Raw genomic sequence first — 230,686 nt, forward strand, 5'->3', positions numbered from 1 at the left:
CTCCATAATCTCCTTCTCCCGCAAAAGCCACGGCTGCCCCTCCTCCCTCTGCGCCAGATTTTCCGTTTCCTAAAATCTGAATACTTTTTAAAAGTAACATACCATAATCATACGCACTCTGCCCGCTTTTCTGAATGGTGATACGATCACAGATCTCCTCAAAATCCTGCTGAAAATATTTCCTGCATATACCAAAAAATACATTCGGCCACAACAGGATCTGCAGCAGATCCCATAACAGATAGTACCACAAATGCCCCAGCCGGATGTGGTTATTTTCATGCATCAAGATGACTTCCAGTTCTTCTTTTTCCAGCTCCTTTTGCATTACCTCCGGCACCACAATATCCGGGCAAAACAAACCTGCCGTAAACGGAGTTGCCGCCAGCTTATTGATCCTCACTTCCTGCCCGCAAATTTGAACACGCTCCATTTGTTTCACAAATTTGACAAGCCTTTTCCTGCCTGAAAACAAAAAAACCGCGCAAACTATCATCCCAAACAGATATCCATATCTAACCCACCAGCAATTCATACATGGTATATTCCAACAATCCAGCAGACGTCGAAAAAGGTCTTCCTCATAAATGATTTTAAGCTTACCCAGAAATGGGGTAAGCAATAATAATCCCCATGACATCCCTTTTAAAAATATATTTTTTTTGAATAAAATCTCTCTTAGAAGAAAAATCAGCGGAAACAGAAAAAAAGAAATCAGGGCACATTGACCGAGCAACACGCCAAAATATGCAGTCGTGAAATCCAATGTCTTTAACATCAGGCTGTCTGTCATTTGCCTTGGCCTTCCTTCTCCCTGCCTGTTTCTGAAAACCTGCAGGCTTCTAAAATACTCTTCAGTTCCTCTGCCTGTTCTTCTGTCAATGTGACATTTTTCAACAATGCTGCGGCAGCATTCGCATGACTTCCTGAAAAATAACTGTCTGCAAATCTGTTACTCTTCTCTTTCAGGCATTCATCTCTGGATTTTAACGGGGTGTAAATATAAACCCTTGCATCATTTTCATCTACCACATAATCCAAAAGCCGTTTCTGGCATAATCGGTTCATCAAGACCCGTACCATTCTAGGCGTCATATCTGTATTACCTGCAAGTCTGCGTATAATCTCTGAAGACGTCAGGGGAACGCCGCTATCCCAAAATGCTTCCATGATCTGCCATTCGCTCTCGCTGGGCGTTGTTTCTCTCTTTGACATATAATTTCACCTCCCTAGGAACGAATTTGACACAATTGCCGATAAACCGTCAACTGCCTCTTTTATTGTACCGCTGTATATCCCGATATTATATATATCGGTTAACACATGTTGTTAGTTAACACTTGTTATTAATTTTCCAAAAGAATTTCTCCTTAAACCGGCTTCTATTATAAATACATTTTTTCCAAAGGAAATAGCTTCCTTATTCCCAGTTTCTTTGGTACGTTCCTTTTCCTGTTGAAATGTTCAGCAGCACATTCAAAAAAAACCGCTGTCCCACTTTTTCTGTCAGCATCGCACCATCATATTTTTCCGCCACCGATTTGATATTGGAAAGCCCGATTCCCGCTGGAGGCAGCGGTTCATCTAAACAGGTGTTTTCAAATGCCAGCATATAGAAATCGCCCTGCCGCTCTCCGCTAATACGAATTGACTTTACTCCCTCGGTCAACCGGCACGCATTGATTGCATTATCCAAAGCGTTTGCAAAAATCACGCACAGATCAAAATCTTCTATCCCACAGGGCCTTGGCAGTAACAGAGAAATCTCTGCTGTAATTTCCTTTGCCAGTCCCAATTTTTCACTCAACAAAATATCCACTACCGGATTGCCGGTTTGGTATGGAAAAGACAGGGAAGTTGAAACCGTTTTCATCTTGTTCAGGTATGCTTTGCTTTCATCCAGTTCTCCATGATTTAACAGCCCATTAAGTACAGACAAGTGATTTGCAATATCATGGCGAAATGCCTTCGTTTGTTCGTAACGCATTTGTGCCTCGGCAATATAGTTTTTTTGCGCTTGGGTTGCCTGCTCCAAAGATCGTAACGCCGCCTGCGTTTGAAAGCTGTGACAGATGTGTTGGTAGGCATACAGTGTGCAAAGCAACGCGGCCAGCCCCAGGATTTGCATGACGAATAACGCACTGTGTTTTCCGATCTCCCCTAACGAAATGTAGGAGGGTAAGACGGTATATGAAGTTTGCAGAATATACAGTTCAGCAGCAAAGAAAAACAATCCGGGAAATAGCAGCAAACCGACATACGGCATTTGAGGATCTTCTGTCAGAGATAGAAATTTCAATACCGCACCGCAGCAACAGGCGCAGACTGCAAAGACGGACAGCGTTGCTAAAAGAAGTAACGGATACAGCAGTTTTTTCCCGACCATACGGGAGAATAGTATTGCCTCTACCGAGTTGACGATACCGAAAGAAAGCTGAGAAATATAAACTGCCAAAATTGCAGCGGCCCAGGATACAAATCGCCGGTTTTGCAAAGCCAGACGGCTCACGCTGTATAGTAGAAGCAGCTCCGCACCGACGGGCAGCACATCGTGAAAGTCGAATGTAGTGAAAAACCATTGTATGGTACAGAGCAGAAAAAAGTAGATCACGAAGTGCCATATTTTCTGTTTCTTCCCGGTCAGACGGCTGACAAACGCAATGTGCACTGCACTTAGCCCAAGCAGGCAAAGACCGTCAAGGCATAGGCTGAAATAGTCCATATCAAAAATCCCTCTCTTTCATATAACGCAAAAGAGCCTGCGTTAAATCTCGCTCACGCAATCTGGAAACAGGGATTTTATCGCCCTGTGACAGCATGACCTGTCCGGCATTGCATCCGCGGACATACTCAAGATTGACGAGATAACTTCTGTGACACCTGAAAAACCGCCTGTCAAGGCGCTGTTCCATATCTTCCAGCTTGTCATAGTAGTCAACGATTTTTCCGTCATTTTTGTGGATATAAATTTTTCGGCCTTGTACCTCGCAGTATAAAATCTGTTCCAACAAAATGACCTCGCAGGAAGTTCCTCGCTGTATAACAATGCTTTTGGCCTCTTTCGACTGTAAAGATATGATTACCCTGTCCATGGTCCTCTTGAAATGACCGCTATCCAATGGTTTGATTAAATAATCGAACGCCTCCACTTCAAAGGCATCAAAAACGTACTCTTTCAAAACGGTCACAAAAATCAATATACTATGATTTTTCCTTTGGCGGAGCATTTTAGCGGTTTCCATCCCGTTTAGATATTCCATTTGAATATCGAGGAAAATCACATCAAAATCACAGCCGTTTTCCAAAAGAGACCGACCGTTTGAAAAGCTGTTGACACAGTACGAAGTGAGCCCCTTTTCTTGCATATATTGTGAAAGTTGATTTGTAATCTCCTGTGCCATAACCGGCTCATCATCACAAATTGCGAATTTTATCATTTTCATCACCACGTTTCTTAACAGAATAACAGATATGGGATAAAAGAACAATCCCATTGTATCGAAATGGTCCTGATTTGTAATAAAATGTATCGGTAGAATCTTCGTCTCTCAAAGTCACACAATACAGGCGGCGGCTTTGACCGTATTTCAAAACCGCCGCTGTCATATACTCTTCTTAACTTTACTTAAACAAAGGTTCCACGCAGCCAAACCGGCAAAGCGCATGGAAAAGTGAAAAAAGATGCCTGGGGCAGACATTCCGTATCTACACGATGGCCTCCACCAGCACCTTATCTCCCACAGCAACTTCTTTGACGCCGATTTCTTTTCTTTTATTAAACTGAAATGTCACCATATACCCTGTTTTCAAATGGTAATGCTCCAGATAATCTGACAATTGCCGTTCCCCCTCCGCATGTCTTGCAGGTCCATACCAGACCTTGGTTTCGATGATAAAACGCTCTCCATGATAGTCCACAATCAAATCCGTTCGTTCTCTGTTTCTTGTCTCGGCTTCCACATAGCAGTTCCCCTGCCCGTTAATTACAGGCTTTAAAAACAGCATAAAATACCGCCGTCCGTCATCTTCATAAAATTTCTCTCCCAGATCCCCGTAGAGGTCATCAAAGTGTATCACAAACCGCTCTATGACCCTCTTCATATTCAACCGTCCGTTTTCTATAAAGAGGTTTTTGTCTTTCCATGCGGCATCGCAGATCCCCTCCCGCTGCATTTCCGGGGATACAAGGAAAAAATTATACAGCAATGTTTCGAATATCCGGTTCGCGATTTGTACCAGATTGTCCCTTATTTTTACAAAGCCAAACATCAGAGCAGCTTCAATCGACCGTACTCCGATTACATAGGAGATTTCTTTTCCCTGGAAGAGAAGGCTTCGGAGCATCGAATCCAACTCTGGATAGTCCTCTAACTTATGGAGCAGCGAATCAAACAACGTGTTTGGTTCAGATAATAAAATACGGACCGCCTTCAAAAATCCATCTTCCGTCCACGCGCTCTGCCTGTCTGGAAATAATTCATCACCGGCAACCCTTTCATCCATAAGTTTACAAAGCCTGGATACCAGATACGGATACCCTGATGTATAATCATGAAGCAGCCCCGCGATCTGACAGATGTCCATATTGGTATGATGGTCCTTCTCGTATTCGTTCAGCATTCCGATAATATCTTTTACCGAAAAACTCATATCTATCAGGAAATCTGCCGCAATATCGTATGGTACAAGTACCATACGATCCCGCGTACAGTCGCCAAGTAAAAGCTTGCTTTTACTTGGCTCGTTGCCTTCGCGAGTATTCCACGGACTATTGACCTTCTGTTCCTCATCAGAACGGATTTTTCTCTTTATGCTTTTCACATCATAAATCCCGGCAAGGATCACAGAGTGGAAAGCCGCAACACTCTTCCTGTTGATATAATATCCACGAAGCTGTGCAAGAAAATCCAGGAAAACCTGGTTGTTCGAAGCACTGTCCACCTCATCGACAAGCAGGATGACCGGTTTGGGGGCCTCTCTGCAGATATCGCTTAAAAATTCAAATAGCTCCAGAAGTTCCAGTTCTGTTTTATGTTTTTTAAGCTCTTCCTTTAAGGGCATAGTCTGTCTGGGATTAATCCTTGCATCTCTTTCCAACGCCCGAATAAAATGTCTGGCAAAAGCAACGGAAAAAACATTTTCGTCTTTAAATTTTGCCGCACCCAGCATTTGAAAATCCAGACTCACCACGATATAATCCTTTTTTAAAAATGCCCCCAATGCCTGGAGTGTCGTTGTCTTTCCATATTGTCTGGCCCGGTTGATGGTAAAATACTGACCAGCGTCTACCATTTCTTTTATCTTTTGAAGGCGTTCTGTAATATCGACCATGTAATGCAGATCAGGCTGGCAGTCTGCGTTAACGTTGAACATTTTGTCAATTTCCATCTTAATCACCTGTTCCTCTCAAAAATACGATCGTATATCCCCGGTCTGTTTTCAGGCGGCCTGCATGGCGCCTCCAAAGAACCAGTAAAACCGGCTCTCTTTTTTCCTAGTATACAGGCTTTCACAGAAAAATACAACAAACTCATTGCAGTTCCTTTCCTTCTGCGCCCTGCTCAGACGTGCGCCGCAGCGGCATACAGGCCGCAAGTACAAACCGATCCCCCTGCGCCTTTGCCTCCAGCGACCCGCCGTATCTGGCCGCGATTTCCCGCATACCGGGGATTCCGAATCCGTGCCTGCCGCTGTCCGGCTTTGTGGTTTTCAGCCGGCCGTCAATCTCCCCGCCAAACCCGTTTACCACCTTGAGCATGAACATCCCCTTATCGCACCGGCACCGCAGGGAGATCTTTTGATCCTCTGCCGAAACGGCGGCGCGTATGGCATTGTCCAGGGCATTTCCGATCAGGGAGCACAAATCGATGTCCGCAATGGAAATCCTCTCTTCCAGCAAAATCCGAAAATCGTAGTCCAGCCCTTTTTGCAGGATCAGATCCACTTTGGAACAGAGGAGCGCATTGACCGCCTCATTTTCACAGAAGCGCGCCTTCTGCCCCGGCTGCACTTCCCCCAGCAGGCCGTCCAGATACGCGGCAGCCTCCCCCGGCTTGCCCCCTGCAAGCAATCCCCGGAGGGTAAACAGATGATTCTTCATATCATGACGGACATGCCGGATTCGGGTTTCCTCCTGCCTAAGGCTCTCGTAATAGTCTTCCCGCAGTTCCAAAAGATGCACAGCCCTCTCCATCTGCTCATAATCCGCAAGTGCGGAAACCGCAGCCAGGATGGTGAAGGACGTCAGAAACACAGAAGGCAGAATGACCAGCCCCATCGCCCAGATCTGGACATACGCGGGATCACCGAAGCGTTCGCTCATACCCAGGGTGACCAGCGCGGCCAAAGTCCCCAGCGGCATCAGCGAAAACCAGAAAAGAATCTTCCAGAGCCGCTTCGGCAGATACACCCATTTCTCCGGCAGTTTCCTTTTCAGATAAAAAAAGATCAGGATATAAGAGACGCACCTGCATCCGTCAAAAACCATTCTGGAGCTGCTCGTGTATGGCCCGACACCTTCCAGGTAGGTGCCGAAAAAGGCGCTGAGGGACATTTCCAGACAGAAGAACGTAAACACCGTACAGAGACGCCCATATCTGTTTCCCTGCGTACAGAGCATAACCGTCCCGATAAAGGGAGGGGCGGTCAGGAGCAGATTTTCATCTCCCAGCCAGATGGGCATGAAGCTGCTGATGCCAAACGCGGCGAACAGGACCAGTTTGCAGATCCAGTTCTGCCGCGGCTGTATATAACAGACAAATAACCGGTAAATGCAGAATCCGCCGAGCAGGATACAGACCATACTGTAAAGCCACTCCAACATCCCCCGGGGTTCTATGATATAAACAGATTCCATGTTCAGTCCTCCAACGCCGCATACGTGAGTGCCATCATGGCCGATTCCCTGCAGGAGCGGCTCACAGGCAGCACGGCATCTCCGATATGGACCTCCGCTGCTGAAACCTCCTCCACTGCCGGGGCATACACAAGATATCTCTGATGAATCCGAACAAACTGTCTTCCAAGCCGGGACGCCACATGATCCAGTTTGTCGTAAAATACATATTCCCTCTCCGCTGTCACGCAGGTAACCATTCTCCGTTCCGAATAAAAATAGAGAATCTTTTTATAAGGAATCCGGTAGGTCACCTCCCCGTATTTGCAAAAAAACGTACTGTTTTCATTCTGGTACAGCTTCGCCAGAATACGGTCCGCAATGGGTTCCAACTGAGGTTTTTTCACCGGCTTCATGAGATAGGCCAGCGCCCCCACGGAGTACCCGTCAAAAACCCGGTCCGAGTAGCTGGTGACAAAGACCAGCTCCAGCCGGTCGTCCGCTTTCCGTATCCTCTGGGCCGTTTCCATCCCGTCCATACCTGTCATTTTGATGTCCAGAAACAGGACGTCCAATTCCCCTCTGTGGGCCGAAAGCCAGCGCAGCGCCCGTTCCCCGGAAGAAAATTCCACAGTCGTACTCATAAGCCCCCTGCCCTCAAAAATCTGCTCCAGCGCGGCACGAAGCATCAGCCTGGCATCATAGATATCGTCACATATTCCGATCCGGATCACGATCATCCCCTCCTTTGTCTGCCTGTCGCACAAAACATCCATTTCCCGTTTCAGGCAATTCTATCTTACCATAAATCCGAATTTGTATAAAACCAAACTTTACATGAAACCTGCCGTTTTTGATGAAATTGCCACTCCCCCTGCAGACATTGACCTGTCCTGTGCCATAAATGACATGCCCTTTTGAAATGAAACCGCCTTTGTGCTACGCTTCCCTGCAGAAAGGAAGTGATATTTATGCTGCAGGTTTTAAAACTGCAAAAAAGTTATGGTGCAGGCAATACCATCTATCCCGTCCTCAAAGGGGTCTCTTTCACGGTTATGGACGGGGAATTTGCGGCGGTCATGGGAAGCTCCGGCTCCGGAAAGACCACCCTTTTGAACTGCATCTCCCGGTATATACCGATTGATTCCGGAAAGGTGAAGCTGGGGGATACAGACTTAAGCCTTTTGGACGAAACACAGATCGCAAGAGTCCGCAGCCGGGAACTGGGCTTTGTATTCCAGGATTTTCTCCTTCTGGACGGGCTGACGGTGAGGCAGAACATCCTCCTCCCGGCCATCATCGGCAATACCATATCCGATGCCGCCGAGGAACAGGCGGACCATCTGTGCACCATTTTCGGAATCGAAAAAATCTGTGAAAAATACCCTGCGGAAATCTCAGGCGGCGAGAAACAGCGCACCGCGGTTGCCAGGGCCCTGATCAACCACCCTCAGCTCATTCTTGCGGATGAGCCCACCGGGAATCTGGATTCCAAGTCCGCCAGAGCCGTAATCGACACGTTTCTCCAGGCCAGGGATTCCCTGTCCGCCACCATTTTCATGGTCACACACGATTCGTTTGCGGCCAGCTTCTGCGACAAGGTCATCATATTACAGGATGGACTGGTCTGGAAGGAATTATTACGGGACGGAAGAGAACGGCGCGCGTTCCAGGACGAACTGCTGAATGCGATAAGGGAGATGGGAAGGTGATACGAAATGAACACATTTTCTGAAGTCTATAAAACGCTGAGGAGACAGAACCGGAAACAATACCTGCTGCTGTTCGGCTGCCTGTTTTTTTCCGCCCTGCTGATCTCCTCCTATATCTCCATGATGTACTCGCCCACGATCCTCACCGTTTTGCCGGAAGGCGGAGACAGCCGGAAGCAGGTGATGATGATCTTCGTTCTGACCGCCATCGGATGCATGGTCTTTTCCCTGTACGCGGCCGGCCTGTTCTTCCGGCAGCGATCCAAAGACACCGGGATCTTTCTGGCCCTCGGGGCAGACAGAAGGCTTCTGGCCATGCAGGTCTTAAAGGAAATGTGCCTGCTCCTGGCCCTATCCTGCATCTGCGGCATTGTACTGAGCATCCCCTTTACCAGGGGCCTGTGGACGTTATTCCGGCTGCTGGTTGTAGACACGGAAGAAATGACGCTGTTTTTAGATCCCCGGGCTTTTGTCTTTACACTGGCATTTTCCCTGATGATCCTCTTCCTGCTGCTGTTCACAGGATACCGTTCCATCCAGAGGATCAGCGTCATTGACATCATCCACGAAAGCCACAGGTCAGAACCCATCCGCAGCGTGCCGAAAAGCTATGGGAAGCTTGGGATTGCCCTCCTGTGCGCAGGTGTTTTTCTCGGATACCAGGGCCCTTCGTTTTTCATGTCCGTCTTCCACTGGAATCCGCCGGGCGCTCTGTCGGCTCTCTTATATCTTCCGGCCCTGACCGGCCTGTACATGATCCTTCTGCATACGGTCGTAAACGGATGGAGGCAGAGTACGCACCGCTATAAAAACCTGGTGTCCGACAGCCAGATGAAATTCCAGGGCCGGCAGACCGTGCAGACCCTTCTGGTCATGAGCATACTGATCGCAGGCGCTTATTTCGCGTCCTTCTATACCCCCGTCACAGGGACGGGCTCCGCTGCGGAGTACAGCTTAAGGCAGACAGACTTTCTCTACCGCTTCCGGATGGACCAGAAGATTCCTCGAAAACCGGAAGTACAAACACTGGCAGGCAGGTATGATGTAGAGATCACGGATTGGACCGATATCCCGGCAATCCGGCTGGGAGTGGACGGAATGGACAGAATCTGGACCCAGCAGGCCGTGGGCATGACGGAGGAACTCCGGTACCGAAGGCTGCTGTGTTCGGCGCTGTTTCTGCCGGAGTCGGCATACGCCAGCTATACCGGGGACGCGCCGGGGCTAAAGCCTGGAACACTGGGCGCGGTTTTCCGCGGGGACGCAAATCCGGACTCCTACAGTTCCCGCGATGTGTCACTGGTCACCAATACACTGTCGGGGCAGACCATGAAGGTCGATTCCATCGTCCCCTTAAAGCATGACACCCTTTTCGGATACTATGTGATGAACGACGAAGATTTTCTGTCCATGGAAACGGGCCTGAGTGAGGAATGGAAGGAAATGTTGTGCCTGTTTAACGTAACGGACTGGGAAAACAGCTATGATTTTGCCAAGGCTCTGTTTTATGACATTACAGACCATTCCGATCAAAACGTAGAGCTCTACCGAAGCTGGGACCCGGTCGTAAAGCAGATTGACGATCACGAAAAAGGCTTTTATTTTCTCGACCCGGAGCATATAGAGGATCACGGATTCGAAAAAATTGATTATAACGAGCGGGACAGTTCTGCGTTCCGGCTGAACTGGGAATATATGCCCAAGTTCCGGATTCTGGACAAACAGGATTTTTTGAAGACATTGGCTGTCTATTTCATGCTTTTCATTTTTATAGCCATTGTATGTTTCGCAGCCGTGTTTGTCATCGCCTTTACCAGGACTATGACCATCGTGCTGTCCGGAAGGCTGGTCTATGAAGACCTGCGGCGTCTGGGCGCCTCCGATCCCTATCTGTATCATACGGTAAGGGATCAGGCAAAACGCGTCTTTCTCACACCGGCAGTCGTGGGCACCAGCGCCATCTATTGCTTTTTTGCCATGATCCTGTATCTCAATGATCAGAGCTTTAGCCCCAGCGAGCTGACCGCTCTGTGGATCTGCGCCCTGGTGGCCGTCCCGGTCTCCCTGCTGTATTATGGAATCTACAGGGTCACGCTGCGCAAGGCGTGCCGGGTATTGGATATCCGCTGTAAAAAAGACTGAAACAGGGGGATTCGGTAAGTAGGTAAGTCCCTTACGGGGCTTACCCCTCTCAGAACCGGACGTGCAGCTTTCCCGCATCCGGCTCCCTGCAAAGCTAATACATCTACAACTATCCGTATATACTTACATAGATACGTGGTCGGACGAGTGGGAATTGTCGCATCAATTCCTTATATCCTTCCTTTGTATAGCTTCTTCTCTGGCTTCTTCTATTCAGCCAGTAGAATAACCGGAACCATACTACATTATAGAATGAGTTCAGGCTTCTTGAATTGTCAGTAATTCCGTAGTAATGATAGTAACCAGTTAAGATTTCATTCAGCTTCTTTACTATCTGGTTTATGCGTAGAAATCTCATATCTCTTATCGTAGCATTTATTTCCTTGCTTTTCTTTGCTAGCTTTTTCTTACTGGTCTTCCTCTTCACTCTGAACTTTCCCGTTCTTCCATGCGAACAGTAATGCGTGAATCCGAGGAATGTAAAGGTCTCCGGTTTCCCGTCTCCACGTTCTTTCCGGTTCCTTTCTGCAAATCGGCCGAATTCTATCAGCCTCGTCTTTTTCTCCTCCATTTCCAGTCCAAAGTGCATCATTCTGCGCTTTAAATATTCATAGAACATCTCTGCGTCTGTTTTGTATTGAAAGCAGACTACAAAATCATCCGCATATACCACCAGCCCTGCGTACCCTTTCATGATCGGCTGCATTTTCTCCTTGAACCACCACACCAGTACATAGTGCATATATATGTTTGCGATTACTGGTGAGCAGACCGAACCCTGTCCGGCTCCTTCCTCTGTCTCTTCATATCTGTAATCTTCCATGATTCCGGCTTTTAACATCCGGCGTACCAGCCTGATGATATTTGGGTCTTTTATTCTTGATTCTATGAACTTTATTATCCATTCATGGTCCAAGTGGTCGAAAAATCCTTTTACATCCGCATCCAATACCCAGTTTGTCTTTTCTTTTTCCAGCATTCCGTTCAGCTTTCTTAATGCCTTATGACAGCTTCTCCCTGGTCGGAATCCCATCATTTCATCATAGAAATGCGGCTCGAACACTGCTTCCAGTACTCGTCTCAATGCTTCCTGCACCAGTTTGTCTTCATAGCAATAGATACTGAGCGGCCGTGTCTTTCCGTTTTCTTTCGGTATCTCCACTCTTTTTGCTGGCTTGGGCTTGTACGCTTTCTTCTTAAGCTTTTCCTCTAATTCTTCCAGATTTTCCTCCAGCCTTGCCCCGTATTCCTCTTTGGTTATCCCATCGGTTCCTACTGCTTTCTTTCCGTCCATTTCCTTGTGGCACTCTTTTAATAATTCCTTATTTATCAAATGCCCTATGGACGTAAATACCATGTCTGGATGTTCGCCTGATAGTTGTGATATTCTCGCCAATTTCGTTTCCATAGCTCCTCCTGTCTCTGCGTACAGTCTATGTTTCCTCTTTGATATGACTTTGCATGGCTAGCCTGCGAGGACAGGCATTTCTCGACTTCCACTGTATGTTTTACCGTGTACTATTCGGCCATCCGACTTCTGCTGACCATTTGCGGTTCTCCCTTCGACAGTTGTTCCGCATACCAGATGTACGCAACTCATCTGGAACCAGACAGACCTCCTCCAGTTGACTTGAAATCCTTGATTGCATGACCAACCTCAAAACTCCGGGGAAGCAACTGTATTCTCGCTCTTAGTGACTACAGTTATGTTGCTTTCAGTGTATAGGAGCACCTCTGCCTTCCCACTTTCATTTTCATATCGAAGCTATGTGCAGTTATGCCCTGCAATCTCGCTGTCTACGCTTAGCAGACAACATCTCTGCTGTCTACCCAAGACTCGCTTGGTGCGGTATAGCTTGTACCTTACACCGTAGGACTTTCACCCACCGAATTCCAAGCCCTTAGCTGGGCGCACGGTAAGTAGGTAAGTCCCTTGCGGGGCTTACCCCTCTCAGAACCGGACGTGCAGCTTTCCCGCATCCGGCTCCCTGCAAAGCTAATACATCTACAACTATCCGTATATACTGACATAGATACGTGGTCGGACGAGTGGGAATTGTCTCATCAATTCCTTATATCCTTCCTTTGTATAGCTTCTTCTCTGGCTTCTTCTATTCAGCCAGTAGAATAACCTGAACCATACTACATTATAAAATGAGTTCAGGCTTCTTGAATTGTCAGTAATTCCGTAGTAATGATAGTAACCAGTTAAGATTTCATTCAGCTTCTTTACTATCTGGTTTATGCGTAGGAATCTCATATCTCTTATCGTAGCATTTATTTCCTTGCTTTTCTTTGCTAGCTTTTTCTTACTGGTCTTCCTCTTCACTCTGAACTTTCCCGTTCTTCCATGCGAACAGTAATGCGTGAATCCGAGGAATGTAAAGGTCTCCGGTTTCCCGTCTCCACGTTCTTTCCGGTTCCTTTCTGCAAATCGGCCGAATTCTATCAGCCTCGTCTTTTTCTCCTCCATTTCCAGTCCAAAGTGCATCATTCTGCGCTTTAAATATTCATAGAACATCTCTGCGTCTGTTTTGTATTGAAAGCAGACTACAAAATCATCCGCATATACCACCAACCCTGCGTACCCTTTCATGATCGGCTGCATTTTCTCCTTGAACCACCACACCAGTACATAGTGCATATATATGTTTGCGATTACTGGTGAGCAGACCGAACCCTGTCCGGCTCCTTCCTCTGTCTCTTCATATCTGTAATCTTCCATGATTCCGGCTTTTAACATCCGGCGTACCAGCCTGATGATATTTGGGTCTTTAATTCTTGATTCTATGAACTTTATTATCCATTCATGGTCCAAGTGGTCGAAAAATCCTTTTACATCCGCATCCAATACCCAGTTTGTCTTTTCTTTTTCCAGCATTCCGTTCAGCTTTCTTAATGCCTTATGACAGCTTCTCCCTGGTCGGAATCCCATCATTTCATCATAGAAATGCGGTTCGAACACTGCTTCCAGTACTCGTCTCAATGCTTCCTGCACCAGTTTGTCTTCATAGCAATAGATACTGAGCGGCCGTGTCTTTCCGTTTTCTTTCGGTATCTCCACTCTTTTTGCTGGCTTGGGCTTGTATGCTTTCTTCTTAAGCTTTTCCTCTAATTCTTCCAGATTTTCCTCCAGCCTTGCCCCGTATTCCTCTTTGGTTATCCCATCGGTTCCTACTGCTTTCTTTCCGTCCATTTCCTTGTGGCACTCTTTTAATAATTCCTTATTTATCAAATGCCCTATGGACGTAAATACCATGTCTGGATGTTCGCCTGATAGTTGTGATATTCTCGCCAATTTCGTTTCCATAGCTCCTCCTGTCTCTGCGTACAGTCTATGTTTCCTCCTTGATATGACTTTGCATGGCTAGCCTGCGAGGACAGGCATTTCTCGACTTCCACTGTATGTTTTACCGTGTACTATTCGGCCATCCGACTTCTGCTGGCCATTTGCGGTTCTCCCTTCGACAGTTGTTCCGCATACCTGATGTACGCAACTCATCTGGAACCAGACAGACCTCCTCCAGTTGACTTGAAATCCTTGATTGCATGACCAACCTCAAAACTCCGGGGAAGCAACTGTATTCTCGCTCTTAGTGACTACAGTTATGTTGCTTTCAGTGTATAGGAGCACCTCTGCCTTCCCACTTTCATTTTCATATCGAAGCTATGTGCAGTTATGCCCTGCAATCTCGCTGTCTACGCTTAGCAGACAGCATCTCTGCTGTCCACCCAAGACTCGCTTGGTGCGGTATAGCTTGTACCTTACACCGTAGGACTTTCACCCACCGAATTCCAAGCCCTTAGCTGGGCGCACCCTATATAGAAAAAAAAAAAAAAAACGGCAGGAACCGGGAAATTTGTTTTGGTTCCTGCCGTATCTTTTTATCTTCTATCCGCATATGGAAAAACTTCCAGGGCTTTAGCTCTCCTAGGACAGGCCGAACTTCATCCTGGCCGCCACGGCCAGATACTGGGCGGTGGCCTCCACCCCCATGGTGTTGCTGTCGATCAGGATGTCCTTATATTCCTTGTCTTCCGCCAGGTATCCGGAATACTCCAGGGAGTAGGAATCCCGCATCTCATCGATCTCACGCAGGGCCTTGCGGCTGTCCTCCTCCGTGCGCCCAAGCACTTCCATACAGTATTGAAGCCTTGCCTTATACTCTGCAAAGATGTAGATATGCAGGGCGTTCTCTTCCTCGGAAAGTATATAGTCCGAACAGCGCCCGACTACCACGCAGCTTCCCTTCTTCACCACACGTTTCATAAATTCCGACTGCACCTCGAAGATCTCGTCCTGGGTACTGCTGCTGTTTCTTGCCATCGCAAACGGAATCCGGGTGGCCGGCTGGGGCTGGCGCACGGCCGTCTCCTCTTCCCTCTCCACCACATCCTCCGGGATCGACAGCTCCTCCGCGGCCTCCTGAATCATCTCGCCGTCATAGCAGGGAACCCCCAGGATCTCGCTCAGGCGCTTTGCAATCTCGCGTCCATGGCTGGCAAACTGTCTGTTCACGGTAATCACAAATCGGTCCATCTATGTTCCTCCATTCTTCACTCCTAAATACGCTTGCTGAAACCCCGCTGTATATTTTACAACATTCCCGGAAAAATCACAAGAACAAAGTGAATACAAGCTACATGACAGCCCCCGTAATCATAAATCCCGCAATCGCCAGCACGCACGCGATGACATTATAAGGAAGCTGGGACAGGGCATGCTCCATGCTGTCGATTCCCGCGCTCTGGGCCGCCAGAAGGGTGGCGTCCGAATAGAAGCAGGCATGGCTGCCGAAGGTTCCCCCGGAGATCACCGCCGCCATGATCAGCACAGGATTTGCCCCGATCACAGAACCCAGCGGGAATACGATGGGGGTAATGATGGAACTCATGCCCCAGTCCGAGCCGGTGGTAAACGCAAGAACCGCCCCCAGCGCAAACACCATGGCTGGAAATATGGCCGGAAACAGGAGGGGCTCGGTTTTTTCCACAATATACTCCGTCATGCCCATTTTCCCGCAGATGTCCTTCAATACAAAGGTCACCAGGAGCATGGTCAGTACCGGCAGCATATCGCTGAACCCCTGGATGGTGTTGTTCATAAATTCATCCACCGTAAGGACTTTACGGGGAACATAGAGTACAAAGCAGACCACCAGCGCCACCACCACAGACACCAGGATATCCCCGGTTGCCACCGCCAGCCCTACCAGCACTCCCATGGGGATCAGGAAGTACCAGATATTGCCGTCCGTATCCTGGTCATACACCGTCGCGTGGTTGAACTTCCGGCTGAAGTCCGAATACACCTTTCCCGTCTCCTCCACTCTCCGAAACGCCTTCTTCATGGGCCCCAGCTTCGGCATGGCCCCGACTGCGAACAAAAAGACAAAGGCCAGCGTGATAATCGGGTAAAAGCAGAAGGGGACTGCTTTCAGATAGGCCGCCATGGGAGAAGTCACCCCCATCGCCTTCACACTCTCCTGCTCGAAAAACAGGTTGGCATAGAATACCGCCCAGGTGGAAATCGGCAGGAGCACGCATACAGGCGCCCCGGTGGAATTGAGCACATAGGCCAGCGATTCTCTGGGGAGCTTCCTGTCATCGTAGATCTTCTTCATGCAGGCTCCGATGGACAGCACGTTCAGGTAATCATCCACAAAGATCAGGATTCCCATGATATATGTGGTGAGAAACGTTTTTTTGTCGCTGCTGCATATTTTCGCCAGGTATTTGGAAAAGCCGAAGCTCCCTCTGGAGGCCGTAAGCTGCGCGATCAGCGCGCCGAACAGCAGGCACACCAGAAAAACCCAGACCTCCTCCGCAAGCATTTCCTGTAATACCACGCACCACTGCGCAAGGAAATTCCCCTGAAAGGCAAAAAATGCAGCCACAAGGGAGCCCAGCAGCATACACTCCACCGTTCTCCTTGTCTTGATTGCCCCTATAATAATACAGACAGTTATTATGATTGCGATTAATCCTTGATCCATAGGCTTCTCCAATCGTCTTTTATGAATCCCGGCATCTTCCCTTGCAGACCCCGGTCGTTTCGAAAATGCAGAAAAGGGCGTATCGGGAAAAAATGTTTTGTTTTTCCGGGACGCCCTTTCGTAAATACATATTTTTAAGGAATTATGGTTAAGTCATGTCAGCAGTTCCAAACCAATTCATAAGCCGTACAGCTTCCGCGCTTTTGTTTATGCGAATGTGATCACTGTTCCGGTCTTTCCTTCCAGCGCATCGATGGCCTTGTCCAGACTGGTGATGATGGCTTTCTTATTGGGATAGGTGCGGGCAAATTTCATGGCAGCTTCTACCTTCGGAAGCATGCTTCCCGGTGCGAACTGGCCTTCCTCTACATACTGCGCCGCCTCTGCAAGGCTCATGTGATCCAGGTTCTTCTGATCCGGCTTGCCCCAGTTGATGGCAACCTTCTCCACCTCGGTCAGGATCATCAGCGTATCTGCATCTACCTGCTCTGCCAGCAGTTCCGCCGCAAAGTCTTTGTCAATGACAGCCGCAACGCCTTCCAGGGTTCCGTTCATCTTTTCCACAACCGGAATCCCGCCGCCTCCGCAGGAGATTACGATGGAGGAATCCCACAGGTTCTTGATGGCTTCAATCTCTACGATCCTCTTCGGAATCGGAGAAGCAACCACTCTTCTCCAGCCTCTGCCTGCATCCTCTTTCATCGAATATCCCTTCTCTTCCTGCAGGGATTTCGCCTCTTCCTCTGTGTAGAAGGGGCCGATGGGTTTTGTCGGATTGGTAAATCCGGGATCTTTTTCATCTACGATCATCTGGGTCGCAACCGTCAGTACAGGATAATTGATGTTGCGTGTATTCAGCGCATAGCGCAGCGCCTGCTGGATGTGGTATCCGATATAGCCCTGGCTCATAGCGCCGCATACGTCAAAGGGCATAGCCGGGGTCACATCCTTTGCGGTCTCCGATGCAAGCAGGATTCTTCCTACCTGAGGCCCGTTGCCGTGTACGATGGCTACCTCATATCCCTGGGAGCAGATATCCGCGATCCTCTCACAGGTATTCTTTACGACTTCAAGCTGTCCCTCTGCTGTCGGTGCACTGTTCTTTGATTGAAGGGCATTTCCGCCCAATGCGATTACAATCTTGGACATTTGATTCACCTCTAACTGTTTTTTCTATTTCAATGGATTAGTTGATTCCTCTGTCAGCCATGAACTTCTCAAGACGCTCTTTTGCCGCTGCGATCTGAAGCTCTGACGCTGCTTCTTCTCTCTGATACTGTGTCAGGTATACCAGAAGTCCTCTCATTGCCGTCAGACGGTTTCCAGCCTCATCCCAGCAAAGTGAAGAATCAGAATCCGCAACTTCGTCTGTCACATCCTCGCCTCTGGTTGCCGGCAGGCAGTGCATGAACTTGCATCCGATGTTTCCAAGGCTCATCAGTTCTCTGTTTACCTGGTAGTCGCCGAATACGCGTACACGCTCTTCCTTTGGCATCTCGTTTTCATACAGGCCGTACCATACGTCTGTGTAGATGAAGTCAGCGCCCTTTACATCCTCTCTGTTGTCAGAGGTCAGGAAGGTTGCTCCGCTTTCCTTGCAGTTCTCTTCGATCTTAGCCAGGCATGCTGCGCTGGGGCTGTCCTGAAGCTGATGTCCCTTCGGTCCGTAGTGTACGAACTTCATGCCCAGCTTTGTGGTGATCATTGCCAGGGATGCGCAAACCTGTGTCGCGTCGCCTACGAATACCACCTTGCAGTCTTCCAGTTTCTTTCCTCTCGGCAGGTTCTCTACGATGGTGCAGAGGTCGCCGATTTCCTGGGTCGGATGGTTGTAATCGGACATTCCGTTGAGTACCGGGATGGAACATGCGCTTGCCAAGTCTACAACTGTCTTATGCTCAATTACACGTGCCATCACTACATCGATCAACTGGGACAGTACCTTACCTGTATCGCCGATGGTCTCGTGTCCGCCTAACTGGATCATGCCAGGTCCAAGGTACTGTGCGTGTCCGCCCAGCTGTTCCATAGCAGTCTCAAAGGATACACGAGTTCTTGTGGAGGACTGCTGGAAGATCATTCCCAGTGTCTTGCCCTTCATGAGCGGCGGATTGTAACCTGCCTTGATGCTCTTCTTGATCTCCAGGGAAAGGTGGATAATGTCAAGCAGTTCTTCCTTTGTGAAATCCATTGTGTCGATGAAGTGTCTTACGCCATTTGCATACATAATTGTAATCTCCTTTTTCTTTTAAATTTATTATTTTTTTAATTGGTATCTGTATGATGTTTCCATTGCCGCGGGCAGGCCTGCCCGCGGGCCTTGTCATATATTCAGGTTGATTAAGCCTTCGGCTGCTGCTGTGTGATACAGTGGATGTTTCCGCCGCCATAAGCAACTTCTGTTGTCTGCACGCCTACGATCTTGCGGTCCGGATAGATTTCCTGCATCTGTTTTACTGCAAGCTCATCATTCTCATCGCCGTACTGGGGCAGGATGATGGCTCCGTTTACGATCAGGTAATTCAGATAAGAAGCGATGGAAATCTCGCCTTCTTCACGCGGAATTGCGCCCTCTGAATAATCGATCGTGTCTGCGTCCTTCAAGTAGCAGGGCTCTTTGGTCATGCACAGTTTATGTACTTTGAGCTTGCGTCCCTTTGCGTCTGTCTGCTCGCACAGGAACTTATAAGCATCCTGCGCCTGCTGATAGAACGGATGGTTCTCATCGTCTGTATAAATACATACAACCTCACCAGGAGCGACAAAGCAAGCCACGTCGTCGATATGTCCGTTGGTCTCATACGGATCGATTCCGTCTTTTACCCAGATTACTTTCTCTGCATTCAGATAATCTTTGAGGATCTGCTCTAATTCCGCCTTGCTCTTGTCCGGATTTCTGCTTTCATGGAGCAGGCACATCTCTGTTGTGAGAACTGTTCCCTCTCCGTCTGTATGGATGGAGCCGCCTTCCAGGACGATTCCCGGCCTGTAGCTGTCAGCGCCTGCAATCTCACACATCTTGCGTGCGATCATAGCATCCTGATCCCATGGGAAGTAAAGTCCGTCGATCAATCCGCCGTAAGCGTTGAAATCCCAGTCAACCGCTCTTAAGCCGCCCTTGTCATTGATCAGGAACGTAGCGCCTGTATCACGAATCCAGGAATCGTCGTTGGTCATTTCGATGATGCTGATATTATCGGTTCCTCCCAGACGCGCAATTGCATTCTCATACTGTGCAGGAGGTACACACATCTTCACCGGTTCAAATTCCGCGATTGCTTTTGCTACGTTGCAGTAAGCTACCTGCGCAGGCTTTGCGCCCTGACGCCAGTTGTCGTTTCTCCATGGCCACAGCATCCATATGCATTCCTGCTCTTCAAATTCTCCCGGCATACGATAGCCGTCCTGCTTCGGAGTGGTTCCTTCAATTCTCTTTGCCATTTTTTTTCATCCTTTCTTTTATTTATATATTTTTAAGTCCTTGTGCGGGACTTATTTGCACTTAGCAATTCTTCTTTGACTCCCCGCGCCGCGCGGCACATGACACGGCACGGGACCAAATATCAGCTATACTTCATTTTTTTTGCACCAGGCAGCCTCTTAAGGGCCGCTTACGTGCGGTTTGTTTTACTCTTTGCCCTTCATCCGGATGATGATTTCACCGAGTACGATGAAAATGATCGCTCCGATGGTGATCGGAAGTGTTGCTGAAAGCGTATCCGGATCAAAGGACAGTGGAACTGCCGTAAAGATGATGGATACGATGATCAGGATCATCGGGATGTATGCCAGCAGTGTCAATCCGATTCCGCTTCCGGGAACACGGAACGGTCTCTCCGTATCCGGATCCTCCTTGCGGAGTTTCAAAAATCCCGGGAATACCGGAATGTATGACATCAAGAACATTACCAGGTTCAGTGCGAAGAAGCTCCAGAACAAATCCTGGTTCGGGATAAACGGCGCTGCAACGACTACGATAGAAGCAACCACTGCTGTCGTCATGATCCCGCCTACCGGCATGTTGTTCTTCGGATCTCTTTTTGCGAAGATCGCAGGCATGTCTCCATTCTCTGCCGCTGCCGCTGCACCTTCGTGAACGCCTGTTGACCAGGAGATCATATTTCCAAACAGGGTCAGGCCGAATAAAACTGCCACCGCGGAGATGAAGATTCCGCCTTCCTTGCCTGTCAGAAGCATAAACGCATCGATCATTCCGCTGTCGGTGCTGACCTCAGATGTAGGAATCGCCGCTCCGATCCCAAACGCGGAGAACATATAGATGGCCGCAATCGCGATACCGCCTATTACAATCGCCTGGGGGATCTGCTTCTTCGGGTCTTCCATATCATCGGACATGGTACAGATTACTTCAAATCCAAGCATATTGAAGATGATAACGGAGATGAAGGATAAGCTGTCCAGGTCGAAAGAAGGCAGCAGATTGGAAAATGTAATCGGATTTGCCATGCCGTTTTTCGCAATTCCCATCACTCCGAAGATACCAACGCCGATTGCCAGGATCACCTTGATCGCCGCGGAACCGTTCAGAATCCACACCGCATCTGCGGTAGGAGTCCGAGCGATCAGTGCTACGATCCATACAAATGCAAGTTCTATAATGATGGCTGCAATGGTATTTAACTCTTTCCCGGTAATCACCGCGTATAAGTCCGGAAACATAACTGCAAGTGATGCTGTCCACAGCGGGAAGTTGATCCAGTAGTACCAGGATACTCTTGCCCCCATCCTGTGGCCGTATGCCGCGGATACCCAGTCATAAAGTCCGCCTCCATTATCATAGGTCGTTCCCATCTCCGAGGAGATCAATCCATATGGAAGCAGGAATAATATGATCATGAAGATCCACCAGAAGTACTGTGAGTTGCCGATCGCCGCTACAGGAGCAGCCGCTTCTGCTACGAATACAACACAGATGACTGTGAGTATGCAGCTCAGCATACTAAATTTTTTCTTTTCGCCCATTTGCCAAGCTCCTTTCTCTTTCGGAACTCTTCTATAATAATAAGGAAGATTCTGCGGTATGCCCATTTTATTAAATCCGCTCATTTCCTCTATATACTTATGAAGCGTTCCTCATTCCTTATTTAGTTGTAAATGTGCCGCGGGCATTTGCAATGCCCTTTAGTGCGCAGCCCCTTCTTAATCATTTCCGTCTTTCCTGAAATAGAAAAGCGGCTGCTTTGTTTCACCGCTTGGTGCGGTTGTTATGATGGTATTCTAGCACGTAAAAAACAGGTTTAAAATAGCCCTTTTGGGTTAGTTTTTTTATTTATTTTGTGAATATCACATATAAACTCTTCTAAACTTTTGTGCAATTTGCACATTTCAAAATCAGTCCCGTGCCATTCTCTTGAAAAAAGGATTTACTCTCTTTTTCTTTTCTGCTATACTAAGGTCATGCCCATTGCCAGAATATTTTAAAAAGGTGGCATTTCACTATGGAAGTCTTATTATTGATCTACAACTTATTGCTGCAGATCTTATATTGCATCCCCGTGGTTTATGCATGGATACTTTTCCAGCATACAAGGAACTATTTGTATCTGTATATTACAGGCTTATTTTTCTTCTATTCCGTTGAGAACGTGATCATATTCATCACAGAATTTGATAGCACGTTCGCAAAATTTTATGACACGACGTTCATGTCCGTCCCCACGGCGCGGACAATTATTTTTGTTGCCGTTCTTCTGTTTCTGCTCCTGATTACAGCCTCCATCTTAAAGGAAACCGTCAATTATCTCTTGCTGTCCCTCCTGGGCCTTATCACCCTCTACATGCTGTTTATCCCCATGATGAAGGACAGCGCCATGAAGGTGTTTATTTATTATACGCCCTGTCAGATTTTTTCGTTTTTAATCGGTATCTATGGAATGAGACGGCTGAAATCGCACCCGGAACACTATGACGAAACACTCAGGAAGCGATTTCACCGGGCTTTTTTCTGGACTGCCGTATTCTCGATCCTGATCATTGTGGAAGACTGGATCGTCATATTCAATTTTGATAATTATGGGGTCACCGGCATCCGTATCACAAACCGAAGCTTTACCGAAAACCTGATGAGCATCTACTTCGTATATACTGCGCTGCGCATCTTAGGGCCCTATCTGCGTTCTTTCATGGTGTCCTCTGCCGGAAATGCCCAAACCCAGGCGGTTTTGGCCCAGGACATGCCGTCCGGACAGGATGCCGATACAGGACCGGGGGCAGATTCTTCAGAATACGTACCAGACGGAGCATCCAATGGGCCCGCCCCAGCGGAACCCTCTGCACAAATTCAGGAGCCGCCGCTGGATGCCGGCTTTCGCTCTCCGGGTGCATCCCCGGAAGACGCCTTCTCTGAGAGGGCAGACTATTCCAAGTTCTATCTGTTCAGCAGGGACTACCAGCTCACGCCAAGGGAGCAGCACATCCTGCAGCTTCTGCTGGATAATAAGACGAATGTGGAGATTGCGGACGACCTGTGCATTTCCATCGGCACCGCCAAGGCGCATGTGCACAATATCTTTGCCAAGGTAGAGGTGAAGAAACGGCAGCAGCTTTTAGACGTGTATGAGAAATTCGGATAACCGCTTTTTTTCCGTCCGGTACGGCGCAGCAGCCTGCGCCGTACCATTTACTGTATTTTCATATCAAATCAGATCTTTTCTTTCCGCATTGCTGACGGACAGTACCGCAAACACAAAGGAAACGGCTGTCAGAATCATTGGAAACACCGCATTGGCCGACATCGTAAAATCTCCCACATTGGCCTGGGTCAGAAAAATCAGTAAAAACGAGGTGACCACCGCCGCCTTCGAAGATTTCGCAGCCAGCCCCACAAACAGCGCAATAAAGCTCATACTTACGATTGTCACGGATTTTAGGATCAGTTGGATATAAAACGCCAGGCTGCCCATGTCAAAATCAATGGCAAACGAGGACTGCATGGATCTTGCCCCGAAAAACACCCACAGATAGATCGCCAGCTTTGTCAGCGTCAGCGCCAGAAAGTTGAAGATCCAGACCGCGATCATCTGGGACGCCAGTATCTTCTGCCGTTTGATGGGATAGGAAAACATCACAGCCCCCTGTCTCCTTCCAATCCCAAAAGAAAACAGCAATATTCTCTATTAATACCTTTTTATCTTTTTATACATGATCAGCCAATTCTTTTTGCAGTTTCCTGATATTTCTTCTGATTTTTCTGCATATCCCGTAATTTTCCGGTATATAGCTGATAATACATCCCCTTTTTTGCCAGCAGACTATCATGGTTTCCCCGTTCCACGATACGCCCATGATCCAATACCATGATCACATTCGAATTTTTGATCGTGGAAAGCCTGTGGGCAATCACAAATACTGTTCTTCCCTGCATTAACTGATCCATACCTTCCTGTACGATTTTCTCCGTCCGTGTGTCGATACTAGAAGTCGCTTCGTCCAGTATCAATACCGGAGGATCCGCCACTGCTACTCTGGCAATCGCCAGGAGCTGGCGCTGTCCTTGAGAAAGGCTTCCGCCGCTGCCCTTCAGAACGGTTTGATACCCTTCCGGCAGTTTCATGATAAAATCATGGGCATTTGCCAGTTTCGCGGCCCTTATCACTTCTTCTTCCGTGGCGTTTAACTTTCCGTACCGGATATTATCCATTACTGTTCCTGTAAATAAATGTGTATCCTGCAGGACAATTCCAAGGGAATGCCGCAGGTCTTCCTTCCGGATCTTGTTAATGTTGATCCCGTCATACCGGATCTTGCCGTCCTGGATATCATAAAATCGGTTCAGCAGGTTGGTGATCGTTGTTTTTCCGGCCCCCGTCGCTCCTACAAAGGCTACCTTCTGCCCCGGCCTTGCAAAAATCTCAATATCATGCAGAACCTCTTTGTCTTCCGTATAACCAAAGTCCACATGGTCAAAGACCACATCTCCCTGCATGGGCTGATAGGTGGTGGTGCCATCCGCTTTGTGATAATGCTTCCAGGCCCAGATCCCTGTTCTGCCTGAAACCTCCAGCAGGCTTCCCTGCTCGTCATAGCGGGCATTTACCAGCTTTACATATCCATCGTCTTTTTCCGGTTCTTCATCCAAAAGGCCAAAGATCCTCTCTGCTCCCGCAATCGCCATGATGATAGAATTCAGCTGCTGGGAAAGCTGGGAGATCGGCTGGTTGAAGGAACGTGAAAACTGCAGGAAGGAGGCCAGCGTTCCAAGGGTCATGCGGCCGCCAAAGATGGACAGGCACGCACCCGCCATTGCGATCACCGCATAGCTGACATAGCCAAGATTCCCGAGTACCGGCATCAGGATACTGGCATACCGGTTGGCATTGTTGGCACTGTCGCGCAGCTTATCATTCAATTCCCTGAATTCCTGTATACTGGCTTCTTCATGGCAAAACACCTTCACTACTTTCTGTCCTTCCATCATTTCCTCTATATAGCCATTCAGGTTGCCTACGTCTGTCTGCTGTTTTACAAAATAATATCCGCTTTTTGAGGATATAGTCTTCGTCGCAAATACCATGCAGATGACCATCACCACCGTGATCAGTGTCAGCGGCCGGCTTAAGGCCAGCATGGAAAGGAATACACCCACAATCGTGATCACTGCGGACAGCATCTGCGGTATACTCTGGCTGATCACCTGCCGCAGTGTATCCGTGTCATTGGTGTAGATGCTCATGATATCCCCATGGGATTTTGTATCAAAATAGCGAATCGGCAGATGCTCCATATGGCGGAACAAGTCATCCCTTACAGCCTTTAACATTCCCTGTGACACATAGATCATGACGAAGTTATACGCCCATGTGCAGAACACGCCGATGTAGTAGACTGCCGCCATTACAAGCAATGCCCGAAAAAGAGGCGCCAGGTCGGGCTGTCTCTGATTTACAAACGGCAGGATATAATCATCAATCAGATTCCTCATGAACAGGGTGCCGCCGATATTTGCAGCGGTGCTGACCACAATACAGAATGCCACCAACAGGCACTGCCATTTATACTGTTTCAGGATATATACGATCAGACGATTTAAGGTTGCGCCCATATTTTTTTATTCCCTGCCTTCATGATTGCCGCCCTCCTTTGTCTGTGACTCATAAATTTCCCTGTAAATCTGGCTGATTGCCAGCAGTTCTTCATGTGTGCCTTCAGCGTCTATCCGGCCGTTATCAAATACCAGGATTCTGTCTGCGTCCTGGATGGATGAAATCCTCTGGGCTATGATGATCTTTGTAGTATCCGGTATCTGCTCCCGGAATGCTTTACGGATCAGCGCATCTGTCCTGGTATCCACAGCGCTCGTGGAGTCATCAAGGATGAGGATTTTCGGCTTCTTCAAAAGCGCCCGGGCAATGCAGAGCCTCTGTTTCTGCCCACCGGATAGATTCGCCCCGCCCCGTTCAATATATGTGTCATATCCCGCTGGGAAATCCCGGATGAATTCGTCTGCCTGGGCAAGCCGACAGGCATTTATGAGCTCTTCATCCGTTGCGTCTTCTTTTCCCCACCGCAGATTTTCCTTGATAGTTCCAGAGAACAGTACATTTTTCTGAAGAACCATGGCCACATTGTCCCGCAGGCTGGACAGGTCATAATCCTTCACAGGGACTCCGCCAACCCGTACCTCGCCCCTTGTAACATCATACAGCCTTGGGATCAATGCGGCAAAGGAGGACTTTGCACTCCCGGTGCCGCCGAGTACGCCAATAATTTCTCCCGGCCTGATATGGATGCTCACATCACTGATCACTTCTTTTCCGGAATTAGACGGATATGCAAAACCTGCCTGGTCAAAATCGACAGAACCATCCGCAACCTCTTTGACTGCATGGGGAACATTACATAAATCTGGTTCCTCCTCCAGAACCTCTGAAATCCGCTCCCCTGATGCCCTTGACATAATAAGCATTACAAAAGTCATGGATACCATCATCAGACTGATCAGGATATTGATGACATATGTAAACATACTCATAAGCTGTCCTTCTGTCAAACTTCCCGCAATGATCATTTTTGCGCCCATCCATGAGATCAGCAGGATGCAGGAATACATGGAAAACTGCATGACCGGGGAATTCAGGGCAAGCAGCTTTTCCGCGCTTACAAACAGGCTGCGGATTTTTTCGCTTTCCGTTTCAAACCGCCTGATCTCATAGTCCTCCCGTACAAAGGACTTCACGACCCGCATTCCATTCACATTTTCCTGCACTTTCGCATTCAATTCATCGTATTCATGAAAAACCTTTCTTAAAATTGGGTTTGCCTTCGATGAGATCAAGGCAAGCACGGCTGCCAGAACAATGATCACCACCAGAAAGATCAGCGCAAAGCGCGGATGGATCAGAAATGTCATAACCATCGCGCTGGCCAGCATAATCGGCGCCCTTACACAGATGCGGATCGACATCTGAAACGCCTGCTGTACATTCATCACATCTGTCGTCATCCTGGTCACAAGCCCTGCCGTAGAAAATTTGTCTATGTTGGAGAAAGAAAACATCTGTATCTTTTCATACATAGCCTGCCTCAGATTCATGGCAAAACCGGAGCTGGCGCTGGCCGCCGTCTTTCCGGATTCTACCCCGAAAAATAATGCCAGGCCAGCCATTACGATCATTGCCGCCCCGATCATGCATACCGTTTTGATGCTTTGCCTGGTCAGACCATAATCTATAATCGCTGCCATCATCAAAGGAATAATGACCTCCATGACAACCTCCAAAATGACAAGGATCGGTGTGAGGATGGCATCTTTTTTATAATTCCCGATCTGTTTCAAAAGTGCTTTAAACATAAGCGCCTCCTGTTTTCTTCCAAATAATCATTGAAACACAATTCCTGTTTTATGAAGTCGGATACATCGTTTTGCAGGCATCTTCAATCATGGAAACACACTTTGAGACGCCAAACATGCCACTGTCCAGACACAGATGATAATGGAACGCCTCTCCCCATTTTTTATCCGTATAATACTGGTAATAGCCTCCCCGTCCTGCGTACGACAGACGCCTTGTCAGGTTGGAGAGCATACCGCTCTCCATATGCTCTCCCTTTTCCTCTACGAACTGCTGATGAAAACCGCTTTCCTTTGCCGTCATTTCTATGATTTCTTTATCGTAAAACGGTACATCCAGTTTTTGGGCCAGCTTACTCCCGATCGTATGCCCGCCGCTTCCACACTGTCTGCTTATCGTTATGATCCTTCCCTGCATAAATAGATACCTCCTAAATCTTTTTCCAATATAATTTCAACATGATCAAAGCCGTTATAAAAGCCAGCAGGTCTGCCAGCGGCCCCGCCCACAATGCGCCTTCTACTCCCAATACCATCGGCAGTATGATTGTCGCTGGAAGCAGGTACACGATCTGCCTGGACAGGGAAAGGATCGACGCCTGTACTGGCCTGCCGATAGACTGGAAGAAAACGCCTGTCGCCATCTGCAGGGCATTGATCGGACACGCAAGAAGGAAGATCCGGAAGCATTTCACCGCAAATTCATTGTACAGTTCCGATTCTGATCCAAACAGCCGGACGATGCTCATAGGCGCGAATTGGAACACAAAAAATGCCAGCACTAATACAATGGTTGACACGGTCAGGATCATACGGTACGCCTGCTTTACCCTGTCCTTCTGCCCGCTCCCATAATTGTATCCAAAAATAGGCTGCGCACCGGTCGCCAGTCCAAGCAGGATGGCAGAAACGATCTGATTTACCTTCATGGTAATTCCTATGGTCGTCAAAGGAATTTCCGCGCCGTATTTTGATTCCGCTCCATAGGACACCAGTATGTTATTTGTAATTGCCATGACCAGGACGATGGCAATCTGTGTAATAAAGCTAGACACTCCCAGGCTGCTGACCTTCACCATAGTCTTCCGTGAGATACGGAAACTTTCCTTTTCCAGCCGAATACTCTTAAATTTCCAAATATATGCAAGATACAGAAATGCATTCAGTATCTGTCCGATAATCGTTGCCCAGGCCGCTCCTTTTACGCCCCAATGGAACACAAAAATAAAAATCGGATCAAGGATCATATTCGTAATGCATCCCACAAGCAGTCCCGCCATGCTGTATTTGGGGCTGCCATCCGCGCGGATCATGCCTGCCATTCCAGAGTCAATGGAAGAGAACAGGATCCCATATGAAATGATTCGTCCATAATCCATTGCAAAAGGCAGAATATCTTCTGTCGCGCCGAATAGCACACACAGCGGCTCCAGAAACAATTGGAACAGAACACAGAGAATCATCCCCACAATCGCCATAACTGATATGGAACAACCCACACCTTTGGCCGCTGATCTGTCATCCCCCTCTCCGAGCTTCAGGCTTAAGTATGCCGCAGCGCCGTCACCGATCAGCAGGCTTAATGCAATTGCAATCACTGTCATCGGCATAACAACATTGGTAGCGCCGTTGCCTAAATATCCTACACCCTGCCCGATAAAAATCTGGTCCACAATGTTGTACAAGGCATTGACCACCATAGAAATGATACTCGGTACAGCAAAGGTCAATACCAGCTTTCCAATCCGTTCTGTACCAAGTGGATTCGTTTTTGTTACTGTCGTATCCATTTTAACCTCCTGTTATCTATAATTACTAGCACTCACGTTTATTGAGTGCTGATCTTGCAATACATATTAAACCACACTCGTTCTTGAAAGTGAAGTGAAAATATGGTATTATCAATGATGAAAACGCAATAATAGAGGTGACCCCCATGAATACAGACCAGTTAAAGAGCTTTATCCAGGTTGCCGAAAACCTGAACTTTGCAAGAGCCGCTGAAATTTTAAAGATTACCCAGTCTGCCGTTTCCCGGCAGATTCATTCGCTGGAAGATGAACTGGGGACAAAACTTCTTCACCGTACCACCAGGACAGTTACCCTTACCCCTGCCGGGATCAGCTTTCTGGAAGACGCGAAACATGTTATGGGCAGGTTAAAAATTGCTGAACAGAAACTGCAGCGTCATCAAAGCACAAATCTGCAGGTCTTAACGATCGGCTGTCAGAGTGAGGCTAATCTGGACCTGCTCTGTAAGATACTGAAATCCTGCAGGGAGCAGATACCGGAACTATATCCTTTTTTGAAAGTGATTCCTCACAGATCCATTTTAACTCTCTTCTACCAGGAAGAACTGGATCTGCTGTTTGGCTTCCAGGATGATATCCCAATAAAGAACGATACGGTCTACAAAGAATTATTCCGGATACCACTGTGCTGTATTATTCCCGCCGCGCATCCTTATGCGGCCAGGTCTGGGCTTGCAAAAGAGGAATTGTATCTGGAGAATATGGTTGTCTGCAATTCCTATGCAATTCCTGCCAAAGCCGCGGAAATGCAAAACCAGATTTCACAGCATATCCTGCCTGAATCCACTTATGTATGTGAAAATCTGCAGGTGCTTCTTACTCTTGTCAGGGCAGGGTATGGCTGTTCTGTACTTCCACAGATGAATTTTGTAAATTCTGATATTTGTTCAGTTCCTCTAAAAAGCAGCGAGCCATTATCCTACGGTCTCTTTTATAAAAAAAGTTCACAAAGTCCTTTGATGAAAAAATTCATTTCTATCGTGACGAACACGTCTTACCATTAGCTTTCACAACAAAAAGCGATATTAAAACGCAGTAATTGGTTTTTGTTTAACCTGTTACTATTCAATACCGTAAAAATGTGGGTTGACTTTTTCACGAAAAGATGTTAAATATATCTATGTACTTGTCAGAGGACTTGCAATCAATCTGATTGTTAAAGTGGGATAAGATCCAATGGATTTTATCCCACTTTTTTAAATTTAGGAGGTTTTATGTTATGAATCCCAGAGTAAAACAATTATACCGCTATATCTTTCCGGCTGTAGGAAGCCTGTTTGTCACTTATCTGTATAATGTCGTGGATGGTATTTTCGTAGGTCAGGGAGTTAGTTCAGCTGCTTTAGGCGCTGTCAATATTGGTGTTCCATTCATTACATTCGCTGTAGCCATTGTCGCAATGTTCCCCATGGGTGGTGCCACTATTATTGCCATCAGAATGGGACGAGATGACAAGGATGGGGCAAATCAAGCTTTCATGTCTGCCCTGACACTGACGATCCTGACAGCAGTTGCCCTGACAATCATGGGAACTGTTTTTTCACAGCAGATTGTGGATTTAAGTGGGGCCCGTGATTTGGGGGATGAAATGCGCAGGATGTCAGCGGACTATCTTTTTTACTATTCCGCTTTCTCACTACCCATGCTGATGAGTAGCTGCCTTTCTGTTTTTGTCCGGAATGATGGTTCACCTACTTTGTCTTTTGTTGGTATGTGTGTAGGAGCAGTATCAAATATCTTTCTTGACTGGCTTTTTATTTTTCCGCTTCAGATGGGTGTGGTTGGGGCTGCTGTTGCTTCCGGGCTTGGACAGGTTTTTTCACTTTTGGTATTGCTTTCCCATTTCATCCGAAAACATGGTGATCTTAGGATTGGGCGTTTTACAATACAACCTGCGCTGATTAGAAAAATCTGCAAGCGCGGCGCTCCTGAAGCAGTCACACAGCTTACCACCCCGGTTACTGCATTATGCTACAATTTAGTCCTTGCCGCTCTAATCGGTGGAATTGGCGTGTCCACCTACAGTGTGCTAAGTTTTATCTATTCTCTGGCAAATGCAATCCTCTCCGGCGTAGCACAGGGATTACAGCCGCTTTGGGGAAACAGCTATGGAAAACAGGATACCGCCGAAATGCATTTTTATTTTCGATGCGGAATGATTATAAATTTTTCATTATCTGTTTTTATTTTTGCAATTTTAGCATTTTTTGATAAGGAGGCAATACGGATTTTTAATCAGGACAGGGAACTTATAACAATTGCCGCAAAAGCCCTTCCCATTTTTGCTATGTCGTTTATTCCTATGTCCTTAAATCTTATTTTTACTTCTTTTTTATATTCAACCAAAAGAACAAAGCAATCTGACATCATTGCGATATGCAGAGGAATTGTAATAAAAGCGATTGCAATATTTAGTATTCCGATAATATCGGGAAGTACGGTAATCTGGACAGCACCACTCGTTGCGGAAACATTAACGCTTATTTTAGCAGTCTTTCTTGTTAAGAATACAAAATTGATTTATAAATAAATATAAAGGACAGTCACTCTCGCTGCCAAGCAGCAATGGTGACTGTCCATACAATATTTCCACCTGTACGGTTGGATGCTCTTTGAGCATCCAACCCGTCATCTGCATACCTCATTTCCTCCTTAAATATGAGTATCAAAAATCCCGCAAAATGCACCGATCGGATCTTTTCCTTTGAAGGCTTCTTCCCCCGTCATCAGCTTCTCTACCAGCGCGTCCAGAGTGACGGGCTTACTGTCATAGGTATTAATATAAGTTCTTGCCTGCGGAATATCCGCCAGCACATAGGGATACTGTGTGCCCACAACAATAACCGGCAGTTCAAATACATACCACGGAATCTCTCCGCCGCCTTTGGTCATGCCAAATGCAGGACGTGCCACAGGCTGGAATCCGCCTGCGATATCTACCAGCGTTATGATCAGATCCTGATTCTCACGGAATTCTTTGATCGGTGTCTTTCCGGCAAAATACAGGTTGACATCCGGTTTTTCTCCTGCCTCAATCTTCTTGATCATCTGATCAATCGGACTTTCATAGATAAACGCGTCAAATCCTTTTGCGATCAGACGGTCCCGAAGCTCCTCTGCGGGAGTTGATTTCTTCACCCCTGTAATTGCCGCAAGCCCCGGCGCTGACAATCCCTTTACGTATACGATCATAATCCGTTTATAACGGTCCGGCGTCACCGGAAGCACATCCTTATCTTTATACTTTACAAGCGTGATCGCCTGGTCTGCAATCTCTTTCTGCATAGCCACATGTTCATCGCACCCAATGATCTTATGTACCTGCTCCCTTGGGGGGATCAATTTCGTCTTGTCTTTCTTATGGAGTCCCATATGCGCCTTTAAAGCAAGAATCCGGTGAAGCGCCTCATCAAGACGTTCTTTCGTAATCCGTCCATCCAGATACCCCTGTTTCATACTGGCAAAATCTTCTTCCATCTCATTAAAGAACAGGAACATATCCACGCCGGCCGCAATCGCAGCCGGAAGCATATCGCCGCGCTTCATTCGGCAGGTCAGGCCGACCATATGGGAAGCATCTGTCAGCACCAGTCCATTGAACCCAAGCTTCCCTCTAAGCAGTCCTTTGATCAGCTCCGGCGATAAGGTTGCCGGCATCATCTCATCATCGGTAAGCTCAGGATTAAAATAGCGTGCATATGCAGGCTGCATGATATGTCCCGCCATAATCGCATCCAATCCGTTTTCAATCAGATTCTGATAGACCCTGCCATAAGTCTTGTCCCATTCCTCACAGCTCATGGAATTCACACTGTTTGCCACATGCTGGTCGCGGAAATCAAGTCCGTCTCCCGGAAAGTGCTTTGCCGCGCAGCAAAAACCCGGGTTCGCATGCGCACCGTCCATATAGGCTTTCGTCATCTCCACCACCTTCTTCGGTTCATTTCCATAAGTGCGAAGACCGATTACCGGATTTTCCCAATTATACATAATATCGCTCACCGGCGCGAAAGACAGGTTGCACCCAATAGCTGCCGCTTCCTTATTCGCCATATACCCCATCTGATACGCATAATCTGCTTTTCTCGTAGCTCCGATCTTTGTCTGCCCTCCGATCGGCGTCCCATCCACACATGCGCCGTCTCCGCCGCTCTCCGTATTACATGCGATAATAAGCGGGATCTTACTGTTTTCCTGTAAAATGCGGTTCTGCTCATAGATTTCGTCTGCCGTGGCCGGATTGTAGCGGATTCCTCCGATATGGTAATCCCTGACAGTCATCTTAAGATATTCTTCTTCGCGGCTTGAACCCATATTAAAGAATAACTGTCCAATTTTTTCATCTACCGTCATACCGGCAATAGTATCCTCTACCCATTTACAATCTTCATCCGTCAGATAAAATGGCTTCGCTTTTATATCAACCATATCTTTGATACCTCCTATTTCAGATTTTCCATGAATTCCTGTATCTTCATCTTATGATATCCTTTCCCATAGCTTCCGTTTAACAGATAGCCGAGTCCTTTTTCCCTAAATTCCTTCCAGCTTTCCGCCTCATGCCGCACAAGGATCGGATAATAATAGACTCCGTTTTGTTCTGCCGCTTTCAGATCTCCCGGCGCATCGCCGCACATCAGAACCTTCTCCTGATCATATCCGTATTTGAGAAGTTCTCCGATACAGAATGCTTTTGTTCCTGCATCCTGCGCCAGCACAATGTCTGTATGTTCCAGAAGCCCATACCTTTCCCACTCTTCCAGGACGGCGTCTTTGTTCGCGCTGGATACGATCGCCACATCTGCGTACCGGTGTGCATATTCCAATGCCTCTTTTACATTGCCAAACAGCTTCTTTTCTTCATCCGGCAGTTCCGTAATTGCTGCATTGACCGCATTGCTCCATGCAAGAGCTTCTCCAAGGCTGATACTTCCCGCATTCCTTTCTATCGCTGTCTTAAGCGCATCGTTTGACAATTCCTGCGTTGTATCCACCCACTTCACCAGTGTATCCAGATCTTCAATCTGGCAATATTTCTGATCAATCTCCTGCAATGCCATTGCCAGTCCTTTAAAACGGTTGATCCCGCGGGTCATCGTATAGAGATTGATCTCATTCCAGCGTTTCAGGATTTCATCCTGCCACCGTTCCAGTTTCCACTGTTTCACCATGCAAGGCCCAAAACACCTTATATGCTTGATATCCATGGTATCCATTGCACATCCATCACTGTCCACACAGACAAGATATTTTTTCTTCTTTTGATACCCTGAAAATTTTCCGCTCATTTTTTCCTTTATCCTCCAATTATGCTTTCCTGCGGCCTTCCAATACTGCCACATTTTCTTCTACACGCTTCTTATTCAGCGGATAGATCACCTGAAGCGCCGCGGCAACTGCCGCAAGTCCAAATCTCCAAACATATACCCAATCTTGTCCTTCATACCAAAAGGACGGACAGACGTATTATCAGCCATTTTTCTCTCTCCTTTTCGTTCGAATACAGAGTCTTCTCTTCCAGAATAAAATGGTCAAAGGATACTGCCGGCTTGTAGCAAAATATAACTTAAAAAATTATTCGCTGCCGATCCCAAAAGCTCTCGCAAGTTCTAACCTGGCATATTAATTCCTACAGTGTATCCTGCTTATATGCAAGTTCTAATTTGGAGAAAAAATCCTCCAATGTAAACCGTACGTCAATGCTGTCATAGACCCGTATCATCTTTCCATTCGGATTCTCCGCGTATGTCAGGTCCTCCTTTATGAGGGGAGCATGCTCCATGTGCCAGTTGCCGCGAAATGCATTCATAAGAAGTACCGCCGCCGTTGTATTATCACCCAGTGTCCAGTTTTCTCCGGAACGCAGTAAAAATTCCGGACGGAATGCCGCCAGATTTTCCGCGGTAAGCTGCTCATAGAGATAGGCCCCGATCTTGCCGCAGGGACGCACTCTCCTGGATAGTTCTGCCAGGGATACCTCCAAAGATGCATAGACATCCTGCGGAGTCTGCCAGATCTCTGCGCCGCCTGCCAGTACCGCGCGTACGGCATCCGGATCCTGCATTACATTAAACTCCGCCCGTCCTTTCGGATAAGGACCCCCGCCATTCCATAAAATGATGATCTTCTCCGCAATGTCAGGCGCCGTATTGATGGCAGAGGCAACATTTGTCATCGCCCCCTGCGCGGCAATAAAAATCTTCCCGTCAGCTTTGCGCGCTTCTTCAATCATAAACTGGACGCCCGGGGCGTCTTGTTTTTCATGGATGCTTTGAAGCGGCAGCTTACATCCCCTGTATACCGGCACGTCCTCTATTTCCGCCATGTCAAGAACCCGCAAAACCTCTTCGTAGCTTTTTTCCATTGTGGTTCCGGGAGAGTCGGCTTTGCTCTCATAGTGCGCCGCCACGATCCCCAGAACCTTTAACTTGGGACTTAATAAATGATGCATAATGGCATACTGGTCATCGGCTTCATTTTTCGCGTCCGTATCAATGATGACCGGTACAATGGAATTCTTGGGAACTCTTATATGTAATCTCTCCAATATTTCTGTTCTTTTCATTTTCTTCTCCTACCAGAGAGCCTCTGTTTCAGAGGCTCTGATCATTTGGTATTTTTTCCAGTCTTTTCTGCAGTTCCATTAACATGCTGCTGTCTCTTCCAAGCATATTCCACAAGGTGCTTAATACATAAGACTCTATTGGCTGGCCGATATCCAGATTCGTATGGTACTTTTCATTCATTTTGCGTTTCCAGCCTTCATATCCATCCCGCAGTCCCGGCATGATATCTTCCATCGCAGATTTTCCTTCCTGACTGGAAAGAAGCTTTCCTATTGTACAATGGGCAGATAAATAGTCCTCATCATCTCCTGTATCGTGCGCTCTGACTCTCGGAGCAGACATCCCTCCCTTCTCAAAATGCCCGAATATATCTCTAAGGAAGTTTACCGAATCCTGTACCCAGTGATGATAGCTCTCCGGCCGTGGGATTGCGCTGTCCTCGATACTTTGGTCGCCTGTTACCAATCCATGCGGGCCGTGGGAATATATATGGGATTCAAAGCACACCCCATGTTCCGCAAGCGCACGGCTGAAATCAATGGTGTTCCGGCAGGAAACAAGCTGGTCTGTCCGGGTGGCAAACAGAAAACAGGGCGCTGTTTTTCCGTCAACATACTCTAACGCATTGGGAGCATTCTTTAGAATCTCATCTCTGCAGTCAATAGCGGCATAGCCCAATATGCCGGCTGCCGGCTTATTTCTTGCCATCGTCACCGCACAGGCCGCCAGATGTCCTCCGGCGGAAAAACCAATGACCGCGATCTTGTCCACATAGAGATTCCATTCATCTGCCCGGTCCCGGATGATTTCCATTGCTTTTTCGTAATCCTCCAATGGTTCCGGCCATTCCGTACGAACCGTATATCGAAGAATAAACGCCTGAAATCCCGCTTTTAAATATTCAAACGCAACAGGTTCTCCCTCCCTGTCAGAGCAATACTGGTATGCCCCTCCCGGGATGATCAATATCCCAGGGCGTTTTGTCACATGGCGGTACTCCCCGCCCACTTCCTGAATATAGGCTGTCAGAGAAGTGTTTTTCTCCTGGTCAAATACCTTTTTTTCTATACGCATCAGGACTCGGCTCCTCTCTTTTCCATCAATTGATCATGGATCGACAGCATCTCTTCATGTGAAAGGCTGTAAAAACGGAGCGCAATCACATTGATCACCCATCCGACGATCGGAATGATCACAAAGCAGGCTAACGTGATCATGCGGATCTCTCCGGAAATAGCGTCTCCCGGCTGCGGCAGCGTGCTTGTGTACCCGATCCCGGCAAGCAGAAATCCAACAATCGTTGTGGAAAGGGAACTGACCACCTTATCAACAAAGGAAAAAATCGTTCCGATAATGCCGGGCGCGTAAGCGCCGGTCCTGGTAACTTCATAATCGGTACAGTCGGCGATCATAGGCATGTTCATAGAGGTAGAAACGGTTTTTGACCCATTTCCCAAAATATAAAGCACAACAAAAAGGATCGTTATAAAATTGACAGAGGAAAAGGTAACCGTCCCAGGCGTTATTGTCATGATCAGCACGCCAAGAAACGCATACAGGACAATATTGGCAATCGAAAAATTCTTCATTGTATCCTTAAAGCCTTTTTTCTTGGCGTATTCGGTTCCAAGGAGGGTGATGATAATGCTGGGGATCATCATGATGATGCCCATGGTTCCGTTTAACGCGTAATTTCCCAGGATGATCCCAAACAGCATGACCGTTACCGACGTATTGCTTGCGCACATAGACGCCACCTTATCCGAAGCGCAGGAAACGATCAGAAGCTGCAGTGGGCGGTTGTTTTTGATAATATCAAGGTATTCCCTGATGGATACTTTCTTGCCGTCGCCGGCTCCCCAGTTTTCAGGAACGTCACGCGTCCAGAGCGCCGCGATCGCGAATGCGGTGAAAAGTCCCGCTACGGCCATGGCAATGAGAAAGAATTCCTGCAGCGCCTCTGTTGTAAAGCCCTGGTACTTTGCCGCAATATAATTTGACGCAAATGCGGGAACCAGCATAAATACAAAACTATTGATGATCGCATTCGCCCTTGTGATAATCGGCCGCTGTTCCGGGTCGATGGTGATACAGGTCTGTCCTGCTTTTGAACAGGCGGTCTGGAATGTATATCCAAAGATATAGAAAATATAACATACCACAAACAATGCAACCCTTGCGCTTTCGCTTCCAATCGACGGGGCCGCCAAAAACATGAGGCCCAGGCTGATCAGCATCAAGCCATATCCCAGCAGGATCATCGGCCTGAACTTGCCGAATCTTCCGCCGGTATGATCAATAATCCAACCGATCACCGGATCCGTGACTGCGTCCCAGATCCTCATCGCTGTCAAAAAAGTCGAGATAAACACAACCGAGGTGCCGATTGCGCCAGTGTACAGATAACTCACAAATGACATTAACATCATAATGATATTTGTTGCCGCATCATTAAATGGAAATAAAATTAATTGCCAGGTTTTTGCTTTTTCGTTTTTCATCGTTCTTTCCCTCATTCTTTCAGGTGGATTTTCATTTGATCTTTCAAAGTAACTGCGGAACCCAGGATCTCGTACTTAGCTTTATTATATCGGACTGCCCGATTCATGGTTCGTATAAAAATAATTGATATTCGTATAATTTTGACTTATAATAAGAATACTCCCGGAAAATCAGCCATAAAGACGGGTGCAGAGGACTTTCCGAGAGTACTCAGTAAAAAACAGGAGGTATTGATATGCCACAAAATAAAACTTATCTGGGAACGATTTCAGAACCTGTCTGGCATATGCTGCGGCAGCTGTTCAAAAGTTTATGCGATATTAATATTTTGATATATCAGAAGAAAAGCTGTTCGGATCTTGAATCGATTGATCTCAAGTTCCGAACCTATTTTGAAGATGCCGAAAAACAATATCAGAATCTGTCCAATTTTGCTGATGCCGTCATTCCGGATCAATATTACATCTGCCATGATCCCTATCTGCATCATTATATTTTAACCCGAAGCAGTATGTATCCTGATGAAGTGATATCGATAGGGCCGTTTCTTATGTCCGAGCCAACGGAATACTATTTTAACAAAATTTTATGTTCCTCAAAGCATATCAATGTCACAGATCTTAAATATTTAAAGCATTTTTATATGCATCTTCCTGTGATAAAGGATGAATTGTCCCTGATTGAAGCCATAAACGAGATTTTTAGTTATGCTGAGATTGATGCTTCCGATTTTCGTATCGTGCGTCCAGAATTCCGTCCCGACCCTGATGTGAAAAGACATGAGCCTCAAAAAGCCACTTCAAAATCAGACGTGGAAAGATGGGCGGCGCGCGCAAAAATCGAGAACCAGATCCTGTCCGCATTGGCCAAAGGGGACTATGCCAACGCTTCCAGGCATTCCAAATATCTGATAGAACAACCCTCGCCTCAGAGAGTGGTGAACAACCTGCTGGATACCAAGCTCATGGTTTACGCAATGAATGCGCTGTTCCGGAAGACCGCCGAATCCTCCGGTGTACATCCCTATTATTGTTATGAGGTAAATTTCAGATATATACAGGAGATCAACGCAGCGGCTACGGTCACCCAGTTAAAAGTCCTGAGTGGAAAGATGGTGCACAAATATTGCCTGCTGGTCCAGAATAAGCGCCATGAAAACTGCTCTCCTGTTGTTTCTTCCGCAATAAACGAAATCGACTTAAACCTTGGTTCCGCAATTTCACTTGATTCTATCGCAAGGAAATTAAATGTAAACAAAAACTATCTGTCCAGGACTTTTCATAAAGAAATAGGACAGACCCTCACGAATTATATCAATTCCGAACGGATACGGACTTCCCTGAATATGCTCCTGACCACCAACGCGTCCATAACAGAAATTGCCGCTAACGTGGGAATTTATGATGTAAATTATTATACGAAGCTTTTTAAAAAGATTTATGGGAAGACACCGACAATGTATAGAAAGGAACTCTGGTAAGGTTCCATCCTGCCCTGGTTTTACTGTTGGATCGCACTGCTTTGCCAGTAACATAAAAAAACTCCTTTTTGAGAAGATTTTTATCTTCTTATCAAAAAGGAATTTTTTCTCTATTGCCCTCATACACAGACTTCTCATTTTACATGATGAGATTTATAAAGTCCAATTTTATATCTCGATATCACGCGCGCAGCCCTTCTTTATCTTCTCTGATCCATACCTTACTTCAGACTGTTATATGTTCTATCGTCTACCGCTTCCAGCCACTCATTAGAACCGTTCTCACCAGGAACTTCAACCGCCAGATGCGAAAACCAGCTGTCTTTTGCCGCGCCGTGCCAGTGCTTTACGCCGACCGGGATATTGACAACGTCTCCGGGGCGGAGTTCCTGCGCCTCTTTTCCTTCTTCCTGGTAATACCCACGCCCTGCGACACAGACCAGAATCTGCCCGCCGCCTTTATCCGCATGATGGATATGCCAGTTGTTGCGGCATCCCGGCTCAAATGTCACATTGAAAATCCCAACCTGTGATGTGGAAAGCGGGGCAAGGAAACTTCGTCCGGTAAAATACTGTGCAAAGCCATCATTAGGCTTGCCGATAGGAAACACCATCTCCGCGGCATGAACAGCTTTTGCATCTCCACCCGCAGTCTCATCTTTCCACACATCCTTTGCCAGACCAAACACTGCCCAACCCTTTGGCCATCCTGCATAAAAAGCGGCATGGGTGATGATTGCCGCGGCTTCCGCTTTCGTCACGCCATGTGCCTTTGCGTTTTCCAGATGGTAAAGCAGCGAAGAATCCGTAATACCAGAAGACATCAGCGCCACCATCGTTACAATGCAGCGTGTTTTCAGGTCAATATCCTGATTGTTCCAGTTTTCCCCAAACAGCACATCGTCATTATAGTGCGCAAATTCCGGCGCAAAGTCGCCTAACTGCATCTTTCCTGCTGTCTGTATAATTTTCTCCATTGTCTTATCCTCCTGTCATTTATACCACATTTCCTGCTTTTTGTTTGCCGTTCTGTGCCATAACGCCCGCAAGGGCATGGGGAACATACAGCTCCTCCAGATAATGGGTCTCGGCTTCCGTCAGTTCCAACTCCACCGCTTTTGCCGCGCCATCCACATGGGAAGTCTTTGTCGCTCCCACTACAGGCGCTGTCACCTTCGTCAGAAGCCACGCAAGGGAAACCTCCGTCATGGAAACATCCCTTTTTTCTGCGATTTCTTCTACACGCCGTATAACCTTTCTGTCAGCCTCCGCCGTATCGTCATATTTGAACCGCGCATAAGCATCCTGTTCCAGCCGCTTTGAAGTTTCTCCGGGGTGGCGGGATAACCTTCCGCTTGCCAGCGCACTGTATGGTGTCATGGCAATATTTTCCGAATAACAGAAAGGCACCATTTCCCGTTCTTCCTCACGGGCGATCAGGTTATAATGCCCCTGGATGGATACAAACTCTGCAAACCCCTGTGACCTCGCATAGTAATTCGCCTTGGCAAGCTGCCACGCAAAACAATTGGAAATACCAATATAACGAGCTTTTCCTGCCTTGACGGCATTATTAAGTCCCTCCATAATCTCCTCCATAGGGGTATGGTAATCCCACATATGGCAGATGTAGAGATCGACATGATCCATGCCAAGATTTTCAAGGCTCTTATTCAGGTAATTTTCAATGTGCCGCTGCCCGCTGACCCCGGAATCAATTTCTTCCTGTGTACGCGGGGTAAACTTTGTGGCAATCACATATTCATCACGCTTTGCAAAATCCCGGAGCGCCTTCCCGACAAACTGCTCACTGGTTCCATTCTGATAGGCAATCGCCGTATCATAAAAATTGATGCCAAGCTCCAGACCATGCTTTATAATCTCCCTTGTCCGGCTTTCATCCACTGTCCAGCTATGCTGTCCGGCAGCCGCATCGCCAAATCCCATACACCCCATACAAATGCGGGACACTTTTAAATCCGATTTTCCTAAATTTGTATACTTCATTATTTTCCTTTCCGCCGTTGTCAGCTACTGTATTTATAGTATTTTGCCTGATTTTGATGTCAATGCAATGTATAAATCCAAAATCAATATAATCGGTCTGCAGTGCTTTCATCTGCCAGTCAACTGAACGCTTGACGGTATCCAGATTTGTTGTCCATCCATAACAGCCTTAATCTCATACAAGTCTGCGCCTGCCGCCTCTGACAGTTTCCATGCTGCTTTGGCCGTCACGCCGCTTGCTGAAAAATATGCTACTAACATTTTTTTGCTCATTACAATTACCTCCATAATTTTATGATTCATGACAATAGAATTCTTGCGAATCATGAATTCTATTGTTTGATCACCTGAAAAGTTTTCCACTTTCCGGTTCTTTCCCTCCGAATAAACAGAACAGCCCTGACTACCCAGTCACACACCATGGCAAGGGCAATCCCGATCACACCCATCTGCAGGGTGATCCCCAGCAGATACGACAAAAGCAGACGCACCGCAACCGTAGAAACAACTGACACATACATGGTAAATTTTACGTCCCCAGCTGCACGAAGTCCGTTGCTGAGCGCCCCGGAAAAAGGATAGAAGGTAGCATTGAACACATTATGGATCAGCACCAGCCAGACTACCAGCCGTTTTGTTTCCGGCGACAGCGAATAAAAATGCAGAAACACCGGGGTTAGAAGAAAGACCAAAAGGTTCCATACCGCCGAAACGAAAAGCGTCAGCTTTGTAAGTTTCTTAAAGTGATATTCTGCCGCCCCTGCATTGTAAACGGCAAGAGCCGGATAGGAATAGGCTGAAATTCTCATGTATATCATACATGCCTCCATGACCGGCTGCTCCACTTTTCCAAACAGCAGACACAACATCGCCCATCACTGCATCCGGAGCCAGCTTTGAGATTGCTGTCAGGCTCTGACCAAACCGTCCTCCACCGTGGGAACAGAAAGGAATGATTGTTTTCCCACATGCGCACAGCATAAAGAGCATAGCAACTGTCAAAACAGCGAATGCACGGATTTTTTTCATCGTGATCCTCCTTCCTTCTCTTCATTTTTCTGCACAGAGTTTTTTGATGTGGGAATACTTGCGATCCCCTTCGATATATAACAGGCAGCAAAAACCCAAACTGCTGCTTAAGGAACATATAAGAAAAAATATCCTTTCTGCCAAAGAGATACAGCCCGTACATGGCAAGCAAGGCTGCCATCACTCGTAAAATCCATGTAACAGCCTGTGGTTTTTCCTTGCTGCCTGTCAATTCTTTTCTATTTTTGTTCTTTCATTTTGCAGATGATGTAATCAATCTCGTCAAGGGACTGCTGCTTTCCATGTATTTCATCCAGTAATTGATACCGGCATTTCCGCAGCATCCGTATCTGTATCTCCTTATCATCGCACCTGGTTATTTCCTCAATCCTCTCTTTACTGAAGCCGGCTTTGGAAAGAGCATAGATATCTGGTTCCATGAAAAAGCATCCCCTTCTAAATCAAAAATGTAAGTGCGGTTCCGAAGCTGCCTGCCTCATCCCTGCACTTACATTATAATCATATGCCTGACACATATCAAATACTTAGTTTTTATATCTCACTCATGCTTAAAAAGCATTTTGCGTATTCTATAAATTTTGTAGCCGCCAGACTAAATGGCTGTTCCCGTTTCCATGCCAAAACACACGTTGCCATAAGCTCCGGATACAGCGGCCGGCAGACAATCTTTGATGAGTCCCAAAAAGGAACCGCGCCTTCAATAACCAAAGAATATGCCAGCCCCCTGCTTACCATAACCGCACTATTGGTACTCAGATTACTGGTAAACAAGATATTCAGATTTTTATAATAGTCCCCAAACCAGCTTGCCAATTCACTCTGCACCTGCATTCTTCGCGGAAGAATCAACGGCAGTTCTGCCAGTTCGTCTGCCTTGACATACTTTTTCCCTGCAAGCGGATCATCCGGCGGCATCAAAGCTACCCATCTCTCTTTCATATTCAGGCGGATAAACTCATATTTTCCCATCTCAATCGGCTCCAGGAGCAATCCTAAATCAAGCAGTCCCTTATCCATCTGTTCTTTTACCAAATCCGCAGTCGCTGTAAACAGGTCAAAAGTAACAAGGGGATATTTTTGATGGAAATTCCGAATCAGATCCGAAAGCATCTGCACAGACGCAACTTCCCCGCATCCAATAGAAATCTTTCCCTCTACCTGTTCTTCCTGCTCTACCAATTCTTTTTCTGTTTTATCAACCAACTGTAGAATTTCCTCTGCCCGGCGCCGGAGCAGCAGACCTTCATTCGTCAGCCGAATCTTCCGTGTCCCTCTGTCAAACAATCGCACACCAATTTCTTCCTCCATCTGTGCAAGTTGGCGGGAAAGCGTCGGCTGTGTAATATGTAAAACTTCTGCGGCTTTTGTAATGCTTTCTTCCCTGACTACGCTAAGGAAATAGCGAAGAACCCTGATTTCCATACGCAAACTCCTCTCAGCTTTATCCATGCTTTGCAGATTATATTATAACATTTTTATGCCTTTTAAGCAATATAACCATACCTTTTGATTTTGCCTTTAGTGGGTTCAAATTTTTAGAAACAAAGGGTTCAAATTTCTTACTCTTATTCCCCTCCTTAAATCTTGTCAGCTAAAGCCGCCGCCTTTTTGCAGCCATCCGTCTTGTCAATGTCATCTACATTCAGAACACCAGGAATCAGAACTTCACCAACCATCTTCCATTTGTTCAGAGCACACATACGCTCCATGGGGATACGAACCCCATCCATGACTGACATATCATCTTCCTCACAGCAGGCAATCAGCGCGCACTCTTTGCCGGAAATATCTTTACCGCCTACTACGAAAGAGAAAATCCGGTCAATAACCCCCTTAATCTGTGCCGGGATGGAATACCAATAGACCGGCATAGTGAACACAAGGGCATCTGCCTCCAGAATAGCTGGCGCTATCGTATTGAAGTCATCATCAAAGGCGCAGGCTTTCCCCGTGGAAAAGCAGGTTTCGCAGGCACGGCATCCACCCACTTTTTTCAAAGCGGCATCAAAACGGGTTACTGTATGCCCTTTCTCCTCAACGGCCTTGATAAACGCTTCCGTCATGGCAAAACTGTTACCATTTTTACGCGGGCTTCCTGTAATAACAACAATTTTCTTACTCATACAACGCTTCCTCCTTTATGGTATTGGAATTCTGATTATATGCCTTTGCAACACATTTCCATTCGCCGTCCATCTTTAACAGGAGCAGTACATCCGTGAAGTCAATGCGGTTGCCCCATCCTTCTTCCAGCACACGGACAACAGCCAGGGATTCCTCAACCATTAGGACATCCATGCGGGCTTTGAAATTATCACCGCCAGGTACGGTATCCACATTGTGATAAAACTGCTCAATAGAACCATGCTCCAGCTTGCCGTCCAGATAACCAAACAAAACAGCTTCATCTGTAAAAAGATCTTTTGCATAAGCGCTGTTGCCCTCAGCAACACTCTTAACAAACTTCATTGCAGCAGCCTCTACTGCCTGATATTCCTTTAATTCTGCTCTCATTGTAACAGCCTCCTTAAATTTTTTTGACTCTATATAAAGCGTTCTGCCTTATACCATGGTAATAAGATTAAATATTGTTTCCTACCTCATAGCCATCCCATACAGCATGAAGGATTGTGCTGACCTTCTGTCCGTCGCCAATCTCATAAACGACAGCACCACATCCTTGAAGCTCCTGTGCCATAGAAGGAGCCGGACGGAAACCGACCGCAATAACAACTGTATCTGCATCCAATACCTTTTTCTGCCCATCACTTTCCAGAATAACCTTACCATCTTCCACAGCAGAAAGGCGATGCTTCTCCAGCACGGTCACATGATGATGTTCAAACAGGTCAGGGATCATCTGGCCATTTGGGATCGGGGATAGTATACCTGCCGACAAAATCTTAGGCAGAGCTTCTGCCACCATAACCTCTTTACCATCCTGCGCATAGTCCAGCGCCATTTCACAGCCAACCAGACCACCGCCAATCACCATGACCTTCTGCCCAACCTTTTCCGGATGCGCAAATGCCTCCATACAGCCAAGAACCTTTTTATCATCCATTCCCGGTACATTCGGCATGACGGGAACAGAGCCGGTTGCCAGAATAATCACATCTGCATCCATATTACGGAGCTGTTCAGAAGTAACCGTTTCCCCTGTGTGGATCTCCACAGGCAGTGCCTTTAATTCATTCTGATACCACGCATTTAACTCCCGCACCTCTTTTTTGAAGCTATGGGAACCGCCGGGAATCAGATTTCCGCCCAGAGATCCATTCTTTTCATACAAAAAGACCTTATGTCCACGCATGGCTGCGGTTCTGGCAGCCTCCATACCGGCAGCACCGCCACCCACGACCACAACCTTTTTCGGCTGTACGCAGGGACGGAGCACATACCTCACTTCCCGCATTGCCACAGGGTTTACTGCACAAGTGGGCTGTTTTCCCTGTTGGAGTCTTGTGATGCAGCCCTGATTGCAGGCGATACATGGCCGGATCTTCTCCGTATGTCCAGTCAGCACTTTATTGGGATATTCCGGATCAGCTAAAGCAGTACGTCCAAGTACAACCGCATCAATCTTACCATCCCGGATCGCATTCTCTGCGATATCCGCTTCGTTCATCCGGCCGCCTGCCAAGATTGGTATATTCACAGCTTCTTTTGCTTTCGCTGCCAATTCCACCAGATACCCTTTTGGCATATACATAGGCGGACAGGCATAATAGAAGGAATCATAAATGCCCGTATCTACATTCAAGCAGTCATAGCCATAGGATTCCAGCAGTTTCGCAATCTCCACCCCCTCTTCCAAAGTACGGCCCATCTCTTCCTCACCAGTTAAACTCGCCTGTTCAAATCCTTTTACAAAGGTTTTCAAACCCAGACGCATACTGACAGGAAAATCACTGCCGCACTCCTGCTTGATGCCTTCCAAAATTTCTTTTGCTGCCCGTAAACGGTTTTCCAGACTGCCGCCATATTCATCTGTGCGATGATTCATCATGGACAGCGCAAATTGGTCAAGCAGATACCCCCAATGAATAGAATGTACTTCTACACCAGAAAAACCGGAATCCTTTGCAATTTTAGATGCTTTTACAACGGACTCAATTTTAGATTTGATCTGGTCGATGGTCAGCTCCGGTGAAACTACCCCCGGATGCCGGAATACATGGACAGAAGACGGTGCCGGAAGGTTCGGATAATTGCGCCCCAACCCCATGGTAATCTGTGCAAAGATTTTTGTACCGTAAGCGCCTGCCCTCTCATTTAGTTCAGTTGCTGTCATCTTAAATGCATCCGGATTTTGTAAAATCGTTGGACCAACTCCGGTATATGGGTCAACCGTGCCATCCGCCGCGATTGCCCCGGTAAAGATTAAGCCAAAACCCCCCTTAGCGCGTTCTATAAGATACTGTATTGTTTCATCTTTCAAACCGCCTCCCGGAAGATGATGTTGCCCTCCACCGATCGGTGCCATACAAAACCTGTTTTTAATAGTCAGTCTGCCAATCTGGAGCGGCTTTCCTAAATGTTCATAGTTCTGCATGTCTATGCCTCCTTTACTGCAGGATTGACTTTTCCCGCTGTTGATATTATAATTATATCGAGAATGGAACAGAAAACAAGTACGCACCTTCAAGTGCGATACTGACTCAGAAGTTATATACTTACCTAAAGGAGAGTGTAAGAATGGGCGAACGCTGTATATCACAAGAATGCTTAGAAACAACCGGTTTCAGCTACACATTATCCCTCATCAACGGGAAATATAAAATGACAATTCTTTATACGCTTATGGAATTTGGTATTGTCCGATTCAATGAAATGAAAAAATATATTGGTGAAATTTCTTTTAAAACATTAAGCTCTACACTAAAAGAATTAGAAGCAGACCAATTAGTACACAGAAAAGAATATCCTCAAATACCTCCAAAAGTGGAATATAGCTTGACAGAACGCGGGAAATCGCTCATTCCTATATTAGATGGGATGTGTGAATGGGGAGATAAAAATAGACTGCCATAAATTCCTATCGTTAATCCAATGCACCCAAAAACTCATACTTGAGCGCATTGGATCTGTGGTACGCAAGCCAGTGTAAAGATATAACAAACAGGCAGAGAAACGGCATGCTCATTTCTGTAATTTCAGAAGAAGCTGATTCCGGTTCTTCACCTGCATTTTTTCAAAAATATGGCTCATATGCTTCTTCACTGTCACCTCGGAAATGCAGAGCCTCCCGCCGATCTCCTGATTCGTAAGCCCCTCTCCCAACTGCCGCAGGATCTCCGTCTCCCGTTCCGTCAGATGGTATTTTCCCAGCAGGCTTTCATCCACGGCCCGGAAGTTGCTCTCCCTGATCCCGTTGGGATAAAGCATCTGCAGATGGGAGGACAGATGGGCATTCAATAATCCCAGAAAATAAACCTCTTCCTCCGTAAAGTCCCCCGCCTCCTTTGTGCGGAACATGGTGACCGATCCGTAGAAATGCCCCCTCACGATGGTGCACCCCAGGCCGTAATATGCCCCCAGAGGACGCATCCACTGCTGGTATATGCGGCTCTTCTCCCGCAGATGGTCGGGCATCAGGTCGGAATCCCGGTATACCACCGGCTCCGTCTGCGAAAAATTCCAGACCGTATAATCCTTGTGCTGGTAATTCTGATAATAGTCCTGCAATGTCTGTTCGTCCAGGTTCCCGGAATAGGGATGAAAAAACCGGATCGTCTCATCCCCGGCTCTTCCGTAGTCAAACATGGAACATTGATGCAGGATCTCCGCCTGCAGATACTCCATGACCATCTTCTGTATCTCATTCAGCCGGCTTTGCCGGTACAGTTCCAGCAGAAATCCCTGAAAACCGCGCCACCGGGTATTTGATAATTCCATCCCTTCCCTCTCCTTTCGTTTCCCCTTCCAGACCAAGGTTCTGCCTGTAAATCCTGTTCTGCCTCAGATATAACGCAACGACATATGCTACTTTAGTAGTATATCACAAAATTCCACCTTCGTACAATTTCTTTTCTTTTTTTCTGCAGGTATACTCAGATTAACGGTGTACTGTGCGGATGCGCAGACGCAATCACTGGTATATGGGCAAGCAGCAAATGAACAAATGTATACTAAGGAACTGTGCAAAAATAACTTGCCTTTTTGCGCAGAACAAATTTTCAGACACAAGGCGGAGGAATGAGGCGTACCGGGGTACGTCGATTGACGACAACGCAGTGTATGAAGATTTGGACAAGTAAAACGGTAAGATTATTTTTGCACAGTTCCTAAGATCTCAAAGGAGGAATCATCACATGAAAACCATCAAATCCACACCAAAGGCAGACGGCTACTACATGCCTGCGGAATTTGAAACCCATGAACGGGCCTGGATGCTCTGGCCGGAGCGCACGGACAACTGGCGCAACGGGGCCAAGCCGGCCCAGAAAGTATTTACGGAAGTAGCAAAGGCGATCCGCAGATTCGAGCCCATCACCGTAGGAGTCAGCGATGAGCAGTACAGCCATGCCAGATCCGTACTGCCGGATGATATCCGTGTGGTAGAATTGTCCTGCAACGACTCCTGGATCCGCGACTGCGGCCCTACCTTCGTAGTCAACGACCAGGGCGGAGTGCGTACTGTAAACTGGGATTTCAACGCATGGGGCGGTTTGTATGACGGCCTGTATTTCCCATGGGACAAGGACGACCGTGTGGCAAGCAAGATTTCTTCCATGGAAGAGGTTGACATGTACAAAGCGGAAAACTTCGTGCTGGAAGGCGGCTCCATCACAGTAGACGGGGAAGGAACCCTGGTGGTGACCGAGCAGTGCCTGCTCTCCCCGGGACGGAATCCCCATCTGAATAAGGAACAGATCGAAGAGAACTTAAAGCAGTATCTGGGCGTAGAAAAAATCATCTGGCTCAAGGACGGTATGGACCCGGACGAGACCAACGGGCACGTAGACGACGTATGCTGCTTTGCAAGGCCCGGCGAGGTGGTGGTTCCCTATACAGAGGATCAAAGCGACCCCTGGTATGAGATCCTCAAAGCCAATAAAGAGCAGTTGGAGCAGGAAACCGACGCAAAGGGGCGCAAGCTGAAAGTGCATACCATCTCCATGCCGAAGGTTCCGGTGTATTTTACGGAAGAAGAAGCCTCCGGCATCGACATCGTAGACGGCACCATCCCGCGGATCGCCGGGGAAATGACCGCTGCTTCCTATCTGAATTATCTGTATGTGAACGGCGGAATCATCGTCCCTCAGTTCGGGGACGAGAATGACGCGAAAGTGCTTGAAGAGCTCAGAGCGATCCATCCGGACCGTGAGGTGGTCGGCGTCCTTACCCGCGAGATCATCTTAGGCGGCGGAAATGTACACTGCATTACCCAGCAGCAGCCGAAAGGGCGCGTGAAATAAAGTCGGCGGGGAAATGATGCACGCAAAGTAATGCACTCCATATTAAAACTTATACTGCAATAGGCGGTCATTACGGCCGCCTATAAAAAAACTTACATCTTTACCCTGAGAAGTCCCCATTCCTGCAGGTCCTTAATAATGAATCACTGCAGGCACTCCCAATTCAATCATGGAATACAGGGTCTGTGCATCGTATTTGGACATATTGATGCATCCGTGAGATCCTATGGAAAGATACAGATCCCCGCCGAATGCCGGCTGCCAGTCCGCATCGTGGAAACCGATTCCGCTCTGGGTCACCCGCATCCAATAGTCCACCTCCTGTTCGTATTCCGGCTTTCCGTCCGCCTGAATCTCCCCGATCAGGACGGTTGGGGACAATTTTTCCGAAACGTAATATACTCCGGCAGGCGTAACCTTACTTGCATCGGGAGCCCCGGTCACCACGTCGCACTGCATCGCAACCCCGCCGTTTACAACATACCACATGTGCTGCGCCGACAAATCCACATCTATATAGGTGCTGCCCCAGTCCTGCGCCCCATGCGCCGCCGCGGTCTGGCACCAGGCCGGCTCTTTGGAAAGAACCTCTCCCTTCTTGATATGATCAATCAAAAGAGCGGTTTCCCCGTCCTCATCCACCGACCACCCATAGGTCCCTCCGGAGACCTCCGCGGTTTTTCCAGCAGGCGTGGTAAAGGTACGTGAGCTTCCCAGCGTATCATAACGTTTTCCAAATTCCCGCATCCACTCCCGGACAGCAGCCTCATTCAGGGTCACATTCATATCCCCGTCCACGGACAGCCAGCCGGAGATCAGCGCCTTATCCACCACCACAGGCACGTCCATATTGTAGGTAATGCTTGCCCTGCAATAAGTATTCAGCGTCTCACATGCCGACGTTACCTGCTCAGACTGGGAGGTATATTTCGGCGTTTCATAACAGTCTGCCTGTTTCAAATCCACTTCCGCGGCAAACGTCTGTACCGAATTGGTGATGCATTCCTTCACCGCGCGGATATTGACGGCAGTCCCGTAGGACTCCGGCTCAATGACATATGTATTTCCATCATATTTCGGAAAAGCGGAGGATGCCGGAATCTGCTCTGATGTCACCGCATCCAGAGACTGAATCCGTTTCTCCAGGGCCGCCCTGTCATAGGAAAGCTCGATCTGTACATCCGATGCTTTTTTGTTCCACAATTTGACCGGCCATTGGAACGCGTTCTGCTGTTTCAGCACCGCTTTGATCTCGCCGCCCTCCCTGCAGGTCAGGGAAATCTCACTGCCATGGATGGTCTCTGTCCCGCTCCCGTTCGCTATGACCGTCAGCGAATACCCTTCCGTCCGCTCTTTGAAAAACGCCTCCGCAGCTTCTGCCGTCTGCCCGGAAAAATCCTGCCCGTTGATGATCGTATTTGGAAAGAAATGCTTCATAAAGTAAAAAGACACACACAGATATGCGATGCACAAAGAGCCGATTACCGCTGCAGAGGCCACAAACAGCTTCTGTCTGGAAGTCTGCTTCTGCCCGGAATTATTTTTTTGTTTGGAAGTACGCTTTTTTCCGGAAATCTTTTTCCGTTCCGAAGTACGCTTTTTCCCAGAAACGTTTTTCCGTTCCGAAGTCTGCTTTTTCCCGAAAACGTTTTTCTGTTCCGAAGTCTGTTTTTTCCCGGAAACGTTTTTCCGTTCCGAAGTCTGCTTTTTCCCAGAAACGTTTTTCCGTTCCGAAACTTGCTTCTGCCCGGAAATACGTTTCTGTTTGGAAGCGTTATTTTGGATGGAAACGTTTTTTTGTTTCTCTTGATTTTTACCGGATTTTCTGCCGTCTTTTTTCGTGCTCATGATTATTTATCCTTTCGTACTGCCCCGGCTTTGCCTGCCGTTTCGGACCGTTACTTTTCTTTATTTTATAATAGCCATGAGCAATTTTCAATTGACCCGGTGTAACCATATTGTAAAAACTAAAAACGCTGATTGGCAAATGTTACTTTATTGGCCGGACGCCGTGCAGCAAGTGCACGACACCATGTGAACAGTAACCGCTGATTACCATGCATGATCTGAAACAGGGGAATTATATCTGGGGCTCGCAATCCTTCCATTCATTTCATTCGTATTTAATATAGAAGGAATAGCTTGCAGTCCCTCCCCCGCAGCCGCCTTTTGTCTCCCATTCGGCCAAAACTTCATAGATGTATCCGCCCTTTTTCAGTTGAATCTCATCTCCACGCACAGTCACAGCTTCACTTTCTGCGGAAGGTTTGAACCAATGCGCATCGCTCCAGCAGCGGACATTTACAACCCCATCGGGGGGTTCTTGAAATTGCAGCAGAGCGGTCTCCTCGGTTGTATCCAGGCATACCATCTGCTCCCTGCAGTCCAATGGATGCGCAGAATCGGCCTCCATACCCAAAACCTCTCCGTCATGGCTGCTGCTCTGCCACGAATATGTACCCAGCAGCGCCCCGGCAGAGGTTTCAGCGCTGACCACAGCCAAAGCCGGCGGTTCATCCAGGATCACCGGGGCATTTTCTTCGTTCAGTAATCGGTTGGCGTAATTGCTGAGCGCTTCACATGGCTCATACTTTGTTTTGTAGCCCACGCCGTCAATCACAAGGAATGGATTGTAGGCCATAATCTCTGTCTGCGTGCCATCCTCCAGAGTCAGCATAAATGTAACCGCCTGCCCGGAATACTCTTTGTAAGAATTGTCTCTCTGGTAGATCACCACTTCCTTCAGATAATCCGCAAGCTCCCTGCATTCCACGATCCGGACCGTTTTGTCCGGCGGTGTCAGACGTACCGCGGCAAATGTGATCTCCGATGCCCTCAGATCCCTGTACGGCCTCTGGACACTGGGAACTCTCCCATTCCTGACAGCCGCAAAGACAGCAATGCATGAAAGCAGCAGGCAGAATACCGCAGGAATCCATATTCTTTTTTTCAAAACAGATGCCCCCTCTCTTCAGATATTTTTAGAACAAATTACTGCATAGGCGTCCCTACTTCGATCAGATTCCCGTCCGGATCATAAAAACGAATGACTTTCTGTCCCCAGCTATGCGTCATCAGCCGGTTAACATACTGAATCGAGGGATATAATTTTTCCAGCTTACAGACAAATGCTCCTATATCCTTTTCCTCAAAGTACAGTTCGCAGGAGTTATTTTCAGGAATAATATCCCTTCCCAGGAACTGTTTCCAGATTTTTTCATCCTGGAGCACAAGACCTTCCGTTAAAATCATATTGCCGTCGTTGTCAAGCAGCAGATCAAGACCGAACAGGTCGTGATAGAACTGTCTTGACTTTTCGATCTCTTTCACAACGATCAAAACATTCTTTAATTTCATTGTCCATACCTCTCTCTTATAACCAATTCCCGTATTGTTTTGTTGCTTTTCACAGGAACTGTTTTTCAGTTGAAAACTTTACGCTGCCTTTACAATATTTTTTCGTAAAGGTGAAACCAGGGAAGCCCGTACGCTTCGTATCCCAGACTGACCGTTCCGGCCAACTGATATCCGCATTTTTGGTAAAGCCGCTCTGCAGGAATGTTATCTTTTACAACATCGAGCCGGATGCTTATACACTGCTCCCTGCGTGCCGCACGTTCCGCGAACATCAGTAATTCTGTTGCGACCCCGCACTTTAGGAAATCCGGGTGGACGGCAAGGGTGTAAATCACATATATATGCTGATAATCATCCTCCGTCAGCCATCTGCCGTTTTTATATCCCTCCTCCGGTTCGTGTTTTAAGATCATCGCTCCTGCTGTTTTGCTGCCGATACAGGCAATGTACAGCCCGTCGGCCATTAGCCCTTTTTCTGCGTCGCGGCGGCTTGGATAACTCCCTTTTTGCCATCCCGGATAATTTTTATGCGTTTCTAAATAGCCGCAGATATCTTCGTACAGCTTCTCGATACTGTCAAGGTCTGATTCTGCGGCTTTTCTAATCTGAATGTCCTGTTCCATGATTCGGTTCTCCTTTTTAATTTCGCTGTCATTATCAGCTTGTGTATTGGCTGCAAAAGCCTTGAGCATAAAAGCTTGACTGTGATGTATGTGTGAATCTATTATAACGGATGATTTTTCAATGGACAAGTACATTTGCGGATACTCTCTTGCTATTTTTTCTCCTACATGATATCGTATATTCATGAACCAGTATCGAAATCAGGATGTGAGCATACGATGGGCATATATCTCAATCCAGGTAATACCGCCTTTTCAAAAGCAATTCATTCCAAAATATATGTTGATAAAACAGAACTGATCAAATATACGAATGATGTCCTTGGAACAAAACAGGAAAATTATTCCCAACCAGGAGCTTGCCGGCGAATTTGAAAATGCGGTAGAATGCGGAGAGTGCTGAAATTCTGCCGCCGGCGTCTTTTCCTGCAGATACAGTCACCCACCGCTTTTTTGCATACAGCGGCATAAGAACAGGCAGCCCCCTCCTCACCGGGCACTGCCTGTTTTTTTCATCCTATTGGCTGCGGAATTTCCCGCAGCCGTATTTCCGTATCTTATGCTTCATACACAACCTGGCCGTCCATGATGGTCGTCACCACCTTCGTATCCAGTATCTCCTGCGGCTTTGCTTCAAACAGGTTTTTGTCGAGTACAATGATATCCGCCAGCATCCCTTCCGCCAGGGTGCCCAGATCCTGCTCACAGCCTTCGGCATAGGCTGATCCCCAGGTATAGGCTTTCAGCGCCTCTTCCATGGTGATCCGCTGTCCGGGATACCAGCCCCCTTCGGGCTTGCCGTCGAACGTCTGACGGGTCACTGCCCCGTAGATCTCGCACATGGGCTCAAGCCCTACCACCGGAAAATCGCTTCCCAGGGAAAGCACCATCCCCGCGTCCAGCAGTTCGCGCATGGGCCAGGAATGCTTTGCCCGCTGGCTTCCCACCGCAGCTTCCTTGTCGCCGTACAGGCCGTTTCCTTTGTCGCCGCCCTCCAGGTCAAAGAGCATGTGCCAGGGCTGCATGCATCCGCAGATGCCCAGCTTTGCAAAGCGCGGGATATCCTCCGGATGTATGGTTTCCAGATGCTCCTGCACATGACGGAGATTCTGTTTTCCATAGAGCCTTTCGCCTTCCTCAAAAATATCCAGCATTTCACGGACCGCCCGGTCCCCGATGGTGTGGATTCGAAGCGGCACCCCGTCCTTGATTGCTTCGAGCGCCTGCTTCTTAAATTCCTTCATATCCACCGACGTGGCGCCGCAGGTGCCCGGATCGTTGGTATAAGGCTCCAGAAGGTATGCGGTAAACACGCTGGTCACACCGTCGATCAACTGCTTCAGCCCGCGGATGCGAAGCTTCCCGTCCGCATACTTTTTCTGCAGCGCCGCAAAGCTTTCCTTCTCATATTCCGCAATGTTCGGATACATCATCACCCGGGAGGTCAATGTCCCCTTCTCTTCCATTTTTTCAAAATACGGCAGCGGGTCGTCATGGGCTCCATAGGGCGCCACCAGGCTGCAGCTTGTGATCCCCAGCTTCTTCATCTTGTCAAAAAGGTTCTCATAGATCTGCATGTAAACCTCATCCGACGGGCTGCAGATGGCATCGGTAAACGCGAAAGACGCGCCATCATAAAACCGTCCTGTCAGCTCCCCTTTTTCATCCTTCTCGATCACCCCGTCCGCCGGGCTTTTTGTATCCTTCGTAATCCCGATCTTCTCGATGGCGCAGGTATTCACGGCAACGGTATGCATGTCCGCCAACTGCAGGACCACCGGCCTGTCTGAAATCACCCGGTCAATGTCATGGCAGGTGGGAAGCGTCTGATCCTTCCAGAGCAGATTATTCATCATATATCCGAACACCCACTCATTATCCGGATGGCTGTCCCCATACTCCTTTGCCATCTGGATGGCTTCCTCCCTGCTTCCGGATTCAAGCAGGCAGAAGGAAAAGTCCGGGTCCTCCAAAAAAGCTCCCTGTGTGATATGGGTGTGGCCGTCGTTGAACCCCGGCATAACCAGCCTGTCACCGCAGTCGATCACTCTGGTATCAGGCCCGATGTATCGGTCGATCCCCTCCCCTTTTACCACAGCCGCAATCCGCTTTCCTTCCACTGCAATCCCGCCTGCGAACGGCTTTGCACCTGTTCCGTCAAATATCGCGTTACCTCGAATTACCATTGCTGCATTACTCATATATATTTTCCTCCATTTCTATCATCCATTCTTACAGCAGACAGATTTTTTTCCGTTTATCTTTCGCTGCAAAATTTCAGGCTGTTTTCCGTTTTTTTCCGTTTATCTTCCGCTGCAGAATTTCAGGCTGTTTTCATGTTTTTCAGGCGTTTGATCTCCATCGCTGCAAGTACCAGTGACAGTGCAAACGACAGGATATCAGATACCGGCTGTGAGAACCACACACCGGTGATTCCCAGCATATTCGCCATGATAAAGATTGCCGGAATCCCGAAAATGATGTAGCGGCAGATGCCGAGTACCGTAGATTCGATCACCCGCTCCACTGCCTGGAAATAACCGGACATCAGGTTTGCGGTGAGCCCGAGGGCGGTACAGGAAACCACGACTCTGGTGTATTTTGCCGCAATCGGGATCAGCTCGGAGCCGGCTCCGATGAACAGCGTGCATACCGGTGTGGCTGCAAGCCAGAACAGGATTGCCAGGACGTAGACTGCGATCAGGTTGCCGCCGATTCCTACCTTAATCAGATCCTTCACACGGTCATACAGCTTGGCGCCGAAGTTGTAGCTTGCGATGGGCTGCAGCCCTCCGGTGGTAGACTGGGTAATCATCATCAGGATGTAGACCACGTATCCGTTGATCACTGCAAATGCCGCAATATCCAGCTCCCCTCCGAATTTTCCCAGGAAGTTGTTGAGCACGATGGTAAATACGGTGGAGGACGCCTGTACCAGAAGATAGGGGAAACCGATCTTCACAATATTTCCGATGATCTCTTTATCAAAATGCAGGTCGGACATCCCCACCTTGAAAATGGTATTTTTGCTGAAAAAGAAATACAGGATAAAAAAGCCCCAGATTCCGATGGAGGACGCATAATAGCCCGCGCATCCTGCGATCCCCAGTTTCAGGATAAATACACTCGCATAGAGCCACACCAGCGCCAGGATTGCGGAAAGCGTCATAGCCCAGGTCGCGATACTCGGCTTTTCATCCACCCTTGCCATATAAACCGCAATGTGGCCGATGATGCAGAAGGGATATCCGAACATAAATATCCGAATAAACAATACGATGGAATCAAACAGATCCGGCGTGGCTCCCAAAAGCCCCGCAATAGGACCTGCAAAAATAAAGATCACAACCGCAATGGCGACAATGGCAATGAAGCTGAACCACAGCCCCTGCCCGTAGACCTTTCTTGCCCCCTGCTCATCGCCGTCTCCCAGCTTCATGGCCGCCAGTGTGGAAACACCGATCGCGAAGAAACCTCCCAGCGCCAGCATAAAATATTCCAGCGGCATGATCAGCCCTACGCAGGCAAGTCCCGTCTCTCCCAGACCTCTTCCTATAATAATGCCTTCCAGGATGACCATAATCGCCTGTGCCAGCATTCCGATCAATGTAAGAAAACTGTACTTCACAAACAGCCCCGCTACCGGTTTCGTACCCAGCTCCCTGGATTCGGAACTCTGTTCCTGTCTCATTTCTTCACTCATTTTGTTGTTCTCCTTCCTTTATCTCCTTTGGATTTCTGCCTGCCGTTCGGCACGCCCTTTTTTGTATGTTTGTATTATATGACAGTTTATGCCGCGTTTACACTCCTGTTTTTTGTATATTTCACCTAAACTTTTGATCTAATCCTATCTAAACCTCATACAAAACCAATGTATATCTCTTCCAAAATAGGACTTTTTCTTATAAAACAGCACAAAAAACAGAGGTCTGTCTGCAACGAATCACATGACAGCCTCTGCATCTTGTACATCCTATCCCCGGCTCTTCGTCCCGATTGAATCCCGCTTCGCCACCTTTAAGCGGTTCAGCATGATCTCCTTTTCTCCGAATTTCCCTTTCGCTTCCGTCCCTTCCTCAAACAGATACACCAATTCCAGTTCATCCTTTTTCTGCAGCTTCATCCCCCGGACGCCCACGGCGCCTTTTTTCTTCTCCGGGATCTCCGAAGCCGGAAAACGCAGGAAATATCCGCCTTTTGTCTGGAGCACGGCGTGCTGGTTCTCCGTCACCACCTGAACAGAGATCACCGCGTCCTCCTCCTGGAGCTTGGTGGCCCCGATGGTCCGTTTGGCCACCTGGAACTCCGTTCCCTCCACACGCTTGATCATCCCCTGCTTTGTGGCGAAGAGAAGCTTTGCATAGCGCATCTGCTCCATATCGCAGACCATCACCATCTGCTCCTGTGCGCTGGCGTAATTGCTCACATTGTCGATGGGCGTCCCCTTATCCCGGAACTTTCCATAGGGAAGGTCCAGCACCTTGATCTGGTGCATCTTGCCTGTATCTGTGAAAATGCAGATCCGCCCGGTGTTCATACAGTGGATGATGTATTTATTCTCACTGTCCGCTGCTTCCCGGTTCCTCTCATATACGGATACGTCCACGGTTTTCGCATAGCCGAAGCGGTCCATCATAAACACCACTTCCTGCTCCTCGATCTTCTTCTCTTCAAACACCGCTTCCTCCGCATTTTCGATGGCGGTACGCCGCTTCCTTCCGTACTCCTTCCGGAAATCGTCCAGCTCCTCCATGATCACCTGGGCCATGGAATCGTAGTTGTTGAGGATGTCCTCATATCTGGCGATATGCTTTAGCGTCTCCTCGTGCTCCCTCTGCAGCGCCTCGATCTCCAGGCCGATCAGCTTGTAGAGACGCATCTCCAGAATGGCCGTGGCCTGCCGCTCGGTAAACCGGAGCATGGCCGCCATCTTCCGGGAAATGCCGGTTTTAAACTTGATATTATCGGTGACGCCGTTTACGAGACAGTTTCTTGCGTCCTTCACAGACTTGCTGCCCCGGAGGATCTCGATGATCAGATCGATCACATCACAGGCTTTGATCAGACCTTCCTGTACCTCCTTGCGCTCCAGCTCCTTTGCCAGCAAGGTCTTATATTTTCTCGTAGCCAGCTCAAACTGGAAATCCACATGATGCTCGATGACCGCTTTGAGCCCCAGCGTCTCCGGCCTGCCGTTCGCCACTGCCAGCATATTGACGCCGAAGGTATCCTCCAGCCGGGTCTTTTTGTAGAGCATGTTTTTCAGGTTTTCCACATCCGCGCCCTTTTTCAGCTCCAGCACGATCCGGATGCCTTCCTTGGAGGACTGGTTGGAAATGTCCACAATGTCGGTGGTCTTTTTGGACTCCACCAGCCCTGCTACGTCGTTCAAAAATTTTCCGATCCCGCTTCCGATCATGGTATAAGGGATCTCCGTGATGACAAGCTGCTTCTTCCCGCCTTTGAGCTCCTCAGTCTCCACCTTGCCCCGGATCTTGATCTTCCCCTGCCCGGTCTCGTAGATGTTCAGCAGGTCGTCCTTGTTGACTACAATCCCGCCGGTGGGAAAGTCCGGCCCTTTCACGAAACGCATCAACTGCTTGGTGCTGATCTCGTCATTTTTCATATACGCCTTGACCGCGTCTATGACCTCGCACAGGTTATGGGTTGGGATGCTGGTAGCCATCCCAACCGCGATACCCTCCGCGCCGTTGATCAGCAGGTTGGGCACACGCACCGGGAGCACCACAGGCTCCTTCTCGGTCTCGTCAAAGTTGGGACCGAAGTCCACCACATTTTTATCCAGGTCGGACAGGTACGCCTCCTGGGTAAACTTTGAGAGCCTGGCTTCCGTATAACGCATGGCCGCGGCCCCGTCCCCCTCGATGGAGCCGAAGTTGCCGTGGCCGTCCACAAGGATCATGCCTTTCTTAAATTCCTGAGCCATCACCACCAACGCTTCATAGATGGAGCTGTCGCCGTGGGGATGGTATTTGCCCATCGTATCCCCCACGATACGGGCGCATTTCCTGTAGGGCCGGTCATAACGGATTCCCAGCTCATGCATGTCATAGAGCGTCCGGCGCTGGACAGGCTTTAACCCGTCCCGGACGTCCGGCAGCGCCCTGGCGATGATTACGCTCATGGCATAATCGATATAAGATTTTTTCATCAGATCCGAATACTCGGTCCGGATGATCTGTTGCTCACTGCTCATATTCCTCTCCTATCCGTATCTGTTTCGTTTCCTGGCAGATACGCACCTAATCCTCCTCTGAAAAGCTACTCCAATCCTAAATGTCCAGCTCCGCTTCCGTCGCATTTTCATAGATAAATGCCCGTCTCGGCGGTACCTCGGTTCCCATCAGCATCTCCGTAACGCCGGATGCCATCCTGGCGTCCTCGATCTCCACCAGCTTCAAAAGCCGGTTTTCCGGATCCAGGGTGGTCTCCCACAGCTGCTGGGCGTCCATCTCCCCCAGTCCCTTGTACCTCTGGAGGGTAAACGCGCCGTCATGGGTTTTCCGGTACTTCTCCAGCGCCGCGTCATCGTAGAGATACTCTTCCTCCCCTTTTTTCGGCATGGCCTTATACAGCGGGGGCATGGCAATGTATACATGTCCTTCATAAATCAGCTCCGGCATGAACCGGTAAAACAGCGTCAGAAGCAGGGTGGAAATGTGCGCCCCGTCCACATCCGCATCCGCCATAATGATGATCTTGTCATAGCGCAGCTTCGAGATATCGAAATCATTGCCGTAGCCTTCCGAAAATCCGCATCCGAAGGCATTGATCATGGTCTTGATCTCCGCATTCGCAAGCACCTTGTCGATGCTGGCTTTTTCCACGTTCAGAATCTTGCCGCGGATCGGCAGGATGGCCTGGTAATTCCGGTCTCTTGCGGTTTTGGCGGAACCTCCGGCGGAATCTCCCTCCACGATGAAGATCTCACATTTTTTCGGGTCCCGGCTTTCGCAGTTGGCCAGCTTTCCGTTGCTGTCAAAGGAATATTTCTGCTTGGTCAGCAGATTGGTCTTGGCTTTCTCCTCGGTCTTGCGGATCTTGGCCGCCTTCTCCGCGCTGGAGAGCACAGTCTTTAACGTCTCTAAGTTCCGGTCAAAATACAGGACGATCTCGTCCCCGGTCACCTTTCCAGCCGCCTTCGCCGCGTCCGGGTTGTCCAGCTTGGTCTTGGTCTGGCCCTCGAACCGGGGGTCCGGGTGCTTGATGGATACGATGGCCGTCATGCCGTTGCGGATATCCGCCCCGGTAAAGTTTGCGTCCTTGTCTTTGAGGATTCCCAGTTCCCTCGCGTACTGGTTCATCACCGTCGTGAAGGTGGTCTTGAATCCGGTCAGATGAGTTCCGCCCTCCGAGTTGAAAATATTGTTGCAGAAGCCCAGCACATTTTCATGAAATTCATTGACGTACTGCAGCGCCGCTTCCACTTCAATGCCCTCCGATTCTCCCTTAAAATAGATGGGCTCGTGCAGCGCCTCTTTTTTCTCGTTCAGTTCCCTGATAAATCCCATGATCCCGTCGGGCTCATGAAATACCACGTGCTCCGGAGCTTCCAGCCGTTTGTCGTCAAATACGATGGTAAGCTTTGGATTCAGATAGGCGGTCTCGTGCATCCTGCTCTTGACCTCCTCCGCCCGGAAGCGGGTCTTCTCAAAGATGGTATCGTCCGGCAGAAAATTGATCTTCGTGCCGGTCTTTCTCGTCTTTCCCACAACCGGCAGCAGGCCGTCCTCCAGTTCGATCACCGGAATCCCTTTTTCGTACCGGTCGTGATGGATGGCCCCTTCCCGGCTGATCCACACGTCCATATGGTTGGAAAGCGCGTTCACCACGGAGGAACCGACCCCGTGGAGACCGCCGCTTGTCTTATAGACGGAATCGTCAAATTTTCCTCCCGCGTGCAGCGTGGTGTAGACCAGACGCGCAGCGGAAACCCCTTTCTGATGCATCCCTACCGGCACGCCCCGGCCGTTGTCCTCCACCGTGGCGGAACCGTCTTTTTCCAGCGTCACATGGATCTCCGAGCAGAAACCGGCCAGATGCTCGTCCACCGCGTTGTCCACGATCTCATAGATCAGATGGTTTAGTCCTTTGGTGGACACACTGCCGATATACATGCCCGGCCGCTTCCTGACCGCCTCCAGCCCTTCCAATACCGCGATGCTGTCCGCATCGTATGTATTCTGTTTACTCATAAAGACTCTCCTTTTCCATCTATAAAAATATGCTCCTTCTTTTTTACGAAATTACTGATTATAATTTGTCACCAATTTTCGCCAGAAAATTGATGACCTGCTTGCGCATCAGCGCAATTCTTATTATATTTTGTCACCAATTTTTTGCAAAAAAATTGATGACCTGCTTGCGCATCAGTGCAATTCCTATTATATTTTGTCACCAATTTTCGCTAGAAAATTGATGACCTGCTTGCGCATCAGCGCAATTCCTATTATATTTTGTCACCAATTTTTTGCAAAAAAATTGATGACCTGCTTGCGCATCAGCGCAATTCCTATTATATCAATATTTAAAAGATTTTCAAGCTGTTTTCAGCAACAAAGGCTTTTGATGGGGTTTTCGCCGCCGTCAAAAGCCTTTCCTGACATGTTTTATTTTTTTCGGTACGCCTCGGCAACCAGCATCCCTTCCGCAATCCGGCATGCCTGGTCATAATAATAGTTCAACGCGCTCTCCAGCACATTTGCCCGCTTTCCTTCCAGCAAATCCTTGCTCAGCGCCACTTCCCTGTAGTAGGGGCGAAGCCTTCCCTCAACCTGAATATAGTTTTCCTGGCTGTCAAGATTCACAATTAATTTCGGGGACTCTCCAATGATCAGCCGATCCCCTTCCCGGCACATTTCAATCTTTTTTCTTTCCATACAGAAGTCCTACCAATATGTTTCCTTTTTCCATATTTTCTTTCCATGCTGAAAAAGTTCCAGATACTCCATCTTCCCGCGGATCGTACGCGCAATTTGGGATGCCCGTATATCCGGCATATCCGTATACTCCCTCAGCATCTGTTCCGCTTCCTCCGGAAATCCTTCAAGACATTCTAATCTGACCAGTTCTGCCTGCTTTACGTACCGGAGCATGTCAGCTTCCCGCCGGCAAAAAGAATTTACCTGGATGTCCAGAAGGCGGCGCCCGGATGGAATCACCTCCAGATTGTAAAACAACGCATTTCCCGTATCAAAAATGGGGGCCGCAGCAACCAGGCGATGCTCCATCGGATCATACAAAAATCCCAGATTGTTAAAATGCCTGTCCGTATTGCTCAGAAGAAAATCTGTCATAATCGTATATTCCAATTGCCTCCGAACAACCGCCTCTTCCATTCCGAATTGAACCGCCCGGCTGATCACCGCCTCAAATTTGGAATCCGTATTCGGCACTTTGTAATCCTTCACCAGTTGATAGGCAGATACAAATTCACGCTTATGGGAAGTAAACAGCGGATTCAAAGAGCAGGGATATTCCCGCCCTTCGGCAAGAATCTTTTCCAGCCGATAGGAGACATAATTATCCCACCCCAGCCTTTCATGCATTCTGCATGCGATCATTTCATTCACTGACTGCTGCCCGTAGTCATTGAAATTGACTTTCATCAGATAACGGGTATCTTCCATGATTACCCATTTCTTTTTCATCTCCCCATTGACAGAAGAAGCCGGAGAAAATTTGGATATATGGGACTCCATGTCGATCTTCCCGGATTCCGTCATAATTTTCCCCAATTCATCTGAAAAATCATTGTCAAAAAAATTCAGTTCATTCCAATACAATTCTTCCCCGATGGGCTGCATCCAGTAGTGATCCGTAAGGCTCAATCCGTACGCCGACAGCATCAAAGAAAGACTCGTTTCCTCTCCGAGAAAATGCAGAACCTGATGAATCCCCTTGCGCGAATCCGGTACCGCACGCAGCGCCCACCATTCGGCAATCTGGTTTCCGGCATCCCCCACTCCCAACGGGAGTTCTTCCGGCAAATATACATCCAGCACATATTCTATCTTCCCGGATCGTCTGTCTATCTGAACCATTGCCACGTCCAGGTCCTTGTGTTTCAGAACATAAATACCTGAACGGATCACCTGTTTTTCATTATCACCATTTTTATTCCGCCTCATGAATCCCCTCCTGTACGAATACGCCGGCTTTTATGTACCTCCCTCTACTTTACCCTCCACAGCCGGATCATGAAAAATACCATCGGCCCAAACGCCGCGGCCATGGATACCGGGAAAAACCAGAACGGCAGATACGCTCCATGCCAGACGGTCAGAAAGGAAAAAATCAATACCACAGAAAGCTTAAGGCAGACGATCATATGATACAGAGTCCGGTAAACCCTCTCCCGGTTTTGCCGGGTAATCTTCACTCCGGTATTCCATGCCTGCGGAAATTGCTCCAGCACGGAGATCCCCAGGAACATCAGCCAGTTCATGATCAGCGGGAAAAACAAAAATCCTTTTCCTGACATAGCGTCTGCTTCTCCGGCCATGTTATAATGGGACGGAATCTCCTTTGGTATTTTATTCCAGCAGATCAATATAAACAGCGTGGTCCCAACCAGACACAGGATACATAAGACTTGTATTGCCATGCCGAATTTTGTTTTTATTTTCATTTCCTGCACCTCCCTGTAACCAATTTGCGCAGCAAATTGATTGCCTGCTCGGGCGCTATCGCGAAGCGATTTTCATGCGCACGATTCCTTGTTTATTTTGTAACCAATTTGCGCAGCAAATTGATTGCCTGCCCTTTTCTTCTATTATAAACTTCATTTTGCAAAACGCAATACTTCGTTCCTGTAAGACAGATCTCCCTGCACCAAAGAAGGAGGGCTTTTCGCCCCCCTGCGCCTAACCGTTGATTTCCAACACCTTATAATCCTGATCCTCAACCGCCTTTTTCAGCACATCATTGGCGATCTCCGCATTCAGTGTCACCACGGCTGTCCCCGCTTCATGGCTGACCTGTGCCGCATCCACCTCCGGCAGTGCTTCCAGACACTTCTTCACTGCTGCCTCACAGTGGCCGCACATCATCCCTTCAATCTTCATTGTCCTTTCCATTGCTGTTACCTCCTGTTTTCTTTTTGATCTGACTTTTTTATCTTTTCTTGTATCATGTATTTTAAACCAGTTCAGCCGCAGTGCGTTTGTCACCACGCAGAAGCTGGACAGGCTCATCGCCGCCGCCCCGAACATGGGGTTCAGTTTCAGCCCGAATACAGGGAACCATATCCCTGCTGCCAGCGGAATCCCGATGACATTGTAGAAAAATGCCCAGAACAGGTTTTCGTGGATGTTTTTCAGCGCCGCCCGGCTCAGCCGGATGGCTGCAGGCACATCGCTTAAGCGGCTCTTCATCAATACCACATCCGCCGCGTCGATTGCGATATCCGTACCCGCCCCGATTGCGATTCCCATGTCGGCCCTGGTCAGCGCCGGCGCGTCGTTGATGCCGTCCCCTACCATTGCCGTTTTTCCCTTTCCTTTCAGGGAGCGGATCACGCTTTCCTTTCCGTCCGGAAGCACGCCTGCGATCACTTCATCCACCCCTGCCTGTCTGCCGATGGCCCTTGCGGTGCGTTCGTTATCTCCTGTCAGCATCACCACCCGGATACCCATATTCTGCAGCTCTTTGATGGCCCGCGGGCTGTCCTCCTTGATCACGTCCGCCACCGCGATGATCCCTGCAAGCTGCCCGTTCCTGCTGAAAAACAACGGGGTTTTTCCTTCCTCAGCCAGATGCTCCGCCTGGCGCCGCATGGAATCTGTGACCTCCGCGTACTGCCCGATAAAATTCAGGTTTCCGCCCTTCAAAACACATCCCTTTGTTTCATCCTTCTGCAGATCGGCCTCCCCGGACGTTCTGTCCTGTCCGCTTTTTGCGCCGTCTCCATTTTTCTCCCCGTCAACATGCTGAAGCACTGCCGAGAGTCCGTTGCCGGGAAGCGCTTCAAAATCGCTGACTTGTAATGCCTTAAGCCCTCTTTCTTCCGCCTCGGCCAGTATCGCCCTTGCAAGGGGATGCTCGCTCTTTTGCTCCAGAGAGTACGCCAGTTCCAAAAGCCCGGTCTTGGAAATCCCTTCTGCTGGTATGAGGTCTGTCACCTTCGGCTCCCCTTTTGTGATGGTTCCCGTCTTATCCAGCGCCACGATCTCCATCTTCCCGGTCTCTTCCAGGGAAACGGCGGTCTTGAACATGATTCCGTTTCTGGCCCCCACGCCATTTCCCACCATGATGGCAACCGGGGTCGCCAGCCCCAACGCACAGGGACAACTGATCACCAGCACCGAGATGCCCCTTGCCAGCGCAAATCCGATTCCCTCTCCCGCGATCAGCCACACCAGGGTCGTTAACAGTGCGATCACAATCACCGCAGGGACAAATACCCCGGAAACCTTGTCCGCCACCTTGGCAATGGGCGCTTTCGTAGCCGCCGCGTCGCTGACCATCTGGATGATCTGGGAAAGGGTGGTGTCCTCCCCTACCCGTGTGGCCTGGCATTTCAAAAAGCCGGACTGGTTCAGTGTGGCCGCCGATACCCCGTCTCCTTCCGCCTTATCCACAGGAATGCTCTCTCCTGTCAACGCCGATTCATTGACTGCGCTGCTGCCTTCCAAAACCACGCCGTCCACCGGGATATTCTCCCCCGGGCGGACCACAAAGAGATCCCCTTTTTGCACCTGGTCGATGGAAACTTCTGTCTCCGCCCCGTCCCGCAGAACCACCGCCGTTTTCGGCGCCAGCTTCATGAGGTTTTTCAGCGCGTCTGTGGTCTTCCCTTTGGAACGCGCCTCCAGCATCTTTCCGACCGTGATCAGCGTCAGGATCATGGCAGCCGATTCGAAATAAAATTCATGCATGTAGGACATGACCCCTGCCTGATCCATCCGCATCTGGGCATCCGTCATGGCAAACAGCGCGTAGGTGCTGTACACAAACGCCGCCCCCGCCCCAAGCGCAACCAGCGTGTCCATGTTGGGCGCCCGGTGGAGCAGCCCCCGGAAACCGCCGATAAAAAACTTCTGGTTGATGACCATGATGATCCCTGTAAACAAAAGCTGTATCAGCCCCATGGCCACGTGGTTGCCTGCCAGAAATCCGGGAACCGGCCAGTTCCACATCATATGTCCCATGGACAGATACATCAGGGGAACAAGAAATACCAGGGAGGACACCAGCCTCTGCTTCAAAACCGGGGTCTCATGGTCCTTCAAAAATTCTTCCTCCGCCGCGGCTTTGGCTGCCCCCGGCGCCTTCGTCTCTGCCCCCTTCAGCGCCGCGCCGTATCCCGCTGCTTCCACCGCCGCGATCACATCCGACGGCGAAGCCGTTCCTTCCACACCCATGGAATTGGTCAGCAGGCTCACTGAACAGGACTGTACCCCGGGCAGGCCGTCCACGGCTTTTTCCACTCTTGCGCTGCAGGCTGCGCAGCTCATTCCGGTTACTGTATATTGTTCCATTGTTTCCCTCCTCTTCTGCAAATATAAATTTCTATCTCATCAGCTTCTGAAGCGTCGCCACCAGCTCGTCGATGGTCTCGTCCTTCCCTGCGCGGATATCCTCCGCCACGCAGGTTCGGATGTGGTTCGCTAAAAGCACCTTGTTAAAACTGTTCAGCGCCGCGTTTACCGCCGATACCTGCACCAGAATATCCGTGCAGTAGGCGTCGCTTTCCAGCATCCGCTTCAATCCCCTTACCTGGCCCTCAATCCGGTTCAGGCGGTTGACCAGATCCCGGTATTCTTTATCGGACCTCTCCTTTGTCTTCTGGCAGCACTCCTTCCCCTCATGGCTGCATACGCCCTTCTCCTCTGTAAACCCGTCTTCTGCATATTCTTTTTCCATATAAACCTCTTCTCTGTACGTTCGTTCCCATCTGTGAAAACCGATGGATTTCTTCCCGCAAAGCAGCGAACCAGGCGGCCGTGCCTGCACGGATATTTGCCATTTGTTTCTTCTCAACATTTTTGCACGGCATTTTCTATGCCCGCTGTCTTCTTATCTGTGTTAAGTCACATTATATACCCCCACAGGGTATATTGCAAGTCTTTTTTCAAAAAAAATTCCACCTGTACGGTTGGATGCTCTTTGAGCATCCAACCCACCTCATTCATTCGTAAAATCCGTGCTTCACAGCAGAACCTGGTGCAGCGTCTCCGCCAGCACCTCCATGGCATTGCGCATTTCCTCCACCGTATTGGTCTGGGCCCCGGCCTCGATCAGAAGGGACTTGGGCATCAGATGCAGGTTGTACCGGTATCCACGCAGGTAGATATGCCGCGCGAAGCCCGGATACATGCTCTCCGACGCAAGCTGCATCTGGAGGGAGAACGCCAGGTTATCCTGGATAAACGGATTGTACAGGTATTCAATGTCCCCGTTGGTCCGCGTCCGGCTCAGCCCGTTAAAATACATGATCTTTGCCGTGGGCTTCCCGTCCACCTCCGTCACCAGATGGGTTCCCTCCGCCACGCCGTCCCGGTGCAGGTCGATGACCACCTCCACCGTGGGATTGGCCTCCAGGATCGGGCGGATGGACGCCTCCGCGTTTTCATAGGCATTGCTTCTGTCCAACTGTCCGTTGATGATATCATAGACCCCGGTATCGTGGATCGTGCTGATCCCCTTGGCGTTGAGAAGCTGTACCAGATATTCCCCGATCCCGATGATGCTTGTGGACGGGTCTCCGGGTGTGGAATCGGCAAATTCTTCCTGGGAATGGGTATGAAAAACCAGCACCTTGGGTCCCTGTGTCTCTGTGTTGATCTTCATGCTCCTACCCAGCAGGTCATCCGCGTTGAGCTGTTCCGGCCCGATCATGGTGGAGCTGTCTACGGTATAAAAATTGCCCAGAAGGTAGTCAAAATCCCGCAGCTTTTCGATGGACATGTCGAGAACCGGCTGGCCCTGGGCCGGCACCACGTCCTCCACCACCTCCGTGTCCCCCACCGGGTTTCCGTTCTGATCTACAAAATGCCCGTCGTCGGCCTGGTTTTCCAATATTTTGGCAATGGTCTCCTCATCCTCCATGGCCGTCCTGTACTGGATCTTCGTATCCAGATATTCCATCAGCGGAATCCAGTCAAATGCCTTTTCTAAAAGCCACTGTGCCGCAGGCTTGTTTTCTTCCCGGGCCGCATAGACCGCCCCCGGCAGATACATCTGCTCCGTACTCTCAAAGAGCGCCCTCTGCCATCGGTACCCCCACCCTATGCCTGTACTCCCTGCGGTGTCTATCATGATATATGTAAAAGCCAGGCACAGCAGCACTGCCGCGATCCCCCGGCTCCATCGTTCTTTTTCCATAGGCCCTCCTTTAATGAGGGACCAGGTGGCTGACCGCTGTTTTTCCGGCCGGACGCCCTGCAGCCAGATACAAGGCGTCATGAACGGTAACGGCCCCTCCTTTTACCTTATTCTTTACCCCTCCTCTTTATTCGTGAAAAGCATATTCAATGCTTCGGAAATCGTATAGCTGATCTGTTTCACCAGCTCGTCCTCATCCTTTGGGGTCACAAACATGCCGTTGAGATGCGGAGAAATAAGTTCTTTCACCAGTTCATATTTTTCCGCGCTGTTGTAAGTCCGCAGAACGTCTCCCACGCCTTTGAGTATGTCTGAAGACTCCAGCGCGTCGATCAGGTTTTCCATGGTGTCATTGGCAATGGTGGCCGCGTCTACCACGGTGGGCACGCCGATCCCGATGACAGGAACCCCCACCGACTCTTTGGTCAGCCCGTTCCGGTGGTTTCCCACTCCCGAGCCTGGGTGGATGCCCGTGTCCGCGATCTGTATGGTCCTGTTCAGCCTTCGGGTGTTTCTCGCCGCCAGGGCGTCAATGGCGATCACTAGGTCGGGCTTCGTCTCTTCCACCACCCCTTTTACGATTTCCAGCGTCTCCATTCCGGTCTGCCCCATCACGCCGGGTACAATGGCGCTGACCAGGCGGGCATGCTCCATCCCCATGGCGTATTTTCCGTATTCCTTCACAATATGCCGGGTCACGCACAGGTTGTCCGCCACATAGGGCCCCAGCGCATCCGGCGTCACCTGCCGGTTTCCCAGACCCACCACAAGCACGGACAAATCGTCCGTATCCAGAGACCTCCCTTCGATCAGCTCCTGGATATAGCCGGAAAGCTTTACCGATACCTCCCGGTGGTAATCCTCATCGGGCACCGCCATATTGGGGGCTTCCATGGTCAGATAGACGCCCACCGGCTTCCCCATGGTCTTTGCCCCGTTTTCTGTCTCCACCTTGACACGGGTGATCCGGATCTCCCGTTCCTTGTCGTATTCTTCCTCCAATACCACTCCGGATATCTCCACATTGTCCGATTCAAACCGTTCCTTCTCTTCCAGCGCAAGATCTGTACGCACACTATATTTTTCCAGCATGTTTATCCCTCACTCTACTTAGTTTAATTACTGTGAATAATGAGTAGTTTTTACAATATTTTGAGAAATATGTATTGACAACTTTTGACAGTTAGCATAAAATAAATGGGTGCATCCGATTGGAACGTCCGTGTCCGAATCCAACGGGGCATTGACAGGCAGATTTTGTGATTTGTCTGTTATTATACTGCATTTTGAATATATTGTGATTTGGAGGTGTACAGGTTGGCTAATATTAAATCTGCGAAGAAGAGAATTTTGGTAAACGAGACTAAGGCTGCCAGAAACAAAGCGATCAAGTCCAAAGTAAAGACTGCTGTCAAGAAAGTAGAGACTGCAATCGACCAGAAGGACGCTGAGACAGCTAAGACAGCTTTAAAGGCTGCTATCGTTGAGATTACAAAAGCTGGGACAAAGGGTGTATATCACAAGAACACCGTTTCCAGAAAGATCTCCCGTCTGACCAAGGCTGTCAACGGCATTGCTTAAGATAGATATTGAGTGAAAAGATAAAAGACATACGCTGCCGTCATGGCGTATGTCTTTTTTGTCTTTATGAAAACTTCTTCGAATTTTCTCAGAGTATGCAAAAAGGCCGCCTCCGGCAGACCTTTCGCATATTCCTGTATCATTAGTTGTTGATCAGCTTGTCCTCGTCGCTCCAACTGTAGAGTTTGCGGATCTCTTCCCCGATCTTCTCTGACGGATGCTCCGAAGCCAGCTTCCGCATTGCCTTGAAGTGAGCCTGTCCGCCCGCCTCAGACATATCCAGCAAAAAGTCCTTCGCAAATGCGCCGCTCTGGATATCTGCCAGGATCTTCTTCATCGTCTTCTTGGTCTCCTCTGTGATGATCTTCGGGCCAGTGATATAATCGCCGTACTCCGCCGTATTGGAAATGGAATATCTCATTCCTGCGAAACCGGACTGGTAGATCAGATCCACGATCAGCTTCATCTCATGGATACATTCGAAGTATGCATTTCTCGCGTCATATCCCGCCTCTACCAATGTCTCAAAGCCTGCCTGCATCAATGCGCACACACCGCCGCAGAGCACTGCCTGCTCGCCGAACAGGTCTGTCTCCGTCTCTGTCCGGAATGTGGTCTCCAGTACGCCGGCTCTTGCTCCGCCGATGCCTGCCGCATATGCAAGCGCCTTGTCCAATGCCTTTCCGGTAGCATCCTGCTCTACCGCAACCAGACAGGGAACCCCTTTTCCAACCTGGTATTCGCTTCTTACCGTATGCCCCGGTCCCTTCGGAGCGATCATGGTTACGTCCACGTTCTTCGGCGGAACAATCTGTCCGAAATGGATGTTGAATCCGTGTGCGAACATGAGCATATTCCCTTCTTCCAGATTCGGCTCAATGTCCTTCTTATACATGGAAGCCTGCTTCTCATCATTGATCAGGATCATGATGATATCCGCCTTCTTCGCAGCCTCCGCCGCGGTAAACACTTCAAATCCCTGCTCTACTGCCTTTGACCAGGATCTGCTTCCCTCATAAAGCCCGATGATGACATTGCATCCGGATTCCTTCAGATTCAGGGCATGGGCATGTCCCTGGCTTCCGTATCCGATGATGGCAATGGTCTTTCCTTCCAGCATAGAAAGATTGCAGTCTTCCTGATAATAAATTTTTGCTGACATTTTCAAATTTCCTCCTGCTCGTGATTTTATATATCAGTTAAAAGCTAATACAGCCTTTAGCTATCCAGTAATACGGGCTTTCGCCCTCCCGGCGCAGCACGGCGCGCAGTCCGATGAACCCCGTCCGGCACTGCCTTTACACCAGATATGTAACGTCCTTGATCCCTCTGGACAACCCGGTGATCCCGGTCCTCGCAAGCTCCAGTATCTCATATCCGTCCAGCAGGTTTAAAAATGCCTCCAGCTTGGACTGGTCCCCGGTCAGCTCAATCATCATGGACTCCCGTTCCACATCCACAATCTTCGCCCGGAAGATATCTGCGATTGAGAGCACCTCCGGCCGCTGCTTCGCATCCGCACGTACCTTCACCATGATCAGCTCCCGGTACACCGCCTCATCGTCCTTGAGCAGCTTGATCTCCCGGACATCCTCCAGCTTGCGTACCTGCTTCTCGATCTGGGAAAGGATCAGCTCGTCTCCCGATGATACGACCGTAATCCGGGTAAACCTCGAATCCGCCGTCATCCCCGCCGTTATGCTGTCAATACTGTAGCCCCGCCGGCTGAACAATCCCGCGATCCTGCTCAGGACGCCCGGATTGTTGTCTACCAGCAGAGAATATACCTGTCTTCTCATACATTATCTCACTTTCTCAATCAGAATGCCCGGCCTGTCATAGGGGCCCCCGGAAATGAGACGCCCCTATGACATTCTGAACATTTTCGAATACTCTCACGAAAAACAGAGTGCGTTCTGTTTTTCTATAATAACAAGTTTGGAAACGCTTGTCAATATATAAAAAAATTTTTTAATCAGAAATCCATCAGCTTCTGTATCCGTCCGGATTGTTGGACTGCCATCTCCAGGAATCCGCGCACATCTCCTCTACGCCGCACTCTGCAACCCAGCCCAGCTCTTCCTTCGCCTTCGATGCATCGCAGTAGCACATCGCGATGTCCCCTGCACGGCGGGGTTTGATCTCATAGGGGATCTCCTTGCCGCAGGCTTTTTCGTATGCCTTCACTACATCCAGCACGCTGTAGCCGACGCCTGTCCCAAGATTGTAGATGTGAACGCCCTTGCCTTCCTCTGTCCGCATCCTCTCAATGGCCTTTACATGGCCCACTGCCAGATCCACCACGTGGATGTAATCCCGGACTCCGGTTCCGTCGTGGGTATCATAGTCGTCCCCGAATACCCCCAGGCAGTTCAGCTTGCCCACCGCAACCTGGGCGATATAGGGCACCAGATTGTTGGGGATTCCCTTCGGGTCTTCCCCGATCCGTCCCGACTCATGGGCGCCGATGGGATTGAAGTAACGGAGCAGCATCACGTTCCACTCCGGATCTCCTACGTGCAAGTCTGTCAGGATCTGTTCCAGCATCCCCTTGGTCTGTCCATATGGATTGGTGATCTGTCCCTTGGGGCAGGCTTCCGTAATCGGAATCTCGGCCGGATCGCCGTATACCGTTGCGGAAGAGCTGAAGATCATGTTCTTGCAGCCGTGCTTCCTCATCACATCGCACAGAATTAAAGTTCCGCTGATATTATTATGATAGTATTCCCAGGGCTTTGCCACAGATTCTCCGACTGCTTTAAGTCCCGCGAAATTGATCACAGCCTCGATCTCTTCTTTTTCAAAAATCTGCTCCAGATCCTCCCGGCTCAATATATCTCCTTTGTAGAATTTCAATGACTTTCCTGTAATCTCCTTTACACGGTCCAAAGCGACTTCGCTGGAATTGTAAAGGTTGTCAACGACTACAACTTCATAACCTCTGTTCAAGAGCTCCACGCATGTATGGCTTCCGATGTATCCTGCTCCTCCTGCTACTAAAATTGCCATGATTCCACTCCTTTTCTGTTTTATAGATTTCTGAATTACTGCGCTTTTATTATACGTCTATCCGCCCCTCAGGTCAATGCTTCCCGAATGAACAGTTTCAAAACTTTACGGTACTTCGCCCGGGACGCTTGATTTTGCCGGAAAAAAGATTTAATATATAAACCATTGGAACCTGCGTCTGCCCTATGATCCGATCTCTTTGCCGGGGATGCGGGTTTCCGGAAACCATTAGAAAAGGAGTGATCCAATGCGGCCTTCCAAAAAAAGCGCCTACGAATTTAGTGATGATTTTGAAGTTACCTATGAAGAAGACATTTCCTCTAAATATAAAGTTGATCCGGAATCGGAGGACGTTCCCCGCAGGAGCGCAAGAACCGAGACCATGACCCAGCCCATGCCCAGAGTCAGAAGCGGCGGCCCTTACGACCTGTCCATCGACAATCCGGACGACGGCTATGACGGGTATTACGACGACGTCGATGCAGATTATGACGAGGATTACGACCGGCCTCCAGGCGGCCGAAGAAACAGCCGCCGCAGTGATTACAGGGATTCTGACCGGCCTCCCCGGAGCAGGCGCAGGCGGAGCAGCCAGACCCCCATCGCCGCGCCCATCAAAAAGGGCGGGAGGACCGTGTACCGGATCTCCCAGTCCCTGTTTCGAAACCTGTCCGTGATCCTGATCCTGGCCATCACCGGATTCATGGCATACAACTTTCTCCGGGGAAGCGCGCCCTACGGCGATATTGAAAATGCGGTGGTCTCCCAGAATTATACCCTGGTGCTGGCATCCTATTTTGCCGTAGCAGCATTTTTCATACTCTTTGAACTGTTCTCCGCACTCTGGGCCATGACAAGGGTGCGCGTATACGATGAAACCGGATACTATAAAGAGGATGTGGGCCGCGGGATGTTCTCCTTCTTTTTTATATACATCTGCTCCTACGGGGCATTCCTCGTCAACAACTGGATTCCGGAGCGGCTGGAATTTCTTCACGGCATCCGGGGGGCGCTGGATGTCTTCGGCTCCATGCACAACATCCTGTTCGGGCTGTGCGCCGCAGGCGTGATCTCCTGCCTGTTCCGGAAATACAGCTTATAAACGGTTCTGTTTCCCGATAGAAAAAAACGCCGCATCCTCAAGGCAGGTGCGGCGGCTTTTTCCATTGTCCCAAAGGGCCCTATCTATATTGTTGATGACTGCCTGACTGTCAGTCCAGAATGATCAGGGCCATAAATACCAGATCCTCCAGCCCCGTATTTTTCAGTCCGTGTCCGCAGCCGTCCGGCGTAAACGTCACATCCCCCGCTTTTACCGGACGGGTGGTTCCGTTGTCGTCATACTCCCCTTCCCCGGAAAGGATATAATAGGTCTCGCTTTCGTTATGGTGCATGTGGTATCCCAAAGTACAGCCCTTCTCCAGAGTTACCTCCGCATAAAGCCTGCATTTTCCGTTGAGTTCCTTCTCACCTAAGATCTTTTTGATGATCACATGGCCTTCTCCTCCGGCCATATTCTCTACACGTTCAATTGTCATTCTTTCGCTCCTCCTTTTCCTCTCGCTTAACAGCCAAAGCCCCGCGGCAGGCTGCTACAGCAGTGATGCCCGCAATGTTTCCCCGTCCTTTTGGCTCAGATAAGCCGGTGCAATGTCAAACACGGTTTTGCAGCCGCTCACGCCCTCTGCGCCGAGCCGGTACGCTGCCCTGGCATATGCCGCAAGGACGCTGGCCGTAAACTCCGGATTGGAATCCAGCTTCAGCCTGTATTCGATGAGGTGGCTGTTCTCCTCCTCCCATCCGGTCTTTCCGCTGTACAGCACAAAGCCGCCGTGGGGAATCCCGCCGTGGTCTCGATCCAGTTCTTCCTGGCTGATAAAATGCACCGTTGTGTCATAATCCGCAAAATAATTCGGCATGGTTTTGATCTCTTTCTCCACCTTCGCCGCGTCCGCCCCTTCTTCCAGAACCACGAAGCATTCCCTGGTGTGCTTCTGGCGGGTGGACAGCGTTGGATTGTCTCCCTTTCTCACTGCTTCCAGAGCAGCATCCACAGGAACCGTGTACTGCTTCGCGTCCTTCACGCCTTCGACTCTGCGGACGGCGTCGGAATGCCCCTGGCTGACGCCCTTTCCCCAGAACGTATAATCCTGCCCTTTCGGAAGGACGGCACTGGCATACAGCCGGTTCAGCGAAAACATCCCGGGGTCCCAGCCGACGGAGATGATCCCCACTTTTCCGCCTTTTTTTGACGCCTTGTCCACATTGGCAAAATGCTCCGGAATCCTTGCATGTGTATCAAAGCTGTCCACCACATGGAAAAGCTCCGCATAGGCCGGAGTCTGCTCCGGCAGATCCGTAGCGCTCCCGCCGCACAGGATCATGACGTCGATCCTGTCCTTCCAGTCCGGCACTTCGGATATGCTGCATATGGAAGCCCCTTCAGTCAGAATCTTCACATCCGCCGGATTCCTACGGGTAAAGACTGCTGCCAGCTCCATATCCGGATTCTGCTTCACGGCACATTCCACGCCCCTGCCCAGATTGCCGTAGCCTAAAATACCGATTTTTATCATCTGCATTTACCCCTTTATCTATAAAATATGCCTGCAACGATTGAGAACAGCAGACGGATCCGCGTCCTGCTGTTCTGAATCGTTAGACATTCTTTATTATAGACTTTCATGGAATATTATGCAAGGTGTTTTCCTACCGCAGCTCTTCTATTTTGCAGAAATGCTCCTTTGTCTTTCTGCTATAGCTGATCCCCACTGCCAGTATTCTTCCCGTATACTTCGGCTTTTCTCCCGTCTTTCCCTGGAATCTAAGGGCATATTTTTTATCCTTAATCTGCTGGATTGCCTCTTCCGGAGTACTGTCTATTTTCAATTCCAGGATGAATGCGTCTGCCGCTCTTTGTTCGGGATAAAAGATGAAGTCCACATACCCCTCCCCTGCTTTATCTTCCCTTTCCATGCGATACTGATCCCGTGCGGACAGATAAACCAGATTCACGACCGCTGACAGTTCGATTTCGCTGTTGTAAGAAAAAATCGGTGATTCTGTATCATGTGCATATTTTAATATTTCCGCCATCATCTGGGTATTGCCTGCAAGCGTGGCCTTTACCATTTTTTCGGATTCTTTCGCCAGATTATAGACATATCCGAGAGATTCCTTGGACATCAGCAGATTTTTGAATTGTTCCATAATCTCCCGGTTTGGAATATATACTTTTCCATTTATACAGGTTAAAAGGCCATAAACTACCATAGCCGAGTATATCTCATCCCTTGTATTGAGCTCCATGGATACCGCCGCATAATTACGAACCTCTGCCTGAACCCCTTCCCCCGCGATCATAAAAACAAGGTCCTCCCGGACCGATTCTATATTGTTGCGGATATAATAAAAAATCTCATCATACGGACCGGAACTGGTCCAATAATTCGCCAGTTCATCATCTGTCAGGGCACATACGATAGAACGCGGATTATAGAGCCGCTTCCCACTCGCCGTATAGTATCCATCATACCAGATCCTTAAAGCTTCCCGAGTGATGCCCGGTCTGTCTGTCTCTTCCTGATAAATCTGATACAGCCTGTCAACCTCACATTCCTGAAAGCCAAAATACTCACCGAATTTTTTTTTCGTGACCATATCATATTCCAGAAACATATTCAATTCTGAACCGCTGGAATATTTTGCAATCGGAAGCACTCCGGTCATATATGCCAGTTCGACATATACTTTTCCCTTGAGCAGCGCCTTTAAAAAAAGCAGATATGTTCTCCGTGCTTCCTCAGTAATGAACGGCATATGGAACAGTGCATCCCATTCATCCATCACAAAAATAAATTTATCCCCTGTTTTTTGAAAAATATCTGACAGGATGTCCCATACAGCATCTTCCGTATGGATCTCAAAATCAGGATATGCCTGTGCCAAATCATTGTTGATCCCATTTTGTATACGGTCAATATATTGTCTGTAATCCGTACAGTCCCGGGGAATTTCGCTGAAATCAATAAAAATCACATTATGCCGGTTCAAATGCTTATGATAGTCCTGATTATCATTCCCCTCTTTGTCCTTCGTAATCTGCAGGCCGGCAAACAGGCCGCTGCTGTCTGCTGCTTTTCCGAAAAATGCACCCACCATGTTCGCCATCACGCTTTTCCCAAAACGGCGCGGTCTTGTAATACAGAAATAGCGATTCTTCTTTTCCAAAGCAGGGATCAGCTCCCTGATCAATGCCGATTTATCAACAAAATACGTATCCGACACCGTTTCACGGTAATCTTCAAAACAATTTCTGCTGTTTAAAAACATCCCCATAACGTTACCTTTCCCAATTATACAACTGCCTCAATAAGCAGCTTATTTCCCAGTTTTATCTCTTTTATACCAGTCTCTTTTTTCTTATTAAAGTTAAAACTAAGCATATATCCTTTATTCAGATGATAATACTCCAGATAATCCGCCAGTTGGTCTTCCCCCCTTTTATTATATGCATTTCCGCGCCATATTTTGAGTTCGACCACTGTCTGCTCTCCAAGATAATCAATGATCACATCCGTGCGTTCCATATTTCGTGTACGGGATTCAATGTAATAATTCCCTATTCCGTTGATAATCGGCCGGAGATAAAGCAGAAAGTATCGTCTCCCATCCTCTTCATAAAATGCCTGCTTCTGATCTCCGTATAACTCCTCAAAATGCATGACAAATTTTTCCAAAATCAGGCGCATATCCAAATGGCCTTTTTTGATGAATTGATTCTTATTCTGCAAAGCGTTTGTATAAATACCGCAATTTTGGCTCTCTGGCAACGAAAGAAAATAATTATAGATGCGTGTCTCAAAGATTCGATTCGCCACCTCTACCCTGTTTTGGTCTGTTACTTTTATGAAGCCAAACATACAGGCTATATTGATTGCTTCGTCATCCGGATTGTAAAAAAAGTCCTTCCCCTGAAACAAAATAAAATGCAAAACATCTCTGAGCTGCGGATATGCATCCAGCTTCTCCATCAATGAATCAAATAATGTATTCCTTTCCGATATCAAAATATTGACGGCTTTTAAAATCCCGTCTCTTGTCCACACATCCTTTTCGTCTGAAAATATGCCGTCCGGCACAAGACGTTCGTCCATCAGTTTGCAAATACGTGAGACCAGATACGGATATCCCGATGTATAGTCATAGATCACAGACGCTACTTCGCCTGTATCCATTCCTGTGTGATGGTCTTCCTCATATTCCAGAAGCATTCCCTGAATATTCTGCGTTGAAAAACTCATATCAACAAGAAAATCAGCCGCAATGTTCCAAGGGCTGTTCACTTTATGCTCTTTTTCCGAAACAAATTTTCGTTTTACATTTTTTATATCATATACTCCGGCAAGTATCACAGACTGAAATGAAGGCTTTTCGTCCCGCTGTATATAATACCTGCGCAATTGCGCAAGAAAATCTATAAACACCTGGTTATTCGCCGCGCTGTCCACTTCATCAATCATCAATATGATTCCTTTTGAGAGACTTCTGCAAAGATCACTTAAATCCTCAAATAATTCCTGCAGCTCAAAATCTTCTCTTCTTGCTTTCACATCAGAATCTAAGGTTTCCAAAGCTTCCGCAAATCCATTCTTTATATCTGCGTGACTGTATCTCAGTTCCCGCAGAAAAGATCGCCCAAATGACAGCGAAAATATATTTTCATTTTTAAATTTTGCTTCGCCGAATAATTGAAAATCCAGGCTTACCACTACATAGTCCTTTTCCAGGAGCTTTCTCAGAGCCCTCAGTGTGGTTGTTTTTCCATACTGCCTTGCACGGTTGATCGTAAAATACTGCCCTGCATCAACCATGGATTTGATTTTCTCTAATTGCTCTGATATATCTACCATATAATGCAATTCCTGCATACAGGCTGCATTCACATTAAAAAATTTCCCCATATCCGCCGTCTCCTTATCTATTGTCATTTTAACATTGCGGTTATGGTCTGTAAATAGAGGATTCTTTAAATCCTCCCCCTATTTCATTTTATATTTCCCAAAAGCCTTCTCCTCGTCCAGATGCACTTCCCTGAAAAACAGGAACAGCCACACAATGATCGATATTACTGCAATGCCTGGGGATGTAAACATATATGCCAGCGCGCCGCCTGCAGCCAGCACAATCGCCCACAGAGCAAGTGTATTTCTCATATCCCTGCTCATCCTCTTCCTGTCATACTGCACTCTCTCTTCCCTGGGCATCGTATTGAATCCACTAATCAGAATTGCTGCTTTCCCTTTCAATACCGCAAATAATACCGCCATGCCCCAAAATATAAAACTCCCTGCCAGACAACAGACTATAAGGATTTTCAAAGTTTCCATCAGCTTCTCCCTTCTGCATTCCCAAAACTACTTGATAAAAAATCCGGCTACCTTCATATCCTCGTCAAATGAAATCGTAAACTGCGCCTTTCGTTTCTCATATTTTACCTTGATTACAGCAACTGCAAATTCCTGCTCTGTATCCGGGTCTTTTGCGCCGGTCACGGCCTCCTTGTCGAAGCCCTCAAACTCGCCAAGCTCCTCCACGATCGGCACGATCTGCTCTTTCAGCATGTCCGCATCAACCGCATTCTTCATCACTGTATTCCACTGCTCCTCCACCAGCGCTTCAACCTCTTTGCTGTTCAGAGTCTGGATCACTTCCTCTGCAGCCGCTTTCACTTCGGCCTCGTCAAAATGATCCGAAAGCCGCTGGCTCCCCGCGCATCCGAAAAGCAGCCCTGTCAATAAAAGCATGCCTGCTATCGTCCTGATCCTTTTCTTTTTCATAGGTCCTCCTCTCTGATTCGCACAAATTTTCTAAATCCTCTATGCCGGAATGGTAAGGCTTACCACAAATTCCCCTTCCAGAATTTCCGTCATCATGCCCCCGCCGTATGCTTCCAGGGTGTGCCGCACATTGTCCAGACCGATTCCCATATGGTTCTTCCCGGCCTGACGTTCCGGAGGCAATGCTGACGTCCCTGCCGTACTGCCGCAGGGCATCGAATTGCGGATCTTCACCGCCGTAAACTCATGAAACGCGTCTGCCTGCACCTGGATCGTCCGTGTTCCCTCTGCCTGCTCCGCCGCTTCCAGCGCATTGTCCAATAGATTTGCAAATATGGTGGTCATATCCATATCCCGGATATGCTCCAGACGGATTTCCCCGATCCGGATCTCCATCTCGATCCCGCTTTTTTTCGCTTCCTCCGCCTTGTCATTCAATATGATGTTGAGCATCCGGTTTTCCGTATAATTGACGATCCCCAGGGCATCCAGCATCTGGTGCATGCTTCTTACATATTCCTTTCCCTGGGCCGCGTCCTGCTCCTTAAGGGCTTCGATGGCCTGGAGATGGTTTCTCATATCATGAACCATTTTTCGGGAGGACCGGTATCTCTGCTCCACCTTTTCGTAATACCGGTACTGCATCTCGCTCTGTTTTTTGCGGATCTCCAGTTCTGCCCTCAGCTTCTTATTCTGGGACTGGTAAGAAAATAAATACCAGATATAGAGATTCATCAGGACCAGGAACAAGATATTCAGGATGATCAGATAAGCCCCATACAGCTGTACAAAAACATCCCCGATATAGAGCAGCGAAAAAATAATAAACACACTGACCGCAGGCGGAAGAAACAGGCCCGCGAACCGGATTCCTCTCACATGTTCGTACTTTTTCCGGTTCAGCAATACTACCCAGACCCCGGTCAGAAGGATTTCTGTCAATTGCCTGATCAGCAATCCGGTGTTTTCCGAAGCATAGTCAAAGACCATAATCCCCCACCGGGAACTCATATACGCCAATATCATATAATCCACAAAAATCTGCGCGGTCACAATGGTCACCGGAAACAGAAAATAATAAAACCGGTACATCGAGTCCCGGCTGTACAGCCGCCGGCCTGCCGCCATGGTCATGAAAACCATATAAACCAGTTTGACGGATCTGCCGTCCGCCAATCCGACCGTAAGTCCCGCCAGCCCGGCACAGTACAGGACGGCGGCGATCCGCCGGTATTTTGTTTTTCCCTCCCTGTCGTGCTCTGTATGGCTCAGGAAAAACCAGGTACACAAGGTGATTACAATTGTCTCCATGCACACCAGAATTTCATTCCATCTACCAGATTCTACCCAATTCATTTTCACAGCCTTTCTTGTTTGCACCCAATCTGCGCAGCAGATCTTGAGCGGGGGTAATTCCTGTCAAAATCCGGCCGGTATCCTTTCACAGCCTGTCCGCCTGATATTTTCCCAGCAGGCCGCGAAATTCCACGGAACGCTTCTGGGACAGCGGAACCTGGTCCCCGTTCATCATCCTGATCTCGTACCCGCGGATGGATTTTACATGGTACAGGTTCACAATGAAGCTCTTGTGGGGGGATGCGAAGCCGTAAGGCGCCAGCCTTTCCGAAAACTCCGAGATCTTTCCCCGGATCATCCGTTCCCCGTGCTTCATCACGAGACGCAGCTTCCGGCTCTGGTATTCCAGATAGTAGAGATCCGCCGGGGCAATCTCCTCCATCCCCTGGGTGGTCTCCAGCCGCAGCGAGACTGCATCCTCTTCCTCCCTGCTGTACAAAAACGCCTCCTTAAGCTGGCGTATAACGGCTTCCTTTTCCACCGGCTTGATCAGGAAGGAAAAAGGATGAACCGAAAAGGAACGCTGCATATAATCCGGATATCCCGTGACATAGATGATCTTTACCTTTCGGTCCTTTTGGCGGATTCGTTTTGCCGCCTTGATGCCATCGACCACCGGCATATCTATGTCCAGAAAGAGGATGTCATACTCCCCTTCGCTCCGCAGAAGCTCCGCTCCATTTGAAAATTCCTCCACAGTGCAGGCAGCTTTGGTCTCCTCAATGGCAGAACGCAGAAAAACGCGCATCTGAATGTCATCGTCGCATACGGCGATCCGGTACATCTCATTCCCTCCCTCTGCTTATTACTTTCGCCATTCCCCTGCATTTTCTCCCTTTTCCGAACGGATTTCGTTTTATCAGATAGCACGTTTCCAGGGGCATTGCACGCAAATCCTGATCATCTGGAACATGCGGTTCTCCCGATCTGGATCTTCGGGTTTCTCCGCTTTAATTCATGGAACAACTGCTCCTTGTCCTGTACGGAGACGATCCATTCCTGCCGCTTTGCCCTGATACACACCCGGTCCAGAGACAGCGCCCCCGCGGCGATGGGGTTATGGGTTTTGTATACCTCCATAATGTCTTCCACCTTCATAGAGTCTTTGCAGAATCCCAATACAAAGAGCAGCTTTTCTCCGTCGATCTGCACATAGTTCCAAAGCACCATGGGTACACAGATGATATTCAGAAGCAGAAAGGTAAAAAACACGCCCAATACCTCTCCGACTTTTAATTGTTCATGAAAACATGCATAAGCCGCAACCAGGTTTCCCCCGATCAGGACCAACCAAAACCAAACGCCTATTTTCCCTTTGAACACCATATGATTCCCTTCCCGTTCCTGTTTTACTCTTTGCTCATGATATACTTCTTTTACATTCATTATAAACGATTTTTGGGGAAGAACAACCGTAAATTCCTGTTATATGGTTTTTAGGACATAAGATACGTCAACCGCCTGAAAAAAAGAAGGGCAGGAGAAATTCTATACTCCTGCCGATTCCTATTGATCCGGATTCCTGTCCGGTATACCCTGTATGATGCCTAATGGAAGCTCTTGATCCAGTTGATCAGGGAATCATGGTACACATTGTCCGTCACATCCCTGCGCATCTGATCGGTGATCGGGCCATTTTTTCCCATGATCGCAAGAATCGCTTCCTGGAGTCCCGCGATCTTCCCCTTTTCAAACGCTTCGTCATATGCCGCATCTGCTCCGGATACATTTCCCCCCGCAGACGCTGACGCTTTCTCATCGGAAGCCTGGTCTGCAGTCTTCTTTTTTGGTGTACTCTCCGCAGCTTCTTTCCCGACATGCCCATTCCCCTGGGCTGCCTCATCCGCTTTCTTTCCGGATTCCGCTTGATTCTCAGCCTTCTTTTGCGTCCCATACTCCGGTATGTTTTCTGCAGGCGCTTTTTCCGAAACCGCATCCCTTCCGGCAGCTTCCGCTGCATTCTTCCCGGAAGTCTCTTCAGCTTTCTTCCCGGCGCTGCTTACCTCTCCTGCCGCATCCTTCACATCCAGCCCGGTAAATCCTGCGTCCGCCGCAGTCTTTGCTCCGTCCTCTTCCGCAGGAACCCAGATCTCGCCGGAATTGGCCTTTACATTGACCGTGATTCTTCCGCCGTTCACAGATACCTTTTCTCCGGACAATGCCCCGATATATTCCGCTGCATTTCCTGCAGAAACGGTCATCGTGTAATCACTGTCGTCGTTATTGACCGTAACGACAACAGATTGTCCGTTGTAATTTCTGGAAAACGCATACTGCCGGTTGGTCAGCAGCAGTTCATTGTACTCTCCGTAAGAAAGCGCCGGAGTGTTCTGTCTCGTCCTTCCCAGTGCCCCGATCAGCCGTGTAAAGGAATTGTCCTTTGCCGCGTCCGCATAATCAGACAGATTCAATGCAGGGCGCAGGGAATCGTCTGAGAACCGTTCCTTCTTTCCCTCGATCCCAAATTCGGAACCGTAGTAAACGGACGGAACTCCGGGCAGCGTATACAACAGGATATGGACCGGCGTAAAATGCGCCTTGTTGTTCAGCCTTGTATAGATCCGCTCCACGTCATGATTATCCACAAAATTGTAGAGCTTTAAGCCGTCCGGACGGTTGCCGCCCATGCCGTAAAGACGCTTTACCGTATGCGCGATCTCGAAGTAATTGTGCTCGTTGTGTCCGGAATACAGCGCCTTGTGCAGGTTATAATTTGTCACGGAATGCAGGGTTCCCTCATTGACCCAGCGGGTGTAATCGCCGTGGATCACCTCTCCCATCAGCCAGAAATCCGGCTTCACTTCATTGGCCGTATGGCGGAGCGCCTGCATATAGTTGAAGTCCAGTACATCCGCCGCGTCCAGACGGATTCCGTCAATATCAAATTCGCTGACCCAGAAACGGATCACGTCGCAGATATAGTCCTTGACCGCCGGGTTATGCTGGTTCAGCTTCACGAGAAGGTCGTAACCGCCCCAGTTCTCATAGGAAAACCCGTCGTTGAAGGAATTATTTCCCCAGAAATTCACATTGCAGTACCAGTCCTTATAGGCGGAATTTTCCCGGTTTTTCTTGATATCCTGGAACGCAAAAAAATCGCGTCCGGTGTGGTTAAATACACCGTCCAGTATCACTTTGATCCCCTGTCTGTGGCATTCTGCCACGAAACCGGTCAGATCCTCATTCGTCCCAAGACGGCTGTCCAGCTTTTTATAATCCGTCGTCTCATATCCGTGTCCGACAGACTCAAAAAGAGGGCCGATATACAGCGCGTTGCAGCCGATCTCCCTGATGTGGGCAATCCAGGGGAGCAGCGTGTTCAGGCGATGCTCCGGCTCCCCATACGGATTCTCCTTGGGCGCACCGGTCAGTCCCAGCGGATAAATGTGATAAAATACCGCCTCATCATACCATGCCATTTGTTTGTACCTCCTCATACATATTTTCTCAGGAGCCGGTGCAAAACAGCGGGGCAAACCAGATACAACGCTGATCCTGCAGCAGTTCCTTAATCGGTGTTCGAAAACTTTCTGGCAATACTAACCTCATATATTTTACCATGAATCGGCTCAGAATGCTACCCGGTAATTTCCATTCAGCGCAGAACTTTTATTGTTGCTGTGAGTACCGCAGGTGCAAACAATCACCATAGAAGAAGGCGGGCATCAACAGCCCGCCGAAAGCAGCCTCCCCACATGCAGCATCCCCCACCCCTGCGTATGTTCCGAGGGGACGCAGCTCTCCCGCAGCTTTAGTTTTACTTCCACGTTGGTCATATCCGGATATTTTGACAGCAGGCAGGCAATGGCCCCGGATACCACAGGGGTGGCCATGGAGGTTCCGCTCTTCACCGTATAGGGTTTCCGAAACCGGTGTCTGTAATCCACGCTGCAGCTTGTAATATAGGTTCCGGGCGCCACCAAATCCGGCTTCATGATGCAGTCCTCGGTGGGCCCCCTGCCGGAATAATCCCACTTTGCCCTGCTCTTCCCTCCCTGCCTGCCCGCAATGTCCACCGCCCCCACCGTGATCACCTTCCGGCTGCTCCCGGGCACTGCCACGGTTCCCGGATCAGGCCCGTAGTTTCCCGCCGATACCACCACGACCAGTCCTGCGTCCCACAGCTCCTCCACCCCTCTCAAGAGCCGTTTCTCCTCCCCCTTGTCAAGTCCCGGCTGGGTTCCCACGGAAATATTGACGATCCGGATATTGTGTTTCTTCCGCTCTGCCAGCACCCAGCGGATTCCCTCCATCACATACTCCACCATCCCGTTTCCCGAATCGTCCAGTACTTTTGCACACAGGATGGACGCCTCCGGCGCGATCCCGGCATAAACACCGTTTGACAGCTTTCCGTTCCCGGCCAGTATCCCCGCCACATGGGTCCCGTGCCCGCTGTCGTCATAGATCCGCTTCCGCCTGTTTACAAAATCCCCAAATCCCATGATACGTCCTGCAAGATCCGGATGCACGGTCAGACCGGTATCGAGAACGGCAGCTCCGATCTTCCGGCCAAGGTATTTTCTGTCCAGAATATCTTCACACCAATATCCAACGGCATTTTTTACCCACTTCATAAAAAAGACCTTTTTAACAGAATATTCACCTCTTCGTTCTTTTGTGAGTCCTGCGCAATACAGAAAAACTGCCACCGGCAGCTTTTCTGCATACGATGATATGAAAAGGGAGCCGGCCGCGGCTCCCTGTAAATCACTCTAAAATCTCTTAATCTTCTTCGTAGTATTTTTTTCAAACTCCACGTCACGCACTTTCAGCTTAAACACCCGCTTATAGAGCGGAGCCGTCTTATTATACTCATCAATGATCTTCTGAAGCTCTCCCTCCAGATCCTTGATCCGCTTCTTCGACGCATATTCCAGATCCGGGAAGATCTCCGCCTCGATCAGCCCTTCGCAGTCCCGCACAAGAACCTCCTGCACCAGGCGGTTTGCGCCTAACTTGTTCTCAATCTCCTCGGGGGATACGTTCTCCCCGTTCCGCGTAATGATCAGGTTCTTCTTGCGTCCGGTCAGGAACAGGAAACCATCCTCATCGATGTAACCCAAGTCACCTGTTTTCAGCCATCCGTCCTCCAGGGTCTCGGCCGTCTCCTCTGGCATCTTATAGTACCCCTGCATCACGCTGGTACCTTTTACCCAGATCTCCTCGTCTACGATCTTCGCCTCACAGTTTGGCATGCATTTTCCGATAGAACCGTCTTTTTTCTCACTGTTGCTGTTGGTGCTGATTACCGGCGCGCACTCCGTCATGCCGTAGCCCTGTAAGATGGTAATGCCGTACTTCTTGAACAGGGCGATATAGTCCGGATTTAAGTAGGCGCCGCCGCTGCACACGGTATGAAACTGCTTCCCGAATACCTTCGCCTTCACAAGCGGAGCCGGGATAAATGACGCTTCTTCCAGTTTTTTTGCAAGTGTCTCCACCATCAGGGGCACCATCAGAATCATATTCGGTTCAAAGAGCTTGATATTTTTGGCTACTCTTAAAAGCGAATCGTTGATGCAGATGATCGCGCCGATGGACGTCCCTTTGAGAATATCCATACTCAGGCAGTAGGCGTGGTGGATGGGCAGCACGGTCATGATGACCATTCCCGGTTCATATCCCATATCCTGTGCGGTCGCATTTTCCGCCAGATTCCGGTGGGTCAGCATCACGCCCTTGCTCTTTCCGGTGGTTCCGGAGGTAAACATGATGGTCGCCAGATCCTCCGGCTTCGGCTCAAAATCTGTCCTCTCCGGCGCCTCTGCGGCCAGCTCCCACAGATGGAGGGCATTGGGAACAGAAGTCTCCCCTTCCATGGCGATGAGATGCGTAAGTCCGGGGCATTTCTCCGCCGCCATCCGGGCAACATTTGCCTTGGTCTCGTCATACACCAGCGTCGTTACATCCGCCCGGTCAATCAATTCGCAGAGATCTTCCGCCGGAAGGTTTGCATCCAGCGGAACCGCCACGCTGCCGCTGTTCACAATGCCGTAGTAGGAAGTAATCCATGAATAGGAGGTTGCCCCTATCAGTGCGATATGCTTTCCCTGTTCCCCCAGTTCGGTGAGGGCTGCCGAAATATGTTCGCTGTCCCGGCGAAGCTGTGTATAGGTCTTCGCCTCCACCTTTGTCTTCTTTTTTCCGCCCTGATCAGCGTCCTTCACTTTATATCTGACGGCATCCTGGGTGCCGTATGCTTCCTCTGCTTTCACGAGCAGATCATAGAGTGTACTGCGCAATTCGTTCATATGTTTTTCTCCTTTTCAAATAAGGAAATCCCACAGGTTCCTACGCCAGTTTTGAAAGATAATCCACTGCTTCCTGGACGGTACGGATATTGACTACTTCCTCCTGGTCGATCTCAACATCCATCTCATCTTCGATTTCACCGAGCATGCTCATAAAGTCGAAAGACGTAAAACCAAGGTCTTCGATAAAGCGTGACTCCGGCTTGATATCTTCCTTCTGAACCTCCACATAGTTTACGATGATCTCTGTCAACTGATCAAACATGTTTCCCCACCCTTTCTTTTTTTGTATTGTGTTTTTTATGCTGCAGAATGATTACACCAATTTGATGATATCGCCGATCTTCATGTTCGGTGTCTCGATTCCCTTGAACATGATCTTGCAGAAATAATAGTAAAAATATTCCAACTGCTCCCTGGTATATGCTTTCGTCTGATGCTCAAAGCTGAAATCCAGTCCGTTGTCATCCGGCCTGTGCATCACCGTGAGATACAGCCCGTCCGCATAATAACCGTTGCAGTATCTCTTCGTTTTATACTTGATACCGCCTAAGTCGGTCAGCCCCTTTTCCCTCAGCGTAGCCGGCTGATAGGTAAGCGACATGCTCTCATATCCCATGCCCAGCGGCGTTTTGTAAAATTCTTTTCTATATCCAAGATACTCTGTAGGATTGAAATTCACATAGCGGAACACTTCATTCTGTCTGTCCCGGATCTCATGGATTCCCTCCAAAAATGTCTGATCCTCCGAAATCACGGTTCGGAACGGGAAGCTGTGGATACGCGTACCGCCTGACTTTTTCTCCTGGAGCGTCGCTCTGCGGGCATAGGCAACCTGCAGGGACACGTCGTCGTTCTGGTTGATCTTCTGCAGGTAGGTACGGATTCCCATCACAAGCAGGCACTGCAGAGAAATGTGTTCCTGCTCGCAGAAAGACATCAGCCTTGTGGTCGGCTCCTCCTCCAGATGGAAGATATCGATTGCCGCCGCGAAGCTGTCCGATCCGGTAGGCGCTGCCCGAAGATTTGGATTCCCGGTTGCTGCCCTGGCGTCCTCAAGCCTCTGCGGACCGGTGATCCCGTTGTAAATCGGTTCCGATGCTTCGATGAGCCTGCGGAAATATTCCCTGTCCCTGGCCTGCGCCTTGCTGCCGGCCTCATATGCCATATCCTTCTCAATCTGCGCGGTATAGGAGCGCATATCCGCCGGATACGGAACCCCTTCGAAATTCGCGTTGCAGTACAGCTCGATCACGTCTTTCATAAACCCGATCAGCGACTGGGCATCAAGAAATCTGTGATCCCCCACCAGATACATCCCTTCATATCCGTCCGGAGTCTTGATGATGGTGACCTTATTCATCGGCTCGTCTTCCTTGTCAAAGGGAACCCGCGTCCACGCCGTCATCTCAGCCTCCGCCTCTTCCATGGTCTTTCCGGTGAAATCCACGAACTCGATCTCCCGGTCTTCCTTGTCGGCAATGTACTGATACCATTCCTTCTCTTTCTTGTCAAAGACAAGCCGCGCACGCATGGACTCGCACCGCTCGTATGCCTTATAGATGGCTTTTCTCAGCTCGTCTATATTCAGTTCGAACTCGATGGTCAGGCTCGTGCCTACATTCAGGATCTCTTTTCCCGGGCAGTACTCGGAATAATAGTTGTGGAATTTCTGTGCTACCGTCAGTGGATACGTCTTATAACCTTTTCTTGTTTTCATTCTGTTTATTAATCCTTTCACGTTCAAAAACGTCCGTTCATTGGCTTCAAATACCGCTGCAATCTATATCCGCATCGTCTCTTTATACAAATGCAGGTATGTCTCAGATTCTTACTGCATGATCTCTTCCATAAATTCGGTCAGTGCCTTTTCATAAGTCTCCATGTCTTTATAATAGCTCTCTGCATGGGCCGCCCCTTCGATGATCACCTTACGCTTCGGAGATCTGCAGTGGTCATAGATCTCATGGCACATACTGCACGGTACGAAGGTATCCGCCGAACCATGGATAAAGAGGATCGGTACCTTTGCCTTTTCGACCTCGTATTTGGCGTTGCACTCGTCCATGCCGTAGCCCGCCAGCTTTTTGTTCAGCAGGTCGGCTCCCTGGATTGCCGGAAATGCCGGTAAATGGTACATGTGGTTCAGCACATAAGTGAACACCTCCTTGGGGGAGGTAAACCCGCAGTCAGATACAATCCCCTTCACATTGGCCGGCAGTTCCAGGCCGCTGGTCATCAGCACCGTAGCGCCGCCCATGGAGGTGCCGTGAAGCATGATCTTCACATCCTCACCCAGCTCCTGTATCATCCAGTTGATCCAGCCCAGGGCATCCTGCCGGTCCAGACATCCGAAGCCGATGTATTCCCCCTCGCTCTCACCGTGGGCCCTTGCGTCCGGCATCAGCATGGCATAGCCGCGTTTCAGGAAATAATCCGCGATGGCTACGTGATTGCTGAGCCCTTCCCCGGTATAGCCGTGAAAACAGATCACAGCTTTCTTTACATCGGAAATATTCCCGTGTTCCCCGTCTTCCACCGCCGGAAAGTATGTAGCGTGGAGCTTCAGCCCGTCGAAAGAGGTGATGGATACGTCTCTGTGGGTCTGCGCCAGTACATATTCCTTTCTCTTTTCCATAAGCGGATAATATTTTGCCCAGTCTGTACCCGACATCTTGATGGTCCTGTCGGTCTTCGCGTTTCCGCGCTTCATGGTCCTGTTATAAAAATATGCGGTTTCCCCGATTCCTGCCGCAGCCAGGATTCCCGCTGCAGCTACAATGTTTTTCAATGCTCCCAATGGTTTCACCATCCTTTTTTTGCTGTTCCCATGTGTCTGTCTTATTTATTTTTCTTCGCTTCCTTCGCCGCTGCCTTCTTGACCGCCGTCTTTACTACGGTATTCACAACCTTGTCGGCCGCTTTTTTTGCGATGCTCTTTTCCTGCGCCGCGCCTTTCTTCAGCTCTATGATCTCCTTCAACCGCAGCGCCTTCTCAATATTGCCCTCCACCCGCAGCTTCTGGTCTGTAAATGCCGCGATGGGGTCCATCTCTCCGTCTGCGATCTTGAGAAGCACCTCAGATGAACAGATAAACATGGCGTCTCTGTCATAATATTCATAGGGCTCTACATGGAGCACGCCGTCCTTTACCTCCACATAGAAAGCGCCGCCGGCTTCCTCGTCCTCAATGTTAAACTGAAACGCAAGATGCTCGTGTATATCACTCACATCCGCTCCCATAAATTTCCCCTTGATCTCATAAAATAAATCTGCGTAAGTCATCCTTTTCCTCCTTGATTTCCCACTGTTGCTGCCAGATGGCTGTTCCTATGTCCCAGCCGTCTGCTAAAAATACAATCGACCAACGGTCGAATTGATTTAAGTAAACCTTACCACATTCTTCGACCGTTGGTCAACTATATTTTTGTCCAATTTAAGGGGAATTTTTCCATGTTTTTTGTGGAATAATTTTCTTTTACCCGATCAGAATCCTCTTCCCTTCGAATGCAAAGCCGTAGCAGCGGATTCGTTCTCCTGAGATCCCTTTTGCAGTCAGCACCGCAGCATATTGCTTTTCTTTGATCTGCGCCAGGGCGCTCTGAACCGTTTCCTCTAATGTAGTCTCTGAATCCGGGTCTTTCACTTTAAATTCAAACACATAAGCATCGCCTTTCCCATCTTTTGGCTCCATGATCACGTCATATCTGTCAAGCGTGTCCCCCAGTTCATACTGCTCCAGCGACATTTTTACCTCTTCTTCCGTAAAGCCAAAAGCTGTGCATTTTTTCCAAAACGCCTGGGACGGGTGATCAGGGTCACATCATCATTTTTCTCCCACCATTCCCGGATAAAATCCGTCTTATCGATGTAGAAGGACTTTGTTATTCTTATTTTTTCAAAACTCTGGCTTCCAATGGATATGTTTGCTTTCATTTATACGCACACTCCTCTGTTTTTCCATTTCTTTTCTGTTTTTGGCAGCTTCATCATGAAAAATCATCCATCCTGCTCACGTGCCATTCTAATGGAATAGTCATACCACAGCCTCAATCACTGTTTTATTCCCGATCACAAGTTCCTTTACACCGATCTGCTTCTTTTTATTAAAGCAAAAACTCAGCATATATCCCTTATTCTTATGATAGTCTTCCAGATATCCCGCAATCTGTTCTTCCCCCCGGTTGTGATACTCTTTTCCTCTCCATATTTTTATTTCTATAATGTATTGCTCTCCACGATAATCCACGATCACATCTGTGCGCCCCATGCTTCTCGTACGCGACTCAACATAATAATTCCCTGTTCCATTGATGATCGGACGCAGGTAAAGTAAAAACAGTTTTCTTCCGGATTCCTCAATGAACGTTTCCTCACTGTCCGCATATAGATCATGAAAATGCTCCACAAACTTTTCCAGAATCAGCCGCATGTTCAGATACCCCCCAGCGATAAACTGATTCTTATCATAGAGTGATTCCTGATAAATACGATGATTCTGCAATTCTTCTGCAGATAAAAACCGGTTGTAAAGCCGCATTTCAAAAATACGGTTTGCTAACTCCACATTCCCGTCCCTGTTTTTTACAAATCCACACATAGAGGCGGCCGCAATGGCCTTGTGATCTGCATTATATGGAATGTCCTTGCCAACAAACAGCAAAGTATACAGCATATTTTCCAGCTCCGGGGAACTCTCAACTTTTCCGGTCAATGATTCAAATAATGTATTTCTTTCTACAAGCAGCCTTTGGATGGCAGAAAGCACCCCATCCCTGGTCCATGCTTCGCTTTTTCCTGCGAATTTGCCATTCTCCGCAGCGGTTTCGTCTGTCAGCTTACAAATCTTTGAAACAAGAAACGGATATCCGGATGTATAATCATAAATCAATTGCGCAATTGCAGATACATCCATTCCTGTATGATAATCTGCCTCATACATTTCCAGCATCTGAACAATATTCTTCACTGATAAACTCATATCTACATCAAAATCAGATGCGATGTTCCATGGACTATTTGAAACATGCTCATTTTCCGGACGGATTTTATCTTTTAAATTTTTAATATCATACACCCCTGCGAGTATTACAGACCGGAACGCCGGTCTTGTATCCCTCTTTAAGTACATGTCCCTCAGACACCCCAGAAACGTAACAAACACCTGATAATCTCCCGCCTGATCCACCTCATCCACCATAAGTACAACTGGCTTATTTGCCTTTCTGCACAGCCTGGTCAGCAGATTTGTCAGCACGCGGAAATTCACATCCTTCGGATCTCCTATGCTGCGTTGATACAATTCTTCCCTGATATCCTCCGGTACCCCTATAACCTCACCAAAATCAATCGTATCATAAAGCAGCCCAAGCAGACGAACGCAGAAAGAGCCTGCATCTGCAAAAACTTCTTCTTCGATTCCCTCAAAGCTGATCAAAAAAATCATGTATTCATTTTCAAATCTCCGCTTCAATGCGTTTAAGGTTGTCGTCTTCCCATACTGCCTGGCCCGGTTGATCGTAAAATAATCTCCATCCTCAATATACCCTTTCATTTCTTCGAGACGCTCTGATATGTCCGCCATATAATGCTTATCAGGCAAGCATAAGCCTGTAACATTGAATTTTTTCTTCAAATTTTTACACCCTCTCCATACTTCATCTTTTATTGCCTGGAGCACTGTCAAACCGTTTCTATGAATACATCCTATACTCCTCTGCGGCAGAAATCTTTCTCCCACCTTATCCCTACCATTCTCTATAAAACCATTATTGCACAAAAACAGCCGTTGTACCAGACTTTCTTTATCTGAAACAACGGCAGTTCTGCAAATGTTACTTTATTGGCCGGATGCCTTGCAGCAGGGTGCAAGGCACCGTGAACAGTAACCGTAAGCGCTTCCTTTCTACTCCCGCCTAAAATACTACAGGTTATTCCAAACCTCCCGTATATCCTCCATTTCCACCTGCTTCTCAATCTGGTTCACGATCTGTTCGCTGCTGACGCTGGCGATCTCGGCCTGGCTGGAATCCATCCAGACATAGCAGATAAAGCACAAGATCCCAAGCGTCAGCCGAAAGAGGAATGTGTCTCTGGGATAAGCGGATTCCTGGTCGTCATACAATTCATGATAAATACTTCCGTATCTGGGATGGACCGCAGGGATAAAATGGTTGTCATCGTACCGTTTTCTTGTCTGGCGCAGAAGCTCTCTGCGGCGTGCCTCGGGATCGTTCATAGCAGGCTTCCTTTCGTTTTTCGATCTTTGTATCCCGGGGGCTTAAGGCCGCCGGATACTTGTATCGAATATATATGTACAATCCCCGATGTTTAGAACTTTTCCCCTCTGGAATCCTGCATGAAGTGACACTGTTAAAACAGGATCAAAGCCCCCGCTTCTGTCTGCATTTATTTTTTGTCCGCCCATATTTCCGGCTGTACACATTTCCCACGTTTTCCGCCCCTGAAGCGGCAGAAACTGCCAGCCCGTCTTACCGGTCTGACAGTTCCTTTGTAATATCCTCCCATGTGATCCCCCGTTCCACCATCAGCACCATCAGATGGTACATAAAATCCGAGACCTCATACTTGATCTCTTCCGGGTTGGGGTTTTTGGAGGCAATGATAATCTCCGTGGCTTCCTCTCCCACTTTTTTCAGTATCTTATCGATTCCCTTTTCAAACAGGTAATTGGTGTAGGACCCTTCCTTTGGGTTCTGCTTGCGGTCCACAATGGTCTTATACACGGACTCGAATACCTGTAACGGGTTCTTGGCGTCAAAATCATTTCCTGCAATGGACTGGAAAAAGCAGGTCCGGTTCCCGGTGTGGCAGGCCGCGCCGATCTGCTCCACCTTCGCCAGCAGCGTATCCTTGTCGCAGTCCACGGTCAGCATCTTCACATACTGGAAATGCCCGGAGGTTTCCCCCTTGATCCACCGTTCCTGCCGGCTCCGGCTGTAATAGGTCATCTTGCCGGTTTTGATGGTATGCTCAAATGCGTCTTCATTCATGTATGCCATCATCAGCACTTCATTGGTCTTATAATCCTGGACGATGACCGGGATCAGGCCGTCGGAATTTAGTTTAAATTCCGCAAAATCCATAATGCTTTCAAAGGAAGTCATCCGGATGCCTTCCTCCAGGCAGACATTTTTAAACGCGTCAAAGTCCATGTCCTTCTGGCTGATAAAGAGACCGGAAACCCCCTTGACCCCGTCGGATTTCAGGATCTTGAGAATCTCGTTCTGCTCCATCGTATCCGTCACCACCACGCAGGGGATCTCCGTAATGTTTACAACAGAATTGAGGTCCAGCCTGTGCATGAATATCATTTCCGTACAATATTTCTCAATCTGGTGCTGGTGCTTGAACAGCGCGTCAAAATCATTCAGCGACACGGCGATCCGTTCCTTTCCGTACCGCAGGGCAGCCTCCTCTAAAAGCTTCAGGGTTCCGGGCTTAGAGAGGTTCAAAAGGGCCCGCTTCGCGCCGGCGTACAGAATCTTCTTTACATCCTCCTGACGGCGGATATTTCCGCCTGCCACCATGGGGATGCTGATGACCCGGTTGATCTTTTTCATCAGGTCAATGGCTTCTTCATGGTTCTCATCCGAATTGGACAGATCAAACACAATCAGCTCGTCTGCCCCCCGTTCTCCATAATGCTTTGCAAGGGAAACCACGTCATCCGATATCACGGTTTTATCGTCAAACCAGCGGACGGCCTTGGCGCCGTCGATCAGGATACATGGGGTTAACCTTTTATAACTCATAGTATGTTCTCCTTCTATATTTTTTCCTACAGGCTTCCTTTCGTAGACCAGACGCCCTGCATCCGCGGCTCCTCCATGACTGCCCCGTCCAGCGCCTTTCCAAACGCCTTGAACAGCGCCTCCGCCATATGATGGTTATTGCCGGCATCCAATATCTTCAGATGCAGGTTCATAGCCGCGCTGTAAGAAACGGCATAAAAAAACTCCCGAACCATTTCCGTGTCCAGCGTACCCAGACGTTCCGCCGTAAATTCCGCATCCATCTTAAAATACGGACGGCCGGACAGGTCCACGGCGCAGAGGGCAAGAACCTCATCCATCGGCAGGATAAAGCTTCCATAGCGCCGGATTCCCGCCTTATCTCCCAGCGCGCCGGCAATGGCCTGGCCCAGGACGATCCCGGTATCCTCCACCGTATGGTGGCAGTCCACCTCCAGATCCCCCTTCACCTGCACCTCCAGGTCAAACAGCCCGTGCCGCGCAAATCCGTCCAGCATATGGTCAAAAAACGGGATTCCGGTATCGATCCGGTTCTTCCCCTGCCCGTCCAGATTGATGGACAAGGTGATCTCTGTTTCCTTTGTTTTTCTCGTACAGCTTCCCATCCGTTCCTTCATACGCAAATCCTCCTTCTTCCGGCCCCTTTCATACCGCCCTGTACAGAAAGTCAGCCGTCTGCAGGCTTTCTGTTATGCGGCAATTCCCATTCTCTCTCATCTGCCCCTTAAAAACAGAGGCACAGCCCTATTCTTCAAACCGCACCCTGACGGAATTTGCATGAGCCGTAAGCTGTTCCGCTTCCGCAAACTGCTCAATATCCTCGTGCACCTGTTCCAGCGCTTCTCTGGAATAGGCAATGATACTGGATTTTTTAAGAAAATCGTCCACCGACAGGGGCGAGAAAAACTTGGCCGTCCCGTTGGTGGGCAGGATATGGTTCGGTCCCGCGAAATAATCTCCCAGAGGTTCGCTGCTGTACTCCCCAATAAAAATGGCTCCCGCATTGCGGATCTTGGTCATGACCTGATAGGGATCCGCCGTCATGATCTCCAGATGCTCTGAGGCGATCTCGTTGGCCGCGTCGATGGCGTCCTCCATCGTATCCGCCACCAGGATATGCCCGTAATTGTCCAGTGACTTCTGGATGATCTCCCCCCTGGATAGCTCCTGGATGAACCGGTCTGTTTCCCGGGATACCTGCTCTGCTAACTCCCTGCTGGTGGTCACCAGGATTGCCGACGCCAGCTCATCGTGCTCCGCCTGGGACAACAGGTCTGCCGCCACATACCGGGGATTGGCCGTCTCATCTGCCAGGACAAGGATCTCGCTGGGCCCTGCGATGGAGTCAATGCTGACATGTCCGTAAACCGCCTTTTTCGCCAGCGCCACATAGATATTGCCGGGGCCCACGATCTTATCCACCTTGGGGATGCTCTCTGTCCCGTAAGCCAGCGCCGCGACTGCCTGCGCTCCGCCCACCTTGTAGACCGCCGTCACCCCTGCCTCTTTTGCGGCAGCCAGGGTGGTGGGATTCACCTTTCCGTCTTTTCCCGGAGGCGTCACCATGATGATCTCTTCCACCCCGGCCACCTTTGCGGGCATCACGTTCATCAGCACGGAGGAGGGATACACGGCCTTCCCGCCGGGTACATAGACGCCCACCCGCCTTAACGCCGTGACTTTCTGCCCCAGCATGGTGCCGTCCGGCTTGCTGTCAAACCAACTGTACTGCATCTGCTTCTGATGGTAGGCTTCAATATTGACCAGCGCCCTGCGGACGATCCGCAGCAGGTTTTCATCCATCTGCGCGTAAGCCTCCTGCACCTCTTCTTCGGTCACCAGAACGTTCGTCCCATCGATCTGCGCCTTGTCAAACCGTTTTGTATAGTCAAAAACAGCCTCATCCTTTTTCTCCCGGACCGTGTCCAGGATCTCCTGCACACGGGCCTCATATTCCCCGTAGCTGTTGGGACTGCGTTTGAGCAGATCCTCCAGCAGATGTTTCTTTGTATTTTCATCTAAAATCTCAATCCGCATGATGTTCCTCCTGTAAAAGCTTTCTCAGACTGGTAATCAGCTCCCGCACCCTGTCGTTTTCCATCCGCATGCTCACCGGATTGACGATCATCCGGGCAGACAGAGGGCAGACCTCCTCCAGTACCACCAGCCCGTTCTCCTTCAAAGTGGAGCCGGTCTCCACAATATCCACAATGACCTCCGACAATCCCACGATGGGCGCCAGTTCAATGGAGCCGTTCATTTTGATGATCTCCACGGTCTGGTGGCGTTTATTATAAAAATAATCCTTTGCGATATTGGGATATTTGGTTGCCACACGGATCAGCTCCCGGTGCTTTAACAGCTCCGCCGTCTCCTGGTATCCGCAGACGCACATCCGGCATGCCCCAAAGCCGAGGTCCAGCACTTCATGAACCTTTCTACCTTCCTCCACAATGGTGTCCCTTCCGACCACGCCGATGTCCGCCGCGCCGTACTCTACATAGGTCGGAACATCCGGCCCCTTAGCCAGAAAAAACTTCAGCTTCCTCTCTTCATTTACAAAAATCAGCTTCCTGGAGCTTTTGTCCTTCATCTCCTGGCAGGTGATCCCCAGCTTCTCCAGCATTTCCAGAGTCTTGCTGGCCAGCCTGCCCTTCGTCAGCGCAAATGTCAGATACTTCATTCCGTGACCCTCTCTTTTTTGTAGTCAACCTTCTTCTCTTTTCCGGTCCTGAAATTCACCAGTTCCACCGTGCCGTCCTCCTGCAGATACAGCATGCTCACCGCCTGGGTACGTTTTCCGTACTCCATGTATTTCTCTTTGTCCTCCGACGGCTCCCGTTTTAAAAGCTCGATTGAGCGTCCCTTTTCCCGAAATTCCCCAGCCAGGGAAATGGCCCATTTCAGCGTTTTCTCCGTGCAGACGATGAGGTTGGACTGCTTGGTCTCCACGGAGATCTTCTGACGGCTCAGCGCGCTGGCCAGTTCATCCACGATCATCGCAAAGCCGATGGAGGGCGTATTTTTCCCGAACTTTTCCAGCAGGTGGTCATATCTTCCGCCCCGCACCACCGCGTCGCCGGTTCCATAGGTATAGGCCCGGAAAATGATGCCCGTATAATACATGTAGCTTCCGCTCATGCTCAGATCAAACGTGATATGCTTTTCCACCCCGTAGTGCATCAAAACCTGGTAGATCTTTAAAAGACGCGCGATGGCCGCCTTTGCTCCCGGGGTGGGCGCAAGCCTTGCCGCATCCGAGAGCACCTCCGCTCCTCCGACCAGCTCCGGCAGGGCCCCGAACGCCTCTTTTACGTCATCCCTGACCCCCTGGTTGTCCAGGATTTCTTCCACCCCGAAATAATTGCGGTTGGCGATCAGCGTAAAAAGCTCCTCCGTGACCTCCTCCGAAAGTCCCGATGCCTCCATCAGCCCCCGGATAAAGTTCACATGTCCGATGTTCACCTGAAATTCCTTCAGACCGGCCCTTTTCAGCCCGTCCACCACCATGGCCAGCATCTCCGCGTCCGCCTCAATGGAATCCACGCCGATCAGCTCAGCTCCAAGCTGGGTATTTTCCTTTAATCTTCCCTGGTAGCTGGAATGGTTGATGAATGTATTGCCCACATAGCACAGACGGATGGGACAGTCTTCCTCTTCAAACAGCGTTGCCGCGGCCCGGGCGATGGACGGCGTGATGTCCGGACGCAGCGCCAGCGTATTGCCCTCCCGGTCAAAAAACTGATACAGTTCTCTGGAAGAGATGGTTCCGATCTCTTTTCGGAACACATCGAAATATTCAAATGTGGGAGTCTGGATATCATGATAGCCGTAAAGATGCAGCAATTCATGGAGCTTTTCCTGAACCGCCAGTTTTTTTCTGCATTCCGTACCGTAGATATCCCGGACTCCTTCCGGTGTATGTAATTTCTGTTCCATAATGTAGATCCCATTCTTTCTGTGTAAATTCTAATCTCAATTTTCCGAACCGTTCATCCAAAGACGCTGATTCTGCCGCGCCCGGGCTGAACAGGATTCCGTTTCTTTACTTCACTACAGCGCTAAAATCTTTAGTCATTATACGAACTTTCCATTGGAATGTCAATCCCTGCCGTCCAAATCCTTCTGAATATAGTCCAGATAGGGAACAAAACAGTTATTTTTCAATGACAGGAAATACGCTTCGCTGAGCTCCTCCATCCGAAAGCTCTTGCGCCCCCCTTCCTGCGCCCTGTCCCAGAATCTGCGTATTTCCGCGTATCGCATATAGTACAGGATATTCCTTGCGCTGTAGTAGATCAGCAGGAAGGAGATTCCCCCCTGGCGTTCAAACTTTTCCATAAAATGGATCTGGTGCTCGTGCACATTCTGCAGGGGAAAGGTGTCCGCCGAGCATTCCTTGGCGTCGAAGCAGACGGGGATTCCCTGAACCGCCCCGATATAATCCACCGTACTGATCTTGTCAAAATATGCCAGTGTAATATGCCGGTGCTCCTTGTCGATCTGCACCGGAGTAATGGGGGTGGGGATCTTCTGGATCAACGCCAGGTTCAATTCCTCGTAACGTTCGTTTGTACGGTTGATCAGATCCTCCAATGTGGACCCTCTCAGCCCCCGTGAGTTCCATGTAGCCATAATGACCGCTCCTTTTATCTGCCTGTTACCATCGTATCAAAACAGATCCTGCCGTCCCAACTGTTCTGCGCAGATCTGCCTGAAGAGCCCGGGCGGCGGCGCCCGAAATTCCCTGCCCGAGAGGTATCCAAGCGTTCCCTCCGACTTCGGCATCTGAAGCCTCCAGGCGTGGAGAAGCTGGGATTTCAAGCCGTACTGCTTTTGATACCTGTCGTTGACCTTTGGTTTCCCGTACTTATAATCCCCCAGAATCGGATGCCCCTGGGACGCGAGATGGGCCCGGATCTGGTGGGTCTTTCCGGTGACCAGGTGAACCTCCAGAAGCGTCATCCCCCCGCCTGATGCAAGGGGTCGGTATTCTGTCTCGATCCGTACGCCCTCGGGCATCTCCTTTTGGGAGATTCGGACGTGGTTTGTCAATCCGTCCTTCACCAGATACCCTTTTATGGATTCCGGCCTTTTGACGTCTCCCCAGACCAGGCAGAGGTAATATTTTCCAATGGAGCGGTCCTTGAAAAACCGGCTCAGCTCCTGGAGTCCTGCCAGGCTCTTTCCGGCTGCAAGAATCCCGCTGGTGTTCCTGTCCAGACGGTTGCACACCGAAGGCCGGAAGGTCTTTAGCTCCTGTTCGGTGAGCGCTTTCGAATCCAGCAGATACCCGATCAGGTGCTCCACCGCGGAAACATCCTGCTCCCTGGCCTTCTGGGACAGCATTCCCACAGGCTTGTTCAGAAGAAGTATGTGGGAATCTTCATAGAGGATATCCAGCGCTTCCCTCCTGCCCGGACGAATGCATTCCTCCCTTCCGGAAAATTTCCCGATGGTTTCATCGGAGAGGAACAGCTTCACCACATCCCCCTGAAACAGCTTCTCGGCGCCGGATGCTTTTTTTCCGTTTAATGTAATGTTCTTTTTCCGAAGCATTTTATAGAGGAAGCTTTTGGGCGCCTCCTTCAAATATTTTGCCAGCAGTTTGTCCAGCCGCTGGCCCGCCTCGTTTTCCGTGACACAAATCTCCTGCACGTCTCTCCTCCATTCCCCCCAGATTACAGTCCACGTCCTGACCGGCCGCGGACTGTAACGGATTCTGCACCCAAAACCTGCTACAGAGAAAGGGTCATGATCACATGCGCGATCTGACGCTCCTCTTCCCTGGTGTCCGCTTTTTCTACAGCCGCGATATTCTCCAGTCCCTCCACAATGGACAGGAAAGACTTATACTGGTCGTAGAGCTTCACCGAAACCTGGGGCAGGTCGTTTTTCTGCAGCATCTTCCGCAGATAGGACGCCGTCTCCTGCGGATCCGTCTTTTTGCTGGAAGTATATCCGAACACCTTCTCATGGGAGATCACCATGCAGTCGATGGGCATGATCTTCTCCGTGCTTGTCACCACCAGGTCATAGATCACCGTCAGGTGCGCCGACTTCGACGCCACCTCGTCCGCCAGCGCCTGATCCACCGTCTTGTACGGAATCCGGGTGATCACCCCCACCAGCGCCTTGCATGCCGGAAGGCACCCCACCACGGCCACCACCGTCAGCAGGTTTTTCTTGGAATGGGTCTGGCTGTAGCCCAGCAGAAATACGGCGGTCACAATGGCGAAATAGATCACCGTGCGCAGAATCTCTATTTTCAGCTTTTCACGCAGATAACCCGGCGTTCCCTTTTCACATTTTATCATGGCTTTTCCCTCCAATGTTTGTAACCATTTTGCGACTTGACGCTCCCCGTTTCCCCGCCGGGTCAGCCCGGGTTCATCAGCTTTAAGATCAGGCGGTGGGGAAGGAGCTTCGACGCCGTATGGGCGCATTTCATAGGCAGCCCGTAGACAGAGATGTCTTTCCCTCTGCGGCTGTCTAAAAGGGCTTTTCGCACCACCCCCTGGGCCTTCACCTTGACCAGCTTTTTCAGCGGATTTTCCAGTTGTCCAGAGACCTGGAAAAACTCCGTATCCACCGGCCCGGGACAGACCGCGGTGACATAGATCCCCCGGCTTTTAAGCTCCGCCCCAAGGCTTCTGGAAAAACTCAGCACATAGGCTTTTGTGGCCGCATAGACCGCAAAGGCCGGCTGGGGAGAAAACGCCGCCGCGCTGGCCATCTGGATGATCCTGCTGCCCCGGGAAAGACAGGGCAGGCAGCAAAACGTCACCCTCGAAAGGGCGGTGCAGTTCAGGCCGATCATCTCCAACTGGGTTTTGGGGTCTTCCTTTAAAATCTCTTCCACCGTGCCGCTCTTCCCAAAGCCTGCCCCGTTGACCAGCATCCGGATGTCCGGCGCCTCCTCCTGAAGCAGTTTTTCCAGCTTCTCATATACCTCTTCCTCAAGCAGGTCTCCCTCCAGAATCCGGATAGGCACCCGGGAGAGCTGGTTCAGTTCCAAAAGCCTGTGCTCCCTGCGGGCAATCACCCAGATCTCATCCAGATCCCGGTAAAAATGCCCCATCTGTTTTACAAATTCTCTTCCGATTCCGGAAGACGCCCCTGTCACGACTGCAATTTTCATAACAACACTGCCTCCTTGATGATTGCTCCCCCTGTCGTCCCTTTTTAAGTCCTGCGCTTTGCCGTCCTCTTTTCCGAGTCCTTTTTCCGGCTGTACTTTTGGCCGGCATTGTTCCTGTCCGTGCTTCTCCTGGCATTCGTTTGACTGCCGCTGCCATTCCTGCCGGCGCTTTTCCTGTCATCCGTTTTTCTGCCGCTGCCATTCCTGCCGGTGCTTCTCCTGTCATCCGTTTTTCTGCCGATGTTCTTCCTGTCCGTACGTTTCTTGTCCTTGCTGTTTCCCGGACTTCTCTGTACAGAAGTTTTCTCCCCGGACAGCTTCCTGGGACGGATCAGGCAGTGCTTTTCAAAGCCGATCAAATCCGTCCGCCCGGCTTTCAGAAGCGCCTCCTTCACCAGGTCATAATTGGCCGGGTTCCGATACTGGATCAGCGCCCTCTGCATGGCCTTCTCATGGGGATTTTTCGGCACGTACACCGGCTTCATGGTGCGGGGGTCCAATCCGGTGTAATACATACAGGTGGACAGCGTGGAAGGCGTCGGGTAAAAGTCCTGAACCTGCTCCGGCATATATCCCATGTCCCGGCAGTACTCCGCAAGCTCCACCGCTTCCTTCCAGGAGGAACCCGGATGGGAGGACATCAGGTAGGGAACCAGGTACTGATCCTTTTCAAGCCGCCGGTTCATTTTCGCAAATTCCTTTACAAACTGCCGGTACACCTGATTCTTCGGCTTTCCCATCAATTCCAGCACGGCGTCGGACACATGCTCCGGAGCCACCTTGAGCTGCCCGCTGACATGGTGGAGGCAAAGCTCCCGCAGAAAAGCCGGATCCGAATCCGCCAGAAGATAGTCGAACCGGATTCCGGAACGGATAAAGACCTTTTTCACACCCGGAAGCTGTCTCAGGGCGCGGAGGATGTCCACATATTCCCGGTGATCCGCCCGGAGATTCCCGCAGGGCTTCGGAAACAGGCACTGCTTTTTGGGACAGACCCCCGAATCCTTCTGTTTCCCGCAGGAGGGATGCCGAAAGTTGGCCGTAGGCCCGCCCACATCATGGATATATCCTTTAAAATCCTGTTCCTTCGTCATCCGTTTTGCTTCCGAAAGCAGGGAGCCCTTGCTCCGGCTCTGCACGATCCTCCCCTGATGGAAGGTCAGGGCGCAGAAGCTGCATCCCCCGAAACACCCCCGGCTCCCGGTCAGGCTGAACCGGACTTCCTCAATGGCCGGCACGCCGCCTTTTGCCTGGTAGGAGGGATGGAAGGTATACCGATAAGGCAGCTCATAGACATCATCCATTTCCATCTGTGTCAGGGGCTTTGCCGGCGGATTCTGAACCACATAGATCTGTCCCGGATAGGGCTCTGCAAGCCGCTTTCCGGAAAATGGGTCCGTATTGCAGTACTGGGTGTAAAAGCTCCTGGCATATTCTGTTTTGTCCTTTTGCATTGCCTCGAAGGACGGCAGGACCAGGGCGTCATAGACCGAATCCAGGCTCCGGGTCCGAACCACCGTCCCCTCGATATAGGTCAGATCCTGTATGGAAATCCCCGCCTCCAGCGCTTCCGCGATCTCCAGGATGGAGCGCTCCCCCATGCCGTAGGAGATCATATCCGCCCCGGAATCCAGAAGGATGGAACGTTTCAGCCTGTCCGACCAGTAATCATAATGGGCCAGACGCCGAAGGCTTGCCTCAATCCCGCCCAGGATCACAGGCGTATGCTTGTAGGTCCTTCGGATCAGATTCCCGTAGACCACCGCCGCATAGTCCGGCCGCTTTCCCATCACCCCGCCGGGTGTATAAGCGTCCGCTGCCCGCCGCTTTCCGGAAACCGCATAGTGGTTGACCATGGAATCCATGTTTCCGGCGGACACAAGGAAGCCCAGCCTTGGCTCCCCGTATACGGTGATGCTTTTGTCGTCCTTCCAGTCAGGCTGGGAGAGGATCGCCACCCGGTAGCCCCGGCTTTCCAAAAGGCGGCTGATGATGGCATGTCCGAAGGAAGGGTGATCCACATAGGCGTCCCCGATCACATATACAAAATCCGCCTGGTCCCATCCTCTCGCTTCCATATCCTCCCGGCAAAGCGGTAAAAATTTCTGCTCCATCTTCTTACTCCATACTATCCGCAGATTTCATAGGTTTCATTCCAGATTTCCCGGTAATCCCGGATATAATAATCCGACAGACTGCGCTTCTCCGCTTCATAGGGCACGGAAAACAGGTCGTGCACCGCGCACACACTCATGCCCGCCCGCTTTCCCGCCCGAATCCCGTTGGGAATATCTTCAAATACCAGGCATTCCCCGGGCCGGACCATAAGCTCCCCGGCGGCTTTTAAGTAGACATCCGGGGCAGGCTTTCCCTGCTGCACTTCATCGGATGTGATGACTGCCGAAAAATATTTCCGGATATGCAGCGCGTCCAGCACCTCCATCACCAGCTCCCTGGAATTGCTTGTGGCGATCCCCATCCGGATTCCCTGTCGTTCCATCCGCTCCAAAAATTCCCCGGCACCCGGCTTTAGGGGAACCCGGGTGCGGTACAAATCCCGGGTCATCTCCGTCCACTCCCTGCAGACCTCCTCCACGGAGCAGTTCAGCACCGGAAAGCTGTCCAGAAAATACTGCGCCGTCTGCACATAGCTCATGCCCTCAATGTCCTTGTGAAAGGTTTCCGGCGGGGTAATCCCGTATTTCCGCATATATTCCCGGTCCACCTCCGGCCACATCCACATGGAATCCACCAGAGATCCGTCCATATCAAATATCACTGCCTTTTTTTCTCTCAACATAGTATATCCAGCTCCTGCGTGTTTAATGTCCGGTACTCCCCCGGCTTTAGCGATTCGTCCAATCTAAGCGGGCCCATCTGCAGGCGTTTGAGATAGAGTACCTCCTTGCCTGCGGCGTGGAACATGCGCTTTACCTGGTGAAATTTTCCCTCCCGGATGGTCAGCTCGATCTCCGAGATCTCCCCGGCGTTCAGAATGCGCAGCTCGGCGGGAAGGGTCTGCTTTTTTTCTCCGATGTCCACGCCCCGGCGGAAAAGCTCGGCATCCTCCTGGGTGACCCGGCCCTGAACCCTGGCATAGTAAACCTTGTCCACATGCTTTTTGGGCGACAGAAGCCGATGGGCCAGCCCTCCGTCGTTGGTGATCAGAAGCAGCCCTTCCGTATCCTTATCCAGCCTTCCCACGGGAAACAAATCCTTTCGCTTCCGGCTTTCGATGAGGTCCACCACACAGCGCTCCCTGGGATCCTCTGAAGCGGAGATCACGCCGGCGGGCTTGTTCAGCATATAATATTCATATTCCCGGTAGGCCGCCGGCTGCCCGTTGAACCAGACCTGGTCTGTTTCCGTCTCCGTCTTATATTCCGGCTCCCGTACCGTCTGTCCGTTGACCTGTACCCGGCCTTTGCGGACCGCCTGTTTCACCTCGCTGCGGGTACCAAGCCCCATATCCGCCAGATACTTATCCAGACGCAGTTTCATCTCCCTCCTCCTTCCGTAGCAACCCCTTGCCTGTCCCTTCCCGGAAAACACAGGCCGTTCCTTATGACATCCACCGCCATCCCGGCAGATATTTATTTTTCAGCACCTGGGAGGCCAGCTTTCCGAATCCCAGCGGGTATCCGTCCACGCATACCAGGTACCAGCCCTTCGCCCCGGCAGAAACCAGGTCCTCCACTTCCAGCGTCTCTCCTTTGAGATAACGGATGACCCGGTCGTCCTCCACCGACAGATCCAGAATGTTTTCATACTCCTCTTTTTTCAGATACATGGCCAGCGCCTGCCCCGGTTCAAAGCGGTTCTTTTTCAGCTCTCCCAGCAGCAGGCCGGAGCGTAGAAAACGGATTCCCCGCAGTTTCGGCATCCCTTCCGGCATATAGTAGACCCGGTCCTCCCGGATCTCCAGCCTGCAGGGATCTATGTCTGTTCTGAGTCCTCCTAAGAAGGCGTCCAGCTCCTCCGGCAGCTTCTTTTTGCCTGCCGTCCCCTGTTTTCCCGCCCTGCTTATGCCCTTCCCGCCTGTCCTCCCGGCGTCTGGATCTCCCGGCTTTTGGCAAGCCAGATCTCTTTTTCTCAAAAGAGCGATAAAATGTCCCTCCCCCTGCATCTTGTGGGGGAAGATGCGGACAGTCTTTTTCAATTCCGGGTTTTTGCCCTCCGTAAATTCCGGACGCCCGGGGACAAATCCCTCATAGCCTTCCATCCCGCAGATCTCAAATTCCGGACAGGCCTCCATCAGGTACTCTATGATCTGCTCATTTTCCCGCGGATCAAAGGTACAGGTGGAATACAGAAGCATCCCTCCCGGACGGAGCATGGAGGCGGCCTGGGTCACGATGCTCCGCTGAAGCTTGGAAAAAAATTCCGGCCCATGCTCTTCCCAGGCTTTGACCATCTTCTTCTCCTTTCGGAACATTCCCTCCCCGGAGCAGGGGGCGTCGATCAGGATCTTGTCGAAAAACTTCGGGAAATGAGGCAAAAGCCGTCCCGGTTCCTCGCTGGTGATAAGCAGGTTTCCCGTCCCGGACAGCTCCAGATTCTTTAAAAGCCCCCTGGCTCTGGAATTGCTGATGTCGTTGGCCACCAGCATGCCGGTTCCCCGAAGCTTTGCCCCAAGCTCCGTGGCCTTCCCTCCCGGAGCCGCGCAGACATCCAGCACCAGTTCCCCCGGTTCCACAGGAAGGCGGCTGGCAGGCGTCATGGCGCTGGGCTCCTGAAGGTAATACAATCCTGCAAAGTAATAAGGATGCTTTGCAGGCTGCACATGATCCCCGTCATAGTAAAACCCGTTGGAAATCCAGGGAATCGGCCGCAGCGGCCAGGGAGCAATCTTTAAAAACTCCTCGGTCGATATCTTGTTTGTATTCACGCGAAGTCCATAATGACGCGGCTCTTCAAAGCACTGCAGATATTCCTCATATTCCTCCTGCAAAAGAAGCCGCATTTTTTCTTCAAATGCTTCTGGTAATTTCATGGCTGTTCCTTTCTCCCATGCTGCAAAGCAGCGTCAGTAGGCGCATTGCACCCTGCGCCCCTCCACGTACCGGAGGGGATAATAGGGGTTCACGCTGATCTCCTGATCCTCCGTCACCAGGTAGATCCCCAGATGCAGGTGAACCGGAAAATTCCCGGTGGTTCCCTCCACCTTGCTGTAGCCGGTATCCCCCATGAATCCCAGGAGGTCGCCCGCCTTCACGGCATCCCCCTCATCGATATCTGCATAGGAATCCAGGTGGGCATAGTAAAAGTAAGCGCCTCCCGGGGCGGTGATGCCGATCCGGTATCCGCCCTTCTCCAGCCATCCCTTGTGCAGGATGACCCCGTCCGTCATGCTGACCACCGGGTAAAATCCCCGCTCATTTGTGGAGGCCATGATGTCCGTCCCTTCATGCCCCCGCTTTCCTCCGTAGTTGCGCTCAAACATCCAGGAATCCTCGAAGGTCACTTCCGCCCGGACCCCGTTGGAGGGCTCCGGGATGGGGAAATATTTCAGGTCGTTCCAGACAGCCTCACAGGCGCTTCGGTACAGATCCCACCCCGGTTTCCGGGACCAGACCCGCTGAAGCTTTAAAAATACCTCCCCGCTGCATGGATAGGGAAACACCTCCTGCCCGAAATTATTTTCCAGCCAGTAAAGCCCCAGATCCATTCCCGGGTTTTCCGCTTCCCGGATATGCTCAAGCATCCCAGAATCCATTCTCTGCCTGCGGAATCCTTCGAATCCCAGCGTCCCTTCCCCGAGCCTGGCAAACCGGCTTTTTACGGTCAGTATATGCATGCCGGCCACAAGAAAAATGCAGAGGAGGACGCAGTAGAGGACATACCGGAATGCCTCATTGGAAACCTTTTGCCCTCCCTGCATGGCCCGGCGCTTTTTCAGAAAATAGATCTTTGCCCTGATATCACTTTTTTTCAAACATTCGCCGCCCCGGTTCGTTTTTAATACTATATGAGGCAGATTCCGGATTATTTACATCTCTTCAAAATTATTTTCAGCACCTTCCAGATCTTCTCCGCCGACGCGATCTCCAGACGTTCATGGAAGGAATGCACATCCTGCATATTGGGCCCGAAGGAAATGCAGTCCAGCTCCGGCTTCTTGCCGCTGAGCAGCCCGCATTCCAGGCCGGCATGGATCGTGGTGATCTCCGGGCGGACTCCGAATACTTCCTCAAACGCGTCTGCCGTGATGGGACGGATTCGGGATGCTTCTTTAAATGTCCAGGCCGGATAGCCGCTGTCGATGCTCCAGTTTCCCCCCAGCAGATCCGCCAGGCCCCCCAGCCGGTCCTTAAACTCTTCCAGCTTGGAGGAGATGCCGCTTCTCACCAGAACCAGGAAACGCACGCTGTCCTCCTGGCTCTTTACAACCCCCAGGTTATCCGAAGTTTCCACAAGCCCTTTCAGGGAACGGCTGTACTCGTCCACCCCGTTGGGACAATTTACGAGAAATCCAACCACCTTTTTCGCGGATTCTTCCGTAAATACATGATATTCCTTTTCCCCCAGCTCCGTCACCCGGATATCCAGCCCCGGTTCGTCCGCGCCAAATTCCTGCCTCCACGCTTCTTTCATCTCCCCGATCAGCCGGATTGTCTGTTCCTGGTCGTCCGTGACCACCGTGCTCCGGTTCACGGAAGTGATCACATTTTCCCTGGCGCCGCCGTTGATCTCTGCAAGACGCACCTTCTGCTCCTTACAGAGCCGGTACAGAAGACGCCCGGCCAGCTTGTTGGCATTGCCCCGCTGGCGGTCGATCTCCACTCCGGAATGTCCGCCTTTGAGTCCGCAGACCTCCACCAGAAGCCCCTGTCCCTTTGCCTGGACCTTCTCCACCGGAATCTCGCAGGAAAACCGGAATCCCCCGGCGCACCCTGCGGTCAGCCGGTCGTCCTCCTCGGAATCCAGGTTGATCAGCATCGTCCCTTTGAGCCTGGACAAATCAATGTTCGCCGCGCCGTCCATGCTGACCTCCTCGTCTACCGTAAAGAGCGCCTCCACCGGCGGGTGTTCCAGGGTATCGCTGTCCAGTACGGCCAGAGCCATGGCGATGGCGATGCCGTTGTCCGCCCCCAGGGTGGTGTCCTTTGCCGTCACATAGCCGTCCTCGACCATCAGTTCCAACGGGTCCGTGAGAAAATCATGGTCTGACTCTTCGGTTTTCTCACAGACCATGTCCAGATGGCCCTGGATAATCACCGGTTCACTGTTCTCATATCCCTTTGTTCCCGGCTTTTTGATGATTACGTTGTTCCACTCGTCCTGATATACGTCCAGCTTCCTCTCCTGCGCAAATTTCACGCAGTAGTCGCTGATCCCCTTTGTATTGTAAGAGCCCCGAGGTATCCGGCTGATCTCCTCAAAAAACTGAAATACTTCCTTCGGCTCGATGCCTGTTAATACTGCCATGTTTCTTTCCCCTTTCTGTCGATTGATTCCAGCCATATAAACATCATCAAACAGCTTCTTACAAGCTGCGCTTGACGAATCTGTCTGCTGATTTTATATAGCTGTGAATAGTAACTCTTGTTCCATTTTGTCACAGCACACATAAAAAATCAACCAGTTTCATATATCTTTAGTAATTAACTGCTGAGAACGGAGGACTCCAGATGGGGCGAAATCTGAAAGGATTCGGAATCGTTCTTTTATTCCTGATCATGCTTGTCTCTCCAAAAGCTGTCTTTGCCGGTGCCAGCGAGGGGCTTTTACTTTGGTTCCAGATCATCCTTCCCACATTGTTTCCATTTCTTCTCATCACAAATCTGCTGCTTGTCACCGGAAACATGCACCTGATCAACGCGGCCTTCGGCACCTTCCTCACCCGTGTTTTCCGTGTCTCCCCCAACGGCAGCTTCGGGGTGGTCACGGGTTTTTTGTGCGGTTATCCCATGGGTGCAAAGACGGCGGCGGACTTAACCGTCTCGGGATATATCTCGGAGGAAGAAGGCAGATACCTGCTTTCCTTCTGCAACAATTCCAGCCCTGTATTCATCCTGAATTATGTCGTATGGAAAACGCTGGAACAGGATGCGCTCCTGCTCCCTACCCTCGTGATCCTGATGCTCTCCCCCGTGCTTGTGAGCTTCTTTACGAGAAACCGCTTTTTACATAAACAGGGCGCCTTCTGCAATCTGAAGCAAAACGGCTCCGCCAAAAATGCCTGGTCCTTTCAGGATATCGACAACTGCATCATGGACAGCTTCGAGACCCTTGTGAAGGTGGGCGGGTATATCATCCTCTTTTCTGTCCTGCTGACGCTGTTCGAATCCCTTCCCGTGGACATACCGGGAATCTCGGCGCTGCTCCCCCTTCTGGAGGTCACAAGCGGCCTGAACCTTCTCCGGGAAATGCGTCTCCCCTTAAGGCTTCTCTACCCGGCCGTCCTGGGGCTGACCTCCTTCGGCGGCTTCTGCGCGGCGGCGCAGACCCAGTGCATGGTGCAGAAGGCCGGTTTTCCCATTCTGCCCTATCTCACGCAAAAACTGGCAGCCGCGGTGACTGCCAGTCTACTTGGTTTTCTCTATCTATGCCTGGTGGGATAACATCCATCCTTCCCGGGGCTGCCTGTATCGGCCTGCCCTATGCAGACCGTCACTCCATCCCGCCGCCCTGGTCGTATCCCCCTGCGTCCTCCTGGGGGATCGACAGCTCCGCACGGTTGTTGCGGACTACATCGTAGCACTCCTGGAGGGAGTTGATCAAGCCGTCATACTTGGTCGTATAGCTGTCTAACGTATGTCCGATGATGCTCTCCGCATTGGCCATCAAATCGTCGGTATATTGGATGGCGCCGATCCGGATCGCGTTGGCGTCCGCCGTAGCGTTGTCCACGATCTCCTGTGCCTGGGCTGTGGCCTGTGTGACGATCTCATTGGCCTGGGCATAAGCCTGCTGCATGATCTCATGCTCGCTGACCAGTTCGTTTGTCTGCATCTGCGCTTCCTCAATGAGGGCATCCGCCTTGGCCTGGGCATCCGCTAAGATCGCGTCCCGGTTCGCGATGATCTTCTGATACCGCTTGATCTCGTCCGGTGTCTTCATCCGCAGTTCCCGAAGAAGCTCGTCCAAATGTTCTTTATTTACAATGATCTTCGTGGTGGACAGGGGCTGATACTTGCAATCTCTGTCAATATACTCTTCAATCTCTTCAATAATCTGCTCAATGCGGCTGCTCATAATCTACACGCTCCTTTTCGCTTTCATCTTATCTTTCAGTTCCCTTCCTACCACTTCCGGCACAAACTGCGATGTATCTCCGCCAAACGCGGCAATCTCTTTCACTGTCGTAGAACTTAGATAGGAATATTCAATACTTGTGGTCAAAAACATCGTCTCCAAACCAGGCCCAAGCTTGTGGTTGGTCTGGGACATCTGCAGCTCATATTCAAAATCTGTAATTGCACGCAATCCCCGGATGATCAGCTCTGCTTCCATCTTTTTCGCAAAATCAACCAGCAGTCCCTCAAAGGGGACGATCACGATATTGTCGAATCCTGTCGTCACTTCCTTTAACATTTTAACACGTTCCGCAGCAGAAAACAACGGCATTTTCGCATTATTATTCAGCACTCCGACCACCAGCTCGTCTACGATTTTGCTGCTTCTTTTCATAATATCCAGATGTCCGTAGGTGACCGGGTCAAAGCTTCCCGGGTAAATTGCTCTCAACATATCTCTTCCTTTCCGGCCTTTTCCATAAAAACGTGTTTGTTTGTTTTATAGACTTTTTCCTTGAGCAGATGAAAGCCCAGATCGTCTAAATATGAAAAATCCGTTTCTCTGGAGGCTTCCGCGATGATCACCGTATCCTCGTACACGAGGGACGATCCCGACAGATATTCCAGAACGCCTTGTTCCAGTTTCTGATTGTAAGGCGGGTCCATAAAGATATAGTCAAATACCTTTTTTCCTTCCATCTGATGCAGCGCCGTCATCACATCCCGGTTCCATGTCACGGCTTTCTTTTCCAGCCTGGTAAACTTTAGATTCTCTTTGATGCATGCCATGGCCTTGGGATTGTTTTCTACAAAAACAGCCTCTTTCGCGCCCCGGCTGAGCGCCTCGATGCCGATCCCTCCGCTGCCGCTGAACAGATCCAAAAACACGCAGTCGTAAATGTAGGGTGCTATCATATTAAACAATGTCTCCTTGATCCGGTCCGTCGTGGGCCGCGTGTCAATGCCGTCCAGAGTTTTCAGTTGTAATCTTCTTGCACTTCCCGCTATGACTCTCATATAAGCACCCCTTTCCCTGTGAATCGTATTACATTTTTCATCAATCATGAGAATTTTAGCAGAAAAAAGCACTCAGGTCAATCCTAAGTGCTTTTTTCTTTTGCTATTTCGCGTTTTTTACTATTTGCCTGCCATCTGCTTTTCCTGCTGCTCGATCATCTTCTTGACCATATATCCGCCTACGGAACCGTTCTGTCTGGATGTCAGGTCACCGTTGTATCCGTCTGTCAACGGTACTCCCAGTTCGTCTGCTACCTCATACTTAAATTTGTCAAGTGCACCCTTTGCCTCCGGTACTGCTGCTCGATTTGTTGAACGACTTGCCATTTTATTTTTCCTCCTTTTGCAACTTTTTGTAACTTGATCGTTACTTCTTCGGTTTTTTGTAACAAGTTGTTTTTTTGTTACAACCATATTATATGGAGGATTCCTTCTTTTACACTGGAAGTTGTTTCCAAATGCATGTTTCTGTATTTATCGCAATTCCGGGCCTTCTTCGCTGTGCACAGCTTCCTCTTCTTTTCGGCATTTACAGCGTTGTTTCCAGGGCATTTCGAGAAAGCATCTGGCCCATCGCTTTTTTCAGGCAGGCGTGCTTCTGCCGTTCGAGTCCTGGATCTTCATCCAAAATTCCTGCGGCGGCCTCGCTTGCAGCTTTCAAAATTTTCGCGTCCTGGAACACGTCCCCCAGCCGGAAATCCATGATCCCGCTCTGGCGGATACCGAACAGATCCCCGGGGCCGCGCAGACGCAGGTCCTCCCCGGCAATGAAAAAGCCGTCGTTGGATTGATTTAAAATCTCCAGCCGCTCCCTGGTCTCTTCCGACCTGGAGGCGCTCATAAATATACAGTAGGATTGGTGAACGCCCCGCCCCACCCGGCCCCGAAGCTGATGAAGCTGGGCAAGCCCGAACCGTTCGGAATTTTCAATCATAATCACGGACGCATTGGGAACGTCGATCCCCACCTCAATGACTGTCGTGGAGACCAGCACCTGGATCTCATTTTTTGCAAACGCATCCATGATCTCGTCTTTTTCCGCCTGCTTCATTTTTCCATGCAGATAAGCCACCGTAATGCCTTTTCCCAGAGCGTCCCTTACGATCTCCGTATAGTCCGTCACATTCTCCACCTCCAGGCTGTCGCTTTCTTCCACCATGGGGCAGATGATATAGCACTGTCTCCCGGAGCAGATCTGTTTTTTCATAAAGCGGTAGGCGGTCTCCCGATAGCCGGTATCCACCACGCAGTTTTTGATGGGAAGCCTGTTTTTGGGAAGCTCGCCGATCACGGAAATGTCCAGATCCCCGTATAGAATGATGGCCAGCGTCCGCGGAATGGGCGTGGCGCTCATAACCAGGATGTGGGGGCACACGCCTTTTGCGGCAAGCCGCTCCCTCTGCCTGACGCCGAAGCGGTGCTGCTCGTCGGTCACCACCAGCGCAAGATCCCGATACGTTACCTTTTCCTGGATCAGGGCATGGGTCCCGATGATCAGATTTGACTCCCCGGACGCAATCCGCTCACAGGCGTCCCTCTTTTCCTTTCCTGTCATGGAACCGGTCAGAAGTTCAGCCCGCAGCATAATCCCATACTCTGCAAGCATATTCCTGATATTTTCAAAATGCTGTCTTGCAAGCACCTCCGTGGGCGCCATCATGGCCGCCTGGTAGCCGTTTAAGCCCGCAAACATCATGGCAAGCAGCGCCACGATGGTTTTCCCCGAGCCTACGTCTCCCTGTACAAGCCGGGACATCACATGGGTCCCGGACATGTCCTGCCGGATCTCCCGCCACACAGACTTCTGAGCACCCGTCAGCTCATAGGGCAGCCGTTCCAAAAACTGTCCGATCTGTTCCTGCTCCCGGAAGCAGTATGGATTGAGCACCCGTTCCTTCTGCTCCTTCATCATGCGCAGGGACAGGATGAACAGCAGAAACTCCTCAAACACCAGCCGTTCCCGTGCCTGATAAAATTCCTCTTTTGTCTCCGGAAAATGGATTCCCCGGATGGCCTGTTCATAGGAAACCAGGGCAAAGCTTTCCTGTATGTCCCGGGGCAGAATCCCTTCCCCGATGCCCAGGGCTTCCACCGCCTGTCTGATGGCTTTGATAACCGCATTGTTGGTCAATCCGGTGGTGAGAGGGTACACCGGCTGCAGGGACGCTCTCTTTTCTTCATATTTTATGCTGGGGTAAAAGAGCTCCGGGTGCTCCATCACAAGCCCGTCCTTTTTCCGGACGATCCTGCCCCGCAGTGTGACCGCCCCACCCCGGGCAAGCGTCGTTCTCAAAAACGGCATCCGAAACCAGATGACCTTCAAGGTTCCCGTAAGATCCTTTACATAGAGGGTGGTGATCTGCATCTTCTGGCTGCCCGACACCTGTACCCTTCCGTAGATGGCCCCGGAGACCGTCATGGTATGGCCCTCCTCCAGCTCCCCGATGGCCGAGGGGTCCTCATAGACCTCATATCCCCGGGGATAGTAGCGAAGCAGGTCGCCGACGGTGCGGATTCCTACTTTTCCGAAGGTTTTCTCAGCCTTCTCACCGATTCCTTTGATTTCCCTGATTCCTGATCTTTCATCCATTTTTCTTATGAAGCCCTTATTCCACAGATATCACATAATAGTAAATGGGCTGTCCCCCGCTGTGTACATCCACATCTGCTTCAGGATACAGCTCTGCGATCTCCTCGCCGAACCTCTTGGCATCCTCTTCCAGAATATCCTCCCCGTAGTAGAGGCTGATCATCTCTGTATCCTCGTCCGTCATCTTCTCCAGCATTTCCCTGGCCGTTGCCTCCACGGACTGGCCCACCGAAAGGATTCCCGCGTCTCCGATCCCCATGATGTCTCCCTCATGGATCTCCTTGTCGTCGATGTGGGTATCGCGGACTGCGTAGGTCACCTGCCCGGTCTTCACATTGGTGATCTCTTCCAGCATGGCCTCCTCGTTGGTATCCACATCCGCGTCCGGCATATAGCTGATCACCGCCGTGATCCCCTGCGGAACCGTCTTCGTCGGGATCACGATCACGTCCTTATCCTTCACCAGTGACCGGGCCTGGTTGGCCGCCAGCACGATGTTCTTATTGTTGGGCAGGATGAAGATATGGTCCGCATTGACATGGTCAATGGCAGTCAGCATATCCTCTGTACTCGGATTCATGGTCTGCCCGCCTTCTATAATATAGTCCACACCCAGCTCTTTGAATATGCCGTTCATCCCTTCGCCGATGGACACGGCGATAAATCCAACGGACTTCCGTGGTTCTCTGGGCGCTTTCTGCTCTTTCTTCTTTGCGGCCTCTGCCTGCTCTGCCGCTATCTTCTCCGCGTCGCGGATCAGCTTCTCCTGGTGCTCCTCACGCATGTTGTCGATCTTCATACGGGAAAGCTGCCCGTAGGTCAACGCCTTCTGGATCGCCAGCCCCGGATCGTTGGTATGGACATGTACCTTCACCACGTCCTCATCCGCCACACACACAATGGAATCCCCTATGGATTCCAGATACGCCTTGAAGGTCTCCTCGTCCTGCTCAGAAAACTCCTGCTCTGTCATGATGATAAATTCCGTACAGTAGCCGAACCGGATATCCGCCTCCGCCTGGTCTTTTGGCTTCACCATCTTGACTGCAGGCCCTGTTTCGATGGCGCTGTAGTCGATCTCCTTTCCCTGGAACACATCGTAAGCGCCGTTTAAGACCTCGATCAGACCCTGTCCGCCGGAATCTACAACTCCCGCTTCCTTGAGAACCGGAAGCATCTCCGGGGTCTTCTCCAACACTTCTTTCGCGTATCCGATGGTCTCGGGAATAAAGACTTCCAGATCCTCCATGGTCTCCGCCAGTTCACGGGCCTTCTCGGAAAGCCCTCTGGCAACCGTGAGGATGGTGCCTTCCTTCGGCTTCATGACCGCCTTATATGCCGTTGCCGTTGCACGTTCACAGGCTGACGCAAGAACCGATACGTCGATCTCCTCATACTCCCGGATCTCTTTGGTAAATCCTCGCAGAAGCTGGGAAAGAATGACGCCGGAATTCCCCCTGGCCCCGCGCAGGGAACCGGAAGAGATCGCCTTGGATACGGACTTCATGTCAGCCTTCTCCAACGCACCGACTTCCTTTGCGGCAGACATGATGGTCAGAGTCATATTCGTTCCCGTGTCGCCGTCCGGGACCGGGAATACATTCAGTTCATTGATCACTTCTTTTTTCGCTTCCAGATTCGCTGCTCCGGCAAGAAACATCTTCGTAAACAGCTCCGCATTTATCGTTTTCGTTGCCACGACAAGTATCCTCCTTAATCTATCACTCTGACACCTTCGACGAAGATGTTGATTTTCTCCACCGTCATACCTGTAAATTCTTCCACCTTGTACTTGACATTATTCACCAGGTTGTCAGACACTGACAGGATATTCACACCATATGACACAATCACATGAAAATTCAAAGTGAGGTTGTTCTCCTCGGAAATCGCAATCTGGATTCCATGGGTCAGGCTTTCCTTTTTCAGTAATCTTACCAGTCCGTCCGTCATGCTGACGGCCGCCATCCCGACAATGCCGAAACACTCTACCGCAACGGAACCGGCATACTTCGCAATCACGTCAGGATTGATCGTGATAATCCCCAAATCCGTAGTCATACTGCCTTTCATCATATATGGACCCCCTATTCTTTGTCGAGTGCTTCCGGGGGCGGACGAATCCCAGAAAAGCCCCGGAAAGTATTCCTATTATACTCTTTTTGGATAAACTTTACAATACTGAGATTCAAACTTGAATCGCAAAACAAATATTTTCTATATATTGTTTTCCATTTTTCAATTTTTTTTCAAAAACCCTGTGAGAAATGTAAAAAAAGCTTGCAATCATCGGCTCTATCTGCTAGAATATGGGTGTTGTGAGTCCATCGGACAATTTTCAGATTGTTAGGAGGTGCAGTGATGGCAAAATGTGCTATTTGTGATAAGGGTGCCCATTTCGGTAATAATGTAAGTCACTCTCATAGAAAAACACCAAAAATGTGGAAATCAAACATAAAATCTGTTCGCGTTAAGACAGAAGGCGGATCCAAGAAAATGTACGTATGTACATCCTGTCTGAAATCCGGACGTGTAGAACGCGCTTAAAAGCTGCAGGCTGATTTTATTGCTTCAGTACTTTATATTTGATGACACGGAAAAAACCAGTATCTCTCGCGGATACTGGTTTTTTATATGCCATTGTATGCAAAAAATGCTCAGAAACGCTGTCGGTGGAAGGTTTTCTGTATCCTGTCTGTCATTTGCAGAACAGCACGTATCCCGCCGCCAGGCATACGCAGAACAGCATCACTCTTAAAATCGATGTGGAAGGGATCAGCAGAATCAAAAACATTCCCATTGCAGCACAAAGTAAGGCAAAACCAATCATCCGCTTCATAATCAAAATCCTGACTGCTGTTGTTACACTTACATTATCTTATGCCTTAAGGGCTTCATTTATTCCTGATCCGCCCACGGAAACGTGAAATACGGGTCACTCCTTTTCGAGCTCTTCCGCCGCGTCCAGGATATCCGCCACATCCTCCTCCGTCACCTTGTCCTCTTTTCTGGTGGTGATCTTGTCCAGGACTTCCGGCACAAGGTCAAACAGCTTGGTGATCGTATCCTGATTCTTGATATTCACCAGTCTGGTGGTGCCGTCCTTGATGACCAGGACTGCGCTGGGCGTTATTTTTCCGCCGACGCCGCCCATTCCCTTATCCTTTTTATCACTCAGATTGGAGCCGGCTCCGATTCCAAACGATACGTCGATCAGCGGAAGAACCGTGATATTGTCTACATGTACCGCATCCCCTACCACCGTCTTGCTGGAAACGAGCCCGTCCACTCCCTTGAGCAGGGCTTCTACCGTAGTTTTCAAATTATTTGTTTCCGACATCTTTTTATTCCTCCTAGCAAATGCACTTTTTTACTTTCTTAACCTGGCTGCCAGCCGTCTTGCATCCTTGATCGTTCGTCTTACGTTTCGGCTCCAGAGAAGATTCCATCCCATTGCCGCCGCAGGCAGCAGGCGCAGGGAACCGCCGACCGACAGTCTGCCTTCCAGCACCTTCTCCTCAAAATCCGGGGAACATCTGACATGATCCCCCCAGTATGGAAACGCCATGCTCAGCCCTGCCAGCACTCTCCCTGTCAGCGAAGGGTCCTCAAACCCAAACCGGATCTCCCCCGCAACACGCCTGGGCCTTAACCTGAAGAGCATCTTTTTCAATTCGGCAAGGCACTTTTGAAACGCCGACTGATGGATCTCGCTTGTCAGAAACCCCGTCACGATCTCTTTCTTTTCCAACAATATCCTTATTTTAGCACACATCCTGTCAAATGTATATTTGATCTTTTCAAAAAAGGCAGCGATTTTATCGGTCAGTGATTTTTTCTGCTCCTCATTTCCGGTACTGTGTTCCTCCCCGGCCCCCGCTGCTTTCCCGGCGCTGTCCGGTCTCTCCTTTTCGATAGCTGCGGGACTTTCTGAGGCAGTTTCTGATTTCTGATCTTCAACGGCTGCGGGACTTTCCAAGACAATTTCTGGTTTCTGATCCTCAATAGCTGCGGGACTTTCTGAGGCAGTTTCTGATTTTTGCTCTTCAACGGCTGCGGAACTTTCCGAGACACTCTCGATTTTCTGATTCTCAACAGCCATAGACTTTACCTGTATCCGTTCCACTTCTCCGGATTCTTCTGCCTTTGGCTTGGCGGCGTTCCTTTGTTCTTCTGCCGTCACTTCCGGACTATCTGCTCCGCTCTCTTTCGTCTCTTCCTCCGCTTCCGGATTCTTTACTCCGGTCTCTTTCGTTTCTTTTTCCTCCGGCTCTACTGCAATCCGTTCCAGTTCTTCCTCCCCGGCTTTCGCCAGATCACAGGCCGCTTCCTCCGTCTTCTCTTCTGCTTCCTCCGCGGCCGCCTGATTCCCCAGCCTGATCCACGCTGCCCGGATATTCCAGGAAAACTTTTTGTTCTGGTATCGGAAGCTTCCGCTGACCAGACGGAAAAAAATCCGAAATCTCACGCCCGCCTCCAGATCCGGCAGGGCTCCGGGGCAGTCTACCTCCGCCTCGTAGCACAGAGGCGTAAAAAGCGTGGCCGCCAGCACCAGGACCAGAAGCCCCAATACCGCCAGCAGTATCCAGCCTATCAGTTTTAAAATGAACAACATCACCTGCAACATTTTACGCCAGCCCTTCCTCAAATCTTCCCTGCCGCCCGGCAAGGAATCCCCGGATATCCGTATCCCCCGTCTCCTCCAGCACCTCCCGGACGATCTCCTCCACCAGGTATACGGCGGCATCGTACCCGTCCGCAATACCTACCACAAAGATCTCCGCGTCGTCGTACCAGGGCTGCTGCAGAAGGAGCGCCGGATAAAATTCCAGATGGTTCTGCTCCCCCTGCGCCAGTGTCAGCACATAGACCGACGGCTGCACAGTCCTTTCCATCAGCTTTTTCAGTATTTTGTTTTTCCTGCGTTTTAATCCGTCGCTCACATACAAATCACAATAACATTTTATCCGCATGATTCCCTTCCCTTTATCCGGCTGCCCTCCCGGCGGACCTCCCCGAACCGTCCTCAATAGTAATACGCATCCAGGATCTGCTTCGCGATGGGCACCGCCTTGGCGCCGTCGTTGCCGTCATACCCTTCCACGATCACACTGATGACCAGCTCCGGATTATCCACATTGGTAAAGCCCATGAACCAAGAGTGCATCTTTTCCCCATCGTCCATGCTGTATTCGGCGGTACCGGTCTTGCCCGCGGCCGTATAGGTCTGGCCGCTTAAGAGCATCCCGGTTCCTTCCTCTACCACCGCCTGCATATAACTTTTAAGCTGCGCCGCCTCGTCCGAAGTCATCAGCTTCCGGTAGCTCTTTGGCACATTTTTTTTGATCTCCCTGCCTGTATGGTTGGTCACCTTTTCCACAAGATAAGGCTCCATCAGAGTCCCTCCGTTGGCCACCGCCGATGTGATCAATGCCATATGATAGGGGCTGACCAGCGTCCTTCCCTGTCCCATTGCGGTCATCATGACTTCCGCCTCCCCGGTATTCTGATCCACTGAAAAAGAACTCTTTGTATAGTCCAGTACGCAGGGAAGCTTTTTGTTGAACAGCAAATCCTCCCCCGTCTTCGTATAGGAGCTGCGGTTGAGGGACAGCCCGATATTTACAAAAGACGCGTTGCAGGAATTGGCAAAGGAGCTTTGCAGGTTCTCCAGGCCATGCACCGTGCTGTCAAAACAGCGGATCGTCACATTGTTGGACGTGATCTCTCCCCCGCACTCGTAAGTATAATTCTCATAATCCGGATGCTCCCGCATATACTCCAGGGCGGTCACCACCTTGAACGTGGAGCCCGGCGCGTAAGATCCCTGGGTGGCCCGGTTGAGCATCGGGCTGTTCTCCTCGTCCGCATTCAGGTAGGACCAGTTTTCCTCAATCTGGTTCGGATCATAGGAGGGCTTGGAAAGCATCACCAGGATTTTCCCCGTAGAAGCTTCCATCACCACCACCGCCCCTTTGTTGTCCCCCAGCGCCAGATATGCCGTCTGCTGCAGGTCCGCGTCCAATGTGGTCACCACCGTATCGCCCCAATGCTTTTGATCCTGAAATTCGTCCTTGATCTTTTCCAGGAAAAACGCGTTGGAACTCAGCAGGGAAAAGTTCTCTACAGATTCCAGTCCGGTCTTTCCAAGCTCCCCATGGTTGTATCCGATCACATGGGCAAATACATCCCCGTAGGGGTATCTGCGGATCTCCGTGCCGTCCTCCGCCACCTCTGTCAACGCAAGCGTATTTCCCTTTCTGTCCGAAAAAGCCCCCCGAATGACCAGATCCGCAAAATTATCCTGCCTTGCATTGTAGGGACTGTTTACGATATCCTTTGCCCGCACTGCGGTAAAAAAAATCAGATATCCCATCATTGCCAGGAACAGCAGTACAAAAAAATAGGTAATCCTAGCGAATTCTTTGTTTTGGAACTTCTTCGAATTTGGATTTTTCTTTTGTCGGTTTTTTATTTCTCGATCCTCTCTGCTCATCTTTGATTGCTCTCTCTCTTCCCGGCTCATCCTGTCCTGCCCCGTTTCGTTTCTGTCCGCCTCCTGTCCTGCGTCCCGGATTTTGCCTCTGCCCTTCATAATCCTCACTGTTCCTGCCGCCGTTTCCGGACCGCTCCCGTTTTTCCCGGGCCGCCTTTGCACGCCGTTTCCGGGCCGCCATCTCCCGCTTCCACTCCAGCTCTTCCTCCTCGTCCTCACGTAGGATGTAAAGCCCCTGTATGATTCCGATCATGATCATGGAACTCAAAATCGAGCTTCCTCCGTAGCTCACCAGCGGCAGCGTCACCCCGGTAGAAGGGATGAACTTGGTCACCCCGCCGATGGTCAAAAACACCTGGAAAATGTAGCAGGTTCCCAGTCCCAGCGCCACCAGCTTGTAGAACCGGTTGCGCAGCTCCATGGCAATATTGAGGAACATCACATAGCAGCTCACACAGATCAGAATGACGCAAAGCGCAAAGATCACGCCCAGCTCTTCCGCAATGGCGGAAAAGATAAAGTCCGACTCCGCCACAGGGATCAGATCCGGGCTCCCCTGGCACAGCCCCATGCCGAACCAGCTCCCGGTTCCGATGGCAAACAGGGACTGGGCCACCTGATAGCCGCCTTCATTGTAAGACGCGAAGGGATCCTTCCACGCCGACACACGGATCTTGATGTGGGCGAACAGATGGTAGCCCGCCACCGCGGCCAGGCTCCCCGCGCCGATCCCCGCCGCTGCGTAGAGCGGCTGCTTGGTCGCCACATATAGCATGACCAGGTACACCACAAACAGGATCAGGGCCGCGCCCAGGTCTGTGGACACTACCAGGATCAGCACATGGGCCGCCGCCACCGCCGTGGTAATCACCACATTTTTAAACTCCGTGGAATTTTTCAGGCTGGCAGCCACATAAAATACGAATAAAATCTTCACAAACTCCGAAGGCTGGATTCCGATTCCCCCTATGGAGAACCCCAGCTTTGCCCCGCCTGATGTGGCGGCGAACACAGCCACCAGAAGGAGGGCCGCAAAGCCCACTCCCGCATAGATATACACCCAGTCCGCCAGAAACTTCAGCTTCCGGATCAGTACCGGAACCACCAGGCCGAAGGCCGTTCCAAGCGCGATAAATATGAACTGCTTCACCGCGCTTTCGTAGGACAGCCGGGTGATCATGATCAGCCCCACGCTGAGCAGCATGCACATGTTGTTCACGATCAGCCTGGACACATTCGGATACAGAATCGAATAGAGCAGGATGACCGCCACCAGAAGCACTACCTGGACGGCGAAAAACAACAGCAGCTTCTGCTCCCCTGTCTTTAAGTACATCACGGCATACGCCAGGAACTGCATCAAAAACATCAGCACATTCTGTAGGATATATACCCGCTTTTCGTCCTCCTCGTAGCTCTGCGCAAAAATAGAGAAACAGGAAAACGTATAGGCGGCCATCAAGACTATCATCATATATTTTGAGATTTCCGCAATAATATTAACCACTTTTTCACCTGCTTTTTATTAGACGTGTTACGGCTCTCCTTTTCATCCGCCGAACCGTAACTATAGAATCCCTCTTCGGAAATGCCCCCGGGTAAAGCTTTTGCCCTGCCATGCGGGCTCCTTCCCTTCCAGGAACACCCGTCTGCATTCCAGAAGCACCTGCCGGGTCTCCTGCCGGTCCTCCACGGAAAACTGCAGCCGAAGCCGGGAGGGGCAAAGCTCCTCCAGCGCTTCCTTCTCGTCAAACAGACAGAGCGGAACCGGATTATAAATGATATTATAACAATCCCGGCAGCGGTTTTCCACATAAAACGAATTTCCGTACCGGTCGGTCAGCTTTCTTATGCCCCGGGCCGCAAGAAACTCCCCGGCAGGCCGGGAACCGGTTTTCCCGGGCTGCATCTGGCATCGGTTCACTGTTTTTGCCATGCACTGGGCAGTCACCATGACCGGAAGGTACCCATAGACCAGCATCTCCATATGTTTCGCATCTAAGTGCCCAATCTCCCCCCGGTTCAGTTCCAGAGGCACCGTAAATTCATACACGCCCCGGCGGTTCCAGAAGGTCTTTGCGGCCTGGTTCATGACATACAGATTATGGTCCAAAATGAGGTTTTTGTCAAATCCGGTTCCCCGGCCCTCCCCGCCGCTTTTTTCTGCCGGGTGATCCCGGAAGAATGCCAGGCTTTCATAATTCCGCAGGAGAATCCCGTCAAAGGGAATCCCGGAAACCTTGTTCCAGCCCTGTTCCCACACTTTCTTTGTCCGCTCCCGAAAGATATGGGGCGCCGCAAGGTATACTTCCCGCCCCTGTGACTGAAGCTGCCTGCAGATCTCCGCCAACTGCCCGACCTCAGGCAGGGTATCCCCGATCCCGCTCTCCACATAGACCCTTGCAATCTCCGGGTACCCGCAGATCTCCTCCAATTGAGGCATGGATGCCGCCAAGGCCGACAGCATGACAGCCCCTTTCCCGGTGTTTTCCGTCTCACGCTCCCTTTGGGGGATGCGAAGCTCCGAAGATGCACCTTCCCGGCGGGATGCAGAGCATATGTTTTGGCGAAGCTCTGCCAGGGCCTGTCTCCGCAGCTCGTTGATCTGCTGCATGGGCAGAAATACCCCGTCTTCCAGTTCGATTTCCAATGTTTCAAATACAAATTCCGTATTTCCGGTTTTTTCCAGATTCTTGCGGATGCGCGCCTCATCCAGAGGGCTTTTTTCCGCCCTTTCCACAGCGAGCCCGGAGACCGCTTCCGCGGATATGTCCCCGAAACGCACAGTCAATCGGGCAGGCTCCTGAGCGGCCATCCTCAGATAACCGTGTATATTTTCCTGCAATCTTCCCTGCTTCCAGGATTCCTGAAGCCCCTGGATGAGCCGTTCATTTCGAATCCGGTACAGAACGGCGCCTGTTTCCAGATGCTTCCCTTTTGCCACAGGGATGGTGAGCATACTGCCCTTCTCATGATCCTGTCCGAATGTATGGTCCCCCTGCCGGGGAAATGCAAGCACATCTCCTTTATGGATCTCGGTGAGAGCCTCTGCGAATACTTCCCTGCCCTTTTGCCCCGTCACTTTTGCGGCGGGTACTCCGGCATGGTTGGGACGGTCAATGGCGATCATGTCCCTGCCGTTCCTCTGCTGATAATATCCTGTATGAAATCCGCCCCGGTTATACAAGTCCAGAAGCATTTCCTTGTCTTTTTCGCTGACATGGAACTGCCCTCTTCCGGATTCCAGATAGAGATCCGTATATTTGCGGTACATGGCTGTCACCCCGGCAACATATTCCGGCCGCTTCATCCGTCCCTCGATCTTGAAAGAATCAATCCCCGCCTCAATCAAATCCGGGATCAGTTCCAGCGTGCAGATATCTTTGAGACTCAGAAGATACCCCTTTTTTCCGCCTGACCCATAACGGAGACGGCAGGGCTGGGCACACTGTCCCCGGTTCCCGCTGCGCCCGCCGATCATGCTGCTGAGAAGGCACTGGCCGGAATAGCAGTAACAGAGCGCGCCGTGGACGAAGCATTCGATCTCCATCCCGGTATCCCGCTTCATATGCCGGATCTCTTCCAGGGACAGCTCCCGCGCAGGAACCACACGCACCGCGCCGCATTCCTTGAAAAACTGCGCGCCCCCGGTTCCGGTGATCGTCATCTGCGTACTGACATGAAGATCCATCCCGGGAAAGGTACTGCGCACCAGCTCCAGGACTCCCGTATCCTGCACGATCACCGCATCCAGCCCGCCCCGGTAAAGGGGCTCCAAATAGGTACGCAAGGAGGGCAGCTCCCGGTCCTTCACCAGCGTATTGACCGTCAGGTAAAACCTTCTTCCGTGCAGATGCGCCTCTTCGATGGCTTCAAGGAGCTGCTCTTCTGTAAAATTCTCGGCATATGCGCGCGCACCAAAATGAGGGCCGCCTGCATATACCGCATCCGCCCCTGCCATAAGCGCTGCCCGGAAGCTGTCATACGATCCGGCCGGAGCCAATATCTCCACGCAACGCCCTTTTTTCTGTTTCAGTTCTTCTCTGCCGTACTCGATGTCCTGTCTTGAAATCATAGCCTCCTGCACATACTGCCGAAAAAAATACGTCCCTTTGTCTGCGCGGCATCACACTTTTGCAGGGCCGCAAAGCCGTCCTGCCGTTTTTTGCTGCGGACAGTGTTCGGATCTTATTTTCTCCGGTTCTTCATCTCGGTTTCCAGTTTCACGATCTGCATCTGCAGGTCATTGTTTTCTTCCTTCATCTTCGCCAGTTCTTTTTCCGCGTTCTCCAGCTTGATCTGTACAGAAATCAACTCGTGCTTCAAGTCGTACATCTCTTTGTCTTTCAGTTCAATATCACTTTCCAGGGAATCTCCCTGCTTTTTCGCTTTGAAGTAATCATCCGCAATATTCAAGGCAAGGAGTACATTGCGAGTGTCTGCGCTCTGCTTGCGGTAACCATCACTGTTCGCACATTCCGTAATCTTATGGTTCAGATAAGAAGATACCTTCTGCAGATATTCTTCTCCCTCAAATCCGCTTAAAGTATAAACTTTTCCTCCGATGAGTACTTCTGTAAAATGTTTTGCTGAACTCATAGCTTCCTCCCCTTGCGTTTGTTATTTGTTATTATAAACTATCCGCCAACAAAAACCAACTGTTTTTTCCATGAATTACCACTTCTTTCAGAAAAGAAAGCGGATCAGGCCCCGTCTGCCCCGATCCCCAGGTGGGCGTATGCCAGTTCGGTTACCACCCGCCCCCGTGGAGTCCGCTGGATGAATCCGTTTTTCAGAAGGTAGGGCTCATAGACGTCTTCCAATGTTCCCGCATCCTCGGAAATAGATGCCGCAAGGGTATCCAGCCCCACCGGGCCGCCCTGAAACCGCTCAATCATCGTCAGAAGGATATTCCGGTCAATGTGATCCAGTCCATACCGGTCCACATCCAGAAGATCCAGCGCGTAATCCGCCACGGCTTCCGTGATCACACCGTCGTACTTCACCTGCGCGAAATCGCGCACCCGCTTTAACAGACGGTTGGCTAGACGCGGGGTACCTCTGGAACGCTTGGCCAGCTCCCTGGCCCCCTGTTCCTCAATCTCCACCTCCAGCACACGGGCCGAGCGCAGAATGATGGTAGTCAGCTCCTCTTCTGTATAAAATTCCAGGTGATGGATAACCCCGAACCGATCCCGCAGCGGCGCGGTCAGCATCCCTGCCCGGGTAGTGGCACCCACCAGGGTAAACTTGGGAAGATCCAGACGGATCGAACGCGCCGTGGCTCCCTTTCCGATCAGAATGTCGATGGCATAATCCTCCATCGCAGGATACAGTACCTCCTCCACCTGACGGTTCAGCCGGTGGATCTCGTCCACGAACAGGATGTCGTTTTCCTGGAGATTGTTCAGGATGGCAGCCATCTCCCCCGGCTTCTCGATGGCAGGCCCGGAGGTAATCTTGATGTTCACGCCCATCTCGTTGGCGATGATCCCCGCCAATGTGGTCTTCCCCAGTCCCGGGGGGCCGTAGAACAGCACATGGTCCAGCGCGTCGCCGCGCTCCTTTGCGGCGCTGATGTAGATTCCCAGCGTCTGCTTGGCCTTCTCCTGGCCGATGTAGTCCTTTAAAAGCTGCGGCCGGAGATGATTTTCTATTTTGATATCTTCTTGCAGATTTTCTGTTGTAATGATCCTCTTTCCCATATAACTCCCCTGTTATGTAACCCCATATCTTTTTGATTTGTTTGTATAGATCCTTCGTTCAGAAGATACGGCATAATCAGAAGTTCTTCAATGCTTCCTTAAGCACTTCCTCTACCGTGGTATTTTCCAGATTCACTTTCTTCACGGCCTTTAAGCTCTCCGTGCTTCCGTAGCCGAGGGCCACCAGCGCCTGGACAGCTTCCGACTGCACCGAATTGACTGCTGTATCCGCAGATCCTGCCGTTTCCACCTGGCCTGAGGGATGCAGCATCTCATCCAGATCCAGCTTGTCTTTCAGTTCAATGATCAGCTTCTCCGCCGTCTTTTTTCCGATTCCCGGCGTGGCGGAAATCGCCTTCACGTCTCCCGCCAGAACCGCAAAACGCAGATCATCCGCCGAAAGCTGGGACAAAATTCCCAGCCCTCCCTTCGGCCCGATGCCGCTGACCCCGATCAGCAGCTTAAAAATGGCCAGATCATCCCGGGTGAGAAACCCGAATAACTGCATGGCATCCTCCCGGACATTCAGATAGGTGTGAAGCTTGACTTCATTCCCAATCCGGGGCAAAAGCCCCATGGCGCGCTCAGGCATAAAAACGCCGTAGCCCACGCCCTGGACATCCACGATCACTTTATCCCGTTCCATCGCCGCAAGTGTTCCTCTGATGTAAGATATCATTCCTGTATGCCTCCCTTATCTGTATCCCTGCCTTCACAGATACGCCCGTATTTACAATTTTCGGCCGGATGCCCTGCAGCCGTGGACTCTAACCGCCCATACCCCTGCATAGGCCCGCTACTCAAACCGAAAATTCTTCAGCCGTCTCAATACCTGGTCTGCGGCAACGCCGATCAGCAGCCCGGTCATCACCCCCGCAATCAGAAGAACCGGAAAGTAATACCCCACCCGGTAAGTCTTCACGGCAGCCATCGCCACGAGAAGCTGCCCTACATTGTGAGAGATTCCGCCTGCGGCGCTGACTCCCATCACGCTGAACTTCCCGGTTCTTTTCAGGGCCGCCATCACAAGCAGGCTCAAAATCCCGCCCGCCAGGCTGTACAGAATACTGAACAGGTTCCCGAACATAAAGCCGGACAGGATGACGCGCACGACCGCCAAAAGGAACGCTTCCCCTGCATTCCTTTTATATAGAAAGATCACGGTCAGCAGATTTGCAAGCCCCAGTTTGATCCCGGGAACCCCAAACTGGATGGGAACCAATGTCTCGATATAACTGAAAATAAGTGCCAGTGCCGTAAATACACCGAAATATGCTGCTTTGTATCTCAAATATAGATTCCTCCCGCCAGTCTTGCGCCCCCATTCATTCGGTAAAACCGTCACGTGACCGCATCCAACTCCCGTTCCTCTCCGCCTGTAATGGAAACCACTACTTTATTGGGCAGACAGATGATGCTCTCCCCTTCCCGTGAAATTGCCTTTTGGTTCACGCACAGCTTGTCCGGGCAGTCCGCCCAAACCATGTCTGCTTTTCCGTCCTTGATCACCAGACGGTTCCCATCCCCAATCTCAACGGTACGGTCCTCCGAAAGCGGCCAGGAGCCAAATACTTCCCCGTCTATGGTAACGACTGCCGCGCCGTCCTTCTGCTGAGGCCGAAAAAAATAAACCCCAAGAAAAACAGCGGACACAGCCAGCACCACTGCAATCAGAATCCAATCGTTCTTCTTCATAGCGCCTCCCAAAGCTCTGCCGATTTCTTTGAACATCATATCATATACCTTTCAAGATTGCAACTCTTTCCGAATATCTGTTCGCCCGGATATTTTCTTACTGGAGCACCCAAAGGGTGTGAACAGTAACGATATTTTGCCCCTGAATGTAATTGAGAAAGATAAGGATTGTATTCTTTCTTTTCCCCGGATATAATATATTTGGTGCTGTCAGACTGCACAGGATATTGGAAAGGAACGACCTATGAAAAAAGCAACTGCATTTCTTATCATCATTTTACTGATTCTGGCCCTGTCCTCCTGCTCCCTCCCGCGTAAGGATGAGAAACTGAGTGTTGCAGGACTTTATTTTGATACCGTAATCCAGATTGACGCATGGGGCGTCCGTACTTCTGTTTTGGAAGAATGCAAAGAAATCTGCGAAGCCTACGAAGCGCTTTTCAGCAATAAGATCGAAACCAGCGAAGTATCCCGAATCAACGCATCCGCCGGAAGTCCTGTGAAGGTCTCTCAGGAAACTTTGGATCTGATCTCTCTGGGGCTGAAATACTGTGAATTGTCCGGTGGAAAATTTGACATCACCATTGCACCCTTAAGCGACCTCTGGAATTTTACGGACAACCCGGACCATGTGATTCCGGACGCCGCGGCCATCGAGGAAGCCCGCTCCCATGTGGATTACAAAAAAGTTCTGATTGATGAAGAAGCCTGTACGGTCACACTCCAGGACCCGCAGGCAAAAATAGACCTGGGCGGTATTGCCAAGGGTTACATTGCCGACCGGCTGAAAGAATATCTGAAAAAAGAGGGTGTGGAGCATGCCCTGATCAATCTGGGCGGAAATGTCCTCACCCTGGGTACGTCCAGTGACGGAAGCCCCTTTCGCATCGGCATCCAGAAGCCCTTTGATGAACAGAATATCCCCATTGATACTGTGGAAATTCAGGACCGCTCCGTAGTCTCATCTGGGGTTTACCAGCGATATTTTGAAAAGGACGGCCGCCTTTACCACCACATCCTTGACCCCGAGACAGGCTATCCCTATGCCAACGGCCTGCTCCAGGCAACCGTCATCACCGATTCCTCCGCAGACGGGGATGCGCTCAGCACCTGCTGCTTTGCCCTGGGCCTGGAAGAGGGAAGCGCTCTGGCGGAAAGCCTGGGGGATGTACAGGCCGTCTTTGTGACCGAAGATTACAGCCTGCACTATGCGGGATACCAGTGAACGCAGAGGGCTTTAAGCCCTCCCAGCCCGTTTTCATCGTTTGACTTTGCCTGATCTATTCTGTTCCTCGTATTGCTTAAGGTTGCCATTTTAAACTGTCCATTGTATAATATTTTCTGACATGAAGCAAAAGCGAGGTGAACATTCATGACATGGGAACGCCTTTTACAAAAGAAGGAGCAGTTCAGCAAAATACGGGACATTCTTCCCAGGGAAGCGCTAGAGAGCTTCGACCGAAGCTTTGATATCGAATATGCGCACAACTCCACAGCAATCGAAGGCAACACGCTTACACTGATCCAGACCAAAGCCATTCTGGAGGACGGTCTCTCCGTTGGCGGAAAAACGATCCGCGAGATCTATGAAGTAGCCAATCATGCAAAAGCCTTCACTTATGTAAAAAAACGCGTCGCAGAAGGAAAGCCTTTGGATGAGTCTTCTATGAAGGATATACCATTCGCGGAGATGATCGCCGCATTGGAGGAAGCACGGCTGGACGAATACCTTTCCATCAATCCGGAACCGGCCGCGGAATAAGCTTCTGCGGATTCTGTTCCTGCTGCATTCCTGAATACCAGCGCCGCAATCCCGCAGACCACAAAAGGGAGGATCATGCGCCAAACGCATCATCCTCCCTGTCAATTTTCCAAATCTTTCTAAATTCTGTTACGATACCGGAATCTTCCGCGGCGTAATGATCTTCCGCGGGCACTTATCCGCGCAGACACCGCAGTTCGTACACTTCTGTGCATCAATATGGGCCAGGAAATTGGTCACCTTGATGGCTCCCGCCTCACAGTTGCGCTCGCACAGCTTACAGCCGATACAGCCCACAAGACATACGTCCATCAAAGCCTTTCCTTTTTCATTGGAATTACACTGTACAAAAGTCTTCTGGTCATAGGGAACCAGCTCGATCAGCTTCTTCGGGCAGGCCGCAATACATTTTCCGCAGGCCTTGCACTTTTCCTTATCTACAACCGCGATCCCGTCCACTACATGGATTGCGTCAAAAGGACATGCCTTCACACAGGAGCCAAAGCCCAGACAGCCGTAATCGCAGCCCTTCGGCCCGGTATCCTGCATCATGCTGGCCATGGTACAGTCCTGGATTCCATAGTATGTATACTCATCCTGCGCCTTTTCACAGGTTCCGCCGCACTTCACAAACGCGGTCTGACGCACCTGGTCTCCGGCCGCCTGCCCCATGATATCACCGATCTTTGCCGCCACCGGCGCGCCGCCTACCGGACAGGCGCCCACTTCCGCCTCTCCTTTGACGATGGCCGCAGCCAGTCCGGAACAGCCCGCATATCCGCAGCCGCCGCAGTTATTTCCCGGAAGGACGCCTAAGATGGCTTCCTCACGCTCATCCACCTCCACGGCAAAGGCTTTGCCGGAGATTCCAAGGAAGACGCCGATCAACAATCCGGTTCCGCCGACAATGACGGCGGCCAGTAAAATTCCTGTCATGCTCATGCTTTTTCTTCCCTCCTTAAATCAGTCCGGAAAATCCGAAGAACGCAATCGCCATCAGGCCGGAGGTTACCAGCACAATGGGAGTTCCCTGGAATGATTCCGTAATGTCGTTGTATTCGATTTTCTCCCGGATTCCGGCCATCAGTACGATAGCCACCGTGAATCCGACAGCCGTACCGATCCCGTAGATCAGCCCTTCCAGGATGCTGTAGGACTTCTGCACATTGGTCAGGGCAACGCCCAGTACCGCACAGTTGGTCGTAATCAGCGGAAGGTATACGCCCAGCGCATTGTACAGGGGCGGCATCGACTTTTTCAGGAACATTTCCACAAACTGCACCAGCGCCGCAATGACCAGGATAAACACGATGGTCTGCAGGTATTCCACATGTGCCGGCACCAGGATACATTTATAGATGATACTCGTTACAAGGGAAGCGATGGAAATTACGAAAATTACCGCGCCGCCCATGCCGCCTGCCGTCTTTACATTTTTGGAAACGCCGAGGAACGGACAGATTCCCAAGAACTGGCTGAGTACGACATTATTTACAAATGCGGAACCAACCGCGATCAATAATAATTCTTTCATCTTCTATCCCCTCCTACTCTGTTTTTCCGGCATCCGCGGATTTGCCTGCTTTTGCCTCGGAAGCCGCCCCGCAGGCCGCCTTCTTACCGCAGGACGCACAGTCCGTACCGCATCCGATCAGCTCCGCTTTTGGGTCGCCCTTTGCTTCGGCCCGCTTCTTCGCCTTGTTCTGCAGGGCTGTCAGTCCTGCCAGCACGAAAAATGCGCCAGGCGCCAGGATAAAGATGGTGATCGGCTCATAGGAGGAGGGCAGAACCTGGACATTGAACGCCTTGCCGGAGCCCAGCAGCTCACGCACAATACCGATGGCTGTCAGGCCCACCGTAAATCCAAGGCCCATTCCGATCCCGTCGAAGATGGACGGAAGCACCGGATTCTTGGACGCATAGCTCTCTGCCCTTCCCAGGATGATACAGTTTACTACGATCAATGGGATATAGAGTCCCAATGACGCATACAGGCTGGGAACGAATCCCTGCAGCAGAAACTGCACGATGGTCACGAAGGACGCAACTACAACGATAAATGCCGGAATACGCACCGAATCCGGTATAATTTTACGCAGCATGGAGATCAGCATGTTGGACAATACCAGAACCACCGTCGTGGAAAGCCCCATTCCGATCCCGTTGATAGCCGAGGTGGTAACCGCCAGCGTCGGACACATTCCAAGCATCAGCACGAAGGTAGGATTTTCTTTGATCAGGCCGTTGTACAGCCTCTCTGTATACTTATTCATTGAGCACTACCTCCTAACACATTCTGAAAATAAACCAGCGCGCAGTCCACCGCATTCGTCACGGCGTTGGTGGTGATGGTGGCGCCGCTTAAGGCATCGATCTTGTCGTCCCCATCCTCTCCGCTCTTTGTATAGGAAAACTTCTCTACCTGCTTATCCTTGAACTGGTTTTTGAAATCATCTTCTGCCGCCTTCATTCCCAGGCCGGCCGTCTCGCTGATCTCAAGCATCTCGATTCCCTTTACCGTGCCGTCGGACAGGATTCCCACGGAAATCTTGATATCCCCGCCGTAGCCTTCGTGGGAGGTAACCGTGATCACATATCCCATCACCGAGCCGGATGCGTCCAATGCCTTGGCCACTTCCGCGATATCGTCTCCGGTATATCCGGCTTCCTGCAGTACATTCGCCGCGGCTGCCGCATCCAGTGTGTCGTCCACCGTAAACTCCGCCGCGTCCGCAAGCACCGTCTTATAAGCCTCCTGCTTTGCATTTTCCTGAGCCTGCGCAATGGGGGCCTTGGTGATCTCGTAGACCAGCCCCAGAAGGCATCCCGCAACGATGGTAATGGCCGACAGGATCAGGGTATTTTTCACTATTTTATTCATTATTTTTCTCCTCCTTTACCAAATGGTTTTGGAAGAGTAACCTTTTCGATCAACGGAACCAAAAGGTTACTGATGATGATCGCGTAGGATACGCCCTCCGCAGAACTGCCGAACAGACGGAACAGTCCGGTCAGCACTCCTAAGCAGATCCCGTATACGATCTGTCCCCCTTTGGTGATGGGGGAGGTCACATAGTCGGTGGCCATGAACCATGCGCCCAGCATCAGGCCGCCGCCGCAGAGATGGGCGGTGATATACTGGGGATCAAGTCCGTGTCCTCCGAACAGTACGATGAAGACCACAAAGCTTGCGATATATGTACCCGGAATCCGAAGATCAATGATCCCCATCAGAAGCAGGAGCATAGCGCCCAGCATGATGGCCAGTACGGAGGTCTCCCCGATGGTTCCCCGAATGTTCCCCACCAGCATGTTCATGGAGTTGACCGCTTCCCCTGCCTTTAAATCCGCAAGTGGAGTCGGCCCGGTCACGCCGTCATATACAAAGTAAGTCATCCGTCCGGTAAAGGAGATCAGAAGGAAACACCTTGCCCCCAGCGCCGGGTTCATGAAGTTCTGTCCCAGCCCGCCGAACAGCTGCTTTACCACCAGAATCGCGAACACAGAGCCAAGCGCTCCCATCCAGAGCGGCAGTGTGGGCGGCAGGTTCAGTGCCAGAAGCAGGCCTGTCACCACCGCGCTGAAATCCTTGATGGTGATCGGTTTTTTCATCAGTTTCTCATAAATGTATTCTGTCAGCACTGCCGTACCTGTGGTAACCACAACAAGCAGCCATGCATTCTCATGTCGGAAGTTATAGATTCCAAAGAAAGTTGCAGGCAACAGTGCGATCACTACCAGCAGCATGATATTGCTGGTTGTCACCTTATCCCGGATATGCGGGGAGGATGATACGTTTAATTTTCCATTCACTGTTCTTTCACCTCTCTATTTCTTCTTTTTATTTGCAAGGGCAATCTTTCTCATGGAACCGATGGACTGCTTGAGCGGACGCTTTGCCGGACAGACGTAGCTGCAGGAGCCGCATTCCACGCACTCCAAACCGTTCTGTGAGGTAAATGTCTCCTCATCGTGGCGCTCCGCATAGTCCGCAAGCCTGGACGGAATGATCCGGCTGGGGCATACTTCCACACAGCGGCCACAGTTGATACAGGGCGTGGACATGGCCTTTGCCACAATGTCCTCCTGGAAGGCCAGAATCGCGGAAGAGGTCTTGGTCACCGGCGCATCCAGCGTGATCATGGCAAATCCCATCATGGGCCCGCCGGAGATCAGCTTTTCCGGTTCCTTTTTGAACCCGCCTGCCGCCTCGATCAGCTCCCGGTGGTTGGTTCCCAGCAGCACCTTGAAGTTCCCCGGCTTCTCCACCGCATCCCCGCTGACGGTCACGATCCGCTCTGTCAGCGGTTTTCCGTTGATCACCGCGTTATGGATGCCGACCAGTGTCTCCACATTGTCCACGATGCAGCCTGCGTCCGCGGGAAGCATGGTGGAATTGATGGCGCGCTTCGTCAGCGCGTAGATCAGCTGGCGCTCCGCCCCCTGGGGGTACTTGGTCTGCAGCGCGCAGACTTTCATCCGGGGCTCATCCTTGACAGCCTCCTCAAGCTTTGCGATACAGTCTTTCTTGTTGTCCTCCACGCCGAAGATTCCCTGGGCGTGCTCGAACATGGAAAGGATGACCCGCATTCCGCTGACCAGTTCCTCGGTATTCTCCAGCATTCTTCTGTAGTCCGCAGTGATATACGGCTCACACTCCGCGCAGTTCGCGATTATATACTCAATCTTCTCCGGCTCCTTGGGGGAAAGCTTTACACGGGTCGGAAAACCTGCACCTCCCATGCCGACAATCCCGGCGTCCCCGATCCGGCCCAGGATTTCGTCCCTTGTCATCTCAGCCAGCGGCTTCACCGGAGCAGCTTCTGCTTCTTTGTATTCTCCGTCATTCTCAATGACGATACAATCCACACTGCTGCCTGTTGGATTCAAATGTTTTTCCAGCGCTTTCACAGTCCCGGACACAGACGCATATACAGGCGCGGATACAAAGCCGCCCGCATCTGCGATCTTCTGGCCTTTTAACACATAGTCGCCCTTTTTCACGGCTGCGATAGCCGGCGCACCGATGTGCTGGGAAAGTGGATACACCAGATCACCCTGCGGCATCACTTCCGTGATCGGCTGGTCTTTTGCCAGGCTCTTGCCGTCGTTGGGATGGATACCACCCTTAAAAGTTAAAAGTCCCATTCTTTTTTCCTTCCTTTCTTCTATATCACATGATACATTCTACAGTACTTTGTATACAAAATCCAGTAAAATTCATGATTTTATTGTATCTTTCTGGGAACATCCTGACGGATTTTTAACAAGAAAAAAGGACGGAAACCCTTATGTCCCCGTCCAGTTGTCTCTTCTCTCACTCAGGCATCCTTACTCCATATCCGCCTGCTCTGCCATCTCAAGAGCCTTCATGCTCAGGCTGATCTTCTTGTCCGCCTCGTTGAGGTCCACGATCTTCGCCTGGATCTCCTGTCCGATGGAAAGTACGTCTGCCGGCTTATCGACATGCGCTCTGGAAATCTGAGATACATGGAGCAGTGCGTCTACTCCCGGTGCCAGCTCTACAAACGCACCAAAGTCTGTCATACGCGCTACTTTTCCTGTGATCACGGAACCAACCGCAAAATCCTCGGACGCATGCGCCCACGGATTGGTCTCCGGGAACTTCAGGCTGAGTGCAACCTTTGTATCGTTGATATCCTTTACAAGGACTCTTAAGTTGTCTCCAACCTTGAATACCTTCTTCGGATTCTCCACTCTTCCCCATGACATCTCGGAAATATGGAGCAGACCGTCAACGCCGCCCAGATCCACAAACGCGCCGAAATCTGTCACGTTCTTTACAACGCCTTCGATGGTATCGCCTACCTGCAGGCGTGCAAACAATTCTCTCTGCTTCTCTGCGCGCTCCGCAACCAGAAGCTGCCTTCTGTCGCCGATGACGCGGTTTCTTCTCGGGTTAAACTCGCTGATCACAAATTCGATCTCTTTTCCGTCGTATTTGCTCAGGTCTTTCTCATAAGAGTCGGACACCAGGCTTGCAGGAATAAAGACGCGTACACCTTCTACCTCTGCGCACAAACCGCCGCCAAGGATCTGGGTCACTGTTGCTTTCAATACCTCTTTATTCTCAAAAGCTTCTTTCAGCCTTTCATTGCTCTTTTCTGCCGCCAGTCTCTTATAAGTCAGCAACACCTGTCCTTCTCCGTCATTCACCTTCAGTACCTTCACTGTCATGGCATCCCCTATGGAGACAACCGTTGTCAGATCAAGGGAGGAGTCATTGGAATATTCATTTTTTGTAATAATTCCGTCTGCTTTATATCCAATATTGAGGATAATCTCATCGGGTTTTACATCAATTACTGTCCCTTCTACAACTTCTCCATTGTGAATTGTTTTGAATGACTCGTCTAACATTTGTTCAAAAGATAACTCTGACATTATTTGAACCTCCTCAATTATTTTGTTGGGCGTGGACGCCCCCGCTGTAATACCTACTGTTTCCACTGACCCTAATTGATTCAAATTCAAATCGTCAAGTGTCTGTATGTAGTACGTATCCTTACATGCTTTCGCACATATTTCAAATAACTTCTGGGTGTTAGAACTGTGCTTGTCTCCAATCACAATCATTGCATCCACCTTTTCCGCAATACGCAGGGCCTCCATCTGTCGTTCCTTAGTTGCATTGCAGATTGTATTTAAAACAATTATATCATAACTCTTTTCGGAAATAATTTCAACTAAATCTTTAAATTTATTGTAATTAAATGTCGTTTGGGCCACAACACACACTTTTTTTTCAGGAATTTTGGAATGATTTTCCGGTTTTGAGAAATAATTTTCAATATTTCTGGAAAGTTCTTCTATCTCTTCCGCATTTCGGACCACCGACGCGTTTTCCCCGGCCCATCCGCGGATGCCCTGCACCTCGGGATGGGACGGGTCGCCGATGATGACGATATAATTTCCCTTTTCGCTTTCCTTCCGGACAATGTTGTGGATTTTTTTCACATAGGGGCAGGTGGCGTCCACGATGGAAATGTGTTTGGACTTCAGTTTGTCGCAGATCCGCTTCTCCACCCCATGGGAACGGATGATAACCGTCCCCCCGGCGACGGCGTCCAGCTCGTCCTCCGTCCGAAGGACCACGGCCCCCCGCTGTTCGATGTCCCGGATGACTTCCTCGTTGTGGATGATGGGGCCATAGGTGTAGATCTTTCCCCCGTCCTCCCGGGCCAGCTCCCGATATACCGTGTCCACGGCACGCTTCACGCCGAAACAGAAGCCGGCGGTTTTTGCTAAAATTACGTTCATAGATGTAGATCCTCTCACCTGCATAATCCGGCGATCTTCTCCACCACTTCCGCGATGGTCATATCCGAGCTGTCCACCAGCACGGCGTCCGCAGCCTGCTTAAGGGGAGCCACCTCCCGGTTCATATCCCGGTCATCCCGCTCCTGGATGTCTTTTGCGATCTCCTGGTAATCGCAGGCAGCGCCTTTTTCGATGAGTTCCTCATACCTGCGCCGGGCCCGTGTCTCCACACTGGCTGTCAGATAGATCTTCACATCCGCGCCGGGCAGGATGTTGGTTCCGATGTCCCTGCCGTCCATGATCACATCCTTCTCCCGGGCCAGGGAACGCTGCAGCTCCAGAAGCCGCTCCCGCACCTCCGGGATAATGGAGGTCTTAGACGCCATATTGCCTACCTCCTCAGCCCGCAGCTTGGAGGAAATGTTTTCTCCGTTCAGATAGACCTGCTGCACGCCCTCCTCATAGCGGATGCTTACCTCCGCCTCCCCGGCGGCGGCAATGATTCCCGCCCTGTCCTCCGGGGCGATCCCTTTTTCCAGAAAGTAAACGGCCAGCGCCCGGTACATGGCGCCGGTATCTACATAGATGTATCCCTTCTCCTTTGCCACCAGCTTCGCGATGGTGCTTTTGCCCGCCCCTGACGGGCCGTCAATGGCTACGTTATATCCCATAATACACGACTCCTCCTGTTATACAAACTAATTCAGACAATATTATGAAACGGCATTCCCCGCCGCATATCCTGTGGACCAGGCGATCTGCAGGTTGAATCCGCCGGTAAGCGCGTCCAGATCCAGCACTTCCCCGGCAAAATACAGCCCCTTCACATGCCGGGATTCCATGGTGCCCGGATCCACATCCCTGACGCTGACCCCGCCCCGTGTGATGATTGCCTCCTGAAATCCCCGAAGCCCCGTCAGAGTCATCCGAAAATTTTTGATCAGTTCCGCAAATCCCCGCCGTTCCTCCTTGGAGATCTCATTCACCTTTTTCTCAGGCGGGATCTGACCAAGTTCGATCATGACCGGCTTTAGCTTGGCCGGAAACAGCTTGTCTACGGCATTTTTAAACTGTCTGTTCTTCTGTTCCTCAAAATCCCGCAAGATCCGCTGATCCAACTGCTCTGCCGTCAATCCGGGCTTTAAGTCGATCTTCAAGGTCAGCTCCCGAACCCTTTGCTTCTTCTGCCCGGCATCTTCCGCCGCCCCATCCTCCGAAGCATTTTGGGCTGTCAGCCGCCCTCCGACCACACTGCTGGCGCTTAGGATCACCGGGCCGCTGACCCCATAGTGGGTGAACAGCATTTCCCCAAATTCTTCATACAGTTTCTTTTTCCCGTCATATACCGATACCGCCACATTGCGCAGGGAAAGCCCCTGAAGTTCTTTTGCGTACCATTCCTTCACTTCCATGGGGACCAGGGAAGGCGTTGGCTTCGTTATCCTGTGGCCGGAATCTGCCGCAAAGCGGTACCCGTCCCCCGTACTTCCGGTGGACGGATAGGAAAGCCCTCCTGTGGCCAGGATGCAGGCGTCCCCTTCCACCTGTTTCCCCTTTTTTAAAAGCAGCCCGGAAAACGCCCCGTCTTCCGTCAGCACGTCCTTCACCTCGCAGTGCAGATGGATCTGCACTCCTAAGCGCTTCATCTCCTGCTCCAGCACACGGATCACATCCGAAGAATGGTCTGATGCGGGAAACACCCGGTTTCCCCTCTCCGTTTTGATCTTAAGCCCCAGGTTTTCAAAAAAATCCATCGCCTGTTCATTGGTGAATCCGTAAAAAGCACTGTACAAAAACTTCGGATTGCTGACTACGGAAGCGAACAGCGTATCCAGATCGCAGGCATTGGTCAGATTGCACCGGCCCTTGCCTGTGATAAAAAGCTTCTTTCCAAGCTTCTCATTTTTTTCAAATACATGGACTTCATGTCCGTTCCCGGCGGCGGCGATGGCCGCCATCATTCCGGCAGCCCCGCCGCCTGCCACCAATACTTTGCTCATCGTCTATTCTTCTTTCGCATCAGATTGCTCTTGTATATTCTCTCAGCCACGTTCTCTCTTCCTCCGTCAGATGGGGGCCGATCTTCTCATATACCTTCTGATGGTAGTCGTTGAGAAGCTGCTTCTCCTGCTCTGTCATCAGCCCCGGGTCGATGGCATCCAGGTCGATGGGTACGTATGTGAGGATTTCAAAATGCAGGAACTGCCCGTATTCATTCTTCTCCCCTTCCGCCACCATCAGCTCATTCTCGATCCGGATTCCATGAGAACCTTCTATATAAATACCCGGTTCGTCGGTGATCACCATGCCAACCTCCAGGGCCGGATATTTGGATTTGCCGGGCACCTTCTTCCAGTGAAAATTGGCCGGCGGCTCATGGATATTTCCCAGATATCCCACGCCGTGTCCGGTTCCGTGGTTATAATTGATCCCCTGCCTCCAGAACGGCTCCCGCGCGGCATAATCCAGCGTCATGCCTGAACAGCCGTACAAAAACCTGGCGTCCGCCAGACGCAGCATTCCGCACACGACCGTGGTAAAATGCCGCCTCTCTTCCCCGGTGATCTCTCCTAAGGCAACCGTCCTGGTGATGTCCGTGGAGCCTTCATAGTAGTGTCCGCCGGTGTCGGTCAGGAAAAGCCCCTCTGTTTTCAGTTCCACATTCGTTTCCGGCGTGGAAGAATAGTGGGCGCATGCCGCGTGCTCCTTATAGGCGCAGATCGGCCCGAAGCTGGGGCCTAAGAAATGCTCCTGCATCCCCCGGAGGGCTTCCAGCTTGGCAGAGGCACTCAGCTCCGTGATCCGTTCTTTCCCGATGGTTGTTTTCAGCCAGTACATGAACTTTGTGTGGGCGATCCCGTCCTTGATGTGGGCATTTCGGATGTTCTCTGCCTCCACCGGATTTTTCACCGCCTTCATCATCAGGATCGGATTTTCTGCCTGCACTTTGGAAACCTCCCCGGAAAGGTTGCTGAACAGGGCATAGTTCATCTGCTCCGGGTCCAGCATCACGGTCTCATCCTTTGTAAAACGCTTCATCCGCTCATAGATGTCGTCATAAGGATAGACCTTGACATGGTTTTCCTGAAAATGCGCCAGGATCTCCCCGGAAAACTTCCGCTCATCCGCATACAGGTCCACCCTGTCCTTCCCAACCACCGCGTAGGAAAGGAGCAGCGGAAAATACTCCACATCATTTCCCCGGATATTCAGAAGCCATCCGATATCATCCAGGCTGGTGATCACCAGCACATCCGCCTTCTGCTCTTCCATGGCTTTGCGCACCCGGGACAGCTTTTTCTCCACGGTTTCCCCGGCATACCGGATATCCAGCAGAAACGCCGGCTTCTCGGAAAGGGGCGGTCTCTCTTCCCAGATTTCATCCACAAGATCCAGGTCATAGCGCACGCTGCCGCCTTTGTCCGCCGCAATCTCCGCGTATTCCTGCCCTTTCGCGACTCCCACCGTGCGGCCGTCAAATCCGATCACGCCCTGGTCCGTGAGTTCTTTTTTCAAAAATTCTTCGATGGTTGGCACCTCCGGTTCTCCCATCTTCTGCAGGACAACCCCGCTTTCTTTCAGCTCCTGGGCCGCCTGGATAAAATATCTGCCGTCCGTCCACAGATACGCCTGATCCTGCAGAACCACCGCCGTACCCGCAGACCCGGTAAAGCCTGTCAGAAATTTTCTCGCTTTAAAATGCTCCCCCACATATTCACTCTGGTGATAGTCTGCGGTGGGAACAATATAAATCTGTATATCCTTTTTCTTCATCTGTTCCTGAAGCTTCTCAATTCTTTCCCGAACTGTCATGTTTTTTGCCCCTTCATTCATTTATTCCCGCGAAGCAGATTGCTGCGCTATAATTTTGATGCCCCGTCAGCTTGCTGCGGGGTCTTTGACTTCCTGAAAAAAAGCCGACGCCGCTTTTCATGTGGAGGAAACCGGCCCCGGCTTTTTACTGTCATTTCATCTATTGTCTTATACCGGATAAGCCCCGTTCTCCGTATCTGCCACCTTGGCATCTACCTTTGTCTGCTGGGCTTCCCTGTACTTGAAAAAGTCTACCGCCACCTGTGGGAAAAGCGCGTAGCTGAGTACGTCCTCATCCTGCTGAATCCACTGCGCGCATTCCTTGCGGAGCGTATCCAGCTCGTCCGGGATCAGGTCTGCCGGACGGCAGGTGATGATCTCGGCGTCCTCTCCCACAACCTTCTTCTGGATCTCCGCATTGAACGGTTTTACGGTTGCGCCGTATTTACCGGTCAGCACGTCCTTGGTCTCCTTGGTAGCCATCTTATAGCGCTCGCCCATCAGTACGTTGAACACGGCCTGAGTTCCCACGATCTGGGAAGAAGGAGTAACCAATGGCGGCTCCCCAAGGTCTGCCCTTACACGCGGCACTTCTTCCAGCACGTCGTAGAACTTGTCTTCCGCACCCTGTTCTTTGAGCTGGCTTGTCAGGTTGGAGAGCATACCGCCCGGTACCTGATACAGCAGTGTCTTGATATTAACGCCCATGTTCTTCGGGTTCAGCAGGCCGCTTGCGAGAGCCTCGTCCCGGATCGGACGGAAATAGTCCGCGATCTCAGCCAGAAGGTTCTGATCCAGCCCTGTATCGTAAGGCGTCCCTTTGAAGGTCTCCACCATAACCTCTGTGGCCGGCTGGGAGGTTCCCAGTGCGAAGGGCGACATTGCGGTGTCGATGATGTCCGCCCCTGCCTCGATGGATTTCAGGTAGGTCATGGAGCCTACACCGGAGGTATAGTGTGTATGCATCTCGATGGGGATCTCCACCGCTTCCTTCAGAGCGGTTACAAGCTCCGTTGCCTGATACGGGCAGAGAAGGCCCGCCATATCCTTGACACAGATGGAGTTTGCACCCATATCCTGAATCCGCTTTGCCAGATCCATCCAGTATTCCAGCGTATACGCGTCGCCCAGTGTGTAGGACATGGCAACCTGCGCATGCGCCTTTTCCTTGTTGGCTGCCGTTACGGCTGTCTGCAGGTTGCGGATATCGTTCATACAGTCAAAGATCCGGATGATGTCGATGCCGTTTGACGCGGACTTCTGTACGAAGTACTCTACCACGTCGTCCGCATAGGGGCGGTATCCCAGGATGTTCTGCCCGCGGAAGAGCATCTGCAGCTTTGTATTCTTAAATCCGTCGCGGAACTTCCGAAGCCGCTCCCACGGATCTTCCTTCAGGAAACGCAAGGATGCGTCAAAGGTTGCGCCTCCCCAGCATTCTACCGCATGGTATCCGACCTTGTCCATCTTCTCCACGATCGGCAGCATCTGCTCTGTCGTCATTCTTGTAGCGATCAGGGACTGATGCGCGTCACGCAGAATAGTCTCTGTGATTTTTACCGGTTTTTTTGCTATTTCTGCCATTCAATTTGTCCTCCATTTTATTTTACACCAAATATCGCCATAAAGGTTCCGGCTGCCACCGCAGTACCGATTACCCCGGCCACATTCGGTCCCATTGCATGCATCAGAAGGAAGTTGGTCGGATCTGCCTCCGCACCCACCTTCTGGGAAACTCTGGCTGCCATCGGAACCGCGGATACGCCGGCGGAACCGATCAGCGGATTCACCTTGCCTCCGGTCGCCTTGCACATCAGCTTTCCGAACAGGACTCCGGCTGCCGTTCCGAATGCAAACGCCACCAGTCCGAGGATTACGATCTTAATCGTACTCCAGTTCAAAAATGCCTCAGCGCTTGTAGTCGCGCCTACGGATGTTCCCAGCAGGATGACTACGATATACATCAGCGCATTGGAAGCTGTCTCTGTGAGCTGTCTTACCACGCCGCACTCCCGGAACAGGTTACCCAGCATGAGCATACCAACCAGGGGAGCCGTTGTAGGCAGGATCACACAGACAACGATGGTTACGACGATGGGAAACAGAATCCGCTCCAGCTTGCTGACCGGACGAAGCTGCTCCATCTTGATCTTCCGCTCTTCCTCTGTCGTCAGAAGCTTCATGATCGGAGGCTGAATGATCGGTACCAGGGACATATAGGAATATGCCGCCACGGCGATAGGCCCCATGATCGCGGTCTGCTGCAGCTTTCCTGCCAGGAAAATGGAGGTCGGCCCGTCCGCCCCGCCGATGATGGAGATCGCTGCCGCTGCCTTATCCGAGAATCCCATTGCCATGGCACCCAGATAAGCCGCAAAGATACCGAACTGTGCTGCCGCTCCTAAAAGGAAGCTCTTCGGATTGGCGATCAGCGGTCCGAAATCGGTCATCGCGCCGACGCCCATGAAGATCAGGGACGGAAGGATAGCCCATTCATCCAACACATAAAAATAGTAGAGGAGTCCGCCCACTCCGTTTGAGGAGTCCTCGGCATGGAGCATGATATCCGGATAGATATTGACAAGCAGCATACCGAAGGCAATCGGAACAAGGAGCAGCGGCTCAAATTCATGCCTGATTGCTAAATATAGGAACACGCAGGCAACCACGATCATGATGACATTCCCCCAGGTCAGGTTCATGAACGCGGTCTGCTCAATGAGGTGTCCCAACGTATTTGAAATATATTCCATTTGTTAAACCTCCGTATTTACACTAGTTTAATGTAGCCAATACTGCTCCTGCTTCTACTGCATCGCCGACTGCTACATCAATACTAGCAACTGTTCCTGCCTCCGGGGCAACAACCGGGATCTCCATCTTCATGGCTTCGATAATGACAACCGGGTCACCGGCCTGTACGCTCTGTCCGACGCTGGCCTCGATCTTGAATACCTTGCCTGCCGCACCGGCTTTCACCTGGATGCTGCCTGCACCTGCCGCTGCCTTGGGCGCTGCGGGAGCCGCTTTCGGAGCTTGTGCCGGAGCCGCCGCTGCCGCAGGTCTTGCTGCCGGAGCCGCGCCTGCGCCGTTCTCTTCTACCGTTACATCATAGACATTTCCATTTACTGTGATCGTATAATTTTTCATTTTTATTTTCCTCCTTATTTCACCTTACGGATGCATTCCATTTATTGGATTTTCTTCTCTTAATCGAACGTACCACGAATCCGTCGGTGGTCGTTCCCTCCGCCGCTGCGATCGCTGCCGCAATCACGGCGATCAGTTCACTGTCATCGGTCTGTACCTCCGCTGCCGGCTCTGCCGCTGCTGCCGGGGCCGGTGCAGGCGCTGCCGGAGCAGTCTCTTTTTTGCGGAACTTCTCTTCCAATGCCGGAATCTTCTCAAACAGTGAAATAATAAATGAAATGAAAATCAAAACCACGAATACGGTTCCCATTCCCAGGACCGTATTCAGCCCGGCTTTTTTCAGGATCTCGAGCGTCGAATAGTGCGCGTTGACCGTGATGCTCTCCATCTGCCCGCCCTCGTCAAAGGCAAACTGCAGATCGGCATCTCTTTCTTCCCCTTTCAGAGGAGCCGAAAGCACTGCGCCTGTGTTGGTGACCTCCATCGTGAAATCACCGATTTCCAGAAATTCACCGCAGTCCTCCCTGCCGGACTTCCAGGCGTCAATCATAGTCCGGAAGTTTTCTCCCGAGATCGGAAATCCTGTCATCATCAGTGTATAATCCAGGTTGTAATCAGGCATGGACCGATACTGTTCAAACTCCTCTTCTGACATCTTGCTGAAATTATCGATGATCCCCTGGGCATACTGCTGCAGCCTTTCCTGATCATACTCTTTTTCCGCTGACTTGCTTCCGCATCCTGCCAGGCAGAAGATCAGGATAAGGACAAGTCCTGCTATACTTAATTTTTTCTTCACTTCGCCTCACCTCACTAAACCGTACCGTGCTTTTTGTCGGGACGATCCTCTCTTTTTGTGAACAGCATCTCAAATGCGCCGATCACATATTTTCTGGTGTCTGCAGGTTCAATGATCGCATCCACATATCCCCGCCTTGCCGCAGACATGGGGCTGGACTGGAGCTCTTTGTAAGCCGCCGCCTTTTCTTTGAGCACTTCGGCATCCGCATCCGCGTACATGATCTTCGCCGCAAGCGCGGAATCCATCATACCGATCTGTGTATCCGGCCATGCGTAGACCAGATCCGCTCCGATGGACTTGCTGTTCATCGCCACGTAAGCGCTGCCGTAAGCCTTGCCCACAATCACATTCACCTTCGGCACCGTCGCGTTGGCAAATGCGTAGGTCAGCTTCGCAACGCTCTTTGCCATATCCTTTTCCGCTGCTTTTGTCGCTTCATAACCGGTCACATTGGTCAACGTCAGGACCGGGATGGAAAACGCGTCGCAGAAGTTCAGGAAATCCGCTGCCTTCCTGCAGCCGTCCACCGTCAGCACGGTATCAAAGCTCTCCGCGTTCCCTTCCGCGTCGTAGATCTTGGAGCGGTTTGCAAGGGCGCCGATCGTCATGCCGTTGAGACGGATGAAGCCTGCCGCCATCTCTTTTGCATATTCCTTCTTCACCTCGAAGAACACCTGGCTGTCCGAAATCTGCGCAAGCGCAATGCCCGTATCCTCGGATGCATTGGCAATATCCGCACAGACACGGTTCAGGTCGTCCAGGCATTCCTCATAGGAATTATCATCTTCATTGTTGGCCGGAATCATACTGATCAGAGTACGGATCTGGCCTAAAATCTCTTCTTCTGTCCCAATACCGTCCACCAGTCCGGAAGTCCGGCTCTGATACTCGGCGCTGGATGTATCGCATTTGGAAATTTCATTTCCCTCCAGGGCATTTGGGGAGTTCACAAACAGTCTGCCTTCCTTGCTTTCCATAAATGTGAAATCCGTCAGTCCGGGAACTACCGCAAGGCCGCCGCCGCACATTCCGAAGATCGCGGTGATCTGCGGAATCACACCGGAGGCAAAAGCCTGCTTATGGTACAGGCTTCCGAACGCTTCCAGCGCATCGGTCGCTTCCTGAAGACGCAGGCCCGCACAGTCAACCAGACCGATCACCGGCGCACCCATCTTCATTGCCATATCGTAAATGTTCGCAATCTTTCTTGCATGCATCTCGCCTACCGCGCCCTTTAATACGGTCGCATCCTGGCTGTATACATACACCAGATTACCATCGATCACCCCGTATCCGGTGATGACACCATCGGATGGAGTCTCTTTTGCCTGCAGGTTGAAATCGGTACTTCTGGCAGTCACAGCGCCGCCGATCTCAACAAAGCTTCCCTCATCAAGCATTGAGGCAATTCTTCTGCTTGCTGGGTTCCCAGTTGCATTGTAGCTCATATTTTAGCCCTCCATATAAAAAAGTTTGTATAAATTAAACCAAAATTTATGCCTATTTTAGTATAAACTAATTGGGTGAAAATTACAATCAAAAAAAGTGGAAAATGGGAGAAATGCTTGTGGGTGGGGAGGGGACGGGTTTTCGACAGTTTCAAGTATGAAAAATTGTTCTAAAGCCTTATGGTAGGCGTATTTTTTTGTCAAATTTTTCTTGTTTTTATGTTGTATGTGCTGTATGTTTGTGATATAATGTTTTTGAGGTGATGTTCTATGAAGCTTTACTTTGATAAACGTCTCAAGGATCCTACCTATTACGCACAGCAGGGAATCCGAAATGGGAAAAAAACTACCACTCGAAATGTCAAAAACTTCGGGAAGCATTCTGAACTTCTCAAAATAACAGACGATCCGGAAGCATATGTCAGAGAAGAAATCAGAAAAATGAATGAAGAGTACCGCGTTGGTAAAGTCACTTTTAATCTGACTGCCGATTTTAACGAAAAGGTGAAATCTACAGAGCTTGAAGCCTCTTCCTCCAACTGGGTCAACATCGGATATTTCTTTCTTCAGAATATTATGAAACATCTCAGCCTTAAAGAATTCTTTCGCCAGAAAACGGACACCCGGAGAGTTACATATGACTGTTTTACAATCTCACGTTTCCTTACCTACGCGAGAATCCTGGATCCCAGCTCTAAGCTTGCCACCTGGAACCGCCGGGATTCCTACTACGAGCAGCCGGATTTCGATTACCAGCACATCCTCCGGTTTATGGATCTTTTAGAAAATAATTATGACGATTACCTGATGTGGCTTTTTAAGTATAGCAATTCGATCGTCAAACGTGATACTTCTGTCCTTTATTATGACTGTACGAATTTCTACTTCGAGTGCGAACAGCCCGACGAAGATATCGTGGATGAAGTGACCGGTGAGGTGATCCATGGATTGAGAAAATATGGCCTGAGCAAAGAACACCGCCCGAACCCGATTGTAGAGATGGGACTTTTCATGGACAGCAGGGGCATTCCCATCACCATGTGCCTCCATTCCGGTAATACCAGTGAACAGCTTACGGCAATCCCTTTAGAAAAAGAAGTCCTTAAAATGATAGATGGTTCCAAATTCATTTATTGTGCGGATGCCGGCCTGGGTTCCTATAACATCCGCAAATTTAACAGTATGGGGGGCCGGGCCTTTATTGTGACCCAGTCCATCAAAAAACTTAGTAATGCACTCAAACAGGCGGTATTCAATGACTGCGATTACCGGCTGCTGTCCAACGACACCTTGATAAAAATAGAAGATATGAAGGGCTTTGACAGACACAAGAAAGAAAACCTGAAACTATATAATGATTTCGCGTATAAGGTAGTCCTTGCAGATAAGGTCATTGATCTTGGGCTGTACGAAGAAAAAATATTAAAAAATGGCAAAGTCAAACGCGTGAAAGCAACCGGCACTCTCAAACAGCGCCTGATCATAACGTTTTCAAGAAAAATGATGGAATATCAGAGAACTGTACGTGACCGCCAAATCGAACGTGCACGAAAGCTGTTAGAGAAAAAAGATCCGGAAGAAATAAAAAAAGGGCCAAATGATGTAAAACGATTTTTGAAGCGGGTCGCTCATACAAAATCTGGCGAAAAAGCAACCATTGAATATGTTCTCGACGAATCGAAGATTGCAGAAGAAGAGAAATATGACGGATATTATGCCGCAGCAACAAACCTTTGTGACCCGGCCAAGGAAATTCTGGCAGTTTCACACAAGAGATATCAGATAGAGGATTGTTTCAGGATCATGAAAACGAATTTCACCGGGAGACCTGTAAACCATCGATTGCCGAATCGTATCAGGGCGCACTTTCTGATATGCTATACGGCATTGCTGGTATATCGCTTGCTTGAGGCCAGGCTGGATGATCAGGGGACACATGTCACTCCGGAGAATCTGATCACCACATTGAAAAACATGAATGTAACGAATATACATGATGTCGAGTATATGGCACTCTACAATGGCAGCAAAGCACTTGATGCACTGAACCAATTAACATCTTTAGATTTGGATAGACTTCATTACAAACCAACGGAACTGAATAAAAAAATAAAAAAAATTTTAGGATAGCGATTACATACAACATTTTTTGCCAAAGAAAACTCCGGCAATCCCAGTATTTATAAGGATTATCGGAGTTTTTAAATTTTCAAAGTGTCGAAAACGGGAAATTACAATCAAAAAAAGTGGAAAATGGGAGAAATGCTTGTGGGTGGGGAGGGGACGCTCAGACAGGGAGGATGGCCCGCGTCACCCCGCTTTCGCTTCGCAAAAAACGCAGCGGTGCTAAGCTCGAAAAAACCTCGCTAAGCGCCGGCGTTTTTTGAGAGGTTCCTTCGGGCCATCCTCCCTGTCTGAGCTGTGTACCGGCAGCACTGCGGATTTCTGCCGCAGCGGATGACTGACCGGGACGAAGCGGAGGGGAATGGGGGGGTAAAAAAACAGCGGGGATGCCGTTTTGGCATCCCCTATCACACAAAATATAGTTTGTTGTCTCTTTCATCAGAGTCTCTTTGATCAGAGCCTTTTGGCGATGGCTTTGATGAAATCCTCGCTGTTAAGTACTGTCGGGTTTTCCATCGTCGTGATCAATGCGAGGTCTTTGGTCATTTCGCCGGACTCTATGGTGGATATGGTGGCTTTTTCCAGTTTGTCGGCGAAATCCATCAGGGGCTGGTTTGCGTCCAGTTCGCCTCGTTTTCTGAGGGCGCCGGTCCAGGCGAAGATGGTGGCTACGGAGTTGGTGGAAGTCTCTTCTCCCTGGAGGTGCTTGTAGTAGTGGCGCTGTACGGTGCCGTGGGCGGCCTCGTATTCGTAGTAGCCGTCCGGGGATACGAGGACGGAGGTCATCATAGCCAGGGAACCGAAGGCGGATGAGACCATATCGCTCATCACGTCGCCGTCGTAGTTCTTGCAGGCCCAGATGTAGCCTCCCTCGGACTTCATGACACGGGCTACCGCGTCGTCGATCAGGGTGTAGAAGTAGACGATTCCTGCGGCTTTGAATTTGTCCGCATACTCTGCGTCGTAGATCTCCTGGAAAATGTCCTTGAATGTGTGGTCATATTTTTTGGAGATCGTGTCCTTGGTTGCGAACCAGAGGTCCTGCTTTGTGTCCAGGGCATAGTTGAAGCAGCTTCTCGCGAAGCTTGCGATGGACGGATTCAGGTTGTGCATTCCCTGGGCTACCCCGGGAGCGGTATACTCATGCACCAGTTCGCGTGTCTCGGTTCCGTCCCCGGCAGTGTAGACCAGCTCCACCTTTCCGGGGCCCGGAATCTTCATCTCCGTGTTCTTATATACATCCCCGTAAGCGTGCCTTGCAATGGTGATGGGCTTCTTCCAGTTCTTGACGCAGGGCTCGATTCCTTTCACCACAATGGGCGCGCGGAATACGGTGCCGTCCAGAATGGCACGGATCGTACCGTTGGGGCTCTTCCACATCTCCTTTAAGTCATACTCGTCCATACGTGCCGCATTGGGCGTGATGGTGGCGCACTTTACGGCAACCTTATATTTTTTCGTGGCGTTGGCGGAATCCACGGTGACCTGGTCGTCCGTCTCGTTGCGGTGTTCCAGTCCCAGGTCATAATACTCCGTATTCAGCTCGATAAACGGCTCCAGCAAATGATCCTTGATCATCTTCCAGAGAATCCGGGTCATCTCGTCCCCGTCCATTTCCACGATCGGCGTTGTCATTTTTATTTTTTCCATTGGCTGTACCCTCCTGTTTCTCATCGCTGCCCTTCGATCTCCTGCTCTTGTGTCTCCTGCTTCTGCAGGTTGCGCATCACATGGAGCACATGTTCATTTGCCAGTTGTTCCGCCAGGTCCGCATCCTTATCCCGGATCGCCCGCAGGATCTGCTTATGCTCCCGGATGGATTTTCTGGCCCGCTCCTCCGAGACCATGGAAGACCTTCTCGCCATCAGGGAATATCTGTGGAAATCCGTCAGCACATGGCTCAGTATCCGGCTCTGGGATGCTTCATACAGAACCATATGGAACTTGCCGTCCAGATCCGTTACCTGCTGTGCACCGCTGCCGTCCCGCCTTGCATGAAATTCCGAAAGAAAAATGATCTCTTCCAGCTCCTCAAGCTGCTCCTCCGTGATATGCTCCGTGGCCCACCGGGCGCAGAGCCCTTCCAGCATAAAACGCATCTCATAGATGTCCTGGATGTCCTTGTCCGTAATCCCGGTCACATACGCCCCCTTATTAGGGATGATCGTTACCAGCCCTTCCAGCTCAAGCTGCCGAAGGGCCTCCCGGACCGGCGTCCTGCTGACCCCCAGTTCTTTTCCAAGGGCAACCTCCCGAAGCTCTTCCTGCTCTTTATATGTTCCATTCAAAATGCCGTCCCGAATACTTCGGAACACATGGCTTCTCAAAGAATTTTCCTGATATCCCTCCATGATTCCCTCCCGTCAATACCAAACCAGTCATGCATCCGAAACAGGTGTTCCGATGTAAACTCTCAAACGTAAGCTTTTTCCAAAAAATGGCTGTCTGTATAATTGTATACATTTATACAATTCTTGTCAATATAAGAATTTCAAAGGACTGCATACAGACATTGAATGTCTTGCAGTTCACGGCCTGACCGACCGCGAACTGGGACAGAAAGCCTGACTGAATATGTTCGTATCAACGGCAGAAAACCGGCCGGGTTCTGCGTCAGACAATCACCCGGACCTTTAACACTCCTTCGATGTCTTCCAGCCTTTTCACTACATTTCCTGAAATCTCCGCATCTACATCAATCATGGTATATGCATATGCTTTTTTGCTTTTATTGGTCATCAATGTGATATTCATATTTTCCTTCGCAAGAAGCGAGGTAAATTGTCCCAACATATTTGGGATATTCCGGTGCAGGATGGTAACCCGGCTTCCCTCTTCCTTGGATCCCATATTGCAGTCCGGATAATTCACGGAATGGGAAATATTTCCGTTTTCCAGATAATCCCGCAGCGCCTTGGCAGCCATCTTCGCGCAGTTATCCTCGGATTCCTCGGTGGACGCTCCCAGATGGGGAATCACGATGGCCCCCTTCACTCCCGCGATCTCCGGGGTCGGAAAATCGGTTACATACCGCTTCACCGAACCGGAAAGCAGCCCATCCACGATGGCCTCGCTGTCCACCAGCACATCCCGGGCAAAATTCAGGATGGTGACGCCCTTTTTCATCAGGCTGATGGCCTCCCGGTTGATCATGCCCTTGGTGCTGTCCAGGGCGGGCACATGGATCGAAATATAGTCGCACTCCTTGTAGAGCTCATCTACGGTCTTTGCATGGTGGATATTCCTGGAAAGCTGCCATGCGGCATCCACGGACACATACGGATCGTACCCGTAGACGTCCATCCCCAGATGGGTGGCGGTGTTGGCCACCCGCACACCGATGGCGCCCAGGCCGATGACTCCTAACTTCTTGCCGTCCAGCTCTCTTCCGGCAAAGGCTTTTTTTGCTTTCTCCGCTTCCTTGGCCAGATCCCCGTCCTCTTCGTGCTCCTGCACCCAGTTGATGCCGCCGATGATATCCCGGGCTGCCAAAAGCATCCCTGCCAGGACTAACTCCTTCACCCCGTTGGCATTGGCGCCGGGGGTATTGAATACGACGATTCCCTTTTCCGCGCATTTCTCCAACGGTATATTGTTCACTCCGGCCCCTGCCCGGGCAACCGCTTTTAAGTCTTTTCCAAACTCCATCTCATGCATGGATGCGCTGCGGACGAGGATCGCATCTGCCTCTTCCGGGCTTTCCACCCTGACGTAGTTCTCGTCAAATCTTTCGATGCCGACAGGTGCAATTGGATTCAGGCAATGATATTTATACATCTTACAGATTCTCCTCTTCAAACTTCTTCATAAATGCAACCAGCGCTTCCACTCCTTCATAGGGCATCGCATTGTAAATGCTTGCGCGCATACCGCCCACACTCCGGTGTCCCTTAAGGTTTTCCAGCCCCGCCGCTTTGGCTTCTTTTACAAATTTTGCGTCCAGATCCGCGTCCCCGGTCACAAAGGGGACATTCATCAGAGAACGGTCCTTCGCCGCAACGGTTCCTTTGAACAGCTTGCTTTGATCAAGAAAATCATAAAGCAGCTTCGCCTTCTTTTCATTGCGCTCCTTCATCACTTTCAGGCCGCCCATCTTTTTGAGCCACTTGAACACTTTGCCGCAGATATAAATCCCGTAAGCCGGCGGCGTATTGTACAGCGACTTTGCATCCGCATGGGTCTTGTAGGTCAGCATGGTGGGGGTCCCGGGCAGGACGTCCTCGGTGATCAGATCCTCCCTGATGATCACGATCACCACGCCCGCCGGCCCGATGTTTTTCTGGACTCCGCCGTACACGATCCCGTATTTGGCTACGTCGATCGGTTCAGATAAGAAACAGGAGGAAACGTCCGCTACCAGGGTCTTCCCCTTTGTATCCGGAAGGGTCTGAAACTTGGTTCCGTAGATCGTATTGTTTTCACAGATATACACATAATCCGCATCCTCGGAAACCGGAAGGTCAGAGCAGTCCGGAATATAGGAAAAGGTCTGATCCTCGGAGGAAGCGATCCGGTTGACTTTTCCGTACTTTTCCGCTTCCTGGGCCGCCTTTTTCGCCCACTGTCCGGTAATGATATAATCCGCGGACCGGTTCTTCATCAGGTTCATGGGGATCATGGCAAACTGCTGGGAAGCGCCGCCCTGCAGAAACAATACTTTATAATTGTCCGGAATCCCCATCAGCTCCCGCAGATCCGCCTCCGCGCCTTTTATGATCTCGTCATAGGCTTTGGACCGGTGGCTCATCTCCATCACGGACATGCCTGTCCCCTGGTAATCCATCATCTCGTCTGCCGCTTCCCGAAGCACTTCCTCCGGCAGCACGGCCGGCCCTGCTGAAAAGTTATAAACTCTGCCCATTTTTTCATTCCTCCTAGTCTTATCCACAGTTTACTTGTTTTTCAGATCGTCCTCATCAAAGGCGTCGCTGATCGCAGCACCAGGTGCGACCATGGGCCACACTTTGTCGTCGGAATCGATCTGGCAGTCGATCAGTACAGGCTGGTCAGATTTCAGCGCGTCTGCAAACGCCTTCCGAAATTCCTCCTGTGTGGTGACACGGACGCCGACAGCCCCCATAGCCTCCGCCAGCTTCGCAAAATCCACGCCGTCATTGAGGACGGTGGCGGAATACCTCTGTCCGTAGAACAGGTTCTGCCACTGGCGTACCATACCCAGCACATGGTTGTTGATCACCACCTCAACCACCGGGATCTGGTACCGCGCCGCCGTTGCGATCTCATTCATATTCATCCGGAAACATCCGTCTCCCGCAATATTGACCACTGTTTTTTCCGGACAGCCCATCTTGGCTCCCAAGGATGCTCCCAGTCCGTAGCCCATGGTGCCCAGGCCCCCGGAGGTCAAAAATGTCCTTGGCCTGGAATAGCGGTAATACTGGGCCGCCCACATCTGATGCTGCCCCACCTCAGTGACGATCAGCGCATCCCCTTTGGTCTGACGGTAGATCTCCTCCACCACAAAGGGGCCGGTCAGCCCTTCCGGATGATATTTCATGGGGTACTGCTGCTTGTATTCCCGGATCTTTTCCATCCAATCCGGGTGGGACTGCCGGGAAAGCTTCCGGTTCACTTTTTTCAGCGCTTCCCGGATATCGCCCGTCACCCCGGCGGTAATCAGTACGTTTTTATTCATCTCCGCAGGATCTACGTCAAACTGCAGGATCTTCGCATGCTTTGCGAAAGTCTGTGTATTGCCTGTGACACGGTCGCTGAAGCGGGCACCCAATACAATCAAAAGGTCGCACTCGCTGACCCCGAAGTTGGAGGTCTTGGTCCCGTGCATACCCAGCATCCCCGTATACCGTTCATCGGTTCCCGGAAAGGCGCCTTTTCCCATCAGGGAATCGGTCACCGGCGCATCCACTTTCTTCACAAATTCCATCAGCTCTTCGCTGGCGTCGGAGAGCACGGCACCTCCGCCCACAAATATATAGGGCTGCTCTGCCTCCTCAATCATGGCCACCGCCCGGTCGATCTCCTCCTCCAGGATCTGTTCCCCGTCCGGCATAAAGGGCCGGATCTCTTCCTTTATGTACTCCGCCTTGTTGGCCGTCACATCCTTTGGGATGTCGATGAGCACCGGGCCGGGCCGGCCGGACCGGGCAATCTGAAACGCCTTCCGGATGGTCCCTGCCAGACTGTCCACATCCTTTACGATGTAATTGTGCTTCGTAATGGGCATGGTGATCCCGGTAATGTCCACCTCCTGGAAGCTGTCCTTTCCAAGGAGGGACACCCCTACATTGCAGGTGATGGCCACGATGGGAATGGAATCCATATAGGCGGTGGCGATACCGGTCACCAGGTTGGTGGCTCCCGGGCCGCTTGTCGCAAAGCAGACCCCTACTTTGCCTGTGGCGCGGGCATACCCGTCCGCGGCATGGGCCGCCCCCTGCTCGTGGGAGGTAAGGATATGCTTTATTTCATCACTATGCTGATATAATGCGTCATATACATTTAAGATCGCGCCGCCCGGATATCCGAACACCATATCCACGCCCTGTTCCTTCAGGCATTCGATCACAATGTCTGCTCCTGTCAAATACATTCCCGGCACCTCCTAATTCTTCTTCGGAATTTCCAGGATCGCTCCCCGGTTGCCGGAGGTCACCATGGATGCATATCTTGCCAGATATCCGGTCTTGACATTGGGTTCCTTGGGCTGCCATCTGGATTTCCGCAAAGCCAATTCTTCCTCTGAGACATCCAGTTCCAAACTCAGCTCAGGGATATTGATCCTGATCCGGTCGCCCTCTTCCACCAGGGCAATGGGGCCGCCCACCGCCGCTTCCGGGGATACGTGCCCGATGGAAGCCCCTCTGGAGGCTCCGCTGAACCGGCCGTCCGTGATCAGGGCCACGGTAGATCCCAGTCCCATGCCGGCAATGGCGGAGGTGGGGTTGAGCATCTCCCGCATTCCGGGTCCGCCCTTGGGGCCTTCATAGCGGATGACCACAACGTCCCCGGAGTGGATCTTTCCGCCCCGGATCGCCGCGATGGCGTCCTCCTCGCACTCGAATACCCTTGCAGGACCTTCGTGAACCAGCATTTCCTCCACCACTGCGGAACGTTTTACCACGCTTCCGTCAGGCGCCAGGTTCCCTTTTAAGACGGCAAGTCCGCCGGTCTCGCTGTAGGGATGATCCACGGGACGGATGACCTCCGGATTCCGGTTGACGCATCCGGAGATGTTTTCGCCCAGTGTTTTTCCGGTTACGGTCATACAGTCCGTATGCAGCAGATTCTTTTTATTCAGCTCGTTCATCACCGCGCTGACTCCTCCGGCTTCGTTGAGATCCTCCATGTAGGTGGGGCCTGCCGGGGCCAAGTGGCACAGGTTCGGCGTCTTGGCGCTAATCCCGTTTGCAAAATCAATCTCAAAATCCATGCCGATCTCATGGGCAATGGCCGGCAGATGGAGCATGCTGTTGGTGGAACATCCCAATGCCATATCCACGGTCAGCGCGTTTAAGACCGCCTTCTCTGTCATGATGTCCCGCGGACGGATGTCACGCTTTACCAGTTCCATCACCTGCATTCCCGCATGCTTGGCAAGACGGATACGCTCGGAAAATACTGCCGGGATGGTTCCGTTTCCGGGAAGGCCCATGCCCAGCACTTCCGTCAGGCAGTTCATGCTGTTGGCCGTATACATGCCGGAGCAGGAACCGCAGGTGGGGCACACATTGTTCTCAAATTCGCAGACTTCCTCCTCGGTCATGGTGCCTGCCGCATAGGAACCGACTGCCTCGAACATGCTGGAAAGGCTCCGCTTCTGCCCTTTGACATGTCCCGCAAGCATGGGGCCGCCGCTGACAAAGATCGTGGGCACGTTGATCCTGGCCGCCGCCATCAGAAGTCCGGGTACGTTTTTATCGCAGTTGGGGATCATCACCAATGCGTCAAACTGATGCGCCATTGCCAGCGCTTCCGTGGAGTCCGCGATCAGATCCCTGGTCACCAGGGAATACTTCATCCCGATATGCCCCATGGCAATCCCGTCGCAGACCGCGATGGCCGGAACCATGATGGGAGTCCCTCCTGCCATGGATACCCCCAGCTTCACCGCCTCCGTGATCTTATCCAGGTTCATATGTCCCGGCACGATCTCGTTGTAGGAGCTGACCACCCCCACCAGCGGCCTCTCCAGTTCTTCCTTCGTATATCCAAGCGCGTTAAACAGGGAGCGGTGGGGCGCCTGCCCTACCCCTTTTGTTACGGTATCACTTCTCATCTTCGTATCCTTCCTTTCTCTGCTCATCTGATATATCCGCAGATCAGGTCGCCCATCTTCGCGGTGCCGATCTGCGTCTTGCCTTCCGACATGATATCTATAGTACGGTATCCCTCTTTCAATACCTGCGCGACCGCCTGCTCGATTGCATCCGCTTCCCTGTCCAGGTCAAAGGAAAAGCGCAGCATCATGGCGGCGGAAAGTATGGTCGCAATGGGATTTGCGATTCCCTTTCCCGCAATGTCCGGCGCAGAACCGCCGCTTGGCTCGTAGAGTCCGAACCGGCTCTCGTTCAGGCTTGCGGACGCCAGCATCCCGATGGAGCCGGTCACCATGCTGGCCTCATCGGAGAGGATATCCCCGAACATGTTCTCCGTCAGGATCACATCAAACTGCTTCGGGTCTTTGACAAGCTGCATGGCGCAGTTGTCCACCAGCATGTGCTCCAGGATCACCTCCGGATAATCCGCGGCCACCTCTTCCACGACCTTTCTCCACAGCCGGGAGGAATCCAGCACATTGGCTTTGTCCACGCTGGTCACCTTTTTACGCCGCTTCATGGCGATGTCAAATCCGCGCTTCGCAATCCTGCGGATCTCTTGTTCATTGTATGTAAGGGTATCCCATGCGGTCAGGACACCATCCTTTTCCTCTGTGGCGCGGGCCCCGAAATACAGCCCTCCGGTGAGTTCCCGCATGATCATCATATCAAATCCGCCCTGGGTGATCTCTTCCTTCAAAGGGCATGCCCCTTTTAACTCCTCATACAGTACCGCCGGGCGAAGGTTGGCAAACAGATTCAGTTCCTTCCGGATTCTGAGAAGCCCTGCCTCCGGCCTCCTGGACGGCTCCAACTGATACCAGGGGGACGTCTTCGCGTCGCCTCCGATGGAACCCATCAATACGGCGTCGCTGGATCTTGCCAGTTGGACCGTCTCGTCCGTCAGCGGCACTCCGTGTACATCAATGGATGCCCCGCCCATCAAAAGCTGCGTATAGTGCATCTCATGCCCGTATACTTCTCCCGTCCTGTCCAGAACCTTCATTGCCTCCGTCACGATCTCCGGCCCGATTCCATCGCCTTTAATCACACCGATATTTAATTTCATATTCCATCTTCCTTCCGTATAAAAATGCTATTTGTTATCATACAGCATTTTTTCGGCTGTTTCAACCCTTTCGGCTGCAAAATATAAAGCGGAAAGTAATGCCAGTTACTGTAAATATCCACAAAAAAAGCTGTTTTTTGTAAAAAAAAGAAACCGGAGGGCTCTGCCGTCCGGTCTTTTGATGTCTGTATCTGTCCGCCCTGGATCTCGGTCCAGGCACGCCCCGATCCTGCCAGCTTGCGGCATCACTCCGCACCCGGCTTCTCAAGCTGGGCGATGGCAGACTTCTGCATGGGAATCCTGCAGTTCTTATTGCTTCCAAATTCTACGATGACTGCATCGTCTGAAATGTCAATGATGACTCCGTAAAATCCGCTGGTAGTCAGCACGGTATCCCCGATCTCCATGGTAGCCAGCATTCCCTGGATCCTTTTCTGTTCTTTTTTCTGCGGACGCATCAAAAAGAACCAGAACACACCGATCACTACCGCATACATAACAAAAATACCGCCCAATCCTGCCGGTCCCGCCGCCTCATTTGCAGCTAATATTCCATTCATCCTATTTCCTCCTGCTTTGTAGAAATTCTTATAAATGCCGGTTCCTCTTCCGACACAATATAGTTATCATACACAAAAAAAACGGATTCTTCAAGACTAATTTTCCATTTTCTATGATTATTCATCATTGTTCCAGAATCCCTGCAAGCTTCCTTTTTTTGTATTCATGATACGTTCCGGCCTCGATTGCCTCCCGGATCTCCTCCATCATGGTGTTGTAAAAATAGAGGTTGTGCAGGACGCAGAGGCGCATCCCCAGCATCTCTTTCGCCTTTAAAAGATGCCGGATGTAGGCGCGGCTGTAGCTTCTGCACGCCGGGCACTGGCATCCTTCCTCTATGGGGCCTGGGTCGGTCTCATATTTTGCGTTGAACAGATTCAGCTTTCCCTGGTCGGTATAGACGTGCCCGTGCCGCCCGTTCCGTGAGGGGTACACGCAGTCGAAGAAATCCACACCCCGATCCACCGCCTCCAGTATATTGGCAGGCGTCCCCACGCCCATCAGATAGACGGGACGATCCTTCGGGAGCAGGGGAACCACGGCTTCCAGTATCCGGTACATTTCCTCATGGCTCTCTCCCACCGCCAGGCCGCCGATGGCGTAGCCGTCCAGATCAAGCTCCGTAATCTGCCTGGCATGCTCCATGCGGATATCCTCGTAGATCCCTCCCTGATTGATGCCGAACAGCATCTGCTTGCGGTTGATCGTATCCGGCAGCGCATTCAGCCGGTCCATCTCCACCTTGCAGCGCTTCAGCCAGCGGTAGGTTCTGGATACGGAAGCCTCCATATATGCCCGATCCGCCACGCTGGAGGGGCATTCGTCAAATGCCATTGCAATGGTGGAGGCCAGATTGGACTGGATCTGCATGCTTTCCTCTGGGCCCATGAAGATCTTCCGTCCGTCAATGTGGGATTGGAAGTGAACTCCTTCCTCCTTGATCTTTCTTAAGCCTGCCAGCGAAAACACCTGGAATCCGCCGGAGTCTGTCAGGATCGGCCTGTCCCAGTTCATAAACCGGTGCAGCCCGCCCATCTGCCTTACCACCTGGTCTCCGGGACGGACATGCAGATGGTACGTATTGGACAGCTCCACCTGGGTTCTGATCTGACGCAGGTCATCAGTAGAGACCGCGCCCTTGATGGCCGCCGCAGTCCCTACATTCATGAATACCGGAGTCTCGATTGTTCCATGGACGGTGACGAAACGCCCCCGTTTCGCCATCCCTTCTGTTTTTAATAATTGATACATCTTTCCCTCTTTCAGAAAACAGGCGGACAGCGCTTTGTGTTCGCCCGTTTCATAATCTCTTGTTTTTTTTGCGGCGCTTAATAGTGAATGATCACAGGCGTCCCCACCGGCATCATATTATACAAAGCCCCCGCCTGGTCAACAGGCATATTGATACAGCCGTGGGATCCCGCTCCGGTGGCATACAGGGAACCGCCGAATGCCGGCTGCCAGTTGGCGTCATGGAATCCGATCCCGCTCCAGGTCACACGCATCCAATATGCAACCGGCGTCCGGTATTCCGGCTGCCCTGTTGCCGGGTCAATCTCACCCACCAGCGTAGAATTTAATTCCTTTTCCAGAATGCTGTATACGCCGCTGGGCGTCTCTCTCGCCGGATTGGGAACGCCCGTTACCACATCGGTCTCCAGTGCAATCGCGCCGTCCACGATAAACCACATATGCTGGCCGGACAGATCCACCTCCGCATAGGTGTTGCCCCAGTCCTGAGGACCTCGTGAAGCCGCCGTCTGGCCCGGAACGTAGATGGGTTCCCTGGTCACCACTTCCCCCTTCTTGATGCTCTCGACCAGCGCCGGGAACTCGGCGTCCTCGTCCACCGACCATCCGTAAGTACCGCCGGATACTTCCACGGTCTTTCCCCAGGGGGATGTGATCGTCCGGGTCTTACCCACCGTGTCATACTGCTTTCCAAATTCTCTCAGCCATTCGCGCACGGCCGCCTCGTCGAAGGTCACCTTCATATTCTCATCCGCAGACACCCAGTTGGAGATCAGCGTCTTATCGACGACCACAGGCTGGTCCATGGAATATGTAATGCTTGCCTTTAAGTACTCGTTCATCTCGTTGCAGGCTGCCCGCACATCCCCTGACTCGGACGTATATTTCGGCAGGGCATAGCAGTTTTCCGCCACCATATCCAGTTCCGGCTGAAATTCGGAAATATACTGATGGATCTTTTCGCGGAGCAGGTCCTGATTCACTTCCGTCCCCGTCACTTCAGGCTCCACCTCATACTCTGTCCCATTAAATTTGGGATACGCGGATGTGGGCGGAGTCTGCTCTGCCTTGACTGCCTGCAGATTATGGATCTTCTTCTCCAGAGCATCCCGGTCGTAAGATACCTCCACCGTAGCCTTGGAGGAATTTTTCACAAAAAATGCCTGGGGCCAGAGAAACGCGTTCTGATTCTTGAGGACATTTTCAATATCCTGATTTTCTTTATATTCCAGCGAAATCTCCGCACCGCTGATGGTGTCTGTCTTGTTGTCCTTTTCCCGGATCGTCAGGCTGTATCCCTTTACCTGCTGCTGGATGTATTCCTTCACATCCTCCACTGTCTGCCTGGAAAAATCATGGCCGTTGATCTCCGTATTCATATAAAAATGGCTCATAAAATATACGGAAACTCCGATATAAGCCGCGGCACATACGCCGATAAACACCCCCACCGTGATCAGTGCGACCGGTAATCCGGATTTTTTCTGCCTTCTTCCCGAACCGGTTGCTTTTGCAGGATTGCCGGAACTTTTCCTTGTTCCCGGCCTTTTGCCCCCGTTTTTCTGGACACCAGGTTTTCCCGGATCAGTTTTCTTTGCCCCGGCTTTTCCCGGGGTGCTTTTGGATGCCCCGGTTCTTTCTGGGCCGCTCTTTGGTCCCGGCTTTTCCGCAGCGCCTTTTGGAGCTTCTTTTTTCACGGCATTGGCTTTCGGCACTTCCTTCTTTCCGGCAAGGTCCTTCGGCGCTTCCTTCTTTCCGGTGCTGGTTTTCGGCGCTTCCTTCTTTCCGGCGCCGGCTTTCGGTGCTTCTTGTTTCACGGCGCCGCTTTTTTGCGTTCCGGATTTTTCCGGGCCGTTTTTTATCTTTCCAGTGTCCCTCTTCACCGGTTCCTCCCTCTTTTTGTCTGGATTTTTATTGATTTCTTTTTTCATATCTTTCTGATCCCGAACCTCCAAATTCTGCGTATTGGTGCCTGATGCCTGATATGGAATATCCGCTCCCTCCCTTTTCCCTTCCGGGCCTGACGGATATTGTTCCGCTGCCTTTCCGATATCCGAATCCTCCGGATGTTTTTCCGATGTCTTTTTTACAGGATTCGGATCGATCGGCGCCTTGTCCGGTCCTCCTCTATGTTCTCTGATGCTTTCTCTCATATTACCATGTATATCTTCATCTTCATCCAGATATTCGTCTTCGTCATCCAGATAGTAATCCTCGTAATTTATCTCTTCTCCTGAGTAAAAATCATCGTTTAGATCTTTGGCATTTTTGCTCATCTGATACTTCTCCCCTATAAAACATGTACAAACATATAAGCATCCAGAATTTATTATATAACGAAAAAACCGGAATGTACAGCACAAAATCATGAAAGCTTCCCTATTTGTGATTGCACCGCAGAGTTTCTTCCTATATAATATGGATAGCCGTTCACATAAATTGCATATATTCTGGACACCCTATCCATGATCGAAAGGAGATTTTAACATGAGTGGTTCTACATTTGGAAATAGATTTCGTATCACAACCTGGGGAGAGTCCCACGGCGCGGCCATCGGCGCTGTCATCGACGGCTGCCCCGCCGGTCTTCCCCTGGAAGCCGAGGATATTCAGGCTTTTCTGGACAGAAGAAAGCCCGGACAGAGCAGGTTTACGACCAAGCGGCAGGAAAGCGACCAGGTCGAGATCCTCTCCGGCACCTTTGAGGGCCGCACCACCGGCACCTCCATCTCCCTGCTGGTGCGCAACCAGGACCAGCGCTCCAGGGACTATGGAAACATTGCCTCCGTGTACCGTCCGGGACATGCCGACTATACTTATACACAAAAATATGGATTTCGGGATTACCGGGGCGGCGGACGTTCCTCGGGACGGGAAACCATCGGGCGGGTTGCCGGCGGAGCCGTTGCCTCCCATATTTTAAGGGAACTGGGCGTGGTTTTGACCACCTATGCCAAGGCCGTAGGCCCGGTAGAAGTCCCGGAAGAGGAATACCGTTTTGAAGAAATTTTTCAGAACAAACTCTATATGCCCAGCAATCAGCGGGCAGCAGAAGCATCTTCCTATCTGGAAGCCATGATGAAAAACCTGGATTCCTGCGGCGGGGTCATCGAATGCCGTGTCGCCGGACTGCCTGCCGGGATCGGAGAACCGGTCTTTGAAAAGCTGGACGCCTGTCTTGGAAAAGCCCTCCTTTCCATCGGCGCGGTGAAAGCGGTGGAATTTGGAGACGGAATCAAAGCTGCGCGCCTGAACGGAAGCCAGAACAACGATGCGTTCTTTATGGAGAACGGAACGGTAAAGAAAAAAACAAACCATGCCGGCGGCATCCTGGGCGGTATGAGCGACGGAGATACGCTGGTCATGCGGGCCTCCGTAAAACCGACCCCTTCCATCGCCCAGCCCCAGCAGACGGTCACGGAAAATGGGGAGGACACGGAGCTTGTGATCCACGGACGGCATGACCCCATCATTGTGCCCCGCGCCGTGGTGGTGGTGGAATCCATGGCCGCGCTGACGCTGGTGGATCTGCTGCTGCAGAATATGGGCAGCAGGATGGAGCATCTTAGGAAGCTGTATCTGTGATTTTCATTGTATGTAGCTGATGAAAAAACAGCTACATACAATAAAAAACAAATGAACTGGTATTAATCCACCCCTTTTTTTAATAATAGAGATAATACTTTTGGTCTTGATCCCCTTTCATATCTAAATTTCAAAGCATGTCGGATTATTTCCGGCAGATAGTATTTATCATTTTCTACTCTTAAATAGCCTTCTTGCTTCATCACTTTTTCTTCCGTCTGGGAAAGATGAAATGTATCGTTATGGAATGGCAGAATTTTTTTCTCAGCCGGAGCATTTTCCAATTTATCCAGGATTGGCTCAAGCGCTTTTATTTCTTGTCTTATCTCACTTATTTTTTCAACAGAACAATCCGAAACTGCTTTCTTTATTTCCACCGGCATCAAATATCTGTCATGATAAATATCTTTCCCCATATTTACCGTAGACTTTTCTAAAAATCTGATTATATCCCTGGCCTGCAGTTGTCCATTAAAATCTGATAATGCCGCCAAAATCCATCTTGATGAATTTGCTTCGTTTGACGTGGGTTTTCCTAATTTCACTCCCCAAAGTTTATGAAGCGTACGATCAATCACTTCCCTCGGAGCCATCTCAATTGCAGCTTCTTCCTTATAAAAATCAGGAACAGCCTGGTCTACCAGCCAAACTGCCAGCCTTAATGCTTCCGTACTGGACCATCGCAATTCCAATGAATGGTACAAAGAATTAAATTGCTCAAAATTAATTGTAATCGCATCCCTTGCCATATCTTTTCTCAAAAATACCATCAAACCGAAATTTTGATATTTGATTTTTATTTCATTCAGCATATCCCTGCAAAGTGATACTACTGCATTTTTTTCGGTTTTTGATGTTACGGTCTGTGAAAAAATTTCTTCCAGGCCATCAATCATAAATACGACTTTTAGCCCTTGACTGCTCAAATCTTCTTCCAGTTCTTCAAGCGACTGATAAGAACCGCCCATTGAGTTCAGGATCATTTCTCTCCAAATATCTTTCCATTGCAGCGGATCATATTCTTTCCTGATATGCTGCAGCAATACATCTCTGTTGTCCAGATAAACCGAATTTTGTATCTTTCCTTTTAAGTAAAATCAATTATAATTTTGTATCGTATTTTCTAAAATTTCATAAAATTCTCCTGCATTCCCAGAAGCAAGCAGAGGAACTGTCAGCACGGACGATGGATACATTTCTGTTCCGCCTGAATTTTGCTTGTCCATATTTATTATAAATTTTTCCCAGAACTGATTTCTTAAAATCTCTCTGTATAAAAAGGTTTTTCCTGAACCCTTTGCTCCCATGATCACCGTATTTGGGATACTGTTTTTATATTTCCGGATGAGGTTTTGAACCGGATCAGTCATGAGCACCTTCAATGCTCCGTTTCCTTCCGCAGTAATCTGTTTTTCTGCAAACGAATGAATCCGCTTGATCACATCATCCCTTGTTAACTGATCATCCGTTATAGATACGTTGCCCTCTGAAACATACTTATCATAGACGGCTGTCAATCCGCTGACAATGTCGGTTGTATTGATATTTTCCTGTCCCATTGTCAGTAAAATTTCCGGAATCTTGGAATTTTCATTTAAGGGGAGACCTTTGCTCAACTGATGCAGTAAAATCTCTGTTCCCTTTACAGACTGGTAGGATGTCGAAGTTACTAAAAATTTTTTCACCCGCGGATCAAATAACAACGGCGCGGAAAACTCACTTAAGCCCGCCCTCAGATCGACCAATACCAGTTCCGCATTCATTTTTTCGCCCAATTTGGATAACACCTCAGCCAAAATGTATTTTTTATTGTAGCTAAGTGCAAGACTTTCAGGGCTTGCATACATATCCAGCAGTTGTTCGATGTATCGATAGGTAGGCAGAACAATATGCTCTACCATGCTTCTTTCCGTTTCTATTTTTATTGTTAATTCCGACACTTTATCGGCAATCAAATCTATGACTTCTTCAGCATGTTCCTGCTTCTGCGTAATCTCCAGAAGATCCAGGAAGCTGAACACCGGCTCCTCTTCTCCTGATGTTAACCAGCTTATGGCTAATTAAATGTAATAAAAGTGAAGAAAGGAAAAGCACAATCCAGACGGAACCGGCGGTGCGGTCAAGAAATATTGTGGAAACGCAAGATTTCTGCTATAATGGGTACAGAACATTTGACGATGGAAAGAGAGGCGGGAGCCTATGCACATCAGCTATCAACCGCTATGGGACACTTTGAAAGAGCGTGGCATGAGGAAAGAGGACTTGCGGCTGTCCGCCGGTCTGACCACCAATATGATTGCCAACATGGGCAAGGGAAAGCATATCAGTATGGAAACACTACTGCGTATCTGCAAAGCATTGAACTGTGGAATTTTGAATGTGATTGAATTAGAGCATGACGAAGAAGCTGAAATATCAAATTAACAAGGAAGGTTCTGCGAAATGGACAATAGAGAAAGAATTATCAGACTTTGGTTTGATATGTGGCTTACAAAGAAAGATTTAGGTATATCCGATATTTTTTCAAATAATGCCATCTATATTGAAAGCTGGGGGCCGGAATATCACGGAATAAAGAAGATAATACTTTGGTTTGAGGAATGGAATACCCGGGGAACCGTCTTACAATGGGACATCAAACAGTTTTTCCATAAAGACAATCAGACTATCATTGAATGGTATTTTAAGAATAAAATGGACGACGGTAATGTAGAAGCGTTTGATGGAATATCACTGATTGAATGGACACCAGATGACAAGATTGCCCTCTTAAAAGAATTTGGTTGCAATGAAAATCGATATGACCCTTATAAAGATGGCACTATACCACATTTCAGAGATGAAAACGCAAAGTGGTTTTAGCCGGGAAATTTAGTTGTTGGAGGTAATTATGCAGAATGGATAATTGGTTTACCATTGAGCAAATAGACCGTGATACATTCTCTATTAGCGAATACAAACACTGGGAAGAAACACATTGCTATCTATTATGTGGAGAAAAATGCGCTATTCTCATTGATACAGGCTTAGGCGTTTCCAACATCAGAAAAATTGTGGACAGTCTAACAGAGCTGCCTGTTATGGCAGTTACTACTCATGTTCATTGGGATCACATTGGCGGGCATAAGTATTTTGATAATATCGCCGTACATGAAGAGGAAAAGGACTGGTTATCAGTCAGGTTTCCGATACCGTTGCAAGTTGTGAAGAATAATTTGACAAGGCTTCCTTGTGATTTCCCAAAGGATTTTGATATTAACGCTTATCAGATTTTTCAAGGTATGCCACAAAGAATCTTACATGATGGCGATTTTTTAAATTTAGGCGAGCGAGAAATTCAGGTTATTCACACGCCGGGACATTCTCCGGGACATTGTTGTTTTTACGAACCAAAACGAAACTATTTGTATTCCGGGGATTTGATATACAAGGGAAGCCTTGATGCATTTTACCCAACTACCGACCCGCAGTTATTCTATCAATCCATAAGGCGGATACAGAAATACAAAATAAAAAAAGTTCTGCCCGGACACCACCAGTTGGATATTCCTGTTTCTTTGATAGCTGACATTGAAGCCGGATTTGCAGAATTATCGAGAGCTGGAAAACTCAAACAGGGAAATGGATTGTTTGAGTTTCGGGATTTCCAAATTCATATATGATTCAAAGCTGCCGTTGCAGGAGCCAATCCCGCAACGGCTGTTTCCTACTTCCACGGCCTGCGTCGGAAGTTAATCCCGGAATTTTTAATCAGCGGCGACCTTTTGAACAGCCTTTTCAGGGTCGTTCTTTCCTCGTCTGTGAGCCGCTTGTATTTCAGCTGGAACGCCTTACAGAAGATTTCCAGAAATTCCTGTACCCTATCGCCGGTGGATTGCATGGCCTTTCGGACTTCCTTTATCAGCTCATCGGCAGGCGTAGTATCCGGCGTACTTTCCATGTCGTTTTCATGGGCTTTGCGTATATCGTGAAGGATAGCGTCCCATGTTTTATGTGTCACATGGCAGAAAAAATCTTCTTCCTCTATCTGACCGGCTTCCAGAATTTTCAGGGAACGGTCTGCGGCGGCTTCGGGATGTTCTTCCAGTATCATTGCCCGGACAGCAGCCAGCGCACTGTTGATGTCATGGAACCGCATGGTAGCCATTCCATCCACATAGATTTCTGCGTCAGCCATCAGTTCCGCAAATTTTTCGTGGGACATCATCTCGCACAGCAGCCGGGTATTGATTCGTCCGCTTTTCAAAAGCGCTACGGCTTCATCGGTCAAATGCAATTCAGACAGCGGGGTGTTGATCTGCTCCCGGTTTTCTGTCCGGCAAAACAGATAGTCAATGGACACCTGATAAAAGTCTGCCAGTGTGATAAGGTTGCCGTGATTGATTTCTTTATTCCCGTTTTCTTCATTTTCATAGCTGGCCAAAGCAGATTTTGAAATGCCGGTCTTTTCCGCCAATTCTTCCAGCTTTAAGCCCTTTTCCACCCGTAAATCTTTCAAGCGTTCCTGCAACGAAACACGGTCTTTCATCGGTTTGCCACTCCCTTCCCATGTGGTTTTCAAGTCTATATGAGCATTATACCATACCGTTCCGAAATCGTGGAAATTTTCGATTTTGGGGCGGTATTCCTATTTTCTGGACATACGGGAAGGGGGTCAAAAATGAGCTATGATTAAGTCAGTTCATCGATGGATTATTCCAATCGAACGACCGGCCTGATGGGATATGCTCCCCGGCGATGTAGCGCAACGACCTGCGGCAAGGAGTTGGAGGAACCTTGACCGCAGCGAGCGTACCAACGGGAACAAAACGCCGCTGTGAGATTCAGGGGCAGGAACGACATCAGGGAAACCCGGCAGAACTGACACCAAAACGCTACCCAAACACGACAAATCGGAAGGGCGTAGTCTGCCCTGTCCGTGATACTATGGGGCTTTTCAAAGCGGCTCTATGGCCGTATTTTCCTTGAAAATCGCCCCGAAACATGACACCAAAAACCGCTATCCGTCCATCTCTACCGTTGCGGCTGAAATGGGCGGATTTTCTATGATAGGAGGCACCATGCCGAGAATGAGCAAGAAACGGAAGTTGGAGCTTTCCTTCTTCCTCAATGACCGGGGGCGTGTGGCCTACAACGACCTGTGCCGGAAGTGTCAGCATGAGTGCAAACAGAGCTTCCGGGCTGTCGTGATCGACTGTCCCCATTATCTGTCCAAACGAGCCAAGCGAAAGGAGAAACCCGACTAAATGGAATTTGAATTTATGACCGCAGACACCGTTCTGCCGCCCTGTATGCCACTACCCACCGCCATGCTGCGGCTGCCGGTCAGCAGTACCGCAAAGGTCATGTATGCCCGCCTGCTGGACGCCACTCTTGCGGAAGGTGCGGAGGATACCAACGGGATACTGTTTGTCCGTTTCCCCATTGTGGAGCTGGCAGCGGCCTTGTCCCGCTGCTCCGTGACCGTCAAGCGTTCCTTGAAAGAATTGGAGGACGCCGGACTGATCCTACGGGTGCGCCGGGGTGTGGGAGAACCGAACCATTTACACGCTGCTCCCCAAAAAGGAGGGCTGCCGTGATGAATGAAAAGCTGGAAAAGCTCAACCGTGAGCTTGCCCAAAGCGAAGCCAGACTGCGACGGGCGCAGCACGAAGAAAAGATACTGGTACGCCAGATAAAACAACTTACCCGAAAGGAACGGACGCACCGGCTCTGTACCAGAGGGGCTATGCTGGAAAGTTTCCTGATAAGGCCGGAAGTGCTGACGGACGATGATGTGATGGACATTCTGAAACTGGTATTTTCCCAAAGTGGCATGAAAGAAGCTGTTGCGGAAAGCGTGAAACGGAGGGTAGCCGGGGAACCCCTTACGGAGTAAGGGCGCAACTATACACCGGTCGAGCCGGTGCGTTGCGCCCTGCCGGGGGCGTCCTGCGGACAGCGGAGGATTTTCCGCAGCGTTCCCGCTTCTGCCAATCCTCACAGGGGAAGCTACACTTCCCCTACGCTGGCTTACGCCAGCTACCCCTTTGTGGACTTGCCGCCCGGAAACACCTTGCGCTGCAAGCTGTTCCCGTCCAGCAAGTTTAGCAAAAAGGCGGCTATACTTTTCCGAATGAGTGAAGTATAATAAAGACAGCGACAAATTGGAATTTTGGGGGAGAAGTAAGATGTGTAAAATATTGTTAGTCAGACCGTCTAAACAATATGCAGACCAAGTTATGTCATATAAAGAAGAAATGTCACAAAATGGAGATAGTTTTGACGGTTGTGCTGGTCTTGAAAATGTACAATCATTTGAGGAATGGATTGATTTTGAAGCAAGATTAAAAGCAAAATATAAGGACGGATATGTTCCATCAGAAGTGTTTTTGGCTATACGAAAAAAAGATAACTATGTTATTGGCATGATTGATTTTCGACACCCATTATCCGACTTTCTCTTTAATTTTGGTGGTAATATCGGATATAGTGTTCGTCCATCGGAACGGCAGAAAGGTTATGCGTCCGAAATGTTAAGATTGATTTTACCTATCTGTCATGAGTTTGGGGAAAGCAAAGTTTTACTAACATGTGATAAAAAGAATGAAGCATCACAAAAAACGATTGTAAGAAATGGTGGCGTGTTGGAAAAAGAAATCCCTGATACAGTAGGACTTAGTGAAAGTGGAATTATCCAACGATACTGGATTTCAATATAGACTCTCTTTCATCAAATCCAGTTTATCGAGCTATCCATCATCGGGCCACATTGACCCGAACTTTCAAAACTGAATACCAGCCGCCCACCGGCGGCACCACCGAGCAGGAAATCAGAAACGGTTTCCTGCTTTTTCTTTGCCCGGACGCCGGGAGAAAGGAGGTCACACCCCATCATGCCACCATGCCCGCACTTTGACTTGAGAATTGTCCAGCGGAGCAAGCGCCAGTCTGCTGTCGCTGCCGCCGCCTACCAAAGCGGGGAACGGCTGTTTTCTGAGTACGACCAGAAGCAGAAATACTATTCCCATAAAAGCGAAATCGTCCACACGGAAATCATGCTGCCGCCCCATGCCCCGCCGGAGTACGCAGACCGCAACACCTTGTGGAACGCCGCCGAAGCCATCGAAAAACAATGGAACTCCCAGCTTGCCCGGAGATTGGTGCTTGCCATACCGAGGGATATTCCCCGGTCACAGCACGCCGACCTGATCCGGGACTACTGCCGGGAGTTTTTTGTTTCCAAAGGCATGATAGCCGACTTTGCCATCCATGACAAGGGGGACGGGAACCCCCACGCCCACATTCTCTTTACCATGCGGGGGATGGACGAACAGGGCAAATGGCTCCCCAAGAGCAGGAAGGTTTATGACCTTGACGAGAACGGAGAACGTATCCGGCTCCCGTCCGGGAACTGGAAAAGCCACAAGGAGGACACCGTGGACTGGAACGACCAGAAGTACGGGGAAATCTGGCGGCAGGCATGGGAGGACACGGCAAACCGCTATCTGGAAGCCGTCGGCAGTCCGGAACGGCTGAACCTGAAATCCTATGAGCGGCAGGGAATTGATAAAATCCCCACCGTCCACATGGGGCCTGCGGTCAGCTATCTGGAAAAGAAAGGCATACAGACCAACATCGGCAACCTGAACCGGGACATTAAAGCAGCCAATTCCCTTATGCAGTCTATCCGGCAGATGGTACGCAGCCTGAAGGACTGGCTGTCCGACCTGAAGGAGAAAAAGGCGGCGCTGCTGGAAACGCTGGAACAGGCGAAGGAGCCGACCATCCCGGAACTGCTTTCCCGGTATCTGGATAAGCGGAGCGAGGAACGCACCGGCTGGATTTCCAAGGGGAAATTAAAAGGAACCGTTGGCGATTTCAACAAGGTCATGGAAGCCCTTGCCTTCCTGCGGCAGAAAGAGATTTCCACCGTGGAGAGCCTTGACGCCTATCTGGACGAAACCAGCGCACAGGCCGTTTCCATCCGTGAGGAAATCCGGCCGATGGAAAAACGTGTGAAAGAGATTGACCGGCTGCTTTTCCACATCGGGAACTTTGAAGCAAACAAGCCGGTTCATGCGAAATATGCCGCTATCCGATGGACGAAGCCGAAAGAGAAATTCGCCGCCGAGCATAAGGAGGAACTGGACGCCTACAACGCCGCCCTGCGGTATTTTAAGGTTCATTTGGACGGGACAAAGTACAGCGCCAAGAAGCTGGCCGAGGAACAGGCGCAGCTTTCGGAGTATATCACTTCCAAGAAGGAAGCGTTGACCGGAGTACAGGAGGATGTGAAGATTTTGCGGGATGTGCGTCACTGGCTCAATCAGGTTTTGCCGTCCGAGCAGTACCGGCAGACAGCCGAGCCGGGAAAGAAGCCATCCATCCAGGGCAACTTGAAAGGCCGGGAGCAGCGTATCCGGGAGGAACAGGCCGAGAAGCGCAACCAGCCCCACACCCAGAGAAAACAGGATATGGAACTTTAACCCATCAGGCGCTTGCCATTTTCATCGTGAGAATGACAGGCGCTTTTTTCATTTCAGGAGGAAATGCTTATTGAATGTATTTGAAGCCGTGAAGCAGTCTGTTACCACCCGGCAGGCTGCGGAGCGTTACGGAATCCGGGTAGGAAGGAACGGGATGTGCGTCTGCCCCTTCCATGAGGATAAGAACCCCAGCATGAAGGTTGACCGCCGGTTCCACTGTTTCGGCTGTCAGGCGGACGGGGATGTGATTGACTTTGTTTCCCGGCTGGAAAACGTCAGTCCCAAAAAAGCCGCCCTCATGCTGGCAAAGGACTTCTCCATCCCCTACGAGGGCAGGGAGCCGCCCGGCAGGAACCACCACCGGCGGCAACCCCGGCAGGAAAGCCCGGAGCAACAATTCAGGCGCATGGAGCGTTACTGCTTCCGGGTACTGTCCGACTATCACAATCTGCTGCGCCGCTGGAAACGGGACTACGCCCCCAAGACGCCGGACGAGGATTTCCACCCGCTTTTCGTGGAAGCCTTGCAGCGCATGAGCCATGTGGAATATCTGCTGGATGTGCTGCTGTTCTCCGATATGGAGGAACGTGCCGCCCTGATTGCCAGCTATGGAAAGGAAGTGAGAAGCCTTGAGCGAAGAATGGCAGACATTGCCGCCAGAGATACGGCAGGCCGTGACAGACACCATCGAAGCCGCACCCCCGCCCCGGAGCGTTGAGGAAGTCAAGACTATGTTAGAAGGCACCGAGAAGGGCGGCGTGAGAAACAGTATTCAAAACTGCCTGACCGTGTTCCAGCACGACCCCGTCCTTTCCGGGGCGGTTGCCAAGAACCTGTTGACCGAGCGCATTGACCTGTTAAAGCCCATCGGCAGGAAGAACCGAACCGGCGGCAGGGCGATGACCGACACGGACATGAAATATATCCGGCTGTATCTGGAAAACACCTACGGCCTGACAAGCGAGAAAAAGATAGCGGACGCCGTCGCCCTTGCCGCAGACGCCAACAGATACCACCCCATCCGGGATTACCTGAACGGCCTTGTCTGGGACGGAACCGAGCGAATCCGCTTCTGCGTGCGGCACTTTCTGGGAGCCGACACGGACGGGTACACCTATGAAGCCCTGCGGCTGTTCCTGCTGGGAGCCATCCACCGGGCGTTCTGCCCCGGCTGTAAGTTTGAGGTCATGCTTTGCCTAGTAGGCGGGCAGGGAGCCGGGAAGTCCACCTTCTTCCGGTTGCTGGCAGTCAAAGACGAGTGGTTCTCCGATGATTTGCGGAAGCTGGACGATGAAAACGTGTACCGTAAGCTACAAGGCCACTGGATAATCGAAATGTCGGAGATGATTGCCACCGCCAACGCCAAGAGCATTGAAGAAATCAAATCTTTCCTAAGCCGCCAGAAGGAGGTCTACAAGATACCGTATGAAACCCACCCAGAGGACAGGCCCCGGCAATGCGTGTTCGGCGGGACTTCCAACGCCCCGGATTTCCTGCCCCTTGACCGCACTGGGAACCGGCGTTTCCTGCCGGTCATGGTAAACCCAGAACAGGCCGAGGTACACATCCTTGACGATGAAGCCGCTTCCAGAGCCTATATCGGGCAGCTATGGGCGGAAGCCATGACGATATACAAAGGCGGCGATTTTAAGCTGTCTTTCAGCCCCGAAATGGTACGCTATCTCAAAGAACACCAGCGGGATTTCATGCCGGAGGACACCAAGGCTGGGATGATACAGGCGTACCTTGACCGCTACACCGGCAGCGCCGTGTGTTCCAAGCAGCTTTTCCGGGAAGCCTTAAACCGCCCTTTTGACGAGCCGAAGCAATGGGAAATCCGGGAAATCAACGAAATCATGCACCAGTGCGTGACCGGCTGGAAGTATTTCTCCAATCCCCGGATGTTTGAGGGCTACGGCAGGCAGAAGGGCTGGGAACGGGACCCCCCGACAACGGACACTGGCAACGGGCAGGAAAAAAACCCGGACGGATTTATGCCGGTTCCCGAACAGATGGAACTTCCCTTCTGAAAAATCCGGGGAAAATGCAGCCGGTTGCCGACCCCGTTGCTATCCCGTTGCCGAGCCGGTTGCCGGGGAAAACCCCGTGACTGCGGGCTTTTCTCCCCTCTGACAACCAAAGCAACAGAAAAATAAAAGAAAAAGTAATAAATAACCCAACCGCCAGACAGAGATTGTTTTAAAGGTTTTTTGAAGCCCGTTGCCGGACTTCGTTGCCGACCCTCTCCTGTCTGGCTATTTTCATGTATGGAGGTAAATGCCTATGGCAAAAAGCAAAACAGAAATCCATGTCACAACGGTATTTGACGGCGAACTGGACGCTACGGACGTTTTCGTAAGCCTGATTGCACAGAGATACAGCCAGAGAAACGGCAAAGAATATCTTGCGAAAAAGCAAGAATTAGAGTATAATAAAGACAAGGTTCAGAGTGACCGTGTTCCGTCTGGATTGTGCGGGTAAACGGTTATGATGAACGGATTTGAAGATACAGGCATGGACGCAGTGCTGGCAGGCAGCTTCCGGGCAGCCATCTATTGCAGGCTTTCCAAGGACGATGACCTTGACGGGGAGAGCGCCAGCATTGCAAACCAGCGGGATATGCTGGAAACCTACTGCGAAAAGCAGGGATGGGAGGTTGTCGCAATCTATCAGGATGATGGCTATACGGGGCTGAACATGGAGCGCCCCGACCTGAAACGGATGTTGAAAGCCATCGAGTGCAGGCAGATAAACCTTGTGATTACGAAAGACCTTTCCCGACTGGGGAGGAACTACTTGCAGACTGGCTTCTTGATTGAAGATTTCTTCCCCCGCCACGGCGTCCGCTATATCGCCATGAATGACGGTATCGACACCATGCGGGACAACAACGACATTGCGCCGTTCAAGAACATCCTCAACGAGATGTACAGCAAGGACATTTCCAAGAAAGTCCATTCCTCTTATGTGCTGAAAGCGCAGAAAGGACAGTTTACCGGCTGCCTTGCCCCCTTCGGCTACAAGAAAGACCCGGAGGACAAAAACCACCTGCTGATTGACGAGGAAACGGCCCCCATTGTCCGGCTCCTGTTTGCGTGGGCGCTGGAAGGACACGGCCCCAACTACATCCGGCGCAGGCTGGAAGAACAGAAAATCCCCTGCCCCACCTACTGGAACCGGGTACGGGGGCTGCGGAACGTGTCAACCAAGTGGGAAAAGAAAGACCCGGTAAACGGGCGGTATATGTGGGACTTTACCGTGATTAAGGACATCCTGCTGAATCCCGTCTACACCGGCGCTATCGCTTCCCAGAAAAAGGAGTACCGCTTCAAAATCGGCACCATCGGGGAGCGGAAGCCGGAGGACTGGATTGTTGTGGAGGGCCAGCACAAGCCGCTTGTTGACCGCAAGACCTTTGACATCGTGGGGAGCAAGCTGAAATCCCGGCAGCGCCCCAGACAGTCCGGGGAATACAGCCTGTTTGCTGGGCTTATCAAATGCGGCGAGTGCGGGAAGTCGCTGACTATACGCTACACCAACGATAAGCACCCGAAGCAGATTTATTCCTGTAAGACCTACAACGCTTTCGGCAAGCAGCACTGTACCCAGCACCGGGTAGAATACGACACCCTGTATTCCCTTGTGCTGAACAAAATTCGGGAGTGCGCCAGAGCCGCCCTGATGGACGGAGAAGCCGTTGCCGGGAAACTGACCGACACCTGCGAAGCCGAGCAGAAAGGCCAGCGGGAAGCGCTGGAGCGTTCCCTTTCCAAAGACGAGGGACGCATTGACGTTCTGGAAAAGATGGTTCTGCGGCTGTATGAGGACATGGTTGCCGGACGTATCAGCGAAGCGAACTTCAATCTGCTGATGGAAAAGACGCAGACGGAACAGGCGGAACTGAAAGCGAAGGTTGTGGAAGGCCGGAAGAAGCTGGCCGATGAAATCCAGCTTGCGTGCGATGCCCGCCAGTGGGTAGAAGCCATTCAGGAATACGCCGACATCACGGAACTGGACGCCGCCACCCTAAACCGCCTGATTAAAGAAATCGTTGTCCATGAACACATCGACAGCGAAAAGACAAGACACATTTCTATTGAAATTCATTTCAATCTCAAACCCATCCCGGAAGTAGAGCAGGTCACGGCCTGACCTGCCCCCGCCGGGGCGGTTCTTAACAACTCCATAGATATTTCTTGACACGCCGCCGCCCGCCATCGAGCCGGTTTCCTACACCTATTTGGGTATGAAACAGGTTATTCCCGGCGCTTCTATATCCGCATCTACAATCAGCAGTTTTTTCGTACTTTTCAAATCCTTGAGCGCAGACCAGGCTTTTACAAATGCCAATAGGGACAATGTTCGTCCAACGCCCCCCTTATAGGAATGAAAGGCAATGACAGGCACTCCCGGCAGCTCCTTTTCTATCAATTCACTGTAATATGACGATTGCTGGTATAATACCTTTCTAAAAAGCGAAGAACATCTCTGCTCTCCGCTTCTGATCCATTCATATTTTAATCCGCCTTCAGTTCTTTCCAAAGCTCATTCATCAAATCATTGCTCTCCGGCTCCAACTGCTGGGTCACCTCACAGTTGTCCGTCGCGTCCTCTGCGGGAACCAGCGCCTCATCCGCCCGTTCCTCGTCTGAAAGGCTTTCCACCACCGCGTCATTGGGCGTGGAGTAATAGATATACTCAAAGTTCTTCTTTGCGATATCCTCCCTGCAGAGGAAATCCAGGAACTTCTGCGCCGCTTCCAGGTCATCGCAGTGTTTGGTAACCGCCCAGGCATCCAGCCATACATTGGAGCCTTCCTTGGGGATCACATATGCCAGATTCTCATTGTACTGGTGTCCAAGGTAGGCTTCTCCGGAATACACCACCGCCATCACGGCGTTGCCTGCCACCACTTCGTCCCGGGCCTCATCCACCAGATACGCCTGCACGTCCGGCTTCTGTTTGAGGAGCAGCTCCTGGGCCTTTCGGATCTCATTTTCGTCGTTGGTGTTCAGAGAATACCCCAGATACTTCAATGCCGCCATATATGTGTCCCGCATGCTGTTCTGCATGATGACCTCGCCGGCGTAGTCCCCGTTGAACAAAACCTCCCAGCTGTCCACAGGCGCCTTCACCCTGGTCGTGTCATAGAGAATCCCCAGCGTTCCCCAGAAATAAGGCACCGTGTACGCATTTTCCGGGTCAAATGCAGCTGCAAGCTCCCAGTATTTGTCACCGATATTCCCCCCGTTTTCCAGGGCGCTCCGGTCAATCTTCTGAAACTCGCCTTCCTCGATAAATCTTTGAAGCATATAGTCTGTGGAACAGAGCAGGTCGTACTCGATCGCCCCGGATTTGTACTTGGTATACATCTCCTCCGGCGTCAGGGATTCCTCATATTTGATCTCAATTCCGGTCTCCTCGGTAAACAAATCCAGCACATCCGGATCCATATACTCTCCATAGCTGAACACCGTCAGACTCCCCTTTTCTCCCCCTTTGCTTCCGCAGCCTGTCGCCCCCAGCATAGAGCAGGCCAGCACGCCTGCCAGCAGAACGCTGATCACTCTCTTTTTCATCTCTCATATCCTTTCTATGAATAAAAATTTGTTTGATAACATACAAGAAAACCTGCCGCTGGCAGCTTTTCTGCATACGATGATATTCAAAACACCGCGGGGTCAAATTTCATACCCCGGTTTCTGCACCTGGGCTTTCTTTCCCGGCCAGTAATTGGCTGCCAGCAGTATCACAAAAACAAATACAAAAATCATCGTGGACAGCGCATACATCTCCGGCTTGATCCCTTTTCGGATCTCCCCGTAGATCATGGTAGACAGCGTATTGACCCCCGCCCCCTTGGTAAAATACGTGATCACGAAGTCGTCCATGGACATGGTAAACGCCATGAAAAAGCCGGCCACGATCCCGCTGGCAAGCTGCGGAAGGATCACCCTGAAAAAGGCATACACCGCATTTGCCCCCAGATCCCTCGCGGCCTCATACAGGCTCACATTCATCTGCCGGATCTTCGGCATGACGCTTAGGATCACATAGGGGATATTAAACGTAATATGCGCAATCAGCACGCTGCCAAAGCCCAGCGGGATAAAGTGTACAAACCAGAGCATCAGCGCGATCCCGGTCACAATATCCGCGTTCAGAAGCGGGATGTTGGTACAGATCATCATGATCTGATAGTTTTTCTGCCGCATGGCATGGATACCCAGAGCGCCCAGCACCCCAATCACCGTGGCGGCCAGCGCCGAAGCCGTAGCCAGAACCAGGGTTGTCACCAGGGCTTCCATGATCTGTCCGTTGGAAAATAATTTTCCGTACCACTGCAGGGTAAAGCCGCCCCAGGTCACCCGGGACCGGGAATTATTGAAGGACAGCATGACCAGCACCAGAATCGGCGCATACAAAAATAAAATGATCAGGCCGATATAGAACCGGCTCAGTACACGTTTCAGCTTCTCTACCATATCGCCGACCCCTTTCCTTCCACGTCATTTTTGGTCGTAAATGCCATACTGATCAGGACAAAGATCATCAGGGAAACCGACAGCCCTGACCCCAGGTTCCAGTTGGAGCTCTTTGTAAATTCCTGCTCGATGATATTTCCGATCAACTGCAGCTTGCCGCCGCCCAAAATATCCGAGATTACAAATGAGGTCATGGAAGGTACGAATACCATCACGATCCCGCTCAGAAGCCCGGGTATGGACAGCGGAAAAATGATCTTCCGAAACACGGTAAAACCGCTGGCCCCCAGATCCCGCGCCGCTTCGATGATATCCTCGTCAATCTCCGCCACCGCGTTGAAGATCGGCAGCACCATATAGGGAAGGTAGTCATATACCACCCCGATCATAATGGCCGTCCCTGTATTGGCCAGGGGCAGAGCTTCCAGCCCCAGCCTTGTCAGCAGGAAATTGAGGATTCCGTTATTGGACAGAATCATCTGCCAGGCCAGAATCCGCAGGATAAAATTCATCCACATCGGAAGGATCAGGATGAACATGGTAAACCCCTGCCTTCCCATTCCCAGATGCCGCAGAGCCAGCACAAGGGGATAGGACAAAAGAATGCAGATCAGGGTACATCCGACCGCGATCTCCAGGGAAAAGACCATTGCCTTCAAATGAATCGGATCGAAAGTGGCAACGATATTTTCCAGGGAAAAACCGCCTTCCCGGCTGGTCAGCGCATATTTAAAAATCACCCCCAGAGGGATCACGGTAAAACCGATGACCCACAGGATGTACGGGGAGGACAGCCATGTCCGCCTGTTCACGGATTTTGCACGATTCATGATCTTATCAAACCTCCTGGTTCATGTTTTGCACGGTTCAGAGCCTATCCCCACACATGCGCAGCATCGGCAGGCCGCCCTGCCGGCGGTCTTTTCGCATGTAAGCGAAGGAGCTGTGAATCGTAACACTGATATATGCTAAAGGACTGCCTATGCGTCTTCCCGCACAACCTCCGCATCCTCGGAATGGGGCTTGTGCATGATCTGGATATTGTCCGGCAGGATCGTCATTCCCACCACGGTGCCGATCTGCGCCGGGTTGACGCTCTGTACGATCCAGTCGTAGTGCCCGACGCGGACCTTGATCTCGTAGTAAGCACCTTTGAATATAATGGAAACGACCATCCCTTTGAGATACCCGTCCTCTTCCTTTACAATCACCAGATCCTCCGGGCGGATGACCACATCCACCAGTTCGTCCTTCGCAAATCCGGTGTCCACACAGGGAATCGGGACATTCTGGATCTGAACCAGACAGTCCTCCTTCATAATCCCGTCTATGATATTGCTGTCTCCGATAAAATCTGCCACAAACGCGTTCTGCGGTTCATCGTAAATGCTTTTGGAGGTTCCCATCTGCTGGATAATCCCTTTGTTCATGACGACGATACGGTCCGACATGGTCAGTGCCTCCTCCTGGTCGTGCGTCACATAGACAAAGGTAATCCCCACCTCCTGCTTGATCTTGATCAGTTCCCTCTGCATGCCGTGGCGGAGCTTTAAATCCAGCGCCCCCAGGGGCTCATCCAGAAGCAGTATCTCCGGCTCATTGACAATGGCGCGGGCGATGGCCACACGCTGCTGCTGCCCGCCGCTTAAAGAATCGGGCTTCCTTGTCTCATAACCGTCCATGTTCACCAGCTTTAGGGCATAGCGGATCTTATCCTTGATATACTGCTGGCTCTTTTTCTTAAGCTTCAATCCGAATGCTATATTTTCCGCCACATCCATATGCGGAAACAGGGAATATTTTTGAAAAACCGTGTTCACGTTCCGTTTGTCCGGAGAAAGGCCGGTGATATCCTTTCCCTCGAATAAAACGCGCCCTTCATCCGGCTTCTCAAAGCCGCCGATGATACGCAGGGTCGTGGACTTCCCGCATCCAGAAGGCCCCAGAAGCGTGATAAATTCATTTCGCCCGATTTCCAGATCCAGATGGTTTAATATCTGTTTTCCATCAAATGATTTGCTGACAGAATCCAGCTCTAATATCACATCCTTCATATATTTCCTCCTTAAAAGCTTGGGGGGCTGCTGATCCATAGAATGGATGAAACCTTTTTACAAGCTGAGCTTATCCTATGTTTTCTGTTTGCCGGAAAGATAAAGGAATCTCCTTTTTTCACCGTATACTTTTCATCTCCATAGTGTACCTGGATCTTGCCGTCCAGCACATAGCCGAACTCCTCCCCCTCATGGGGTTTGTCAGCCGGCATGGACTGCCCCGGCTGGAGGCGCACCAGGATCGGCTCTAAGCTCCTGCTCTGGGCCGTTGCGATCAGCCAGGTGATGCTGTTGCCGTCCTCGTCTTCCTTTTCAAAATAATCCTCTTTTGGAAATACGATCTGCAGGTCATCCTCGTCGTGGAAAAAATCAGAAAGATTGGTTCCCAGACATTCCACGATATCCAGAAGGGTGGATACCGAAGGCGCTGTCAGCCCCCGCTCAAGCTGGGAGATAAACCCCTTCGTCAATTCCGTCCGGTCAGCCAGCTCTTCCTGGGTAAGGCCGTTCTGGTTTCGTAGATTACGGATCTTCATGCCGATCTGTTCTTCAATGCTCATAGTCTCTGACTTCCTTTTTTATCGCGTCTGATAGAACTTACACATTTAGAGTTACTAAACTTTTTATTTACCATAATCAATTATACATATACTAAGTCAAAAGTCAACTAATATTTTCAATAAAATCGTCTGGAACAGCAGTAAAATAGAAAAGGAGTCGTTTGCAAGTTCACTTGTAAACGACTCCTTTTCTATTTTGCTATTGGGCGGGACGCCCATGAACCTCAGACAGGAGCTGCAGTAGCAGCGGATAGGCTGCGCAGCAGACGGGTCTGAGGTCTGCTGTTCCACCTCTGCTGTCAGCGGGACGCCCATGAACCTCAGACAGGAGCTGCGGTAGCAGCGGATAGGCTGCGCAGCAGACGGGTCTGAGGTCTGCTGTTCCCCTTTGCTGTCAGCAGGACGCTTCTAAGCCGCCCCTCCCTTTACACCTGGAAGCACCCGCCCCCAATAAATTCTCTTAACAGGGATTTTGCCGGCACAAAGTCGCTCTCAATCCCCACGAAATAATCAAAGAACTTCAGCAGCCGCTTCGCCTCCGCATATTCCGCACTGTCCTTCTCCACGCCGAACAGCCGCGGCTCTACGTACTGCTTGAGCACCGCCAGTTCATAGAGCAGCGAGGAATTGAACATCACATCCGCTTCCTCCTGATACGGAAAGATATTCTTCTCTTCCCCCCTTCTCACCGATCTCCACATGGCGATGGTCTTCTGGGCGGAATTTCCCCGGGTTCTCGCATCCCGCACGATCCGGCGGATCAGCCGTCCGTCGGTGGACGGAATCCGGTTGTGCTCATCTACATTGAGCTGGGTCAGTGCGCTGATATAGATTTTAAACTTATTGGCGTCGTCCAGCATTTCTGTCAGCTTCGGATTCAGGCAGTGGATGCCCTCAATGACCAGGATATCATTCTCCCCAAGCTTCTTCGGCTTCGTGGAGCGGTTCTGCTTTCCGGATTTGAAGTCAAACACCGGAAGATACACTTCCTCGCCCCTTAACAATGCCTGCATGTTCTCGTTAAACAGATCCACGTCAATGGCTTCCAGGCATTCAAAATCGTACTCCCCATTGGCATCCCGGGGCGTTTTTTCCCGATCCACAAAGAAATTGTCCACCGCAATCGGATGCGGCACCAGCCCGTTTACACGAAGCTGAATAGACAGCCGGTGGGAAAATGTAGTCTTTCCCGAAGAAGAAGGCCCGGCGATCAGAACAAATTTTACATCCGGCCGCTCTGCAACCATCTTCGCAATCTCCGCAATCTTCCGCTCCTGATGGGCCTCCTGGACAAGGACCATTTCCTGCATATTGCCCTTTGTCACCGCGTCGTTGAGCATCCCCACCGTGTCGATGCCCTGCTGATCCCCCCAGGCAACGGATTCACGGAGCACCTGGAACAGCTTTCTGTGAGGCTCAAAAGGCGGCACCTCATCGGGCTGGTTCATGGTAGGCATCTGGATCACAAACCCGTCCTCATAGAGATGGAGGGCAAAATATTTCAGATATCCGGTATCCGGAACCATATATCCGTAAAAATAATCCTCAAAATTTTTGATGCTGTAGATATTGACCCTGGATACCCTGCGGTATTCAAAGAGATGCTCTTTATCATACATCTTATGCCTGCGGAACAGGTCGATGGCCTCGTTGGTATGTACGGAACGCTTCTGAATCGGAACCTGCTCCGCCGACAATTCCCGCATCCTTGCATCCACCTTTTCCAGAAATGCTTCGTCCACTGTCACATTTCCTTCCACCGTGCAGTAGTACCCCTTGCTCACGGAAAAATGAATCCTCACCCGCTCCACATTGTCGTACCCGCCCACATTATGTACCGCCTTCACAAGCAGCAGACACATACTCCGCTTGTACGTCTCGAGTCCGATATGATGCGCCGTCGTGATAAATCCCAGCTCGCAGTCCTTTTTCAGCTTCTTGCCAAGCTCCTGGAGCTGATACTTGTTGACATATACCAGAACAATGGGATGAGGGTACAGATGCTGAAATTCCTCCGCAATCTCCCGGTATGTCGTGCCCTCCGCGTACTGTCTGGTTTCTTCCCCGATTGTTACCGTATACATTTTTTCATCCATAGATCCAATCCCTGCCTTTCATCAGTCTTTTGAGTCGCCATACGCCTGTAGATCCAGGAAAACTGTCCGGATGCCCGGCTGGATGCTCCAGGGAGCCTCCAGCCTGCTCATTCATCCGCAAAGCTATTGTACCGAAAAGGGATGCGCTTTCAAAGCGGTCCTGACCTCCACCCCGTCCAGCCTTGTTTCCAGAAACTGCTTCATGTCCTCTATAAAAATATATTCCGTCCCGTAGTGTCCCGCGTCGATCACCGCCAGCCCCTGCTCCCATGCGTCCAGCCCGTCATGATGGCCGATGTCCCCTGTCACAAGCACATCCGCGCCCTTTCTTACGGCGGGGGCAACGGCGCTTTTTCCTGAACCCGGGGAAACGGCAAGACATTGCACCTCCCTGTCCAGATCCCCGTACACCTTCACCGTATCCAGCGCAAGACATTTTTTTACATACCGGCAGCATTCCTTAAGTGTCATGCTCCCTTCCAGCATCCCGATGCGCCCGATGCCTTCCTCTCTCCCGTCAATCTCCCCGGTCACATCCAGCACCCGGGCATCCCCAAGGCCCAGGATGCGCTCCGCGAGACCTGCCATTCCCAGCACATCATAATTGGTATGCATGGCGTAATAGGAAATGTCGCTCTGGATCAGTTCCAGAATCCTGCGGCTTATAAAATCGCCGTCGGTGACGCTTTTCAGAGGAGAAAAGATCAGCGGATGATGGGTGATCAGCATGTCCGCCTGACTGTCCTTCGCCGCCTGAATCACCTCTTTGGTGGCGTCCAGCGCCAGATAGATCCGCTTCACTTCCTTATTGCTCCTTCCGGCCTGCAGTCCCACATTGTCAAAACTCAGCGCCGCTTCCTTCGGATACACCGTCTCGATGATCTCCATGATCTCTTTACACTGCATAATGCTTCAGTCCTTTCCGGATATACTCCAGTTCTTCTTCCAGTTCCCTCTTGCGCCCTGTGATCCGCTCCCCGGACTGCCCCAAAAGCCCGTCAAGGATCTGCAGCCGGATCGCTTCTTCGCGGAGCAGATATTCCCTGAGAACCGGATGCCGCATTTCCAGAAGCAGTTTTCCGTATCTGACTTCCGTTTCGTCCCACACATCCGGCGTTTCCGGCTTCCCGCATCCTGGTTCCCGGTTGTCCTCTGCATCTTTCTTTTCAGGTTGAATCCCCTGCCTGACCGGTTCCTTCCGATTCTCCCCGTCTTTTCCCGGACCGCCGAAGCTTCCGTCATGGGGCGGCACGACCTTCATCATGGGATAATATTTTCCGTCCTCCTTGACCAGCTCCTCCCGGAGAAACAAAAAACCTTCCTCTAAAAGAAAGGCCCTGACTTTTGCGGTCTCAGACTGGGGCTGAAGAACCAGCTCCCGCAGAGAACCCACGGTCTTTGGATATGCTTTCAAAATCCGAAGCATCAGCGGCCCCCCCATCCCTGCGATTACGGCGGTATCCGCCTCCCCTGGTTCCAGCTTTTCAAGGCCGTCCGACAGGCGCAGCTCAATCCTGCCCTCCATACCGCTCTCTTTTACATGCTCTTCTGCCTTCTTTAAAGGTCCCTCGTTGACATCCATGGCAATGGCCGAGTCCGACCGCCCTTCCTGTACGAGAAAAATCGGGATATAGGCATGGTCGGTGCCTATATCCGCAATCCGGTGCCCGGCAGTCACAAGGGAAGCGACCGCCTGCAGCCTGCCTGATAATTCCATCTGTCTGTCCTCTTTCATCTGCTGCCCGCAGATCTGCCGCATATACTCCGGCGATCTCCGGCTGCGGCAGCCGTGCCTCATCAATCCAGATAATCCCGCAGCTTCCTGCTTCTGCTGGGATGGCGGAGCTTTCTTAAAGCTTTCGCCTCGATCTGGCGGATTCGTTCTCTGGTGACGTCAAACTCCTTGCCTACCTCTTCCAGCGTCCTGGCACGCCCGTCATTCATACCGAACCGCAGGCGGAGCACCTTCTGCTCCCTGTCAGTCAGCGTATCCAGCACCTCGTCAAGCTGCTCCTTCAACAGGGTCTGGGCCGCGGCTTCCGCCGGAACCGGCACGTTGTCGTCCTGAATAAAGTCTCCCAGATGGCTGTCTTCCTCTTCCCCGATGGGGGTCTCTAAAGACACCGGCTCCTGGGAAATCTTTAAGATCTCACGGACACGGTCCACAGGCATGTCCAGTTCCTTGGCAATCTCCTCCGGGGTGGGTTCACGCCCCAGCTCCTGCAGAAGCTGTCTGGACACACGGATCAGTTTATTGATGGTCTCCACCATATGGACCGGAATCCGAATCGTCCTTGCCTGATCCGCGATGGCCCTTGTGATGGCCTGGCGAATCCACCATGTAGCGTAAGTACTGAACTTATATCCTTTGTGATAATCGAATTTTTCCACCGCCTTGATCAGTCCCAGATTGCCCTCCTGGATCAGATCCAAAAACAGCATCCCGCGGCCTACATATCTCTTGGCAATGCTCACCACCAGCCGCAGGTTTGCCTCCGCCAGCTCCTTCTTGGCGTCCTCATCCCCGTCCTCCATCCGCTGGGCGAGCTCGATCTCGCGCTCGGCGCTCAAGAGAGGAACCTTTCCGATCTCCTTTAGATACATGCGCACAGGATCTTCGATGCTCACTCCATCGGGAACAGACAGGTCAATATTCTCAACATCCACGTCCTCTTCTTCCGACAGGATCACATCCATGTCAATGTCCACATCATCATCGCTGCCGCTGATCCTGAGCACATCGATATTGTTGGATTCCAGGTACTCAAACACCTTGTCCATCTGTTCTGCATTGAGCTCCATGTCACGGAAAAAGTCGTTGATTTCCTGGATCTCCAGGATGCTTTTCTTTTTCTTGCCGAGAGCAACCAGGTCTCTTAAACGCTCCAAAAATTTCTGTGTGTTCTCTTCCATGTGTCCTTCCTTCCTCTGCCCGCAAGCGCCAGGCTATCTTGTTATATTTTATCCTTATTCTAAAGAAATATGCAGTTTCTCCAGTTCCCCGAGCTGTCTTTTTTCTTCCATCAGGTGCTGCAGGCCGGCCATATCCGTCGGGTCCAGGTTTTTCATCCGCACGTCGATGCTGTTGGACTTCACCCGCAGAAGGGAATCCTTGATGGCCCGTACCTTTTCCTCCGGTGTGGACAGCCTTCTGATCCTGGTGTTGAACAGCGCCGCCGCCTCCCGGTGTTCCTCTTCCTCTGTAAAATGGTTGATGATCTTCGCGGGGTTCAGTTCGCCGGCCTCATACTGGGCGTACAAAAGCCCGGCCACCGTCCGGTACTGCTGCCCGGTAAAATCCTCGGGCCTGATATGGCGGCTGATGAGGCCGAACAGGTTCCGGTCATCGATCATCCATGTGAGAAGCACCTTCTGGGCGGTCAGGCTGCCGTCCTCCTTCTTAAGGGGCTTCCCCTCCGCCGTCCTGGGACGCTCTGCCGGCCTGGCCATCCCTTCCTGTACAGCCATCTTAGACACCAGCTTTTTGAGACTCCCTTCACTGACGCGGTAGGCTTTTGCAATGGCTTCTATGTAATTATTCCGCTCCAGCTCGTCCCGGAAATCCAGCAGCCGTCTTGCCGTCTCCTGGAAAAAGGCCGTCTTGCCCTCCGGGGAATCCATATGATACTCCCTCTCCAGAGTCTCCAGTGTGAACATGAATCCGTTTTTTGCCTCAGCAATCCGCTTCTCAAACTCCTCCGCGCCCAGATTCTTGATAAATTCATCCGGGTCTTTATAGGGATCCATCCGGATGACCTTTGCGGATATCCCCGCCTCTTTCAGAATCGGTACCGCCCTCAGCGCGGCCTTAGTGCCCGCCCCGTCGCTGTCGTATGTCAGATAGACTTCCTGCACATAGCGCCGGATCAGGGCGGCATGGCCCGAGGTCAACGCGGTTCCCAGAGAAGCCACGGCCTGGGTAAAACCGGCCTGGTGCATTGCGATCACGTCCATATACCCCTCGCACAGCAGAAAATACGGCTTCCTGGACGACCTTGCCCGGTTCAGCCCGTACAGATTCCGGCTCTTGTCAAACACAGGGGTCTCCGGGGAATTTAGATACTTGGGCTTCGCGTCTCCCATGACGCGGCCCCCGAATCCGATCACCCGGCTGTTCACATCCATAATCGGGAACATGACCCTGTTCCAAAACTTGTCGTAGACGCCGTGCTTTTCGTCCGTACTGATCAGCCCCGCCTGGCGGATCATATCCTCCTGGTATCCTTTGGACTTGAGATACTTGTACAGGTCGTCACTGTACTTGTTGGAATACCCCAGCCCGAAGGCCCGGATCGTCTCGTCCGACAGACAGCGTTCCCTCAGATATGTATAGCCGGCCTTCCCCCGCTCGGATTTCAGCTGCACATAAAAATACTGCGCCGCCGCCTTATTGATCTCCAGAAGCCTGGCCTTTAAGCCGGCCCGCTCTTTTGCCTCCTTCGAATACTCCGCCTTGGGAAGCTCCACACCGGAGCGCTCTGCCAGATATTCCACAGCTTCGACAAATGTAAAATTCTCATATTCCATCAGAAATGTAAATACGTTCCCTCCGGCGCCGCAGCCAAAGCAGTAATACATCTGCTTCTGCCTGCTGACTGAAAAAGACGGAGATTTTTCATTATGAAACGGACAAAGCCCAAAATAGGAGCTGCCCTTTTTCTGCAGCTTCACATATCCGGAAATCACATCCACGATGTCATTCTTCATCCGCACTTCTTCGATCACATCTTCCGAATAATACATCCTGACCTCCCAAAAAAAGTTCCCTATATGTTATATATTCGACAAAACTTTTTGATTTCCTTTTTTATGAAGCAAAAAGTATACGGCTTATTTTGTCCATGCCTCCGGGATGAAATATTCTCCGTATTTTTTCACCGCGTAGTTGTCTGTCATTCCGGCAATATAATCACAGACCACCTGCTCCCGGCAGTTCCCGGGCAGGTCAATGGAGTGTAAAAACTGCTCCGGCATCAGTTCTGGATACCGGAAATAATACTCATAAAGACGGCGGATCAGTTCCACCGCCTTATCCTCCTCCCCCTTTGCTTTCGGGTTCAGATACACATGGGAAAACATAAATCTGCGCAGGTCCTTCATCGCCTGCTCCACTTCCTCGGACATGGTAATCTTTGGTTTGTCCATGCTGTGTACGATCACATCGTGAACCATGGTATCCAGCCTGCGCTTGCCGGAGGCGCCCAGAGTATTCCGGATCTCCTTTGGAATCTCTTCCTCCGTCAGGATACCCCCGCGTATGGCATCGTCAATGTCATGGTTGATATAGGCGATCTTGTCTGACAGCCGAAGCACCTGCCCCTCCAATGTATGGGGCCTGCCCGCCGTCTTGTGGTTCAGGATGCCGTCCCGCACCTCCCAGGTCAGGTTCAGCCCCTTTCCCTGTCTCTCGATGCATTCCACCACGCGGACGCTCTGCTCGTTATGTGCAAAATGAAACACCGAATCCAGCGCCCTCTCCCCCGCATGGCCGAAGGGCGTATGCCCCAGGTCATGGCCCAGGGCAATGGCTTCTACCAGATCTTCATTGAGCCGGAGCGCCTTCGCAATGGTGCGCGCATTCTGGGATACCTCCAGCGTATGCGTCAGCCGGGTACGATAGTGGTCGCTTTTTGGCTGTAAAAACACCTGGGTCTTCTGCTTTAAGCGCCGAAACGCCTTGCAGTGGAGTATCCGGTCCCGGTCCCGCTGGAACACCGGGCGGATGTCGCACTCCTGCTCCGCCCTCTCCCGCCCTTTTGACTCCCTGCTGAATGACGCGTAGGGGCTGAGGTACTCCAGTTCCCTCTCTTCCAGTTTTTCTCTGATCGTCATAACGTCCTTCCCCGCATTTGCAGCGATCTGCTTTGTCCTACGGCCTTGAGCAGCGTTTTTCCAGGGCGTTTACCACGGTTTCCAGCACTTTGATCCTGGCATAATATTTACAGTTGCCTTCCACCACGATCCACGGTGCATAATCCGTGGAAGTCCGAAGCAGCATCTCGTTGACCGCATCCTCATATTGATCCCATTTTTCCCGGTTGCGCCAGTCCTCGTCCGTGATCTTCCACTGCTTTTCCGGATTTTCCTGCCGCGCCTTGAAACGCCGCTCCTGCTCGTCCTTATCAATCTGCATCCAGAATTTCACGACCACCGCGCCTGCGTCCGCCCAGTCCTTTTCCATATCGTTGATCTCTTTGTAAGCCCTCTGCCATTCCTGCCTGGTGCAGAAGCCCTCGATCCGCTCGACCATCACCCGCCCGTACCAGGTCCTGTCAAAGATCGCTATATGCCCGTCCTTGGGAACCGCGCGCCAGAACCGCCAGAGATAATGGTGGGCTTTTTCGATGTCGTTGGGGGATGCCGTAGGATTCACTACAAATCCTCTCGGATCCATCTTTTCCGTCAGTCGTTTGATGGCGCCGCCCTTGCCGCCGGCGTCCCATCCTTCAAATCCCAGTATCACCGGAATCCTCCTGCGGTACAGCTCTGAGTGCAGGATCTCCATTTTTTTCTGAAGCTTTTTCAGCCGTTTTTTATATTCTTCTTTTGTATAGCTAAGGGTCAGATCCGCTTTGGTCAGCACCGACTCCTGAAGGTCGCTTACATTTCTTGCCGCTTCCTCGGCAGCCGCCGCGGCCCGGACGGTTTCATCCATCGGCAGGACTGCTTTAAGGGCTTCTGCCTCTGCTTTTTCATGGCTCACCTTCTCAACCTGCCGGGCAAGGGCCCTGATCACGGCCGAATAGATCTTGACCTCCGCATATCTTTTATCCATGGCTTCCACAATCATCCAGGGGGCGTAGTCCGTGTCCGTCCTCTGCAGCATTTCCTCCATGATGGCCTGGTAATCGTCATAGCGTTGGTTTCTCTCCAGGTCGCCTTTGCTCACCCTCCAGGCGGTCTCCTTGTTTTCCAGGAGCTTTTGAAACCGCTTTTTCTGTTCCTTTTTGCTGATATCCAGAAACAGCTTGATGAGCACGCAGCCATCATCCGTCAGTTGTTTTTCAAAAGAGCAGATGGAATGATAGGCATCCGAAAGCTCCCCTTTTTTCGTCCGTTTCTCGAACCGGTCGATCAGAACCCTTCTGTACCAGCTTCCGTCAAAGACAGCGATCCGCCCTTTTGCAGGCGTCTTGGTCCAGAACCTCCACAGGAAGGGATGCATCTTTTCTTCCTCCGATTCCCGCTGGATCGCGTGAACCTCAAACCCCCGCGGGTCAAGGCTCTGGATCAGCCTGCCGATCTGCACGCCCTTGCCTGCGGCGCCGAAGCCTTCAAACACGACCATGACCGGAATATTCAGGCTCTTGCACTGTCTCTGCAGCTCGCCCAGCCTGCTTTCCAGGACCGGCATCTTTTCCTTATATTCTTCTTTTGTCATCTTTTTGGACAAATCGACTTTTTCCAGCATATACTTTCCTCCTGTATCATAATGTAGCGCCCCCTCACCGACGGTTCGGCGGCATGTCGTTGGAAGGCATTAAAAAAATGCTGCACATTTGCCTTCCTCCTCAGCAATATTTTCTGACGATTTCATGCATGGTATTCCACTTTTTTTCCATGTCTTCCACCAGTTTGAACTGTGTCCTGGCGCGGTCTAAGTTCTGTCCTTCTCTGTGGATCTTAAAATAAATGTCCCCTTCCAGATAATCCGCCAGGAAACGAATCCCGCACTCGAAGGTCATCACCTTCGCTCCCATGGGGAGCATCTCCAGTTCCTTCGGCGTAAGACTGCCTCCGCAGCCTTCGATGAAGCCCTTTGTATATGTCTCAAACAATCCCATATCACACTGCACCTTGTCCAGGTCCCTCTCATCTTCCGCCGCGGTGCTGGCTCCGAAGCGGATGGAATCCCCGAAGTCATTCACCGCAAGCCCGGGCATCACCGTATCCAGGTCGATCACGCAGATCCCCGTTCCGGTGGCGTCGTCGATCATGATATTGTTCAGCTTCGTGTCATTGTGGGTCACCCGCAGTGGCATCTCTTTCCTTGCCAGCATCTCCCCGAGCACCCCTGTGATGTCCTCGTGTGCAAACGCAAAGTCGATCTCCCGTTTCACCGATTCCGCCCTTTTGCAGACATCCGCCTCCACAGCGCGCCGAAATGCCGCAAACCTTGACTTTGTATCGTGAAATCCTGGGATGGTCTCATGCAGGGTGTCCGCCGGATAATCTGCCAGCATTCTCTGGAAATTGCCGAAGGAATACGCGCTCTGATAAAAGTCTTCCGGCTTTTCCACCTGGTCATAGCAGGAGGCCCCGGTGATGAACTGATATGCCCGCCAGTATTCGCCTTCCGAGTCGATAAAGTAGGCTTTTCCGTCCAGGGCAGGCACCAGGTTCAGCGTCTCCCTGTCCGGATCTCCGCCCTTCTCAATGATCCGCTTCCGGAGGTAGGTCGTCACATTCATGATATTTTCCATCAATTCCACGGGCCTGGTGAAGATCTGGCGGTTCATATGCTGCAGTATCTTTTTGTTTGTGCCCTGCCCGGGCTCTTCAAACACAAGCAGGTATGTATCGTTGATGTGCCCGCTCCCGTAAGTCCCCTCAGAAATCAGCTTCCCGCTGAAACAAAAATTTTCAAGGGCCTCTTTTTTTCCTTTATCGTTCTCTTTTCTCATCAGACCTGTTCCTCCCATAAATTGTCCGGATAAAAGCCGTCCTCTTTCAGTTTTTTCATCGCCGCAACCACCACCGGCTTATCTTCTTTGTAGGTCACGCCGTACCACTTATCCGCAGACGAAAGCACTGCAACAGATGCCTTGCCTTGCTCCAGCAGCCCGCTGACTACACTTGGAAGAAAATATTCGCATTTCAGCGGATTCTCTTTTAACCCCTTCTCCAGAAAGGCCGGAAAGCCTGCCCGGATCTCCTCCAGGATGCTTCTGGTAAATCCCCACATATTCATGGATACCAGTGTTTTTCCCGGGATCGGCTCCCAGGTCTGTCCTCCGTCCTCCGTAAAGGCAATGCCGCCGTCTCTTTTTTCGATCCGGGTCCTTTCCACAACGGCTTCGAGTTCCCCTGCACTGCTGACCTGGCAGATCCCGCGTGCCACATGCCCGTTGTCCGTCACCGTATTCTGCAGTTCATAGCCGACCATGGTATAGCGGTACTTCTCATCGTCCGCATGGGAGGAAAGATAATCGTAGATCTTCTGGAACGCGTCTCTTCCATAATAATCATCTGCATTGATCACCGCAAACGGCCCGTCGATCTCCCCGATGGCGCTCAGCACCGCATGGGCCGTTCCCCACGGCTTGGCACGCCCCTCTGGTACGCTGAATCCCTCCGGAATATCCGAAATCCTCTGAAATGCATAGGACGTCTCCATATACTGCTCCGCCCGGCTTCCGATTGCTTCACGAAACTCCTTTTCATTTTCTTCCTTGATGATAAACACAACCTTCTCAAAGCCTGCGCGTCTTGCATCATAGATGGAAAAATCCATAATGATATGCCCCTGGCCGTCCACCGGATCGATCTGCTTCAATCCGCCGTAACGGCTTCCCATTCCCGCTGCCATGATCACTAATATCGGCTTCTTCATCGCTTTTCCCCCAATTCTTTTTTTGTCCTTTCCTCTTTGTTACTGCCCCTGAAACAGACGCAGGGGCGTTTTTTGTCTATGTTACTATTCTAACAAAAACCCTCCCCATAATCAAACAATAATTCGCAAAAATGCACAAAAAAATAACGTCCGGCCATGCTCTTCTCTATACCTGGCCGAATCGTTATCCGTAATTCGGTTTTGGCAGATCCCCATCTCCAAAAACCGTACCTTTTATTCTCTTTTTTCCCGCTTCATGTTCAGGAACCTTTCCCTCAGCCGCTGGCCGCTCTCCAATTCTTCTGTCAGGTTGAAGATCAATTCCTGATTTTTGCGGTTCAGCTGCTCGTACCTCCTGCAGAGGTTGTAGTTCCTCTCCTGGATCTCATCAAATTCTACCCTGCTTTCCTCCCCTCTTCGTGAATCTGAACGATAAAGAATATAATCAATCGACACATCAAAATAATTGGCCAGAGACATTAAAATATCTGCCGCAAGTGCATTATCTCCGTTTTCAATACGGCTGACCGTCTGCTGTGAAATATTGATTCTGCCTGCAAGTTCCTCCTGACGCAATCTTCTCTCCTTGCGCAGTTCTTTTACCCGATTTCGCACCATAACTTAAATCCTCCATATTACTCATTTTTATTTTAACGAATATCTTTTCTTATGCTACCCGAATATAATGTAGGATATTACTTTTATACAGAGTTTTCCCGTTATGGCAAAAAAGCAAAATAAATCAAGCCTAAAAATGCAAAATATTAAAAAAAACATGTTGACATTTTTTGCAGATAATAGTATGATATGTCTTGTGGTTCGAAGCGTACCACAAATGCGGAAGTGTCGGAACTGGCAGACGAGCAAGACTAAGGATCTTGTAGCTTTCGAGCTGTGTGGGTTCAAGTCCCATCTTCCGCATCTTTTTAAAAGACTGGAAAGCCTTTAATTACTAGAGGCTTTCCTTTTTTTATCTGCTGGAAATTGTATAATATTTATCTCACGTTGTCTCACGCTCTCAGCAGGTTTTTCACTAGATGTATATGGATATGTCAAAAATTTTAAAAGTTATACAACCAGATTCTAATTTTAATGTTAATGTCAGTTTCAATATAACCTATCCAGTATCAAATGTTTACGGCAAATCTGGTATCGATTCATATGAGCAGAAAACTACTTGCAAAACTTTAACAACAAACCTCATAACATAAGCCAATTTAAAAGCGGAGGGCTAAACCTCCGCTTTACTCTTCTTCTTTTTCCTCATGCCGTGGGTTTGCGTTAACAATCCGGCGTATTAAATCCAATATTTCATGTTCGCTATGCCCTTTTTCATCACACCATTCAATAACAACCTTAATTTCCTTTTTATCCATTACCTCCATCATTTAAAACTCCTTTCCAGCTAAACCTTACATTCATCAACAGCCTGTCAAATGCAAAGAATCTGGCCTATAAGGCTATTTTAAAACGAATTGTAAAAACAAACAAGCCCTAAATTCATAAATAGAATTGTTTTTAAGCCTAAAGGTATTGATAATAAATATCATTCTCCCAAGATTCAGACATATTTTGTTCTACTTGTCTAATTTCATTCTCCGCTTGTTTAAAATCTATCTCCTTTGCCGGAACCGAGATCAGTCTTACAACTAGTTCATTCAGCACAGGTCTGCCTTTCTTTTTTTCTCTCTGGAAATTATATAAGCCCATGCAGAAAACCTGCCGCCGGCAGCTTTTCTGCATACGATGGTATATTAAAAGCGGAGGGCTAAGCCTCCGCTTTACATGTGACCTCTATTTGTTACTGCTCTTTAGCCATAGCAATCTTATCAAGCAATTCAACAATTTCTTCTGTCGTATACTCTTTCTTTTCTCCATTGGAAAAAATTAATCTCAGTTCATACAACATTGCCATTTTCGTATCCTGCCGTTCCTTATCTGTCATTTTATCCATAACCTCCTCCCTCCTCGTCTGTTTACAGCCGCTTACAAATCTTCTATAACTAATATTGTAACCTATTCTTAGAATATTGCCAATATCTTTTGAAAAAAAGTGCACAACACCATGTGAACAGTAACGGCTTTTTGTTCTATAGGAAAATTCGGAGAAGTTAGCTATAGAACAAAAAATAAAAGCGGAATACACCACTCCGCTTTTATCTCATTCACAATTATGCGATTTTTTCCTTCGCCAGTTCTGCCAGTGTCGCGAATCCTGCCTTGTCGCTGACTGCCAGCTCTGCCAGCATCTTCCTGTTCATATCCACATCCGCCAGTTTGAGGCCATGCATGAACTTGCTGTAGGACAGGCCGTTCATTCTTGCCGCAGCGTTGATACGCGCGATCCAAAGCTGTCTCATCTGACGCTTGCGCTGCTTTCTTCCTGCATAAGAGGAAGCTAAAGCCCTCATAACGGACTGCTTTGCCACTCTGTACTGTTTGGAACGTGCTCCCCTGTATCCCTTTGCCAGCTTCAATACTCTGTTATGTTTCTTTCTTGCGTTCATTCCGCCCTTGATTCTTGCCATTTCTTAATCCTCCTTCTATTACCCGAGTCTTAGATATACGGTAATACTTTCTTCATATTCTTTACATTTGTAGCATCTGTAATAGTGGACTTCCTGAGGTTTCTCTTCCTCTTGGTCGTCTTCTTGGTTAAGATGTGGCTCTTGTAAGCTTTGTTTCTTTTCAGCTTTCCTGTACCTGTCTTTTTGAAGCGCTTTGCCGCCGCTCTATTTGTTTTTAATTTTGGCATAATAATCTTCCTCCTTTATTGTGCTTGCCTTATAACCAGCTTGTATATTTTTAACGTTTTACGGTTAAAACCATGCTCATGTTCCGGCCTTCCAGCTTCGCCGGCTTTTCCACTACCGCAATGTCCCCTACCAGCTTGTAAAAATCATCCAATATATGCTTGCTCTGCTGGACATGTGCCATCTCTCTGCCCCGGAAACGCAAGGTCACCTTTACCTTGTTGCCCTTGAGGATGAACTTCTTAGCATTGTTCACCTTGGTATTCAGGTCATTCGTATCAATATTCGGTGACAGGCGCACTTCTTTGACTTCAACAATTTTCTGCTTTTTCTTCGCTTCCTTTTCTTTTCTTGTCAGCTCATACTTATACTTTCCGTAATCGATGATCTTACACACCGGCGGCTTTGCTCCCGGAGCGATCTTCACCAGGTCAAGCTCCGCCTCCTGAGCGATCCTGAAAGCATCCCTCGCTGACATGATCCCTAACTGTTCCCCATCCTCACCGATCAGACGAACCTCTTTATCTCTGATCTGTTCGTTAATCATTAACTCGCTAATTGTCGTATACCTCCGTCACATGAATTTCCATTGGGCTGTCGCAAATAAAAAACGAGTGAACAGATATCCACCCGACAATTCACAGACATACGGCTGTCATAAAATACTCCGTCCCAGCCCTGTGTCCTGTGTCAATATCAAACCGATAGTCGCCCGCTTGCGCTATGGTGAGAGTGGATACTCTGCTTTGTTTTTCGCTTTACGCAAGGAATAATCTAGCACACTTCCCATCAATTGTCAACACATTTTTCAAATTATTGCGGCAAATTATTCCGCAAATTCATTACGATTCGCGTTACCTCTTGTATTTCCCTGTACTTTATGTCATAATCCTATATGTCTGGCGTACAGAACAAAAAAAATGTACAAATTCACCAAAACCATATGAGGAGGGCTTTATAAATATGAAAAGCAGCAGAAGCAACTTTACAAGCCGGATCGGCTTCATCCTTTCCGCCGCCGGGTCGGCGGTGGGGCTGGGGAACATCTGGCGGTTTCCCTATCTGGCGGCGCAGTACGGCGGGGGCACGTTCCTGCTCTGCTATATCATCCTGGCCGTTACCTTCGGATTCGCCCTGATGACCGCTGAGATCGCCCTGGGACGCAAGACGGGCTTAAGCGCCATCGGAGCCTTTTCCGCTTTGAATAAGCGCTACCGCTTTGTCGGCGTCCTGGTCACCCTTGTGCCGGTCATCATCTTCCCCTACTACTCCGTCATCGGCGGATGGGTCATCAAATACTTTTTCACCTTCCTGACGGGCGGTGTGTCCGCGGCGGCTGAGGATACCTATTTTACCGGCTTTATCTCCGGTGTATCAGAGCCCATCATCTGGTTTGTGATCTTTACGGCGATCACGGCGGCGGTGGTCATCTGCGGCGTGGAAAAGGGAATCGAAAAAGTCAGCAAGGTCATGATGCCGCTGCTGGTAGTCCTGACTGTGGGCATCTCCCTGTATGTGCTGACCATCGACGGCGCCATGGAAGGGGTCAAATACTACGTCCTGCCCCATATGTCCGATTTTTCGATCAAGACACTGCTCTCTTCCATGGGACAGTTGTTTTACTCCATGTCCCTTGCCATGGGCATTATGATCACTTACGGATCCTATATGAGCAAATCCACCAATCTGGAAAGCTCCGTCAGGCAGATCGAGATCTTTGACACCGGCATCGCCTTTTTCGCCGGACTGATGATCGTGCCCGCCGTATTCGCCTTTTCCGGCGGAGACCCGTCTGCCTTAAAAGCAGGCCCGGGGCTGATGTTCATCACCCTTCCGAAGGTCTTTGCCAGCATCCGGTTCGGCGGATTTTTAGGCACGGTCTTCTTTGTGCTTGTATTTTTTGCGGCGATCACCTCCGCCATCTCCCTGATGGAAACCATCGTATCCATCCTGATGGACTTTTTCCACTGGTCCCGCCGCAAAACCAGCATCCTGGTGTTTATCTATTCCCTGCTCATGGGCGTTCCCTCTTCCCTGGGATTCGGGATCTGGGATTTCGTCAAGCCCCTGGGCATGTCTATCCTGGATGCATGGGACTTCATCAGCAACAGCATCCTGATGCCGATTGTGGCGCTGCTGACCTGTTTCTTTGCAGGGTTTGTCATCAAGCCCAAGGCCATCATCGAGGAGGCATGCGCCGAAGGCGCCGTCTTCAAGGGGAAGCATCTGTTTACCGTGGTCATCAAATGGGTGGCCCCCATCATCCTGGTTGCCATCCTCATCAGTTCGATCCTAAACGCCCTCGGCATCTTTGTGATGTAGCAAATACAATGGCAGCCGCAGGATGACTTACTGCGGCTGCTCCCCGGAGAGGATCTTCCTGGCCGTGAAGAAAAACAGGAGCATCGTCACGGCAACGGATGTAAAGTCTGCAACCGGCTCCGCCCGGTAGACCCCGTCCACACCCATAAATCTGGGAAGCAGGACCGCAAGAGGCACCAGGAGCACGATCTTGCGGAGCAGAGCGATCACCAGAGATACTTTTGCCTGTCCCAGTGCCAGGAAGGTCGTCTGGCAGCCCATCTGGATTCCGAAGATCGTGATCCCCAGGAAGTAAACCGGCATATATCGGCAGGTCAGCATGGTCAGCTCTTCATTGCTGGAAAACAGCCGCGCGTAAAACTCCGGCCGCAGCACCGCGATCCCCGCAAACACCATGGTTCCGGCAAGGCAGACCAGCACCATCCGCAGGAAGGTATCCTTCACCCGCTTTAAGTTGCCTGCGCCGTAATTATAGCTCATAATCGGCTGCACCCCCTGGGCGACGCCCTGTACCGGGATGGTGATGAGCTGCATCACGCTGGCCATGATGGACATGGTACCCACATACATGTCTCCGCCGTATTTCTGCAGCCCTGTGTTCAGTGTGATCATCACCAGGCTTTCCGTGCTCTGCATAATGAAAGGTGAGATTCCAAGCGCGCCGATGCCCAGCACCGTTTTCTTATCCAGGCGGATCTGTTTTCTGCGAATCCGGATCACACTGTTTGAGCCGGTCAGAAACCGCAGCACCCACGCCGCGCTTAATGCCTGGGAAATAACCGTGGCAAGGGCTGCTCCCCGGACTCCCATATGGAATCCGAAGATCAGCACCGGATCCAGAATGATGTTGGTCACCGCGCCCAGGAGAACGGACAGCATGGCGATTTTCGCATTGCCCTGGCCGCTGATGTAGGTATTGAGTCCCAGCGCAAACTGGACAAAAACGGTGCCCGCCAGATAGATCGTGATGTACTCCCTGGCATGGACAATGGTGTTGTCGCTGGCGCCGAAGGCATACAGGATGGGGGTCTTGAATGCCTGGAATACTGCGGTCAGCACTACGGAAAACAACAGAAGCATGGCCACGCTGGTTCCCAGGATCTTCTCCGCGCCTTCATAATTTTTCTTTCCAAGCTGAATGGACGCCTGGGGGGCGCCTCCCATACCGGCAAATGCACTGAAGGCAGAGATCACCATCAGGATCGGGGCCGTAACCCCGACCCCGGTCAGGGCCAGCTCCCCGTAGCCCGGGATATGTCCGATGTAGATCCTGTCCACAATGTTATACAGCACATTGATCACCTGGGCCGCCACCGCCGGCAGGGCCATGCTCACCATCAGCCTTCCAAGAGGCGCGTTCCCCAGTCTTTCGTCATTTTTTACCATTCTCTTCGGACCCTTCCTTCCCGTCACCATCCTTCTTGAGCATCCGCATGATCAGATCCACGGAGCCCTGTATCCCATAGCTGGCGCTGTTGATGCACAGGTCATAGTTTCTGGCCTTGCCCCAGTTCCGTCCGGTATAAAATTTATAATATTTTACATGATCTTTATCCAGTTTGGTCAGGAGACGCTTCGCCTCCTTCTCGTTCTCGTACCCGCGCACCTCCATGATCCGCCGTACCCGCTGCTCCAGGGGCGCCGTGATAAAGATGCTGATGTGTGGAATCCGGTTATTGGTCAGGATGGCGTCCGCGCACCGCCCCATGACTACAAAATCTTCTTTTTTTGCCATATCGCAGATCAGGTCGCTCTGGTTAAAGAAGATGGCGTCCTTTTTCGGCAGTCCGTGATACCGGCTGAATTCCCTTAACTTTTCTTTGATCGTAGACTTGGGCGTCGGGGCAAATGCCGGAACCGTGCTCAGATACCGGGACTGGTGGTCCTCTCCTTCCTTGTACGGATAACCGCCCTTGTCATGTACATAATCCTTCTCCGCCTCCAGGCGTTTCAATACCTCATCGAAGATCTCCACATCGTAGTAGTTGATCTTTAAGGTGTCCGCCAGGGTAAATCCGATCTCGCTCCCTCCGCAGCCGTAGGTACGCCCGATGCAGATGATCAGATGGTCGTTTTTTGAAAAACGGGACTGCAGGTTCAACATATTCAGCTTAGCCATCTTCTGATCCAGAATATCCCCTTTGATGAAGCTGGTAGGCAGCTCCGTCACTTCCTTTAAGATCTCGTCGTATTTGACCATGATCCGGTGGCGCACCGCACGGTCCTGGATCGTCCGCGCCATGTTGCTGATCAGGGCCAGCTCGTTTCTCAGGATATACGCCTGGTTCCGCTCGTGCATCATGCGGAAGGTCTCCTCGATGCAGTCCTCTTTTTTCCCGTTGAACACGCGCCCCAGAGAGGAACCAAGCTCTCTGTAGACCTCCTCATCCAGATCATAGATCCGTCCCGCAAGCTCATGCAGATTTTTCTCTTCATTTGACATGTGATTCCCCTCCTATCTGAAAAACAATACGGTATCCAGCAGGAATACCGGAACCAGAACCGCCAGCGACCAGCCCATATACCCGAAAAACGACGGCATATGGATACCGTTTTCATCCGCAATGGATTTTACCATGAAGTTGGGCGCATTTCCGATATACGTGTTGGCACCCATGAACACCGCGCCGCAGGAAATGGCCGTCAGCACCTTCACCGGAACCTGTCCAAGCGTAGTCGCAAGTCCCCCTGTAAACCCAATGGCCCCCGCTGTCGTGAGAAATACCAGGTATGTAGGCGTATTATCCAGAAAACTGGACAGCACCCCGGTCACCCAGAACATCTGAAACGGCTCTGTGATCCCAAGCTGGGAGCCCATTCCTTTCAGGATTGCCAGGGCCGGCTGCATGGTGATGAAAATTCCGATGAACAGGATTCCTACTTCCTTGATAGCTCCCCAGGTAAAATGGTTTTTCTTCCGGATCTCCGGGCTGGTGGTCTTGAAGGATAAATATGCCGCCGCCAGGATGATCACGATCTCGATCAGGGCCGGGAAACCAAGCACCACTTCTCCGAATATATGGATTCCCCGGACATGGCCCTCCGGCGTCTTAAACAAGGGCATATCCGGCAGCATTCCGCTTAAGATCACCGCCGCCACAATCATGGCGATGAAGATCAGGTTGTGCAGCCCCCGGATGCGGATCTTTGTTCCGGGCCTGCTGATATCCGGCTTGCGCCCCCTTGCCATGTCCCGGCGGTATCTCTTCATGTCCACCCTGTAAAAGATAAACAAAATCAGCACCATATTGAACAGCATGATGGGGAACAGATGCAGGCTCCAGAAAAACGGAACCCCTCTGGAAAATCCCATCAACAGCGGCGGATCGCCGATGGGTGTCAGGCAGCCTCCGATGTTGGATACCAGAAATATAAAAAACACCATGATATGGGAACGGTTTCTGCGCCAGGCATTCATCTTGATCACCGGACGGATCAGCAGCATACTGGCTCCCGTCGTCCCGATCCAGCTGGACAGCAGCGTCCCGATGGTCAGCAGGATGATATTCACCCTGGGGGAACCGGCCAGGTCGCCTTCCATGGTGATATTGCCCGATACGCAGAACAGACCGAACAGCAATACGATAAACGTCAGATAATCATTGACCAGACATTCCAGAACGGTTTCCGCCGCCCTCCCCGGACCATAGAAAAATCCGAAGGGCAGGATAAACAGACAGGACCAGAAGGCCACCGCCAGCGGCTGATGGGACTCCCACCATTCCGGTTTGATCAAGGGAAGCACCGCAATGCAGAACAACAGCCCTGCAAAGGGAATGCACAGCCACAGCGGGATCGGCGCGGACGCCGCCTTGGCCCCTTCTGCTGCCAGGGCGGTAGAAGGACAGCAAAGAACCGCTGCTGTGAGGCTTCCCAAAAATGTCATACACTTTTTCAATGTTACAACCTCCTCATCAAGCTTTTTAGATCTTCTTTCAAAACAGCAGCAACAGGATAAAAACGGCGGCACGCTGTTTTGAAATTAACTACGAGGCACATTATAAGCAAATCTCCGTCGAAATTCAAGTAAAATTTTCGCCTATCCCAACTCCCTTCCTGACGCAAAAATCGGAATATTCAACAAAACTCCTTGTTATCTGCCGGATTTTTTCCGCATAAGCTATAGCAGAGTCTTATTATGAGGAGCAGAACAATGCCAAACTATCGAAATCTGAAAATCGCCCTTGGCATCGAGGCCGCTGCGGTGGCCCTATGCGCCGTCCTGCTGGCATCCGGCGTCACACCAGGCACAGAGCCTTCCCATCCCCAGGCGCCGGACAGAAAAGCGGTCTCTGCAGAGGATTCCCGGGATTTAGAGCAGACCGCCGCAGGAATATGGAAAAAAGAATCCGCAGAAAACCAGGACGCCGGCCGGAATACAGATTCGAAAAATCCGGATTCCGAACAGAAGGATTACATAAAATGGGTGGATTTTGATGTGACGGCAGAGGCCATGAAGCGGGCCTGCCAGTATGACACGGACACCTACGGAAAAGAAGTCCACCTGGACTGGATCGATCTGCTTGCGATCCTGGGCGCAAAATACGGAGGGGATTTCAAGCGGTACCGCGCCGACGACCTGGACGGCATCGCGGAAACACTTCTCTCCGGTGAGTCTGCCGTAGAAGATTATACAAAGAATATGAAATATTTTCCCTATTACAGGGAAGCATATGGGGCGGTGCTGGGAGGCATGGTCGGAGAATATCAGTTGGAGCAACCCCCGGGCACTGAAAGCAGACCGGAAAAAAACGAGACAGAATCCGCAGAAAAAAAGTCTTCACATTGGAAATCCTGCTACGGTCTGAAAGCGTTCTCTCCCATTGCAAAAGGATTCCCCTATTCGGATTTTGACGACTTCGGGGTGGCAAGAAGCTACGGATACCGCCGCAGCCACCTGGGCCATGACCTGATGGGACAGGTGGGCACACCCATCATCAGCGTGGAATCCGGTAAGGTCACCGCTCTTGGCTGGAACCAGTACGGCGGCTGGCGGATCGGAATCGAAAGCTTTGACAAAAAGCGATATTACTACTACGCCCACCTGCGGCAGAACCGGCCATATGCCGAAGGATTGAAGGAGGGGGATATCGTACAGGCCGGGGACGTGATCGGCTACATGGGCCGCACCGGATACAGCAAAAAAGAAAATGTAAACAATATCGACGAGTCCCATCTCCACTTTGGACTGCAGCTCATCTTTGACGAGTCCCAGAGAGAAGGCAGCGGGGAGATCTGGGTCAGCGGATATGAGCTGGTGCGTTTTCTTTCCGGAAACCGCTCCGAAGTGATCCGGAACGATGAAACAAAAGAATGGACACGGATCTATCAGATGCAGGATCCGTCCGCGCCGGCATCCTAGACAGAGGATTTTCTTTGTTTTCGAGAATAATTTTGATCCCCGGCGGAGATTCTATATACTGATAGAAACGGTTCATGTATGCCGTGCAGGAAAGGACTCTGATTTGTATGATAGATAAAATTTCTAAAAAAGTGATGCCTTCCTTTGAGGAAAATATTGCCTATATGGATAAGCTCCTTCCGGTGAAGGAAAGCTTTGATATCATCCGCCGGGATATTGTGATCGGAGGAAAAAAAGCCACCTTTTATTTTATTGACGGTTTTACCAAGGATGAGACTTTAGTGAAGATCATGGACGCTTTCTTCCGGGTGACGCCCGATGACATGCCGGAAGATGCGACCACATTTGCCAGAACAAAGATTCCCTATGTGGAAGTGGATGTGCTCGGGGATTATGACCAGGTGATCCGCAATATCCTCTCCGGAATGACCTGCCTGTTCATCAGCGGCTACGAAGTGTGCATTGCCATCGACTGCCGGACTTACCCTGCCAGGAGCGTGGGGGAACCGGAGAAGGACAAGTCCCTGCGTGGTTCCCGCGACGGCTTTGTGGAAACCATCGTATTCAACACGGCCCTGATCCGGCGGCGGATTCGCGATCCCCATCTGGTCATGGAAATGACGGAGGCCGGCCAGACTTCCCGGACGGATATCGCCGTCTGCTACATGCAGGACCGGGTGGACAAGGACCTGCTGGAAAATGTGAAGCAGCGGATCGAGGCGCTCCATGTGGACGACCTGCGCATGAACCAGCAGAGCCTGGCCGAGGCGATCTACCACCGGAAATGGTTCAACCCCTTTCCCAAGTTCAAGTTCACGGAACGCCCGGACACCGCGGCCGCCTGCCTGATGGAAGGAAAGGTGGTGATCCTGGTGGACAACTCCCCCTCCGCCATGATCCTGCCCACCTCCATCCTGGACATTGTGGAGGAAGCAAACGACTATTATTTCCCGAAAATCACAGGGACCTACCTGAAGATCTCCCGGGCGGTTATCGCGTTTCTGACGGTATTTCTGACCCCCGTATTTTTGCTTTTCATGCAGAACCTGGACTGGCTGCCGGAAATCTTCGCCTTCGTGGCCGTCAAAGACACGGTCAATATCCCGCTGGTGTTCCAGCTCCTTCTGCTGGAGGTGGCCATCGACGGCCTCCATCTGGCGGCTTTAAATACCCCCAGCATGCTGAGCACCCCTTTAAGTGTGATCACCGCCCTGGTGCTGGGCGAGTTCTCCGTGTCCTCGGGCTGGTTCAATGCGGAAGTCATGCTCTACATGGCGTTTGTGGCCATGGCCAACTACGCCCAGCCCAATTTTGAGCTTGGATACGCCATGAAATTTATGCGGATCATCCTTCTGATCCTGACAGCCTCTTTCAACTGGATCGGATTTCTGGCAGGATGCGTGGTGGTGTTCTGTTTCCTGCTCTTCAACAGAACGCTGACCGGAAGAAGCTTCCTGAATGTGAAAATGAATTGAGTAAAGTACACCTGTCACCGGCAATGTGAGGCGGAAGTCCCGCAGCCCTTCCGCTTCACTTTACAGCTCCCTGCTCAATCTTTCTCCCAGCACCTTTTTTGAAACAGGCTTTTTGTAAAATAGAACAGAGAGCGCATACTCCAAAGCACCTCCCGCCAGGATCAGGACAACCCCGATCCGTGCGGCCCGCACCAACGAACCCCTGTCTTCCCCCAGAAAATCCGACCGCAAGATCGGCATCATGAAAAACGAAATGAAGCCGGACAGAGAAAAATACATCACAAGAAGTGCCGGAAATGATTTATACAGAACCCCTGTAAAAGCCATAATCACTGCCACTAAAACCCCCAGAAAGACGAGACGCATAGCACTCTGAGCAGTCTTGTCCGGATGAATGAGGACGATCACCGCCTCTTTCAGAACAACGATCAGATACGCTGCCAGTGTTGTACACAGAGTCATCACTGCCGGAACCGATGTCTGCAGTTTTTTTCTGGCAGGAGAGGTCAGCACGATATCAACCACATTTAATGTAAAAAGAATCTGCACGGGTATCACGCAGGCCAGCAGCATAAACCCGTCCAGCGGCGTCGTAATTCCTGCCAGTTCCAGGGCAAAGCATAACAGATCTGCCGCCGTGCATACGATCAGCAGCACCAGATTTGTTTTGATTCCAAACCCGTAACGTAATAACCGGATTCCCAGTTTCATATCATTGATCATAATATCCTCCCTTCACTTTCCTCATTGCTTTGCTTACGGTCAGAACACTGGCCAGGACTCCAAGGGCGAGAAACAGCAGCTCAAATCCAACCCGGAACCGCCATGATCCTGACCGGAACACACAAAACAGACATCCCAGAACCAGAAACGCCGAAATCTGCCCTATACAGACATTGACCGCGAGTCCGCCCCCATACCTTGCCAAAAATGTGCCCGCTGCGGAAAAAACATAAGAAACCATTGCCATAAGCAGCAGCCTTCCCCAGTGCCCTGCATACAGCTCACAGACCGCCAGGATTCCAAAAGCTGTCAGGAGCTTGCGCAGCAGATCCAATATCAGCGCATTTTTCATGATCTCCATTCCCATGCCGGAGGTCCGAAGAACATCCATCCCTTCCGACTCCTTTGCCATCAGCCCGGAAAACAGCCAGTGATCGGAAAGGATCTCCGCCATCGTCAGAAGCATTGCCGTCACCGTCAACCCCAGTTCTCCGAAAATGCTTACGATGCCTATGCCGATTCCCACCAATACCGCAGGCATCAGGAGAAATATGCACACCTTGTATGAAAAAGAAGAAAAGACCAGATAGCTTTTTATTTTTTTCTTCATAAGCCTGAACCCCTTCCTTTCCGGGGGCTGTTTACAGTGTTTGCTTTCATCACCGCCACGCAGATCTGAGAAAGGGTGGGTATCTCCACGGCGATGTCCAGTCCGGCCAGACGTTCCAGATCCCGGGTCCGGCAGATCCCCTCAAACCCATAGGAATTCCTGCTCATAGAAAAAAGAACCTCCCCTGTCTGATCGGCATCCGATGCCTCCCCTTTTACCAGAACGTATTCTTCCTTCAGATCTTCTACAAACCCTTCCTCTACGATCGTCCCATGCTCCATGATGAGGCAATAGTCCGTCACATTTTCCATATCCGCGATATTGTGGGTGGAAAAAAAGATCGAGCGTTCTCCGTCCCCCTCCTCCAGATAGTCCCGCATCCTGTCGCAAAGCTGCTCCCGCATGAGAGGGTCCAGCGGGGATGCGGGTTCATCCATGATCAAAAGCTCCGTATCCCGGGACAGCACTGCCGCCAGCATCAGCTTCATCCGGTTGCCGTCGGAAAGCTTTTTCACGCTCTTCGTCATGGACCGGCTGATCCCCATGTCTTCGCAGAGTTCCCGGAACCGTTCTTTCTGAAAGCCCGCAAACAGCAGCCCGCTGATTTCCTCCACCTGACGGATGGTCCAGTGGGGCAGATAATAGCTGCCTGGTCCCGTATAGCCGATCCGCTCCTGCACGCTGCCGTCCAGCTTCCGGCTACGGTCCCCAAAGTAGGACACCTCCCCCTGGAAATCCAGCCGGATGCCGGAGAGTATGTTTAAAAGCGTGGTCTTACCCGCCCCGTTTTCCCCGATCAATGCCGTGGCAAAGCCCTTGGGAATCTCCAGTCTCGGAATCGAAAGCTGAAAGTCGCCGTATTTCTTATTCAGATTGCCTGCCTGTATTACGTTTTCCTGTTTTTGCTCTGTCTGTTTCATATCCTCCCGCCCTTTCTGTTTGTCTGTATGTTCGTATCTTTATTCCGGTCCGTTATTTTGCTCCTCGCTCATGTCCAGCAATACCCGCAGCGTCATTTCCAGGTCACCTCGCGGCATACCTGCGATCTCCGCGGCATGGATTGCCTCCGTCAGGGCTTCTTCCACCCGGCGCAGATGTTGTTCCTTAAGCATCTCGCTGTCCTGGGCGTTGACATAGAAGCCCTTTCCCTGGACAGCGGTCACCAGCCCCTCCGACGCAAGCTGCTCATACGCTTTCATCGTGGTAATGACACTGATCTTCAATTCCTTCGCCAGACTGCGGATGGAAGGAAGATACTCTCCCTCCTTCAGCCTGCCAGCCAGAATGTCCGTCTTCATCTGTTCCGCGATTTGCTGATAAATGGGTATCCCGGAATTTTGTAATAGCTTCAAATCATCACCACCTTCATTTTATCTGTTTATATGTTATATATACACTATGACCAGATATTTGTCAATCATTCCAGGAAAAAATTCCACCTGTACGGTTGACCGAAGTTACTTTTCACAGGGTGTCGTGCACTTGCTGCACGGCGTCCGGCCAATAAAGTAACATTTGCCATCATATCCAGCCCCTCGCCGGGCGCACCGAAAAAAGCTGCGGTACAGACCCCAAAATCTGTACCGCAGCTTTTTATGAAGCAGTATGAAAACAGTTCCTTACATTCTATAGATTTCCCAGCAGCTTGTCAATGCTGACCAGCTTTACGCTCAGCACAAAAATCTCTGTCGCCACCCTCAGCTCCTCCAGAGTCGGGTACGAAGGCGCGATCCGGATGTTGCTGTCTCTCGGGTCCTTTCCGTAGGGATAGGTCGCCCCCGCGTCCGTCATCACCAGTCCCGCTTCCTTTGCCTTTGCGACGATGGCCTTTGCACAGCCATCCATGGCATCAAAGGAAATGAAGTAACCGCCCCGGGGCGCGATCCAGGAGCCGATCTCCAGCCCGCCCAGCTCTTTTTCCAGGGTATTCAGTACCGTATCGAACTTGGGCCGCAGGATCTCCGCGTGCTTCCTCATATGCTGCACCATCCCGGATATATCTCCGAAAAATCTGGCATGGCGGAGCTGGTTCACCTTATCGTGTCCGATGGTCTGTACCCGCATCTGCTTGCGGATCTCCACCAGGTTTGCATCCGATGCCGCAAATGCCGCGATTCCGGAGCCCGGAAAGCTGATCTTGGATGTGGACGCAAACTTGTACACCAGATCCGGATTGCCTTCTTTTTTACATTCCATGAAAATCTCAATCAGGTAATCCTGCTTATCGTCATACAGGTGATGGATGCCGTATGCGTTATCCCAATAGATACGGAAATCCTTTGCCGCCGGTTTCAGGCATGCAAAACGGTGGACCGTCTCGTCCGAATAGGTGATTCCCTGGGGGTTGGAATACTTGGGGACGCACCAGATACCCTTGATAGTGTCATCCTCTGCAATCAGCTTTTCCACAATATCCATGTCCGGCCCGGTGGACGTCATGGGAACGGGCACCATCTCGATTCCAAAATGCTCGGTGATGGTAAAATGTCGGTCATATCCCGGAACCGGACATAAAAACTTCACCCGATCCAGCTTCGCCCAGGGTGTGCTGCCCATCACGCCGTGGGTCATGGCGTGGGAAATCATATCGTACATCACATTCAGGCTGGAATTTCCGAAAATAATGATGTTATCCTTCGGAACCTCCATCATGTCTGCCAGAAGCTGCTTGGCTTCCTGAATCCCGTCCAATACTCCATAGTTCCTGCAGTCAATACCTGCGTCACAGATCATGTCCGATTCTCTGTGCAGTACGTCCATCATTTCCATAGACAGATTGAGCTGTGCAATAGACGGTTTTCCCCTGGACATATCCAGATTCAGGTCTTTGGCCTTCACAGCTTCAAACTCCTGTTCCAGTTCTCTTTTCAATGCTTCCAGTTCTTCCGCGTTCAACTCTCTGTATGACGGCATAATCTCAACCTCCAAACTTAAGGAGCTGTCATGAAATACTATTGGTATCTGTTTTTACAATCGCCAGGAGCTGCCTCCTGCTTCTCAATACTATTTCGTGACAGTTCCTGACTCACCAACTTGTCACCGTTTGCTATTGTATATAATTTTCGGCAATTCGTCAAGAAAAAACTGCTCTGTTGGAGTAAAGTAAGGTGAAAGAACTCTATTTTTTGAAAAAAATTTTAAAATTCATTCACACATTTCCCGAATCCACATATTATGAACTGTAAACAATCAATTTGGAGGATTTCAAAATGAGTGATTTAAGCGCAACAAACTGTGGATGCGGATGTGAAAATTCCTGTGGCGGCGGTCTTTTCGGAGGCGGCGGAAACAATTCCTGTCTGTGGATCATCCTGCTGCTGATCTTCTGCGGCGGATGCGGCAACGGCTGCGGCAGAATGAGCGACGGCTGCGGATGCGGCAATGACAGCTGCCTGTGGATCATCCTGCTTCTCATCTTCTGCGGCGGATGCGGCAATGGCTGCGGCAGAATGAATGACGGCTGCGGATGCGGATGCTAATCTAACACGGTATCCTCTTGCGGAACGGCTGCCGGATGCAGCTTTTCCGTATCGTAAAATATTTCCCTCCCCGGTACCCTCCTTCGTACCGGGGAATTTTTTTATACTGACAGAAGATTTTTTTTGCCGCCTCGGCGCCCTGCTCCCGCTCTGTTTCCGTTTTTTATGCGGGCGCCTGCCCTTCATGTCCTGTTTTTTGTTTTCTCCCGGGTATGCTCCCGCCTTTCCTGGCTGTCCTTCTTGGAAAGACAGTCCTCCATGCCCTGGCCCATCCGTTTTCTGCGCATGCAGCCTTCGTCAATCTCGTAGACCGCGTTTCCGTCAATGATCAGTTTCGGCCTCATGGATTCTCCTCCTGGCGTTCATTCCCTATTATTGTATGATCTCCATGCATAAAAAGGAACACCGCCGCGGCACACAGTCCTGTGAACAATGGCCGAACCGTAACATAATTCCACATTTTCCTTCATATACATATTCGTAAAGAAATTCCCGTGATACATCCCTGTTCAGGAGCGCTTATGGAAAAAAAAACGTCCACACCCATGACGCCGTTCGACGAATGGACCGTCCCGAGAGAACTTCATATCCTGAAACTGCTTATTCCGTACACTCCTGCCGCCTCACAGCAGACATTGGGGATTCTGGTCAAAATCATGGAGCTGCAGCATACGTTTCAATATTTTCAGCAGCAAAAAAATGCCCTGCACAGCCAGGAAGCTTCCGCCGGTTTTTCTTCCCCCCTGGATATGCTGGAAGAAATCGCCCCCTATCTCCCGCCTGAGCAGGCGGAAATGCTGGGAACCTTCCGCAATATGATGAATATAATGGATATGGTACAAATGATGCAGGAATTTTCCGGCGGCATGGAAACGGATTTCGACCCATCCGGCAGCCCGGACAGCGAAGCTTCCTCCGGAAACGGCGCCGGATGCCGGGAAGGGGAACCGTCCTTTGGCATGTTCGGCGGCGGATTCGATCCCATGCAGCTTATGATGGGAATGCTCTCCCCGGAGCAGCAGGAAATGTTCCAAATGTACCAGACCATGTTCTCCCAGCCTGAGGAACCGGCTGCAGCAGAAGCGAAGGAACAGGACTCCTCTTCCTTCTCCCGGTTCGAAGAATATGCTGCGGATACATTTGAAGAAACGGCCCGGGAGCAGCCAGAAGAATGGATGCAGGATGATCTGCAGATGCAAGATATAGAAAGGATGGATACAAACTATGAATGAATGGATGAACAACCCCCTGTTACATGATATTGACCCGGTCAAGCTGGACTTGATCCAGAAGGCGGCCGCCCAGGTTTCCGGAAAATCCGGGAAGGAGCTTGCCCCCGTCATGCTGGCTCTGATCACCAGCGCCAACCGGCAGAAGATCCAGTTTTCCCAGGAGGAGATCAGCCTGATCCTGGGTATCCTCAAAGAAGGAAAATCAAAAGAAGAACAGGCCCAGATCGACCGGACAATCCAGATGGTCACCTCCCTGATCCAAAAGAATACGAAATGAAGCCTGGTTTTTCCAAGCCCGACGGTATATAATGGAATGCAGCCGATGTGCCGCGGACAAAACGCGTTTCTGCCCTCAGGCGCACCGGCCAAAACCGCTTGGAATAAAAGGAGGACCGATACCATGAAGAACATCCGACTGACCCTGGAATACGACGGGACCCGCTATCAGGGCTGGCAGTATCCAGGAATTAAAACGCCTTCCGATACCATTTCCGGCAGGATCAAAAGCACCCTCTGCCGGATGACCGGAGAAGAGATTGAGCTTTTCTGCGCCGCGCGCACGGAGCCGGGCGTCCATGCCTCCTGCCAGACCGCAGGCTTTTTGACGTCCTCCCCTCTCTCCCCGCAGGAGATCGGGCGTATGCTGAATCAATACCTTCCCCAGGATATCGCCGTCCTCCAGGCAGAGGAGGCTCCAGAGCGTTTCCACGCTTCCCTGAACTGCCTTTCTCAGACCTACATATACCGGGTCTGTACCGGAACCGTACCGGACGTATTCCGCAGAAAATATATGTACCATCTCCCCCGGACTCTGGACATCCCCGCCATGCAAAAGGCGGCTTCCAGTCTCCTCGGAACCCATGATTTCCGCTGCTTCTCTTTCGGAAAAACGAAGAAACGCAGTGAACGGGAAATCCGGCGCGCAGAGATCATCTCTCCAGGGGAGGGGGAATTCTGCATCGTCCTGGAAGCCTCCTCCTTCCTCCGCCAGATGCCCCGGCTGATCGCGGGCACCCTGCTGGAGATCGGGCTTGGCCTAAAAAAGGCCGAATGTATCCCCGCCATTTTATCCGGCCAGGAGCCGGCCGGAGCGCCTGCCCCCGCGCGGGGACTCTGCCTGACCGGCACCCACTATGCCTGAGCCCTTATATTCCATGGTCAGGTCATTTGCAGCACCCACACGCTTTGTACTTGTCAGATCATCCATGCCCGGGCCCCATGATAGGCAATGAAGCTCACAATCCACGCGGCGGCTGTCTGGAACAGCACAAACGCCGCCGTCAGCTTTTTACTCTCCGTCTCCCTTCTGATGGCCGCGATGGCTGCCGTGCAGGGCACATACAGGAGGCAGAAGGTCATCAGGGCGCAGGCATTGGGTATGCCGAACCCCATCTCCCCAAGCGCACGCGCAAAGTCCGCCATCCCGCCGGCCGCGGTGATATTCTGAATCCCAAAGAGCACGCCGCAGCTCGATACCACCACTTCCTTCGCCGCGATTCCCGAGATCAGTGCTACGATGATCTGCCAGTACCCCAGTCCCACCGGCTCAAATACCGGCGCCGCCTGTCTGCCGATTGCAGCCCCGAAGCTCCGGCTCATATCCGTCACATAGCCCTCTGCTCCGAAATTCAGGATCAGCCACATCACAATGGATGCAAGGAAGATCACGGTTCCCGCCTTTGATAGATAGTCCTTCACCTTCTCCCAGACATACAGCATAATGGACCTGGCATCCGGCGCCTTATAGTCCGGCAGTTCGATCAGCAGCATATGGTCCGTCCCGCTGGAATCCAGTTTAAAAAGAACCCAGGCCGTGACGCCTGCCGTCAAGATCCCGGTCAGATACATGGAATAACACGCCGCCATGGCGTATTTTCCGAAAAACATGGAGGAAAACAATACATACACCGGAAGCCTAGCGCTGCAGGACATAAAGGGCGTGATCAATATGGTCTTCAGCCTGTCCCTCCGATTCTCCAGCGTCCGCGAGGCCATAATGGCAGGAACCGAGCAGCCGAATCCCAAAAGCAGCGGAAGAAACGCCTTTCCGGAGAGTCCCACCCGGCTCATCAGGTCGTCCATGACAAACGCGGCTCTCGCCATATATCCGCTGTCTTCAAGATACCCAAGGGCAAGGAAGAGGATAAAAATGTTGGGAAGAAAGGTCAGAATCCCTCCCACACCGGAAATGATCCCGTCCACGATCAGCGACTGCAGCATGGGACTGACCTTCCATGTCTCCAATAGAAACCCGGTCTCCCTCGAAACCAGCTCCAACGCCGTCTCAAAATATCCTTTCAGCCATCCGCCCACCGCAAAGGTGAGGAAAAATACCATTGCCATGATCCCCAGAAAAATCGGAAGCCCCAGCCATTTTCCGGTCAGATATCTGTCCATCCGATCCGTCCGGTCCGGCTGTCCGTGCTCTGCTTCCAGCCCCGTTTTCGGCGCTGCTGCCATATCTTTTTCTCTTCCCTTCACAACCTGCAGCATGATATCCTCAATCACAGGGTAGTTCCCCTCCGCCGATGCGTTTTCCGCTCTCTGTGGGGCGTGGTTCTTTCTTACAGGCGGGGAAGGCGTCTCATATTCCTGATAACAGGACATGGCATAGAACAGCATGTCCAGCCCTGTTCGCTCCCTTGCGGATATGGCGACGCAGGGAATCCCAAGCAGCCTTGACAGAAGCAGCAGGTCGATCTCCAGCCCACGCTCTCTTACCAGATCCATCATATTCAGCGCCAGCACCACCGGCTTTCCCAATTCCAGAAGCTGCAGCGTCAGATACAGGTTCCTCTCCAGGGAGGACGCATCCGCCACGTCCACCACCACATCCACCGCGCCGCTTTGGATAAATTCTTTTGACACCTGTTCCTCCATGGTATAGGAAGCCAGGCTGTAAACGCCCGGAAGGTCTGTCAGCCGAAACTCCCGCCCCTGCCAGGCCGCCTGCCCTTCTTTCTTTTCCACCGTCACGCCGGGCCAGTTGGCCACTTTTAAGTTGGCCCCGGTACAGGCGTTAAACAGGGTTGTCTTCCCGCAGTTCGGATTTCCGATCAGCCCTGCCCGGATCACTTTCTGTCCCGTCAAGCTGATTCCTCCCATCGCACCGGCTCCTTCCATCGCTCCGACTCCTCCCATCACGCTATTGCACCGCCTCCCTGATCAGAATCCGGTCGGCGATCTTCCTGCCAAGTGCAAACCGGGTTCCCCGGAATTTGACGATCACGGCCCCCTCTTTCTGATTGTTCAGAATCTCGACCCTTGTCCCCTTTGTAAGCCCCAAAGCCCCCATCCGGCGCTCCAGCCCCGGCTCCAGATGCATGTCCTCCACCTCGTAGACATGGTGGTCCCTCCCCTCCTTGAGCCGCATCTTCATCCCTCCTCCGCTGAGATTTTCCGATCCTGCAGATCTCTTTCCTATATAAAATATATTTCCGAAATGAAAAAATATGAAAAAAATGTTACGGTTCACAGCTTTTATCTGGCTGTGAACCGCAACAAAAAATTGGTAACTTTTCCTGATATAATTTTTCCGGGCAATGCGAAAAGAATCGTCAGCTTTCCTCTGCCGTACGCCCGTACATCTTCGTCATCCGGTAGATTTCCTTTGTCAGAGCTTCCGTGATCTGGCCTTTTTTCAGTCTCCACACCCAGTTGTTGCCCAGTGTGGACGGTATGTTGATCCTTGCCTTCTCGTCCAGGCAGAGGAAATCCTGGATCGGAATGATGCACAGATCCGCAACGCTTCCCATTGCCATGGCAATGAAATCCCAGGACAGGGTGTCTTCATCCAGCGCCGGCTTGCGCAGATATTCCTTCGCAAAATCTCTGCACGCCTTGTCCACGTTGTGATACCAGCCCCGCGTCGTGTCGTTGTCATGGGTTCCTGTATAAACCACACAGTTCGGGATATATGTATGGGGCAGATAATTCGCCGCCTCCCGGGAGTCAAACGCAAACTGGATCACCTTCATTCCCGGAAAACCGGTGTCCTTTAAAAGCTTAAGCACCGTATCCGTCAGATATCCCAGATCCTCGGCAATGATGTCCAGCTTTCCAAGCTTCTTCTCAATGGCCTGGAACAGCTCGATACCCGGTCCCGGCTTCCAGCAGCCGTTCACCGCCGTCTCGTCCCCGTAGGGGATGGTATAATATTCGTCAAATCCCCGGAAATGGTCGATCCGAACCTTGTCATAGAGCTTGAAGCTGTATGCGATCCGCTTCGCCCACCACTCATAGTCTGTTTTCTTATGGTAATCCCAGTCATACAGAGGATTGCCCCACAACTGCCCTGTTGCGGAAAATGCATCCGGCGGACAGCCGGCAACCGCGATGGGCAGGTTTTCCCCGTCGAACTGGAACAGCTCCGGATTGGCCCAGGTATCGGCGCTGTCAAACGCCACATAGATGGGAATGTCCCCGATGATCTGCACCCCCTGCCGGTTTGCATACGCATGCAGCTTCTTCCACTGGCGGTCAAACTCAAACTGCTGGAAGCGGTAAAAATCGATCTCTTCCTTCAGCTCTTCCTTTGCCTTCTCCAGCGCCTTCGGGTCACGGTCGCGGTATTCTTTGGGCCATTCGATCCAGCTCTTTCCGCCCTGCCAGTCCTTGATCGCCATATACAGGCAGTATTCCGTCAGCCAGTCCTTATTTGTTTCTAAAAATTCTCTGTATTCGTCGTTCTTCTTAAACCGGTGGAACGCTTTGCGCAGCACCTTGAACCGTCCGAAATACAGCGCCTCATAGTCAATTCGGTCCTTCTGGTCTCCAAAATTCTGGGACTTGCACTCCGCTTTGGTCAGAAGCCCTTCTTTTCTCAGTGTTTTCAGATCGATAAAATATGGATTCCCTGCAAATGTCGAAAAAGACTGGTAAGGAGAATCTCCGTAGCCGGTAGGTCCCAACGGCAGGATCTGCCACTTGCTCTGCCCGGCCTCCTTCAGTTGGTCTACAAATTCATAGGCTTCCTTGGAAAAACAGCCGATCCCATATTTGGAAGGCAATGCAAAAATCGGAAGCAAGATTCCACTTTCTCTCATACAGGTTTTCCTCCTATTTCTCTGTCTGTTCCGTATCCGTATTTTCCTCTGACAAAGCGCCGCATTGTGCACTCTCACAGTCTGCCGCCCTGCCGTCTCCGGAAACGCTGCCCTCTGCGGCTTCCCCGGACGCGCTTCCATCCAAAGCTGCCGCACAAAGGTCTCCCTCGGGGGAGGTTTGGCATGTTTCATGGGCATCTGTCTTTAATCTCCAGATATCCCGGTTGTACTCTTCGATGGTTCTGTCCGATGAAAAATATCCCGCCCTGGCGATATTGACCAGCATCTTCTTCGCCCATGCCGTCCGGTCCTCATAGGCTCTCAGCGCCTCTTCCTTCTTCTTCGTGTATGCCTTGAAGTCCAGAAGGGTCATGAACCAGTCTTTATTCAGGAGTTCGTTCTGCAGCCTTCTCAGGTTCTCCTCCTGCCCGATCTCCAGCATCTTCTCACAGGTGATAAAGTCGATGGCCGCTTTGATATCCGGGTCTTTCTCGTAATAGCTTCTGGATACATAATCCGCATGGTCATAATGCTTGATGACCTCGTCGCTCTCTGCGCCGAACACAAAGATATTGTCGTCTCCCACCAGCTCGTGGATCTCCACGTTTGCCCCGTCCTCGGTTCCCAGAGTCACCGCGCCGTTGAGCATGAACTTCATATTGCCGGTTCCGCTGGCTTCCTTGGAGGCCAGGGAAATCTGCTCGGAAATGTCGCATGCGGGGATCAGCTTTTCCGCTTTTGACACATTGTAATTTTCCACCATCACGACTTTCATGTACGGGCTCACATCCGGGTCCTGGTTCACAATCTCCTGGAGACAGAGGATCAGGTGGATGATATCCTTCGCGATCACATAGGCCGGAGCCGCCTTTGCCCCGAAGATCACCGTAATCGGGGTGTTGGGCTTTTTGCCTGCCTTGATCTCCAGATATTTGTGGATCACGTAGAGGGCGTTCATCTGCTGCCGCTTATACTCGTGAAGCCGCTTGATCTGGATATCGAAAATGGAATTGGGGTCCACCTCAATTCCCTGGGACACTTTCAGATAGTCGCAGAGTACCTTTTTATTTTCATTCTTGATCTCCAGAAGGCTTGCCAGAAGCTTCTGGTCATTCTCAAATTCCAAAAGCTTTTCCAGTTCTTTGGCGTCCTTCTTGTATCCGGTCCCGATCTGCTCATCCAAAAGCCTGGTCAGCAGAGGATTGCAGTACAGAAGCCAGCGGCGGAAGGTGATGCCGTTTGTCTTATTGTTGAACTTCTCCGGATAAATCCTGTAGAAGCTGTGCAGCTCATTTTCCTTCAGGATCTCGGTATGCAGGGCAGCCACGCCGTTTACACTGAATCCGTAATGGATGTCGATATGGGCCATATGCACCACGTCCCCATGGTCGATGATGGCAACGCTCTCATCCGAATATTCATTCACTTTTTCCGAGTACTCCTCTGAAAACTTCCTGCTGACGGAATGCTTGCTGATCACCGTATATTTTCTTCTCACCTTGTCGTCCAGGATCTCAATGATGGGCACAAGCTGGGGAACCACCTTTTTCAGGTAGGCCATGGGCCATTTTTCCAGCGCTTCCGCCAGAATCGTGTGGTTTGTGTAGGCGCAGGTCCTGGAAACCACATCGATGGCTTCGTCCATGTCCAGCCCCCGTGCGTTCAGAAGCCGGATCAGCTCCGGAATCACCATGGTGGGATGGGTATCATTGATCTGGATCACCGCGTAGTCCGGCAGGTCATAGAGGTTGCTGCCCCGCTCCACGCATTCGTCCAGAATAAGCTGCGCCCCGTTGCTGACCATAAAATACTGCTGATAGATCCTAAGCAGACGCCCGTTGTCGTCGCTGTCGTCCGGGTAAAGGAACAGCGTCAGGTTCTTTGCAATGTCTTCTTTGTCAAAGCTGATCCCGTCCTGGACGATGGTCTCATCCACGCTGTCCACGTCGAAAAGGTGCAGCTTATTGGTTCTGTTTTCATAGCCTGTCACTTCGATATCGTACATTCTGGACTTTAACGTCAGCCCTCGGAAAGAAACCGGATATGAAACATCGGTCTTTATCAGCCAGCTCTTTTCCTCGATCCAGGGATTCGGAGTCTCTTTTTGCAGTCCGTTTTCAAATTCCTGCTTAAACAGTCCGAAATGGTAGTTCAGTCCGATCCCGTCTCCGCACATCCCCAGTGTGGCGATGGAATCCAAGAAGCAGGCCGCCAGACGGCCCAGTCCGCCGTTTCCAAGGGACGGCTCGGGCTCCAGCTCCTCGATCTCACAGATGTCCTTTCCGTGGGACGCCAGGATCTCCCGCACCTCCTCGTAGATTCCCAGATTGATCATGTTGTTGGATAAAAGCTTTCCGATCAAAAACTCTGCGGAAATGTAATAGATCTTTTTCTTTTCCTGAGGCGCTTCCTTCTCCACGGCCAGCTCCTGTACCATCTGAAGAAGCGCGCCGTAGAGCTCTTCATTTGACGACTCCGCAATTCCCTTTCCAAGATGCTTTAGCAATGTTTCCTGTACGCTCATAGTCTGCTTTCATTCCTCTCTTTCATAAAAAATCTTTTCTGCGTTTAGAAACTGCCGGAAAATTTCCATACAGTTCCTTACCCCTGCTTTCCGATATAATACAGTTCGATGGGGTCGATGGGATCGATGGGGTTTTCCTGCTCCATCTTCGCGTTGCGCCCGTGACGGCGCAGGAGCTCTCCGCCTTTGTTGTAAAACCAGAAGGAGTAGGTCAGGATCAGCTTCACCTTGCCCATCTTTTCCTTGGTTGTCTTGTTGTAATGGTTTCCCCCGGTCTCAAAGGCCGTTTTCTTATGGATCATGGAGATCAGCTCCGTCTCGCAGGTCACCGGCTCCGGAAGGATTGTATAGGCCCTGCCCACGCAGTCCGGCTTGTGGGCGTCGCTTCCGCCCACCCTGACCTTGCCGTACTTTTTGGCCAGCTTCATGGCGTTCTCGTTGGATTCTTCCGACTCACAGCAGTTGAACGACTCCACAAAATCAAACCGCTTCATCAATTCCGGCGATCTGCGGTAACGCTTTGTATTGGCAAAGCTCAGGTACTTCTCCCCGCATGGATGGGCCGGCCCAAGCACGCCGCCGTTGCGGTGCACAAAATCAATCAGGACGGATACCCGCATCCCGCGTAGCTCCAGCAGCCGCATCTTCACCCCTTCCGGCATGATGACCAGTATATGTCCCGCATCCCTGGTGTCGTACTCGATCCCCTTCAATACGACAAAATCCGTATGCCGCTTTCCCTTGATATGGTTTTTCCAGTAGCGGTACCCTTTGTAGGTATTGTGGTCCGTGATCACCATTCCCTGAAACCCTTTTGCCTTGAGGAGCATGATGTACTCCTCCACACTGACCTTACTGTCCAGAGAGCCTTCTTTTACATGGCAATGCATATCAATCTTCATTCATATATCATCTCCTTAACATTGCTGGTATAGTGTGCCCCTTCTTATCTTACGGTGTATCTTATTTCTTATTCTTCTTTGTCACGGTTTTTTTCTTTTTCTGGTTCTTTCCTGCCGCCCCCTTTTTTGCCGCAGCCGGCTTTTTATCCAGATCATCGATCATGGCGCGGGCCTTTTCCACTTCATTTGCAGTAGAATGCTGTTCCCGGATCTTTTTCGCATTCTCCAGAGTCCGTTTTTTCCGCTTTCCGGATTCCATCAAAAGCTGCACGCCGATCCCCGCCACAACCAGCACGGCAATCACCACGATCCGAATGATCTCTTTGTCAAACGGCAGGAATGAGTAGATCCCTGTGCCGGCGCTCATGCCGCCGTTGATCCCTGTGATGATGATAATGATCAGTTCCGCAAAGCGGATCGTAAACAGTGCCACAACCAGGCCAATGCCCAGGCATGCCAGGCCTAGCTTCCAGTCCTTTGGCTGCAGGAAGATGAACGCGAAGGAGCTTCCCGCGATCCAGGCAATCAGAAATACCCCTACATGGTAAAATACAGCCCCCAGAATCGCCAGCAGGATTCCCGCTGCCCCGCCGCAGATCAGGATCAGGTTCGGCTTGAGGCTGAAAGCGGCGCCTGCTCCCACTCCGATTCCAAAGCCAAGCCCCAGTCCCAGAAGGGCCGCCCACACCCGGATAAGCTTGAGTCCCAGAAAGCACCATAACAGCCCGATCACAATGGAGACCACCGTTGCAATCATCAGTGTATTCTTCACCGGACCGCCCATCCCGTCCAGATTCTTGAGTATCGCTTCATAGTCCATTTCCTGCATACTGCTCATCAGATTGTTCACGTCCATTTCTCTTACTCCTTGTCCCTTATTATATTTTCTCGCCAGTACTTTACCGTTGAAGTTCTTCTATGGTTATTCTACCAATTTTTGCTGTATTATACAAGAAAAAATTCTGAGGACGTTGACATTTTCGGCAACATTCATTAGAATATTGCGTATACTTTGCTGCGGACTTTTTCAGCCGTTCAAGGCAGAGATAACATATTAGCAAAGGAGTTTATACATATGGAGCATTTAATCATTCCTGACGGGTACCGTTCTCCGCTGACAATCCGGGAGACCGAGGTAGCCATCAAGGAAGTCAAGGATCATTTTGAACGCGCCCTGGCAAAGTCACTTCACCTGACCCGTGTCTCGGCGCCCCTGTTTGTCCGGCCGGAATCCGGTCTCAACGATAACCTGAACGGGGTGGAGCGCCCGGTCTCTTTCGGCATCAGGGAACAGGACGAGGCGGAGGCGGAGATCGTACATTCTCTTGCCAAGTGGAAGCGCCATGCCTTAAAGCACTATGGTTTTCATTCCGGCGAGGGGCTCTATACTGACATGAGCGCCATCCGGCGGGATGAAGACACGGACAATATCCATTCTTTATATGTAGATCAATGGGACTGGGAGAAGGTCATTTCCAGAGAAGAGCGGAATATGGAGACGTTGGAATATACGGTGCGCAAGGTATTCAGCGCGCTCAAGGAGACTGAAGATTTTATCTCCAGACGGTACAATTACATTCAGCCCCTGCTTCCGGAGGATATCTTCTTTATCACCTCCCAGGAGCTGGAGGATATGTATCCGGATTGTACCCCGAAGGAGCGTGAGAACCGGATCACAAAGGTGAAAAAAGCGGTCTTTGTTTCCCAGATCGGGAAGGTACTCTCCTCCGGCCAGAAGCATGACGGCCGTGCGCCGGACTATGACGACTGGGAGCTGAATGGAGATATCCTGGTCTGGTATCCTGTGCTGAATATGGGGCTGGAGATCTCCTCCATGGGAATCCGGGTGGACGAGGAGTCTCTGTCCAGACAGTTAAAGCTGGCCGGATGTGAAGAACGGGCCGGCCTGCCCTTCCAGAAGGCGCTGCTGAACCGGGAACTGCCCTATACCATCGGCGGCGGCATCGGCCAGTCCAGAATCTGTATGTACTATCTGCGCAAAGCCCATATCGGGGAAGTGCAGGCGTCGATCTGGCCCGAAAATGTATTGAGTACGGCCAGGGAGCAGGGGATTCAATTGTTATAGCGGGTCTTTGACCCTTGCGGCAGCCGCCGAATATCCATGCAGGCATCAGTGCCTGCATTTTTTTATAAAATCCCCAGCCCTTCCAGCAGGATCTTGGCCCCGATCAGAATCAGGATCACGCCGCCCAGCAGTTCCGCCCTGGCCCTGTATTTTGTCCCGAATATACTTCCGATCTTCACTCCGATGGCTGAACAGACAAAGGTGACCACCCCGATAAAGCTCACGGCCGGGATGATGGATACTTTCAGAAACGCAAGCGTCACCCCCACGGCAAGCGCATCGATGCTTGTCGCGACGGCAAGCAGGAGCATGGACTGGACGGACATGGAATCATCAATCTGCTCTTCTCCCCCAAAGGATTCTTTCACCATCTTCCCTCCGATGATCAGCAGAAGTATGAATGCGATCCAGTGGTCATACTCTGTGATCGCGTCGGTAAAAAATTTCCCCAGATAGTATCCGATCAGCGGCATCAGCGCCTGAAAGCCCCCAAACCAGGCCCCTGCTATGAACATGTGCTTCCTGCCGATCTTTCCCAGCGACAGCCCTTTACAGACCGATACCGCAAATGCATCCATTGAAAGTCCCACAGCCAGTACAAAAAGTTCAAAAATTCCCATTTTTCCTCTTCCTTTCTCTCTATCATTCGAAGATATTTCTTTACCACAAAATTAAGACTCACGGGCAGCTATCATATGTACAAAGCTGTCCATGAGTCTCATCGTTTCAAGTATCACCGGGAGCGCTTCTTGGCTCCATTATGTCGATCATACTGCATATACTATGCCGATTACTCCCTCCTGGAAATTGATGACATTGTAACATGTCCGCAGAGATTAATCAAGTAGGGAATTGTTTATTTTCCTGCAATCCCCATAATTTTAATATAGTCTTCGGTTTTATCCCGCATGATATGGAATCCCTGCTCCAACTCATCCATTGGGAATCTGTGGGTGATCAGACAGGAAGGGCTGACCCTTTTTTGGGCCAGGCGTTCCAGCACGTACTGCCAGTCATCCGGCGGGCAGTTTTCGCCTGCATCCTGGATATACCGCCTCTCTTCATCCGAAACTCCCTGTTTTGAAAGCCTCTGTTTTGTCAGGGATGCATCTTCCATCCTCTCCGCCATTCGAATCGAGGGCTCTGTTTCCGGAAATGAAAACGACGAATTCCACGTGCCGGTCACTGTCAGCTGATTTCTCAGGATCTTCCAGTATACGGCTTTTTCCAGATTCATATCGGAAAACGGATTTCCCACCAGCATCACTCTGCCCCCCGGTGCGGTGTGATCAACGGCCCATGTCAAAGTCTCATTTTTTCCTACGCATTCGAAAAATACGTCCGCCCCGGCGCCCTCTGTCCGTTCTCTCAGCCATTGGCCCGGGTTCTGTTCTCTGCTGTCGCACCAGGCGTCGCCGGGCAGTCCCAGCTTCTCCAGCATCTGTTTTTGGAAACCTTTGTTGCCGATGGCCAGGATATTTTTCACTCCTGCCTCCTGCAGGAACATGATCAACAGAAGCCCGATCGTACCAAGCCCGCATACTGCTACGATATCTGCCGGATCCGGCGCGGCCCGCCTCATGGCATGGACCGCTACTGCCATGGGTTCCAGCATGGCGGCCTCTGCAAACGTCACGTTATCTGGCAGTATGATCAGATTCTCCGCCGGAACTGCGGCATATTCCGCAAAACCGCCGTCTGTGCGGGAGCCCAGATAGCTGTAATGCCTGCACATCTCATACTGCTCCTTCCGGCAGGGTCCGCAGGCTCTGCATGGAATCAGCGGGAAAATCCCCACACGCTTCCCGATCCATCCGGGATCTACTGCTTTTCCCGCTTTTGCCACAACTCCGGAAAATTCATGTCCCGGGATCAGCGGAAAGGAATACGTGCCGTTCTGGTAGACCCTGGGGATGTCAGAACCACAGATTCCGGCCGCTTTCACCTCAACCAGCACTTCGCCGTCATGAAGGACCGGTTCCTCTATATTATCCAATCTGAAATCATTGATATCATGCAGCACCCATGCTTTCATGCGTCCTTCTCCCCTCTATAATTTACTTTTTCAGATTTTTCAAAAAGGCATCTGCCAGCTCCGGCCAGACAGTCACCTCAGGTTCCGGCGCCGGCACCCTTTCCGCATGCCGCTTTTCCTGTTCTTCCCATTCCGCCTGAACCCTTTCCGGTACGGTAACTTCCCCGGACTTCACCTTCCGCATCACACAGACCAGCTGTTCCTCCGTATACGGGCTCATATGCACTCCGTTGGCCCAGTCCTCATCTGCCAGGGACAGCCCGTGTATTCCTCTGGTGAACATATGGAACGCGCAGGGAACTCCGTTTTCCCGGCATGCCCTGACATACATCTCACTGTTCTCCACCGGCACTGTCTCATCCGTTGCAGTGGCCCACAAAAAACAGGGCGGTGTATTTTCCGTCACCTGCTTTTCCAGAGACATGTATTCCAGTTCGTCTGGAGACGCGTCCTCTCCCAGCAGTGCAATAAAGGAACCTTTATGTGCCTTTTCCCCGGAGGTGATCACCGGGTAATTCAGGAACGCAGAATCCGGCCGATTTGATATACCGCTGTATTCAGCCGAATCGTCCTGGATGTCCTCATAATGTACACACAGGCTGCCGCAGAGATGCCCTCCTGCAGAAAATCCGCAGACGGTCAGCTCATCCCCGATCACGCCAAATGCATCCTCATTCTTTCGGATATAGCGGACTGCCCGTGAGATATCCTTCAGTGGCTGAAGCTTTAACGGAACCGACTGGAGAAAATTGACGGTATACGTCAGCACAAAGGTCTGATACCCTTTCTCATAGAATTTCCGCGCCACCAGCTCCCCCTCTGACGGTGAGACCACGCAGTAGGCCCCTCCTGGCACGACCAGGATACATGGCCGTTTTACATCATCCTCATGGATATAGGAGGTGATATTCGGCACAAATCCAAAGGCATGGTCATAGGAATATTCTCCCGGTTCCCAGATTTTGTACGATTCTGTTTTCATGTTCTGCTTCCTCCGTATCTATATTTTGCTGTTAAAAGATTCTTGCGCCATTTTTCATTGCTTCTCGAAACCTTTCCGCTTCAATTGTAACCAAAAGCGTACACATTGTCAATTCGGATTACATACAGCTTTTCTGCATACGATGGTATAAGTTACTGGAGCACCCAAAGGGTATGAACAGTAAATATGAATAAAAAAGATCCCGGCATCCATCATTTACCGGATGCCGGGATCTTTTTTATTCATATTTACTGTTCACACTTTAGAACCTGTCCTTCAGGTTCCCCTCTTTTATCTCTTCTCAACTCTGTCTTAGTCTTCTCCGTAGAGCGTTACCAGCTTCTTCAGATAAGCATATCTTTCCATAGCTTCCTTCTCATTCTGTGCGAAGAGTTTTGCAGCCTTCTCCGGATTTGCTCTCTTCAATGCGTTGTAACGAACCTCTCCGTCAAGGAATGCCTGGTATTCTTCACCCTTTGGCTCCTTGCTGTCCAGAGTGAACTTGTTGCCTTCCGCAGCCGGATTGTACCGGAAGTTGTTCCAGTATCCGCACTCTACCGCAAGCTGTTCCTCTGTCTGAGCCTTGCTCATGCCCTTCTTGATACCATGGTTGATACACGGAGCATAAGCAATGATCAGTGACGGTCCCGGATAAGCCTCTGCCTCGGAGATTGCCTTGACAGTCTGGTTGAAGTCCGCACCCATGGCGATCTGTGCTACGTATACATAGCCATAGCTCATAGCGATGCCTGCCAGGTCTTTCTTCTTGGTTTCTTTTCCGCCTGCAGCGAACTGCGCGGTTGCACCGGTCTTAGTCGCCTTGGAGGACTGTCCGCCTGTGTTGGAGTAAACTTCAGTATCAAATACCATCACGTTGATGTCTTTTCCGCTTGCAAGCACGTGGTCAACACCGCCGAATCCGATATCGTAAGCCCATCCGTCACCGCCGAATACCCACTGGGATTTCTTTGCAAGGAAATCCTTTTCCTTGAGCAGTTCTGCCCTCTCAGCACATCCGCAGTCACATGCTTCCAGAGCAGCCACCAGCTTGTCTGTTGCAGCGCCGTTTTCCGCTCCAATGTTGAAGGTATCCAGATATTCCTTTGCAGCAGCCTTCACGTCAGCGTTGTCTCCGCTTTCCGCCAGCTTCTCCACTTTTACTTTCAGACGGTCTCTGATGGTATTCTGAGCGAGCAGCATACCGTAACCGAACTCTGCGTTATCCTCGAACAGGGAGTTGGACCATGCGGGTCCTCTTCCGTTGGCGTCTACGGTATATGGTGTAGACGGTGAAGAGTTGCCCCAGATGGAGGAACATCCTGTTGCATTTGCAATATACATTCTGTCACCGAACAGCTGTGTGATCAGTTTTGCGTAAGGTGTCTCGCCGCAGCCTGCACATGCGCCTGAGAATTCAAGCAATGGCTGTTTGAACTGGCTTCCCTTTACAGTAGCCGGTTTGAACTTCGCAACTACTTCCGGTTTTACAGGAATCTCTATACCAAAGTCGAAGCCCTTCTGTACGGTCTCCACATTTGCTTCCATGTTTTCCATAACCAGAGCCTTCTCGCCCTTCTTGCCCGGACATACATTCGCACAGGAACCGCATCCCGTACAGTCAAGGCCGGATACGGTGATGGCAAACTTCATCTCCGGCATACCGGTCATAGGCAGTACAGCCTGTCCTTCCGGAACCTTTGCAGCCTCTTCCTCTGTCAGTGCCACCGGACGGATAACAGCGTGCGGACATACGTATGCACAGCGGTTACACTGGATACAGTTCTCCGGCTTCCAGATCGGGATATCTACCGCGATACCGCGCTTCTCGTATGCGGAGGAACCTGACGGGGTAGAGCCGTCTACATAATCCTTGAACGCGGATACCGGGAGGGAATTTCCTTCCTGTGCATTCACCTTCGCCTGGATATTCTTTACAAAATCAACCACGTCTTTTCTTCCGTCTTCGCTTACATGCGGAACGGTCAGACCTTCGTCAGCAGCGTCCTTCCAGCTGTCCGGAACTGTTACTTCTACAACCTGCTTCGCGCCTGCGTCGATGGCGTCATAGTTCATCTGAACGATCTTGTCGCCCTTTCTTCCGTAGGTCGCCTTTGCAGCCTTCTTCATCAGGTCGATGGCTTCCTCTTCCGGAATGATCGCTGCCAGCTTGAAGAATGCAGACTGCAGCACGGTATTGATACGTCCGCCGAGTCCGATCTCCTTACCGATCTTGATACCGTCGATGGTATAGAACTTGATGCCGTGGTTTGCGATAAATGCCTTCACCTGTCCCGGAAGATGCTTGTCCAGTCCTTCTGCGTCCCATGGGCAGTTCAGAAGGAAGGTACCGCCGTCTACCAGCTCCTGTACCATGTTGTACTTGTCAATATAAGACGGATTGTGGCATGCAACAAAGTTCGCCTGACGGATCAGGTAGGTGGACTTGATCGGGGATTTACCAAAACGCAGGTGGGACATGGTCACGCCGCCTGACTTCTTGGAATCATAATCAAAGTACGCCTGTGCATACATATCCGTGTTGTCGCCGATGATCTTGATGGAGTTCTTGTTCGCTCCAACCGTACCGTCTGCGCCCAGTCCCCAGAACTTGCAGTTGATGGTTCCTTCCGGTGTGGTAACCAGCGGAGCGCCTGCATCCAGAGACAGGTTGGTCACATCGTCTTCGATACCGATGGTGAACAGCTTCTTCTCTGTATTCTTCAATACGGCTACGATCTGTGCCGGTGTGGTATCCTTTGAACCCAGTCCGTAACGTCCGGAAAGTACCGGAACCGCGTCGAACTTCGTGCCCTTCAATGCCGCAACAACATCCAGGTACAGAGGCTCGCCCAGAGCGCCCGGCTCTTTTGTCCTGTCAAGGACGGAGATGGTCTTCACGGAATCCGGAATCGCATCAATCAGTGCCTGTGCGGAGAACGGTCTGTAAAGACGTACCTTTACGACACCCACCTTCTCGCCTGCCGCAAGCAGATAGTCAATGGTCTCCTCAATGGTGTCGCATACGGAACCCATTGCAACGATCACGCGCTCTGCGTCCGGCGCACCATAGTAGTTGAACAGCTTATAATCTGTACCGATCTTCGCGTTCACCTTGTCCATATAATCCTGAACGATTCCCGGAAGGGCATCATAGTATGGATTGCATGCTTCTCTTGCCTGGAAGAAGATATCCGGGTTCTGAGCGGAACCTCTCTGGCATGGGTGGTTCGGGTTCAGCGCATGAGCACGGAACTCGTCGATTGCGTCCATATTTACCAGGTCTTTTAAGTCTTCGTAATCCCAGGTTTCGATTTTCTGGATCTCGTGGGAAGTTCTGAATCCGTCGAAGAAGTTGATAAACGGAATCTTGCCTTCAAGAGCTGCGCAATGAGCAACCGCTGTCAAGTCCATTACTTCCTGTACGCTGGATTCACAGAGCATAGCCGCGCCTGTCTGGCGGCATGCATATACGTCGGAATGATCTCCGAAGATGGAGAGCGCGTGGCTCGCGATCGCACGGGCGGATACGTTGAACACGCCTGGCAGCTGCTCGCCTGCTACTTTATATAAGTTAGGAATCATCAGAAGTAATCCCTGTGATGCTGTAAATGTTGTAGTCAATGCTCCTGCGGATAAGGAACCGTGTACAGCCCCGGCTGCACCTGCCTCGGACTGCATCTCTGTCACCTGTACGGTCTGTCCGAAGATATTCTCTCTTCCCTCGGTTGCCCACTCGTCAACATGCTCGGGCATAACAGATGATGGGGTGATGGGGTAGATCGCTGCAACCTCAGTATACGCGTAGGAAACATGAGCTGCGGCCTGATTACCATCCATGGTCTTCATTTTTCTTGCCATTGTTTGCTCCTCCTTAATTAGTACATTGTAAAATTTTTTAATTTTCACATGTGAGTTTATTATATCCCCAAAATTTGTAAAAGTCTATAGAAAGGATACGGATTTTTGTTTATTTTTGGGTACATTTCCGCTATGCGCTTGTATCCTGTCAATACAGCTTCGCACTGATATGCTTCGGCCGGAACCCTTTTCTCTCCAGCGCCTCCAGAATCCGGTGCTTATGCTCCGTCCCGAATGCCTCCATGGTGATGCGCAGTTCCACCGCCGCATTCCGGTTGGTGCTGACAAACTGGTTGTGCTCCAGCTTGATCACGTTGCCCTGTTCCTCCGCGATGGTGGCGGCCACCCGCACCAGCTCGCCCGGCTTGTCCGGAAGCAGGACGGATACGGAAAAGATCCGGTCTCTCTGGATCAGCCCGTGCTGTACGATGGAGGACATGGTGATCACGTCCATATTGCCTCCGCTTAAGACACAGACCACTTTTTTCCCCCTGCAGTCCAGCTGCTTCAATGCGGCCACGGACAAGAGGCCGGAGTTTTCCACCACCATCTTGTGGTTCTCCACCATATCCAGAAATGCCC

The 230,686-nt window shown here is 50.6% G+C and carries 210 protein-coding genes, 1 tRNA gene and 3 pseudogenes (2 of these 214 only partly in view); 37 read left to right on the forward strand and 177 right to left on the reverse strand.

Annotated elements, in window-relative coordinates; all coding sequences use genetic code 11:
* The 7 genes from EBB54_RS10760 to EBB54_RS10790 form a co-directional block, all read right to left on the reverse strand.
* A protein-coding gene (locus tag EBB54_RS10760) for a M56 family metallopeptidase (RefSeq protein ID WP_125127424.1) crosses the window boundary here: on the reverse strand, positions 1 to 793 show its 5' portion. The gene continues 461 nt to the left of window position 1, outside the view; the window shows 793 of its 1,254 coding nt (coding positions 1-793); it begins with the start codon at positions 791 to 793; the stop codon falls past the left edge of the window.
* Positions 790 to 1,215: a BlaI/MecI/CopY family transcriptional regulator gene (locus EBB54_RS10765; protein ID WP_125127425.1), complete on the reverse strand. Its 426-nt coding sequence runs from the start codon at positions 1,213 to 1,215 to the stop codon at positions 790 to 792. The genes EBB54_RS10760 and EBB54_RS10765 overlap by 4 nt, the downstream gene beginning before the upstream one ends.
* Before the next feature lie 205 nt (positions 1,216 to 1,420).
* Positions 1,421 to 2,722 carry a sensor histidine kinase gene (locus tag EBB54_RS10770; RefSeq protein ID WP_125127426.1) on the reverse strand — a complete coding sequence of 434 codons (1,302 nt, stop codon included), beginning with the start codon at positions 2,720 to 2,722 and terminating at the stop codon, positions 1,421 to 1,423.
* A 1-nt stretch (position 2,723) separates the two neighbouring features.
* Positions 2,724 to 3,443 carry a LytR/AlgR family response regulator transcription factor gene (locus tag EBB54_RS10775; RefSeq protein WP_243127624.1) on the reverse strand — a complete coding sequence of 240 codons (720 nt, stop codon included), beginning with the start codon at positions 3,441 to 3,443 and terminating at the stop codon, positions 2,724 to 2,726.
* Between the two features lie 262 nt (positions 3,444 to 3,705).
* Positions 3,706 to 5,388 carry an AAA-like domain-containing protein gene (locus EBB54_RS10780; RefSeq protein ID WP_125127428.1) on the reverse strand — a complete coding sequence of 561 codons (1,683 nt, stop codon included), beginning with the start codon at positions 5,386 to 5,388 and terminating at the stop codon, positions 3,706 to 3,708.
* A gap of 142 nt (positions 5,389 to 5,530) precedes the next feature.
* Positions 5,531 to 6,856, reverse strand: coding sequence for a sensor histidine kinase (locus EBB54_RS10785; RefSeq protein ID WP_125127429.1), 1,326 nt, complete (start codon positions 6,854 to 6,856; stop codon positions 5,531 to 5,533).
* A gap of 2 nt (positions 6,857 to 6,858) precedes the next feature.
* Positions 6,859 to 7,611 carry a LytR/AlgR family response regulator transcription factor gene (locus tag EBB54_RS10790; protein WP_125127430.1) on the reverse strand — a complete coding sequence of 251 codons (753 nt, stop codon included), beginning with the start codon at positions 7,609 to 7,611 and terminating at the stop codon, positions 6,859 to 6,861.
* Positions 7,612 to 7,806: 195 nt separating this feature from the next.
* Between EBB54_RS10790 and EBB54_RS10795 the strand changes: the two genes are divergently transcribed.
* Positions 7,807 to 8,547, forward strand: a complete 741-nt coding sequence (locus tag EBB54_RS10795) for an ABC transporter ATP-binding protein (RefSeq protein ID WP_125127431.1) — start codon at positions 7,807 to 7,809, stop codon at positions 8,545 to 8,547.
* A 6-nt stretch (positions 8,548 to 8,553) separates the two neighbouring features.
* Positions 8,554 to 10,689 (forward strand): FtsX-like permease family protein, encoded by a 2,136-nt coding sequence (locus EBB54_RS10800; RefSeq protein WP_125127432.1) that lies wholly within the window; start codon positions 8,554 to 8,556, stop codon positions 10,687 to 10,689.
* A gap of 109 nt (positions 10,690 to 10,798) precedes the next feature.
* Here EBB54_RS10800 and ltrA (EBB54_RS10805) read toward each other — a convergent pair whose 3' ends face one another.
* The 8 genes from ltrA (EBB54_RS10805) to EBB54_RS10840 form a co-directional block, all read right to left on the reverse strand.
* Positions 10,799 to 12,097, reverse strand: coding sequence for a group II intron reverse transcriptase/maturase (gene ltrA / locus EBB54_RS10805; RefSeq protein ID WP_004070134.1), 1,299 nt, complete (start codon positions 12,095 to 12,097; stop codon positions 10,799 to 10,801).
* A 603-nt stretch (positions 12,098 to 12,700) separates the two neighbouring features.
* Entirely contained in the window at positions 12,701 to 13,999 is a 1,299-nt protein-coding gene (gene ltrA, locus EBB54_RS10810) for a group II intron reverse transcriptase/maturase (RefSeq protein WP_004070134.1), read from the reverse strand.
* 621 nt (positions 14,000 to 14,620) lie between these two features.
* Positions 14,621 to 15,229 (reverse strand): cytidylate kinase-like family protein, encoded by a 609-nt coding sequence (locus tag EBB54_RS10815; protein ID WP_125127433.1) that lies wholly within the window; start codon positions 15,227 to 15,229, stop codon positions 14,621 to 14,623.
* Between the two features lie 100 nt (positions 15,230 to 15,329).
* Positions 15,330 to 16,685 (reverse strand): Na+/H+ antiporter NhaC family protein, encoded by a 1,356-nt coding sequence (locus EBB54_RS10820; protein ID WP_125127434.1) that lies wholly within the window; start codon positions 16,683 to 16,685, stop codon positions 15,330 to 15,332.
* Between the two features lie 207 nt (positions 16,686 to 16,892).
* The gene (arcC, locus tag EBB54_RS10825) at positions 16,893 to 17,834 is read right to left on the reverse strand and encodes a carbamate kinase (RefSeq protein WP_004078751.1); all 942 of its coding nucleotides are present in this window, start codon (positions 17,832 to 17,834) and stop codon (positions 16,893 to 16,895) included.
* A gap of 37 nt (positions 17,835 to 17,871) precedes the next feature.
* On the reverse strand, positions 17,872 to 18,912 hold the full coding sequence (ptcA, locus tag EBB54_RS10830) for a putrescine carbamoyltransferase (protein WP_125127435.1): 1,041 nt from the start codon (positions 18,910 to 18,912) through the stop codon (positions 17,872 to 17,874).
* A 113-nt stretch (positions 18,913 to 19,025) separates the two neighbouring features.
* Positions 19,026 to 20,126: an agmatine deiminase gene (gene aguA, locus EBB54_RS10835; protein ID WP_004078748.1), complete on the reverse strand. Its 1,101-nt coding sequence runs from the start codon at positions 20,124 to 20,126 to the stop codon at positions 19,026 to 19,028.
* A gap of 186 nt (positions 20,127 to 20,312) precedes the next feature.
* Positions 20,313 to 21,668 (reverse strand): APC family permease, encoded by a 1,356-nt coding sequence (locus EBB54_RS10840; RefSeq protein WP_125127436.1) that lies wholly within the window; start codon positions 21,666 to 21,668, stop codon positions 20,313 to 20,315.
* Positions 21,669 to 22,144: 476 nt separating this feature from the next.
* Between EBB54_RS10840 and EBB54_RS10845 the strand changes: the two genes are divergently transcribed.
* A complete protein-coding gene (locus EBB54_RS10845) occupies positions 22,145 to 23,278 on the forward strand; it encodes a helix-turn-helix domain-containing protein (RefSeq protein WP_205128753.1) in 1,134 nt (377 codons plus the stop codon).
* 63 nt (positions 23,279 to 23,341) lie between these two features.
* Here the strand turns inward: EBB54_RS10845 and EBB54_RS10850 are convergent, their stop codons facing one another.
* From EBB54_RS10850 to EBB54_RS10870, 5 genes are all read right to left on the reverse strand, one after another.
* Positions 23,342 to 23,773, reverse strand: coding sequence for a hypothetical protein (locus tag EBB54_RS10850; RefSeq protein ID WP_243127625.1), 432 nt, complete (start codon positions 23,771 to 23,773; stop codon positions 23,342 to 23,344).
* Between the two features lie 77 nt (positions 23,774 to 23,850).
* The gene (locus EBB54_RS10855; RefSeq protein ID WP_125127437.1) at positions 23,851 to 25,746 is read right to left on the reverse strand and encodes an ABC transporter ATP-binding protein; all 1,896 of its coding nucleotides are present in this window, start codon (positions 25,744 to 25,746) and stop codon (positions 23,851 to 23,853) included.
* A 6-nt stretch (positions 25,747 to 25,752) separates the two neighbouring features.
* A complete protein-coding gene (locus EBB54_RS10860; RefSeq protein ID WP_125127438.1) occupies positions 25,753 to 27,495 on the reverse strand; it encodes an ABC transporter ATP-binding protein in 1,743 nt (580 codons plus the stop codon).
* 49 nt (positions 27,496 to 27,544) lie between these two features.
* Positions 27,545 to 27,913 (reverse strand): cytidylate kinase-like family protein, encoded by a 369-nt coding sequence (locus tag EBB54_RS10865; protein WP_125127439.1) that lies wholly within the window; start codon positions 27,911 to 27,913, stop codon positions 27,545 to 27,547.
* A gap of 13 nt (positions 27,914 to 27,926) precedes the next feature.
* Positions 27,927 to 29,285 carry an MATE family efflux transporter gene (locus tag EBB54_RS10870; protein ID WP_125127440.1) on the reverse strand — a complete coding sequence of 453 codons (1,359 nt, stop codon included), beginning with the start codon at positions 29,283 to 29,285 and terminating at the stop codon, positions 27,927 to 27,929.
* A 146-nt stretch (positions 29,286 to 29,431) separates the two neighbouring features.
* Between EBB54_RS10870 and EBB54_RS10875 the strand changes: the two genes are divergently transcribed.
* Positions 29,432 to 30,310: a LysR family transcriptional regulator gene (locus EBB54_RS10875; protein WP_125127441.1), complete on the forward strand. Its 879-nt coding sequence runs from the start codon at positions 29,432 to 29,434 to the stop codon at positions 30,308 to 30,310.
* 215 nt (positions 30,311 to 30,525) lie between these two features.
* Complete coding sequence (locus EBB54_RS10880; protein WP_125127442.1) at positions 30,526 to 31,836, forward strand: MATE family efflux transporter; 1,311 nt, start codon at positions 30,526 to 30,528, stop codon at positions 31,834 to 31,836.
* A gap of 122 nt (positions 31,837 to 31,958) precedes the next feature.
* Here EBB54_RS10880 and EBB54_RS10885 read toward each other — a convergent pair whose 3' ends face one another.
* The 5 genes from EBB54_RS10885 to EBB54_RS10905 all read right to left on the reverse strand — a co-directional run bounded on the left by EBB54_RS10885 (position 31,959) and on the right by EBB54_RS10905 (position 38,373).
* Positions 31,959 to 33,734: a glycoside hydrolase family 3 protein gene (locus EBB54_RS10885; protein ID WP_125127443.1), complete on the reverse strand. Its 1,776-nt coding sequence runs from the start codon at positions 33,732 to 33,734 to the stop codon at positions 31,959 to 31,961.
* A gap of 14 nt (positions 33,735 to 33,748) precedes the next feature.
* A complete protein-coding gene (locus tag EBB54_RS10890) occupies positions 33,749 to 34,594 on the reverse strand; it encodes an HAD family hydrolase (RefSeq protein WP_125127444.1) in 846 nt (281 codons plus the stop codon).
* 341 nt (positions 34,595 to 34,935) lie between these two features.
* Positions 34,936 to 35,871: a nucleoside hydrolase gene (locus tag EBB54_RS10895; RefSeq protein WP_125127445.1), complete on the reverse strand. Its 936-nt coding sequence runs from the start codon at positions 35,869 to 35,871 to the stop codon at positions 34,936 to 34,938.
* Positions 35,872 to 35,899: 28 nt separating this feature from the next.
* Entirely contained in the window at positions 35,900 to 36,946 is a 1,047-nt protein-coding gene (locus tag EBB54_RS10900; RefSeq protein ID WP_125127446.1) for an alpha/beta hydrolase, read from the reverse strand.
* Positions 36,946 to 38,373, reverse strand: a complete 1,428-nt coding sequence (locus EBB54_RS10905; protein WP_160278741.1) for an MFS transporter — start codon at positions 38,371 to 38,373, stop codon at positions 36,946 to 36,948. The genes EBB54_RS10900 and EBB54_RS10905 overlap by 1 nt, the downstream gene beginning before the upstream one ends.
* A gap of 236 nt (positions 38,374 to 38,609) precedes the next feature.
* Between EBB54_RS10905 and EBB54_RS10910 the strand changes: the two genes are divergently transcribed.
* Positions 38,610 to 39,854, forward strand: coding sequence for a helix-turn-helix domain-containing protein (locus tag EBB54_RS10910; protein ID WP_125127448.1), 1,245 nt, complete (start codon positions 38,610 to 38,612; stop codon positions 39,852 to 39,854).
* Between the two features lie 221 nt (positions 39,855 to 40,075).
* Here the strand turns inward: EBB54_RS10910 and EBB54_RS10915 are convergent, their stop codons facing one another.
* From EBB54_RS10915 to EBB54_RS10960, 9 genes and pseudogenes are all read right to left on the reverse strand, one after another.
* Positions 40,076 to 40,831, reverse strand: a complete 756-nt coding sequence (locus EBB54_RS10915; RefSeq protein ID WP_125127449.1) for a carboxymuconolactone decarboxylase family protein — start codon at positions 40,829 to 40,831, stop codon at positions 40,076 to 40,078.
* A 19-nt stretch (positions 40,832 to 40,850) separates the two neighbouring features.
* On the reverse strand, positions 40,851 to 41,861 hold the full coding sequence (locus EBB54_RS10920) for an aldo/keto reductase (protein WP_125127450.1): 1,011 nt from the start codon (positions 41,859 to 41,861) through the stop codon (positions 40,851 to 40,853).
* A 168-nt stretch (positions 41,862 to 42,029) separates the two neighbouring features.
* A pseudogene (locus tag EBB54_RS32210) lies at positions 42,030 to 42,134 on the reverse strand (flavodoxin); the annotation flags it as partial.
* A 59-nt stretch (positions 42,135 to 42,193) separates the two neighbouring features.
* The gene (locus EBB54_RS10930; RefSeq protein ID WP_243127626.1) at positions 42,194 to 42,679 is read right to left on the reverse strand and encodes an MATE family efflux transporter; all 486 of its coding nucleotides are present in this window, start codon (positions 42,677 to 42,679) and stop codon (positions 42,194 to 42,196) included.
* A gap of 450 nt (positions 42,680 to 43,129) precedes the next feature.
* Entirely contained in the window at positions 43,130 to 43,330 is a 201-nt protein-coding gene (locus EBB54_RS10940) for a hypothetical protein (protein WP_125127451.1), read from the reverse strand.
* Positions 43,331 to 43,442: 112 nt separating this feature from the next.
* Positions 43,443 to 44,333 carry a LysR family transcriptional regulator gene (locus tag EBB54_RS10945; RefSeq protein WP_125127452.1) on the reverse strand — a complete coding sequence of 297 codons (891 nt, stop codon included), beginning with the start codon at positions 44,331 to 44,333 and terminating at the stop codon, positions 43,443 to 43,445.
* 155 nt (positions 44,334 to 44,488) lie between these two features.
* The gene (locus tag EBB54_RS10950; protein ID WP_125127453.1) at positions 44,489 to 45,034 is read right to left on the reverse strand and encodes a flavodoxin family protein; all 546 of its coding nucleotides are present in this window, start codon (positions 45,032 to 45,034) and stop codon (positions 44,489 to 44,491) included.
* Positions 45,027 to 45,425 carry a nuclear transport factor 2 family protein gene (locus EBB54_RS10955; protein ID WP_125127454.1) on the reverse strand — a complete coding sequence of 133 codons (399 nt, stop codon included), beginning with the start codon at positions 45,423 to 45,425 and terminating at the stop codon, positions 45,027 to 45,029. Before EBB54_RS10955 ends, EBB54_RS10950 begins: the two co-directional genes overlap by 8 nt.
* Before the next feature lie 67 nt (positions 45,426 to 45,492).
* The gene (locus EBB54_RS10960; protein ID WP_125127455.1) at positions 45,493 to 47,466 is read right to left on the reverse strand and encodes an oxidoreductase; all 1,974 of its coding nucleotides are present in this window, start codon (positions 47,464 to 47,466) and stop codon (positions 45,493 to 45,495) included.
* Positions 47,467 to 47,609: 143 nt separating this feature from the next.
* Between EBB54_RS10960 and EBB54_RS10965 the strand changes: the two genes are divergently transcribed.
* A complete protein-coding gene (locus EBB54_RS10965; protein WP_016283344.1) occupies positions 47,610 to 47,945 on the forward strand; it encodes a winged helix-turn-helix transcriptional regulator in 336 nt (111 codons plus the stop codon).
* A gap of 108 nt (positions 47,946 to 48,053) precedes the next feature.
* Here EBB54_RS10965 and EBB54_RS10970 read toward each other — a convergent pair whose 3' ends face one another.
* Positions 48,054 to 48,809, reverse strand: a complete 756-nt coding sequence (locus EBB54_RS10970) for a response regulator transcription factor (protein WP_125127456.1) — start codon at positions 48,807 to 48,809, stop codon at positions 48,054 to 48,056.
* Positions 48,810 to 49,225: 416 nt separating this feature from the next.
* Between EBB54_RS10970 and aguA (EBB54_RS10975) the strand changes: the two genes are divergently transcribed.
* Positions 49,226 to 50,332 carry an agmatine deiminase gene (gene aguA, locus EBB54_RS10975; protein WP_125127457.1) on the forward strand — a complete coding sequence of 369 codons (1,107 nt, stop codon included), beginning with the start codon at positions 49,226 to 49,228 and terminating at the stop codon, positions 50,330 to 50,332.
* Between the two features lie 132 nt (positions 50,333 to 50,464).
* Here aguA (EBB54_RS10975) and EBB54_RS10980 read toward each other — a convergent pair whose 3' ends face one another.
* The 16 genes from EBB54_RS10980 to gpr form a co-directional block, all read right to left on the reverse strand.
* Positions 50,465 to 52,180, reverse strand: a complete 1,716-nt coding sequence (locus tag EBB54_RS10980) for a L,D-transpeptidase family protein (RefSeq protein ID WP_243127627.1) — start codon at positions 52,178 to 52,180, stop codon at positions 50,465 to 50,467.
* 265 nt (positions 52,181 to 52,445) lie between these two features.
* On the reverse strand, positions 52,446 to 53,285 hold the full coding sequence (locus EBB54_RS30675; protein WP_193554351.1) for a hypothetical protein: 840 nt from the start codon (positions 53,283 to 53,285) through the stop codon (positions 52,446 to 52,448).
* A 38-nt stretch (positions 53,286 to 53,323) separates the two neighbouring features.
* Entirely contained in the window at positions 53,324 to 53,689 is a 366-nt protein-coding gene (locus EBB54_RS10990) for a VOC family protein (protein WP_125127458.1), read from the reverse strand.
* Positions 53,690 to 53,778: 89 nt separating this feature from the next.
* The gene (locus EBB54_RS10995; protein WP_125127459.1) at positions 53,779 to 54,312 is read right to left on the reverse strand and encodes a GNAT family N-acetyltransferase; all 534 of its coding nucleotides are present in this window, start codon (positions 54,310 to 54,312) and stop codon (positions 53,779 to 53,781) included.
* A 301-nt stretch (positions 54,313 to 54,613) separates the two neighbouring features.
* Entirely contained in the window at positions 54,614 to 54,781 is a 168-nt protein-coding gene (locus EBB54_RS30135; protein ID WP_154677785.1) for a hypothetical protein, read from the reverse strand.
* 88 nt (positions 54,782 to 54,869) lie between these two features.
* A complete protein-coding gene (locus EBB54_RS11000; protein WP_125127460.1) occupies positions 54,870 to 56,513 on the reverse strand; it encodes an amidohydrolase in 1,644 nt (547 codons plus the stop codon).
* Positions 56,514 to 56,635: 122 nt separating this feature from the next.
* Complete coding sequence (locus EBB54_RS11005; RefSeq protein ID WP_125127461.1) at positions 56,636 to 58,015, reverse strand: MATE family efflux transporter; 1,380 nt, start codon at positions 58,013 to 58,015, stop codon at positions 56,636 to 56,638.
* A gap of 270 nt (positions 58,016 to 58,285) precedes the next feature.
* Positions 58,286 to 60,529, reverse strand: a complete 2,244-nt coding sequence (locus tag EBB54_RS11010) for a DNA gyrase/topoisomerase IV subunit A (RefSeq protein WP_125127462.1) — start codon at positions 60,527 to 60,529, stop codon at positions 58,286 to 58,288.
* A 76-nt stretch (positions 60,530 to 60,605) separates the two neighbouring features.
* Positions 60,606 to 62,528, reverse strand: a complete 1,923-nt coding sequence (locus EBB54_RS11015; protein WP_004078715.1) for a DNA gyrase/topoisomerase IV subunit B — start codon at positions 62,526 to 62,528, stop codon at positions 60,606 to 60,608.
* 414 nt (positions 62,529 to 62,942) lie between these two features.
* A complete protein-coding gene (locus tag EBB54_RS11020) occupies positions 62,943 to 63,212 on the reverse strand; it encodes a hypothetical protein (protein ID WP_125127463.1) in 270 nt (89 codons plus the stop codon).
* 9 nt (positions 63,213 to 63,221) lie between these two features.
* Positions 63,222 to 64,463: a HipA domain-containing protein gene (locus EBB54_RS11025; protein ID WP_125127464.1), complete on the reverse strand. Its 1,242-nt coding sequence runs from the start codon at positions 64,461 to 64,463 to the stop codon at positions 63,222 to 63,224.
* A 44-nt stretch (positions 64,464 to 64,507) separates the two neighbouring features.
* Positions 64,508 to 64,963 (reverse strand): DUF1648 domain-containing protein, encoded by a 456-nt coding sequence (locus EBB54_RS11030; protein WP_125127465.1) that lies wholly within the window; start codon positions 64,961 to 64,963, stop codon positions 64,508 to 64,510.
* Between the two features lie 235 nt (positions 64,964 to 65,198).
* On the reverse strand, positions 65,199 to 67,814 hold the full coding sequence (locus tag EBB54_RS11035; protein WP_125127466.1) for a heavy metal translocating P-type ATPase: 2,616 nt from the start codon (positions 67,812 to 67,814) through the stop codon (positions 65,199 to 65,201).
* 31 nt (positions 67,815 to 67,845) lie between these two features.
* Positions 67,846 to 68,199, reverse strand: coding sequence for a metal-sensing transcriptional repressor (locus EBB54_RS11040; protein ID WP_125127467.1), 354 nt, complete (start codon positions 68,197 to 68,199; stop codon positions 67,846 to 67,848).
* Positions 68,200 to 68,484: 285 nt separating this feature from the next.
* Positions 68,485 to 69,660, reverse strand: a complete 1,176-nt coding sequence (locus EBB54_RS11045) for a stage II sporulation protein P (protein WP_004078705.1) — start codon at positions 69,658 to 69,660, stop codon at positions 68,485 to 68,487.
* Positions 69,661 to 69,774: 114 nt separating this feature from the next.
* Positions 69,775 to 70,752, reverse strand: a complete 978-nt coding sequence (gpr, locus tag EBB54_RS11050; protein WP_125127468.1) for a GPR endopeptidase — start codon at positions 70,750 to 70,752, stop codon at positions 69,775 to 69,777.
* A 225-nt stretch (positions 70,753 to 70,977) separates the two neighbouring features.
* On the opposite strand from gpr, the gene rpsT reads away from it, so the two are divergent.
* Positions 70,978 to 71,241, forward strand: coding sequence for a 30S ribosomal protein S20 (rpsT, locus tag EBB54_RS11055; protein WP_004078700.1), 264 nt, complete (start codon positions 70,978 to 70,980; stop codon positions 71,239 to 71,241).
* A 142-nt stretch (positions 71,242 to 71,383) separates the two neighbouring features.
* Here rpsT and ilvC read toward each other — a convergent pair whose 3' ends face one another.
* The 3 genes from ilvC to galE form a co-directional block, all read right to left on the reverse strand.
* Positions 71,384 to 72,403 (reverse strand): ketol-acid reductoisomerase, encoded by a 1,020-nt coding sequence (ilvC, locus tag EBB54_RS11060; RefSeq protein WP_125127469.1) that lies wholly within the window; start codon positions 72,401 to 72,403, stop codon positions 71,384 to 71,386.
* A gap of 136 nt (positions 72,404 to 72,539) precedes the next feature.
* On the reverse strand, positions 72,540 to 73,040 hold the full coding sequence (gene ilvN, locus EBB54_RS11065) for an acetolactate synthase small subunit (protein ID WP_004078693.1): 501 nt from the start codon (positions 73,038 to 73,040) through the stop codon (positions 72,540 to 72,542).
* A gap of 187 nt (positions 73,041 to 73,227) precedes the next feature.
* A complete protein-coding gene (galE, locus tag EBB54_RS11070; RefSeq protein WP_125127470.1) occupies positions 73,228 to 74,250 on the reverse strand; it encodes a UDP-glucose 4-epimerase GalE in 1,023 nt (340 codons plus the stop codon).
* A 247-nt stretch (positions 74,251 to 74,497) separates the two neighbouring features.
* Between galE and EBB54_RS11075 the strand changes: the two genes are divergently transcribed.
* A complete protein-coding gene (locus EBB54_RS11075; protein WP_125127471.1) occupies positions 74,498 to 75,352 on the forward strand; it encodes a hypothetical protein in 855 nt (284 codons plus the stop codon).
* 109 nt (positions 75,353 to 75,461) lie between these two features.
* Here the strand turns inward: EBB54_RS11075 and EBB54_RS11080 are convergent, their stop codons facing one another.
* The 35 genes and pseudogenes from EBB54_RS11080 to EBB54_RS11250 form a co-directional block, all read right to left on the reverse strand.
* Entirely contained in the window at positions 75,462 to 75,788 is a 327-nt protein-coding gene (locus tag EBB54_RS11080) for a cupin domain-containing protein (RefSeq protein ID WP_004078687.1), read from the reverse strand.
* A 54-nt stretch (positions 75,789 to 75,842) separates the two neighbouring features.
* Positions 75,843 to 76,826: a diaminopimelate dehydrogenase gene (locus tag EBB54_RS11085; RefSeq protein WP_125127472.1), complete on the reverse strand. Its 984-nt coding sequence runs from the start codon at positions 76,824 to 76,826 to the stop codon at positions 75,843 to 75,845.
* A 133-nt stretch (positions 76,827 to 76,959) separates the two neighbouring features.
* Positions 76,960 to 78,588 carry an AAA family ATPase gene (locus tag EBB54_RS11090; RefSeq protein ID WP_125127473.1) on the reverse strand — a complete coding sequence of 543 codons (1,629 nt, stop codon included), beginning with the start codon at positions 78,586 to 78,588 and terminating at the stop codon, positions 76,960 to 76,962.
* A gap of 17 nt (positions 78,589 to 78,605) precedes the next feature.
* Entirely contained in the window at positions 78,606 to 80,213 is a 1,608-nt protein-coding gene (locus EBB54_RS11095; RefSeq protein WP_125127474.1) for an AAA-like domain-containing protein, read from the reverse strand.
* Between the two features lie 78 nt (positions 80,214 to 80,291).
* Positions 80,292 to 80,639, reverse strand: coding sequence for a DUF3784 domain-containing protein (locus EBB54_RS11100; protein WP_125127475.1), 348 nt, complete (start codon positions 80,637 to 80,639; stop codon positions 80,292 to 80,294).
* A gap of 27 nt (positions 80,640 to 80,666) precedes the next feature.
* Entirely contained in the window at positions 80,667 to 81,089 is a 423-nt protein-coding gene (locus tag EBB54_RS11105; protein WP_125127476.1) for a DUF3887 domain-containing protein, read from the reverse strand.
* Positions 81,090 to 81,128: 39 nt separating this feature from the next.
* Positions 81,129 to 82,445: a sensor histidine kinase gene (locus tag EBB54_RS11110; RefSeq protein ID WP_125127477.1), complete on the reverse strand. Its 1,317-nt coding sequence runs from the start codon at positions 82,443 to 82,445 to the stop codon at positions 81,129 to 81,131.
* A gap of 85 nt (positions 82,446 to 82,530) precedes the next feature.
* Positions 82,531 to 83,229, reverse strand: coding sequence for a LytR/AlgR family response regulator transcription factor (locus EBB54_RS11115; RefSeq protein WP_004080659.1), 699 nt, complete (start codon positions 83,227 to 83,229; stop codon positions 82,531 to 82,533).
* Between the two features lie 116 nt (positions 83,230 to 83,345).
* Positions 83,346 to 83,831, reverse strand: a complete 486-nt coding sequence (locus tag EBB54_RS11120; RefSeq protein ID WP_243127628.1) for a PH domain-containing protein — start codon at positions 83,829 to 83,831, stop codon at positions 83,346 to 83,348.
* 161 nt (positions 83,832 to 83,992) lie between these two features.
* Positions 83,993 to 85,864 (reverse strand): alpha-amylase family glycosyl hydrolase, encoded by a 1,872-nt coding sequence (locus EBB54_RS11125; RefSeq protein ID WP_125127479.1) that lies wholly within the window; start codon positions 85,862 to 85,864, stop codon positions 83,993 to 83,995.
* Positions 85,865 to 86,110: 246 nt separating this feature from the next.
* Positions 86,111 to 87,022 carry a S8 family peptidase gene (locus tag EBB54_RS11130; RefSeq protein ID WP_125127480.1) on the reverse strand — a complete coding sequence of 304 codons (912 nt, stop codon included), beginning with the start codon at positions 87,020 to 87,022 and terminating at the stop codon, positions 86,111 to 86,113.
* A gap of 138 nt (positions 87,023 to 87,160) precedes the next feature.
* Entirely contained in the window at positions 87,161 to 88,699 is a 1,539-nt protein-coding gene (locus EBB54_RS11135) for an AMP-binding protein (RefSeq protein WP_125127481.1), read from the reverse strand.
* A gap of 40 nt (positions 88,700 to 88,739) precedes the next feature.
* A complete protein-coding gene (locus EBB54_RS11140) occupies positions 88,740 to 88,964 on the reverse strand; it encodes an acyl carrier protein (protein ID WP_004080672.1) in 225 nt (74 codons plus the stop codon).
* Between the two features lie 51 nt (positions 88,965 to 89,015).
* Positions 89,016 to 90,419 carry a condensation domain-containing protein gene (locus EBB54_RS11145; protein WP_125127482.1) on the reverse strand — a complete coding sequence of 468 codons (1,404 nt, stop codon included), beginning with the start codon at positions 90,417 to 90,419 and terminating at the stop codon, positions 89,016 to 89,018.
* 111 nt (positions 90,420 to 90,530) lie between these two features.
* Complete coding sequence (locus EBB54_RS11150) at positions 90,531 to 91,511, reverse strand: alpha/beta hydrolase (RefSeq protein ID WP_049946616.1); 981 nt, start codon at positions 91,509 to 91,511, stop codon at positions 90,531 to 90,533.
* A 29-nt stretch (positions 91,512 to 91,540) separates the two neighbouring features.
* Positions 91,541 to 91,984 (reverse strand): SCP2 sterol-binding domain-containing protein, encoded by a 444-nt coding sequence (locus tag EBB54_RS11155; protein WP_004080676.1) that lies wholly within the window; start codon positions 91,982 to 91,984, stop codon positions 91,541 to 91,543.
* A gap of 193 nt (positions 91,985 to 92,177) precedes the next feature.
* The gene (locus tag EBB54_RS11160) at positions 92,178 to 92,447 is read right to left on the reverse strand and encodes a PD-(D/E)XK nuclease domain-containing protein (protein ID WP_125127483.1); all 270 of its coding nucleotides are present in this window, start codon (positions 92,445 to 92,447) and stop codon (positions 92,178 to 92,180) included.
* 26 nt (positions 92,448 to 92,473) lie between these two features.
* Positions 92,474 to 92,635 (reverse strand): annotated as a pseudogene (locus EBB54_RS11165) (AAA family ATPase); the annotation flags it as partial.
* Between the two features lie 100 nt (positions 92,636 to 92,735).
* A complete protein-coding gene (locus EBB54_RS11170; RefSeq protein WP_330554471.1) occupies positions 92,736 to 94,301 on the reverse strand; it encodes an ATP-binding protein in 1,566 nt (521 codons plus the stop codon).
* A gap of 321 nt (positions 94,302 to 94,622) precedes the next feature.
* Positions 94,623 to 94,937 carry a hypothetical protein gene (locus EBB54_RS11175; RefSeq protein WP_125127486.1) on the reverse strand — a complete coding sequence of 105 codons (315 nt, stop codon included), beginning with the start codon at positions 94,935 to 94,937 and terminating at the stop codon, positions 94,623 to 94,625.
* Positions 94,938 to 95,190: 253 nt separating this feature from the next.
* Positions 95,191 to 96,474 (reverse strand): bifunctional phosphoribosyl-AMP cyclohydrolase/phosphoribosyl-ATP diphosphatase HisIE, encoded by a 1,284-nt coding sequence (gene hisIE / locus EBB54_RS11180; protein ID WP_125127487.1) that lies wholly within the window; start codon positions 96,472 to 96,474, stop codon positions 95,191 to 95,193.
* A 26-nt stretch (positions 96,475 to 96,500) separates the two neighbouring features.
* Positions 96,501 to 97,091, reverse strand: a complete 591-nt coding sequence (gene hisB / locus EBB54_RS11185) for an imidazoleglycerol-phosphate dehydratase HisB (protein ID WP_125127488.1) — start codon at positions 97,089 to 97,091, stop codon at positions 96,501 to 96,503.
* A 127-nt stretch (positions 97,092 to 97,218) separates the two neighbouring features.
* Positions 97,219 to 98,511 carry a histidinol dehydrogenase gene (gene hisD, locus EBB54_RS11190; protein WP_125127489.1) on the reverse strand — a complete coding sequence of 431 codons (1,293 nt, stop codon included), beginning with the start codon at positions 98,509 to 98,511 and terminating at the stop codon, positions 97,219 to 97,221.
* Positions 98,501 to 99,157, reverse strand: coding sequence for an ATP phosphoribosyltransferase (gene hisG / locus EBB54_RS11195; RefSeq protein ID WP_004080681.1), 657 nt, complete (start codon positions 99,155 to 99,157; stop codon positions 98,501 to 98,503). The genes hisD and hisG overlap by 11 nt, the downstream gene beginning before the upstream one ends.
* Positions 99,154 to 100,413 (reverse strand): ATP phosphoribosyltransferase regulatory subunit, encoded by a 1,260-nt coding sequence (hisZ, locus tag EBB54_RS11200; RefSeq protein ID WP_125127490.1) that lies wholly within the window; start codon positions 100,411 to 100,413, stop codon positions 99,154 to 99,156. Before hisZ ends, hisG begins: the two co-directional genes overlap by 4 nt.
* A 162-nt stretch (positions 100,414 to 100,575) precedes the next feature.
* Complete coding sequence (locus EBB54_RS11205) at positions 100,576 to 101,109, reverse strand: Holliday junction resolvase RecU (protein ID WP_125127491.1); 534 nt, start codon at positions 101,107 to 101,109, stop codon at positions 100,576 to 100,578.
* Between the two features lie 36 nt (positions 101,110 to 101,145).
* Positions 101,146 to 102,132, reverse strand: coding sequence for an RluA family pseudouridine synthase (locus EBB54_RS11210; RefSeq protein WP_125127492.1), 987 nt, complete (start codon positions 102,130 to 102,132; stop codon positions 101,146 to 101,148).
* An 80-nt stretch (positions 102,133 to 102,212) separates the two neighbouring features.
* On the reverse strand, positions 102,213 to 102,791 hold the full coding sequence (locus EBB54_RS11215; protein ID WP_125127493.1) for a hypothetical protein: 579 nt from the start codon (positions 102,789 to 102,791) through the stop codon (positions 102,213 to 102,215).
* A gap of 62 nt (positions 102,792 to 102,853) precedes the next feature.
* A complete protein-coding gene (locus EBB54_RS11220) occupies positions 102,854 to 103,615 on the reverse strand; it encodes an SDR family NAD(P)-dependent oxidoreductase (protein ID WP_125127494.1) in 762 nt (253 codons plus the stop codon).
* Between the two features lie 44 nt (positions 103,616 to 103,659).
* On the reverse strand, positions 103,660 to 105,729 hold the full coding sequence (locus EBB54_RS11225; RefSeq protein ID WP_125127495.1) for a YgiQ family radical SAM protein: 2,070 nt from the start codon (positions 105,727 to 105,729) through the stop codon (positions 103,660 to 103,662).
* Between the two features lie 14 nt (positions 105,730 to 105,743).
* Entirely contained in the window at positions 105,744 to 106,415 is a 672-nt protein-coding gene (locus EBB54_RS11230) for an HAD family hydrolase (RefSeq protein WP_004080694.1), read from the reverse strand.
* Positions 106,409 to 107,116 carry a pseudouridine synthase gene (locus EBB54_RS11235; RefSeq protein WP_125127496.1) on the reverse strand — a complete coding sequence of 236 codons (708 nt, stop codon included), beginning with the start codon at positions 107,114 to 107,116 and terminating at the stop codon, positions 106,409 to 106,411. The genes EBB54_RS11230 and EBB54_RS11235 overlap by 7 nt, the downstream gene beginning before the upstream one ends.
* A 61-nt stretch (positions 107,117 to 107,177) precedes the next feature.
* On the reverse strand, positions 107,178 to 108,608 hold the full coding sequence (locus EBB54_RS11240; protein ID WP_125127497.1) for an RsmB/NOP family class I SAM-dependent RNA methyltransferase: 1,431 nt from the start codon (positions 108,606 to 108,608) through the stop codon (positions 107,178 to 107,180).
* A gap of 33 nt (positions 108,609 to 108,641) precedes the next feature.
* A complete protein-coding gene (locus EBB54_RS11245) occupies positions 108,642 to 109,496 on the reverse strand; it encodes a M23 family metallopeptidase (protein ID WP_408640795.1) in 855 nt (284 codons plus the stop codon).
* A 104-nt stretch (positions 109,497 to 109,600) separates the two neighbouring features.
* The gene (locus EBB54_RS11250; protein ID WP_125127499.1) at positions 109,601 to 111,043 is read right to left on the reverse strand and encodes an aminoacyl-histidine dipeptidase; all 1,443 of its coding nucleotides are present in this window, start codon (positions 111,041 to 111,043) and stop codon (positions 109,601 to 109,603) included.
* A 203-nt stretch (positions 111,044 to 111,246) separates the two neighbouring features.
* Between EBB54_RS11250 and EBB54_RS11255 the strand changes: the two genes are divergently transcribed.
* Complete coding sequence (locus EBB54_RS11255; protein ID WP_125127500.1) at positions 111,247 to 112,179, forward strand: transporter; 933 nt, start codon at positions 111,247 to 111,249, stop codon at positions 112,177 to 112,179.
* 49 nt (positions 112,180 to 112,228) lie between these two features.
* Here EBB54_RS11255 and EBB54_RS11260 read toward each other — a convergent pair whose 3' ends face one another.
* The 7 genes from EBB54_RS11260 to EBB54_RS11290 all read right to left on the reverse strand — a co-directional run bounded on the left by EBB54_RS11260 (position 112,229) and on the right by EBB54_RS11290 (position 118,534).
* Entirely contained in the window at positions 112,229 to 112,813 is a 585-nt protein-coding gene (locus EBB54_RS11260) for an ATP synthase subunit B family protein (RefSeq protein ID WP_004080705.1), read from the reverse strand.
* Between the two features lie 3 nt (positions 112,814 to 112,816).
* The gene (gene coaD, locus EBB54_RS11265) at positions 112,817 to 113,308 is read right to left on the reverse strand and encodes a pantetheine-phosphate adenylyltransferase (protein WP_004080713.1); all 492 of its coding nucleotides are present in this window, start codon (positions 113,306 to 113,308) and stop codon (positions 112,817 to 112,819) included.
* The gene (gene rsmD, locus EBB54_RS11270; protein ID WP_083910225.1) at positions 113,302 to 113,919 is read right to left on the reverse strand and encodes a 16S rRNA (guanine(966)-N(2))-methyltransferase RsmD; all 618 of its coding nucleotides are present in this window, start codon (positions 113,917 to 113,919) and stop codon (positions 113,302 to 113,304) included. Before rsmD ends, coaD begins: the two co-directional genes overlap by 7 nt.
* 72 nt (positions 113,920 to 113,991) lie before the next feature.
* Positions 113,992 to 114,198 carry an alpha/beta-type small acid-soluble spore protein gene (locus EBB54_RS11275; RefSeq protein WP_004080716.1) on the reverse strand — a complete coding sequence of 69 codons (207 nt, stop codon included), beginning with the start codon at positions 114,196 to 114,198 and terminating at the stop codon, positions 113,992 to 113,994.
* A 202-nt stretch (positions 114,199 to 114,400) separates the two neighbouring features.
* Positions 114,401 to 116,461, reverse strand: a complete 2,061-nt coding sequence (recG, locus tag EBB54_RS11280; RefSeq protein ID WP_125127501.1) for an ATP-dependent DNA helicase RecG — start codon at positions 116,459 to 116,461, stop codon at positions 114,401 to 114,403.
* A 16-nt stretch (positions 116,462 to 116,477) separates the two neighbouring features.
* The gene (locus EBB54_RS11285) at positions 116,478 to 118,160 is read right to left on the reverse strand and encodes a DAK2 domain-containing protein (RefSeq protein ID WP_125127502.1); all 1,683 of its coding nucleotides are present in this window, start codon (positions 118,158 to 118,160) and stop codon (positions 116,478 to 116,480) included.
* Between the two features lie 14 nt (positions 118,161 to 118,174).
* Positions 118,175 to 118,534, reverse strand: coding sequence for an Asp23/Gls24 family envelope stress response protein (locus EBB54_RS11290; protein WP_044990947.1), 360 nt, complete (start codon positions 118,532 to 118,534; stop codon positions 118,175 to 118,177).
* 288 nt (positions 118,535 to 118,822) lie between these two features.
* On the opposite strand from EBB54_RS11290, the gene rpmB reads away from it, so the two are divergent.
* Positions 118,823 to 119,008, forward strand: coding sequence for a 50S ribosomal protein L28 (gene rpmB, locus EBB54_RS11295; protein WP_016294403.1), 186 nt, complete (start codon positions 118,823 to 118,825; stop codon positions 119,006 to 119,008).
* 151 nt (positions 119,009 to 119,159) lie between these two features.
* On the opposite strand, the gene EBB54_RS30535 is transcribed toward rpmB, so the two are convergent.
* The 12 genes from EBB54_RS30535 to EBB54_RS11350 all read right to left on the reverse strand — a co-directional run bounded on the left by EBB54_RS30535 (position 119,160) and on the right by EBB54_RS11350 (position 130,357).
* Positions 119,160 to 119,300, reverse strand: coding sequence for a hypothetical protein (locus tag EBB54_RS30535; RefSeq protein ID WP_004080724.1), 141 nt, complete (start codon positions 119,298 to 119,300; stop codon positions 119,160 to 119,162).
* Positions 119,301 to 119,396: 96 nt separating this feature from the next.
* A complete protein-coding gene (locus EBB54_RS11300) occupies positions 119,397 to 119,801 on the reverse strand; it encodes a GerW family sporulation protein (RefSeq protein WP_004080726.1) in 405 nt (134 codons plus the stop codon).
* Positions 119,802 to 119,831: 30 nt separating this feature from the next.
* Positions 119,832 to 121,088 carry a DUF2953 domain-containing protein gene (locus EBB54_RS11305; protein WP_125127503.1) on the reverse strand — a complete coding sequence of 419 codons (1,257 nt, stop codon included), beginning with the start codon at positions 121,086 to 121,088 and terminating at the stop codon, positions 119,832 to 119,834.
* 1 nt (position 121,089) lies between these two features.
* Positions 121,090 to 121,434: a hypothetical protein gene (locus tag EBB54_RS11310; protein WP_125127504.1), complete on the reverse strand. Its 345-nt coding sequence runs from the start codon at positions 121,432 to 121,434 to the stop codon at positions 121,090 to 121,092.
* A gap of 53 nt (positions 121,435 to 121,487) precedes the next feature.
* Positions 121,488 to 122,840 (reverse strand): peptidoglycan D,D-transpeptidase FtsI family protein, encoded by a 1,353-nt coding sequence (locus EBB54_RS11315; protein ID WP_193554407.1) that lies wholly within the window; start codon positions 122,838 to 122,840, stop codon positions 121,488 to 121,490.
* Positions 122,841 to 122,874: 34 nt separating this feature from the next.
* A complete protein-coding gene (locus EBB54_RS11320) occupies positions 122,875 to 124,464 on the reverse strand; it encodes an FtsW/RodA/SpoVE family cell cycle protein (RefSeq protein ID WP_125127505.1) in 1,590 nt (529 codons plus the stop codon).
* A gap of 60 nt (positions 124,465 to 124,524) precedes the next feature.
* Positions 124,525 to 127,032 carry a peptidase U32 family protein gene (locus EBB54_RS11325; RefSeq protein WP_125127506.1) on the reverse strand — a complete coding sequence of 836 codons (2,508 nt, stop codon included), beginning with the start codon at positions 127,030 to 127,032 and terminating at the stop codon, positions 124,525 to 124,527.
* A gap of 113 nt (positions 127,033 to 127,145) precedes the next feature.
* Complete coding sequence (zapA, locus tag EBB54_RS11330; RefSeq protein WP_004080740.1) at positions 127,146 to 127,556, reverse strand: cell division protein ZapA; 411 nt, start codon at positions 127,554 to 127,556, stop codon at positions 127,146 to 127,148.
* A gap of 104 nt (positions 127,557 to 127,660) precedes the next feature.
* Entirely contained in the window at positions 127,661 to 128,662 is a 1,002-nt protein-coding gene (gene ruvB, locus EBB54_RS11335) for a Holliday junction branch migration DNA helicase RuvB (protein ID WP_125127507.1), read from the reverse strand.
* Positions 128,663 to 128,738: 76 nt separating this feature from the next.
* Positions 128,739 to 129,341, reverse strand: a complete 603-nt coding sequence (ruvA, locus tag EBB54_RS11340) for a Holliday junction branch migration protein RuvA (RefSeq protein WP_125127508.1) — start codon at positions 129,339 to 129,341, stop codon at positions 128,739 to 128,741.
* A 117-nt stretch (positions 129,342 to 129,458) separates the two neighbouring features.
* Positions 129,459 to 129,953 (reverse strand): Gx transporter family protein, encoded by a 495-nt coding sequence (locus EBB54_RS11345; RefSeq protein ID WP_125127509.1) that lies wholly within the window; start codon positions 129,951 to 129,953, stop codon positions 129,459 to 129,461.
* 50 nt (positions 129,954 to 130,003) lie between these two features.
* Positions 130,004 to 130,357, reverse strand: coding sequence for a NusG domain II-containing protein (locus tag EBB54_RS11350; protein WP_004080752.1), 354 nt, complete (start codon positions 130,355 to 130,357; stop codon positions 130,004 to 130,006).
* A gap of 244 nt (positions 130,358 to 130,601) precedes the next feature.
* On the opposite strand from EBB54_RS11350, the gene EBB54_RS11355 reads away from it, so the two are divergent.
* The gene (locus EBB54_RS11355; protein WP_125127510.1) at positions 130,602 to 131,582 is read left to right on the forward strand and encodes an FAD:protein FMN transferase; all 981 of its coding nucleotides are present in this window, start codon (positions 130,602 to 130,604) and stop codon (positions 131,580 to 131,582) included.
* A gap of 147 nt (positions 131,583 to 131,729) precedes the next feature.
* Positions 131,730 to 132,119 (forward strand): Fic family protein, encoded by a 390-nt coding sequence (locus tag EBB54_RS11360; RefSeq protein ID WP_125127511.1) that lies wholly within the window; start codon positions 131,730 to 131,732, stop codon positions 132,117 to 132,119.
* Between the two features lie 129 nt (positions 132,120 to 132,248).
* On the opposite strand, the gene EBB54_RS11365 is transcribed toward EBB54_RS11360, so the two are convergent.
* The 15 genes from EBB54_RS11365 to EBB54_RS11435 form a co-directional block, all read right to left on the reverse strand.
* Positions 132,249 to 133,061: an RnfABCDGE type electron transport complex subunit B gene (locus EBB54_RS11365; protein WP_004080756.1), complete on the reverse strand. Its 813-nt coding sequence runs from the start codon at positions 133,059 to 133,061 to the stop codon at positions 132,249 to 132,251.
* A 16-nt stretch (positions 133,062 to 133,077) separates the two neighbouring features.
* On the reverse strand, positions 133,078 to 133,653 hold the full coding sequence (locus tag EBB54_RS11370; RefSeq protein WP_004080757.1) for an electron transport complex protein RnfA: 576 nt from the start codon (positions 133,651 to 133,653) through the stop codon (positions 133,078 to 133,080).
* Positions 133,654 to 133,666: 13 nt separating this feature from the next.
* Positions 133,667 to 134,392: an electron transport complex subunit RsxE gene (rsxE, locus tag EBB54_RS11375; RefSeq protein WP_125127512.1), complete on the reverse strand. Its 726-nt coding sequence runs from the start codon at positions 134,390 to 134,392 to the stop codon at positions 133,667 to 133,669.
* Positions 134,389 to 135,000 carry an RnfABCDGE type electron transport complex subunit G gene (locus EBB54_RS11380; RefSeq protein ID WP_125127513.1) on the reverse strand — a complete coding sequence of 204 codons (612 nt, stop codon included), beginning with the start codon at positions 134,998 to 135,000 and terminating at the stop codon, positions 134,389 to 134,391. Before EBB54_RS11380 ends, rsxE begins: the two co-directional genes overlap by 4 nt.
* Positions 135,000 to 135,932, reverse strand: a complete 933-nt coding sequence (locus tag EBB54_RS11385; RefSeq protein ID WP_125127514.1) for an RnfABCDGE type electron transport complex subunit D — start codon at positions 135,930 to 135,932, stop codon at positions 135,000 to 135,002. The genes EBB54_RS11380 and EBB54_RS11385 overlap by 1 nt, the downstream gene beginning before the upstream one ends.
* Positions 135,933 to 135,947: 15 nt before the next feature.
* Complete coding sequence (gene rsxC / locus EBB54_RS11390; protein ID WP_125127515.1) at positions 135,948 to 137,267, reverse strand: electron transport complex subunit RsxC; 1,320 nt, start codon at positions 137,265 to 137,267, stop codon at positions 135,948 to 135,950.
* Positions 137,268 to 137,450: 183 nt separating this feature from the next.
* On the reverse strand, positions 137,451 to 139,400 hold the full coding sequence (locus EBB54_RS11395) for a bifunctional 4-hydroxy-3-methylbut-2-enyl diphosphate reductase/30S ribosomal protein S1 (protein ID WP_004080762.1): 1,950 nt from the start codon (positions 139,398 to 139,400) through the stop codon (positions 137,451 to 137,453).
* A gap of 14 nt (positions 139,401 to 139,414) precedes the next feature.
* Positions 139,415 to 140,071 carry a (d)CMP kinase gene (gene cmk, locus EBB54_RS11400; RefSeq protein ID WP_125127516.1) on the reverse strand — a complete coding sequence of 219 codons (657 nt, stop codon included), beginning with the start codon at positions 140,069 to 140,071 and terminating at the stop codon, positions 139,415 to 139,417.
* Between the two features lie 42 nt (positions 140,072 to 140,113).
* A complete protein-coding gene (locus EBB54_RS11405) occupies positions 140,114 to 141,400 on the reverse strand; it encodes a BaiN/RdsA family NAD(P)/FAD-dependent oxidoreductase (protein ID WP_125127517.1) in 1,287 nt (428 codons plus the stop codon).
* A gap of 19 nt (positions 141,401 to 141,419) precedes the next feature.
* Positions 141,420 to 143,213 (reverse strand): aminopeptidase P family N-terminal domain-containing protein, encoded by a 1,794-nt coding sequence (locus EBB54_RS11410; RefSeq protein WP_125127518.1) that lies wholly within the window; start codon positions 143,211 to 143,213, stop codon positions 141,420 to 141,422.
* A 168-nt stretch (positions 143,214 to 143,381) separates the two neighbouring features.
* Positions 143,382 to 144,797: an oxaloacetate decarboxylase subunit alpha gene (locus EBB54_RS11415; protein WP_004080767.1), complete on the reverse strand. Its 1,416-nt coding sequence runs from the start codon at positions 144,795 to 144,797 to the stop codon at positions 143,382 to 143,384.
* 17 nt (positions 144,798 to 144,814) lie between these two features.
* Positions 144,815 to 145,966 carry a sodium ion-translocating decarboxylase subunit beta gene (locus tag EBB54_RS11420; protein WP_125127519.1) on the reverse strand — a complete coding sequence of 384 codons (1,152 nt, stop codon included), beginning with the start codon at positions 145,964 to 145,966 and terminating at the stop codon, positions 144,815 to 144,817.
* A 22-nt stretch (positions 145,967 to 145,988) separates the two neighbouring features.
* The gene (locus EBB54_RS11425) at positions 145,989 to 146,363 is read right to left on the reverse strand and encodes a biotin/lipoyl-containing protein (RefSeq protein WP_125127520.1); all 375 of its coding nucleotides are present in this window, start codon (positions 146,361 to 146,363) and stop codon (positions 145,989 to 145,991) included.
* Between the two features lie 19 nt (positions 146,364 to 146,382).
* Complete coding sequence (locus EBB54_RS11430) at positions 146,383 to 147,162, reverse strand: OadG family transporter subunit (protein ID WP_125127521.1); 780 nt, start codon at positions 147,160 to 147,162, stop codon at positions 146,383 to 146,385.
* A gap of 14 nt (positions 147,163 to 147,176) precedes the next feature.
* On the reverse strand, positions 147,177 to 148,613 hold the full coding sequence (locus EBB54_RS11435) for an acyl-CoA carboxylase subunit beta (protein ID WP_125127522.1): 1,437 nt from the start codon (positions 148,611 to 148,613) through the stop codon (positions 147,177 to 147,179).
* A gap of 270 nt (positions 148,614 to 148,883) precedes the next feature.
* Here EBB54_RS11435 and EBB54_RS11440 point away from each other — a divergent pair, with 270 nt between their 5' ends.
* On the forward strand, positions 148,884 to 150,743 hold the full coding sequence (locus EBB54_RS11440; RefSeq protein ID WP_125127523.1) for an IS1634 family transposase: 1,860 nt from the start codon (positions 148,884 to 148,886) through the stop codon (positions 150,741 to 150,743).
* Positions 150,744 to 151,190: 447 nt separating this feature from the next.
* On the opposite strand, the gene EBB54_RS11445 is transcribed toward EBB54_RS11440, so the two are convergent.
* From EBB54_RS11445 to EBB54_RS11490, 10 genes are all read right to left on the reverse strand, one after another.
* Positions 151,191 to 152,387 (reverse strand): NADP-dependent isocitrate dehydrogenase, encoded by a 1,197-nt coding sequence (locus EBB54_RS11445; protein ID WP_125127524.1) that lies wholly within the window; start codon positions 152,385 to 152,387, stop codon positions 151,191 to 151,193.
* A gap of 20 nt (positions 152,388 to 152,407) precedes the next feature.
* Positions 152,408 to 153,088 (reverse strand): GntR family transcriptional regulator, encoded by a 681-nt coding sequence (locus tag EBB54_RS11450; protein ID WP_125127525.1) that lies wholly within the window; start codon positions 153,086 to 153,088, stop codon positions 152,408 to 152,410.
* 262 nt (positions 153,089 to 153,350) lie between these two features.
* The gene (locus EBB54_RS11455) at positions 153,351 to 154,514 is read right to left on the reverse strand and encodes a phosphoglycerate dehydrogenase (RefSeq protein ID WP_004080788.1); all 1,164 of its coding nucleotides are present in this window, start codon (positions 154,512 to 154,514) and stop codon (positions 153,351 to 153,353) included.
* Between the two features lies 1 nt (position 154,515).
* Positions 154,516 to 155,598, reverse strand: a complete 1,083-nt coding sequence (gene serC, locus EBB54_RS11460; protein ID WP_004080790.1) for a 3-phosphoserine/phosphohydroxythreonine transaminase — start codon at positions 155,596 to 155,598, stop codon at positions 154,516 to 154,518.
* Positions 155,599 to 155,628: 30 nt separating this feature from the next.
* Positions 155,629 to 157,308, reverse strand: a complete 1,680-nt coding sequence (ilvB, locus tag EBB54_RS11465; protein ID WP_125127526.1) for a biosynthetic-type acetolactate synthase large subunit — start codon at positions 157,306 to 157,308, stop codon at positions 155,629 to 155,631.
* A gap of 12 nt (positions 157,309 to 157,320) precedes the next feature.
* Entirely contained in the window at positions 157,321 to 158,994 is a 1,674-nt protein-coding gene (gene ilvD / locus EBB54_RS11470; protein ID WP_004080794.1) for a dihydroxy-acid dehydratase, read from the reverse strand.
* Positions 158,995 to 159,017: 23 nt separating this feature from the next.
* Positions 159,018 to 160,103 carry a 3-isopropylmalate dehydrogenase gene (gene leuB / locus EBB54_RS11475; RefSeq protein ID WP_125127527.1) on the reverse strand — a complete coding sequence of 362 codons (1,086 nt, stop codon included), beginning with the start codon at positions 160,101 to 160,103 and terminating at the stop codon, positions 159,018 to 159,020.
* Positions 160,104 to 160,348: 245 nt separating this feature from the next.
* Positions 160,349 to 160,663 carry a preprotein translocase subunit YajC gene (yajC, locus tag EBB54_RS11480; RefSeq protein ID WP_125127528.1) on the reverse strand — a complete coding sequence of 105 codons (315 nt, stop codon included), beginning with the start codon at positions 160,661 to 160,663 and terminating at the stop codon, positions 160,349 to 160,351.
* A gap of 124 nt (positions 160,664 to 160,787) precedes the next feature.
* Positions 160,788 to 161,915, reverse strand: a complete 1,128-nt coding sequence (tgt, locus tag EBB54_RS11485) for a tRNA guanosine(34) transglycosylase Tgt (RefSeq protein ID WP_125127529.1) — start codon at positions 161,913 to 161,915, stop codon at positions 160,788 to 160,790.
* Between the two features lie 77 nt (positions 161,916 to 161,992).
* Positions 161,993 to 164,191: a L,D-transpeptidase family protein gene (locus EBB54_RS11490; protein WP_125127530.1), complete on the reverse strand. Its 2,199-nt coding sequence runs from the start codon at positions 164,189 to 164,191 to the stop codon at positions 161,993 to 161,995.
* Positions 164,192 to 164,402: 211 nt separating this feature from the next.
* On the opposite strand from EBB54_RS11490, the gene aroC reads away from it, so the two are divergent.
* Positions 164,403 to 165,500 carry a chorismate synthase gene (gene aroC / locus EBB54_RS11495; RefSeq protein ID WP_125127531.1) on the forward strand — a complete coding sequence of 366 codons (1,098 nt, stop codon included), beginning with the start codon at positions 164,403 to 164,405 and terminating at the stop codon, positions 165,498 to 165,500.
* Between the two features lie 62 nt (positions 165,501 to 165,562).
* Here aroC and EBB54_RS31145 read toward each other — a convergent pair whose 3' ends face one another.
* Together EBB54_RS31145 and EBB54_RS31150 are read right to left on the reverse strand one after the other, a co-directional pair.
* Positions 165,563 to 166,543 (reverse strand): hypothetical protein, encoded by a 981-nt coding sequence (locus EBB54_RS31145; protein ID WP_243127629.1) that lies wholly within the window; start codon positions 166,541 to 166,543, stop codon positions 165,563 to 165,565.
* 54 nt (positions 166,544 to 166,597) lie between these two features.
* Positions 166,598 to 167,521 (reverse strand): hypothetical protein, encoded by a 924-nt coding sequence (locus EBB54_RS31150; protein WP_243127630.1) that lies wholly within the window; start codon positions 167,519 to 167,521, stop codon positions 166,598 to 166,600.
* A 178-nt stretch (positions 167,522 to 167,699) separates the two neighbouring features.
* On the opposite strand from EBB54_RS31150, the gene EBB54_RS11505 reads away from it, so the two are divergent.
* Genes EBB54_RS11505 through EBB54_RS11515 form a run of 3 tightly spaced genes read left to right on the forward strand, consistent with a single transcriptional unit; the run spans position 167,700 to position 169,162 of the window.
* Positions 167,700 to 167,924 (forward strand): helix-turn-helix domain-containing protein, encoded by a 225-nt coding sequence (locus tag EBB54_RS11505; protein WP_015536482.1) that lies wholly within the window; start codon positions 167,700 to 167,702, stop codon positions 167,922 to 167,924.
* An 18-nt stretch (positions 167,925 to 167,942) separates the two neighbouring features.
* Positions 167,943 to 168,362, forward strand: coding sequence for a nuclear transport factor 2 family protein (locus tag EBB54_RS11510; RefSeq protein ID WP_125127532.1), 420 nt, complete (start codon positions 167,943 to 167,945; stop codon positions 168,360 to 168,362).
* Between the two features lie 35 nt (positions 168,363 to 168,397).
* Positions 168,398 to 169,162, forward strand: coding sequence for an MBL fold metallo-hydrolase (locus EBB54_RS11515; protein ID WP_125127533.1), 765 nt, complete (start codon positions 168,398 to 168,400; stop codon positions 169,160 to 169,162).
* 44 nt (positions 169,163 to 169,206) lie between these two features.
* Here EBB54_RS11515 and EBB54_RS11520 read toward each other — a convergent pair whose 3' ends face one another.
* The gene (locus tag EBB54_RS11520; protein WP_125127534.1) at positions 169,207 to 170,028 is read right to left on the reverse strand and encodes a helix-turn-helix domain-containing protein; all 822 of its coding nucleotides are present in this window, start codon (positions 170,026 to 170,028) and stop codon (positions 169,207 to 169,209) included.
* A gap of 532 nt (positions 170,029 to 170,560) precedes the next feature.
* On the opposite strand from EBB54_RS11520, the gene EBB54_RS11530 reads away from it, so the two are divergent.
* The 9 genes and pseudogenes from EBB54_RS11530 to EBB54_RS11575 all read left to right on the forward strand — a co-directional run bounded on the left by EBB54_RS11530 (position 170,561) and on the right by EBB54_RS11575 (position 178,120).
* On the forward strand, positions 170,561 to 170,746 hold the full coding sequence (locus EBB54_RS11530) for a hypothetical protein (RefSeq protein ID WP_125127535.1): 186 nt from the start codon (positions 170,561 to 170,563) through the stop codon (positions 170,744 to 170,746).
* A pseudogene (locus EBB54_RS11535) lies at positions 170,747 to 171,086 on the forward strand (DeoR family transcriptional regulator).
* Complete coding sequence (locus tag EBB54_RS11540; protein ID WP_170178091.1) at positions 171,079 to 171,378, forward strand: DUF3847 domain-containing protein; 300 nt, start codon at positions 171,079 to 171,081, stop codon at positions 171,376 to 171,378. The pseudogene EBB54_RS11535 and the gene EBB54_RS11540 overlap by 8 nt, the downstream one beginning before the upstream one ends.
* Before the next feature lie 241 nt (positions 171,379 to 171,619).
* Positions 171,620 to 172,201, forward strand: coding sequence for a GNAT family N-acetyltransferase (locus EBB54_RS11550; RefSeq protein WP_330554479.1), 582 nt, complete (start codon positions 171,620 to 171,622; stop codon positions 172,199 to 172,201).
* Positions 172,202 to 172,375: 174 nt separating this feature from the next.
* Positions 172,376 to 173,968: a MobQ family relaxase gene (gene mobQ, locus EBB54_RS11555; RefSeq protein ID WP_125127539.1), complete on the forward strand. Its 1,593-nt coding sequence runs from the start codon at positions 172,376 to 172,378 to the stop codon at positions 173,966 to 173,968.
* Positions 173,969 to 174,038: 70 nt separating this feature from the next.
* Positions 174,039 to 174,686 carry a CHC2 zinc finger domain-containing protein gene (locus EBB54_RS11560; RefSeq protein WP_125127540.1) on the forward strand — a complete coding sequence of 216 codons (648 nt, stop codon included), beginning with the start codon at positions 174,039 to 174,041 and terminating at the stop codon, positions 174,684 to 174,686.
* A gap of 13 nt (positions 174,687 to 174,699) precedes the next feature.
* The gene (locus EBB54_RS11565; RefSeq protein ID WP_125130735.1) at positions 174,700 to 175,998 is read left to right on the forward strand and encodes a virulence-associated E family protein; all 1,299 of its coding nucleotides are present in this window, start codon (positions 174,700 to 174,702) and stop codon (positions 175,996 to 175,998) included.
* Between the two features lie 253 nt (positions 175,999 to 176,251).
* Complete coding sequence (locus tag EBB54_RS11570; protein ID WP_125127541.1) at positions 176,252 to 176,449, forward strand: hypothetical protein; 198 nt, start codon at positions 176,252 to 176,254, stop codon at positions 176,447 to 176,449.
* A gap of 6 nt (positions 176,450 to 176,455) precedes the next feature.
* The gene (locus EBB54_RS11575; RefSeq protein WP_125127542.1) at positions 176,456 to 178,120 is read left to right on the forward strand and encodes a recombinase family protein; all 1,665 of its coding nucleotides are present in this window, start codon (positions 176,456 to 176,458) and stop codon (positions 178,118 to 178,120) included.
* 84 nt (positions 178,121 to 178,204) lie between these two features.
* On the opposite strand, the gene EBB54_RS11580 is transcribed toward EBB54_RS11575, so the two are convergent.
* The 16 genes from EBB54_RS11580 to EBB54_RS11650 all read right to left on the reverse strand — a co-directional run bounded on the left by EBB54_RS11580 (position 178,205) and on the right by EBB54_RS11650 (position 195,334).
* A complete protein-coding gene (locus tag EBB54_RS11580) occupies positions 178,205 to 178,510 on the reverse strand; it encodes a P-loop NTPase family protein (RefSeq protein ID WP_193554352.1) in 306 nt (101 codons plus the stop codon).
* Positions 178,486 to 179,547, reverse strand: a complete 1,062-nt coding sequence (locus EBB54_RS31155) for an ABC transporter substrate-binding protein (protein WP_004080842.1) — start codon at positions 179,545 to 179,547, stop codon at positions 178,486 to 178,488. Before EBB54_RS31155 ends, EBB54_RS11580 begins: the two co-directional genes overlap by 25 nt.
* Before the next feature lie 102 nt (positions 179,548 to 179,649).
* A complete protein-coding gene (locus tag EBB54_RS31160) occupies positions 179,650 to 180,453 on the reverse strand; it encodes an ABC transporter permease (RefSeq protein WP_243127631.1) in 804 nt (267 codons plus the stop codon).
* The gene (locus EBB54_RS11590; protein WP_004080856.1) at positions 180,447 to 181,283 is read right to left on the reverse strand and encodes an ABC transporter permease; all 837 of its coding nucleotides are present in this window, start codon (positions 181,281 to 181,283) and stop codon (positions 180,447 to 180,449) included. The genes EBB54_RS31160 and EBB54_RS11590 overlap by 7 nt, the downstream gene beginning before the upstream one ends.
* Before the next feature lie 150 nt (positions 181,284 to 181,433).
* Positions 181,434 to 182,507, reverse strand: coding sequence for an ABC transporter ATP-binding protein (locus tag EBB54_RS11595; RefSeq protein ID WP_125127543.1), 1,074 nt, complete (start codon positions 182,505 to 182,507; stop codon positions 181,434 to 181,436).
* An 11-nt stretch (positions 182,508 to 182,518) separates the two neighbouring features.
* On the reverse strand, positions 182,519 to 183,067 hold the full coding sequence (locus EBB54_RS11600; RefSeq protein ID WP_125127544.1) for a helix-turn-helix domain-containing protein: 549 nt from the start codon (positions 183,065 to 183,067) through the stop codon (positions 182,519 to 182,521).
* A 425-nt stretch (positions 183,068 to 183,492) separates the two neighbouring features.
* The gene (locus EBB54_RS11605; protein WP_004080867.1) at positions 183,493 to 185,163 is read right to left on the reverse strand and encodes a nucleoside kinase; all 1,671 of its coding nucleotides are present in this window, start codon (positions 185,161 to 185,163) and stop codon (positions 183,493 to 183,495) included.
* 123 nt (positions 185,164 to 185,286) lie between these two features.
* Complete coding sequence (locus EBB54_RS11610) at positions 185,287 to 186,069, reverse strand: Nif3-like dinuclear metal center hexameric protein (protein ID WP_125127545.1); 783 nt, start codon at positions 186,067 to 186,069, stop codon at positions 185,287 to 185,289.
* Positions 186,059 to 186,880, reverse strand: coding sequence for a tRNA (adenine(22)-N(1))-methyltransferase (locus tag EBB54_RS11615; protein ID WP_125130737.1), 822 nt, complete (start codon positions 186,878 to 186,880; stop codon positions 186,059 to 186,061). The genes EBB54_RS11610 and EBB54_RS11615 overlap by 11 nt, the downstream gene beginning before the upstream one ends.
* 80 nt (positions 186,881 to 186,960) lie before the next feature.
* Positions 186,961 to 188,076 carry an RNA polymerase sigma factor RpoD gene (rpoD, locus tag EBB54_RS11620; RefSeq protein WP_004080872.1) on the reverse strand — a complete coding sequence of 372 codons (1,116 nt, stop codon included), beginning with the start codon at positions 188,074 to 188,076 and terminating at the stop codon, positions 186,961 to 186,963.
* A gap of 54 nt (positions 188,077 to 188,130) precedes the next feature.
* Positions 188,131 to 189,906, reverse strand: coding sequence for a DNA primase (dnaG, locus tag EBB54_RS11625; protein ID WP_004080874.1), 1,776 nt, complete (start codon positions 189,904 to 189,906; stop codon positions 188,131 to 188,133).
* Between the two features lie 87 nt (positions 189,907 to 189,993).
* Positions 189,994 to 190,995: a deoxyguanosinetriphosphate triphosphohydrolase gene (locus EBB54_RS11630; protein ID WP_004080875.1), complete on the reverse strand. Its 1,002-nt coding sequence runs from the start codon at positions 190,993 to 190,995 to the stop codon at positions 189,994 to 189,996.
* Between the two features lie 37 nt (positions 190,996 to 191,032).
* Positions 191,033 to 192,574 carry a polyphosphate:AMP phosphotransferase gene (gene pap, locus EBB54_RS11635; RefSeq protein ID WP_125127546.1) on the reverse strand — a complete coding sequence of 514 codons (1,542 nt, stop codon included), beginning with the start codon at positions 192,572 to 192,574 and terminating at the stop codon, positions 191,033 to 191,035.
* A 100-nt stretch (positions 192,575 to 192,674) separates the two neighbouring features.
* Positions 192,675 to 193,787: a phosphotransferase enzyme family protein gene (locus EBB54_RS11640; protein WP_125127547.1), complete on the reverse strand. Its 1,113-nt coding sequence runs from the start codon at positions 193,785 to 193,787 to the stop codon at positions 192,675 to 192,677.
* The gene (locus EBB54_RS11645) at positions 193,787 to 194,716 is read right to left on the reverse strand and encodes a nucleotidyltransferase family protein (RefSeq protein WP_004080880.1); all 930 of its coding nucleotides are present in this window, start codon (positions 194,714 to 194,716) and stop codon (positions 193,787 to 193,789) included. The genes EBB54_RS11640 and EBB54_RS11645 overlap by 1 nt, the downstream gene beginning before the upstream one ends.
* 234 nt (positions 194,717 to 194,950) lie before the next feature.
* The gene (locus EBB54_RS11650) at positions 194,951 to 195,334 is read right to left on the reverse strand and encodes a helix-turn-helix domain-containing protein (protein WP_004080882.1); all 384 of its coding nucleotides are present in this window, start codon (positions 195,332 to 195,334) and stop codon (positions 194,951 to 194,953) included.
* Between the two features lie 219 nt (positions 195,335 to 195,553).
* Here EBB54_RS11650 and EBB54_RS11655 point away from each other — a divergent pair.
* A tRNA-Leu gene (locus EBB54_RS11655) sits at positions 195,554 to 195,637 on the forward strand.
* Positions 195,638 to 195,960: 323 nt separating this feature from the next.
* Here EBB54_RS11655 and EBB54_RS30145 read toward each other — a convergent pair.
* The 5 genes from EBB54_RS30145 to infC all read right to left on the reverse strand — a co-directional run bounded on the left by EBB54_RS30145 (position 195,961) and on the right by infC (position 198,016).
* A complete protein-coding gene (locus EBB54_RS30145) occupies positions 195,961 to 196,104 on the reverse strand; it encodes a hypothetical protein (RefSeq protein ID WP_154677787.1) in 144 nt (47 codons plus the stop codon).
* 413 nt (positions 196,105 to 196,517) lie between these two features.
* Complete coding sequence (locus tag EBB54_RS30150; RefSeq protein ID WP_004080888.1) at positions 196,518 to 196,670, reverse strand: hypothetical protein; 153 nt, start codon at positions 196,668 to 196,670, stop codon at positions 196,518 to 196,520.
* A 217-nt stretch (positions 196,671 to 196,887) separates the two neighbouring features.
* Positions 196,888 to 197,244 (reverse strand): 50S ribosomal protein L20, encoded by a 357-nt coding sequence (rplT, locus tag EBB54_RS11660; RefSeq protein ID WP_004080889.1) that lies wholly within the window; start codon positions 197,242 to 197,244, stop codon positions 196,888 to 196,890.
* Between the two features lie 29 nt (positions 197,245 to 197,273).
* Complete coding sequence (rpmI, locus tag EBB54_RS11665; RefSeq protein WP_004080891.1) at positions 197,274 to 197,471, reverse strand: 50S ribosomal protein L35; 198 nt, start codon at positions 197,469 to 197,471, stop codon at positions 197,274 to 197,276.
* A 50-nt stretch (positions 197,472 to 197,521) separates the two neighbouring features.
* Positions 197,522 to 198,016 (reverse strand): translation initiation factor IF-3, encoded by a 495-nt coding sequence (gene infC / locus EBB54_RS11670; protein ID WP_004080894.1) that lies wholly within the window; start codon positions 198,014 to 198,016, stop codon positions 197,522 to 197,524.
* A gap of 416 nt (positions 198,017 to 198,432) precedes the next feature.
* Between infC and EBB54_RS11675 the strand changes: the two genes are divergently transcribed.
* On the forward strand, positions 198,433 to 199,791 hold the full coding sequence (locus EBB54_RS11675) for a sodium-dependent transporter (protein ID WP_125127548.1): 1,359 nt from the start codon (positions 198,433 to 198,435) through the stop codon (positions 199,789 to 199,791).
* A 27-nt stretch (positions 199,792 to 199,818) separates the two neighbouring features.
* On the opposite strand, the gene EBB54_RS11680 is transcribed toward EBB54_RS11675, so the two are convergent.
* The 3 genes from EBB54_RS11680 to EBB54_RS11690 are packed head-to-tail and all read right to left on the reverse strand — an operon-like array spanning position 199,819 to position 203,677.
* Positions 199,819 to 201,177 carry an MATE family efflux transporter gene (locus EBB54_RS11680; protein WP_125127549.1) on the reverse strand — a complete coding sequence of 453 codons (1,359 nt, stop codon included), beginning with the start codon at positions 201,175 to 201,177 and terminating at the stop codon, positions 199,819 to 199,821.
* Complete coding sequence (locus tag EBB54_RS11685; RefSeq protein ID WP_125127550.1) at positions 201,164 to 202,234, reverse strand: cytidylate kinase-like family protein; 1,071 nt, start codon at positions 202,232 to 202,234, stop codon at positions 201,164 to 201,166. The genes EBB54_RS11680 and EBB54_RS11685 overlap by 14 nt, the downstream gene beginning before the upstream one ends.
* 12 nt (positions 202,235 to 202,246) lie before the next feature.
* A complete protein-coding gene (locus EBB54_RS11690; protein ID WP_408640796.1) occupies positions 202,247 to 203,677 on the reverse strand; it encodes a sodium:proton antiporter in 1,431 nt (476 codons plus the stop codon).
* A 267-nt stretch (positions 203,678 to 203,944) separates the two neighbouring features.
* On the opposite strand from EBB54_RS11690, the gene EBB54_RS11695 reads away from it, so the two are divergent.
* Positions 203,945 to 205,153 carry a M23 family metallopeptidase gene (locus tag EBB54_RS11695; protein ID WP_125127552.1) on the forward strand — a complete coding sequence of 403 codons (1,209 nt, stop codon included), beginning with the start codon at positions 203,945 to 203,947 and terminating at the stop codon, positions 205,151 to 205,153.
* 107 nt (positions 205,154 to 205,260) lie between these two features.
* Positions 205,261 to 206,628, forward strand: a complete 1,368-nt coding sequence (locus EBB54_RS11700; RefSeq protein WP_125127553.1) for a spore germination protein — start codon at positions 205,261 to 205,263, stop codon at positions 206,626 to 206,628.
* Between the two features lie 60 nt (positions 206,629 to 206,688).
* Here EBB54_RS11700 and EBB54_RS11705 read toward each other — a convergent pair whose 3' ends face one another.
* The 5 genes from EBB54_RS11705 to EBB54_RS11725 form a co-directional block, all read right to left on the reverse strand.
* On the reverse strand, positions 206,689 to 207,351 hold the full coding sequence (locus tag EBB54_RS11705) for a hypothetical protein (protein ID WP_125127554.1): 663 nt from the start codon (positions 207,349 to 207,351) through the stop codon (positions 206,689 to 206,691).
* Positions 207,341 to 207,961 carry a hypothetical protein gene (locus EBB54_RS11710; protein WP_125127555.1) on the reverse strand — a complete coding sequence of 207 codons (621 nt, stop codon included), beginning with the start codon at positions 207,959 to 207,961 and terminating at the stop codon, positions 207,341 to 207,343. Before EBB54_RS11710 ends, EBB54_RS11705 begins: the two co-directional genes overlap by 11 nt.
* A complete protein-coding gene (locus EBB54_RS11715) occupies positions 207,958 to 208,881 on the reverse strand; it encodes an ABC transporter ATP-binding protein (protein ID WP_125127556.1) in 924 nt (307 codons plus the stop codon). The genes EBB54_RS11710 and EBB54_RS11715 overlap by 4 nt, the downstream gene beginning before the upstream one ends.
* Before the next feature lie 39 nt (positions 208,882 to 208,920).
* The gene (locus EBB54_RS11720) at positions 208,921 to 209,313 is read right to left on the reverse strand and encodes a GntR family transcriptional regulator (RefSeq protein ID WP_125127557.1); all 393 of its coding nucleotides are present in this window, start codon (positions 209,311 to 209,313) and stop codon (positions 208,921 to 208,923) included.
* A gap of 274 nt (positions 209,314 to 209,587) precedes the next feature.
* The gene (locus EBB54_RS11725; RefSeq protein ID WP_125127558.1) at positions 209,588 to 210,874 is read right to left on the reverse strand and encodes an aminotransferase class I/II-fold pyridoxal phosphate-dependent enzyme; all 1,287 of its coding nucleotides are present in this window, start codon (positions 210,872 to 210,874) and stop codon (positions 209,588 to 209,590) included.
* A 296-nt stretch (positions 210,875 to 211,170) separates the two neighbouring features.
* Here EBB54_RS11725 and EBB54_RS11730 point away from each other — a divergent pair, with 296 nt between their 5' ends.
* On the forward strand, positions 211,171 to 211,440 hold the full coding sequence (locus EBB54_RS11730) for a hypothetical protein (protein WP_016294480.1): 270 nt from the start codon (positions 211,171 to 211,173) through the stop codon (positions 211,438 to 211,440).
* Positions 211,441 to 211,622: 182 nt separating this feature from the next.
* Here the strand turns inward: EBB54_RS11730 and EBB54_RS30540 are convergent, their stop codons facing one another.
* Entirely contained in the window at positions 211,623 to 211,784 is a 162-nt protein-coding gene (locus tag EBB54_RS30540; protein WP_004080922.1) for a hypothetical protein, read from the reverse strand.
* Between the two features lie 177 nt (positions 211,785 to 211,961).
* Between EBB54_RS30540 and EBB54_RS11735 the strand changes: the two genes are divergently transcribed.
* From EBB54_RS11735 to EBB54_RS11745, 3 genes are all read left to right on the forward strand, one after another.
* Complete coding sequence (locus EBB54_RS11735) at positions 211,962 to 212,672, forward strand: hypothetical protein (protein ID WP_125127559.1); 711 nt, start codon at positions 211,962 to 211,964, stop codon at positions 212,670 to 212,672.
* A complete protein-coding gene (locus EBB54_RS11740) occupies positions 212,665 to 212,949 on the forward strand; it encodes a hypothetical protein (protein WP_004080926.1) in 285 nt (94 codons plus the stop codon). Before EBB54_RS11735 ends, EBB54_RS11740 begins: the two co-directional genes overlap by 8 nt.
* Positions 212,950 to 213,072: 123 nt before the next feature.
* The gene (locus EBB54_RS11745) at positions 213,073 to 213,813 is read left to right on the forward strand and encodes a tRNA pseudouridine synthase A (protein WP_125127560.1); all 741 of its coding nucleotides are present in this window, start codon (positions 213,073 to 213,075) and stop codon (positions 213,811 to 213,813) included.
* Positions 213,814 to 213,866: 53 nt separating this feature from the next.
* Here EBB54_RS11745 and feoB read toward each other — a convergent pair whose 3' ends face one another.
* The 6 genes from feoB to EBB54_RS11775 all read right to left on the reverse strand — a co-directional run bounded on the left by feoB (position 213,867) and on the right by EBB54_RS11775 (position 221,999).
* The gene (gene feoB, locus EBB54_RS11750) at positions 213,867 to 215,795 is read right to left on the reverse strand and encodes a ferrous iron transport protein B (RefSeq protein WP_125130740.1); all 1,929 of its coding nucleotides are present in this window, start codon (positions 215,793 to 215,795) and stop codon (positions 213,867 to 213,869) included.
* 22 nt (positions 215,796 to 215,817) lie between these two features.
* Complete coding sequence (locus EBB54_RS11755) at positions 215,818 to 216,045, reverse strand: FeoA family protein (RefSeq protein ID WP_004080930.1); 228 nt, start codon at positions 216,043 to 216,045, stop codon at positions 215,818 to 215,820.
* Between the two features lie 184 nt (positions 216,046 to 216,229).
* Entirely contained in the window at positions 216,230 to 217,717 is a 1,488-nt protein-coding gene (malQ, locus tag EBB54_RS11760) for a 4-alpha-glucanotransferase (protein WP_125127561.1), read from the reverse strand.
* Between the two features lie 13 nt (positions 217,718 to 217,730).
* Positions 217,731 to 220,241, reverse strand: coding sequence for a glycogen/starch/alpha-glucan phosphorylase (locus EBB54_RS11765; protein ID WP_125127562.1), 2,511 nt, complete (start codon positions 220,239 to 220,241; stop codon positions 217,731 to 217,733).
* A 77-nt stretch (positions 220,242 to 220,318) separates the two neighbouring features.
* The gene (locus EBB54_RS11770) at positions 220,319 to 221,143 is read right to left on the reverse strand and encodes a PHP domain-containing protein (RefSeq protein ID WP_125127563.1); all 825 of its coding nucleotides are present in this window, start codon (positions 221,141 to 221,143) and stop codon (positions 220,319 to 220,321) included.
* A gap of 61 nt (positions 221,144 to 221,204) precedes the next feature.
* Positions 221,205 to 221,999 (reverse strand): hypothetical protein, encoded by a 795-nt coding sequence (locus tag EBB54_RS11775; RefSeq protein ID WP_125127564.1) that lies wholly within the window; start codon positions 221,997 to 221,999, stop codon positions 221,205 to 221,207.
* A gap of 219 nt (positions 222,000 to 222,218) precedes the next feature.
* On the opposite strand from EBB54_RS11775, the gene asnA reads away from it, so the two are divergent.
* Positions 222,219 to 223,229, forward strand: a complete 1,011-nt coding sequence (asnA, locus tag EBB54_RS11780) for an aspartate--ammonia ligase (protein WP_125127565.1) — start codon at positions 222,219 to 222,221, stop codon at positions 223,227 to 223,229.
* Between the two features lie 62 nt (positions 223,230 to 223,291).
* Here the strand turns inward: asnA and EBB54_RS11785 are convergent, their stop codons facing one another.
* The 5 genes from EBB54_RS11785 to ilvA form a co-directional block, all read right to left on the reverse strand.
* On the reverse strand, positions 223,292 to 223,849 hold the full coding sequence (locus EBB54_RS11785; protein WP_125127566.1) for a manganese efflux pump MntP: 558 nt from the start codon (positions 223,847 to 223,849) through the stop codon (positions 223,292 to 223,294).
* 236 nt (positions 223,850 to 224,085) lie between these two features.
* Positions 224,086 to 225,264 carry a galactitol-1-phosphate 5-dehydrogenase gene (locus EBB54_RS11790; protein ID WP_125127567.1) on the reverse strand — a complete coding sequence of 393 codons (1,179 nt, stop codon included), beginning with the start codon at positions 225,262 to 225,264 and terminating at the stop codon, positions 224,086 to 224,088.
* Positions 225,265 to 225,286: 22 nt separating this feature from the next.
* Positions 225,287 to 226,246 carry an alpha/beta hydrolase gene (locus tag EBB54_RS11795; protein ID WP_125127568.1) on the reverse strand — a complete coding sequence of 320 codons (960 nt, stop codon included), beginning with the start codon at positions 226,244 to 226,246 and terminating at the stop codon, positions 225,287 to 225,289.
* Between the two features lie 312 nt (positions 226,247 to 226,558).
* Complete coding sequence (nifJ, locus tag EBB54_RS11800; protein ID WP_125127569.1) at positions 226,559 to 230,104, reverse strand: pyruvate:ferredoxin (flavodoxin) oxidoreductase; 3,546 nt, start codon at positions 230,102 to 230,104, stop codon at positions 226,559 to 226,561.
* A gap of 148 nt (positions 230,105 to 230,252) precedes the next feature.
* Positions 230,253 to 230,686 carry the final stretch of a threonine ammonia-lyase gene (ilvA, locus tag EBB54_RS11805; protein WP_004080953.1) on the reverse strand. The gene runs 781 nt beyond the window's last position, so only the last 434 of its 1,215 coding nucleotides appear in the window; its start codon lies off the right edge, out of view; it ends in the stop codon at positions 230,253 to 230,255.

Source organism: Schaedlerella arabinosiphila, assembly GCF_003885045.1.
Lineage (GTDB): Bacteria > Bacillota > Clostridia > Lachnospirales > Lachnospiraceae > Schaedlerella > Schaedlerella arabinosiphila.

Bases quoted from the DNA above. Each gene is read 5' to 3' on its own strand.
- yajC (WP_125127528.1), bottom strand. From the start codon at position 160,663: ATGAATGGAATATTAGCTGCAAATGAGGCGGCGGGACCGGCAGGATTG.
- EBB54_RS10845 (WP_205128753.1), top strand. From the start codon at position 22,145: ATGGAAGTCTTATTATTGATCTACAACTTATTGCTGCAGATCTTATAT.
- EBB54_RS11020 (WP_125127463.1), bottom strand. From the start codon at position 63,212: ATGGAAAGAAAAAAGATTGAAATGTGCCGGGAAGGGGATCGGCTGATC.
- EBB54_RS11610 (WP_125127545.1), bottom strand. From the start codon at position 186,069: ATGCAGTGTAAAGAGATCATGGAGATCATCGAGACGGTGTATCCGAAG.
- EBB54_RS11645 (WP_004080880.1), bottom strand. From the start codon at position 194,716: ATGAAGAAGCCGATATTAGTGATCATGGCAGCGGGAATGGGAAGCCGT.
- galE (WP_125127470.1), bottom strand. From the start codon at position 74,250: ATGGCAATTTTAGTAGCAGGAGGAGCAGGATACATCGGAAGCCATACA.
- EBB54_RS11115 (WP_004080659.1), bottom strand. From the start codon at position 83,229: ATGTACCGGATCGCCGTATGCGACGATGACATTCAGATGCGCGTTTTT.
- EBB54_RS11510 (WP_125127532.1), top strand. From the start codon at position 167,943: ATGGACAATAGAGAAAGAATTATCAGACTTTGGTTTGATATGTGGCTT.
- ptcA (WP_125127435.1), bottom strand. From the start codon at position 18,912: ATGTATGCAAATGGCGTAAGACACTTCATCGACACAATGGATTTCACA.
- rpmI (WP_004080891.1), bottom strand. From the start codon at position 197,471: ATGCCAAAATTAAAAACAAATAGAGCGGCGGCAAAGCGCTTCAAAAAG.
- EBB54_RS10780 (WP_125127428.1), bottom strand. From the start codon at position 5,388: ATGGAAATTGACAAAATGTTCAACGTTAACGCAGACTGCCAGCCTGAT.
- zapA (WP_004080740.1), bottom strand. From the start codon at position 127,556: ATGAGTTCAGCAAAACATTTTACAGAAGTACTCATCGGAGGAAAAGTT.
- EBB54_RS11125 (WP_125127479.1), bottom strand. From the start codon at position 85,864: ATGGCATGGTATGATGAGGCGGTATTTTATCACATTTATCCGCTGGGA.
- EBB54_RS11255 (WP_125127500.1), top strand. From the start codon at position 111,247: ATGGGGCGAAATCTGAAAGGATTCGGAATCGTTCTTTTATTCCTGATC.
- EBB54_RS11100 (WP_125127475.1), bottom strand. From the start codon at position 80,639: ATGGAAACTTTGAAAATCCTTATAGTCTGTTGTCTGGCAGGGAGTTTT.
- EBB54_RS11790 (WP_125127567.1), bottom strand. From the start codon at position 225,264: ATGAAAGCATGGGTGCTGCATGATATCAATGATTTCAGATTGGATAAT.
- EBB54_RS11600 (WP_125127544.1), bottom strand. From the start codon at position 183,067: ATGAGCATTGAAGAACAGATCGGCATGAAGATCCGTAATCTACGAAAC.
- EBB54_RS11030 (WP_125127465.1), bottom strand. From the start codon at position 64,963: ATGAAAATAAAAACAAAATTCGGCATGGCAATACAAGTCTTATGTATC.
- EBB54_RS11435 (WP_125127522.1), bottom strand. From the start codon at position 148,613: ATGAGCTACAATGCAACTGGGAACCCAGCAAGCAGAAGAATTGCCTCA.
- EBB54_RS11010 (WP_125127462.1), bottom strand. From the start codon at position 60,529: ATGAGCAGTGAGCAACAGATCATCCGGACCGAGTATTCGGATCTGATG.
- EBB54_RS31160 (WP_243127631.1), bottom strand. From the start codon at position 180,453: ATGGTAGAGAAGCTGAAACGTGTACTGAGCCGGTTCTATATCGGCCTG.
- EBB54_RS11650 (WP_004080882.1), bottom strand. From the start codon at position 195,334: ATGGTGCGAAATCGGGTAAAAGAACTGCGCAAGGAGAGAAGATTGCGT.
- ilvB (WP_125127526.1), bottom strand. From the start codon at position 157,308: ATGTATTTGACAGGAGCAGACATTGTGATCGAATGCCTGAAGGAACAG.
- EBB54_RS11175 (WP_125127486.1), bottom strand. From the start codon at position 94,937: ATGAACGATCCCGAGGCACGCCGCAGAGAGCTTCTGCGCCAGACAAGA.
- malQ (WP_125127561.1), bottom strand. From the start codon at position 217,717: ATGAGAGAAAGTGGAATCTTGCTTCCGATTTTTGCATTGCCTTCCAAA.
- rpmB (WP_016294403.1), top strand. From the start codon at position 118,823: ATGGCAAAATGTGCTATTTGTGATAAGGGTGCCCATTTCGGTAATAAT.
- EBB54_RS11575 (WP_125127542.1), top strand. From the start codon at position 176,456: ATGATGAACGGATTTGAAGATACAGGCATGGACGCAGTGCTGGCAGGC.
- aroC (WP_125127531.1), top strand. From the start codon at position 164,403: ATGAGTGGTTCTACATTTGGAAATAGATTTCGTATCACAACCTGGGGA.
- EBB54_RS11590 (WP_004080856.1), bottom strand. From the start codon at position 181,283: ATGAATCGTGCAAAATCCGTGAACAGGCGGACATGGCTGTCCTCCCCG.
- rplT (WP_004080889.1), bottom strand. From the start codon at position 197,244: ATGGCAAGAATCAAGGGCGGAATGAACGCAAGAAAGAAACATAACAGA.
- EBB54_RS11130 (WP_125127480.1), bottom strand. From the start codon at position 87,022: ATGAAGTGGGTAAAAAATGCCGTTGGATATTGGTGTGAAGATATTCTG.
- gpr (WP_125127468.1), bottom strand. From the start codon at position 70,752: ATGCTGGAAAAATATAGTGTGCGTACAGATCTTGCGCTGGAAGAGAAG.
- EBB54_RS10995 (WP_125127459.1), bottom strand. From the start codon at position 54,312: ATGGAACAGGACATTCAGATTAGAAAAGCCGCAGAATCAGACCTTGAC.
- EBB54_RS11440 (WP_125127523.1), top strand. From the start codon at position 148,884: ATGAAGCTTTACTTTGATAAACGTCTCAAGGATCCTACCTATTACGCA.
- EBB54_RS11410 (WP_125127518.1), bottom strand. From the start codon at position 143,213: ATGACAGTTCGGGAAAGAATTGAGAAGCTTCAGGAACAGATGAAGAAA.
- EBB54_RS10815 (WP_125127433.1), bottom strand. From the start codon at position 15,229: ATGGACCGATTTGTGATTACCGTGAACAGACAGTTTGCCAGCCATGGA.
- EBB54_RS11140 (WP_004080672.1), bottom strand. From the start codon at position 88,964: ATGTTTGATCAGTTGACAGAGATCATCGTAAACTATGTGGAGGTTCAG.
- EBB54_RS10880 (WP_125127442.1), top strand. From the start codon at position 30,526: ATGAATCCCAGAGTAAAACAATTATACCGCTATATCTTTCCGGCTGTA.
- cmk (WP_125127516.1), bottom strand. From the start codon at position 140,071: ATGGGATATAACGTAGCCATTGACGGCCCGTCAGGGGCGGGCAAAAGC.
- EBB54_RS11705 (WP_125127554.1), bottom strand. From the start codon at position 207,351: ATGATCAATGATATGAAACTGGGAATCCGGTTATTACGTTACGGGTTT.
- EBB54_RS11225 (WP_125127495.1), bottom strand. From the start codon at position 105,729: ATGGAGCAGAAATTTTTACCGCTTTGCCGGGAGGATATGGAAGCGAGA.
- EBB54_RS11110 (WP_125127477.1), bottom strand. From the start codon at position 82,445: ATGAATTGGGTAGAATCTGGTAGATGGAATGAAATTCTGGTGTGCATG.
- EBB54_RS11305 (WP_125127503.1), bottom strand. From the start codon at position 121,088: ATGTTGCAGGTGATGTTGTTCATTTTAAAACTGATAGGCTGGATACTG.
- EBB54_RS10775 (WP_243127624.1), bottom strand. From the start codon at position 3,443: ATGAAAATGATAAAATTCGCAATTTGTGATGATGAGCCGGTTATGGCA.
- EBB54_RS10950 (WP_125127453.1), bottom strand. From the start codon at position 45,034: ATGAGTAAGAAAATTGTTGTTATTACAGGAAGCCCGCGTAAAAATGGT.
- EBB54_RS10965 (WP_016283344.1), top strand. From the start codon at position 47,610: ATGGGCGAACGCTGTATATCACAAGAATGCTTAGAAACAACCGGTTTC.
- EBB54_RS10870 (WP_125127440.1), bottom strand. From the start codon at position 29,285: ATGGATACGACAGTAACAAAAACGAATCCACTTGGTACAGAACGGATT.
- EBB54_RS11005 (WP_125127461.1), bottom strand. From the start codon at position 58,015: ATGAGTGAAGAAATGAGACAGGAACAGAGTTCCGAATCCAGGGAGCTG.
- EBB54_RS10800 (WP_125127432.1), top strand. From the start codon at position 8,554: ATGAACACATTTTCTGAAGTCTATAAAACGCTGAGGAGACAGAACCGG.
- EBB54_RS11155 (WP_004080676.1), bottom strand. From the start codon at position 91,984: ATGACTTACGCAGATTTATTTTATGAGATCAAGGGGAAATTTATGGGA.
- EBB54_RS11380 (WP_125127513.1), bottom strand. From the start codon at position 135,000: ATGAATAAAATAGTGAAAAATACCCTGATCCTGTCGGCCATTACCATC.
- EBB54_RS11795 (WP_125127568.1), bottom strand. From the start codon at position 226,246: ATGAAAACAGAATCGTACAAAATCTGGGAACCGGGAGAATATTCCTAT.
- EBB54_RS10890 (WP_125127444.1), bottom strand. From the start codon at position 34,594: ATGAGCGGAAAATTTTCAGGGTATCAAAAGAAGAAAAAATATCTTGTC.
- EBB54_RS10860 (WP_125127438.1), bottom strand. From the start codon at position 27,495: ATGTTTAAAGCACTTTTGAAACAGATCGGGAATTATAAAAAAGATGCC.
- EBB54_RS11690 (WP_408640796.1), bottom strand. From the start codon at position 203,677: ATGACATTTTTGGGAAGCCTCACAGCAGCGGTTCTTTGCTGTCCTTCT.
- EBB54_RS10990 (WP_125127458.1), bottom strand. From the start codon at position 53,689: ATGAAATTAAAGAATGTTTTGATCGTTGTGAAAGAGATCGAAAAGTCA.
- EBB54_RS30150 (WP_004080888.1), bottom strand. From the start codon at position 196,670: ATGGATAAAATGACAGATAAGGAACGGCAGGATACGAAAATGGCAATG.
- EBB54_RS11685 (WP_125127550.1), bottom strand. From the start codon at position 202,234: ATGTCAAATGAAGAGAAAAATCTGCATGAGCTTGCGGGACGGATCTAT.
- EBB54_RS11415 (WP_004080767.1), bottom strand. From the start codon at position 144,797: ATGGCAGAAATAGCAAAAAAACCGGTAAAAATCACAGAGACTATTCTG.
- pap (WP_125127546.1), bottom strand. From the start codon at position 192,574: ATGCTGGAAAAAGTCGATTTGTCCAAAAAGATGACAAAAGAAGAATAT.
- EBB54_RS30135 (WP_154677785.1), bottom strand. From the start codon at position 54,781: ATGCCGCTGTATGCAAAAAAGCGGTGGGTGACTGTATCTGCAGGAAAA.
- leuB (WP_125127527.1), bottom strand. From the start codon at position 160,103: ATGAAATTAAATATCGGTGTGATTAAAGGCGATGGAATCGGGCCGGAG.
- rpoD (WP_004080872.1), bottom strand. From the start codon at position 188,076: ATGGAAGAGAACACACAGAAATTTTTGGAGCGTTTAAGAGACCTGGTT.
- EBB54_RS11755 (WP_004080930.1), bottom strand. From the start codon at position 216,045: ATGCGGCTCAAGGAGGGGAGGGACCACCATGTCTACGAGGTGGAGGAC.
- EBB54_RS10955 (WP_125127454.1), bottom strand. From the start codon at position 45,425: ATGAGAGCAGAATTAAAGGAATATCAGGCAGTAGAGGCTGCTGCAATG.
- EBB54_RS11095 (WP_125127474.1), bottom strand. From the start codon at position 80,213: ATGGGGAAATTTTTTAATGTGAATGCAGCCTGTATGCAGGAATTGCAT.
- aguA (WP_125127457.1), top strand. From the start codon at position 49,226: ATGAAAACCATCAAATCCACACCAAAGGCAGACGGCTACTACATGCCT.
- infC (WP_004080894.1), bottom strand. From the start codon at position 198,016: ATGATTAACGAACAGATCAGAGATAAAGAGGTTCGTCTGATCGGTGAG.
- EBB54_RS11785 (WP_125127566.1), bottom strand. From the start codon at position 223,849: ATGGGAATTTTTGAACTTTTTGTACTGGCTGTGGGACTTTCAATGGAT.
- EBB54_RS11735 (WP_125127559.1), top strand. From the start codon at position 211,962: ATGGAAAAAAAAACGTCCACACCCATGACGCCGTTCGACGAATGGACC.
- recG (WP_125127501.1), bottom strand. From the start codon at position 116,461: ATGGATGAAAGATCAGGAATCAGGGAAATCAAAGGAATCGGTGAGAAG.
- hisIE (WP_125127487.1), bottom strand. From the start codon at position 96,474: ATGAGTTATAAAAGGTTAACCCCATGTATCCTGATCGACGGCGCCAAG.
- ltrA (WP_004070134.1), bottom strand. From the start codon at position 13,999: ATGGAAACGAAATTGGCGAGAATATCACAACTATCAGGCGAACATCCA.
- serC (WP_004080790.1), bottom strand. From the start codon at position 155,598: ATGGGCAGAGTTTATAACTTTTCAGCAGGGCCGGCCGTGCTGCCGGAG.
- EBB54_RS11425 (WP_125127520.1), bottom strand. From the start codon at position 146,363: ATGAAAAATTATACGATCACAGTAAATGGAAATGTCTATGATGTAACG.
- EBB54_RS11015 (WP_004078715.1), bottom strand. From the start codon at position 62,528: ATGAGTAAACAGAATACATACGATGCGGACAGCATCGCGGTATTGGAA.
- arcC (WP_004078751.1), bottom strand. From the start codon at position 17,834: ATGTCCAAGATTGTAATCGCATTGGGCGGAAATGCCCTTCAATCAAAG.
- ruvB (WP_125127507.1), bottom strand. From the start codon at position 128,662: ATGGGAAAGAGGATCATTACAACAGAAAATCTGCAAGAAGATATCAAA.
- tgt (WP_125127529.1), bottom strand. From the start codon at position 161,915: ATGTATCAATTATTAAAAACAGAAGGGATGGCGAAACGGGGGCGTTTC.
- EBB54_RS11530 (WP_125127535.1), top strand. From the start codon at position 170,561: ATGCCGAGAATGAGCAAGAAACGGAAGTTGGAGCTTTCCTTCTTCCTC.
- rsxC (WP_125127515.1), bottom strand. From the start codon at position 137,267: ATGGGACTTTTAACTTTTAAGGGTGGTATCCATCCCAACGACGGCAAG.
- EBB54_RS11420 (WP_125127519.1), bottom strand. From the start codon at position 145,966: ATGGAATATATTTCAAATACGTTGGGACACCTCATTGAGCAGACCGCG.
- EBB54_RS11145 (WP_125127482.1), bottom strand. From the start codon at position 90,419: ATGAAAACAAGAAAAGGTTATAAGACGTATCCACTGACGGTAGCACAG.
- EBB54_RS11040 (WP_125127467.1), bottom strand. From the start codon at position 68,199: ATGGAAAAAGAATATGCAGAAGACGGGTTTACAGAGGAGAAGGGCGTA.
- EBB54_RS31155 (WP_004080842.1), bottom strand. From the start codon at position 179,547: ATGAAAAAGAGAGTGATCAGCGTTCTGCTGGCAGGCGTGCTGGCCTGC.
- coaD (WP_004080713.1), bottom strand. From the start codon at position 113,308: ATGTTGAGAGCAATTTACCCGGGAAGCTTTGACCCGGTCACCTACGGA.
- EBB54_RS10920 (WP_125127450.1), bottom strand. From the start codon at position 41,861: ATGAAGTATACAAATTTAGGAAAATCGGATTTAAAAGTGTCCCGCATT.
- hisZ (WP_125127490.1), bottom strand. From the start codon at position 100,413: ATGGAACAGAAATTACATACACCGGAAGGAGTCCGGGATATCTACGGT.
- EBB54_RS10765 (WP_125127425.1), bottom strand. From the start codon at position 1,215: ATGTCAAAGAGAGAAACAACGCCCAGCGAGAGCGAATGGCAGATCATG.
- EBB54_RS11405 (WP_125127517.1), bottom strand. From the start codon at position 141,400: ATGAGCAAAGTATTGGTGGCAGGCGGCGGGGCTGCCGGAATGATGGCG.
- EBB54_RS10855 (WP_125127437.1), bottom strand. From the start codon at position 25,746: ATGGGCGCAACCTTAAATCGTCTGATCGTATATATCCTGAAACAGTAT.
- EBB54_RS11675 (WP_125127548.1), top strand. From the start codon at position 198,433: ATGAAAAGCAGCAGAAGCAACTTTACAAGCCGGATCGGCTTCATCCTT.
- EBB54_RS10770 (WP_125127426.1), bottom strand. From the start codon at position 2,722: ATGGACTATTTCAGCCTATGCCTTGACGGTCTTTGCCTGCTTGGGCTA.
- EBB54_RS10820 (WP_125127434.1), bottom strand. From the start codon at position 16,685: ATGGATCAAGGATTAATCGCAATCATAATAACTGTCTGTATTATTATA.
- EBB54_RS11765 (WP_125127562.1), bottom strand. From the start codon at position 220,241: ATGAGCGTACAGGAAACATTGCTAAAGCATCTTGGAAAGGGAATTGCG.
- EBB54_RS10785 (WP_125127429.1), bottom strand. From the start codon at position 6,856: ATGGAATCTGTTTATATCATAGAACCCCGGGGGATGTTGGAGTGGCTT.
- EBB54_RS11745 (WP_125127560.1), top strand. From the start codon at position 213,073: ATGAAGAACATCCGACTGACCCTGGAATACGACGGGACCCGCTATCAG.
- ilvD (WP_004080794.1), bottom strand. From the start codon at position 158,994: ATGAGAAGTGATACCGTAACAAAAGGGGTAGGGCAGGCGCCCCACCGC.
- EBB54_RS30540 (WP_004080922.1), bottom strand. From the start codon at position 211,784: ATGAGGCCGAAACTGATCATTGACGGAAACGCGGTCTACGAGATTGAC.
- rsmD (WP_083910225.1), bottom strand. From the start codon at position 113,919: ATGATTGATGAAAAATGTAATACGATTCACAGGGAAAGGGGTGCTTAT.
- EBB54_RS11490 (WP_125127530.1), bottom strand. From the start codon at position 164,191: ATGAGCAAAAATGCCAAAGATCTAAACGATGATTTTTACTCAGGAGAA.
- EBB54_RS11715 (WP_125127556.1), bottom strand. From the start codon at position 208,881: ATGAAACAGACAGAGCAAAAACAGGAAAACGTAATACAGGCAGGCAAT.
- EBB54_RS11710 (WP_125127555.1), bottom strand. From the start codon at position 207,961: ATGAAGAAAAAAATAAAAAGCTATCTGGTCTTTTCTTCTTTTTCATAC.
- EBB54_RS11150 (WP_049946616.1), bottom strand. From the start codon at position 91,511: ATGGTGAAACCATTGGGAGCATTGAAAAACATTGTAGCTGCAGCGGGA.
- EBB54_RS11350 (WP_004080752.1), bottom strand. From the start codon at position 130,357: ATGAAGAAGAACGATTGGATTCTGATTGCAGTGGTGCTGGCTGTGTCC.
- EBB54_RS30535 (WP_004080724.1), bottom strand. From the start codon at position 119,300: ATGAAGCGGATGATTGGTTTTGCCTTACTTTGTGCTGCAATGGGAATG.
- hisG (WP_004080681.1), bottom strand. From the start codon at position 99,157: ATGAAGTATCTGACATTTGCGCTGACGAAGGGCAGGCTGGCCAGCAAG.
- EBB54_RS11520 (WP_125127534.1), bottom strand. From the start codon at position 170,028: ATGAAAGACCGTGTTTCGTTGCAGGAACGCTTGAAAGATTTACGGGTG.
- EBB54_RS11640 (WP_125127547.1), bottom strand. From the start codon at position 193,787: ATGAGAAAAGAGAACGATAAAGGAAAAAAAGAGGCCCTTGAAAATTTT.
- EBB54_RS11310 (WP_125127504.1), bottom strand. From the start codon at position 121,434: ATGCGGATAAAATGTTATTGTGATTTGTATGTGAGCGACGGATTAAAA.
- EBB54_RS11250 (WP_125127499.1), bottom strand. From the start codon at position 111,043: ATGGCAGTATTAACAGGCATCGAGCCGAAGGAAGTATTTCAGTTTTTT.
- EBB54_RS11365 (WP_004080756.1), bottom strand. From the start codon at position 133,061: ATGAGCATGACAGGAATTTTACTGGCCGCCGTCATTGTCGGCGGAACC.
- EBB54_RS11395 (WP_004080762.1), bottom strand. From the start codon at position 139,400: ATGAACGTAATTTTAGCAAAAACCGCCGGCTTCTGTTTCGGCGTGAAG.
- EBB54_RS11360 (WP_125127511.1), top strand. From the start codon at position 131,730: ATGACATGGGAACGCCTTTTACAAAAGAAGGAGCAGTTCAGCAAAATA.
- EBB54_RS11450 (WP_125127525.1), bottom strand. From the start codon at position 153,088: ATGGAGGGATATCAGGAAAATTCTTTGAGAAGCCATGTGTTCCGAAGT.
- EBB54_RS10930 (WP_243127626.1), bottom strand. From the start codon at position 42,679: ATGATATACATGAGAATTTCAGCCTATTCCTATCCGGCTCTTGCCGTT.
- EBB54_RS11045 (WP_004078705.1), bottom strand. From the start codon at position 69,660: ATGGAAAAAGAACGATGGAGCCGGGGGATCGCGGCAGTGCTGCTGTGC.
- EBB54_RS11700 (WP_125127553.1), top strand. From the start codon at position 205,261: ATGATAGATAAAATTTCTAAAAAAGTGATGCCTTCCTTTGAGGAAAAT.
- aguA (WP_004078748.1), bottom strand. From the start codon at position 20,126: ATGGCAAAGAGAATTGAAGGAACCACTCCGAAGCAGGACGGCTATCGT.
- asnA (WP_125127565.1), top strand. From the start codon at position 222,219: ATGGAGCATTTAATCATTCCTGACGGGTACCGTTCTCCGCTGACAATC.
- ruvA (WP_125127508.1), bottom strand. From the start codon at position 129,341: ATGATATCTTACATCAGAGGAACACTTGCGGCGATGGAACGGGATAAA.
- EBB54_RS10980 (WP_243127627.1), bottom strand. From the start codon at position 52,180: ATGAGCACGAAAAAAGACGGCAGAAAATCCGGTAAAAATCAAGAGAAA.
- EBB54_RS11605 (WP_004080867.1), bottom strand. From the start codon at position 185,163: ATGGATGAAAAAATGTATACGGTAACAATCGGGGAAGAAACCAGACAG.
- EBB54_RS10875 (WP_125127441.1), top strand. From the start codon at position 29,432: ATGAATACAGACCAGTTAAAGAGCTTTATCCAGGTTGCCGAAAACCTG.
- EBB54_RS11275 (WP_004080716.1), bottom strand. From the start codon at position 114,198: ATGGCAAGTCGTTCAACAAATCGAGCAGCAGTACCGGAGGCAAAGGGT.
- EBB54_RS10795 (WP_125127431.1), top strand. From the start codon at position 7,807: ATGCTGCAGGTTTTAAAACTGCAAAAAAGTTATGGTGCAGGCAATACC.
- EBB54_RS11300 (WP_004080726.1), bottom strand. From the start codon at position 119,801: ATGTCGGAAACAAATAATTTGAAAACTACGGTAGAAGCCCTGCTCAAG.
- EBB54_RS11355 (WP_125127510.1), top strand. From the start codon at position 130,602: ATGAAAAAAGCAACTGCATTTCTTATCATCATTTTACTGATTCTGGCC.
- EBB54_RS11235 (WP_125127496.1), bottom strand. From the start codon at position 107,116: ATGAAACTGCGTCTGGATAAGTATCTGGCGGATATGGGGCTTGGTACC.
- EBB54_RS10840 (WP_125127436.1), bottom strand. From the start codon at position 21,668: ATGGGCGAAAAGAAAAAATTTAGTATGCTGAGCTGCATACTCACAGTC.
- EBB54_RS10940 (WP_125127451.1), bottom strand. From the start codon at position 43,330: ATGGAACCAGATATCTATGCTCTTTCCAAAGCCGGCTTCAGTAAAGAG.
- EBB54_RS11445 (WP_125127524.1), bottom strand. From the start codon at position 152,387: ATGGAAAAAATAAAAATGACAACGCCGATCGTGGAAATGGACGGGGAC.
- EBB54_RS11695 (WP_125127552.1), top strand. From the start codon at position 203,945: ATGCCAAACTATCGAAATCTGAAAATCGCCCTTGGCATCGAGGCCGCT.
- EBB54_RS10915 (WP_125127449.1), bottom strand. From the start codon at position 40,831: ATGGAGAAAATTATACAGACAGCAGGAAAGATGCAGTTAGGCGACTTT.
- EBB54_RS11570 (WP_125127541.1), top strand. From the start codon at position 176,252: ATGGCAAAAAGCAAAACAGAAATCCATGTCACAACGGTATTTGACGGC.
- rsxE (WP_125127512.1), bottom strand. From the start codon at position 134,392: ATGAATAAGTATACAGAGAGGCTGTACAACGGCCTGATCAAAGAAAAT.
- EBB54_RS10970 (WP_125127456.1), bottom strand. From the start codon at position 48,809: ATGGAATTATCAAATACCCGGTGGCGCGGTTTTCAGGGATTTCTGCTG.
- EBB54_RS11080 (WP_004078687.1), bottom strand. From the start codon at position 75,788: ATGACAATTGAACGTGTAGAGAATATGGCCGGAGGAGAAGGCCATGTG.
- EBB54_RS11105 (WP_125127476.1), bottom strand. From the start codon at position 81,089: ATGAAAAAGAAAAGGATCAGGACGATAGCAGGCATGCTTTTATTGACA.
- EBB54_RS11035 (WP_125127466.1), bottom strand. From the start codon at position 67,814: ATGGAACAATATACAGTAACCGGAATGAGCTGCGCAGCCTGCAGCGCA.
- EBB54_RS11515 (WP_125127533.1), top strand. From the start codon at position 168,398: ATGGATAATTGGTTTACCATTGAGCAAATAGACCGTGATACATTCTCT.
- EBB54_RS11220 (WP_125127494.1), bottom strand. From the start codon at position 103,615: ATGAAAATTGCAGTCGTGACAGGGGCGTCTTCCGGAATCGGAAGAGAA.
- EBB54_RS11025 (WP_125127464.1), bottom strand. From the start codon at position 64,463: ATGAGGCGGAATAAAAATGGTGATAATGAAAAACAGGTGATCCGTTCA.
- EBB54_RS11090 (WP_125127473.1), bottom strand. From the start codon at position 78,588: ATGGGGATGTTTTTAAACAGCAGAAATTGTTTTGAAGATTACCGTGAA.
- feoB (WP_125130740.1), bottom strand. From the start codon at position 215,795: ATGGAAGGAGCCGGTGCGATGGGAGGAATCAGCTTGACGGGACAGAAA.
- EBB54_RS11770 (WP_125127563.1), bottom strand. From the start codon at position 221,143: ATGAAGATTGATATGCATTGCCATGTAAAAGAAGGCTCTCTGGACAGT.
- EBB54_RS11370 (WP_004080757.1), bottom strand. From the start codon at position 133,653: ATGAAAGAATTATTATTGATCGCGGTTGGTTCCGCATTTGTAAATAAT.
- EBB54_RS11630 (WP_004080875.1), bottom strand. From the start codon at position 190,995: ATGACGATCAGAGAAAAACTGGAAGAGAGGGAACTGGAGTACCTCAGC.
- EBB54_RS30145 (WP_154677787.1), bottom strand. From the start codon at position 196,104: ATGATGGAGGTAATGGATAAAAAGGAAATTAAGGTTGTTATTGAATGG.
- ltrA (WP_004070134.1), bottom strand. From the start codon at position 12,097: ATGGAAACGAAATTGGCGAGAATATCACAACTATCAGGCGAACATCCA.
- EBB54_RS11325 (WP_125127506.1), bottom strand. From the start codon at position 127,032: ATGATTTCAAGACAGGACATCGAGTACGGCAGAGAAGAACTGAAACAG.
- EBB54_RS11505 (WP_015536482.1), top strand. From the start codon at position 167,700: ATGCACATCAGCTATCAACCGCTATGGGACACTTTGAAAGAGCGTGGC.
- EBB54_RS11540 (WP_170178091.1), top strand. From the start codon at position 171,079: ATGAATGAAAAGCTGGAAAAGCTCAACCGTGAGCTTGCCCAAAGCGAA.
- EBB54_RS11290 (WP_044990947.1), bottom strand. From the start codon at position 118,534: ATGAAAGGCAGTATGACTACGGATTTGGGGATTATCACGATCAATCCT.
- ilvN (WP_004078693.1), bottom strand. From the start codon at position 73,040: ATGAGAAGACAGGTATATTCTCTGCTGGTAGACAACAATCCGGGCGTC.
- EBB54_RS10900 (WP_125127446.1), bottom strand. From the start codon at position 36,946: ATGCGTATAGAAAAAAAGGTATTTGACCAGGAGAAAAACACTTCTCTG.
- EBB54_RS11085 (WP_125127472.1), bottom strand. From the start codon at position 76,826: ATGATAAAAATCGGTATTTTAGGCTACGGCAATCTGGGCAGGGGCGTG.
- EBB54_RS11565 (WP_125130735.1), top strand. From the start codon at position 174,700: ATGTTAGAAGGCACCGAGAAGGGCGGCGTGAGAAACAGTATTCAAAAC.
- EBB54_RS11135 (WP_125127481.1), bottom strand. From the start codon at position 88,699: ATGAACGAATTGCGCAGTACACTCTATGATCTGCTCGTGAAAGCAGAG.
- EBB54_RS11205 (WP_125127491.1), bottom strand. From the start codon at position 101,109: ATGGCTACATGGAACTCACGGGGGCTGAGAGGGTCCACATTGGAGGAT.
- EBB54_RS11680 (WP_125127549.1), bottom strand. From the start codon at position 201,177: ATGGTAAAAAATGACGAAAGACTGGGGAACGCGCCTCTTGGAAGGCTG.
- EBB54_RS10905 (WP_160278741.1), bottom strand. From the start codon at position 38,373: ATGAAAAACGAAAAAGCAAAAACCTGGCAATTAATTTTATTTCCATTT.
- EBB54_RS11075 (WP_125127471.1), top strand. From the start codon at position 74,498: ATGCGGCCTTCCAAAAAAAGCGCCTACGAATTTAGTGATGATTTTGAA.
- EBB54_RS10945 (WP_125127452.1), bottom strand. From the start codon at position 44,333: ATGGAAATCAGGGTTCTTCGCTATTTCCTTAGCGTAGTCAGGGAAGAA.
- EBB54_RS11245 (WP_408640795.1), bottom strand. From the start codon at position 109,496: ATGCAGGGAGGGCAAAAGGTTTCCAATGAGGCATTCCGGTATGTCCTC.
- EBB54_RS10910 (WP_125127448.1), top strand. From the start codon at position 38,610: ATGCCACAAAATAAAACTTATCTGGGAACGATTTCAGAACCTGTCTGG.
- hisD (WP_125127489.1), bottom strand. From the start codon at position 98,511: ATGCGGATTGAGATTTTAGATGAAAATACAAAGAAACATCTGCTGGAG.
- EBB54_RS10895 (WP_125127445.1), bottom strand. From the start codon at position 35,871: ATGAAAAGAACAGAAATATTGGAGAGATTACATATAAGAGTTCCCAAG.
- EBB54_RS11595 (WP_125127543.1), bottom strand. From the start codon at position 182,507: ATGAAGGATGTGATATTAGAGCTGGATTCTGTCAGCAAATCATTTGAT.
- nifJ (WP_125127569.1), bottom strand. From the start codon at position 230,104: ATGGCAAGAAAAATGAAGACCATGGATGGTAATCAGGCCGCAGCTCAT.
- EBB54_RS11240 (WP_125127497.1), bottom strand. From the start codon at position 108,608: ATGAAATTACCAGAAGCATTTGAAGAAAAAATGCGGCTTCTTTTGCAG.
- EBB54_RS10790 (WP_125127430.1), bottom strand. From the start codon at position 7,611: ATGGATGTTTTGTGCGACAGGCAGACAAAGGAGGGGATGATCGTGATC.
- EBB54_RS11000 (WP_125127460.1), bottom strand. From the start codon at position 56,513: ATGAGTAATGCAGCAATGGTAATTCGAGGTAACGCGATATTTGACGGA.
- EBB54_RS11615 (WP_125130737.1), bottom strand. From the start codon at position 186,880: ATGGAATTATCAGGCAGGCTGCAGGCGGTCGCTTCCCTTGTGACTGCC.
- EBB54_RS11725 (WP_125127558.1), bottom strand. From the start codon at position 210,874: ATGCCGTCATACAGAGAGTTGAACGCGGAAGAACTGGAAGCATTGAAA.
- EBB54_RS10960 (WP_125127455.1), bottom strand. From the start codon at position 47,466: ATGCAGAACTATGAACATTTAGGAAAGCCGCTCCAGATTGGCAGACTG.
- EBB54_RS11230 (WP_004080694.1), bottom strand. From the start codon at position 106,415: ATGTTGAGAGAAAAAAAGGCAGTGATATTTGATATGGACGGATCTCTG.
- EBB54_RS11160 (WP_125127483.1), bottom strand. From the start codon at position 92,447: ATGTCGCTGGAGCAGTATGAACTGGGGGACACGCTTGACAGATATGAC.
- EBB54_RS11775 (WP_125127564.1), bottom strand. From the start codon at position 221,999: ATGGACGTGAACAATCTGATGAGCAGTATGCAGGAAATGGACTATGAA.
- EBB54_RS11120 (WP_243127628.1), bottom strand. From the start codon at position 83,831: ATGAATGTAAAAGAAGTATATCATGAGCAAAGAGTAAAACAGGAACGG.
- EBB54_RS11260 (WP_004080705.1), bottom strand. From the start codon at position 112,813: ATGAGCAGCCGCATTGAGCAGATTATTGAAGAGATTGAAGAGTATATT.
- mobQ (WP_125127539.1), top strand. From the start codon at position 172,376: ATGCCACCATGCCCGCACTTTGACTTGAGAATTGTCCAGCGGAGCAAG.
- EBB54_RS11740 (WP_004080926.1), top strand. From the start codon at position 212,665: ATGAATGAATGGATGAACAACCCCCTGTTACATGATATTGACCCGGTC.
- EBB54_RS10865 (WP_125127439.1), bottom strand. From the start codon at position 27,913: ATGCAGGGAAGGATCATAACGATAAGCAGACAGTGTGGAAGCGGCGGG.
- EBB54_RS11315 (WP_193554407.1), bottom strand. From the start codon at position 122,840: ATGATGGGATATCTGATTTTTTTTACCGCAGTGCGGGCAAAGGATATC.
- EBB54_RS10885 (WP_125127443.1), bottom strand. From the start codon at position 33,734: ATGGTTGATATAAAAGCGAAGCCATTTTATCTGACGGATGAAGATTGT.
- dnaG (WP_004080874.1), bottom strand. From the start codon at position 189,906: ATGTATTATTCGGAAGATGTGATCGAAGAAGTGCGGATGAAGAATGAC.
- EBB54_RS11455 (WP_004080788.1), bottom strand. From the start codon at position 154,514: ATGTATAAATATCATTGCCTGAATCCAATTGCACCTGTCGGCATCGAA.
- EBB54_RS11215 (WP_125127493.1), bottom strand. From the start codon at position 102,791: ATGATAAAATGTGAAAAGGGAACGCCGGGTTATCTGCGTGAAAAGCTG.
- EBB54_RS11730 (WP_016294480.1), top strand. From the start codon at position 211,171: ATGAGTGATTTAAGCGCAACAAACTGTGGATGCGGATGTGAAAATTCC.
- hisB (WP_125127488.1), bottom strand. From the start codon at position 97,091: ATGAAGGAACGGATGGGAAGCTGTACGAGAAAAACAAAGGAAACAGAG.
- ilvC (WP_125127469.1), bottom strand. From the start codon at position 72,403: ATGTCAGCAAAAATTTATTATCAGGAAGACTGCAATCTTTCTATGCTG.